Source organism: Microterricola gilva (genome assembly GCF_004217495.1).
GTDB lineage: Bacteria > Actinomycetota > Actinomycetes > Actinomycetales > Microbacteriaceae > Microterricola > Microterricola gilva.
This window is the reverse complement of sequence record NZ_SHLC01000001.1, coordinates 2,391,199-2,619,483: the sequence shown is the minus strand read 5'-3', so window position 1 is coordinate 2,619,483 and position 228,285 is coordinate 2,391,199. Positions and strand designations below refer to the sequence as shown.

Annotated in this window: 201 protein-coding genes, 2 tRNA genes, 3 rRNA genes, 1 pseudogene and 1 riboswitch (2 of these 208 cut by a window edge); of the genes and pseudogenes, 121 read left to right on the top strand and 86 right to left on the bottom strand. The window is 68.3% G+C overall.

Annotated elements, in window-relative coordinates; translation table 11 throughout:
• The 3 genes from EV379_RS12175 to EV379_RS12165 form a co-directional block, all read left to right on the top strand.
• Positions 1-937: the 3' portion of a hypothetical protein gene (locus EV379_RS12175; protein ID WP_130506367.1), read on the top strand. The gene continues 47 nt to the left of window position 1, outside the view; the window shows 937 of its 984 coding nt (coding positions 48-984); the start codon falls outside the window, past its left edge; the stop codon is at positions 935-937.
• A 255-nt stretch (positions 938-1,192) separates the two neighbouring features.
• Positions 1,193-1,432, top strand: coding sequence for a hypothetical protein (locus EV379_RS17420; protein ID WP_242616357.1), 240 nt, complete (start codon positions 1,193-1,195; stop codon positions 1,430-1,432).
• A gap of 56 nt (positions 1,433-1,488) precedes the next feature.
• A tRNA-Ala gene (locus EV379_RS12165) sits at positions 1,489-1,561 on the top strand.
• A gap of 64 nt (positions 1,562-1,625) precedes the next feature.
• Here EV379_RS12165 and EV379_RS12160 read toward each other — a convergent pair.
• Entirely contained in the window at positions 1,626-2,057 is a 432-nt protein-coding gene (locus EV379_RS12160) for a winged helix-turn-helix transcriptional regulator (protein ID WP_130506365.1), read from the bottom strand.
• Positions 2,058-2,186: 129 nt separating this feature from the next.
• Here EV379_RS12160 and EV379_RS12155 point away from each other — a divergent pair, with 129 nt between their 5' ends.
• Entirely contained in the window at positions 2,187-2,546 is a 360-nt protein-coding gene (locus EV379_RS12155; protein WP_130506364.1) for a DoxX family protein, read from the top strand.
• Here the strand turns inward: EV379_RS12155 and EV379_RS12150 are convergent.
• Positions 2,543-3,751: a sensor histidine kinase gene (locus tag EV379_RS12150; RefSeq protein WP_130506363.1), complete on the bottom strand. Its 1,209-nt coding sequence runs from the start codon at positions 3,749-3,751 to the stop codon at positions 2,543-2,545. The genes EV379_RS12155 and EV379_RS12150 overlap by 4 nt on opposite strands.
• The gene (locus EV379_RS12145; RefSeq protein WP_130507456.1) at positions 3,744-4,418 is read right to left on the bottom strand and encodes a response regulator transcription factor; all 675 of its coding nucleotides are present in this window, start codon (positions 4,416-4,418) and stop codon (positions 3,744-3,746) included. The genes EV379_RS12150 and EV379_RS12145 overlap by 8 nt, the downstream gene beginning before the upstream one ends.
• Before the next feature lie 168 nt (positions 4,419-4,586).
• Between EV379_RS12145 and EV379_RS12140 the strand changes: the two genes are divergently transcribed.
• The 4 genes from EV379_RS12140 to EV379_RS12125 are packed head-to-tail and all read left to right on the top strand — an operon-like array spanning position 4,587 to position 8,072.
• Positions 4,587-5,108 carry a hypothetical protein gene (locus EV379_RS12140; protein ID WP_130506362.1) on the top strand — a complete coding sequence of 174 codons (522 nt, stop codon included), beginning with the start codon at positions 4,587-4,589 and terminating at the stop codon, positions 5,106-5,108.
• Positions 5,105-6,199, top strand: coding sequence for a peptidoglycan-binding protein (locus EV379_RS12135; RefSeq protein ID WP_130506361.1), 1,095 nt, complete (start codon positions 5,105-5,107; stop codon positions 6,197-6,199). Before EV379_RS12140 ends, EV379_RS12135 begins: the two co-directional genes overlap by 4 nt.
• Positions 6,196-6,885, top strand: coding sequence for an ABC transporter ATP-binding protein (locus tag EV379_RS12130; RefSeq protein ID WP_130506360.1), 690 nt, complete (start codon positions 6,196-6,198; stop codon positions 6,883-6,885). Before EV379_RS12135 ends, EV379_RS12130 begins: the two co-directional genes overlap by 4 nt.
• On the top strand, positions 6,882-8,072 hold the full coding sequence (locus EV379_RS12125) for an ABC transporter permease (RefSeq protein WP_130506359.1): 1,191 nt from the start codon (positions 6,882-6,884) through the stop codon (positions 8,070-8,072). The genes EV379_RS12130 and EV379_RS12125 overlap by 4 nt, the downstream gene beginning before the upstream one ends.
• 27 nt (positions 8,073-8,099) lie before the next feature.
• Here the strand turns inward: EV379_RS12125 and EV379_RS12120 are convergent, their stop codons facing one another.
• The 3 genes from EV379_RS12120 to EV379_RS12110 all read right to left on the bottom strand — a co-directional run bounded on the left by EV379_RS12120 (position 8,100) and on the right by EV379_RS12110 (position 13,091).
• Complete coding sequence (locus EV379_RS12120; RefSeq protein ID WP_130506358.1) at positions 8,100-9,254, bottom strand: metallophosphoesterase family protein; 1,155 nt, start codon at positions 9,252-9,254, stop codon at positions 8,100-8,102.
• A 112-nt stretch (positions 9,255-9,366) separates the two neighbouring features.
• Complete coding sequence (locus EV379_RS12115; RefSeq protein ID WP_130506357.1) at positions 9,367-11,439, bottom strand: DUF5054 domain-containing protein; 2,073 nt, start codon at positions 11,437-11,439, stop codon at positions 9,367-9,369.
• Positions 11,436-13,091 carry a glycoside hydrolase family 13 protein gene (locus tag EV379_RS12110; protein ID WP_130506356.1) on the bottom strand — a complete coding sequence of 552 codons (1,656 nt, stop codon included), beginning with the start codon at positions 13,089-13,091 and terminating at the stop codon, positions 11,436-11,438. The genes EV379_RS12115 and EV379_RS12110 overlap by 4 nt, the downstream gene beginning before the upstream one ends.
• A 151-nt stretch (positions 13,092-13,242) precedes the next feature.
• Between EV379_RS12110 and EV379_RS12105 the strand changes: the two genes are divergently transcribed.
• The 4 genes from EV379_RS12105 to EV379_RS12090 all read left to right on the top strand — a co-directional run bounded on the left by EV379_RS12105 (position 13,243) and on the right by EV379_RS12090 (position 18,334).
• Complete coding sequence (locus EV379_RS12105; RefSeq protein ID WP_130506355.1) at positions 13,243-14,199, top strand: carbohydrate ABC transporter permease; 957 nt, start codon at positions 13,243-13,245, stop codon at positions 14,197-14,199.
• A complete protein-coding gene (locus EV379_RS12100; protein ID WP_130506354.1) occupies positions 14,196-15,143 on the top strand; it encodes a carbohydrate ABC transporter permease in 948 nt (315 codons plus the stop codon). The genes EV379_RS12105 and EV379_RS12100 overlap by 4 nt, the downstream gene beginning before the upstream one ends.
• A gap of 52 nt (positions 15,144-15,195) precedes the next feature.
• The gene (locus EV379_RS12095) at positions 15,196-16,503 is read left to right on the top strand and encodes an ABC transporter substrate-binding protein (RefSeq protein ID WP_130506353.1); all 1,308 of its coding nucleotides are present in this window, start codon (positions 15,196-15,198) and stop codon (positions 16,501-16,503) included.
• Between the two features lie 73 nt (positions 16,504-16,576).
• The gene (locus EV379_RS12090; RefSeq protein ID WP_130506352.1) at positions 16,577-18,334 is read left to right on the top strand and encodes a glycoside hydrolase family 35 protein; all 1,758 of its coding nucleotides are present in this window, start codon (positions 16,577-16,579) and stop codon (positions 18,332-18,334) included.
• A gap of 157 nt (positions 18,335-18,491) precedes the next feature.
• Here the strand turns inward: EV379_RS12090 and EV379_RS12085 are convergent, their stop codons facing one another.
• Positions 18,492-19,529: a LacI family DNA-binding transcriptional regulator gene (locus EV379_RS12085; protein ID WP_207226250.1), complete on the bottom strand. Its 1,038-nt coding sequence runs from the start codon at positions 19,527-19,529 to the stop codon at positions 18,492-18,494.
• A 199-nt stretch (positions 19,530-19,728) separates the two neighbouring features.
• Here EV379_RS12085 and EV379_RS12080 point away from each other — a divergent pair, with 199 nt between their 5' ends.
• The 4 genes from EV379_RS12080 (at position 19,729) to EV379_RS12070 (ending at position 25,331) form a co-directional block, all read left to right on the top strand.
• Positions 19,729-21,696 (top strand): ABC1 kinase family protein, encoded by a 1,968-nt coding sequence (locus EV379_RS12080; protein ID WP_207226249.1) that lies wholly within the window; start codon positions 19,729-19,731, stop codon positions 21,694-21,696.
• Positions 21,697-21,741: 45 nt separating this feature from the next.
• Positions 21,742-22,794, top strand: coding sequence for an L-glyceraldehyde 3-phosphate reductase (gene mgrA / locus EV379_RS12075; RefSeq protein WP_130506349.1), 1,053 nt, complete (start codon positions 21,742-21,744; stop codon positions 22,792-22,794).
• A 108-nt stretch (positions 22,795-22,902) separates the two neighbouring features.
• Positions 22,903-23,052, top strand: a complete 150-nt coding sequence (locus EV379_RS17245) for a hypothetical protein (protein WP_165397360.1) — start codon at positions 22,903-22,905, stop codon at positions 23,050-23,052.
• Complete coding sequence (locus tag EV379_RS12070) at positions 23,049-25,331, top strand: heavy metal translocating P-type ATPase (RefSeq protein WP_130506348.1); 2,283 nt, start codon at positions 23,049-23,051, stop codon at positions 25,329-25,331. The genes EV379_RS17245 and EV379_RS12070 overlap by 4 nt, the downstream gene beginning before the upstream one ends.
• 103 nt (positions 25,332-25,434) lie before the next feature.
• Here the strand turns inward: EV379_RS12070 and EV379_RS12065 are convergent, their stop codons facing one another.
• Positions 25,435-25,797, bottom strand: coding sequence for a hypothetical protein (locus EV379_RS12065; RefSeq protein ID WP_130506347.1), 363 nt, complete (start codon positions 25,795-25,797; stop codon positions 25,435-25,437).
• Positions 25,798-25,954: 157 nt separating this feature from the next.
• Between EV379_RS12065 and EV379_RS12060 the strand changes: the two genes are divergently transcribed.
• From EV379_RS12060 to EV379_RS12000, 13 genes are all read left to right on the top strand, one after another.
• Positions 25,955-26,440 carry a DoxX family protein gene (locus tag EV379_RS12060; protein WP_130506346.1) on the top strand — a complete coding sequence of 162 codons (486 nt, stop codon included), beginning with the start codon at positions 25,955-25,957 and terminating at the stop codon, positions 26,438-26,440.
• 9 nt (positions 26,441-26,449) lie between these two features.
• A complete protein-coding gene (locus EV379_RS12055; protein ID WP_130506345.1) occupies positions 26,450-26,752 on the top strand; it encodes a hypothetical protein in 303 nt (100 codons plus the stop codon).
• A gap of 63 nt (positions 26,753-26,815) precedes the next feature.
• Positions 26,816-27,688 carry a MurR/RpiR family transcriptional regulator gene (locus EV379_RS12050; RefSeq protein WP_130506344.1) on the top strand — a complete coding sequence of 291 codons (873 nt, stop codon included), beginning with the start codon at positions 26,816-26,818 and terminating at the stop codon, positions 27,686-27,688.
• Positions 27,689-27,905: 217 nt separating this feature from the next.
• On the top strand, positions 27,906-29,060 hold the full coding sequence (locus EV379_RS12045; RefSeq protein ID WP_130506343.1) for an ABC transporter ATP-binding protein: 1,155 nt from the start codon (positions 27,906-27,908) through the stop codon (positions 29,058-29,060).
• Positions 29,061-29,114: 54 nt separating this feature from the next.
• Positions 29,115-30,470, top strand: coding sequence for an extracellular solute-binding protein (locus EV379_RS12040; RefSeq protein ID WP_130506342.1), 1,356 nt, complete (start codon positions 29,115-29,117; stop codon positions 30,468-30,470).
• On the top strand, positions 30,467-31,300 hold the full coding sequence (locus tag EV379_RS12035) for a tyrosine-protein phosphatase (RefSeq protein WP_130506341.1): 834 nt from the start codon (positions 30,467-30,469) through the stop codon (positions 31,298-31,300). Before EV379_RS12040 ends, EV379_RS12035 begins: the two co-directional genes overlap by 4 nt.
• The gene (locus tag EV379_RS12030) at positions 31,297-32,199 is read left to right on the top strand and encodes a phosphodiesterase (protein ID WP_130506340.1); all 903 of its coding nucleotides are present in this window, start codon (positions 31,297-31,299) and stop codon (positions 32,197-32,199) included. The genes EV379_RS12035 and EV379_RS12030 overlap by 4 nt, the downstream gene beginning before the upstream one ends.
• A gap of 2 nt (positions 32,200-32,201) precedes the next feature.
• On the top strand, positions 32,202-33,146 hold the full coding sequence (locus EV379_RS12025; protein ID WP_130506339.1) for a carbohydrate ABC transporter permease: 945 nt from the start codon (positions 32,202-32,204) through the stop codon (positions 33,144-33,146).
• 9 nt (positions 33,147-33,155) lie between these two features.
• The gene (locus EV379_RS12020) at positions 33,156-34,082 is read left to right on the top strand and encodes a carbohydrate ABC transporter permease (RefSeq protein WP_130506338.1); all 927 of its coding nucleotides are present in this window, start codon (positions 33,156-33,158) and stop codon (positions 34,080-34,082) included.
• An 87-nt stretch (positions 34,083-34,169) separates the two neighbouring features.
• On the top strand, positions 34,170-34,610 hold the full coding sequence (locus EV379_RS12015) for a VOC family protein (protein WP_130506337.1): 441 nt from the start codon (positions 34,170-34,172) through the stop codon (positions 34,608-34,610).
• Between the two features lie 76 nt (positions 34,611-34,686).
• Complete coding sequence (locus tag EV379_RS12010; protein ID WP_130506336.1) at positions 34,687-35,355, top strand: histidine phosphatase family protein; 669 nt, start codon at positions 34,687-34,689, stop codon at positions 35,353-35,355.
• 40 nt (positions 35,356-35,395) lie between these two features.
• On the top strand, positions 35,396-35,773 hold the full coding sequence (locus tag EV379_RS12005) for a YchJ family protein (protein WP_130507455.1): 378 nt from the start codon (positions 35,396-35,398) through the stop codon (positions 35,771-35,773).
• Between the two features lie 118 nt (positions 35,774-35,891).
• A complete protein-coding gene (locus tag EV379_RS12000) occupies positions 35,892-36,692 on the top strand; it encodes a GTP pyrophosphokinase (RefSeq protein ID WP_130506335.1) in 801 nt (266 codons plus the stop codon).
• A 182-nt stretch (positions 36,693-36,874) separates the two neighbouring features.
• Here EV379_RS12000 and glsA read toward each other — a convergent pair whose 3' ends face one another.
• The 8 genes from glsA to EV379_RS11960 all read right to left on the bottom strand — a co-directional run bounded on the left by glsA (position 36,875) and on the right by EV379_RS11960 (position 45,130).
• The gene (gene glsA, locus EV379_RS11995) at positions 36,875-37,945 is read right to left on the bottom strand and encodes a glutaminase A (protein WP_242616356.1); all 1,071 of its coding nucleotides are present in this window, start codon (positions 37,943-37,945) and stop codon (positions 36,875-36,877) included.
• Positions 37,942-38,892 carry an alanyl-tRNA editing protein gene (locus EV379_RS11990; RefSeq protein WP_242616355.1) on the bottom strand — a complete coding sequence of 317 codons (951 nt, stop codon included), beginning with the start codon at positions 38,890-38,892 and terminating at the stop codon, positions 37,942-37,944. Before EV379_RS11990 ends, glsA begins: the two co-directional genes overlap by 4 nt.
• Positions 38,893-39,019: 127 nt before the next feature.
• A complete protein-coding gene (locus tag EV379_RS11985; protein WP_130506334.1) occupies positions 39,020-39,412 on the bottom strand; it encodes a VOC family protein in 393 nt (130 codons plus the stop codon).
• Between the two features lie 115 nt (positions 39,413-39,527).
• Positions 39,528-40,880, bottom strand: coding sequence for a threonine/serine exporter family protein (locus EV379_RS11980; protein WP_130506333.1), 1,353 nt, complete (start codon positions 40,878-40,880; stop codon positions 39,528-39,530).
• An 18-nt stretch (positions 40,881-40,898) separates the two neighbouring features.
• A complete protein-coding gene (locus EV379_RS11975; RefSeq protein ID WP_130506332.1) occupies positions 40,899-42,095 on the bottom strand; it encodes a cation:proton antiporter in 1,197 nt (398 codons plus the stop codon).
• Between the two features lie 9 nt (positions 42,096-42,104).
• Positions 42,105-42,599, bottom strand: coding sequence for a cation:proton antiporter regulatory subunit (locus EV379_RS11970; protein WP_130506331.1), 495 nt, complete (start codon positions 42,597-42,599; stop codon positions 42,105-42,107).
• Between the two features lie 333 nt (positions 42,600-42,932).
• The gene (locus EV379_RS11965; protein WP_242616354.1) at positions 42,933-44,132 is read right to left on the bottom strand and encodes an acyl-CoA dehydrogenase family protein; all 1,200 of its coding nucleotides are present in this window, start codon (positions 44,130-44,132) and stop codon (positions 42,933-42,935) included.
• A 47-nt stretch (positions 44,133-44,179) separates the two neighbouring features.
• Entirely contained in the window at positions 44,180-45,130 is a 951-nt protein-coding gene (locus EV379_RS11960; RefSeq protein WP_130506330.1) for a DUF4349 domain-containing protein, read from the bottom strand.
• Between the two features lie 136 nt (positions 45,131-45,266).
• Between EV379_RS11960 and EV379_RS11955 the strand changes: the two genes are divergently transcribed.
• On the top strand, positions 45,267-46,145 hold the full coding sequence (locus tag EV379_RS11955; RefSeq protein WP_130506329.1) for an alpha/beta fold hydrolase: 879 nt from the start codon (positions 45,267-45,269) through the stop codon (positions 46,143-46,145).
• A 9-nt stretch (positions 46,146-46,154) separates the two neighbouring features.
• Positions 46,155-47,147 (top strand): aldo/keto reductase, encoded by a 993-nt coding sequence (locus tag EV379_RS11950; RefSeq protein ID WP_130506328.1) that lies wholly within the window; start codon positions 46,155-46,157, stop codon positions 47,145-47,147.
• 163 nt (positions 47,148-47,310) lie between these two features.
• Here the strand turns inward: EV379_RS11950 and EV379_RS11945 are convergent, their stop codons facing one another.
• Together EV379_RS11945 and EV379_RS11940 are read right to left on the bottom strand one after the other, a co-directional pair.
• Positions 47,311-48,150, bottom strand: coding sequence for an aldo/keto reductase (locus tag EV379_RS11945; protein WP_130506327.1), 840 nt, complete (start codon positions 48,148-48,150; stop codon positions 47,311-47,313).
• 17 nt (positions 48,151-48,167) lie between these two features.
• A complete protein-coding gene (locus EV379_RS11940) occupies positions 48,168-49,664 on the bottom strand; it encodes an MFS transporter (RefSeq protein ID WP_242616353.1) in 1,497 nt (498 codons plus the stop codon).
• A 233-nt stretch (positions 49,665-49,897) separates the two neighbouring features.
• Between EV379_RS11940 and cofC the strand changes: the two genes are divergently transcribed.
• The 10 genes from cofC (at position 49,898) to EV379_RS11890 (ending at position 61,384) form a co-directional block, all read left to right on the top strand.
• On the top strand, positions 49,898-50,554 hold the full coding sequence (gene cofC, locus EV379_RS11935; RefSeq protein WP_130506325.1) for a 2-phospho-L-lactate guanylyltransferase: 657 nt from the start codon (positions 49,898-49,900) through the stop codon (positions 50,552-50,554).
• 338 nt (positions 50,555-50,892) lie between these two features.
• On the top strand, positions 50,893-52,527 hold the full coding sequence (locus EV379_RS11930) for a TIGR04028 family ABC transporter substrate-binding protein (RefSeq protein WP_130506324.1): 1,635 nt from the start codon (positions 50,893-50,895) through the stop codon (positions 52,525-52,527).
• 82 nt (positions 52,528-52,609) lie between these two features.
• Entirely contained in the window at positions 52,610-53,596 is a 987-nt protein-coding gene (locus EV379_RS11925) for an ABC transporter permease (RefSeq protein WP_130506323.1), read from the top strand.
• The gene (locus EV379_RS11920; RefSeq protein WP_130506322.1) at positions 53,593-54,609 is read left to right on the top strand and encodes an ABC transporter permease; all 1,017 of its coding nucleotides are present in this window, start codon (positions 53,593-53,595) and stop codon (positions 54,607-54,609) included. Before EV379_RS11925 ends, EV379_RS11920 begins: the two co-directional genes overlap by 4 nt.
• Positions 54,606-56,438, top strand: a complete 1,833-nt coding sequence (locus tag EV379_RS11915; protein WP_130506321.1) for a dipeptide ABC transporter ATP-binding protein — start codon at positions 54,606-54,608, stop codon at positions 56,436-56,438. Before EV379_RS11920 ends, EV379_RS11915 begins: the two co-directional genes overlap by 4 nt.
• The gene (locus EV379_RS11910; protein ID WP_130506320.1) at positions 56,435-57,622 is read left to right on the top strand and encodes an LLM class flavin-dependent oxidoreductase; all 1,188 of its coding nucleotides are present in this window, start codon (positions 56,435-56,437) and stop codon (positions 57,620-57,622) included. Before EV379_RS11915 ends, EV379_RS11910 begins: the two co-directional genes overlap by 4 nt.
• Positions 57,619-58,236: a CMD domain protein gene (locus EV379_RS11905; protein WP_130506319.1), complete on the top strand. Its 618-nt coding sequence runs from the start codon at positions 57,619-57,621 to the stop codon at positions 58,234-58,236. The genes EV379_RS11910 and EV379_RS11905 overlap by 4 nt, the downstream gene beginning before the upstream one ends.
• Complete coding sequence (locus tag EV379_RS11900; RefSeq protein WP_130506318.1) at positions 58,233-58,901, top strand: alkylhydroperoxidase domain protein; 669 nt, start codon at positions 58,233-58,235, stop codon at positions 58,899-58,901. Before EV379_RS11905 ends, EV379_RS11900 begins: the two co-directional genes overlap by 4 nt.
• Positions 58,902-59,143: 242 nt before the next feature.
• Positions 59,144-59,395, top strand: coding sequence for a hypothetical protein (locus tag EV379_RS11895; protein WP_130506317.1), 252 nt, complete (start codon positions 59,144-59,146; stop codon positions 59,393-59,395).
• Positions 59,396-59,566: 171 nt separating this feature from the next.
• A complete protein-coding gene (locus EV379_RS11890) occupies positions 59,567-61,384 on the top strand; it encodes a stealth family protein (RefSeq protein ID WP_130506316.1) in 1,818 nt (605 codons plus the stop codon).
• A gap of 15 nt (positions 61,385-61,399) precedes the next feature.
• On the opposite strand, the gene EV379_RS11885 is transcribed toward EV379_RS11890, so the two are convergent.
• Entirely contained in the window at positions 61,400-62,323 is a 924-nt protein-coding gene (locus EV379_RS11885; protein WP_278044033.1) for a phosphodiesterase, read from the bottom strand.
• Between the two features lie 234 nt (positions 62,324-62,557).
• On the opposite strand from EV379_RS11885, the gene EV379_RS11880 reads away from it, so the two are divergent.
• The 3 genes from EV379_RS11880 (at position 62,558) to EV379_RS11870 (ending at position 66,002) form a co-directional block, all read left to right on the top strand.
• Positions 62,558-62,914 (top strand): DUF488 domain-containing protein, encoded by a 357-nt coding sequence (locus tag EV379_RS11880; RefSeq protein WP_130506315.1) that lies wholly within the window; start codon positions 62,558-62,560, stop codon positions 62,912-62,914.
• 143 nt (positions 62,915-63,057) lie between these two features.
• A complete protein-coding gene (locus EV379_RS11875; protein ID WP_242616352.1) occupies positions 63,058-64,887 on the top strand; it encodes a DUF7059 domain-containing protein in 1,830 nt (609 codons plus the stop codon).
• Between the two features lie 179 nt (positions 64,888-65,066).
• Complete coding sequence (locus EV379_RS11870) at positions 65,067-66,002, top strand: J domain-containing protein (protein ID WP_130506314.1); 936 nt, start codon at positions 65,067-65,069, stop codon at positions 66,000-66,002.
• Between the two features lie 508 nt (positions 66,003-66,510).
• On the opposite strand, the gene EV379_RS11865 is transcribed toward EV379_RS11870, so the two are convergent.
• From EV379_RS11865 to EV379_RS17620, 3 genes and pseudogenes are all read right to left on the bottom strand, one after another.
• Positions 66,511-67,017 (bottom strand): LysM peptidoglycan-binding domain-containing protein, encoded by a 507-nt coding sequence (locus tag EV379_RS11865; protein ID WP_130506313.1) that lies wholly within the window; start codon positions 67,015-67,017, stop codon positions 66,511-66,513.
• Between the two features lie 54 nt (positions 67,018-67,071).
• The gene (locus EV379_RS11860; protein WP_242616351.1) at positions 67,072-67,707 is read right to left on the bottom strand and encodes a hypothetical protein; all 636 of its coding nucleotides are present in this window, start codon (positions 67,705-67,707) and stop codon (positions 67,072-67,074) included.
• Positions 67,708-67,746: 39 nt separating this feature from the next.
• Positions 67,747-67,884: pseudogene (locus EV379_RS17620) on the bottom strand (DUF2510 domain-containing protein); the annotation flags it as partial.
• Between the two features lie 202 nt (positions 67,885-68,086).
• Here EV379_RS17620 and EV379_RS11855 point away from each other — a divergent pair.
• The 9 genes from EV379_RS11855 (at position 68,087) to EV379_RS11815 (ending at position 77,901) form a co-directional block, all read left to right on the top strand.
• On the top strand, positions 68,087-68,476 hold the full coding sequence (locus tag EV379_RS11855) for a PPOX class F420-dependent oxidoreductase (protein ID WP_130506311.1): 390 nt from the start codon (positions 68,087-68,089) through the stop codon (positions 68,474-68,476).
• A gap of 128 nt (positions 68,477-68,604) precedes the next feature.
• On the top strand, positions 68,605-72,273 hold the full coding sequence (locus EV379_RS11850) for a TM0106 family RecB-like putative nuclease (protein WP_130506310.1): 3,669 nt from the start codon (positions 68,605-68,607) through the stop codon (positions 72,271-72,273).
• A gap of 7 nt (positions 72,274-72,280) precedes the next feature.
• Complete coding sequence (locus EV379_RS11845; protein WP_130506309.1) at positions 72,281-72,598, top strand: putative quinol monooxygenase; 318 nt, start codon at positions 72,281-72,283, stop codon at positions 72,596-72,598.
• Between the two features lie 88 nt (positions 72,599-72,686).
• Positions 72,687-73,388 carry a hypothetical protein gene (locus tag EV379_RS11840; protein WP_130506308.1) on the top strand — a complete coding sequence of 234 codons (702 nt, stop codon included), beginning with the start codon at positions 72,687-72,689 and terminating at the stop codon, positions 73,386-73,388.
• Between the two features lie 67 nt (positions 73,389-73,455).
• Positions 73,456-74,184 carry an endonuclease/exonuclease/phosphatase family protein gene (locus EV379_RS11835; protein WP_130506307.1) on the top strand — a complete coding sequence of 243 codons (729 nt, stop codon included), beginning with the start codon at positions 73,456-73,458 and terminating at the stop codon, positions 74,182-74,184.
• Between the two features lie 119 nt (positions 74,185-74,303).
• On the top strand, positions 74,304-75,167 hold the full coding sequence (locus EV379_RS11830) for an NAD-dependent epimerase/dehydratase family protein (RefSeq protein ID WP_130506306.1): 864 nt from the start codon (positions 74,304-74,306) through the stop codon (positions 75,165-75,167).
• Positions 75,168-75,455: 288 nt separating this feature from the next.
• Entirely contained in the window at positions 75,456-76,757 is a 1,302-nt protein-coding gene (locus EV379_RS11825; protein WP_242616350.1) for an aminotransferase class V-fold PLP-dependent enzyme, read from the top strand.
• Positions 76,754-77,203 carry a Fe-S cluster assembly sulfur transfer protein SufU gene (sufU, locus tag EV379_RS11820; RefSeq protein WP_130506304.1) on the top strand — a complete coding sequence of 150 codons (450 nt, stop codon included), beginning with the start codon at positions 76,754-76,756 and terminating at the stop codon, positions 77,201-77,203. Before EV379_RS11825 ends, sufU begins: the two co-directional genes overlap by 4 nt.
• A gap of 401 nt (positions 77,204-77,604) precedes the next feature.
• Complete coding sequence (locus EV379_RS11815; RefSeq protein WP_130506303.1) at positions 77,605-77,901, top strand: DUF1905 domain-containing protein; 297 nt, start codon at positions 77,605-77,607, stop codon at positions 77,899-77,901.
• Between the two features lie 22 nt (positions 77,902-77,923).
• On the opposite strand, the gene EV379_RS11810 is transcribed toward EV379_RS11815, so the two are convergent.
• Entirely contained in the window at positions 77,924-78,706 is a 783-nt protein-coding gene (locus EV379_RS11810) for an alpha/beta hydrolase (protein ID WP_242616349.1), read from the bottom strand.
• 179 nt (positions 78,707-78,885) lie between these two features.
• On the opposite strand from EV379_RS11810, the gene EV379_RS11805 reads away from it, so the two are divergent.
• From EV379_RS11805 to EV379_RS11795, 3 genes are all read left to right on the top strand, one after another.
• Positions 78,886-79,641 (top strand): SDR family NAD(P)-dependent oxidoreductase, encoded by a 756-nt coding sequence (locus EV379_RS11805; RefSeq protein ID WP_130506302.1) that lies wholly within the window; start codon positions 78,886-78,888, stop codon positions 79,639-79,641.
• A gap of 544 nt (positions 79,642-80,185) precedes the next feature.
• Positions 80,186-80,821, top strand: a complete 636-nt coding sequence (locus tag EV379_RS11800; protein WP_130506301.1) for a hypothetical protein — start codon at positions 80,186-80,188, stop codon at positions 80,819-80,821.
• Between the two features lie 346 nt (positions 80,822-81,167).
• Positions 81,168-81,980, top strand: a complete 813-nt coding sequence (locus tag EV379_RS11795; RefSeq protein WP_130506300.1) for an ATP-binding protein — start codon at positions 81,168-81,170, stop codon at positions 81,978-81,980.
• A gap of 270 nt (positions 81,981-82,250) precedes the next feature.
• Here the strand turns inward: EV379_RS11795 and EV379_RS11790 are convergent, their stop codons facing one another.
• Complete coding sequence (locus EV379_RS11790; RefSeq protein WP_207226248.1) at positions 82,251-83,063, bottom strand: HNH endonuclease family protein; 813 nt, start codon at positions 83,061-83,063, stop codon at positions 82,251-82,253.
• Between the two features lie 83 nt (positions 83,064-83,146).
• On the opposite strand from EV379_RS11790, the gene EV379_RS11785 reads away from it, so the two are divergent.
• Positions 83,147-83,887 carry a ribonuclease HepT family protein gene (locus EV379_RS11785; protein WP_130506299.1) on the top strand — a complete coding sequence of 247 codons (741 nt, stop codon included), beginning with the start codon at positions 83,147-83,149 and terminating at the stop codon, positions 83,885-83,887.
• A gap of 363 nt (positions 83,888-84,250) precedes the next feature.
• On the opposite strand, the gene EV379_RS11780 is transcribed toward EV379_RS11785, so the two are convergent.
• Positions 84,251-85,417 carry a nuclease-related domain-containing protein gene (locus EV379_RS11780; protein ID WP_242616348.1) on the bottom strand — a complete coding sequence of 389 codons (1,167 nt, stop codon included), beginning with the start codon at positions 85,415-85,417 and terminating at the stop codon, positions 84,251-84,253.
• Positions 85,418-85,785: 368 nt separating this feature from the next.
• Positions 85,786-86,487: a DUF1294 domain-containing protein gene (locus EV379_RS11775; RefSeq protein ID WP_130506297.1), complete on the bottom strand. Its 702-nt coding sequence runs from the start codon at positions 86,485-86,487 to the stop codon at positions 85,786-85,788.
• Between the two features lie 111 nt (positions 86,488-86,598).
• Here EV379_RS11775 and EV379_RS11770 point away from each other — a divergent pair, with 111 nt between their 5' ends.
• The 3 genes from EV379_RS11770 to EV379_RS11760 are packed head-to-tail and all read left to right on the top strand — an operon-like array spanning position 86,599 to position 92,730.
• Positions 86,599-88,197 (top strand): DUF3375 domain-containing protein, encoded by a 1,599-nt coding sequence (locus tag EV379_RS11770; RefSeq protein WP_130506296.1) that lies wholly within the window; start codon positions 86,599-86,601, stop codon positions 88,195-88,197.
• Positions 88,190-89,236, top strand: coding sequence for a DUF4194 domain-containing protein (locus EV379_RS11765; protein WP_165397359.1), 1,047 nt, complete (start codon positions 88,190-88,192; stop codon positions 89,234-89,236). Before EV379_RS11770 ends, EV379_RS11765 begins: the two co-directional genes overlap by 8 nt.
• Complete coding sequence (locus EV379_RS11760) at positions 89,233-92,730, top strand: ATP-binding protein (RefSeq protein ID WP_130506294.1); 3,498 nt, start codon at positions 89,233-89,235, stop codon at positions 92,728-92,730. Before EV379_RS11765 ends, EV379_RS11760 begins: the two co-directional genes overlap by 4 nt.
• Before the next feature lie 353 nt (positions 92,731-93,083).
• Here the strand turns inward: EV379_RS11760 and EV379_RS11755 are convergent, their stop codons facing one another.
• Both EV379_RS11755 and EV379_RS11750 read right to left on the bottom strand, forming a co-directional pair.
• Positions 93,084-93,971, bottom strand: coding sequence for a hypothetical protein (locus EV379_RS11755; protein ID WP_130506293.1), 888 nt, complete (start codon positions 93,969-93,971; stop codon positions 93,084-93,086).
• A gap of 138 nt (positions 93,972-94,109) precedes the next feature.
• The gene (locus EV379_RS11750; RefSeq protein ID WP_130506292.1) at positions 94,110-94,796 is read right to left on the bottom strand and encodes a helix-turn-helix transcriptional regulator; all 687 of its coding nucleotides are present in this window, start codon (positions 94,794-94,796) and stop codon (positions 94,110-94,112) included.
• 81 nt (positions 94,797-94,877) lie between these two features.
• On the opposite strand from EV379_RS11750, the gene EV379_RS11745 reads away from it, so the two are divergent.
• Positions 94,878-95,636: an alpha/beta fold hydrolase gene (locus EV379_RS11745; RefSeq protein WP_130506291.1), complete on the top strand. Its 759-nt coding sequence runs from the start codon at positions 94,878-94,880 to the stop codon at positions 95,634-95,636.
• A 17-nt stretch (positions 95,637-95,653) separates the two neighbouring features.
• Here the strand turns inward: EV379_RS11745 and EV379_RS11740 are convergent, their stop codons facing one another.
• Positions 95,654-96,016 carry a GNAT family N-acetyltransferase gene (locus EV379_RS11740; protein WP_130506290.1) on the bottom strand — a complete coding sequence of 121 codons (363 nt, stop codon included), beginning with the start codon at positions 96,014-96,016 and terminating at the stop codon, positions 95,654-95,656.
• Between the two features lie 95 nt (positions 96,017-96,111).
• On the opposite strand from EV379_RS11740, the gene EV379_RS11735 reads away from it, so the two are divergent.
• The 11 genes from EV379_RS11735 (at position 96,112) to EV379_RS11685 (ending at position 113,013) form a co-directional block, all read left to right on the top strand.
• Complete coding sequence (locus EV379_RS11735) at positions 96,112-96,903, top strand: DUF429 domain-containing protein (protein WP_242616347.1); 792 nt, start codon at positions 96,112-96,114, stop codon at positions 96,901-96,903.
• A 74-nt stretch (positions 96,904-96,977) separates the two neighbouring features.
• Complete coding sequence (locus EV379_RS11730; protein ID WP_130506289.1) at positions 96,978-97,679, top strand: hemerythrin domain-containing protein; 702 nt, start codon at positions 96,978-96,980, stop codon at positions 97,677-97,679.
• 88 nt (positions 97,680-97,767) lie between these two features.
• Entirely contained in the window at positions 97,768-98,586 is an 819-nt protein-coding gene (locus tag EV379_RS11725) for a nuclease-related domain-containing protein (RefSeq protein ID WP_130506288.1), read from the top strand.
• A 163-nt stretch (positions 98,587-98,749) separates the two neighbouring features.
• Positions 98,750-100,612 (top strand): GmrSD restriction endonuclease domain-containing protein, encoded by a 1,863-nt coding sequence (locus EV379_RS11720; RefSeq protein ID WP_130506287.1) that lies wholly within the window; start codon positions 98,750-98,752, stop codon positions 100,610-100,612.
• Positions 100,613-101,354: 742 nt separating this feature from the next.
• Positions 101,355-101,564, top strand: coding sequence for a hypothetical protein (locus EV379_RS11715; protein WP_130506286.1), 210 nt, complete (start codon positions 101,355-101,357; stop codon positions 101,562-101,564).
• 492 nt (positions 101,565-102,056) lie between these two features.
• Entirely contained in the window at positions 102,057-102,245 is a 189-nt protein-coding gene (locus EV379_RS11710) for a helix-turn-helix domain-containing protein (RefSeq protein WP_130506285.1), read from the top strand.
• Positions 102,246-102,248: 3 nt separating this feature from the next.
• The gene (locus tag EV379_RS11705) at positions 102,249-105,503 is read left to right on the top strand and encodes a helicase-related protein (protein ID WP_130506284.1); all 3,255 of its coding nucleotides are present in this window, start codon (positions 102,249-102,251) and stop codon (positions 105,501-105,503) included.
• Entirely contained in the window at positions 105,500-106,165 is a 666-nt protein-coding gene (locus EV379_RS11700) for a DUF4391 domain-containing protein (protein ID WP_130506283.1), read from the top strand. Before EV379_RS11705 ends, EV379_RS11700 begins: the two co-directional genes overlap by 4 nt.
• 17 nt (positions 106,166-106,182) lie before the next feature.
• Entirely contained in the window at positions 106,183-108,135 is a 1,953-nt protein-coding gene (locus EV379_RS11695; protein ID WP_130506282.1) for a site-specific DNA-methyltransferase, read from the top strand.
• Between the two features lie 11 nt (positions 108,136-108,146).
• Positions 108,147-109,796 carry an RNA-binding domain-containing protein gene (locus EV379_RS11690; protein WP_130506281.1) on the top strand — a complete coding sequence of 550 codons (1,650 nt, stop codon included), beginning with the start codon at positions 108,147-108,149 and terminating at the stop codon, positions 109,794-109,796.
• A gap of 145 nt (positions 109,797-109,941) precedes the next feature.
• Complete coding sequence (locus tag EV379_RS11685; protein WP_130506280.1) at positions 109,942-113,013, top strand: type III restriction-modification system endonuclease; 3,072 nt, start codon at positions 109,942-109,944, stop codon at positions 113,011-113,013.
• A 450-nt stretch (positions 113,014-113,463) separates the two neighbouring features.
• On the opposite strand, the gene EV379_RS11680 is transcribed toward EV379_RS11685, so the two are convergent.
• The 3 genes from EV379_RS11680 to EV379_RS11670 form a co-directional block, all read right to left on the bottom strand.
• Complete coding sequence (locus EV379_RS11680; RefSeq protein WP_130506279.1) at positions 113,464-113,817, bottom strand: DUF1294 domain-containing protein; 354 nt, start codon at positions 113,815-113,817, stop codon at positions 113,464-113,466.
• A gap of 39 nt (positions 113,818-113,856) precedes the next feature.
• Positions 113,857-117,018, bottom strand: a complete 3,162-nt coding sequence (locus tag EV379_RS11675) for a M14 family metallopeptidase (protein ID WP_130506278.1) — start codon at positions 117,016-117,018, stop codon at positions 113,857-113,859.
• Between the two features lie 156 nt (positions 117,019-117,174).
• Positions 117,175-118,056: a hypothetical protein gene (locus tag EV379_RS11670; RefSeq protein ID WP_130506277.1), complete on the bottom strand. Its 882-nt coding sequence runs from the start codon at positions 118,054-118,056 to the stop codon at positions 117,175-117,177.
• 167 nt (positions 118,057-118,223) lie between these two features.
• Between EV379_RS11670 and EV379_RS11665 the strand changes: the two genes are divergently transcribed.
• Both EV379_RS11665 and EV379_RS11660 read left to right on the top strand, forming a co-directional pair.
• Complete coding sequence (locus EV379_RS11665) at positions 118,224-118,817, top strand: dihydrofolate reductase family protein (protein WP_130506276.1); 594 nt, start codon at positions 118,224-118,226, stop codon at positions 118,815-118,817.
• A gap of 474 nt (positions 118,818-119,291) precedes the next feature.
• Positions 119,292-119,684, top strand: coding sequence for a DUF7715 family protein (locus EV379_RS11660; protein WP_130506275.1), 393 nt, complete (start codon positions 119,292-119,294; stop codon positions 119,682-119,684).
• Positions 119,685-119,815: 131 nt separating this feature from the next.
• Here the strand turns inward: EV379_RS11660 and EV379_RS11655 are convergent, their stop codons facing one another.
• From EV379_RS11655 to EV379_RS11630, 6 genes are all read right to left on the bottom strand, one after another.
• Entirely contained in the window at positions 119,816-120,859 is a 1,044-nt protein-coding gene (locus EV379_RS11655) for a bifunctional methionine sulfoxide reductase B/A protein (RefSeq protein WP_130506274.1), read from the bottom strand.
• Between the two features lie 203 nt (positions 120,860-121,062).
• Positions 121,063-121,518, bottom strand: coding sequence for a pyridoxamine 5'-phosphate oxidase family protein (locus EV379_RS11650; RefSeq protein WP_165397358.1), 456 nt, complete (start codon positions 121,516-121,518; stop codon positions 121,063-121,065).
• Between the two features lie 229 nt (positions 121,519-121,747).
• The gene (locus EV379_RS11645; protein WP_165397357.1) at positions 121,748-122,920 is read right to left on the bottom strand and encodes a MarP family serine protease; all 1,173 of its coding nucleotides are present in this window, start codon (positions 122,918-122,920) and stop codon (positions 121,748-121,750) included.
• A gap of 321 nt (positions 122,921-123,241) precedes the next feature.
• Positions 123,242-124,102 carry a 3-hydroxyacyl-CoA dehydrogenase gene (locus tag EV379_RS11640; RefSeq protein ID WP_130506271.1) on the bottom strand — a complete coding sequence of 287 codons (861 nt, stop codon included), beginning with the start codon at positions 124,100-124,102 and terminating at the stop codon, positions 123,242-123,244.
• Complete coding sequence (locus EV379_RS11635) at positions 124,095-124,844, bottom strand: TetR/AcrR family transcriptional regulator (RefSeq protein WP_130506270.1); 750 nt, start codon at positions 124,842-124,844, stop codon at positions 124,095-124,097. The genes EV379_RS11640 and EV379_RS11635 overlap by 8 nt, the downstream gene beginning before the upstream one ends.
• 155 nt (positions 124,845-124,999) lie before the next feature.
• Positions 125,000-126,490, bottom strand: a complete 1,491-nt coding sequence (locus EV379_RS11630) for a SulP family inorganic anion transporter (RefSeq protein WP_242616346.1) — start codon at positions 126,488-126,490, stop codon at positions 125,000-125,002.
• 172 nt (positions 126,491-126,662) lie between these two features.
• On the opposite strand from EV379_RS11630, the gene EV379_RS11625 reads away from it, so the two are divergent.
• Together EV379_RS11625 and EV379_RS11620 are read left to right on the top strand one after the other, a co-directional pair.
• Positions 126,663-127,082: a hypothetical protein gene (locus EV379_RS11625; protein ID WP_130506268.1), complete on the top strand. Its 420-nt coding sequence runs from the start codon at positions 126,663-126,665 to the stop codon at positions 127,080-127,082.
• 42 nt (positions 127,083-127,124) lie between these two features.
• Positions 127,125-127,628 carry a hypothetical protein gene (locus EV379_RS11620; protein WP_130506267.1) on the top strand — a complete coding sequence of 168 codons (504 nt, stop codon included), beginning with the start codon at positions 127,125-127,127 and terminating at the stop codon, positions 127,626-127,628.
• Between the two features lie 9 nt (positions 127,629-127,637).
• On the opposite strand, the gene EV379_RS11615 is transcribed toward EV379_RS11620, so the two are convergent.
• On the bottom strand, positions 127,638-128,036 hold the full coding sequence (locus tag EV379_RS11615; RefSeq protein ID WP_130506266.1) for a hypothetical protein: 399 nt from the start codon (positions 128,034-128,036) through the stop codon (positions 127,638-127,640).
• Positions 128,037-128,138: 102 nt separating this feature from the next.
• Between EV379_RS11615 and EV379_RS11610 the strand changes: the two genes are divergently transcribed.
• A complete protein-coding gene (locus tag EV379_RS11610) occupies positions 128,139-129,065 on the top strand; it encodes an LLM class F420-dependent oxidoreductase (RefSeq protein WP_130506265.1) in 927 nt (308 codons plus the stop codon).
• Positions 129,066-129,130: 65 nt separating this feature from the next.
• Here EV379_RS11610 and EV379_RS11605 read toward each other — a convergent pair whose 3' ends face one another.
• Positions 129,131-129,415 (bottom strand): GNAT family N-acetyltransferase, encoded by a 285-nt coding sequence (locus EV379_RS11605; RefSeq protein WP_130506264.1) that lies wholly within the window; start codon positions 129,413-129,415, stop codon positions 129,131-129,133.
• 201 nt (positions 129,416-129,616) lie between these two features.
• On the opposite strand from EV379_RS11605, the gene EV379_RS11600 reads away from it, so the two are divergent.
• The gene (locus EV379_RS11600) at positions 129,617-130,522 is read left to right on the top strand and encodes a DarT ssDNA thymidine ADP-ribosyltransferase family protein (RefSeq protein ID WP_165397356.1); all 906 of its coding nucleotides are present in this window, start codon (positions 129,617-129,619) and stop codon (positions 130,520-130,522) included.
• 242 nt (positions 130,523-130,764) lie between these two features.
• Here EV379_RS11600 and EV379_RS11595 read toward each other — a convergent pair whose 3' ends face one another.
• The 5 genes from EV379_RS11595 to EV379_RS11575 form a co-directional block, all read right to left on the bottom strand.
• The gene (locus EV379_RS11595) at positions 130,765-131,667 is read right to left on the bottom strand and encodes a fructose-bisphosphatase class II family protein (protein WP_165397355.1); all 903 of its coding nucleotides are present in this window, start codon (positions 131,665-131,667) and stop codon (positions 130,765-130,767) included.
• Between the two features lie 9 nt (positions 131,668-131,676).
• Complete coding sequence (locus EV379_RS11590) at positions 131,677-132,108, bottom strand: DUF1761 domain-containing protein (RefSeq protein ID WP_120255840.1); 432 nt, start codon at positions 132,106-132,108, stop codon at positions 131,677-131,679.
• 82 nt (positions 132,109-132,190) lie between these two features.
• Complete coding sequence (locus EV379_RS11585) at positions 132,191-133,798, bottom strand: APC family permease (protein WP_130506261.1); 1,608 nt, start codon at positions 133,796-133,798, stop codon at positions 132,191-132,193.
• Positions 133,799-133,940: 142 nt separating this feature from the next.
• Positions 133,941-137,825 (bottom strand): DEAD/DEAH box helicase, encoded by a 3,885-nt coding sequence (locus tag EV379_RS11580; RefSeq protein ID WP_242616345.1) that lies wholly within the window; start codon positions 137,823-137,825, stop codon positions 133,941-133,943.
• Between the two features lie 194 nt (positions 137,826-138,019).
• Positions 138,020-140,284 (bottom strand): S9 family peptidase, encoded by a 2,265-nt coding sequence (locus EV379_RS11575; RefSeq protein WP_130506260.1) that lies wholly within the window; start codon positions 140,282-140,284, stop codon positions 138,020-138,022.
• A 106-nt stretch (positions 140,285-140,390) separates the two neighbouring features.
• Between EV379_RS11575 and EV379_RS11570 the strand changes: the two genes are divergently transcribed.
• The 4 genes from EV379_RS11570 (at position 140,391) to EV379_RS11555 (ending at position 143,552) form a co-directional block, all read left to right on the top strand.
• Positions 140,391-140,927 carry a nucleoside deaminase gene (locus tag EV379_RS11570; RefSeq protein WP_130506259.1) on the top strand — a complete coding sequence of 179 codons (537 nt, stop codon included), beginning with the start codon at positions 140,391-140,393 and terminating at the stop codon, positions 140,925-140,927.
• Positions 140,928-141,109: 182 nt separating this feature from the next.
• Positions 141,110-142,486: a M18 family aminopeptidase gene (locus EV379_RS11565; RefSeq protein ID WP_130506258.1), complete on the top strand. Its 1,377-nt coding sequence runs from the start codon at positions 141,110-141,112 to the stop codon at positions 142,484-142,486.
• Between the two features lie 265 nt (positions 142,487-142,751).
• Entirely contained in the window at positions 142,752-143,117 is a 366-nt protein-coding gene (locus EV379_RS11560) for a hypothetical protein (protein ID WP_130506257.1), read from the top strand.
• Positions 143,118-143,327: 210 nt separating this feature from the next.
• Positions 143,328-143,552, top strand: a complete 225-nt coding sequence (locus EV379_RS11555; protein WP_130506256.1) for an antitermination protein NusB — start codon at positions 143,328-143,330, stop codon at positions 143,550-143,552.
• On the opposite strand, the gene EV379_RS11550 is transcribed toward EV379_RS11555, so the two are convergent.
• The gene (locus EV379_RS11550; protein ID WP_130506255.1) at positions 143,549-143,980 is read right to left on the bottom strand and encodes a four-helix bundle copper-binding protein; all 432 of its coding nucleotides are present in this window, start codon (positions 143,978-143,980) and stop codon (positions 143,549-143,551) included. The genes EV379_RS11555 and EV379_RS11550 overlap by 4 nt on opposite strands.
• Before the next feature lie 157 nt (positions 143,981-144,137).
• Between EV379_RS11550 and EV379_RS11545 the strand changes: the two genes are divergently transcribed.
• Entirely contained in the window at positions 144,138-145,058 is a 921-nt protein-coding gene (locus EV379_RS11545; protein ID WP_130506254.1) for an NAD(P)H-binding protein, read from the top strand.
• Positions 145,059-145,172: 114 nt separating this feature from the next.
• Here EV379_RS11545 and EV379_RS11540 read toward each other — a convergent pair whose 3' ends face one another.
• The 9 genes from EV379_RS11540 to EV379_RS11505 all read right to left on the bottom strand — a co-directional run bounded on the left by EV379_RS11540 (position 145,173) and on the right by EV379_RS11505 (position 151,372).
• Complete coding sequence (locus EV379_RS11540; RefSeq protein ID WP_130507446.1) at positions 145,173-147,425, bottom strand: RecQ family ATP-dependent DNA helicase; 2,253 nt, start codon at positions 147,423-147,425, stop codon at positions 145,173-145,175.
• Positions 147,426-147,496: 71 nt separating this feature from the next.
• Positions 147,497-147,799, bottom strand: coding sequence for an acylphosphatase (locus EV379_RS11535; protein WP_130506253.1), 303 nt, complete (start codon positions 147,797-147,799; stop codon positions 147,497-147,499).
• Positions 147,800-147,826: 27 nt separating this feature from the next.
• Positions 147,827-147,976, bottom strand: a complete 150-nt coding sequence (locus tag EV379_RS17240) for a hypothetical protein (protein ID WP_165397354.1) — start codon at positions 147,974-147,976, stop codon at positions 147,827-147,829.
• A gap of 97 nt (positions 147,977-148,073) precedes the next feature.
• The gene (locus tag EV379_RS11530; RefSeq protein ID WP_207226246.1) at positions 148,074-148,304 is read right to left on the bottom strand and encodes a hypothetical protein; all 231 of its coding nucleotides are present in this window, start codon (positions 148,302-148,304) and stop codon (positions 148,074-148,076) included.
• Positions 148,305-148,439: 135 nt separating this feature from the next.
• Positions 148,440-148,781 (bottom strand): DUF1801 domain-containing protein, encoded by a 342-nt coding sequence (locus EV379_RS11525; RefSeq protein WP_130506252.1) that lies wholly within the window; start codon positions 148,779-148,781, stop codon positions 148,440-148,442.
• Between the two features lie 197 nt (positions 148,782-148,978).
• Positions 148,979-149,551 (bottom strand): dihydrofolate reductase family protein, encoded by a 573-nt coding sequence (locus EV379_RS11520; RefSeq protein ID WP_130506251.1) that lies wholly within the window; start codon positions 149,549-149,551, stop codon positions 148,979-148,981.
• The gene (locus EV379_RS11515; protein ID WP_130506250.1) at positions 149,548-150,390 is read right to left on the bottom strand and encodes an alpha/beta fold hydrolase; all 843 of its coding nucleotides are present in this window, start codon (positions 150,388-150,390) and stop codon (positions 149,548-149,550) included. The genes EV379_RS11520 and EV379_RS11515 overlap by 4 nt, the downstream gene beginning before the upstream one ends.
• A gap of 32 nt (positions 150,391-150,422) precedes the next feature.
• Entirely contained in the window at positions 150,423-150,902 is a 480-nt protein-coding gene (locus EV379_RS11510; RefSeq protein WP_130506249.1) for an SRPBCC family protein, read from the bottom strand.
• On the bottom strand, positions 150,899-151,372 hold the full coding sequence (locus tag EV379_RS11505; RefSeq protein WP_341273536.1) for an ArsR/SmtB family transcription factor: 474 nt from the start codon (positions 151,370-151,372) through the stop codon (positions 150,899-150,901). Before EV379_RS11505 ends, EV379_RS11510 begins: the two co-directional genes overlap by 4 nt.
• A 169-nt stretch (positions 151,373-151,541) precedes the next feature.
• Between EV379_RS11505 and EV379_RS11500 the strand changes: the two genes are divergently transcribed.
• The 4 genes from EV379_RS11500 to EV379_RS11485 all read left to right on the top strand — a co-directional run bounded on the left by EV379_RS11500 (position 151,542) and on the right by EV379_RS11485 (position 155,769).
• Positions 151,542-152,045 (top strand): rhodanese-like domain-containing protein, encoded by a 504-nt coding sequence (locus EV379_RS11500; protein ID WP_130506248.1) that lies wholly within the window; start codon positions 151,542-151,544, stop codon positions 152,043-152,045.
• A gap of 160 nt (positions 152,046-152,205) precedes the next feature.
• Positions 152,206-153,471, top strand: coding sequence for a type III polyketide synthase (locus tag EV379_RS11495; protein WP_130506247.1), 1,266 nt, complete (start codon positions 152,206-152,208; stop codon positions 153,469-153,471).
• Positions 153,471-154,286: a methyltransferase domain-containing protein gene (locus EV379_RS11490; RefSeq protein ID WP_130506246.1), complete on the top strand. Its 816-nt coding sequence runs from the start codon at positions 153,471-153,473 to the stop codon at positions 154,284-154,286. The genes EV379_RS11495 and EV379_RS11490 overlap by 1 nt, the downstream gene beginning before the upstream one ends.
• A complete protein-coding gene (locus EV379_RS11485; RefSeq protein ID WP_207226245.1) occupies positions 154,279-155,769 on the top strand; it encodes an FAD-dependent oxidoreductase in 1,491 nt (496 codons plus the stop codon). Before EV379_RS11490 ends, EV379_RS11485 begins: the two co-directional genes overlap by 8 nt.
• 470 nt (positions 155,770-156,239) lie before the next feature.
• On the opposite strand, the gene EV379_RS11480 is transcribed toward EV379_RS11485, so the two are convergent.
• Together EV379_RS11480 and EV379_RS11475 are read right to left on the bottom strand one after the other, a co-directional pair.
• On the bottom strand, positions 156,240-157,211 hold the full coding sequence (locus EV379_RS11480; protein ID WP_130506245.1) for a sulfurtransferase: 972 nt from the start codon (positions 157,209-157,211) through the stop codon (positions 156,240-156,242).
• A gap of 196 nt (positions 157,212-157,407) precedes the next feature.
• Positions 157,408-158,868 (bottom strand): L-serine ammonia-lyase, encoded by a 1,461-nt coding sequence (locus tag EV379_RS11475; protein WP_130506244.1) that lies wholly within the window; start codon positions 158,866-158,868, stop codon positions 157,408-157,410.
• A gap of 104 nt (positions 158,869-158,972) precedes the next feature.
• Here EV379_RS11475 and EV379_RS11470 point away from each other — a divergent pair, with 104 nt between their 5' ends.
• Positions 158,973-160,025, top strand: coding sequence for a GNAT family N-acetyltransferase (locus EV379_RS11470; RefSeq protein ID WP_165397353.1), 1,053 nt, complete (start codon positions 158,973-158,975; stop codon positions 160,023-160,025).
• 33 nt (positions 160,026-160,058) lie between these two features.
• Here the strand turns inward: EV379_RS11470 and EV379_RS11465 are convergent, their stop codons facing one another.
• Positions 160,059-161,018: a helix-turn-helix transcriptional regulator gene (locus EV379_RS11465; RefSeq protein WP_130506242.1), complete on the bottom strand. Its 960-nt coding sequence runs from the start codon at positions 161,016-161,018 to the stop codon at positions 160,059-160,061.
• 150 nt (positions 161,019-161,168) lie between these two features.
• Between EV379_RS11465 and EV379_RS11460 the strand changes: the two genes are divergently transcribed.
• Both EV379_RS11460 and EV379_RS11455 read left to right on the top strand, forming a co-directional pair.
• The gene (locus tag EV379_RS11460) at positions 161,169-162,173 is read left to right on the top strand and encodes an ATP-binding cassette domain-containing protein (protein WP_130507442.1); all 1,005 of its coding nucleotides are present in this window, start codon (positions 161,169-161,171) and stop codon (positions 162,171-162,173) included.
• Entirely contained in the window at positions 162,170-163,018 is an 849-nt protein-coding gene (locus tag EV379_RS11455; protein ID WP_130506241.1) for an ABC transporter permease, read from the top strand. Before EV379_RS11460 ends, EV379_RS11455 begins: the two co-directional genes overlap by 4 nt.
• 93 nt (positions 163,019-163,111) lie before the next feature.
• On the opposite strand, the gene EV379_RS11450 is transcribed toward EV379_RS11455, so the two are convergent.
• The 3 genes from EV379_RS11450 to EV379_RS11440 all read right to left on the bottom strand — a co-directional run bounded on the left by EV379_RS11450 (position 163,112) and on the right by EV379_RS11440 (position 165,708).
• Positions 163,112-163,642 (bottom strand): CoA-binding protein, encoded by a 531-nt coding sequence (locus EV379_RS11450; RefSeq protein ID WP_423203264.1) that lies wholly within the window; start codon positions 163,640-163,642, stop codon positions 163,112-163,114.
• A 128-nt stretch (positions 163,643-163,770) separates the two neighbouring features.
• The gene (locus tag EV379_RS11445; protein ID WP_130506240.1) at positions 163,771-165,060 is read right to left on the bottom strand and encodes an O-acetylhomoserine aminocarboxypropyltransferase/cysteine synthase family protein; all 1,290 of its coding nucleotides are present in this window, start codon (positions 165,058-165,060) and stop codon (positions 163,771-163,773) included.
• 87 nt (positions 165,061-165,147) lie between these two features.
• Positions 165,148-165,708 (bottom strand): cysteine hydrolase family protein, encoded by a 561-nt coding sequence (locus EV379_RS11440; protein WP_130506239.1) that lies wholly within the window; start codon positions 165,706-165,708, stop codon positions 165,148-165,150.
• 64 nt (positions 165,709-165,772) lie between these two features.
• On the opposite strand from EV379_RS11440, the gene EV379_RS11435 reads away from it, so the two are divergent.
• Both EV379_RS11435 and EV379_RS11430 read left to right on the top strand, forming a co-directional pair.
• Complete coding sequence (locus tag EV379_RS11435) at positions 165,773-166,087, top strand: antibiotic biosynthesis monooxygenase family protein (protein WP_130506238.1); 315 nt, start codon at positions 165,773-165,775, stop codon at positions 166,085-166,087.
• Between the two features lie 72 nt (positions 166,088-166,159).
• A riboswitch (guanidine-III (ykkC-III) riboswitch) is annotated at positions 166,160-166,224 on the top strand.
• Between the two features lie 13 nt (positions 166,225-166,237).
• Positions 166,238-166,561: a DMT family transporter gene (locus EV379_RS11430; protein ID WP_130506237.1), complete on the top strand. Its 324-nt coding sequence runs from the start codon at positions 166,238-166,240 to the stop codon at positions 166,559-166,561.
• Positions 166,562-166,624: 63 nt separating this feature from the next.
• Here the strand turns inward: EV379_RS11430 and EV379_RS11425 are convergent, their stop codons facing one another.
• The 14 genes from EV379_RS11425 to EV379_RS11360 form a co-directional block, all read right to left on the bottom strand.
• On the bottom strand, positions 166,625-167,581 hold the full coding sequence (locus EV379_RS11425) for an NAD(P)/FAD-dependent oxidoreductase (RefSeq protein WP_130506236.1): 957 nt from the start codon (positions 167,579-167,581) through the stop codon (positions 166,625-166,627).
• Complete coding sequence (gene fdxA, locus EV379_RS11420) at positions 167,574-167,903, bottom strand: ferredoxin (RefSeq protein WP_130506235.1); 330 nt, start codon at positions 167,901-167,903, stop codon at positions 167,574-167,576. Before fdxA ends, EV379_RS11425 begins: the two co-directional genes overlap by 8 nt.
• A complete protein-coding gene (locus tag EV379_RS11415) occupies positions 167,903-169,300 on the bottom strand; it encodes an FAD-dependent oxidoreductase (RefSeq protein WP_130506234.1) in 1,398 nt (465 codons plus the stop codon). The genes fdxA and EV379_RS11415 overlap by 1 nt, the downstream gene beginning before the upstream one ends.
• 82 nt (positions 169,301-169,382) lie before the next feature.
• Positions 169,383-170,417: an ABC transporter permease gene (locus EV379_RS11410; RefSeq protein WP_130506233.1), complete on the bottom strand. Its 1,035-nt coding sequence runs from the start codon at positions 170,415-170,417 to the stop codon at positions 169,383-169,385.
• Positions 170,407-171,153 (bottom strand): ABC transporter ATP-binding protein, encoded by a 747-nt coding sequence (locus EV379_RS11405; RefSeq protein WP_130506232.1) that lies wholly within the window; start codon positions 171,151-171,153, stop codon positions 170,407-170,409. Before EV379_RS11405 ends, EV379_RS11410 begins: the two co-directional genes overlap by 11 nt.
• A gap of 3 nt (positions 171,154-171,156) precedes the next feature.
• Entirely contained in the window at positions 171,157-172,218 is a 1,062-nt protein-coding gene (locus EV379_RS11400) for an ABC transporter substrate-binding protein (protein ID WP_130506231.1), read from the bottom strand.
• Positions 172,215-173,555: a sulfate adenylyltransferase subunit 1 gene (locus tag EV379_RS11395; RefSeq protein WP_130506230.1), complete on the bottom strand. Its 1,341-nt coding sequence runs from the start codon at positions 173,553-173,555 to the stop codon at positions 172,215-172,217. Before EV379_RS11395 ends, EV379_RS11400 begins: the two co-directional genes overlap by 4 nt.
• The gene (cysD, locus tag EV379_RS11390) at positions 173,555-174,535 is read right to left on the bottom strand and encodes a sulfate adenylyltransferase subunit CysD (protein ID WP_130506229.1); all 981 of its coding nucleotides are present in this window, start codon (positions 174,533-174,535) and stop codon (positions 173,555-173,557) included. The genes EV379_RS11395 and cysD overlap by 1 nt, the downstream gene beginning before the upstream one ends.
• Complete coding sequence (locus tag EV379_RS11385) at positions 174,532-175,314, bottom strand: phosphoadenylyl-sulfate reductase (protein ID WP_130506228.1); 783 nt, start codon at positions 175,312-175,314, stop codon at positions 174,532-174,534. Before EV379_RS11385 ends, cysD begins: the two co-directional genes overlap by 4 nt.
• Positions 175,311-177,020, bottom strand: a complete 1,710-nt coding sequence (locus EV379_RS11380; RefSeq protein WP_278044032.1) for a nitrite/sulfite reductase — start codon at positions 177,018-177,020, stop codon at positions 175,311-175,313. The genes EV379_RS11385 and EV379_RS11380 overlap by 4 nt, the downstream gene beginning before the upstream one ends.
• Before the next feature lie 163 nt (positions 177,021-177,183).
• The gene (locus tag EV379_RS11375) at positions 177,184-177,891 is read right to left on the bottom strand and encodes a sirohydrochlorin chelatase (protein WP_130506226.1); all 708 of its coding nucleotides are present in this window, start codon (positions 177,889-177,891) and stop codon (positions 177,184-177,186) included.
• A 141-nt stretch (positions 177,892-178,032) separates the two neighbouring features.
• Entirely contained in the window at positions 178,033-179,049 is a 1,017-nt protein-coding gene (locus EV379_RS11370; protein ID WP_130506225.1) for a YeiH family protein, read from the bottom strand.
• A 120-nt stretch (positions 179,050-179,169) separates the two neighbouring features.
• Positions 179,170-180,315, bottom strand: coding sequence for a fatty acid desaturase family protein (locus EV379_RS11365; protein WP_130506224.1), 1,146 nt, complete (start codon positions 180,313-180,315; stop codon positions 179,170-179,172).
• Positions 180,316-180,541: 226 nt separating this feature from the next.
• Complete coding sequence (locus tag EV379_RS11360) at positions 180,542-182,299, bottom strand: dolichyl-phosphate-mannose--protein mannosyltransferase (RefSeq protein WP_130506223.1); 1,758 nt, start codon at positions 182,297-182,299, stop codon at positions 180,542-180,544.
• A 44-nt stretch (positions 182,300-182,343) separates the two neighbouring features.
• Here EV379_RS11360 and rsmI point away from each other — a divergent pair, with 44 nt between their 5' ends.
• The 11 genes from rsmI (at position 182,344) to EV379_RS11305 (ending at position 194,757) form a co-directional block, all read left to right on the top strand.
• Positions 182,344-183,225, top strand: coding sequence for a 16S rRNA (cytidine(1402)-2'-O)-methyltransferase (rsmI, locus tag EV379_RS11355; RefSeq protein WP_130506222.1), 882 nt, complete (start codon positions 182,344-182,346; stop codon positions 183,223-183,225).
• Between the two features lie 168 nt (positions 183,226-183,393).
• Positions 183,394-184,551 carry an NADP-dependent oxidoreductase gene (locus tag EV379_RS11350; RefSeq protein WP_242616344.1) on the top strand — a complete coding sequence of 386 codons (1,158 nt, stop codon included), beginning with the start codon at positions 183,394-183,396 and terminating at the stop codon, positions 184,549-184,551.
• Between the two features lie 108 nt (positions 184,552-184,659).
• On the top strand, positions 184,660-186,219 hold the full coding sequence (gene metG, locus EV379_RS11345; RefSeq protein WP_130506221.1) for a methionine--tRNA ligase: 1,560 nt from the start codon (positions 184,660-184,662) through the stop codon (positions 186,217-186,219).
• 74 nt (positions 186,220-186,293) lie between these two features.
• A complete protein-coding gene (locus tag EV379_RS11340; RefSeq protein ID WP_130506220.1) occupies positions 186,294-187,319 on the top strand; it encodes a TatD family hydrolase in 1,026 nt (341 codons plus the stop codon).
• Positions 187,316-188,245, top strand: coding sequence for a 16S rRNA (adenine(1518)-N(6)/adenine(1519)-N(6))-dimethyltransferase RsmA (gene rsmA, locus EV379_RS11335; RefSeq protein ID WP_130506219.1), 930 nt, complete (start codon positions 187,316-187,318; stop codon positions 188,243-188,245). Before EV379_RS11340 ends, rsmA begins: the two co-directional genes overlap by 4 nt.
• A 62-nt stretch (positions 188,246-188,307) precedes the next feature.
• Positions 188,308-188,868: a hypothetical protein gene (locus tag EV379_RS11330; protein ID WP_130506218.1), complete on the top strand. Its 561-nt coding sequence runs from the start codon at positions 188,308-188,310 to the stop codon at positions 188,866-188,868.
• A 9-nt stretch (positions 188,869-188,877) separates the two neighbouring features.
• Complete coding sequence (locus tag EV379_RS11325; RefSeq protein ID WP_130506217.1) at positions 188,878-189,813, top strand: 4-(cytidine 5'-diphospho)-2-C-methyl-D-erythritol kinase; 936 nt, start codon at positions 188,878-188,880, stop codon at positions 189,811-189,813.
• Positions 189,814-189,966: 153 nt separating this feature from the next.
• Positions 189,967-191,823, top strand: a complete 1,857-nt coding sequence (locus EV379_RS11320; protein WP_130506216.1) for an ABC-F family ATP-binding cassette domain-containing protein — start codon at positions 189,967-189,969, stop codon at positions 191,821-191,823.
• 200 nt (positions 191,824-192,023) lie between these two features.
• Positions 192,024-192,935, top strand: a complete 912-nt coding sequence (locus EV379_RS11315) for a MetQ/NlpA family ABC transporter substrate-binding protein (RefSeq protein WP_130506215.1) — start codon at positions 192,024-192,026, stop codon at positions 192,933-192,935.
• 137 nt (positions 192,936-193,072) lie between these two features.
• The gene (locus EV379_RS11310) at positions 193,073-194,098 is read left to right on the top strand and encodes a methionine ABC transporter ATP-binding protein (RefSeq protein ID WP_130506214.1); all 1,026 of its coding nucleotides are present in this window, start codon (positions 193,073-193,075) and stop codon (positions 194,096-194,098) included.
• Positions 194,098-194,757 (top strand): methionine ABC transporter permease, encoded by a 660-nt coding sequence (locus tag EV379_RS11305; RefSeq protein WP_055836529.1) that lies wholly within the window; start codon positions 194,098-194,100, stop codon positions 194,755-194,757. The genes EV379_RS11310 and EV379_RS11305 overlap by 1 nt, the downstream gene beginning before the upstream one ends.
• Positions 194,758-194,925: 168 nt before the next feature.
• Here EV379_RS11305 and EV379_RS11300 read toward each other — a convergent pair whose 3' ends face one another.
• Positions 194,926-195,417: a MarR family winged helix-turn-helix transcriptional regulator gene (locus EV379_RS11300; RefSeq protein WP_130506213.1), complete on the bottom strand. Its 492-nt coding sequence runs from the start codon at positions 195,415-195,417 to the stop codon at positions 194,926-194,928.
• 128 nt (positions 195,418-195,545) lie between these two features.
• On the opposite strand from EV379_RS11300, the gene EV379_RS11295 reads away from it, so the two are divergent.
• The 4 genes from EV379_RS11295 (at position 195,546) to EV379_RS11280 (ending at position 199,385) form a co-directional block, all read left to right on the top strand.
• A tRNA-Gln gene (locus EV379_RS11295) sits at positions 195,546-195,617 on the top strand.
• A 30-nt stretch (positions 195,618-195,647) separates the two neighbouring features.
• On the top strand, positions 195,648-197,072 hold the full coding sequence (gene glmU / locus EV379_RS11290; RefSeq protein WP_130506212.1) for a bifunctional UDP-N-acetylglucosamine diphosphorylase/glucosamine-1-phosphate N-acetyltransferase GlmU: 1,425 nt from the start codon (positions 195,648-195,650) through the stop codon (positions 197,070-197,072).
• Positions 197,073-197,152: 80 nt separating this feature from the next.
• The gene (locus EV379_RS11285; protein ID WP_130506211.1) at positions 197,153-198,130 is read left to right on the top strand and encodes a ribose-phosphate diphosphokinase; all 978 of its coding nucleotides are present in this window, start codon (positions 197,153-197,155) and stop codon (positions 198,128-198,130) included.
• A 961-nt stretch (positions 198,131-199,091) separates the two neighbouring features.
• Entirely contained in the window at positions 199,092-199,385 is a 294-nt protein-coding gene (locus EV379_RS11280; protein ID WP_130506210.1) for a MerR family transcriptional regulator, read from the top strand.
• A gap of 161 nt (positions 199,386-199,546) precedes the next feature.
• Here EV379_RS11280 and EV379_RS11275 read toward each other — a convergent pair whose 3' ends face one another.
• The 3 genes from EV379_RS11275 to EV379_RS11265 are packed head-to-tail and all read right to left on the bottom strand — an operon-like array spanning position 199,547 to position 200,743.
• Positions 199,547-199,906 (bottom strand): hypothetical protein, encoded by a 360-nt coding sequence (locus EV379_RS11275; RefSeq protein ID WP_130506209.1) that lies wholly within the window; start codon positions 199,904-199,906, stop codon positions 199,547-199,549.
• A gap of 48 nt (positions 199,907-199,954) precedes the next feature.
• Entirely contained in the window at positions 199,955-200,296 is a 342-nt protein-coding gene (locus tag EV379_RS11270; RefSeq protein ID WP_130506208.1) for a DUF202 domain-containing protein, read from the bottom strand.
• Positions 200,297-200,302: 6 nt separating this feature from the next.
• Entirely contained in the window at positions 200,303-200,743 is a 441-nt protein-coding gene (locus EV379_RS11265) for a YidH family protein (RefSeq protein ID WP_242616343.1), read from the bottom strand.
• Between the two features lie 26 nt (positions 200,744-200,769).
• Here EV379_RS11265 and EV379_RS11260 point away from each other — a divergent pair, with 26 nt between their 5' ends.
• Complete coding sequence (locus EV379_RS11260) at positions 200,770-202,071, top strand: APC family permease (RefSeq protein ID WP_242616342.1); 1,302 nt, start codon at positions 200,770-200,772, stop codon at positions 202,069-202,071.
• A gap of 76 nt (positions 202,072-202,147) precedes the next feature.
• Here EV379_RS11260 and gndA read toward each other — a convergent pair whose 3' ends face one another.
• Positions 202,148-203,596, bottom strand: a complete 1,449-nt coding sequence (gndA, locus tag EV379_RS11255; protein WP_130507437.1) for an NADP-dependent phosphogluconate dehydrogenase — start codon at positions 203,594-203,596, stop codon at positions 202,148-202,150.
• Positions 203,597-203,913: 317 nt separating this feature from the next.
• On the opposite strand from gndA, the gene EV379_RS11250 reads away from it, so the two are divergent.
• The 4 genes from EV379_RS11250 (at position 203,914) to EV379_RS11235 (ending at position 207,857) form a co-directional block, all read left to right on the top strand.
• Positions 203,914-204,465, top strand: a complete 552-nt coding sequence (locus tag EV379_RS11250) for a gluconokinase (protein WP_341273535.1) — start codon at positions 203,914-203,916, stop codon at positions 204,463-204,465.
• A gap of 115 nt (positions 204,466-204,580) precedes the next feature.
• Positions 204,581-205,984 (top strand): GntP family permease, encoded by a 1,404-nt coding sequence (locus tag EV379_RS11245; protein ID WP_130506207.1) that lies wholly within the window; start codon positions 204,581-204,583, stop codon positions 205,982-205,984.
• 27 nt (positions 205,985-206,011) lie between these two features.
• Entirely contained in the window at positions 206,012-206,785 is a 774-nt protein-coding gene (locus EV379_RS11240; RefSeq protein ID WP_130506206.1) for an SDR family oxidoreductase, read from the top strand.
• Between the two features lie 25 nt (positions 206,786-206,810).
• Positions 206,811-207,857, top strand: coding sequence for an L-idonate 5-dehydrogenase (locus tag EV379_RS11235; RefSeq protein ID WP_130506205.1), 1,047 nt, complete (start codon positions 206,811-206,813; stop codon positions 207,855-207,857).
• 235 nt (positions 207,858-208,092) lie between these two features.
• Here the strand turns inward: EV379_RS11235 and EV379_RS11230 are convergent, their stop codons facing one another.
• Positions 208,093-208,812 carry a FadR/GntR family transcriptional regulator gene (locus EV379_RS11230; RefSeq protein ID WP_130506204.1) on the bottom strand — a complete coding sequence of 240 codons (720 nt, stop codon included), beginning with the start codon at positions 208,810-208,812 and terminating at the stop codon, positions 208,093-208,095.
• Between the two features lie 105 nt (positions 208,813-208,917).
• Here EV379_RS11230 and EV379_RS11225 point away from each other — a divergent pair, with 105 nt between their 5' ends.
• The 3 genes from EV379_RS11225 (at position 208,918) to pth (ending at position 210,860) form a co-directional block, all read left to right on the top strand.
• On the top strand, positions 208,918-209,445 hold the full coding sequence (locus EV379_RS11225; RefSeq protein ID WP_130506203.1) for a hypothetical protein: 528 nt from the start codon (positions 208,918-208,920) through the stop codon (positions 209,443-209,445).
• Positions 209,446-209,631: 186 nt separating this feature from the next.
• Entirely contained in the window at positions 209,632-210,222 is a 591-nt protein-coding gene (locus tag EV379_RS11220; RefSeq protein WP_207226244.1) for a 50S ribosomal protein L25/general stress protein Ctc, read from the top strand.
• A 41-nt stretch (positions 210,223-210,263) separates the two neighbouring features.
• Positions 210,264-210,860, top strand: coding sequence for an aminoacyl-tRNA hydrolase (gene pth / locus EV379_RS11215; RefSeq protein ID WP_130506202.1), 597 nt, complete (start codon positions 210,264-210,266; stop codon positions 210,858-210,860).
• A gap of 43 nt (positions 210,861-210,903) precedes the next feature.
• Here pth and EV379_RS11210 read toward each other — a convergent pair whose 3' ends face one another.
• On the bottom strand, positions 210,904-211,485 hold the full coding sequence (locus tag EV379_RS11210) for a TetR/AcrR family transcriptional regulator (protein WP_165397352.1): 582 nt from the start codon (positions 211,483-211,485) through the stop codon (positions 210,904-210,906).
• Positions 211,486-211,654: 169 nt separating this feature from the next.
• Between EV379_RS11210 and EV379_RS11205 the strand changes: the two genes are divergently transcribed.
• The 5 genes from EV379_RS11205 (at position 211,655) to mfd (ending at position 224,159) form a co-directional block, all read left to right on the top strand.
• Positions 211,655-214,177: an MMPL family transporter gene (locus tag EV379_RS11205; RefSeq protein WP_130506200.1), complete on the top strand. Its 2,523-nt coding sequence runs from the start codon at positions 211,655-211,657 to the stop codon at positions 214,175-214,177.
• A 736-nt stretch (positions 214,178-214,913) separates the two neighbouring features.
• Positions 214,914-216,441 (top strand): 16S ribosomal RNA (locus EV379_RS11200).
• Positions 216,442-216,891: 450 nt separating this feature from the next.
• Positions 216,892-220,006, top strand: a 23S ribosomal RNA gene (locus tag EV379_RS11195).
• A 167-nt stretch (positions 220,007-220,173) separates the two neighbouring features.
• Positions 220,174-220,290, top strand: a 5S ribosomal RNA gene (gene rrf, locus EV379_RS11190).
• Together the 16S, 23S and 5S rRNA genes form the textbook arrangement of a ribosomal RNA operon.
• A 149-nt stretch (positions 220,291-220,439) precedes the next feature.
• A complete protein-coding gene (gene mfd / locus EV379_RS11185) occupies positions 220,440-224,159 on the top strand; it encodes a transcription-repair coupling factor (RefSeq protein ID WP_130506199.1) in 3,720 nt (1,239 codons plus the stop codon).
• 126 nt (positions 224,160-224,285) lie between these two features.
• Here mfd and EV379_RS11180 read toward each other — a convergent pair whose 3' ends face one another.
• Positions 224,286-224,603, bottom strand: a complete 318-nt coding sequence (locus tag EV379_RS11180) for a hypothetical protein (RefSeq protein ID WP_130506198.1) — start codon at positions 224,601-224,603, stop codon at positions 224,286-224,288.
• A 10-nt stretch (positions 224,604-224,613) separates the two neighbouring features.
• Positions 224,614-225,831 (bottom strand): Na+/H+ antiporter NhaA, encoded by a 1,218-nt coding sequence (locus EV379_RS11175; RefSeq protein WP_130506197.1) that lies wholly within the window; start codon positions 225,829-225,831, stop codon positions 224,614-224,616.
• 164 nt (positions 225,832-225,995) lie between these two features.
• Between EV379_RS11175 and EV379_RS11170 the strand changes: the two genes are divergently transcribed.
• Positions 225,996-226,652 carry a nucleoside triphosphate pyrophosphohydrolase gene (locus EV379_RS11170; protein ID WP_130506196.1) on the top strand — a complete coding sequence of 219 codons (657 nt, stop codon included), beginning with the start codon at positions 225,996-225,998 and terminating at the stop codon, positions 226,650-226,652.
• A gap of 36 nt (positions 226,653-226,688) precedes the next feature.
• Here EV379_RS11170 and EV379_RS11165 read toward each other — a convergent pair whose 3' ends face one another.
• On the bottom strand, positions 226,689-227,798 hold the full coding sequence (locus EV379_RS11165; protein WP_130506195.1) for an ABC transporter permease: 1,110 nt from the start codon (positions 227,796-227,798) through the stop codon (positions 226,689-226,691).
• Positions 227,795-228,285, bottom strand: the 3' portion of a protein-coding gene (locus EV379_RS11160) for an ABC transporter ATP-binding protein (protein WP_242616341.1). It continues 403 nt past the right edge of the window; 491 of the gene's 894 nt are visible here — the last part of the coding sequence; the start codon falls outside the window, past its right edge; its stop codon occupies positions 227,795-227,797. The genes EV379_RS11165 and EV379_RS11160 overlap by 4 nt, the downstream gene beginning before the upstream one ends.

Below are 228,285 nucleotides of genomic sequence, written 5' to 3'. Positions count from 1 at the left end.
CGTGCTCTGGCTTGCGTACCTGCTCCCGACCTGGCTGCACCGTCGACAGTACGTCACCAGCGAACGCAATGCGGTGCGGCTGCAGCAGACCCTCCGCGTGCTCGCCGAAACGGCCGAGGCTCCGCGCGAGATCGTCGTCGAGGCCACCGCCCGCGACGCCGTGGCCCAGTCCAAGGTGCTGCGCGAGCGCGAGAACGCCGCCCGTGAGCTGGTCAAGGCCGAGGCCGCGGCCGCAGCACAGACCCGTCGCGCCGAGGACGCGCTGCGCATCGAGAAGCTGCGAGCCGACGCCGCCCGCGCCGCCGCGAACCCCGTACTGATCGCCCGGGCGAAGCTCCGTTCGCTCCGCCGCGCACGCGCGGCCACCGCGCTCGTCCTGCTCGCTTCGCTTGTCGCCATTCTCGCCGGCGGCATCACGGCCGCCGTCTCCGGCTCGTTGGCGTTGCTGGCGATCGGTGCCGTCACCGGCGTCGCCGCGTTCGTGACGCTCGGCTCCCTGGCCAAGGCCGGCCGCAACGCGGCCAGGGTCGCACGCGCAGCCTCCGCCGCACCGGCAGCCCCCGCGCGGTTCACGCCGGTCGAGTTCGCGCCGCGCGCCACCGCTCCGCAGGGCTGGACACCGCGGCCCCTGCCGAAGCCCGCCTACCTCGAGCGCGGCTCCGTCGCGGCGGCGGCCAGGGCCTCCGTCGATGCGGCAGCCGAGCTGCGCCGCGTCGCGGCCCGCGCCGCCCTCCTCGAGCGTGCCGCAGCGCTCGATGCCGCCAGCGAGGCCGTTTCGCCCGCCGCGACAGTGACCCCGATCGCCCGCCCTGCCGCTCCTGCCGCGCCGAGCAAGTTCGCCAGCATGGGCGTGCTGAGCGATGCGGGCATGGCCGACACCGCGCCCGGAATGGGCGACCTCGACGCCGTTCTGCGCCGTCGTCGCGCCGCGGGCTGACGGCACTCATGAGCGGCACCCCCGAAGCGGGCGGTGACCCGGCATGCTGGTTGGCCGCCGTCTGCCCCGACTGCGGGCGCTACGTGGAGGATCGCCGTGCGCGGCTGTGTCCGCGATGCGGCGCCGAGCTGCCGCCGGCCGAGGACGGTAACGCTGCTCGCATGGCCCTCGCCAAGCGCGGGGTGCAGGCGTATGGTCAGAGCACAGCCGGATGCGGCAGCCTGCGGCATCCGGACCCCAACTGCGAGGTGAGCGATGAGCGAGAAGACCACATACACCGCCGTGCTGTTCGGGCCGGGCATGATCGGCCACGGCGACGAGATGCAGCTCGAATACGTCAACGGCGCCTACCAGCCGGAGATCGTCATCAGCTACGACGAGCCGGGCGGCACGATCACCCGCACGTGGCGTTTGGGGCACGAGACCGAGGAACCGGTGCCGTATCGATTCGTCAGCGAACAGGATGCAGGCGCGGAGGCGCACATCACGAATTGAGTTGCGTGTCGTGTGTCTTTCGAGGGTCGAGAGCGGTGCTATCGTAGAAACCGCACGGGCCCTTGGCGCAGTTGGTAGCGCGCCTCGTTCGCATCGAGGAGGTCAGGAGTTCGAATCTCCTAGGGTCCACGCACAAGGAAAGCCCCGGTCATCGACCGGGGCTTTTCTGCTTCCTGAGACGCCTTCGCCGCGTCTAGCCCTCCGGCCCGTCGAAGACGGATCGAGCGTCCAGGATCGCCCGGTGGTTGTCGGCCGCCCAGCCGACGAGGCTGAGCACCGGCTCGGAGAGTGAGCGGCCAAGCGGCGTGGCGGTGTATTCGACGCGAGGCGGGATCTCGGCAAAGCTCTGCCGTGACACCAAGCCGTCGCGCTCCAGGCTGCGGAGCGTCTGAGTGAGCATGCGGTGCGAGATGCCGTCGACGGCGCGCTGCAGCTCGGTGAAGCGGCGTGGCCCGTCGTGCAGCACGCCGATGACCAGGAGGCTCCACTTGTCGCCGACGCGGGAGAGCACCTCGCGGATCACGGCACTGGCTGGATTGTCCGTGCTGCACGTCGCGGCCCCGTCGGTATCGCCATGGGGGATCGCCCCGGAGTCGATCGTGCGTGCCTGGGCGGAGCTGTTCATGGTTTCCCCTTCCAATGCGCACCTCCAGGTGCGTGACGAACCGAGAAGTGCGGGTGGCCTCAGGGAATATGCTAACAGACCGTGCGTTACGCACTATCTGGAACTATTAGCCATTTCTTTGGAGAACTCATGATCATCGCCCTCTGGATCGTCACCGCCCTTCTCGCTGCACTCTTCGTCATGGCCGGGTCAATGAAGGCCGTCACCCCGTATGGCACCGTGCGCGAGAAGATGGCGTGGGTGGAGTCTGTGAACCCTCCGCAGCTGAAGACGATCGGCATCCTCGAGGTGCTCGGCGCGCTCGGTCTGGTGCTGCCCGCCGCGACGGGGATCGCCCCATGGCTCACGCCGATCGCCGCGTTCGGCCTGTTCGTGATGATGGTCGTCGCAGTTGCTCTGCACGTGCGCCGCAAGGAGTCCGCGACCCCGAGCATCGTGCTGGGTATCATCGCCCTCGTGGTCGGTATCGGTTGGCTGGTGTTCGCCTAGGACGATGTGGCCGCGGCCGCCGGGATCCGAACGATGGCGCGCAAGCCGCCGTCGGGGCGAGGCTCGAGCTCGAGCGTGCCACGGAAACGGTCGACGATTGCGGAGACGATCGAGAGCCCGAGGCCGTGACCGCGCGTCGATGATCCCGCCGTGCGGCCAGCGGCCCTGGCGAACGGCTCCGACAGCCCGGCGAGCATGCCCTCGTCGAGCACGACGCCGCTGTTGCTGATCTCGAACTCCGCCGCGCCGGCCGCGTCGGTGCCCGTCCGCACCGTGACGACACCGTCGTCGATATTGTGACGCACGGCGTTCTGCACGAGATTCGTCAGGAGCTGGCGCAACAGCACGGGTTCGACCTCGACGGTCGCCGCATCGAGCTGCGCCTCGACACGCACACCGTGCGCCACAGCCTCGGCACGGCAGGCACTGACGACCTCGGATGCCGCCGCGGCCAGATCGATCAGCTCCGGCCGCGCGGTGGACGACTGGATCTTGGCCAGGTCGAGCAGTGCCTCGACCGTCTCGATGCTCCGCTCGTTCATGATGCGCAGCCGGTCGAAGACGGCGCGCGCCTCCTCGTCGTGATCCTGAGCGATCGCGACATCCAGCATCGCCCGGCTCGTGGCCAGCGGCGTGCGCAGCTCGTGCGATGCGTTCAGCGCGAAGCGTTTGGATGCCGCGAAGGAGCGTTCGAGCTGGGCGAGCATCTCGTCGAAGTTCGTCGCCAGCTCCGAGATCTCATCGCGCGGCCCTGTGAGGTGGATCCGCTGCTGCAGGTCGCCGTTGGCCGCCTTGCGCGCCGCGCCGTTGATGTACTGCAGGGGGCGGAGCATCCGCCCAGCCACGGCCCACCCGACGGCGATGCCGGCGACAGCCAGCACGAGCAGCACGATCACCGAGACGCCAAGCAGCACGTTGAGCATCTGATCGGTCGAGTTGATGAGCAGTTCGGCCGGAACGGTGCTGGCGGCGGGAGATGAGCCTTCGCTCGGACTCGGCAGGGGAGACGGCGCGACGGGATCCAGCGTGGCGGCCGGCACCGAGGCGGCCGGCACGAGGTCGTACGTCGGCACGAAACGCATGAACGCGTAGATGATGCTGAGCAGCACAATGCCGGCGCCGGTGAGCAGCGCGGAGTAGGTGAGCGCCAGACGTGCCCGCACCGTCATCCGGTAGCGGTGGCCGCCAACGACGGGCTCAGTCATTGTCGGACTCCTCGGTGATGGCGTAGCCGACGCCCGCGACGGTGCTGATGATCGAGGGGTCACCGAGCTTGCGGCGGAGGTTGCTGATCGTGACCTTCACCGAGTTGGTGAAGGGGTTGGCGTTCTCGTCCCACGCCTTCTCCAGGATCGTCTCGGCGCTGACCACGCCACCCTGCGCCTGGAGCAGCAGCTCGAGCACGGCGAACTCCTTGCGGGCCAGCGTGACGAAGCGCCCGCCGACCGTGACCTCGCGCCGGAAGGGGTCGAGGCGGACGCCGCGACGCTCCAACACGGGCGGCAGCGAGGTGAAGCTGCGCCGGTTGAGCGCGCGCAGCCTGGCGATGAGCTCGGGAAACTCGAACGGCTTGCTCAGGTAGTCGTCGGCACCGAGCTCCAGGCCGCCCACCCGGTCGTCGAGCGAGCCGGCGGCCGTCAGCATCAGGATGGCCGGGCTCTCGGGGTCGGCCGCCAGCGTGCGGCAGACGTCATCGCCGTGGGTGCCGGGAATGTCGCGATCGAGCAGCACGACGTCGTAGTCGTTGATCGCGGCTGCTTCGAGCGCCGCGTCGCCGTCACCGACGATATCGGCCGCGATCGCGTCCATCGCCAACCGGGTGCGGATGGCATCGGCGAGGAACTCCTCGTCTTCTACGATCAGCACTCTCACGGTCATCTCCCTACTCGAGCGCGCCTGGCGGTCTGCTCCTCCTGAAGTCAAGCAGACGAGAGCTAACGAAAAGGTAAGCCGGGGCCTTTACCTCCTCGCAACCGCACGCCGGGTGGAATGACTTCGGCGCGGTCGGACGACCGCGTCGTACCGACGAAAGCGATGAACATGACCACCTCCTCTCCCGCCCGCCCCCGTCGCCGCACCGCGGTGGCCACCCTGGCCGCGGCCGCAGGCGCGGTCCTCCTGCTCGGCCTGACCGCCTGTGCGCCGGCTGCAGACAGCGGTGCCGAGCTGAAGACAGACGACTATGAGACGTCGGTCGTCGATTGGCGGCAGAAGTTCGATGACTGCATGCTGGATGCCGGCTTCGACCTGAACCAGGAGAACGCCGACGGCAGCCCCACAAACACGATTGACACCTCCCAGTTCGACATGGCCGAATTCGACAAGGCCTACGCCGCGTGCACCGAGAAGGTCGGCGAGCCCCCCGTCGACGAGAGCCTGCCCACCGAGGAGGAGCTCTTCGACTCCCAGCTGGCCTTCGCCACCTGCATGCGCGAGTTCGGCTACGACTACCCGGACCCCGTCAAGGGCAACGGCGGCATGACTCCGGCCCTCGGACCAGAGGTGAACCCGGACGACATCGACGCTTGCTCGGCGAAGGCCGAGCAGGCGGGCGCAGAATGACCGCGCCGAGCCTCGCCGCGCCCCGCCGCGCCCGACGTGGATGGCTGATCGTCGGCGCCGGCGTGGCTGTGCTCGCCGTCGTCGCGACAGTTGTCGTGCTGCTGCAGCCCCCGAGGGAGGCGGTGGCCGGGCCGAAGGCCGTGAACGTCGAGACGGCCGTGGTCACGCGCGGCGACCTGACGGAGGGCTTCCGTGCCCAGGGCACGCTGGCCTATGCGGCGCCGCGCGAGATCGGAACGGCGCTGCCCGGCGTCGTCACCGGATTCCCGGCATCCGGCAGCATCGTCGGAGCCGGCCAGGAACTGTTTCGCATCGATGACCAACCCGTCGTGCTCCTGCACGGCGATCTGCCCGCGTGGCGTGCGTTCTCGCTGGGGATGACGGACGGCGCCGATGTCCTGCAGCTGGAGCGCAACCTCGCAGCGCTTGGCTTCTTCGATCGGGAACCCGATGAGGAATTCGCGGGCAGCACCGAGCGGGCAGTGAAGAACTGGCAGGAATCGCTGGGTCTCGAGGAGACCGGGGCGATCGAGCTCGGCCGCGTCGTGTTCGCGCAGGGCGATGTGCGCATCCAGGCGCCGAAGGCGGCGATCGGCGATGCCGGCAGCGCGGCGGTCGTCTCGGTCACCGGCGCGAACAAGGAGGTGCTGGCGTTCGTCGACACCGCGCAGCAGGGGCTCGTGGCGGTTGGCACAAAGCTGACGGTCACGCTCCCGGGCGGGGTGCAGGCCGGTGGAACGGTCGTCTCCGTCGGCGCCCCCGTCGAGCGTGACGGCGGCAACGGCAAGACGATGAAGGTGCCAGTCACCGTCACTCTCGACGACGCCGCGGCCACCGCGAATCTTGACAACGTCTCGGTGACGATCTTCCTCACCCAGGTCAAGGCAAGCGACGTGCTCCTCGTTCCCGTTGTGGCGTTGCTGGCCCGGCCCGGTGGCGGGTTCGCCGTCGAGGTCGTGGCGGACGATTCGGCGAAGACGGGTGCACACTCGAGCATCGTCCCCGTCGAGCTCGGCGCTTTCGCCGACGGCTTCGTCGCCGTCACGGGCGGAAAGCTGGCCGAAGGCGACACGGTGGTGGTGGCGAAATGACACGCCCCATCGTTGAGCTGAACGGCGTCACCCGCTCCTACGGCTCGCCGCCCACCGTGGCCCTGAACGGAGTCGACCTGCGCATTGATGAGGGAGAGATGGTGGCGATCGTGGGGCCGAGCGGCTCCGGTAAGTCCACGATGCTCAACATCATCGGCTCCCTCGACCGCGCGAGTTCCGGTTCCGCGGCGATCGCCGGCCATGACATCGCCGGGCTCAGCGACGCGGCACTGTCCGCACTCCGTGCGCACACGATCGGCTTCGTCTTCCAGCAGTTCCACCTCGCGGACGGCGTGAGCGCGCTCGATAACGTCGCGACCGGCTTGCTGTACACGGGAACGCCGCCGAGGGAACGCCGCCGTCTGGCCGCCATCGCCCTGGAACGCGTCGGCCTCGGCGACCGTCTGCTGCACGACCCGCGTCAGCTCTCCGGCGGTGAGCGGCAGCGGGTCGCGATCGCCCGCGCCGTCGTTGGTGAACCGCGGCTGCTCCTCGCCGACGAGCCGACCGGAAGCCTCGACACCCGCTCCGGTGCGGGCGTGATGGAGATCCTGGGCGAGCTCAACCGCTCCGGCACCACCGTCGTCGTGATCACCCACGACCAATCCCTGGCCGAGCGGATGCCGCGCCGCGTGCGCATCCGCGACGGTGAGATCGTGGCCGACGAGCGCGGGGTCGCGGCATGAGTCTCAGCTCCCGCTCCCGTCTGCGGGCCGGCGATCTATTCGCACTCGGCTTCCACGGCCTGCGCGCCCGCCCGATGCGCGCCATCCTCTCGTCGCTCGGTATCGCAATCGGCATCGCCGCGATGATCTCCGTGATCGGCATCTCGACGTCCAGCCAGGCGCTGATCGCGGGCAAGCTCTCCGCGCTCGGCACGAACGTGCTCACGGTCACGGCCGGAACCGATCTGCTCGGCGAGGACGCGCCGCTGCCGGCCGGCTCCCTCGCCGCCATCCGGCGCATTGACGGCGTGCAGCATGTCGGCTCGACGGCAATGCTCAAGGACGTCACCGTGTTCCGCAATGCCGAGATCGAGAAGACCCGCACGGGCGGGTTGAGCGTCGTCGCCGCCGATCTGGGGCTGCTCGAGGCGTCAGGTGCCACGCTGCTGAGCGGAACCTGGTTGAACGAGGCGACGGCCCAGTTTCCCACCACTGTGCTCGGTCGCACGAGCGCCGAACGGCTCGGCATCCAGAAAGCGGGAGGTCAGGTCTGGCTGGGCGGGCAGGCGTTCACGGTCGTCGGGATCCTCGACTCCTCTCCGCTCGCGCCGGAACTGGACGCGATGGCGCTGATCGGCGAGCCGATCGCCACGACCCTCTTCGGCTACGCAGGCAGCCCGACCAGAATCTACGAGCGCTCCGATGAGGGCCGCGTCGCCGCCGTACGGAAGCTGCTGCCACCGACGATCAGCCCCGAGTCGCCGAGCGAGGTGACGGTGAGCCGGCCGTCAGACGTCCTCGCAGCGAAGAACACCGTCGACCAGGCCTTCACCGGGCTGCTCGTCGGCGTCGGGTCCATCGCGCTCCTCGTCGGCGGCATCGGGGTGGCCAACACCATGGTCATCTCGGTGCTTGAGCGGCGCCGCGAGATCGGCCTGCGCCGGTCCCTCGGCGCCACCCGCAGGCACATCCGGCTGCAGTTCCTGTTCGAGGCGATGCTGCTGGCGGCGTACGGCGGTCTCGCCGGAACCGCGCTCGGCTGGCTGATCACGGCGGTCACGGCCCGTTCCAACGGCTGGGTGCTCGCCATCCCGCCCGAGGTGCTCGTGGCGGGAGTGGCGGTGACCGTCGCCGTCGGGGCCGTGGCCGGCGTGCTTCCGGCGGTGCGGGCGGCCAAGACCTCGCCGACCGCTGCCCTCAGCAGCTAGTCCGAGCCGCTAGCTGAGCTGCTGGCCTCAGCGGGAGGTCAGCAGCTCGCGCGCAGTGGCGGCATCCGTGAGCGGATCCAGCCGCACCTCGTGCACGATCGCACCGTCGAGGGTGCGCATCGTGAACACGAGCTCCTTGGATGACGCGTTCGCATCGATCCACGTCGCGGCCTCCTCTGAGGCGGCATCGGTGTCCGGACCGCCGCCGATGAGCTGCCCGTAGGGGAATTCGGCCGTCGGCGGCAGCCACGCGGTGCCGTGGGTGTGCCCGGACACGACGATCTGGGCACCCCACGCGACGAGCGCGTCGTTCCACGCGTCGCGGCTCATCCGGCTGAACCAGTCGTAGCCGCCGTCGTCGTAGTCGACCTCAACCTCCTCGATCCAGCGCAGCGGAATGTGACAGAACACGACACGGTAGGGGGCGTCGCGGAACTCCGGCTGCGCGGTGACCTCGCGCAGCCACTCCGCCTGCTCGGCCCGCAGCGGTTCGAACGCCACGCGTCCCTCGAAGCTCGGGTGGGCGTCCGGCTTGTCCTCACCGGTGTGCAGCACCACGCAGGCGACCGGCCCGACGCGGAAGGCGGTGAACGGGCGACCCTCCGGCGAGGCGACGAAGTCCTCCAGCTGGTATGCCCAGGTGCCGCGCACATCGTGGTTGCCCACGACGATCGCCAGCGGGCGGTCGGCGCTCACATCGAGACCGGCCGGGCTGAGGATCGTGGTCGTGAACCACGCCGGGTCCTTCCAGTCGTTGCAGAGATCGCCGTTCCAGACGAGCACGTCCACCTCGGGGGTGACGGCATCCAGCGCGCGCAGGGTGTCGTCATTCTGGTGGGTGTCGTTCCACACGGCGATGTGGGCGGTGTCGGATGCCGGGGCGAGCGTGCGCACGGTCTTCCACGCGCTCTCGTGTCGCTCACGCGGGTCGAGCACCGACTCCGTCACGGCGCGGACACGGCGCGCGGTGCCGGCCGGCCACCCGGCCACGCGCACCCGGAGCACCCGGTCGTCCTGCGGAACCATGCCGAAGGAGTCGGACGTGACGACGCCGCGCTCGCCGTCTGGCGCCTCCCACTCGAGCCAGCCGCGGCTGAGGCGGCTCACCCCCCACACGATCTCGAAGCCGTCCTCGCGGGGCGCCATCACCACGGGAGGGCTCTCCACCAGTGCTGCGGTCATTGTCGTGTCCTCATTCCCTGCGGCCGTGCCAGCTGCTGTCGTCGTCGTCGTCATAGTGTGCCATCCGGTGCGGTGGAGACAGGCACGACGACCCGCTCGGTACGGAGCGGGCTCACGCGAGTTCCAGCTCGAAGCGGAAGCGCAGCGCGTCGTCGAGCCACATGGTGAAGTTCGTGCCCCAGATGTTGTTGTGCAGGTTGACGTGCATGCCGTCTTCCGGCTCGGCAACCCTGTTCTCGAAGCGGTACAGCGCCGGCTGCCCGACGGCGACGAGCGCGGCGTCGACCGGGCGGAGCGCGAAGGAACGCTCCCCGCTGCGGGAGACCTCCGCCACCGCGTGCAGGGTGCGGTTGCCGCCCCGCACGACGCGCTGCGGGTCGACCTGGCTGCCGAGCTTGCTCAGCCGCCAGTCGCCCGGCGCAGGCAGCGGGCGGAAGCCGAGCCAGCTCGCCTCCGGCAGCCGCGAGGCGTCCTTGCCGTCGAGGTCGAGGGTGATCTGGATGGCGCCGGCGGCGGGGAAGCGGTAGCTGAGGCGGATGTCGCGGGCGCCGCCCCAGGACTCGCTCGCCGCATCGGGCAGGGCGAGCCACAGCGTGAAGACGGTGTCTCCGCCATCCTCGACCCGCTCCGCCGACACGACGTGCGGCGTGAAGACGGTGGCAGGCAGGGTCTCGGCGATGGCGAGCCCCGGCTTCCGGAAGTCGGGGACGGCCCACATCGCGGTCTCGTCCAGGTCGCGGGAGTACTCCTGCATCCAGCGGGCCTCGTCGCGCTCGTCGAAGGTCTGGTAGCTGAAGGAGGCGAGTCGGTGCTCCGGCCCTGCCCACTCGATTCCGGCGGCATCGACGAGCGACACCACGGAGCCGTCATCGCCGAAACGGACGCGGTGCGCGCCGGCGCTGTGCTCGGCGCCCAGGTCGATGGCGACGGCCTCGGTGGGGGCCTCGTCGGCGCACGCCGGAGCGGTATCGGCGATCGCGGCCAGCGCCTCGGCCGCACGCTCGGGGGAGAGGAAGGAGAGCGCACGGTCGAGGTGGGCACGCTGCTCCGCCCAGGACCGTTCGAAGGCCGAGTAGCGCAGGCCCTGCGGGCTCGGGTGCTCGCTGTAGGCCCAGGCGTAGACGTCGAACTCCGACGGGTTGATCGCCGGATCGATGACGTCGGCTGCGCGCGCCCGCTGGAAGTCGGCCTTCTCGTAGTTCACGTAGTCGGGCAGGTAGGTCTTCAGATCCTGCCCCCAGGTGTGTTCAGGAACGAGCAGGAGCCCGTCGCTGAAGCCGTCACACTCGGCGGTTCCCGGAACAAGGGTGCCGTCGGCGAGCCAGGCGGTGCGCAGCCGCAGCAGGGCGCGCAGTCGCGCGGTCTGCACCGGGTCACTGGCGACGCCGTGGATCCAGCTGTCGCCGATCTCCTCATCCAGCACGGGCAGGCTGTCCTTGTCGGCGAGCACAGCCGCAGCGAAGTCGTCGAGCGTCGACGCCACGATGCGGGCATCCGGGTACGCCTCGGCGAGCTCGGCGAACAGTTCCTCGACCATGTCTGCGGTGGGCGGGCCGAAGTTGTCGCCGGTGTGCGCGAGGTGCATGGCGTCGCTGCCGCTGGGCGCGACGGCGGCACCGTGTGCGGTCGCACCGTAGCTCTGGGCGTAGTTCACGACGACCTCGCTGCCGTCAGGCGCACGCCAGACGAAGAACTCGGGCACCTCAGGAACCGCGGAGGATCCGTTGACGCCGAGGTGCAGGTATTCGATGCCGGCGCGATCGAGGAACGGGACGAGGCCGATCGTGTGGCCGGGGACGTCCGTCATCTTCGCGGCGATCGTGTGCCGCCCGAAGCGCTCATCGAGCCGGCGCCCGATCGAGATGCCGTGCTCGACGAGGCCGGCATCCATGAGCTCGGTGTGCGTTGACATCGGCAGCGCGTGCCACTGCACGTGCCCGGCCCGGATTGCGTTCTCCAGTGAGGCCCGCTCCTCGGCGCTCCCGAGGCGGAGCGCCTCGTGGATCAGCCACGAGCCGGTCGTCCAGCGGAAGCGGGCGGGGCCGCCGCGGCGTTCCAGCTCCTCGGCGAGTGCGATCGCCCGTGGCAGGTACTCGTGCACGTATCGGTCGGTGACGTTGGCCGCGGTGTCGGTGAAGCCGAGATCGAGGTGGGTCTTGAAGACGACGTGGAGGGTGGTGATCATGCGTGCATCCAAACTGCGGTGTCGGGGGCGAGGGTGTTGTCGTGGAGGGTGGAGCTGGCCAACAGCACGCTGCCGGCCGGGAGCAGGACGGGGTCCGTGCCCATGTTGATGTAGACGCGGGTGTCCCCATTCTGGAAGGCGAGCACCTCTGGCGGCAGTCCGGGGAGCCAGCTCAGCGTTCCGGAACCGAGCCCCTGTGCGCGGCGCAGCGCGATCGCCTGCCGGTAGAGGGTGAGCGTCGACCCCTGATCGCGGTTCTGCCGATCGCGTGCGAGGCGAGCCCAGATGGGCGGCTGCGGCAGCCAGGCGGCCGCGTTCGGGCCGAAGCCGTAGCCGGGGGCGTCCGCCTCCCAGGGAATGGGGACGCGGCATCCGTCGCGTCCATACTGTTCCCCACCCGTGCGGAAGAAGGTCGGATCCTGTCTGGCCGCATCGGGAAGCTCGGTCACCTCCGGCAGCCCGAGCTCCTCACCCTGATAGATGTATGCGGAACCGGGAAGCGCCAGCGTGAGGAGAGCCAGCGCCCGTGCGCGCGGAAGGCAGTCGTCATAGCGCGGCACCCCCGTCGAACTCGGCCCGATTCCGCCGGGCCGCTGCGGGCCGGTGAGTGAGAACTGGGTCGCCTGCCGGATCGAGTCGTGGTTGGAAGCAACCCAGCTCGCGGGTGCGCCGACCGAGGAGAACACCGCGATGGTGCTGTCGATGGCGTGCTGGAGCGTCGGTGCATCCCACTCGTTGAAGAGGTCGTTGAACGCCTGATGCAGCTCGTCCGGTCGTACCCAATCGGCCCTGCGATGGAGTGGTTTGACCCAGGCCTCAGCGACGAAAACGCGCTCGCCGGGGTACTCGTCGAGCAGCCGGCGCCAGTCACGGAAGATCTCGTGCACACCGGGCTGCCCCGTGTACGGCGCGTAGTCCTCCCCGACCAGGGGGTCGAAGTCTGGCAGGCCATCGGCCTTGGCCATGCTGCTGGCCACGTCAATGCGGAAGCCATCGACTCCGCGGTCGAGCCAGAAGCGGAGGATCCGACGGAACTCGGTGCGCACCTCCTCCTTCGTCCAGTCGAAGTCGGGCTGCGAGCTGTCGAAGAGGTGCAGGTACCACTGTCCGGGTCGGCCGTCGGGTTCGGTGAGTCGTGTCCAGGCCGGTCCGCCGAAGCACGACTGCCAGTTGTTCGGCGGCTCGTTGCCGTCGATCCCACGGCCTTCGCGGAAAATGTAGCGTGCGCGGGCAGCGCTTCCGGACGGGGCGGCCAGTGCCTCCCGGAACCAGGGGTGCTCGACGCTGGAGTGGTTGGGCACGATGTCGACGATGAGGCGCATGCCGCGAGCGTGAGCCGCCGCGAGCAGCTCATCGAAGTCGGCGATGGTGCCGAACAGCGGGTCGACGTCGCAGTAGTCAGCGACGTCATAGCCGCCATCCCGCTGCGGCGAGACATAGAAGGGGGAGAGCCAGAGCGCGTCGACGCCGAGTTCCTGGAGCGCGTCGAGACGAGCGGTGATGCCGGGCAGATCGCCGATGCCGTCGCCGTTCTGATCGGCGAATGAGCGCGGGTAGATCTGGTAGATGACGGCACTTCGCCACCACTCCTCACCCGGATTCTGTGCTCCCGCGCGGCCGTGGATGACCGCCGGCTCGGTGCTTGTGGACATCGTGACCCCTTCGTTACGTCGAGCTGCAGAATTTCTGTTTGCGCAAACATAATTCTGTCCTATACTTCGATGGGAACGCAAACATTCTGAAGAAGGAAACGTAGCGAATGACGAAGTTGTCGAACGCCAGAGGCGGAACGGGGGATCAGCGATGATCACCGATGTTCCGTCCTCGCGTGCAAACAAGCCGGTTACCGGCTCCACTGTTGCAATGCTGTCGGTCAAGGGCCGGACGCGTCGCAAGCTCAACTGGTCCGGCTGGTGGTTCGTCGGCCCGTTCATGCTGCTCTTCGCCGTGGTCTTCCTCGCGCCGCTGGTCTACGCAATCTACCTCAGCCTGTTCCGCGAGACGCTGGTCGGGGGCAACTCCTTCGTCGGCTTCGAGAACTACGCGAAGGCGATGGTCGACCCGAAGTTCTGGGACGCCATGCTCCGCGTCACGATCTTCCTGCTGGTGCAGGTGCCGATCATGCTCGGGCTCGCGCTGTTCGCGGCGCTCGCCCTCGACAGTGCCCGCCTGCGCTGGGTGCCGTTCTACCGGCTCTCGATCTTCCTGCCCTACGCGGTGCCCGGCGTCGTCGCCGTGATGATCTGGGGCTATATGTACGGCTCGCAATTCGGACTCGTCGCCGACATCAACCGCTTCTTCGGTGTCGATCTGCCATCGCCGCTCGCGGAGAACCTCATCATGGCGTCGATCGGCAACATCGTCACGTGGGAGTTCGTCGGCTACAACATGCTCATCTTCTTCTCCGCCCTCAAGGCCGTTCCCCAGGAACTGTACGAGGCCGCTGAGATCGACGGTGCCGGCGCGTTCCGCACGATCTTCTCGATCAAGCTGCCGTCGATCCGCGGCGCCATGATCATCGCGACGATCTTCTCCGTCATCGGCAGCTTCCAGCTATTCAACGAGCCGTCGATTCTGCAGACCATCGCACCGAACTCGATCACCTCGTACTTCACCCCGAACCTGTACGCGTTCAACCTGTCGTTCGCCGGCTCGCAGTTCAACTACGCCGCGGCGATCGCGATCGTCTCGGGAATCATCACCATGGTGGTCGCCTACCTCGTTCAGCTCGGCGGCGAAAAGAAGGAGGCGAAGGCATGAGCGCCATCGAACCGGCCGTCCGATCGGGCAATGCGCCGAGCAAGCTGGCCAGCGGACAGATTCAGGCGCGCCGTCGCCCCGCGAAGGCTCAGCCAACGCCGCGGCACAAGCGTGCGTCGATCACCCTCGGCATCCTCATGACCGCGATGATGCTCTACTGCCTCGTTCCGCTGTGGTGGCTCGTGGTGAACTCGACCAAGACGATGGACTCGCTCTACGACTCCTTCGCCTTCTGGTTCAGCGGGGAGTTCGCACTCTTCGACAACATCGTCGAGACCTTCACCTACGCGGACGGCATCTTCCTGCGCTGGCTCGGCAACACGGTGCTCTACGTGGTCGTCGGCGCCGGCGGTGCCACGCTGCTGGCGACGCTGGCAGGCTACGGGCTGGCGAAGTACAACTTCCCAGGGCGCAAGGCGGTGTTCGCCATCATCCTCGGAGCGTTGGCGATCCCCGGCTCGGTGCTCGCCGTGCCACAGTTCCTGCTCTTCAGCGGCCTCGGCCTCACGAACACGCCGTGGTCGGTGATCATCCCGTCGATGGTGAGCGCCTTCGGCCTCTACCTGGTCTGGGTCTACGCACAGGAGGCGATTCCCGATGAGCTGCTCGAGGCCGCCCGCCTCGACGGCGCAGGGGAGATCCGCATCTTCTTCGTCATCTCGCTGCGCCAGCTCGCGCCCGCGCTGATCACGGTGCTGATGTTCACGGTCGTTGCGACCTGGAACAACTACTTCCTGCCGCTGATCATGCTGAGCGACGAACGCTGGTACCCGCTCCCCGTCGGTCTCGCCCAGTGGGCGGCACAGGCGAGCGGCGTCGGCACCGACCCCATCCCGAACCTCGTCATCACGGGTTCGCTACTCACAGTCATTCCGATCTCGGCCGCTTTCCTCTACCTGCAGCGTTACTGGCAGTCGGGATTGACCGCCGGGAGCGTGAAGTAGGCCGGTTCGCCCGGCGACAAGACCCCAACAACACCAAGCGAAGGGAATCACAATGGAAACAACCACAACACGCCGGTGGGCGCGACTCGGTGCCGTCGTCGGCGCCGGTGCACTCCTCGTCGGCGCACTCTCCGGCTGCAGCGCTGCAGCCACGGGTGGGGACAAGCCCGTCACCGAGGACGTCACGCTCACGTGGTGGACCTGGAGCGACAGCACCCAGGTGCTCGCTGACGAGATCACGAAGGCCAACCCGAACATCACCTTCGACGTCGTCAAGCTGGAGAACCCGGACGCGGTCGTCACCAAGCTGCAGAACGCCGTCAAGGCGGGCAAGGGTGCCCCCGACCTCGTTCCCGTCGAGTACCAGACGCTGCCCCAGCTCACCCTGGGTGACGCGCTGGCCGACGTGAGCGAGTACGGCCTCGGCGACTACGAGGACGCCTTCACCGCGTCGACGTGGAACGCCGTGAACGTGCAGGGCAAGCTCGTCGCCCTGCCGATGGACTCCGGCCCCATGGTCATGATCTACAACAAGGACCTCTACGCCAACGCCGGCGTTGCCGAGGCTCCCAAGACCTGGGATCAGTTCGCCGACGCCAGCGCGAAGATCCACGCATTCGACCCGGAGGCCTACATCGCAAACAGCGGCGACGCGGGCTTCTTCACCAGCATGATCTGGGCCTCGGGCGGACAGCCGTTCCAGACCGAGGGCGAGAACGTCACGATCAACCTGCAGGATGAGGGCACGAAGAAGTTCGCCACCTACTGGGGCGACCGTCTGAACGCCGGCGAGCTCTCCGGCGTCCCGACCTGGTCGGACGAGTGGAGCAAGGCCCTGACGCAGGACAAGCTGGGCACCCTCCTGATGGGCTCCTGGATGATCAGCGGCATGAACGACTACGGCACCCTCGGCAAGTGGGCCGTTGCTCCGATCCCCTCGTGGGACGGCCAGCCGGCATCCGCCGAGAACGGTGGAAGCGCACTCGCTGTCACCGAGCAGAGCGAGAAGAAGGACGCCGCGGCGGCCGTGCTCAAGTACCTCGCCGAGGGCGAAGGCCGTGCACTGCTCAACGCCAACGGCTTCCCGTCGACGGTTGCCGACCTCACCGACCCCGAGTTCCTCGACCACCCGTTCGAGGCGTACGGTGGCCAGCCCGCCAACCAGATCGGCGCGGCATCGGCCGAGTCGGTTGTCGCCGGATGGCAGTACCTGCCCTACCAGGGCTACGCCAACAACGTCTTCACCGACTCGGTCGGCAAGGCACTCGGTTCCAACGGCGACCTGAACGAGGCTCTCGTCGAGTGGCAGGACACCCTGGTCACGTTCGGAAACGAGCAGGGCTTCAGCGTCAACAAGTAACAAACGCTCCCGACTGCGGGGTGTCTGCCGTGACGGCAGGCACCCCGCGGTCAGTAATACGACAGGACGGCGCATGCCCATCTTCTCCATCGGAGACACCGACTTCCTCCTCGACGGGGCGCCTCACCGCGTGCTCGCCGGTGCACTGCACTACTTCCGCGTGCACCCGGATCTCTGGGCGGACCGCATCCACAAGGCCCGTCTGATGGGCCTGAACACCATTGAGACCTATGTGCCGTGGAACGAGCACTCGCCCACCCGCGGCGAGTTCCGGGTGACGGCACAGCTCGACCTCGCCCGCTTCCTCGACCTCGTGCACGCAGAGGGCATGCACGCGATCGTTCGACCCGGCCCGTACATCTGTGCAGAGTGGCACGATGGGGGACTGCCTGGGTGGCTCGTCTCCGACGCGTCGATGACGATCCGTACGAACGACCCGGCCTATATGGGCGCCATCGCCGAGTACCTCGACGCGGTGTACGACATCGTTCGGCCCCGCCAGATTCAACACGGCGGTCCGGTGGTGCTCGTGCAGATCGAGAACGAGTACGGCGCATACGGCGCCGACAAGGACTACCTGCGCTCCCTCACGGCGCTCACCCGCGCACGCGGCATCGACGTTCCGCTCACCACGGTGGATCAGCCGGAAGACGCGATGCTTGAGAACGGCAGCCTGGACGAACTGCACCGCACCGGATCGTTCGGCTCGCGGGCATCCGAACGCCTGGCCACCCTCAGGCAGCACCAGAAGACCGGGCCGCTGATGTGCTCGGAATTCTGGTGCGGCTGGTTCGACAACTGGGGCGGCAAGCACCACACGACCTCGGCAGAGGACTCGGCCCGCGAACTCGACGCCCTGCTCGGCGCCGGCGCCTCGGTCAACGTCTACATGTTCCACGGCGGCACGAACTTCGGCTTCACCTCCGGCGCCGACGACAAGGGCACGTACCGACCGACGATCACCTCGTACGACTACGACGCGCCCCTGGCCGAGGACGGGACCCCGACCGAGAAGTACTGGCGCTTCCGCGAGGTCATCGCGAAGCACGCGAGCGTGCCCGACGAGCGACCGGCCGAGCGGGTGGACGCCCCCGCGTTCGACGTGCCGCTCGAACGGGCGGTGTCGCTCTGGCAGACTCCCGTGCTGCCCGGGGAGCACTTCGAGCACGTGCCGACGGCCGCGGAGCTCGGCGCTCCGCGCGGCTACTCCCACTACTCGCACCGCATCGAGGGCGGCGGCCTCCTCGTCTTCGGCGAGGTGCGCGACCGCGCCCAGGTGTTCCTCGACGGCGTCGCGCTCGGAACGGTGAGCCGGGACCTGCACGAGCGCATGCTCCCGCTGCCGGCCGACGCCTGGGGCGAACTCACGATCCTGGTCGAGCACATGGGCGGCGTGAACTACGGCAAGCGGCTCGGCGAGGCCAAGGGGCTCATCGGCCCGGTCACCCTCGACGGCGTTCCGTTGCAGGAGTGGAGCGCCGGCGCCGTCGCGCTCGATGAGCTCGACCCCATTCGCCGGGCACTGGATGCCGCGCCCCCCGTGGCCGACGGAACCGAGCTCTGCGGCCCCGTCTTCGCCGCCGGAAGCTTCGAGCTCGAGCGCGCAGCCGATCTGTTCCTCGACACGAGCGCCTGGGGCAAGGGCGTGGTGTGGGTGAACGGCTTCAACCTCGGTCGCTACTGGCGTCGCGGCCCGCAGCGCACACTGTTCGTGCCTGCGCCCGTTCTCCGCGCAGGACTCAACGAGCTCATCGTGTTCGAGACGTCGGGGGCGACCTCCGCGACGGCCAGCTTCGTGGCGCGACCGGAGCTCGGGTCGACCGAGGAGTAGCGGCACGCAGAACGAACGGGGGCGGCCAGGGCTGACAAGCTCTGGTCGCCTCTTTGTGTGGGTTCGGCGGGGCGACGGCGACGGGCCGCGAGCGCGTGGCTCGTGCCACGGTGCTGTGCCTGCTGTGCCTGCTGCGCCTGCTGTGCAGTGCCCGGGGCTACTGTTGGCGCGGGGCGGCGGTGCTGGCGCGCACCACGAGGCGAGTCGGGATGAGCAACTTCGTCGTCTCGGCGTCGCCATCGATCATGGAGACCAGCAGCGTTGTCGCGCTCCGACCCACCTCGTCGAAGTTCTGGTGCACGGTGGTGAGCGCCGGCCAGTACGCCGCGGCATCCTCGGCGTCATCGAAGCCGACAATGCTGATGTCGCCCGGCACCGACCAGCCGTGCTCGTGGAAGGCGTGCATCGCTCCGAGCGCCATCTGGTCGTTCGCCGCAAAGACGGCCGTCGGTGCAGTGGCGGACGCCACGAGCTCACGCCCGCGGGCCAGGCCGGAGGCCGCGCTCCAGTCGCCGATGATCGGAGGCAGCACAGGCAGCCCGGCCGCTTCCATCGTTGTGCGGTAGGTCTGGGCCCGACGTCGTGCCGAGAACGAGCTCTCCGGTCCGGAGAAGTGCACGATGTCGCGGTGTCCAAGAGCGATCAGGTGCTCGACGGCCAGTCGGGCGCCCTGCTCCTGATCGGTGTCGACGATGGTGTGCGGCTGCGTCGCGTCGGAGTCGACGATGACGAGCGGCAGGCCCGCGGTGAGCGTGAGCTCGTCCGGCGAGCCCACCTCCGCAGACATGATCAGGATGATGCCGTCGACGGCCTGCTCCTCGAGGCGGCCGAACGCGCCGGCGACATCGAGTTGGGTCGGGTCGGCGACGGGCAGCAGCGTCGTCGTGTAGCCGGCCTCTGAAGCGGCGACGGCGATGGCGTCAAGCGTGCGTTCGTTGCCGAGCGTCGTCAGGTTGAAGGTGACGACGCCGATGCTGCGGAAACGACCGGACTTCAGATTGCGAGCGGCGCTGTTCGGGCGATAGCCGAGGGCCTGCATCGAGGCGAGCACCCGGTCACGGGTGGCCGGCCGCACATTCGTCTGCGAGTTCGCGACGCGCGAGACCGTCTGCGCCGAGACGCCGGCGTGGATCGCGACGTCGTTGATCGACGCGCGTGCACGAGGGAGGGAGTGTGCATTCGGAGTCGAGTTCATGGTTGCGTAAACACTATCGGAGCCGGGTGCCGAAAGGAAGCCGTGCGTCACCGCGCGCCGTGCCCGCCGTCGAATGTTCCATGCCGCCATTCTCCGACAGTTGTCAATCAAAAGTTGGTATCGCCGCGCACCGAAGTCTGCTCTAATGCTTTGTCCCCTCGAGCGGTAGGCTTCGCGGGGCGGAATGAGGGAGGCCTGCATGGGCGCTGTGATCGGGAACATTGTTGTGATGAGCATCGTCACGGTGGTGTTCATGTTCGTCCTCTCGGCCTTCGCTCGGCGCATCCTGGGCGTGCGGATCGGTCTCGCCCGACTCCTGCTGGCCGGACTGGTCGGGCTGGGAGCCGAGCTCGGATTCGAGGCCCGCTTCGTCTGGGGCGTGCAGGAATACAGCCCGGCGCTGCTGCCGCTGCAGATCGGCATCGTGTTCTTCGCAGCGGTCGCCTTCCTCGTCATCGCAGAGCTGCTGGTGCCGACTGGCACCATTCCCCGACCCGATCGCTGGCTGCACGCCTTCAAGGCCTGGCGGTTGCGGACCCGCCGTTACAGCGATGTGTCCCGCATCGCGGTTCGGCATGGCCTCGTTCCGTTTCGGCTGAACACCGAACAGTCGAGCGTCGGCAGTGCCGAGCGCCGCAAACAGGCGCGGGCGCTCCGCGGGGCGCTCGAGGAGGCCGGCGGTGCCTTCGTCAAACTCGGACAGGTGCTGTCCACCCGCACCGACCTGCTCCCGGTCGAGTACCTCAGCGAACTGTCCATGCTGCAGCAGCGCGTGCCGGCGGCCGAGTGGGGCGAGGTGGCCGTGTTGCTGGAGGCCGAGCTGGGTGCTCCGGTCGAGACCGTGTTCGCCTCGTTCGACCAGACCCCGCTCGCCGCGGCATCCATCGGCCAGGTCCACCGGGCACGCCTGATCAGCGGCGAGGAGGTCGCGGTCAAGGTGCAGCGGCCTGGCATCATCCCGTCGGTTGAGCGCGACCTCGACATCACACTGCGGCTCGCCACGCAGCTGGAGCAGAGCACCCAGTGGGGGAGGGAACTCGGCGTGCGCGACCTCGCGGCCGGCTTCGCAGCGAGCCTGCGAGACGAGCTGAACTACCGCGTCGAGGCGGGCAACATGACCGCCATGGCCGTGACGCAGGCGGGGCATGCGGATGCCGCCCGCGTCGGCATCCCGGAACACTATGAGGAGTACTGCACCAGTCGTGTGCTGGTGATGGAACTCGTCGACGGCGATACCCTCAGCGATCAGCGCGCGCTGCGGGAGCACTCAGCGGAGGAGCGCCTCGAGCAAGCCCAACGGCTTCTGCGCTCGACCCTCGCCCAGATCATCGACGACGGCGTCTTCCACGCCGATCTGCACCCCGGCAACATCATCCTCCGTGCCGACGGTGAGCTCGTGCTGCTCGACTTCGGCTCGGTCGGACGGCTGGACTCCGAGCTCCGCGGGCAGATCGGCGATGTGCTGCTCGCCTTCTACCGGGGCGACGCCGGCGCGTTCACCGACGCGCTGCTCGCCTTCGTCGAGCTGCCGGACGACATCGACGAGATCGCTCTGCGCCGGCAGATCGGGGTCTTCGTCGCCACCAGGCTCGGCCCCGGCTCCTCGCTCGACGTCACCGTGTTCACCGAAATGGTGCGCATGCTGAGCGACAACCGCATCGCCGTCCCCTCCGAGCTGGCCCTGGCCTTCCGTGCCGTTGCGACCCTCGAGGGCACGCTGCGTGTGCTCAGCCCGGAGTTCGACATCCTCACCGAGGCAGGAGGATACGCGGCAGAGCGTGTTGCAGCCGGGCTCACCCCGAAGGCGATCTTCACCAGCATCAACGACGAGATCCTCTCGGTGCTGCCCATCGTGCGCCGGCTGCCTGCCCGCATCGACCGGCTGAGTGGAGCGCTGGCGGAGGGTCGACTCAGCGTGAACGTGCGGCTCCTCGCCGATCGGCGAGACCGTGCGCTGATCCGCGACCTCGTGAACCTCGTCGTGGTGACCGTGCTCGCGGCCGCATTCGGCATCATGGCGGCCATGCTGCTGATCAGCGATGCCGGCCCGCAGGTGACGGAGAGCCTCAGCCTGTTCCAGATCTTCGGCTACATGCTCGTGCTGCTCTCCGGTGTCCTCGCCCTGCGCGTGTTCTTCGACGTGTTCCGGGTGCGGGGGCGCGACTAGGACGCGGCCCGCCGTCGTCGGGGCCGCTCTCGGTAGCATGAACGCATGTCCCACCGCGCCGCCGACGACCGCTACGACCGCATGCTCTACCGCCGCACGGGGAGGTCGGGGCTGAAGCTGCCGGCTCTCTCGCTGGGGCTCTGGCAGAACTTCGGCGATGATCGGGCGCTCGATCAGCAGCGCGAGATCGTGCGCCGCGCCTTCGACCTCGGGATCACCCACTTCGATCTGGCGAACAACTACGGCCCGCCCTATGGGGCGGCCGAGCGCAATGTCGGGCGGGTGCTGGCGGAGGATCTCGCGCCATACCGCGACGAGATCGTCGTGTCGACGAAGGCGGGCTGGGACATGTGGCCGGGGCCGTACGGTGTCGGCGCCAGCCGGAAGCACCTGCTGGCGTCACTGGACCAGTCGCTGACGCGATTGGGGCTCGACAGCGTCGACATCTTCTACTCGCACCGCCCCGACCCCGGCACACCGCTCGATGAGACGGCGGCGGCCCTCGACCACGCCGTGCGCTCCGGGCGCACGCGATACATCGGGATCTCCTCCTACGACGCCGCCGCGAGTCGCGAGATGGCGGTGCTGCTGCGCGAGCTCGGCACCCCGCTCCTCATCCACCAGCCCTCCTACTCGATGCTCAACCGCTGGGTCGAGACCGATGGCCTGCTCGAGACCGCCGGCGAGGAGGGCTTCGGCGTGATCGGCTTCACGGCGCTCGCGCAGGGGCTGCTCACCGGCAAGTACCTCGGCGGCGTGCCAGACGGCTCCCGGGCGGCGACCGACGGCTCGCTGGGCGCCGACATGCTCTCCGCCGAGAATTTCGAACGGATCCGCGGTCTCGCCGCAATCGCCGCCGGGCGCGGCCAGAGCCTGGCCCAGCTCGCCCTCGCCTGGGCGCTCCGCGACGAGCGGGTCACGAGCCTCGTCATCGGCGCGAGCCGGGTGGAGCAGCTCGAGGAGAACGTGGCGGCGCTCGACCGGCTCGACTTCAGCGTGGAGGAACTCGCAGCGATCGACACCTTCGCGGGCGACGCGGGCGTCGACCTCTGGGCGGATGCGCGCCGTGGCGGCCCGCTTCCGACGCTGCACCCATGACGCGGATGCCGCCCGCTGGGCAAGGAATACCCAGAGGGGGTATGCTGTTGTGTGCAGGTGATGAATACCCCTAGGGGGTATCAAGGACCTGAGCACGAGGAGAACAGTATGAAAGCAGCACTCACACTCGGCCTGTACGGGTTGGGGCTCGTCGCGGTGTTCGGGCTGAGCTATGGCGTTGCCGGAGTGGTTGCGGAATCCTTCGCCCCGCCGGCATCCGTTCAGCACACCGAGACCCACGACGGGGCAGAGTCATGAGCGGAACCGAGCTGAGCAGCACGGAGCTCGCCGGCGCCGGGTTGGTCGACGCCAGGGACATTGAGCTCGAGATCGGCGGCATGACGTGCGCGTCGTGTGCCATGCGCATCGAGAAGAAGCTCAACAAGATCGACGGGGTCACGGCGAGCGTCAACTACGCGACCGAGAAGGCCCGGGTGAGCGCTCCAGCCGGCGTCGACGTCGCCGCCCTCATCGCCGAGGTCGAGAAGACCGGCTACACCGCCGCCGTTCCGGCGAAGAAGGCCGAGCCGGCGCGCGATGCCGTGGGCGAGGCGCCGGATGCCGAGCTCACCGGCCTCCGCCAGCGGCTCATCGGCAGCATCGTGCTCTCGGTTCCCGTCATCGCGATGGCGATGATCCCCGCCCTGCAATTCACGTACTGGCAGTGGGCATCGCTCGTGCTCGCGGCGCCCGTCGTCGTGTGGGCCGCCTGGCCGTTCCACAAGGCGGCGTGGACGAATCTGCGCCACGGTGCGGCGACCATGGACACCCTGGTCTCGGTCGGAACGCTGGCCGCCCTGCTCTGGTCGGTCTACGCGCTCTTCCTCGGCACAGCCGGAATGCCGGGCATGACCCATCCATTCGAGCTCACCGTCGCGCCGAGCGATGGCGCGGCGAACATCTACCTCGAGGTCGCCGCCGGCGTGACCATGTTCGTGCTTGCCGGCCGCTACTTCGAGAAGCGCTCCAAGCGTCAGGCCGGAGCCGCGATGCGCGCCCTGCTCGAGCTCGGTGCGAAGGAGGTCGCCGTGCTGCGCGGCGGCAGCGAGACGCTCATCTCGATCGATGACCTCGCCGTCGGCGACGAGTTCGTGGTGCGCCCAGGCGAGAAGATCGCCACCGACGGCGTCGTCGTCGACGGCACATCGGCCGTCGACGCCTCGATGCTCACCGGTGAGTCTGTGCCCGTCGAGGTCGCGGCAGGCGACGCGGTCGTCGGCGCCACCGTCAACGCCGGTGGACGCCTCATCGTGCGGGCAACCCGCATCGGAGCCGACACCCAGCTCGCCCAGATGGCCAAGCTCGTCGAAGACGCACAGTCGGGCAAGGCGGAGGTGCAACGGCTGGCCGACCGGGTCTCCGGCATCTTCGTGCCGATCGTGATCGCGATCGCCGTGGCGACGCTCGGCGCATGGCTCGGCGCCGGCTTCCCCGCCGCTGCCGCGTTCACCGCGGCGGTCGCCGTGCTCATCATCGCGTGCCCCTGCGCGCTCGGCCTGGCGACCCCGACGGCCCTGCTCGTCGGAACCGGTCGGGGCGCGCAGCTCGGCATCCTGATCAAGGGCCCGGAGGTTCTGGAGTCGACGAAGAAGGTCGACACGATCGTCCTCGACAAGACGGGGACGGTCACGACGGGCAAGATGACCCTGCTCGGTGTCACGGCCGCGGACGGCGTGGACGAGGACGAGCTGCTGCGCATCGCCGGCGCCATCGAAGACGCCTCGGAGCACCCGATCGCGCAGGCCATCGCGAAGGGGGCGACGGAGCGAGTCGGCGCGCTGCCGGCCGTCGAGAGCTTCGTGAACATCGAGGGCAAGGGCGTGCAGGGCATCGTCGACGGGCACCTCGTGCTCGTCGGCCGTGACTCGCTGCTCGACGAGTGGGCGATCGAGACTCCGCGTGAGCTCACCGCGGCCAAGGCCGAGGCCGAGAACGCCGGTCAGACCGCCGTGCTCGTAGCGTGGGATGGCCGGGCGCGCGGCGTGCTGGTGGTCGCGGATGCCGTCAAGGCGACGAGTGCGGAGGCGATCGCCCAGTTCGTCTCGCTCGGGCTCACGCCGATCCTGCTCACCGGCGACAACGAGACCGTCGCGCGTCGGGTGGCCGCCCAGGTCGGAATCGAGCGTGTCATCGCCGAGGTGTTGCCGCAGCAGAAGCTCGAGGTGATCGCCCAGCTGCAGGCGGAGGGCAGTGTCGTCGCCATGGTCGGCGACGGTGTGAACGACGCAGCCGCCCTCGCGCAGGCCGATCTCGGCCTCGCCATGGGTACAGGGACGGACGCCGCCATCGAGGCTGCGGATCTCACCCTGGTGCGCGGCGACCTCCGCAGCGCGGCCGATGCGATCCGGCTCTCCCGGCGCACCCTCGGCACGATCAAGGTGAACCTGTTCTGGGCCTTCGCCTACAACGTGGCCGCGATCCCGCTGGCCGCGCTCGGCCTGCTGAACCCGATGCTCGCCGGAGCCGCGATGGCGTTCTCGAGCGTGTTCGTCGTGAGCAACAGCCTGCGCCTGCGCGGATTCCGCTCACGGGCGTAAGAGGCCACCCGCCGAGTAGCCGGTCGACACCGCAGGACCACAGCCTCGCCGCCCCGTCTAGGGACCCGGCGCCGCTGTGGTCCTGCGTTTTTCGTCGTGCGGTCTACGGGCGTGCGTCGACGACGCCGATGAAGCGGCTGCCGACGCCGTAGACCTCGCTGCGGCTGAGGCCGGCGGCGGGCTCAGGCACCTCGTGCATGTCGTGGTCGTCGCAGCTCAGGTAGGTGAAATCCGGCCACCACTTCTTCGGCCGTGCCGGCTCGGTGAAGCCACAGACCACACATGTGAGCTGGACCCACACCGGCTTCTTGCCCGTGCGGTTGGCCCGCGACTGGGCGAGCCAGGCCGGCGGGTTCGCGTCGATCTCGGCGAGCTCCTCCTCGCTGATGCGGGAGGGGATGCCGTTGCGGGTTGCCATCTCGAATGGAATATCCAGACGGATGGCGGCGTCTCGTCTGCTGACCATGATGTCCAAGCGTAGGCGATCCGGCTGAGCACGGCGGCGACGAAAGCGCCATCGGCACCATCGATGGTGCGGAACGGAATACTGTGCCACGCTGCTCGGATGTCGTGTTCGCGCCCGTCATGATTCCGCCTACCGAGCGAAGGGTCCACCACCACCGATGAGTGCGTCTGATGAAACGACGAGGGGCTTCCTTGCCCGGCTGCTCGAGCCGAGGGAACGCACAACACTCGGGCGCACGATCGTGCGCGTCGCCCTCGGGGTGGCGCTCACCGTCGCCGGTGTCGGCCACCTGACCTTCGCTCGCGAGGAGTTTCAGGCGCAGGTGCCGCCGTGGCTGCCACTTGATCCCGATCTCGTTGTCGTGCTCTCCGGCATCGCCGAGATCACCCTCGGCGGCGCGCTTGTGTTGCTCGCCAAGCGGCGTGTGCCCGTTGGCTGGGCGGTCGCGCTCTTCTTCGTCGCGGTCTTCCCCGGCAATATCGGGCAGTGGCTGGACGCCCGCGACGGTTTCGGCCTGGACAGCGATGGTGCGCGCTTCGGGCGACTCTTCTTCCAGCCGTTGCTCGTCGCCGTGGCGCTCTGGTCCACCGCAGCGTGGCGGGACCGCCCACGCGCGACGGAGCCCGGCCGGCGAGCGGCCTAGGCTGGACGGATGCCTGCAGCCCCGACCCCGCGTCTCGAACTGACGCTGAAGAAGCCGTTGTTCAGCTGGCGGTCCAAACCGACGGTCGTCATCGCCGGCCGGGGTCAGCCGGCACAGTGGGGCGTCGGCACCTGGCAGCTTCCGGAGGCCGCAGAGCGGGTCGGCGCCTCCGGCGTCATCCGCGTCTTCATCTTCAACCGGATCTGGCGCTGGGGCACGGCCGTGTACGTCTTCGACGAGACCCCGCCGGCCGCGCTCGTCTACACGCCGCCACTGCTGCCGTTCCTGCCCGGTCGCCTTCGCACTCGCTGATTCTGGCAGGCCCGGCGCGCTCGCTTTGCCTGGGCGTAACCGCGGCATGGTAAACACGGCGGCATGACACATCTGACCGCCGATCCGCTGCCGGGCGATACCGTGGGCGTGATCCGCTCCCTGATCCCATCGCTGGTGCCGAGCGAACAGCGCGTGGCGCAGGCGTGCGCCGATGACGCGCCCGGCGTTGCAATGCTCTCGGTCGCAGATCTGGCTGCCCGCACCGACACGTCACCGGCGACGGTCATCCGGGCGTGCCAGAACCTCGGCTTTCGCGGTTTCCAACACCTGCGGCTGCTGCTGTTGCGTGATCTCGGAGCCGCTGAGAGCAGCAGGGACAGCGACGTCGACCGTGCAGCTGGGAGCCGCGGGAGAGTCCCGGCGCTCTTCGAATCCGCAGCACGCGATCTGAACAGTGCCCTTGGCGCTCTCGATTACGACGCGTTCGACGCCGCCGCCCGGGCGATCGCCGCGGCACGGCGCGTGCTCCTCGTCTCCAACGGCGGATCAGGGCCCAGCGCCCAGATGATGGCGCTGCGCCTGCTCACCGCCGGTCGTCCGGTCGAGGCGCCGCACGACTCGGTGACGCAACAACTCTCGGCCCGCACCCTCGGTTCCGGCGACGTCTGCATCGCAGTCAGCGACAGCGGCATGAACAGCGTGACGCTGCGTGCCGTCAAGGCTGCACGGGCATCGAGTGCCATCGTGGTCGGGGTTACGAGTTACTCCCGCTCGCCGCTCAGCCAGTTGGCCGACCATTCCCTTGTCGCTGGCGCGAGCTACCATTCCTGGGCTGACGGCGCCGTCAGCGGCAACATCATCCAGGTTCTACTCCTTGCCGCCCTGCAGGATGCCGTCGCATCCATCCTCGGCCACACCGCCGGTCCCTCCGGGCCGCTGCTCGACGAAGCGCTCGACATCATCGAGGGGGAGTAGCCCACACCCCGACGGCCCGACGACGTCGTGACAGCGTGCCTGACGTCGCCCTTCGGCGACCCCGGAATCGGCCGGTTCGACTGTTCCGATCCCGCAAACCTGTCGTTCACCTGACCGCTCCTTTCGATTCATCGGCACCGGCGAATCTCCAGTGGAACGGTATTTCCTCGCTCTCCCATCTGAGGAAGCGCCGTTCCCGGACACGAGGAGAAGAGCCATGGGAACCATCCAGATTGACAACCTCTCGCGAGAGTTTGCGAAGACGGCGGCGGTCGATTCCGTCACCCTCACCGTCGATGACGGTGACTTCCTCGTGCTGCTCGGCCCGAGCGGATGCGGCAAGACGACATTGCTGCGCATGATCGCCGGCCTGCTCGAGCCGACGAGCGGCCGCCTCCTTCTCGACGGGCGCGACATCACTGCCGAACCGTCGAAGAAGCGGGACCTGGCGATGGTCTTCCAGAGCTACGCGCTCTACCCCCACCTCAGCGTCGCGCGAAACCTGGGCTTTCCGCTGCGGGTCGCCGGCGTCGATAAAGCTGCCATCCGTGAGCGCGTCAGCGAGGTTGCCCGCATGCTCGAGATCGACCACCTCTTGCAGCGCAAGCCGAAGGAGCTCAGCGGCGGCCAACGCCAGCGCGTCGCGGTCGGTCGCGCCCTTGTGCGCAACCCCCGTGCCTTCCTGATGGACGAACCGCTCTCCAACCTGGATGCGAAGCTGCGTACGGCCACTCGTCACGAGCTGACCAGCCTGCACCGCCGGCTCGGCGCCACATTTGTCTACGTCACGCACGACCAGGTCGAGGCGATGACTATGGCTACGAAGATCGCCGTGCTCAACAAGGGTCGCCTCGAGCAGGTCGGCACCCCGGAAGAGGTCTACGATCGCCCGGCATCCGTGTTCGTGGCCGGGTTCCTCGGCAGCCCGGCCATGAATCTGCGAAATGTCGACGTGACCGCGACGTCCGGCATGGTGCGTCTCGGTGCCGTCGGCCTCGACGCCGTGCTCTGGGAGGGCGATGTCGCACCATTCGAAGCGGTCCTCGGCGTCAGACCGGAACACCTCACCCCGGTTGCGCCCGCCGCAGCGGTGACAGCGGCGACCGGGCTGACGATCACCGGCACCGTCGACATCATCGAGAACCTCGGCAGCGAGGAGATCGTCTACGTCCGCGTCGGCGAAGACCGCGTGGCCGCACGGGTTCCCCGTACCGGCGCCGTCGCCGCCGGCTCCGAGATCGTGCTCCGCGCCGCCGTCGAACACGTGCACCTCTTCGACGCCGTCACCGGTCGCCGCCTCGAGTGGCGCGCGGATGCCGCACCGGCGCAGGGCGGGACCGCGCTCCCCGCCGACGCCCTCGCCACCGTCTGACCCTCACCACCACACCACCCACCACATCACCTACACCCCAAGGAGTTCTCCACCATGCGTCTTCGCCGATCCCTGAGCGTCCTGGCCGTCCTGACGGCCGGAACTCTCGCATTCACCGGCTGCGCCTCCGCGGCCACAGACACCGCTGGCACGGCATCCGGCACCGTCCCCGAGCTGGCCGCCGACCAGAAGGTCAGCATCGTCTTCGAGACCTACAACCTGCTGCAGGCCGGCCCCTGGACCGACACCGTCAACAGCCTCGTTGCCGATTTCATGGCCGAGCACCCGAACATCACAGTCACCGCGCAGCCCACCCAGGGCGACAGCGGCAATACGGTCGGAAGCGTGCAGACCCAGATGCTGGCCGGGGCGGCACCGGATGTCGCTCAGATCACCTTCGACGCCCTCGACTTCACCGTCAACGAGCTCGGTGCCCAGCCCCTGGAGAAACTCGTCGGTTCGGAGGCCATCCAGGAGCACCTCGGCGGCGAGTACCCGTTCCACGAGCGCGCGGCCACCCTGGCCGACTGGGACGGCGTGACCTACGGCATGCCGTACGTCTTCTCCACCCCGGTGCTGTTCTACAACGCAACGGCGCTGGAGGCCGCGGGCGTCCCGGCCGATGTCGACCTGTCGACCTGGGATGCCGTCGCCGACGTCGCCCGCACCGTCACCGCGAAGACGGGCAAGCCCGCGTTGACCCTGTCGTGCGCGGTCAAGGGCGGCAACTGGTGCATGCAGGGCATCATCCGCTCGAACGACGGACGCGTGCTCAGCGAGGACCGCAGCACGATCGAGTTCGGCGAGGAGAACGCCGTCGGCGCCATCCAGGAGCTGCGCGAACTGTTCGACGAGGGGGTCCTCGCCAACCAGGACTCGCTGGCCCAGATGGAAGGCTTCGCCCGCGGCGACTCGGTGATGCAGCTGCAGACCTCCGCACTTCAGGGCATGTACATGGGCGCCGCGCAGGCGGGCGGCTGGGAACTGAAGAACACCGGCATGCCCGCATTCGGCGACCAGCCCGTCGTCCCGACGAACTCCGGCTCGGCCCTGTTCACCTTCAGCACCGACCCGGCGAAGCAGCGCGCATCCTGGGAGTTCATCAGCTTCATGACGAGCGCCCACGCCTACGAGACGATCACGAGCACCATCGGCTACCTGCCGCTGCGCAACACCATGACTGAGGGCGACGGGCCGCTCGCCGAGTGGGCCGCCGGCAACCCGCTGGTCGCTCCCAACCTCGCCCAGCTCGACAACCTCGAGCCGTGGGTGTCGTACCCGGGCAACAGCTATGTGCAGGTCGACGACATCCTGGCGACCGCAATCGAAGAGTCCGTCTTCTACGGCAAGGACCCGGCGAAGACTCTCGGCGCCGCGCAGGAGCGCGCCCAGGAGCTGATCAGCAAGTGAGCGCAGAACAGATGATCACGCCCGCGGCCGCAAACGGCCACTCCCCGATTCGCGTCCCCGGAACGTACAACCTGCGTGACGCCGGCGGCTACCCGGCCACCGACGGGCAGCTCCGCTGGGGCAAGCTCTTCCGGTCGGACGGCCTGCACAGGCTGACCGCTGAGGGCCAGGAGATGCTCCGCGACCTCCGGATCGGACTCGTCGTCGACCTCCGCGACACATCCGAACAGGGTCGCGATCCCAGTCGCCTTGACGGTGTCGGGGCCGAGGTGGTGAACGCGCCGATCTTCGAGGGCGCCGACCCCCAGACGATGGCCACGGCAGACGTCACCCTGGCCGGCATCTATGACTCCATCATCGACAGCTTCGGCGCCAACGTCGTTCGAGCGATCGAGCTGATCGCCCGCTCCGCCGACACGCCCGTCCTCGTGCACTGCACGGCGGGGAAGGACCGCACCGGCCTCGTCATCGCACTGGCCCAGCTCGCCGCCGGTGTCTCTCGCCGCGATGTCGTTGCCGACTATGCGGCGACGGAGGAGAACCTGCGCGGCGAATGGGTGGAGACCATTCGCGGCCAGATGCTGGCGCACGGTATCCCAGACAGCGCGGAGCTCAACACCATCATGAGCGCCAGCCCGCCCGAGCTGCTCGAAACGCTGCTCGACCGGATCGACAGGGAACACGGGTCCGCCGCGGAGTACCTGCTGGCCGAAGGGCTCAGCGCCGACGACCTGCAGGCGCTCCGCCTGACGCTCATCCGCGACACCACCACCGACATCTCTGCAACCGATAACTCTGCAACCGACACCTCTGAGGAGAACGCAGCATGAACGCATTTCAGGGCCAGTTTCCGGCCGCCGACCACTTCATCCTCCACCTGAGCGACACGCACTTCGTCGAGACCGGTGACCTGCTCCACGACAGCATCGACAGCGACGCCAACCTGGTGCAGCTGTTCGAGGGCTTCGCGAAGTCCGGCGCCCGACCGGAAGCCATCGTGTTCACGGGCGACCTCGCCGATGCCGGGCAGGCCAACGCATACGCCCGCCTCCGCGCCATCGTCGAGCCTGCGGCCGCGGCCCTCGGTGCCGAGGTGGTCTGGGTCATCGGCAACCACGACGAACGCGGCGCGTTCCGGGTGGGCCTGCTCGACGAACCGGCCGACACCGACCCGATCGACCGTGTCTTCGACATCAACGGCCTGCGGATCATCTCGCTTGACTCGACGGTTCCGGGGCAACACTACGGTGAGATCAGCGACGCTCAACTCGACTGGCTGCGCGACGTACTCGCCACTCCGGCTCCCGACGGGACGCTCATTGCGATGCACCACCCGCCCGTGCCGAGCCCGCTCGGGCTGCTCGCCCTCGTGGAGCTGCGTGACCAGCACCGTCTCGCCGAGGTGATCGAGGGCACGGATGTCCGCGGCATCCTCGGGGGGCACCTGCACTACTCGACGAACAGCACCTTCGCCGGCGTGCCGGTGTCCGTCGCTTCGGCCACCTGCTACACCCAGGACCTGCAGGTTGAGTACCCGGCGGCCCGCGGCCAGAACGGCGGACAGTCGTACAACCTCGTGCACGTGTACAGCGACCGCCTGCTGCACTCCGTGGTGCCGATCGGCTCGTTCCCCACGGTCTACGAGATGTCGGCGGAGATGCTGACCGCGTTCATGCAGATGAGCGCAGACGAACAGCTCGCCCTCGTCAACGCATCGACCGAGGCGTAGGCATGTTCGTTCCGTCCGTGGCGGGTGCGCCGGCTCCTGCCGACGCCACCCGCCCCGGGCGGCCGCGGCGTAAGCTGCGGCTCGCCCCGTATCTCTACCTGATTCCCGCCGTCATCCTGCTCGTCACCTGGACGTACAAGCCCCTGGTCGAGAGCTTCTGGCTGTCGTTCTTCGACTGGAACCTCATCCCGACCAGCCCGAAGAGCTTTGTCGGCACCGAGAACTACACGACGGTGCTCACCTTGCCGGAGCTGCACCAGGCGCTGCTCAACACGGGTGTCTACATTCTTGCGTTCCTCGTCTTCTCCCTCCTCCTCCCGGTCGCCATCGCGCTTCTCGCCCGCCGGGTGAAGGGCCGGGCGAAGACGGTCTATCAGGCCCTGATCTTCATTCCGTTCCTCCTCACCCCGGTCGCTACGAGCGCCATCTGGCGCTGGCTGTTCGCACCGGAAGGCGGCACCATCCCCACCATCGCTGCGACTTTCGGCTGGGACATGGGCAACGTCTTCCGCGACCCGGCACTGTCGATCTGGGCCGTGATCGTGATCGTCGGCTGGCAGATGCTCGGCTTCGGTGTGCTCGTCATCTCGGCAGGGCTCGCCGGCATCAACCCGGACTACTCGGCAGCCGCGGCCCTCGACGGTGCCAGCACTCGACAGATCACCTGGAAGATCATCGTCCCCCTGCTCTCGCCGAGCCTGGTCTTCATGGGGTTGATGACCGTTCTGCTCTCCGCCCAGTGGACGTACCCGATCATCGACATCGTCACGCAGGGCGGCCCGAGCGGGTCATCCACCAACATCTACTACCTGCTCTACCAGTTCGGCTTCCGCAACTTCGATGCCGGACTCGCAGCGGCGGCCGGCACGCTGTTCTTCGTCGGATTCGGGCTGATCGCCCTGATCTTCGTCGAGCTGACCGAGCGACTGAGCTTCCACGACAACTAGGCGGACCTCATGGCATTTGCAACGATCGACACCACTCTTCCCATTCAGCCAACCCGCGCCTCGGCTCCGACCGGCGGCGCGGCATCCGCTGCGACGCGCAGCAAGGCAAACGACGAACCCGTCGCGACGCGCTCGCTTCCGCGCCTGGTGGTCGGCCACGTGCTGCTCATCGTGCTCGCGCTGTTCAGCGTTTTCCCCGTGTACTGGATGTTCGCGACAGCCTTCCGCGCACCAGAGGATGCGCTCTCCCAAAACGTCATCCCCTGGCCGCTCAGCCTGGAGAATTTCAGCTACGTGGTCGACGCGATCCCGATCATGGGCATGCTCGCGAACACCTTCGGGATGGCGCTGGTGCTTGCGGTGGCCCAGCTGTTCGTCGCGTTGCTCGCCTCGTACGGATTCGCCATGTGGGACTTCCCGGGCAAGAAGGTGTTGTTCCTCGTGTTCGTCGGATCGTGGCTGGTGCCCTTCCAAGTCACCATGATCCCGAACTACGTGCTCGTCTCGCAGATGGGACTGCTCAACACGATCGCCGGCGTCGTGGTGCCGAACCTGTGCTCAGCCTTCGCCGTGATGCTCATGCGCCAGCACATGGAGTCCTTCCCGAGGGAACTGCTGGACGCGAGCCAGATGGATGGCCGGTCCAGCTGGGGTACGCTCTGGCTGGTCGTCGTTCCGAACCTGAAGCCGGCGCTCGCCGCACTCGGCATCATGCTGTTCATCTCCGCTTGGAACGAGTACCTCTGGCCGACCCTGATCCTGCAGAACTCGGACGCCCTGATCCAGGTGGGTATACGCAGCTTCCTCGGGACGGAGGGCAACAACTGGGGTGCGGTGATGGCGGCATCCGGCCTGGCCTGCCTGCCGATCTTCCTGATCTACATCTTCCTGCAGCGGTACGTCGTCGACGCCTTCGTGCGCTCCGGCCTCAAATAGTGGAATGTGCGCGCCGCGCGGGTCTGGCGTGCGGCGCGCAGCCCGACGATAATCGGGGTCGACAGCGTCAGAACAGAAAGGTCGATCATGTCAGTGATACTCAACCCTTACCTGAACTTCCGCGACACCGCGCGAGAGGCGATGGAGTTCTACAAGACCGTCTTCGGCGGCGAGCTCACGCTCAACACCTTCGGCGAGCTGATGGGCGGGGACCAAGCGGGCAGTGTGGATCCGGGCGACGTCGACAAGATCATGCACGGTCAGCTCGACGGCGACAACGGCGTCACTCTGATGGGCTCGGACGTTCCGAAGCACATGGACCCGGGCGGTGACATCGTCAACGCCACGTCGATCTCGCTGAGCGGCGACGACGATGCCGTGCTGCGCGGCTACTGGGAGAAGCTCAGCGATGGCGGAGAGGTACAGCAGCCGCTTGTCACCGCACCGTGGGGCGACAGCTTCGGCATGTGCGCCGACCGCTACGGCGTCAACTGGATGGTGAACATCTCGGGCTCTGGCCCCGCATAGATCACGATCACGGCGCACGTCGCGCGGGGCAGGCTGATGCGGCCCCGCGCTCAGCCGTGACGCGTAAAGTCGGAGCATGCGCCTCTTCCTCATCCGCCACGGTCAGACCCCATCCAACGTGATCGGCGCGTTGGACACCAGCGTGCCCGGCCCCGGACTCACCGCGCTCGGCCACGAGCAGGCCGCCGCGGTCGGTGAGCTGCTCGCGCGGGAACCGATCGGGGCGGTGTACGCCTCCAGCCAGCACCGTGCGCAGCAGACGGCTGCGCCGCTGGCCGGGCACCGCCAGCTCGACATCATCGTGCGGGACGGGCTCCGCGAGGTGGCAGCCGGCGAACTCGAGATGCTCACCGACTGGCCGTCGGTGCACGAGTACCTCGAGACCTGCATGGCCTGGGCGGCCGGCGACCTCGACCTGCGGATGCGCGGCGGCGAGAGCGGCCACGAGGCCTTCGGCCGTTTCGATGCGGTGATCGAGGAGATCGTCGGCGGCGGGCATGAGAGCGCCGCTCTGGTCAGTCACGGCGCGATGTTGCGCGCGTGGGCGGGCTACGCGGTGCGCAATCTCGACGTCGAGTTCGTCACGGCGCGCCCGCTCACCAACACGGGCGTCGTCGTCATCGACGGCGACGGCACGCACTGGCACGCCGAGTCCTGGCTCGGAGCGGCCGTGACGGTGGAACCGGATGAGGCTCGCTTCGACGGTGCAGCCGGCGAGCCGCTTGCCCCCGCGAGCCAGGGCTGAGCCGGTGCCAGAGCGCAAACCGACGCCAGAGCGCAGCCCGATGATCGACGACGGCGCCCGCTGCCCGTGCCTGAGCGGCGAGAGCTACGCGGACTGCTGCGGTCGGCTGCACCGTGGCGAGGCGGATGCCGCCACCGCCGAGCAGCTGATGCGCTCACGCTTCTCGGCCTTCGCGGTCGGCGACGTGCCCTATCTGCTGCGCAGCTGGCACAGTGGCACCCGGCCGGCCGAGCTCGAACTCGACGCAGGACTCCGCTGGTACCGGCTCGACATCGACGGCTCCAGCCGCGGCGGCATGCTGGATTCCGAGGGCACCGTCGAGTTCACGGCCTACTACCGGGACGAGGAGGGCCGGGGCTCGCAGCACGAGAACAGCCGCTTCGTGCGCGAGGACGGCCGCTGGGTGTACCTGGACTGAGCCGGCCGCGCGCTGCCGCCCTGCTCGATCGCGACGCGCACGGCATCCGTCGCCATATCACGCCGGTCGAAGCACACTCCAAGCAAGCCGCAAGCTGGCTCTGCCACGATGAAGCATCATGTCAGACCGTCCAGACGCGTTACAGCTGCCCCCCGATCTCGAAGAACTCTCCCGCATTCGGCACGAGTTCGAGGGCCTGATGCTGCGCTACAAGTTCGGCATCGACGAGATGATGACGAAGCTGAACATCCTCAAGGAAGAGTTCAGCTACCGCGACGACTACAGCCCGATCGAGCACGTCTCCTCGCGTCTGAAGAGCCCGGAGAGCATCCTCGCCAAGGCCGTGCGCAAGGGCCTGGAGCCGACCGTCGAGCAGATCGCTGAACACATCCACGATGTCGCGGGCATCCGGGTGACCTGCAGCTTCATCTCGGATGCGTACCGCATCTTCGACATGCTCACCACGCAGGCGGACGTGACCGTGCTGCGGGTGCGTGACTACATCGCCCAGCCGAAGAAGAACGGCTACCAGAGCCTGCACGTGCTCATCGAGGTGCCGGTGTTCCTCTCGCAGCAGGTGCACAGGGTCAAGGTCGAGGTGCAGATCCGCACCATCGCGATGGACTTCTGGGCGAGCCTCGAGCACAAGATCTACTACAAGTACGACGGGGACGTGCCGGACTCCCTGCTCGGCGAACTGCGCGATGCCGCCGCGACGGCGAGCCGGCTCGACGTGACGATGGAGCGGTTGCACGACGACGTCAAGGCGCTGGATGCCGGCACCGAGCGCTACATCGACCCGCTCGCCGTCGGCTCCCTCGAACTGCCGGACACCCTGCTGCGCACCTTCTGGCCGGCGGATGCCGCGCCTGTGCCAGCGCCGGACGAACTGCCGCGTCCGAACATCAGCGAGGCCTGAGCCCGGCTGGCCCGCACACCTGACGCGCCGCCCGTGCGTTGGCCGAGCATGCCGCTCGCGGCCGGGTGGTCCCGGTCAGGAACTCAGGCAGGGCGCCCAGTCCGTTGCGGAGATACCCGCGATGACGGGGCGCCGAGAATCGCGGCGCCCCGACTGCCTGAGTTGCTGACAGGCACCTCGGATCAGGGGGAGACCGGGGCGGCGGGAACCGGCGGGGCGGCGGGAACCGGCTGCGAGGCGAAGACGTTGAGGCCGAGCGTCGTGGAGAGGTAGGCCGTCGCGAGGGTTCCGCGCACGCTGTTGCCGGCGTCATCCAGTGGCGGGGAGAAGCTCGCGAGCCCGCCCTTGCCCGGAATCACCGTGATAATGCCGCCGCTGACCCCGCTCTTGGCCGGGAGACCCACCTCGTAGAGCCATTCGCCTGAGCGCTCGTAGAGGCCGGCCGTCGCGAGCACTGCGAGGGTGCGCTTGCAGGAGTCCTCGTCGATCACGCGCTCCTGCGTGATCGGGTTGACGCCGCCGTCGGCGAGCGTCGCGCTCATCACGGCGAGGTCCTCCGTGGTCACGAGCAGCGAGCACTGCCTGGTGTAGATGTCGGTCGCCTCGATCGGGTCGCTGTAGATGCGGCCGTAGCCCTCGAGCAACCGGGCGATGCCCTCGTTGCGGGCGTTGCTGTGCGACTCGGAGGCGTAGACCTCCTCGTCAACGGCGAGTTCGCGCCCGGCGAAGCGGGAGAGACCGGCGCGGACGAACTCCCATTTGGCCGCGGCATCCGCCCCGGGAACCAGGCTGGTCGTCGCGATGGCCCCGGCGTTGACCATCGGGTTCGCCGTGCGTCCCGGATTCAGCTCGACGGCGAGCACCGAGTCGAACGGCAGCCCGGAGTTGTTGACGCCGAGCAGTTCCCTGACCTTTTCGTGGCCGAGCTCGTTCGCCATTAGCGCGAACACGAACGGCTTCGAGATGCTCTGGATGGTGAAGGCGACGCCGGCGTCGCCGACCGAGTGCCGTGCCCCGTGCACGCCGACGATGCTGAGTCCGAACTGGGCGGGATCGGAGGAGGCGAGCGCGGGGATGTAGTCGGCGACGGCGCCGTCTTCGACCCCGGCGAAGCGGGCGTGCGCCTCGTCGAGCAGCCGGATGACGAGATCGGCCTCCGGGAGGGTGCCGGTCGAGATCCGCGGCGTCTGCGCGGCCGCCGCACTGAGCGCACCGGCAGCCTGGCCGAGCGGCGTCGTTGAGGTGGCCATCATGCACCCACCGTGGTGCGCATCGTCAGCACCGGCGTGCCATCGATGTCGGCGAGCTCAAGGGCGACCGTCACCGCGCCCAGCTCGGCGAGGGAGCGCGCGTGGGTTCCGCCGCAGGGGATCCGCACGGTGCCATCCGGCAGCTCGCACACCCAGTGGCGACGGTCGCTCAGCCGTGGGCCCTCCGCGTCGATGTGGATCCCGCCTGGCCCACCCGTCCACTCGGCGAGCGTCGCGTTGATCGCGGCGCCGATCTCCGGCAACGCGTCGGCCAGGCCCTCGGCGTCGAATCCCTTGCGGCGCAGCGACTTGTTCAGCCGATACGTGTCGACGGAGCCGAACTCGCCGATGCGCGAGCTCTCGATCGCGATGCCGTCGAAGTCGGGGCTGCCGAGGCCGTCCGCCCGCACCTCCTTGCTCCAGCGGCCGGCCACCGCGCGGTTCAGCGCGAGCGCGGCGAGGTGGCATCCGCTGTGCCCGAGCGAGAGGGCACGACGGTACTCGGCGTCGACGACGAGCTCGACGCGCTCACCCTCCGCGAGGCCGCTCACGTCCTCGACGATGTGGGCGACGACGAACGCCCAACCCGGCGTGCCAGGGCGCACGGGGATGTCGCCGCCGAGGAGCAGCAGCGTGCCGTCGGTGGCGGCCACAACGCAGTCGAGGACCGGCCGGGCCTGCGACGGGTCTGCGGATGCCGCCGGCTGCAGCACCGCGCGATCGGCACCCTGATCGGGCCAGGCCGCGTCCACGGGGTGGCAGCTCGTGGTGTCGAGCAGCACGGCCCAGCGCTGGCCGCCGTCGGCCGCGGGGGACAGCGCCTCACGGTGCAGCACGACACCGGTGTTGCCGGTGTCACCGCGGGGGTAGCTCACGATGGTGTCCGTGCCGCTCAGTTTGCCGGCGTCAATCGGATCGGTGTCGCTCGTGTCGGGCTGGGGAAGAGTCATGCATCCATTCTGTCGCCCGGCGAAGCGCCCGTACACGGTGGAACGAGAAAGCCGGGTGCGTTCCTTACCCGAAAAGGTGCACACCCGGCTCTGCAAGGGCGCGGCTGCACGCCGCGCCGCACCGCCGTCAATCCGGCTGAACAACCGCGAGGATGTTGCCTGACGGATCGGTGAACCAGGCGATGGCCGGGCCGCGCGGGTCGCGGGCGATTCCCCGGTCATCTTGCTCGAAGCCCTCGTAGCGGAGGGTGCTCACGCCCGCGGCGGCGAGCTCATCGACGGCCGTGTCGATGTCGGTGGCGACGAAGTTGAGGATCGTGAAGACGGCCGGCTCATGATCGGGCTTGCCGTAGACGAATACACTGCTCGGTGCCGTCTCGGCGTCGCCGGGCAGATCGAGGCGCAGCCCGCCCCGGTCATCCGCCACCGTCAGACCGAGTGTGTCGGAGTAGAACGTGCGAGCCTGCTCGACGTCGCGAACGGCGAAACCACTGAATGCCCCCACTGCATGCATACCCATGCGCACAGCAAAGCACCCCCGAACGGGGGCCGCAAGCGTTTGTCGGGCGATTCCCAGCGGGATCTCGGCCGGCACACGGCAACGCATCCGGCGTCGGCCCGTCGGGCCGGGCGCCTCAGAACTTGTCGGCGCGGGAACGGTTGAGCTTGACCGGCAGCGCCATGAGCGGGCCGACGAAGCGCCGTGGCAGCGCGCGCACCGGGCCCCACACGGCCTGCACGAGGTACTGCCCGAGGATGGCGCCGGCCGCCAGCGCCACGGCGACGGAGGCGGCGGCCAGCATCGACAACACGCCGTCCAGCGAACCCTCAGAGAGCTGCATCAGGCCGGTGAAGAGGATGAGCCCCGGCACGAGTGGCACGAGCCCGGAGACGACGATGACGAGCGGCGGCACCCGCACCAGCCGCGCCATGAGCGCGGCGAGGAGGCCGACGGCGAGGGCGGCGATGGCGGCGCCGAACACCGTGCCGATCATGGTGTCCAGTGCCAGCACGTAGACGAGTTCGGCGACGGCGCCGAGCACGCAGGCCGCCCACACGGCGCGCACGGGCAGCTGCACCGCGAGGGCGAAGCCGAGCACGATCAACACGGATGCCGCCAGCTGCACGGGCAGGTTGCCGAAGCCGGTCGCCGACGACGGGTTGATCTCGAGCATCAGCCCGAACCGGGCCACAAGCAGCGATGACGCCCCGACACCGGCGACCAGTCCGCCGGTGACGAACATCGCCTCGACGAAGCGGGCGGTCCCGGTGACGTAGAAGCCGGAGAGGGCGTCGTGCACCGCGCCGAAGGTGGTGACGCCGGCGAGCAGCATGATGATCGTCGCCACGACGATGAGAGTGGTGTTCGCCGTCGGGTCGATGGAGTGCACCGCGGCCGCGACGAGCGGGCCGACCGCGCCGCCGGCCAGCGTCTGAAAGAAGACGGGGACGCGACGGTTCGCGAGTGCGCTGGTCAGGTAGTCGATGAACATCGTCGCGAGCAGGGCCGCGACGGCCACGATCCAGTTGCCGCCGATCAGGAACGCGGCGCCGGCGCCGACGAGGCTCCAGCCGAAGCGCCGGAGCATCCGTGGGTAGAGCGCCGGGGCGCTGACGATGCGGGCGATCGCGCGCCTGGCCTCCGGGACCTCGAGGGGATTCTCGACCAACTCGGCGATGAGGTTCGACACGCGGGTCAGGGTGAAGTAGTCGAGGGTGCGGTAGCGCACGTTGCGGCTGCGGCTGATGGTCTCGTGCGTCGACGGGTTCTCGTGGCTGAGCTCGATCACGGAGTACGTCACGTCGGCGTCGACGTTGCGCACACCATAGGCACGCGTGATGGCCAGCACAGCCGAGACGACGTCCTCGGCGCCGGCGCCGTTGCTGAACATCACCTCGGCGAGCCGCATGGCGATGTCCAGGACGGAGCGCGTGTAATCGGCGGCCTCGGTGGAGGAGAGGCCGGCGGTTCCTATCGAAACGGACATGATCGCAGGGTAACCCGACTACGCTTCGCCGAGCGACCGCGGGGCGGCGGCGGCGCGGGCGCGTGTCGCGACCTTGAACCAGGTGGAGTCGGGAATGCGGGCCAGGAACGGGCCGACGATGACGGTGATGAGCACGTAGGCGGTGGCGAGCGGCGCCAGCTGGGGCTCGATTCCGGCGCTGACGGCGAGCCCGGCGATGACGATGGAGAACTCCCCGCGCGGGGTCAGCGCCAAGCCGGCACGCCAGCGCCCCGGCTCGGCGATGCCGGCGCGTTTGGCGGCGAGGTAGCCGGTGAGCACCTTTGTCGCCATGGTGACGACGGCCAGGATCAGGGCGGGCAGGATCACGGCAGGCAGCTTGGTGGCATCCGTGACGAGCCCGAAGAACACGAAGAACACGGCGGCGAAGAGGTCGCGGAGCGGCGTGAGCACCTGGCTGGCGTTGTGGGCGACCCTGCCGGAGAGGGCGATGCCGACGAGGAAGGCGCCGACGGCCGCCGAGACGTTGACCTGCGCCGAGAGACCGGCCACGAGCATGGTGAGGCCGAGCACACCGAGGAGCAGCGGCTCGGCGTGGTCCGGCGTGAAGATGCGGGAGACGACGTGGCCGTGCCTGAGCGCGACGAAGAGGATGACGGTGACCGCGGCGACCGCGATCGCCACGGTCACGGCGCCCTGCAGCAGGCTGACACCGATCACGAGCGCGGAGAGCACCGGCAGGTAGAAGGCCATCGCCAGGTCCTCGATCACGAGGATCGCGAGGATCACCGGCGTCTCGCGGTTGGCCAGGCGACCGAGGTCGCGCAGCACCTTGGCGATCACCCCGGAGGAGGAGACCCAGGTGATGCCGGCCAGCGCGACGGCGGCGGCCGGCCCCCAGCCCAGCAGCAGGGCGAAGATCGCCCCTGGCAGGGCGTTGAGGGCGGCGTCGAGCAGCCCGGCCATGCGGGAGTGTTTGAGGTTGGTGAAGAGCTCGGATGCCGTGTATTCCAGGCCGAGCAGCGCGAGCAGCAGGATCACGCCGATGTCGGCGCCGATCTTGAAGAACTCGGTGCTCGCCTCGAGGGCGAGCAGGCCGCCGTTGCCGAATGCGAGCCCGGCGATGAGATAGAGCGGGATCGGCGAGATGCCGATGCGCAGCGCGAGGCGCCCGAGCAGACTCATGCCGAGAAGGAGCGCGCCGACCTCAATCAGGATCAGCGTGTTCTCGTGCACGGCGCTGGCCTAGTCTGGGCCGTTGGCGATGAGGCGGCTGACCGCGTCGAGGCCCTGACGAGTGCCGACGGCGACGATCACGTCGCCTGGGCGAAGGATCTCGTCGGGTGTCGGGGAGGGGAGCACGACCTTGTCGCGCACGATGGCGACGATCGACACGCGCGTGCGGGTGCGGGTCTTCGTGTCACCGAGCGGGCGGTTGAGGTAGGGGGAGTCGATGGGCAGCTCGAGCTGTTCGGTGAACAGGCCGACCGCGGCGTCGCTCAGATTGGTGAGACGGCTGAGCATCACCGAGGTGCCGAGCACATCGGCCAGGGCGGCGGCCTCGTCGTCGGTCATCGGGATGCTGTCCCGGCAGGCATCCGGGTCCGCCACGTCGAAGAGCGCCAGATCGCGCTCGCCGTCGCGGTGCGAAACCACGCTGATGCGGCGACCGCTCTCGGTCACCAAATCGTGTCGGACGCCGATCCCCGGCAGCTCGACCTTCTCAATGCGTACACCCACTCGTTCAGTGTAGTTCTGCCGGCGGCCATGCGGCGCGAGGCAGACACACCGTTGGCTGAGCCTCCCCGTCGGTTGAGCCTCCCCGTCGGTTGAGCTTGTCGAAACCTGAAGGCTCCGTTGGTCGAGTAGGCCGTCTACAGCCGTATCGAGACCGAGGTCCGTGCGAACCCCGTCGGTTGAGCTTGTCGAAACCCCTGCGACGGATTTCGACAAGCTCAATCAACGGGAGTGGGCTCGCTCAACGGGAGTGGGCTCGCTCAACGGGAGTGGGCTAGCTGAACGGGAGTGATGGCCCAAACAACGGGAGTGTGTTCGCTCGCTGGGAGTGGGGGCTCAGCCGACGGGGTCGATCGGGCCGAGCCACGCGTTGGCGACCGTGCTGTGCGCCGACTCCGCGTCAGAGGGGTGGAAGATGCCGGCGAGCACATCGCGGTAGAGCCGGCCGAGCTCATTGCCGGCGAAGTAGCTGCCGCCGCCGGAGACGCGCAGCGCCTGGTCGACGACGTGCCTCGCCGTCTCGGTCGCCCGCACCTTGATGCCGACGAGCTTCGGGAACCACTGGGCGCCGTGGTCGGCCTGGGCGTCGACGTCGCCGGCGATCGCGTCGAGCTGGGGGTAGATCGCGTCCTGGGCGATGGCGGCATCCGCGATGCGCCAGCGGATGTCGGGATCCTGGGCGAGGCTGCGGCCGTCGTTCTTCATCGAGGTGCGCCGGTGCGCGGATTCGACGGCCAGCTCGAGCGCCCGCTTGCCGACGCCGGTGTACACGGCGGCGAGGAGGATCTCGAAGTTGGCGAAGATCGCGAAGATGAGCGGGTCGGCGTTTGGACCGGGATCGAGGCGGCGCACGACGCGGTCCGGGCGGGCCAGTGCGCCGTCGAGGAGCGTCGTCTGGCTCTGGCTGGCGCGCATGCCGAGCGTGTCCCAGTCGTCCTTGTTGCTGACGCCATCGCCGCGCTCGACGAAACCGTAGACGAGCTTCGGGCCGTCGGCCGACTCACTGTCGAGGCCCATGGTGCCGAGCCGGGTCCACGCGGGGGAGAGGCTCGTGAAGACCTTCGTGCCGCTGAAGCGGTAGCCGCCGTCCGGCTGCGGGACGGCCCGGCTGCGGGAGCCGAAGAGCATGAGGTCATTGCCGGCCTCGCTGATGCCGAAGCCGAACACCTCGCCTGCGCCGGCCTCGGCCAGGAGGAAGTCGAGGGAGTCGTCGCCGCGTTCGTGCAGCGCCTTCGCGACGCCCGTCCAGACCAGGTGCATGTTCACGGCGAGGGCCGTGGCCGGGGCCGCGGATCCCAGCCGGGTCTGCTCGCGGGCGACCTCGCGGAGGCTGAGCCCCAGGCCGCCGAAGCGCTCTGGAACGAGGGCGCGCAGGTAGCCGGCGGCCGTGAGCTCCTCGAAGTCCTCGCTGAAGAACTCGTTGCGTCTGTCGTAGCCGTCCGCCCGCGCGTGGATGCGCGCGAGGAGTTCCTCGCTCAGAACCGTGCGGGGTTCGGGGATTGTCCGGATGCCGTTCGCTGCTGCGTCTGAAGCCACGGACTCAGCCTAGGCCGGATGCCGTGGTCGCGGCATCCGTCCGGGCGCTACTGCTGGACGTCCTCGGTCTCGGCGGCGGCGGTGGGATCGGCCACGGGCCCCGCCAGCAGCGCCGCGTCGCGCTCCGCGGCACGGCGCCGGGAGGCTCGGCGTGCGGCGGCGACGACCGCGAGGACGACCGCGGCGATCACGGCGAGCAGCAGCAGCCAGGGCAGCAGCACACCGAGCACGACGATGAAGCCGCCGAGGAAGGCGAGCAGGCTGTTCCACCCGGCGAGCAGGCCGTCCCAGAAGTTGTCAGGGTCGCCCTGTGCGACGATCCCCTCCGACACGAAGTCGACGGAGATTGTGGAGTAGTCGATCTGGTCGTCGAGGTAGTCGCGCTGGGCGGTGAGCGAGTCCAGCTCGGCCTGTCTGCTCGAGAGGGCCGATTCGATCGCGATCAGATCGGCCGTGTTCGCCGCAGACGCCATGAGCACGAGGAGGCGGTCGACGGAGGTCTGCAGCGCGGCGATGCGCGCCTCGACGTCCTGCTTCTGCTGGGTCACATCGGAGGCGTTTAACGAGACGGTGTTGACGACGCCGAGGTGCTTGATCTTGTCGAGCACCGTGTCCAGCTGCTCGGCCGGAACCCGGATGACGAGGGTGGCATGAGCCGGTTGGGTCTCGGTGGCCGGCTGCTCGCTGCGGTTGTCGATGCGTCCGCCGGCCCCGGCGACGAGCTTGATCGCGTCATCCGCTGCACCGATCGGGTCTGTCGCCGTCAGCGAGACCGTGCCAGTGGTGATCACAGCACGATCGGTGACCGCGCCTGGCACGAAGCCGCCCGCGTCGACGGCGCCGTTCTGCACGGTTCCGTCCTGCATCGGCGCGATCTCGCCGACCGATCCATCGGAGATGGAGCCGCCGGAGTCCGATCCCGTCGTCATTCCCGAGGAGCAACCGGCGAGCAGCAGGGCCGCGAGAACGAGGGCCGGAACGGTGAATGCGCGCTTCATGGCACAACCCTACGTCAGCGTTTTCGCCCAAACTGGCGCGGATCTACCAGTCTGATCACGTTCGGATACCAGCTCGATCACGGCTTGGTCTCGACGCGATAACGGATCGGTCAGACGGGCCATCCATAATGGGGTCATGTCATGGACGTCGACGCTCGGTGAACGCCTGAAACGGCTGGTGCGCCCGCGCCCGCGGGTGCCCGTCCTGCATGTCGCCTCGGATGTCGGCAGCGGCCCGACCGTCGTGCTCGTGCACGGCATCGCCTCGTCATCCGTCACCTTCCACCACCTCGTGCCCCTGTTGGAGCAGCACTTCCGCTGCGTGTCCATCGACATCCTCGGATTCGGGCGATCGCCGGCACCGGAGACGGCCGAGTACACACTCGACGAGCACGTGGCTGCGCTGCACGCCACGATCAAGGCGAACCGCCTGCGCGGTCCGCTCATCATCGTCGGGCACTCGCTCGGCGCGCTGATCAGCGCCCGCTTCGCCGCGGAGCACCCGCAGCTGGTCGAGCACCTCGTGCTCGTCTCGCCACCGGTGTACCTCTCGCCGAGCAGCCTCGGCGACAAACGGGCGCGACTCGAGCACGACCTGTACCTGCGCGCATATGACTACCTGCGCACCAACAAGGAGTTCACGCTGGCGAACGCGCGCATCATCGCGCGCCTGCTGCCCATCAAGGGCGTGTTCGAGCTCGACGAGGTGCGCTGGACGCCGTTCGTGAAGTCGATGCAGAACTGCATCGAGAACCAGACGGTCATCTCAGACCTCACCAGGGTGAACGCGCCGATCGACGTCGTCTACGGCGCGCTGGACCAGTTCATCCCGCGCGGCGGCCTCGACATCGTCGCGAGAATGCGGGGCGTCACCATGCACAGGGTCGAGGTGAACGCGCACGTGATCCGGCGCCGGCTGGCGCGCGTCGTCGCCGAGGTGCTCGCGGCCGATGTGCCGGCGGTTGAGCTGGCGCTCGACGACGCCGTCCTCGATGCCCCGCCGCCGCCGCCCTAGGCTGGGGGCATGGAGCAACGAACGCTTGGCCGTACGGGCCGGACTGTGTCAGTGATCGGCCTCGGAACCTGGCAGTTGGGCGCCGACTGGGGAGACGTGAGCGTCGAGGACGCGACGGCGGTGCTCGCGGCATCCGTCGACGCCGGTGTCACCTTCTTCGACACGGCCGACGTCTACGGCGACGGCCGCAGCGAGAGCGTGATCGGTGCCTTCCTGCGGGAGCGGCCCGGCCACGACATCACGGTCGCCACGAAGATGGGCCGCAGGGCCGAGCAGCTGCGCGAGAACTACGTGCTCGCGAACTTCCGCGAGTGGACGGACCGCTCGCGTAAGAACCTCGGCGTCGACACCCTCGACCTGGTGCAGCTGCACTGCCCGCCGTCCGACGTCGTCACGAGCGACGAGGTCTACGACGCGCTCGACACCCTCGTCGCCGATGGCGTCATGGCGGCATACGGCCTGAGCGTGGAGACGAGCGAGCAGGCGCTCGCCGCCATCGCCCGCCCGCACGTCGCGACGATCCAGATCATCCTGAACGCCTTCCGGTTGAAGCCGCTCGACGCGGTGCTGGGGGCGGCGGCGGATGCCGGCGTCGGCATCATCGCCCGGGTGCCGCTCGCGTCCGGGCTGCTCAGCGGCAAGTACACGGCGGCGACACGGTTCGCGGCGGACGACCACCGCAGCTACAACCGCGACGGCAGCCACTTCGACGTCGGCGAGACGTTCTCCGGTGTGGACTGGGAGACGGGTCTGGCCGCCGCGGCCGAGTTCGCGGCGCTGGCCGAGACGGCCGCTCCCGGGGTTCCGGTGGCCGAGGTCGCGCTGGCCTGGGTCGCGCAGCAGCCGGGCGTCAGCAGTGTCATCCCGGGTGCGCGCTCGCCGCAGCAGGCCGTCGCCAACGCGGCAGCGGGCTCGCTGCCGCCCCTCGGCGATGAGTTCTTCTCCGGCGTGCGGGCGCTCTACGACGCACGGCTGCGCGCCGACATCCACCCCCGCTGGTGATCTCGGTTCCAGGCGCATCCTGTTCGTAACGCAGGCAGAACGCGCGAGTCGGTCCCGATACGAGCGATTCAGCCCCCGGTTCTGCAGGTCTGCCTGAGTTACGCGCGGCCTCTGACAGACAGGGCGCCGCAGCGGGAGACGGCGAGCCGGAGCGGGGGCCGGGCTAGTCGACGAGGTCGGGGTTGCTGCCTGAGCGCTCCGCGGCGTCGAGCCCGGCGATGACGGCGAGCTCGGCGGCATCCAGCTCGAAGTCGAACACGTCGGCGTTGGCGCGCAGTCGCTCGGCGCTCAGCGACTTCGGAATGACAACATTCCCGAGCTGCAGGTGCCAGCGGATCACCACCTGCGCCGCGCTCTTGCCGTGCCGCTCACCGATGGCGCCGAGCACGGGATCGCCGATGGCGCGGCCCCTGGCCAGCGGCGACCACGCCTCGGTCACGATGCCGAGCTCGGCGTGCAGGGCGCGCAGCTCGGCCTGTTGCAGCCACGGCTGCAGCTCGATCTGGTTGACGGCCGGCACGACGCCACTGTCGTCGATGATGCGCTCCAGGTGGGGCCGGTGGAAGTTGGAGACGCCGATCGACGTGGCCCGCCCCTCCTCGCGCAGCCGCACGAGGGCGCGCCAGGTCTCGACGTAGCGGTTCTGCGCCGGCACCGGCCAGTGGATCAGGTAGAGGTCGACCCGGTCGAGGCCGAGCGCGTCGAGACTCGCGTCGAAAGCCCGCAGCGTCTCATCGAAGCCGTGCTCCGTGTTCCACACCTTCGTGGTGACGAACAGCTCGGAGCGATCGAGCCCTGCCTGATCGCTCAGGGCCTCGCGGATGCCGCGGCCGACGCCCCGCTCGTTGCCGTACAGCGCCGCGGTGTCGATGTGCCGGTAGCCGGCGTCGAGCGCGCTGCCGATCACGGCGGGGGTGTCGGCATCCGGAATCTTGTAGGTTCCGACGCCGAGCACCGGAATGCGCGCGCCGTCGTTCAACTTGAGTGTCGTGCTCAGATCCATGCCATCAACTCTGCCAGCTACTCGGGCAGCGCGGCCGTCGCGTAGTGCGGCTGGCGGCGCGGGATGAAGAGCGTCAGCACGATGCCGATCAGGCCGGCTGCGGCCGAGATCGCGAAGCTCAACTGGAAGCCCTGCGTGCTCGGCGTGGTGAGGTCGCCGACGGTGACGAGGTTCGTGGCGAGCACGAGTCCGATCACGGCGCTCGCCGCGGTGGAGCCGAGGGTGCGCATGACGGAGTTGAGGCCGTTGGACGCGGCCGTCTCCGTGGCCGGAACGGCGCCCATGATGAGCGTCGGCATCGCCGCATAGGCGAAGCCGACACCGAACCCGATCGCCGTCGCCACCAGCACCGTGTGCCACACCTCGGTCATCAGCAGGATCGCGAGGCCGTAGCCGATGGCGATGATGGTGATGCCGAGCAGCAGGCTGATGCGCGCGCCGCGCGCGGCGGTCAGCCGGGCGGCGGTACCGGACATCGCCCACATGATCAGGCCGCTCGGCATCAGGCAGAGGCTGGCCACGAGCATGCTCTGGCCGATCCCGACCCCTGTGCCCGTCGGCGTCTCGAGCAGCATCGGCAGCGCGACGGCGCTGGAGAAGAAGGCGAAGCCGACCATTACAGAGGCGAGATTGGTCAGCAGCACGGTGCGCCGGGTGGCGACCCGGATGTCGATCAGCGGATGCGGCGTGCGCAGCTCGTAGAACATCCACAGGGCCAGCACCACGAGGCCGGCGGCGCCGAGCCCGAGTGTGAGCGGACTCGTCCAGCCCCACTCGTTGCCCTTGGTCACCGCCAACAGGATGCCGGAGAGCGCGATGGCCAGGCCGACCGCGCCTGGCAGGTCGAAGCGTCCGCCCGTGCGCAGCGTGCTGACCGGAACGAAGGTGTAGACCAGCACGAAGCCGATCGCGCCGAGGGCGCCGGAGACCCAGAACAGCATGTGCCAGTCGAGGTACTGCGAGATGAGGGCCGAGATCGGCAGGCCGACGGCGCCACCGATGCCGAGGGTGGCGCTGACCAGGGCGACCGCCTTGCCGAGCCGGTCGCGGTGCAGCACATCGCGCAGCACGCTGATGCCGAGCGGGATGACGCCGATGCCGGCGCCCTGCATTGCGCGGCCGATCACGAGCGGGATCAGCGTCGAGGCGAACGCGGCGATCACGGATCCGAGCACGAGGCTCGCCAGGAGCACCAGGATGATGCGGCGTTTGCCGTAGAGGTCGCCGAGGCTGCCGCCGATCGGGGTGAAGATCGCCGCGGAGAGGAGCGTCGCCGTCACGGCCCACATCGCGTCGGTGCTGGAGATCGGGCCGCCGGTGCCGCTCAGCAGGTGCGGCAGCTCTGGCAGCAGCGGCGTCATCAGCGTCATCATGAACGAGGCGACGAGCCCGGTGAAGGCGAGCGCGAAGACGATGGCCGAATCCGGCGTGCGCTTGCTCAGCTCGCGGCGCTCCGCCTCGCTCAGCCAGGGCGTGTCTGGGTCTCCTGGCGCCGCTGCAGCTGGCTCACCCACGTCTGGACGCTCGGCGTCACCGGGAGGAGCTGAGGAGGTGTCGCGTGACATGGAGCCCTTCGATGTGGCCCGCTGTCTGCGGTGCCCACGTGTGCAACGCTCACGGTGTGCCCGCGCATTCCCGGAGGAAGACGGATGCCGGGCCATGGCCCTTCGAGGCGGCGGAGCCGCTAGCGTTGAAGCAGAGGCTGTTGCGCAAGCTGCCGCAGCAGCCACAAGCATGAGGAGAGACGATGAGCGCACCGTCGTGGACGCTGATCGTCCCGGTGCGCCGTGCCGACACCGCGAAGAGCCGCCTCGCCGATGTCACGCCGGAGCTGGCACGGGCGATCGCCGTTGACACGATCGTCGCGGCCTCGCGCGCGCCTGGCGTCGCCGCGCTGCTCGTCGTCACCGACGACCCGGAGCTCGAGCAGGTGCTCGCGCCGCTCGTCGGCCAGGGCGACGCGGAGCTGCGCGTGCTGCAACAGGGCAGCGTCGAGGGGCTCAATCCATCGATTCGGCTCGGCATCCGCGCGGCTGAGGACGACGGCCGCGCGCTCGCCGTGGTGCTCGGCGACCTGCCGGCGCTGCGTCCGGCCGAGCTCGGCAGCGCGCTCACGGCGGCGAGCGCGTTCCCGCGTGCGGTGGTCGCCGACCATCTCGGCACTGGCACGACACTGCTCACCGCGCTCCCGAGCGCGATCGCGCACCTCGAACCGGCCTTCGGCGCCGACTCCTTCGCGCGGCACGTCCGTGCCGGTCACGCGGCGCTCGAGCTCGGCCCCGACTCGACCGTGCGCGCCGACGTCGACACCCGGGCAGACCTGGAGCGCGCAGAACGCCTCGGCCTCGGGCAACACACGAGCCGCGCCCTCGCCGCGCCGCCGCTCCCGTCGCACGCCGCCTGAGCGCGCCCTCCTTTCACGCCGGCTGAGCGCGCCCTCCTTTCACGCCGGCTGAGTGAGGAACGAGCGAAGCCCTGAGCGTGTGAGCGGATGCCGCCGCTGCGGCGTCCGCGGCTCCGAAACCGCCCAGCATCGCGCGCGGTTCCCGGGATCGCCCGGGGACCGGCTGCCGCCTTTCGCGCCGCTTCGCGGCGCGCGCGTACGCGCCAGCGGCCAACCGCGCAACCGAGTTACGGAGCGTGACGCGGTATAACGCGCTTCGACACATTCGATCGCCCTCAGCCGTGCGGAGTTGACACCATCAACTCACCCACCCGCACCCACAGCGAAAGGCACCACGGATGTCACGAACCACCCGAACGCTCGCCGCGGCAACAGCCGCGATCGCGACCGCAGCCCTGCTGGCCGCGTGCGCCACAACAGCGGCGCCGGAGGCAGGCGGCAGCGCCGACTCCGCAACGCCCGTTGCCGGCGGCACCCTCACCTACCTTGAGCACCAGGCCTTCACGAACCTTTACCCGCCGCAGGCCGGTTTCTACCCCAACGGCGGCGTCGTCAACAACATCGCGGCGCGCCTGACCTACCAGAACCCCGAGACGCTCGAGATCGAGCCGTGGATCGCCGACTCGTGGGAGGTGAACGCCGACGCCACCGAGTACACCTTCACCCTCCGTGACGGCGTGACCTTCTCCGACGGCACCCCCGTCGACGCCGCCGCCGTTGCGAAGAACTTCGACGTCTACGGCCTCGGCAACAAGGAACTCGCCCTCACCATCTCCGAGGCGATCAACAACTACGCCAGCAGCGAGGTCGTCGACGCGTCCACCGTGACCTTCCGCTTCTCCGCCCCGGCGCCCGGCTTCCTGCAGGCGACGTCGACGATCAACTCCGGCCTGCTCTCGCCGGCCACGCTCGACCTGCCGCTGGAGAAGTTCGGCGCCGGCAACGCGGCGGCGATCATCGGCGCAGGCCCGTTCGTGATCAGCGACGAGAAGCTCGGCACCGAGCTCACCTTCACAGCGCGTGATGACTACGACTGGGCGCCGCCGTCGCTCGAGCACCAGGGCCGGGCCTACCTCGACGACATCCACCTGATCGTCACGCCGGAGGACAGCGTGCGCATCGGATCGCTCACCTCCGGTCAGGCCGACTACATCCGCTACGTGCAGGCCTTCGACGAGGCAGCGGTCGAGTCCGCCGGCTTCGAGCTGTACGCGCCGCAGACCCGCGGCGTGAACAACTCGCTCAGCCTGCGCTTCACCAACCCGCTGCTCAGCGACATCAAGGTGCGTCAGGCCCTCGTCGCCGGTGTCAACGCCCAGGAGGTCGTCGACACGCTCTTCACCGCGAACTACCCGGTCGCCACCTCCTCGCTGAGCTCCACCGCGCTCGGCTACAAGGACGAGTCGGAGCACCTCGCGTACGACCCGAAGAAGTCGGCAAAGCTGCTCGACGAGGCCGGCTGGACCGAGGGTGCAGACGGCATCCGCGAGAAGGACGGCACGCGCCTCTCCCTCGACGTGTACGAGGCCAAGCCGCAGCCGCTCTCCAAGCAGACGCTCGAGCTGGTCAGCCAGCAGCTGAAGACGATCGGCGTCGAGCTCAACGTCAAGGCCGCCGACGCCGGCAGCTACGCCGAGGACATCAAGGATCCGCTGAAGACGCCGCTCTACCACTCGATGGTCGGCCGCGCCGATCTCGACGTGATCAAGAGCCAGTTCCACACCAAGAACCGCAATGTGCTGCTCTCCAACGACACCAAGCTCGATGCGCTGCTCGAGGCCGTCGCCAGCGAGCCGGACCCCGCCAAGCGCCTCGAGGCCGACGCGGCCGTGCAGGACTACCTGGCCGAGCAGGCCTACGTGATCCCGCTGTTCGAGGAGCCGCAGGTCTACGGCGCTGCCGACTACGTCGAGGGCGTCGAGTTCGAGTCCGTCGGGCGTCCGAGCTTCTACGACGTCTGGCTGAACAAGTAACACCGATCCACCCCCTGGTTCCGGATGCCGCGCGCTGCGGCATCCGGAACCACCCCAGCTCCCACCACCAGGAAGGCACCCCATGAAGCACGTGCTCGCCCGCATCGGCCAGGCCGCCGTGGTGCTGTTCGTGGCCTTCGCCGCCACCTTCGTGCTGCTGCAGGCCCTGCCAGGCGACGCCTTGATGATCAAGTTCGAGAACCCGGAGCTCGGGCTCTCGGCCGAGCAGATCGCCGCCCTGCGCGAGAGCTACGGCGTCGACGTCCCGCTGCCGCAACAGTTCTGGCACACGCTCAGCGGCTTCCTCGCCGGCGACTTCGGCTACTCGATCCAGAACGGCACACCCGTCACACAGATGCTGGCCGAGGCCGCGCCGCAGACGATCACGCTCGCCGTCACGGCGTTCCTGCTGGCGGTCATCATCGCCGTCAGCCTCGCCTTCCTCTCCTCGCTCACCCGCTTCGCCTGGCTGCGGGGTTTCCTCCGCGGCCTGCCAGGCGTGTTCGTCTCCGTTCCGGTGTTCTGGCTCGGCATCGTGCTGATCCAGGTGTTCTCCTTCCAGCTCAAGCTGGTGCCGGTGATCGGTGCCGACCCCGTGCAGGGGCTAATCCTGCCCGTGCTCACGCTCGCCGTGCCGATCAGCGCCCCGCTTGCCCAGATCCTCGTGCGCTCGATCGACGAAGTCGAGCTGGCCCCCTTCGTCAGCGTCGTGCGCGCCAAGGGCGCGAGCCGCCGCCGCGTGCTCTGGAGCAACGTCGCCAAAAACGCGATCCTGCCCACTGTGACGATCGCGGGCGTGCTGCTCGGCGAGCTCATCGGCGGCGCGGTCGTGACCGAGACGGTGTTCGGCCGCACCGGCATCGGGCGCCTCACCGAGCAGGCCGTCTCGGCGCAGGACACCCCCGTGCTGCAGGCGATCGTCGTGCTCTCGGCGCTGGCGTTCGTGCTCACCAACCTCGCCGTCGACCTGCTCTACCCCGTGCTCGACCCGCGGCTGCGCCGGCTCTCGCGGGGCAGCGCGGCCTCGGCCCCGGCATCCGCCCCCGTACTGGAAGGTGCAGCAGCATGAGCAAGCCCACCACCCCGTTGGTCGAGCCCACCCCTTCGTTGATTGAGCCTGTCGAAATCTCTGACGGGGTTTCGACAAGCTCAACCGGCGGGGATGCGACCGGACCCGAGAAACCCGCTGGTCGAGTAGCTCGACGCGAAGCGTCGAGAAAGCCGGCAGCCCCGAATCCGGAAGCTCCGACAACCGCGACCGATGCTGGCAGGCCGAGTCGCCTCCGCACCATCAGTCCCAGCCTCGTCGCGGCCTGGCTCGTGCTCGGCCTCGTGCTCGCCTGGGCGATCGTCCCCTGGCTGTTCACCGGCCACGACCCGCTCGTCGGTGTGCCGGCAGACAAGCTGCAGGCGCCGAGCCTCGCGCACCTCTTCGGTACAGACCAGCTCGGCCGCGACCTGCTGTCCCGCGTGATCTACGGCGCGATCCAGTCGCTCTCCGGCGCGCTCGTGGCCGTCGGCGTCGGGCTCGTGCTCGGCACGGCGATCGGCGTCATCGCCGGCTCCACCGGCGGGGTGCTCGACGCCATCCTGATGCGCATCGTCGACGTGCTGCTCTCGATCCCCGGTCTGCTGCTCGCGCTCAGCATCATCATCCTGCTCGGCTTCGGTACCATCAACGCCGCCATCGCCGTCGGAATCGGCAGCGTCGCGGCGTTCGCCAGGCTCTCCCGCAGCGAGGTCGTCCGGGTGCGGCGCAGCGACTACGTCGAGGCCGCGTTCGGCAGCGGCGGGCGCTACGTCGCCGTGCTCTGGCGGCACGTGCTGCCCAACTCGCTCGGCGCCGTCGTGTCGCTCGCCGCGCTGCAGTTCGGCGTCGCCATCCTCGCCATCTCGACGCTCGGCTTCCTCGGCTACGGCGCACCGCCGCCCACGCCGGAGTGGGGGCTGCTCGTCGCCGACGGCCGCAACTACATCGCGACCTCGTGGTGGCTCACGACCTTCCCCGGCCTCGTCGTCGTTGTCGTCGTGCTCGCCGCGAACCGCGTCAGCCACTCGCTCCGTGGGGAGAACAAGAAATGACCACGCAGGATGCCGCATCGCCCGTTTCGGGCGAGACGCTCGGGGCTTCGGTCGCTGGCGCTCCCTCAGCCGACGTGGAGAGCGGAGCCCTCGCGGAAACCCACGCTGGCTCGAGCGACCGGAGCGCGGCGGAGGCCGCGAAGCCAAGTGCCCCGCACAGCTCAGCCGACGCGGAGTTGCCCGTCCTCGCGGTCGAGGGGCTCAACGTCTCGTACCGCACCGCCGCCGGGCTCAGCCGGGTGGTGCACGATGTCAGCTTCACCGTGCGCCCAGGGGAGGTCGTCGCCCTCGTCGGCGAATCGGGATCAGGGAAGACGACGACGGCCCAGGCCGTCATCGGTCTCCTCGCCGAGAATGCGCACCGCGACAGCGGCAGCATCCTGCTGAACGGCGTCGACATCGCCGGCTGGAGCGACAAGCGCCTCGAGACGGTCCGCGGCGCCCGCATCGGCCTGATCCCGCAGGACCCGTCCAGCTCGCTCAACCCCGTTCGCACCATCGGTGCCCAGATCGCCGAGGTGCTCCAGATCCACAAGCGCGGCGACAAGGCGGCGCGGCAGGCCCGCGTCATCGAGCTGCTGACCCGCGTCGGCCTGCCCGACCCGGAGCGCCGGGCCAAGCAGTACCCGCACGAGCTCTCCGGCGGCATGCGGCAGCGCGTGCTCATCGCCATCGCCATTGCGCTGCGGCCCGAGCTCATCATCGCCGACGAGGCGACGAGCGCCCTCGACGTCACCGTACAGAAGACGATCCTCGACCTGCTCGACGAGCTCCGCGTCGAGTTCGGCACCGCGATCCTCTTCGTCACGCACGACCTCGGCGTGGCCGCCGAGCGCGCGGAGCGCATCGTCGTGCTGCAACACGGCCGCATCCAGGAGCAGGGGGAGACCCGCGCCGTCATCGCGAGCCCGGAGAGCGCCTACACGAAGCGGCTCTTCGCCGACGCCCCCTCCTTCCACGTGACACCGAGCCGGGCACTGCGTCAGCCGGTCGCGCCGTTGTTCCTCCGGGACGCCGCCGCGGCCGCCGCCGAGAACCCCTACGCCGTCGAGGTCGAGGACCTCGTGACCGAATTCGGGCGCGGCGCCAACGCGTTCCGCGCCGTCGACGGCGTCTCGTTCCAGCTGCGCCGCGGAACCACGCACGCGATCGTGGGGGAGTCCGGGTCGGGCAAGACCACGACCGCCCGCGCCGTCGTCGGGCTCGCCGAGCCGACATCCGGATGCATCATCATCGACGGCCAGCACGTCGCGAAGCTCCGCGGCGAGCAGCGCAGGCAGCTGCGCCGGCGCATCCAACTCGTCTACCAGAACCCCTTCGGTTCACTGGACCCGCGGCAGAGCATCGAGCAGATCGTCGCCGAACCGCTGCGCAACTTCGGCCTCGCCGACGGCGCGCCGGCCAACCGCCGCAGCCGCGGCATCCGTGCTGCCGAGCTGATCGACCTCGTCGCGTTGCCGCAGAACGTGCTCGGGCGGCGGGCCCGCGAGCTGAGCGGCGGCCAGCGGCAGCGGGTCGCGATCGCCAGGGCGCTCGCGGTCAACCCGGAGATCCTCGTGCTCGATGAGGCCGTCTCCGCCCTCGACGTCACCGTGCAGGCCCAGATTCTGCGCCTGCTCGAGAGCCTGCAGGACGAGCTCGGACTCAGCTACCTCTTCATCTCGCACGACCTCGCCGTGGTGCGACAGATCTCGGACACGGTCACGGTGATGAGCCGCGGCCGGGCCGTGGAGACCGGCAGCGCCACCCAGATCTTCGGCAACCCACAACACGAATACACGCAGCAGCTGCTCGCAGCGGTGCCATCAGTCAAGGAGTTCTCAGCATGAGCGAAACCGCCAACACACCGGCCCCGCGTGGCCTCGGATTCTTCACCCGCCTACTCGACGAGGCCGCTCCCGGTGAGCGGTTCCGGCTCGCCGCCGAGCAGATCCGCACCGCGGAGCGCTTCGGCTTCGACTCGGCGTGGGTCGCCCAACACCACTTCAGCGCCAGCGAGGGCGGGCTCCCCGCCCCGTTCGTGTTCCTCGCCCACGTGGCCGCGCAGACCTCGGCGATCCGCCTCGGCACCGGCATCGTGACGCTGCCATTGGAGGACCCGGTGCGGGTCGCCGAAGACGCATCCGTGCTCGACCTGCTCGCCGGTGGGCGGCTCGAACTCGGCGTCGGCTCCGGCGGAACCGCCTCCTCCTTCGCCGCCTTCGGCAAGCGCAGCGAGGACCGCGGCACGATCTTCGCCGACCACCTCGCCGTGCTGCGCGACGCCTTCGCCGGCCTGCCGCTCGGTGCCGGGCGGGCGTCGACCGTCGGCTCGTCGACGAACTCGGCGGATGCCGCTGCCCTCGCCTCCGCCTTCGCCGCCGCCCGCGAGAACCGGCTCTACCCGGCAGCGCCGCAGCTCGGCGGCAAGCTCTGGCAGGCGACATTCTCGGTGGCCGGCGGAAGCCGGGCCGCCGCGGCCGGAGACGGCCTGATGCTCTCCCGCACCCAGCCACGCCCGCCCGGATCGCCGCGCGCGAGCCTCGACGACATCCAGCGCCCCATCGTCGACGCCTACTACGAGGCGCTGCCGGCCGGGGCGACGCCGCGGATCATGGCCTCCCGCACGCTCTTCGTCGCCGACGACCGCGCGGAGGCGCTGCGCATCGCCGAGCCGAACCTGCGCCGGGCCGCCGCCGGTTTCCGCGCGGGTGGCCAGCACATCGAGGGAGACTCGCTCCAGGAGCTGATCGCCGGCCTCGACACGCACATCGGCACGGTCGATGACGTGATCGAGTCGCTCGCGGCCGACCGCAGCCTCGACCGAGTCAGCGACGTCGTCTTCCAGGTGCACTCCGTCGATCCGCCGCACGAGCTGGTGCTGCGCTCGATCGAGCTCATCGCCACGCAGGTCGCGCCAGCGCTCGGCATCGGTCGCGCCAACGCATCCCACTCGTCCGAACACGACTCGTCCGGACCCCACACCGACTCAGTCCGCACCGAATCCCTCGCCAGAACAGGAGCACACGCATGACCACCATCGCCCCGCCCGACGTGATCGATGAGCTGCTCGGGGTCACCCCGGGATCGGCCATCGACGAGCTGCGCGCCCGCCGCCCCGTCACCCGCGCCAACGCGCAGGCCAGCTACGACGCGCTGTTCACCCCGGAGCACCCCGGAACTGTGAGTGCCGTTGAGCGCTTCGCGGTCGCCGCCTTCGTCACCGGGCTGCACGCCTCCGCCGCCACACAGCAGTACTACGCGGAACAGCTGGCCAACGCGGCCACCGCCCCGGTCGCCGCGGAGTCGGCCCGCGCGCTGCCGCAGGCCGTCGCCGCCGAACTGGGCGCCGCCCGCACCAGCGGGCCGTACGGTGCCTACCCGGCCGGACCGCTCAGCGTCGAAGACCGCGACGGCCTCCGCTACCGCGTCGCCCCGGAACGCCGCGACGTGCTCGGCGCGCGCCTGGCCTCAGCCCTCGAACACGCGCACCTGCTCGTGTTCCGCCCGCGCGAGGCCAGCCCGGCCGCGCTGCAGGCGCTGCTCGACGCCGGGTGGAGCACGAGCGACATCGTCACCCTCTCGCAACTCGTCGCCTTCCTCACCTTTCAGATTCGCGTTGTAGCCGGATTGGAGCTCCTCTCATGACCACGCCAGCACAGCCGGCATCCTCGGCATCCGAGACCATCGTCGGCGACCCCACCGACACGGCCGAACACGTCATCGAACACCCGGAGCTCGACCGCCCCGTCGTCTTCACCCAGGCCGAACTCGGCTGGGTGCCGTGGCTCGAGCCGCTGCCGGAATCCGAGTTCGAGGAGCGGCACTGGGCGGGCCTCGTCGACGCCTCGCGCGCCAAGTCGCCCTACTTCGCGCTGCTGGCCCGCGACCCGGAGATCCTCGGCGCCCGCACCCGCACAGACAAGGACATCTTCTACAACGCCAAGGAGGGCCTGCCGCGGGCGGAACGCGAGCTCGCCGCCACCGCGACCAGCAGGCACAACGGCTGCATCTTCTGCGCCAGCGTGCACTCCCGCTTCGCGAGCCACCACTCCAAGCGCTCCGACGACGTGCAGCGCCTGCTCGACGAGGGCACGGATGCCGCCCTCGACCCGCGCTGGCGGGCCATCGTCGACGCCTCCGTCGCACTCGCGAGCACACCCGTCGCGCTGACCGCCGGTCACGTCGCCGAGTTGCGCGCGCAGGGCCTCGACGAGCTCGAGATCGCCGACGTCATCCACGGCGCCGCATTCTTCAGCTGGGCCAACCGCCTGATGCTGAGCCTCGGCGAGCCGGAGGCCCCACAGGGCTGATCTGCTCGTGTCGGCGACAGCGTCAGCGCCGGCGGAGGAAACACGCACGGGCGGAGGCCGGTTCTGGGGGAACCGGCCTCCGCCCGCGCCTCGTGCCTCCCGCTGCGGGGCCGGGCGCGCGAACGCACCGAGCCGCGGCTCAGTGTGCTCCCGCAGGGGGAGCGGGGTCGCGCCCCGATCCGGCGCGGCGACGAGACGAGGAGTGTGAGGGGTAGCCCATCTTCTACCCCTGGAGCACCCCCATGTACGACTTCATCGAGATGCTGTCCGATGCACTGCGCCAGCGCACCGAGCGCCTGGAACGTGGCGTCGCCCGCCGCCGCGCGAACAGCACTCACACCGGCATCCTGCGCTCGAACAGCGCGACCGACCCCGCATGGGGCACCACCGATGTCGGCCCGGCGACCGAACCGCTCACGGTGATCCCGCAGCCGGTGCCGGCCGGCAACCACATCGCCGCGCACCGCACCGGGCTGGGCCGACTCGCCTACTGACGCCGCCCGCCGGCCGATGGTTGCACCCTCGCGGCGTGCGCGCCGACGGCGCTCGTCGCGCTGCCCCGCGCGACCCGCACGGTAGTCTGAGGGCTAGCCACCGAGTGCCCCTCACGCGCCGCGTGCCAGGGTCGGACTCGCTCTGGCTGAGTGTCAAGAGGGGCCCTGTAGATGTCCGAAAGCCCGCGCGATCGAGAGCAACACCACCCGTTGGCCGACCCGGACAAGCCGGCCGCATTCACCCGCAGCGACGATCCGCGCGCACAGGCCCCCGAGCGCGAACGCCACGGCTTCCTGAGCGCGGAGCCCGAGCCGGTTCTCCGCCGTCAGACGGGTCAGACTGCGCCTCTAACACCGGGCGCAGCGCCCCGCTTCGCGCGCCACGACCTCGTGCTGCGCAAGGGCGAGTACACGCTCAGCTCCGGCCACTTCACCCCGCACGAGTCCATGGTCGACGACCTGCTCGCCGTGCGCGGAGCACTCATCGACGCCGGCATCGACTTCCTGCTCGTGCGCGGCGACAACGACCGCCCCGTCATCGCCGTCGACCGCCGCCAGCGCAAGGAACTCAGCCGCGCGCTCGCCGCGGCCTTCGCCGACGAACCGTTCTACTCGGCCACGATCGACCGGCCCGGCCAGCCCTCCGTGCTCCTCGCCGACGGCGCGCTCTCCGCGGCCCGCAAGGCCGCGGTGTTCCGCCTCTACCGGCCGCGGGTCGAGCCGATCGGCCGCCTCCGCTACGGTCCGGAGACCGCGTTCCAGCTCGAACTCTGGCGTTTCGGCGACGACGAGATCGTCGCCCCGCAGGAGAACGCCCTGATGCGGGCCCGGATGCCGAGGCACGAGGCCGTCGAAGACACCGTCGAGCTCTACGGCCGCCGCTGGCGCACCCTCGAGAACATGTTCGCCGAACTGGCCAGCGACGTGAGCTTCGACATCGACATGGTCTTCTCCTGGGTCGACGGCAGCGACGTCGCCTTCCAGAAGGCCCGCGCCGCCCGCATGGCCGGCTACGTCGTCGGGGCCGGCGACGACTCCGACGCCCGTTTCCGGCAGATCGACGAGCTCAAGTACGCGCTGCGCAGCGTCTACCTCTTCGCCCCGTGGGTGCGCCGCATCTTCATCGCCACCGACTCCCCGGTTCCGGCCTGGCTCGGCGAGCACCCGCGGGTCACCGTCGTGCGCAGCGAGGAGTTCTTCCAGAACCCGGACGCCCTGCCCACCCACAACTCGCACGCCGTCGAGTCCCAGCTGCACCACATCCCCGGCATCGCCAAGCACTTCCTCTACTCCAACGACGACATGTTCTTCGGCCGCCCGCTCAGCCCCGAGCTGTTCTTCTCGCCAGGCGGTGTGACGAAGTTCGTCGAGGCGGGAACACGCATCGGCCTCGGCGAGAGCAACCCGAGCCGCAGCGGCCACGACAACGCCGCCCGCGTGAACCGCCGGTTGCTCAAGCAGCGCTTCGGCAAGGTGACCACGCGCCACCTCGAACACTGTGCCGCGCCGCTCCGCCGAGACGTGCTCGACACCATGGAGCGGGAGTTCGCAGAGGACTTCGCCCGCACCGCGGCCAGCCAGTTCCGCTCGGCAACCGACATCTCGGTGACGAACTCCTTTTACCACTATTACGCGCTGATGGCCGGGCATGCCGTCATCCAGAACCAGGCCAGGGTCAAGTACATCGAGACGACGCTGCGCTCGGCGCTGCCGGCGATGGACCGGCTCGTCAAGCGCCGCGACCAGGACATGTTCTGCCTGAACGACGGCAGCAACCCCGAGATCTCCAACGAGACGCGCACGGCCGCGGTCACCGAGTTCCTGGAGAAGTACTTCCCATTCCCTGCACCGTGGGAGCGGGCGGAGGAGCCGGAGCCCGAGAGCACTGCACCGGCCGGCGGCGTCGACTCTCGCGGCATCGACGCGGAGGCCGCCGAGGCGATCAGCGACGCGGTGACGGCGGCCGCGGCATCCGCCCGCCAGCAGTAAGACGTGCCGGGCGCGTCAGGCCATGACGGGGATCGGTGTGGTCGGCGGCCCGTGCACGCTCGATGGCGCGATGCGGATGCCGTCGGCCGCCAGCCGGCGCGCGGTCTCGGCCGCGTCGATGTAGTCCAGCGGCGCGTAGCTGCCGAGCGGAACGACCGAGTGCAGCACCGTGTCGGGGTAGACGTGCACGAGGTTGAAGCCCTGGGCGCCGTCGCGGCCGCGGGTGCCGCCGACCGGCACGTTGAGGTCCTGGGTGTAGCAGGTGGCCGACGCCACGGACACGGGGATGCCGGCGAAGGTCGCGGTCGACGAGTAGTGCAGGTGCCCGGCGATGATGCTGCGCACATCGCTGCCCCGGAGCACAGCGGCCAGCGGACCCTGATCGCGCAGCTCGACGGCCACGGCGAGGTCGAGCACGCTCGGGATCGGCGGGTGGTGCATCGCCAGGATGGTGCCGTCCGGGGCCGGGGTGGCCAGCTCGCGGGTCAGCCAGTCCAGCTGCGCGGTCGTGACCGCCCCGAAGTGGTGGCCGGGCACGGTCGAATCGAGGGTGATCAGGCGGAGGCCGTTGAGGTCGTAGACGGCGTCGACCGGCATCGTCGACGGCTGCTCGCCGAGCAGCCCGCTGCGGAACGCGCCGCGATCGTCGTGGTTGCCCATCACCCAGATGACGCGCGCCCCGAGCCTGGCCGCGGCCGGCTCGACGATCTCGCGCAGCCGGCGGTAGGCATCCGGTTCGCCCTTGTCGGCCAGATCACCGGTGAAGACGATCGCCTCCGGGTGCCCGCCGGAGGCCTCGACCTCCTGGAACAGGCGTTGCAGCAGTGCTGTGCTGTCGACCCGGTCGTAGAGCTTGCCGTCGGCGGCGAGCAGGTGGGTGTCGCTCAGGTGGAGCAGGAAATGATGTGGCCGTGGGTACTCGGCCATGCGTGTGTTCACACGGATCCTCTGTTCATCAGGGCGTGCTCTGCGTTGCGCGCCCTCACGGTGCACACATTCCAGCAGACGAATCCGGATGTCGGCTGCGAACGGCCCGGCGCGCCGCAACTGTTCACGCCGGCGACGGCCGGCGTTCACCGGCGTCCGCGCACCTCGCGTTCGCGCCTCGCGTGATTCGCACCTTTTGTAATTCGCGCCTCTTGTAATTCGCGCAGAAGCTGCGACCATCAGTGCATGGCTGTTCTGATCAAACGCGCCTACGACGACGCGTCACCCGACGATGGGTACCGTGTGCTCGTCGATCGGCTCTGGCCACGCGGTGTGAGTCGGGAGCACGCCGACATCCACCTCTGGTTGAAGGCCGTCGCGCCGAGCCCGGAGCTCCGCACCTGGTGGAACCACGATCCGGCCAGGCTCGACCAGTTCGCCGCCCGCTACCGGGCCGAGCTCGAGACGGTCCCGGAGGCCTCCGACGGCGTCGCGCAGCTGCGCGCCATCGCGGCGGCGCACGACCCGCTGACGCTCGTCTACGGAGCCCGCGACCCCGAAGTGAATCACGCCGCGGTCCTTCGCGACTACCTCAACGGTTGAGTCGCCCGCCGGTTGAGCCTGTCGAAACCCCGTCGTCTGCTGATTTCGACAAGCTCAATCAACGGGACTCTTCGCCGGTTGAATCGCCCCCGTTGGTTGAGCCTGTCGAAACCGCGAGGCCGAGGATGCAGTTGAATTGACGTATGCCCGACGTGAAGCCCGTTGAACTGAATCCCGCCGCGATCGCCCTCCTGCGCGCCGACCTTGACGAGGCGCGCTTCTCCGAGGCGAGCCTCGACGGGCTCTGGGGTCCGGATGCCGCTGCCGCCCTCCGCCGCAACGAGCGTGTTCCTGCGCTCCGCGCCCTCGCCGCGCTGCGTGCCCGCCTCGGAGCCCCGACGGCCGTCGCCACCCTCGCCGAACTGTTCGTGCTGGGCATGCCCGTCGGCCGCACCGATCTGCAGGCGGCACTGCCGCGCCTCGGTGTCGACGGCGCGAGTGCGCTCGGGCTCGTCGGGCCCGCCGCCGCTTTCGCTCAGCATGCAGCGGGGGAGCAGCAGACATCCGAAACCCCGGGCGACGCAACAGGGAGCGACGCAGAGCACGGCGAGACGCTGCGGGCCCTGCTCGAGCTGCGCCCATACAGCTTCAACGACAGCCGCGGCGGCGGAGCGTGGTGGATCCTCTCCGACCTCGGCGAGCTCGCCCTCGGCGGACCGCTCGGCGAGAACCACGTGCTCGGCGTCGGCGGGGCGTCGCGCACGCTCTCCGGCCTCATGCTGCAGAACGAAGTCGACAGCGTGCTCGACCTCGGCACGGGCTGCGGCATCCAGGCGATGCACGCGGCCAGGCACGCGCGCCGCGTCGTCGCGACCGACATCTCGCGCCGCGCCCTGGAACTTGCCGCCTTCAACGCCGAACTCAATGAGATCGACGGGGTCGAGTTCCGCTTCGGCAGCCTGTTCGAACCCGTCGCGGGGGAGCGCTTCGACCACATCATCAGCAACCCGCCGTTCGTCATCACGCCGCGGGTCGAGGGCGTTCCCGCCTACGAATACCGCGACGGCGGCATGGTCGGCGATGCCCTCGTCGAGCAGGTGGTGCGGGATGCCGCGGCGCACCTGACCCCGGGCGGCGTGCTGCAGATGCTCGGCAACTGGGAGTACACCGAGTCCGTTCCGGACGCCTTCGACCGTCTGCGCTCGTGGCTGGAACCCGTCGGGGCCGGCTCGGCGCTCGACTACTGGATCGTCGAGCGGGAGGCGCAGTCGGCGACGCAGTATGCCGAGACGTGGATCCGCGATGGCGGCACGCGCCCGGGAACGCCGGACTTCGACCGGCTCTTCGGCGCCTGGCTCGACGACTTCGCCGAGCGCGGGGTGACGCAGATCGGCTTCGGCTACGTGCTGCTGCGCGCCCCGGCCTCGCTGGCGTCGACGGGTTCGCTGGTCGAGCCGCTCCCGGCGGTCGAGCCGCACTCGCTGGTCGAGCCGCATTCGCCGGTCGAGCCGCATTCGCTGGTTGAGCCTGTCGAAACCCTGTCGGCGGCTGATTTCGACAAGCTCAATCAACGGGAAGCCCCGCGCCTGGAGCGGCTCGAGCGCCTGCACGCTCCGCTCGGCGACAACGAGTGGGGTCTCGGCGTGCACCTCGGCAACTGCCTGGCCGCCCGCGACTGGCACGCGGAACAGTCCGACGCCGAACTCGCCGCGCAATGCCTCAGCGTGGCCGGCGACGTCACGGAGGAGCGCCACTACTGGCCGGGCCACGACGACCCGACCGAACTGCTGCTGCGCCAGGGTGGCGGCTTCGCCCGCACGATCTCCCCTGGAACGGCCCTCGCCGCACTGGTCGGTGCCTCCGACGGCGAGCTCAGCGTCGGCGCGATCGCCGCGGCACTGGCGCAACTGCTCGAGGTGGACGGGGCCGCCCTCGGTGCCGAACTGGTCGACGGCGCCCGCCGACTGCTCGAGGACGGCATCCTGCTGCCGCCCGACACCGGCTCCGACACCGGCCCCGACACCGGCGCCTGAGCCGCAGCGCCGCGCAGCCCGCGCGGTGGAAACCACACAACCGCTGCCAGCGGTTCGGCCGCGAACGCGTCTTTTCTGCCGCGGCGGCGAGCTGGCCGGCTCGGTCGCGGCACTGAGCGAATGCTCGGCCACGGCCACTAGTCTCAACTCAACGACATCTCACACCTCGAAAGCGACCCATGCACGACAGCCCCCTTTCCGCCTCCCCGTACGAGGTGTTGGGCGTCGCCGCCGGCGTCAGCGATGAGGAGCTGCGCAAGGCATACCGGCGGATGCTCCGCGTCACCCACCCCGATACCGGCGGTGACCCGGCGCGTTTCGACGCCGTGCAGCGCGCCTGGGTGCTCGTGGGCACGAGCACGGCTCGTGCGGCGTACGACCGCGGCGGGTCCGCGCGCAACGGCGCGGCATCCGCGAGCCATGTGTGGACGGCGCAGCCGAGCGCTCCCCGCCGTGACTCCCGTCCGACGGCCCGCTCGCACGGGCACCCCGGCGGTTGGAGCCGCGAACGCTACCTCGTGCTCATGCGCGAGTGGGTCGGCCGCGGCCGCACGCTGAGCGACCCCTACGACCCCGCGCTCGTGCGCTCGGCCCCGCGCGACATCCGGCACCTGCTCGCCAACGCCCTCGCCGAGGAGGCGACGGCGCGCCAGGTCGCGACGCTCGGCATCGGCTTCTCGGTGTGGCACGACGTCGCCACGACCGCGGCCGGGCCGGGGCTCCCTCCGAAGCTCGACCACATCGTGCTCGGGCCGACCGGCCTGTTCGCCCTGCAGAGCGAGGACTGGGGCGGCGAGGTGCGCATCAAGCGCGGCGATCTGATCGGTGAGGCACTCGCCGGGGAGCGCCCGATGAACGATCTCGCCGCGCGCGCCAAGTCGATCGCGCGGGCGGCGAAGGTGAAGTTCACCGGGCTCATGATCGTCGTTCCGGATGCCGCTGCCCCCAGTTCACTGGAGCTGCTCGGCAAGTCGCGCGGCGCCGTCACCGCGCTCGTCGGCCAGTCGCGGCTGCCCGGTGTGCTGCGCGACGGACTGCCGGGCGCCGCCCGCATCGGCGGCACGGAACTGTTCGAGGTGCGCACCCGGCTGCAGGCGGCCGTCAAGTTCCTCTAGCCTCGACGCCCGGGCCGCAGCGACCGAGAGCACGGGCGCCGGTTGCAAGGACACGGGTTGCACGGACGCCGATTGCAAGACGCCGATTGCAAGGACACCGGTTGTAAGGACACAGTGCGGTTGCAAGGACTCCGTGCGCCAACGCGTCCTTGCAATCTCGCTTTCTCCTTGCCGGCGCTCCTCGGTCTCGATGCGGCCGTGGCCGGCCTACGCGGCCAGCGGGATCCCGGTGAGGGCGACCCTGTGGGGGCACTACGGCGACGCCACGCGTCGGTAGTTCAGGCAGTTCACGCAGAGAGCCGCGCGCACGGGTGTGGTCGGCTCCGTGGCGAGCATCATGCCTGAACTACCAACCTCGACGCCGGGTGCACGGCGCGGTCCGGCGCCGGGCGCGGCTCTGGCAAGCGCGATCCACTCCGCTGGTCGAGGAGCGAGGACCGAGCGTATCGAGACCGAGACGACGCGACGCTGGCGCGAGGTGCGTCGCGACGCCGGCGCGCGACCGTACCTAGCGAGTGGTCGTCCAGTCGAGGTTGACGATCTGGCCGATGTAGATCTCGGTGCCGAGCGACGGGATCGACGGGTTCATCTTCAGCAGCTGTTGCTGTGGCAGATCGAAGCGCTGCGCGATGTCGAAGAAGGCGTCGCCGCTGACCACCGTGTACGTCAGCAGCGCGCCGTCGCCCGCGGTCGTGACCGGTCCCATTGCGCCGCTCACGAGGCCCAGGTCGTTGGCGGGGCCCGGCTCAACGGGCGCTGCCGGCGCGTTCGGTTCGATCTCCACGACGATGGGCGCCTCGGCAGCCGGCGGCTCGGCCGCAGGCGGCTCGGGCGTCGGGGTCGGGGTGGGCTCGGCGGTCGGCTCGACGGTGACGAACACGGTGGCGGGCGGGGCAGCCGGAGCGCCGCTGCATCCGGTGAAGGCCAGCGCGGACGCCAGTGCGACGCCCATTGCGACCGCGTGACGCGCGCCGAAACGGACGGCCGTCGTGCGGCTCAGTGCTGACTCGGTCACGCATTCCCCCTGCTCTGCCCGCCTTGCCCCGCGGGTACCGACCAGTGTCCGACGCTAGAGCATGCCGCCGAGCAGGTCAAGGTCCCGGATCGGGCCCGCGATGGTGACGGCGGCGTAGAGCAGCGCACCCGCGCAGAGCAGATTGATCACCCACATCCAGAGCGGCGCGGTGCCGACACCGGTCTCGCGCCGCACGTTCACGGTGCGCACGATCAGATAGGGCAGCGCGCCGAGCAGGGCCCAGGACGGCTGGGCGCGCCGGCGGTGACCGCGCCGGGCCAGCACGGTGTTGTCTCGCGTTGCGAGCACGAAGACCAGTGCGTACAGGGTCAGGGCGGCGAAGAGCCCGGCGGAGCTGCCGCCGTCGAGCGAGGTGCCGCGCACCAGGATGTCGGCGCCGGCAAGCAGCGGGAGCGAGAGGTACGGAGTGAACGCCAGCAGCCACACAGCCGTCGTCCCGGAGTGGCGGGGCACATCGCGCACGTCCCACTGCTCGACCCGCGGGGCCGCGCTGGGCATCGGCGCCAGGCGCTCCGTCTCGCGCTGCCAGTCGTAGCCGTCGGTGGTGCCGCTGCGTTCCGTCGCGGCCCCGCTCGTGCGCGGCGCCGTGGGGCCCGGCTCGGCCGAAGCGGGTGCCGTGACTCCTGTGACTCCTGTGACTCCTGTGGCTGTGGTGACTGCTGTGGTCACGGCGGTGGCTGCTGGCAGTGCGGGTACCGCCGATGCCGTGGGCCGCGGCGTGAGCTGCGCCGTCCATGCTGCGCCGTCCCACCAGCGAAGCTGATTGCTGCCTCGGGGGTCGGGGTACCACCCTCTCGGAGGCGTGGAGCGATGTGGCGCGACGGTCTGTACAGTGTGTGAGCTCATGGTGATTCCCTCGGGTGGGTCAAACCTACGAACGGACTAGGGATGGTTCGATTCAGCTACTGCGTGTTGACTGTCAGTGTGACGTGTTTGAGGGCCAGCGCGCCCACCCCAAGTCGGGGGCCACGCGGCGTGCGCTCCTGGGGCAGGAAACACGGTCGCCGGTCGCGGCACGATGAGGGCGGCATCCGTGGTTCACTGGCGTATGACCAAGATTCCCGCGCACCTCGAATACCTGCTCGACCAGCCGATCTTTGCCGCGCTCGGCACGATCCGCCCGGATGACACGGTGCAGGTGAACCCGATGTGGTTCGAGCGCATCGGCGATGAGATCCACTTCACGCACACGACGAAGCGCGGCAAGTTCCGCAACCTGCAGCACAACCCGTCGATGAGCCTCGCGATCATCGACCCGGCCGACCCGCTCGTCTACGTCGAGCTGCGCGGCACACTGCGCACCGTGATCGAGGACCCCACCGGCGCGTTCTACGTGCGGCTCGGCAAGCGCTACGGCAACGCGGAGCAGCAGGCGCCGGCCGACAGCGCCGACCGCGTCATCCTGGTGATGAGCATCGACAAGGCGCTCGGGCACTAGCGCGCGCACGCTCCGGGCCGGTGTCGGTGTCGGTGCCGGTGCTGGTTCCGGTGCCACGGTCGGGTGTCGGTGCCGGCGGGTAGCCTCGGAGAAGGCGGGGCCGAGCGGCGTCGCGAAGGAGGCTGCCGGTGTTTCTGCGTGACGACGTTGTGGTGACCAGCGCCTCCGATCTGAGCACCGCCTCGAAGTGCGAGTTCGCCTTCCTGCGCACCCTCGACGCGAAACTCGGGCGCATCGACGCCGTCGCCAGCTCCGCTGACGCGATGCTGGAGCGCGCCGGGCGGCTCGGCGACGCCCACGAGGCGGCCGTGCTCGAGCGCTACCGGCAGCAGTTCGCGGCCGACGGCCCGCTCGGCGTCGTCGAGATCGAGCGGCCGAGCCTCCGCGATGACGGCGCCCTGGATGCCGCGCTCGCCGCGACCAAGGACGCATTCGACGCCGGCGCAGCAGTCGTCTTCCAGGCCGCCTTCTTCGATGGCGCGTTCATCGGTTTCGCGGACTTCATCGTGCGCCAGAGCGACGGGCGTTACCTCGTGCAGGACACCAAGCTGGCCCGCTCGGCCAAGGTCACCGCGCTGCTGCAGCTCGCCGCCTACGTCGAACAGCTCGAGAACATCGGCGTGCCCGTGGCCGACACCGTGCAGCTGCTGCTCGGCGACGGCAGCGTCAGCGAGCACCGGGTGGCCGACATCCTGCCCGTGTACCGGCGGCGGCGGGCGCATCTGCTGCGGATCATCGCTGAACGCCTGAGCGACAGCGAGCCGGTGCGCTGGGGCGACCCGCGTTACACGCTCTGCGGGCACTGCGAGGCGTGCGAGACCGAGATCGCCGCGCACCGCGACGTGCTGCTTGTTGCCGGCATGCGGGTGCTGCAACGGCAGAAGCTGGCCGCGGCCGGCATCGACACGATCGATGAGCTGGCGGCATCCGATGGGCCGATCGACGGTATCGGGGATGCCGCGCTCGCCGGCATGCGCGCCCAGGCAGCCCTGCAGCTGCAGGCCATGGCGGATGCCGAGGCGGGCGTCGAACCCGACCCGCACCCGGTTCCGCCGTTCCGGGTCGTGAAGGCGGAGGCGCTCACGGCGCTGCCCGCGCCCGACGCCGGCGACATCTTCTTCGACTTCGAGGGCGACCCGCTGTACAGCGAGGCGGCTGGCGCCGGCGACGTGAACGGGGCGGACGCCCAGCGCTGGGGCCTCGACTACCTGTTCGGGCTGATCGAGCCCGACCGCACCTTCCGAGCTTTCTGGGCCCACGACCATGCCGAGGAGCGCGTGGCGCTGATCGACTTCCTCGCCTACGTCGCCGAGCGCCGGGCCGCGCACCCCGGCATGCACATCTACCACTACGCCGCCTACGAGCGCACCCACCTGCTCAGCCTCGCCGCCCGGCACGGCGTCGGCGAGGAGGCCGTCGACCAGCTGCTGCGCGACAACGTGCTCATCGACCTCTACCCGATCGTGCGCGGCGCACTCCGGGTCGGCAGCCGCAGCTACTCGATCAAGAAGCTCGAACCGCTCTACATGGGGGAGGAGCTGCGCGGCGGCGACGTCACGAACGCGGCCGACTCCATCACCGAGTACGCCGAGGCGCGCGCCCTGATCGAGAGCGGCCAGACGGATGCCGGCGAGCACAAGCTCGCCGAGATCGCCGACTACAACGAGTACGACTGCCGCTCGACGCTCGCCCTGCGCGACTGGCTGCTCGAGCGCGCACGCGAGGCCGGTATCGTGCCCGGCGCCCTGCACGGCGACCGCGACGCCGTGATCGAGATCGCGCCGTCTCCGCTGCGCGACGCCCTGCTGGCGCGCGCCGGCGACCCGCTGAACCCGCACCGCACGGCCGACCAGACCGCGGCGGCATTCGCCGCCGCGGCGCTCGACTACCACCAGCGCGAGCAGAAGAGCTTCTGGTGGGATCACTTCGCGCGCCTCACCGCGCCCATCGAGGAGTGGGCAGACACCCGCGACGTGATGGTCGTCGAGAGCGCTAGCGTCGAGCGTGACTGGCACCGTGAGGGCCGGCAGCGCGTCGACCGGCGTTGGATCCGACTGCACGGCATCATCGCGCCCGGCAGCTCGATCAAGCCGGGCGAGCAGGCCGGACCGTTCCTCGTGTACGACTTCCCCGGGCCGTGGCTCGACGCCAAGGCGGATGCCGGCGCGCGCTCCGCCCGTGCCGTGCAGGTGCTCGACGTCGACGACGATGGCGGCGTGCTCGTGCTCGAGACGCTCCCGAAGGACACCGAGCCGTACGACACGATCCCCGTCGCGCTGACGCCGAGCTCTCCGCCGCCGGCCGGGGCGCAGAAGCAGGCCATCGCCGACTGGGCGCAGGAGATCGCGGATGCCGGCGACAGCTGGCCGCGCGACCCGCTCGTCGACGTGCTCCGCCGCGTTCCTCCCATCGGCCTCGCCGACCGCGCTCCGTCGCCGGATGTCGATACGGCCGAAGGCGGTCCACTCGATCACCGGGCCGCCGCCACCCGCAGCAACCCCGAGCTCGCCGATGTCGTCGCCGCGGTGCTGGCGCTCGACCGTTCCGCCCTCGCCGTGCAGGGCCCGCCAGGCACGGGCAAGACCTACCTCGGCGCGCACCTCATCACCGAACTCGTGCAGAAGCACGGCTACAAGATCGGCGTCGTCGCGCAGTCCCATGCCGTCGTCGAGAACCTGCTCGGCGGCGTCGTCGCGGCCGGCCTCGACCCGAGCCTCGTCGGCAAGGTGCCGAAGACCGGGCCGGATGCGGCGCCGCCCGCGTACACCGCGTTGCTGAAGGACGGCCAGCTGTTGTTCGCGCTCGAGCATGCGGCATCCGGCTTCGTTGTCGGCGGAACCGCGTGGGACTTCGCGAATCCGGCCAGGGTTCCGCGGCGCTCGCTCGACCTGCTCGTCGTCGACGAGGCCGGCCAGTTCTCGCTGGCCTCGACGATCGCGGCGAGCGTCGCCGCCGACACCGTGCTGCTGCTCGGTGACCCGCAGCAGCTGCCGCAGGTGAGCCAGGGCACGCACCCGGAGCCGGTCGATCAGTCCGCGCTCGGCTGGGTGAGCGCCGGGCACGACGTGCTGCCGGCCGAGTTCGGTTTCTTCCTCGCCGAGAGCCGCCGCATGCACCCCGCCGTCACGGCACCCGTCTCCGCGCTCAGCTACGAGGGCGCGCTGCACGCGCACCCGGTCGCCGCCGAGCGGCGGCTCGCGGGGATCACCCCGGGCCTGCACGCGGTGGCGGTGGCGCACAGCGGCAACGCGACCGAGTCAGCGGAGGAGGCGGCGGCGGTCGTGGAGATCGTGCGCGGGGCCCTCGGCCGGGCCTGGAGCGAGGCGGCATCCGGTGGGCAGATGTCGCGCCCGCTCGAGCAGCGCGACGTGATCGTGGTCACGCCGTACAACGCGCAACTCGCGCTCGTGCACGAGGCGCTCCTCGCCGCCGGGCTCGGTGAGGTGCGCGTCGGCACGGTCGACAAGTTCCAGGGGCAGGAGGCGGCGATCGCGATCGTGAGCCTCGCGGCGTCGTCGGCGGCCGATGTGCCGCGCGGCATGGGCTTCCTGATCATGAAGAACCGTCTCAATGTCGCCATCTCTCGGGCGAAGTGGGCGGCGTATCTGCTCTACTCACCTGAGCTGATCGAGTACCTGCCGGTGACGCCGGCCGGGCTCGCCGAGCTCAGCGCCTTCATCGGGCTGGTGGATGCCGCAGTCGAAACAAGCACGGTCGAAACAGGCGCGGTCGAGACAAGCACGGTCGAAACAGCAGTGGTCGAAGCCGCCGCGTTCTCCGGCCCGCCGATAGGCTGAAGTGACTATGACTGAAGCCATCGTTGTGACCGCCGTGTTCACCCCTGCAGAGGGCCAGTTCGACGCCGTGTACGCTGCGCTGCTGCCCGCGATTGCCGCCTCCCACGAGGAGGACGGCTGCGAGATCTACGCGCTGCACAAGGCACCGGACGGCACACTCGTGATGATCGAGAAGTGGGAGTCGCTGGAACACCACCAGGCACACGACGAGGCGGCGGCCGTGGCCACGCTCATCCAGGCCCTCGATGGCTTGCTCGCCGTGCCCGTCGAGGTGACCCGGCTCGTCCCGCTGCCGGCTGGCAACGAAATCCAGGGATCCCTCTAGAGCTCCTCGGCGCCGGCATCCGCCCCGGCGCACCCACCCAGCCCCACCACCCCCGCTCAGCACACGATCCACCCGGGAAGGAGAGAGCATGCGATTCTGGCGCAAGCGCAGGAAGATGGCGAAGTTCGACCCGAGCGCGTTGCCGGCACCCAAGCGGATTTCGCTGGACCGGGCCGTCGACGAGGGGCTGCTCCTCGCCGAGTACGCCACGCGGATGGAGACCAAGAATCAGGTGATCATCGGCGCCCTGCGCGGTGATCGTGATTTCGACGTCGAGCGCTATGCCGACGTCGTGCGGACCAACCTCGCCCGGCTCGCCGACGAGGCGCAGGATCAGGCGCTGCGGATCAGCGGGGAACGTCGGCACGCGCGCGACACCCCCGGCCTCGCGAAGGGTCACCACGACTACCGGCGAAGTGACGTCAGTAATCTGCAGCTGCGCGAACAGAGCTACTCCGGGCTGGCCGCCAAGCTCCTCGAGCTGAGCGCCGACGACGAGTATGTGAACGGCATCGTCGAGGCGGCCAGGGTGGCAGCCTGGGAGGAAGTCGGCGACGTCGTGGTGTCGACCCTGGCCGAGCAGCAGGAGCCCGTTGACCTCGGCGACAACTATGCGGAGGAGCGCCTGATCCGCATGCAGCTGCTGCAGATGGAGGACCTCGAAGAGCTCGCAACGCAGCGCCGACACAGCGCTCCCAAAGCGAGCGCGGCGGCCGACGGTGCAGCAGGGAGTGCCGCAGGGAGCACGGCCGGGAGCGCCGCAGAAAGTTCCGCGCCGCGAGTTCCCTGAGTCCGCGCCTCGGACGCTGGGGCGAGGTTTAGGCTGGTGGGGTTCGGCGATCGGCGATGGGTGTGTTGTGAAGATCATCAGTTACAACCTGCGCAAGCACAGCGCCAGTGGTGAACTCGTTGCGCTGTGCGAGCGTTACGCGGTCGATGTGCTCTGTCTGCAGGAGCTCGACACGCAGGACATGCCGTCGGCGATCGGCGATCTGAAGCTCGCGGACTCCACCACGCGCAACCGGCTCGGGCTGGCCGTCTACTACCGGCATGACCGGTTCGAGGCGCTGGAGACCCGCACCTTCTCGCTGAAGAAGTCGCTGCACGACCGGCTGCTCACGCCCGCGCACGAGCGCCTCATCGGCACGCGGCTCTACGACCGCGAGGGGCAGCGCGAGCTCATCGTCGCGTCCTTCCACGCGGCGCCGCTCACCGCGCTCAACTCGCTGCGCCGGCATCAGATCCACTCCGCGCTCGGCGAGCTCTGGCAGCTCGGGCCGGGCCTGCCGACGATCATGGTCGGGGACTACAACTACCCCGTGTTCAAGGAGAACCTGAGCAACAAGGTGCGGGAGTCCGGCTACGACCTCACCCTGAGCGACAAGCGCACCTATACGCGCTACAAGTTCTTCCGCGGGCACTTCGACCTCGCGACATCCGTCGGTCTCGACATCGAGAGCGTCGAGACGCTGCCACGCGGCACGTCCGACCACATGCCGATCCTCGTGACGGCCGCCTATGGCCCGGATGCCGCGGCCCTCCGCGCGACGGCCAGCGGCGCGGTCACCCCCGACTTCATCATCTGAGCCGGGCCGCCCGCACCCCGCTGGTTGAGCCTGTCGAAACCCCGCTGGTTGAGCCTGTCGAAACCCCGCTGGTTGAGCCTGTCGAAACCCCGCGCAGCCTCCTGTGACAGGATCGACGCATGCGCATCGCCGTCACAGGAGGATCAGGCAAGCTCGGCCGCACGGTTGTGCGGGAGCTTGCGGCATCCGGTCACCACGTCATCAACCTCGACCAGCGCGGTGAGCGCGGGCCGGGCTTCGTGCAGGTCGACCTCACCGACTTCGGGCAGGTGATCGATGCGCTGAGCGGGGTGAACGACCGCCACAACGGCATCGACGCGCTCGTGCACCTGGCGGCGATCCCGGCACCGGGGATCGCGAGCGACGTCGCGACGTTCCACAACAACATGCTCGGCAGCTTCAACGTGTTCTGGGCGGCGCAGCGGCTCGGAATCACGCGGATCGTCTACGCCTCAAGCGAGACGGTGCTTGGTCTGCCGTTCGATGTGCCACCGCCCTACGTGCCGGTCGACGAGGACTACCCGGCCCGGCCGGAGAGCGTCTACTCGCTCGTCAAGCACCTTGAGGAGCAGCTGGCGATCGAGCTCGTGCGCTGGCATCCGGAGCTCTCGATCACGGCGCTGCGCTTCTCCAACGTCATGGACCCGGAGGACTACGCGGCCTTCGCCGCGTTCGACGCCGATGCCACGGCGCGCAAGTGGAACCTCTGGGGCTACATCGATGCCCGCGACGGGGCGCAGGCCGTGCAGCGGGCGCTGGATGTCGCGGCGCCCGGCTTCGACCGCTTCATCATCGCCGCAGCCGATACCGTGATGACCCGGCCGAACGCCGAGCTGCTCGCGGAGGTGTTCCCCGGTGTGCCGCACAAGCGCGAGGTCGGGCCGAACGAGACGCTGCTCTCGATCGACAAGGCGCGCAGGGTGCTCGGCTACGAGCCGCGACACAGCTGGCGCCACCTCGCGACCCCGATCTCCGTCGACTGAGCCGGCGCGCGTCGAAAACCGCGCCAGCATCGCAGTCAGTTCCTGAGATTGCATTGGAAGCGGCTGCCGCCTTTCGCGACGCTGCGCGTCGCGCTTGTCGAAATCAGGCCACCCGATCGACGCCTTCGAAGCCAGAGACCAGCTCCGTCGCCTAACGTTGTAGGTGGAACAATCCGGCGCGCGCCGCGGTTCCATCCGGTAGCGGTCCCATTGCGCCATCCGGCCCCGCCGCACTGAAAGGCAGTCGTGTCACCCCACGCTTCACCCGCAACACCCACCGAGACGTCCTTGGCGCTGAGCGAAGCCGAGGTGCTTGAGCTGCGCCGCGACTTCCCGGCACTCGCCGAGGAGGTGAACGGGCAGCCGCTCGCGTACCTGGATTCCGGGGCGACGGCGCAGCGGCCGGCATCCGTTCTCGATGCCGAACACGACTTCCTGATCCACAGCAACGCCGCCGTGCACCGCGGCGCGCACACCCTCGCCGGGCTCGCGACTGAGGCCTACGAAGACGCCCGCGCGACCGTCGCCGCCTTCATCGGTGCGCAGCCGGACGAGATCGTCTGGACAGCCAACGCCACCGACGCGCTCAACCTCGTCGCCTACGGCATCGGCAACGCATCCCGCGGTCGCGGGGGAGCAGCCGCCGGCCGCTTCGCGCTCGCGGCAGGCGACGAGATCGTCGTGACCGAGGCGGAGCACCACGCCAACCTCGTGCCCTGGCAGGAGCTCGCAGCCAGCACCGGCGCAACGCTGCGCTTCATCCCCGTCGACGACGACGGCATCTACACGCTGGCGGATGCCGCGGCCCTCCTCACCGAGCGCACCCGCATCGTCGCCATCGGCCACGTCTCCAACGTCACCGGATTCATCGCGCCCATCGCCGAGATCGCCGCCCTGGCCCACGAGCACGGCGCGCTCGTCGTGCTGGACGCCTGCCAGTCGGCCCCGCACCGCCGCCTCGACGTGGCCGAGCTCGGCGTCGACTTCCTCGCCTTCAGCGGCCACAAGATGCTCGGCCCGACCGGCATCGGCGTGCTCTGGGGCCGCGCCGAGCTGCTGAACGCGCTGCCGCCGTTCCGTACAGGCGGGTCGATGATCAGCACCGTCACGATGGAGTCGTCCACCTTCCTGCCCGCCCCGCAGCGGTTCGAGGCCGGCACACAGCCGGTGTCGCAGGCCGTCGCACTGGCCGAGGCCGTGCGTTACCTGGAGCGCGTCGGGCTCGAGCGCATCGATGCCCGCGAGGACGAACTCGCCCAGCGGATGCTGGCGGGGCTCGCCGAGATCGACGGCATCCGCATCGTCGGCCCCGCAGCGGGCGTCCCGCGCGCCGGGCTCGTGAGCTTCGACGTCGACGGGGTCCACGCCCACGATGTCGGTCAGTTCCTGGACGCGCAGGGCATCGCCGTGCGGGTCGGCCACCACTGCGCACAGCCGCTGCACCGCCGCCTCGGCCTGACCGCGACGACGCGCGCCAGCGCCTACCTGTACACGACCACCGAGGAGGTCGACCGTTTCCTCGCCGCCGTCGCCGGCGTGCGCGGCTACTTCGGTGTCACGGATTCTGTTGGCGCGGAGGCCGGCGCATGAGCAGCCTCGACGGGCTGTACCAGCAGCTGATTCTCGACCACTCCAAGAAGCGCGCGGGCGACGGGGTGCTCGACCACCACGATGCCGAGCACTTCGAGCGAAACCCCAGCTGCGGCGACGAGATCACCGTGCAGCTCGCCATGGAGCCGGGCACCGACCGGGTGGCGTCGTTCGGCTGGACGGGCAGCGGATGCAGCATCTCGATGGCTTCCGCCTCCGTGCTCTCCGAGCTGGCTCCCGGCATGAGTATCGACGAACTGCAGAAGCTGATCGAGGAGTTCCGCGAGATGCTGCGCTCGCGTGGCGCCGGTGAGCCGGACGACGAGGTGCTCGGCGATGCGGTCGCCTTCCACGGCGTCTCGAAGTTCGTGATGCGGATCAAGTGCGCGATGCTCGCGTGGGTCGCCGCCGAGGCCTGCCTGCTCGAGGTCCGCGCCGCCCACTGACCCGCGCCCAAACCCACGCTGGCTCGAGCGAGCGGCGGCGCGACGAAGGAGCAGCGACGCACGCGAAGCCGAGTGCCCCGCCGCACACGCTGTTCGGCCGTGTCGGGGCTTCGCTCGTTCCTCGCTCAGCCGGCGTGAGGGGTGGCTCGCCGCACGAACTCACGCTGGCTCGAGCGAGCGGCGCCGCGACGAAGGAGCAGCGCCGCACGCGAAGCCGAGTGCCCCGCCGCACACGCTGTTCGGCCGTGTCAGGGCCTCGCTCGTTCCTCGCTCAGCCGGCGTTGGGGGCTGCCGCTCACACTCACGCTGGCTCGAGCGAGCGGAGCCGCGACGAAGGAGCAGCGCCGCACGCGAAGCCGAGTGCCCCGCCGAACACATCCGCCCCGGGGTAGCATCCCCTCATGCGCTTCGACTTCACCTCCCCGCTCTGGAAGTGGGACTCGCAGGGCGCCTCCTGGTACTTCGTGACGCTGCCGGAGGAGGTCAGCGAGGACATCCGCGAGGTGCCCCGGATGCCGCGCGGCTTCGGCGCTATCAAGGTGCGCGTCACCGTCGGCGGCTCAACCTGGAGCACCTCGGTGTTCCCGGACTCCCGCACCGGTGGCCACTGGCTGCCGATCAAGAAGGCCGTGCGCGTCGCCGAAGGGCTCGAGGAGGACGCTCCGGTGTCGGTCTCCTTGGAGCTCGTCGAGTTCTGAGCGTGCGGCGCACGCCCGCCGGCTACAGCCCGAACGCCACCAGCGCCTCGGTGATCGCCGCCTGGATTTGCGGGCTGTCGATCGTGGCTGTGCCATCGCCCGGCTGCACGCCGTAGTCCCCGAAGCCGGCGTGGTTCGCGCCGTCGATCTGGACGAAGACCGCGTCCTCCGGCAGCAGGTGCGCGGCCCCGTCGATCTTCTCCGGCGTGCTCAGGCCGTCCTCGCTGCCGCTGATGCTGAGCACCTGCAGCCCGGAGTCGCTGATGTCGTTGGCGCAGTAGCTGCCGAACAGCACGAGACCCACCACGCCGTCGTCGGCGGCATCCGGCGCGTCGACCAGCTGGCAGGCGCGCACGCCGCCGAGGGAGTGCCCGCCGACGTACCACTCGTCCACGGCGGGTGCGTCGGCGGTGAAGGTGTCGAGCGGCCGGGTGTCGAAGAAGGCCAGGTTCAGCGTCGGCTTGGTGATGACGACCGTCGCGCCGGTCTCCTCGACGATGCCGGAGAGCTTGTACATGTACGCGTACGGGTCGACCTTGGCGCCCGGGATGAACACGAGGCCCGTGGCGGAGGCGTTCTCGGCCGGCGCGAGCACGACCGAGTGGTCGGTGGACGTCACGACGATGTCGGGGTTCTCCCACACCTCGAGCGCGGCCGGCCGCTCGCCCATCATCACCGAGTGCGCCCAGAACAGCACGCCGAGCACGAGCAGTGCCAGGATGCTGAGCACCCACAGGACGGCGGTGCGGACGCGGTGCCTGCCGCGCGGGCGGGTCGGGCGGGGCTTCTCGGTGTCGGTGCTCACATCGCCATTCTCTCAGCTCGTCTACCGCGGCATCCGGCACGCGCCGAGCCCGCGCACAACTGGCACTCAGGGGGCGCACAAACTGCGGGCATAGCGTCGAAGTGAGGCCGGAATCGAACGCGGCAACGCCTTCGCCCCGGTGCTCCGAACGCAACATTTGTTTTGAGATGGAGAGTGTGATGGCTGTTTACGACGTAGCTGGACGATCGGCGATCGTGACCGGAGCCGGCAGCGGCATCGGGCGCGCGGTGGCGATCGAGCTGGCGGCAAGTGGCGCAGCGGTGCTGGTCAACGACCTCAACGCGGATGCCGCCGCGGCCGTGGTCGAGGAGATCCGCGCGGCCGGCGGCACCGCAGAGGCGTCCGTCGGCGACGTGACCGACCAGGCCTGGAACGAGTCGTCGATCGCGGCGGCGAACGCCCTGGCCCCACTGCGCATCGCCGTGAACAACGCCGGCATCGGCGGGCCCGCCTCGTCGGTGGGGGAGTACCCGCTCGACGGCTGGTCGAAGGTCATCGAGGTGAACCTCAACTCGCTGTTCTACGGCATGCGCGCACAGCTGCCCGCGATCGCCGCGAACGGCGGCGGCGCGGTCGTCAACGTCGCCTCCATCCTCGGCAGCGTCGGTTTCGCCAACGCGCCGGCCTACGTCGCGGCCAAGCACGGCGTCGTCGGGCTGACAAAGACCGCCGCCATCGAGTACGCCTCACAGGGTGTGCGCGTGAACTCCGTCGGACCCGGCTTCATCAAGACGCCGCTCATCGACTCCACCATGGATGCCGACGCGCAGGCCTACCTCGAGAGCCTGCACCCGATCGGTCGCCTCGGCCAGCCTGAGGAGGTCGCGGCCCTCGTCGCGTTCCTCGCCAGCGATGCCGCCAGCTTCGTCACCGGCAGCTACCACCTCGTCGACGGCGGCTACACCGCCAAGTAGCGCTGTCGCCAGCAACGGCCGTCCACCTCGGTGGACGGCCGTTCTCGTTGCCGCGCTGATCTGACACATGTGGCCGCCCCACCTGTGGCGGATCGCACAGTCGTTTGCGAGTGCGAGTGCGAGTGCGAGTGCGAGTGCGTGCGAGACGTGCGTGTGAGACGTGAGGCACGTCATAACTTGTGTGGGATCCAGCCGAGCTTCACCGCTAGTGGTTCGATTCGGATGTTTCCTTGGCTAGGGGTATCTGGCCACGCCAGTTCGCGGTGGCGAGCTGGATCACGGCACAGCTCGCCTGATCACGGCTTCCCGGCCGTTTCCTGCGGGCGGGATGGCCGGCAATCGTTTCAGCGCAGCTGTAACGGCAGCGAATACGGGTCGGCGCGTTGGTGCGAGTCCTGAAAGTCGCATGGGGCTTGCGTGGGGCAACTCCCGGTCGGCATCCGCTCAGAATGGCTACGGCGTGGTAAGCGCTCAGCAGTCGATCCGGCAGGTGAAACGCGTCGAGGCTTGGTCTTTTGCGTCTGATGCCCCCTAGAGTGAGGGCATGTTCGGCACACCTAAGTCTGCAAGCCTTGATATTGAGACGGTCCGCAAGAATGCCCAGATCCTTGTGATCGACGACCAAGAATGGCCATATCAAGCTGCTCTAGCCTCGGAGGGCTACCACATTGAACGATGGCCGGACGTTCAGAGCCTTTCCCGTCTGACCGACGGGTACTACTCTCTGATCCTGTTGGACATCCATGGAGTAGGTCTAAAGGAGGACCCCAAGGGTCAGGGCATTGGAATTCTGGACTATATCAAGCGCACGAATCCATCGCAGCGAGTCATCGTCTATTCGGCAAAGCGACAGCTCATTTCTTCAACGCCGATTCTCACGAAGGCGGATGCGATTTTCGACAAGGGTGAGTCGTATGTTAACTTCCGCGTCGAGATCGATAAGTTTCTGGTGTCCGGCGCGACACCTGGGTATTTCATATCGACTATCAACCGTGAACTCGGCGGTGATGCCGCGTCAGTTCCGAGACTCATTCCAAAAGCCTTGAAGGCCTTGCGCACAGGAAATATCTCGCCGCTCGCGCGCTATCTGGAATCAACGCTCAATGATGAGCAGAAAGTGAAGATTATCGTGTCGATAGTCACTGCAGGGTTCAAGGTGCTGAGCGAATTTGCAAAGTGATTCGGGGCTCTGGAGCGTCTTCCCGTACCCCACGCTCCGACTCGGTGAAATTACCGCTGGATCGACTGTGCCAACGCACCCAGATTGTGAGAGATGTAGTTCTCGTGAGTGTGTCAAAGACGAGCAGACGGTCCCTGGCCAGTCCGCAGTTTGTCGCTACGGCCTGCTATACGCACCGATCGATGACACGAGGCGGGTCGTGGGGCTCGTCGGCGCAAATCTGCTTAATCCATCCCCCCGTGCGCGGCAGCGCTTTCAGAACGAGCGGGAGCGACATGTGCGCGTGGAGGCAGTCCACCGCGCTGTAGAGGCAGTCCGCAAGGCAGCCCCGGGTCTCGTAGACGACATGCACGTGCAGCGAGAACTTGTACTTGAGAGCTTGAAGACGGACCCAGCACTATTGGCTGCCGTCGGCAACGTGCTCCGCAAAGACCTTGAAGACAATCTCAGTCAGAGCCACGACTTCCTTCAGCTTGTGAAAGTCATACGCGGCCACGCGGAGGTGCTTCTGCTCCAGAAGCATCCGAATCTTCCGCCAGAGGAAGCGGCAGAGCAGGAGCCCACCGAGGGCGCGATCTTCTTCGCAACCACGTTGATGGCGTCTAAGGTTGACTCGCTAGCATTCTTGAACGAAGTGAACCGCGCCTTTGGTGATCTGCGTCGTTTCGAAATCCATCCACTCCTGTTGAAGTACGTTCGAATTTACGCCTGGCAGGCCAAGCAGAAGAACCTCAAGCTCAACTTGAACGGCCGCTGCTTCGCCGTCTGTTACTACAATCCCGATGCGATCATCGCGATCGTCCAGGGTTTCTTGGACAACATGGTGAAGTACGCACCTGCCAGTTCTAGCGGGACGATCAGTATTGACGAGGGAGAGGATGAGGTGCGCATTGCTTTCAATTCTTTGGGTCCTCGGATTAGCGCGGATGAGACGGGCAGGATCTTTCTCCCGCGCATTCGCGGGGTTGCCGCACGCGAACTTGAACCAACCGGTCAAGGCGTTGGCTTGGGGGTGGTAAAGGAGCTGTCTGATGCCCTGGACCTTGACGCACGCGTGTCTCAGCGGAGCACGGCCGCTTCGGGGTTCCCCGGCTACTTCGAGACAACCTTTAGCTTTCGGGTGAGGAAGACCGGCACGTCGCATTCTCGCGATCGCTAGTGCTGCAACTTGCACGTACCGAAGGAACCTGATCGCGGCATGAATTGCCCTGTGCCGGTGCGATGCGACAGTCGCCATGAAGTTGGTTCGCGGAGCGGCGAGCTCATCGTGCGACCTTGTCGGTTAGGTATCGCTCCAAGACGCGAGATCCGACGCCGATGCGTGATCGTGCCGCGAAATGACCGGTTCGCACTCAGCTGATCAGGGATGATCCTTGCATCTTGATACTTGACCGAAGCGGTGCCCACCGCAAGTTTCGAGTAAGTGCCGTCATCGTGCGGATGCGGAGGGGGCGAGCTGCCCAGGGCAGCCGTCGAGCACGCGCGCGATCGCGTCGCGCTCCGGCGCCGTCACCCAGAGCCCGTACTCCGACTTCACCGCGACCTGGCGAGCGACGTACTCGCAGCGGAAGCCCTTCGCCGGCGGCAGCCAGGTGGCGGCGTCGCTCGCGCCCTTGCGGGAGTTGCTCGGCCCGTCGACGGCGAGCAGATTGAGCGGGTCGTTGGCGAAGGCCAGTCGCTGCTCGGCCGTGAGCTGCTGCGCCCCGGTCTCCCACGCGTTCATGAGGGCGACGACGTGGTCGATCTGCACGGCCTGCGACGTGCCCTGGCCGCGCACGAAGTCGATGCTCGTGCCCGTGTACGGGTCGGCGAGCAGGCCGCTGAACACGCGGCATCCGCTCGGCCGATCGATGCTCGTGAGGTCGCGGGCGAGGATGTCGTTGCGGGTGTCACAACCGTTCTGGTCGACGTCGCGCCAGGCGCTGCCGAAGCTCTCGGTGCGGTCGTAGCCGGTCTTCGGCGCGCGGCCCTTCACCGGAAGAGTGGCGAGCAGCTCAGCGGCGGTGGTGCCCGTGCCCTCGGATGCCGGCGGCTCCAGCGTAGGCATCGGCACCGGCACTGCTGTGCTCGGCACCTCTACTTCGGCGCTGCCGGCCTCGACGCCCGGTGCCACGTTCGCCGGGCCCGTGAGGGCGGTCATCGCCGTGTAGGCCAGCACCGCGAGGAGCGGAACGAGGAGCCACGCCGTGCGGGTCAGTCGTGTTCGTGCCCGCGCGCGGCCGGCTCGTGTGTTGTTGCCCATGAATCCCTTGTGTTTGGCGCCGGCCTTCAAAACTAGTACATAAATATGTACATATTTTCGACGATGGCTCTATTCTGGAAGGCATGAACGCCCGCCCCCTCACCGTGACGACGGTGGCCGATGCGCGCGCGGGGCTCTCCGGAGTGCTGCGCAGCTTCCGGGCGGACCCGGCGGGAGCGCCGCCAGTCGTGCTCGGATCGCACCGTAAGGCGGAGGCCGTGATCATGCCGTACGCGCGCTTCGAGCAGATTCTGCTCGCCGCCGCCGGTGTCACCGACGAGCGCGTGGCCGAGCGGGACCAGGACACGCGCCCGGAACTCGGCAGCGACGGCCCTGGCGCGGGCCACACGTCGCAGCTTGACGCCGACGCCGATTCAGCTCGCCCGGCGGACTCGGTGCCGCCGACCGACCAGGTCCCTCCGGTCGATCCGGTCGAGCACAGCGAGCAGATCGAGCGCTGGCTTCGAGGGCTCGACGTCACCCTCGCCACCGCGTCCGAGATCGTCGATCGCGGCCGGGACGCCTTCCGCGAGGATGCCGCACTGCCGCTGGCCTGCGAGGCGCTCACCACCCGAGTGGGCGAGCTGGCCCGGCTGCTCGTCGCGGCCGACCCCGAGCGCTTCGACGATCCGATGTGGTCACTGGTCGCCCGCAGCCAGGAGATCGTCGTTCAGCACTACAGTCGCGTCGACGAGCAAATGATGTGGGTCACTGTCGCCGAGGGCTTCCCCGAGATCGAGGACCTGGTGTTGGGAGCCCGGGAGGGTGTGGACGGCGCGGATGCCGGCGCGCACATCGATCCGGGGCCGTTGCCGCTGTCCTGACGTCCGATCCTGAGCCTGCTCCGCGAGGGCGCGCAGTCACGCCCCCACGGATCGGACCAGGCTAGCGTTCGTCAGTGTCGTGCCGGCGCCAGCGCCGTTTCGCGCCGATCTGCCGGTTCACTGCGAAGGGCGCCCGCCGCGCGGGCCCCTGGCCGCGCCACTGGTGCGGCTTGCACAGCGCGCAGCCGCGGTGACGACGATGGGGTGAATGTGCCATCGAATTTCTCCGTTCCCGTTCACTCCCCGCCCGGGTGGGCAGGGTAGGGGAGGAGGATTCGAGGTCATGCCGTCATCCTGCCAGCACGCACGGACATTCGATCTGAGATCGCGTCGAGTCGATCGTGGCGGACGCCTGGTTGCCGGCTATGAGGCGGTCGCCGGTGCCGGCACGACCCCGGCCTCCGGAGTCACTGTCACCGCGCTGCCGTGCTGCGGTCCAGTGAGTGTGAGGGTGTAGGAAAGACCATCGGCGCTTGGTGCATAATCGGCTGTGGTGCCAACCGGCAACGCCACGACCACGGACCCATCCGGCGTCTTGAGAGTTGAGTCCTCACCAATCACGAGTGACGCAGGCCGGACGCCCGACGGGCTCAACTGGTCGAGTGCGAACGCCGCCGTCCCTGCGGCCTGAGAGAGTGCGGATTGCTCCAGCTCGGCCGACGCAAATGAAGCGGGGGCCGGTGCGGAAGGCGCTCCGAGACTGCCCAGGTAGTTGACGGCAATGATGAGGGCGACTGCGAACACCGCAAGCTTCATGAGCCCAGGGAGGATTGAGCGGCGCTTCTTTGACGGTCGACGCGACGGCGGACGGCTCGGAGCGGTGCGCTGCGGTCGCGCGGTGGCAGCCCCCTTCGATGCGACTTGGCTGAGCCTTCTTGCGTCGGCTGCGAGCTCAGGCTCTAGCGCCTCGAAGTGGCTCTGGAGGTCCCGCGGATCCACGGTCGACACCGGTAGCAAGCTCCAGGTGCGAGGTCGCACCGCGGCATCCACAATGCGTTGCACCTGCTCGTCACTGTAGATGCGGCGCGACTGTAGTGCACCAAGCAGTTCCGAATCGCGCTCGACACCGACCGTTACATCGTCGCCGTCCGGTGCGGCTTTGATCACAAGCTTGCGGGCGCCGACCACGACAACGACGCCTGCGGTCTCGACCGTGAGCCCGCTGGCCTGCGTGAGCAGTTTCGCGGCACGCCGCGCTTCGAAAGCAGCGTTCGAGATGTGATGCTGCGGATGGTTGCTCACTCGCAATGCGCGACCGGCGACCCAGACATCCTTGTTGGCGTGATGCTTGGTGTTGATCGTGTAGACACCGGCGGGCCCGATCAGCACATGGTCGATGTCGCTGCCCTCGCTGCCGACAGGCACCGAGTGCAATACCGTCCACTCATCGCCAAGGCGGCTCAGGATGTCGGCAACGCGGCGTTCACCCACGGCGCCGGCGTACCACGAGTGAATCTCGTCCGGCAGCTTTCGGCGACCGTTGTGCGCATCGGTGGTTGCCTCTGCGCTGAGACGAAGGACTTGTTCCATGAGCGATTGGGCCGGGATTCGGCCGCGGAGATCGCGGGGATCGAAGACGGTCGGCGCTGTCTCCGGCTCCGGTAGAGACGCCAGAGGCTGCACTGTGCTCTGTGCGGCTTTGACTGTGCCGGGCTGTGCGTATTCGTTGGCCAAGAGTGGGTCGCGTGGATGCCGATGCTCCTCCCACGCCTCGCCCGACCACCAACGCCACTGGGCGTCATCCACCGGGTCGGCGTACCAGCCCGAGGGCGGTTGTGGCGGTGCAGGCTGGAGCCCCTCGTCGTCGACGGCAAGAGCGTGGCGACCGGGCATCCGTCACGGTATCGCGCCGTTCGTTGGAGGCGCTGGCCCCAATGGCGGGGTGAAGCGCGGGCGGCCTAGCCGGACAGTGCGGCGAGCAGCAGCCTTGCGATCGGCGTCGTCAGCACCGCGAACACGAGCACGTTCACCGCGACGGTGACCCAGAACACCGCGCGGAAGCTTCGTTTCTGCGTCTTGTGCCGGAGCATCTGCTGGGCGCAGATCGCACCGGGCCAGCCGCCGATCACCGCGAGCAGGTGCAGGGTGTTCTCCGGGACGCGCCAGCTGCCCTTCCTGGCCGCCGATTTGTCGGAGGCATAGACCGCGAAGCAGATGACGCTCGCGAGCACGTACAGGCCCACGACCCAAAGCGGAATCGGCCAGTTCGCATTCACCACGAGCGCGAATGCGATGAATGCGAGGATCACCAGACAGTTGCCGGCCCCGGCAGCACGTCGTCTGCGGGCACCACCCGAGGCGTGGTCGCGCTGCGGCAGCGGGCTCCGCGGCCTCTGCGAGCCGCGCTGCTGGGGAGACCTCTGCCGGCTCTCAGCGCCTGGACCGGTGTAGCGGATGTCGCGGGCCCGGCTCTTGCCGTCGGCACCGCGCTCGACCAGATAGCTGATGCTCTCGCCGTGCTGCGGTCGTTCGGCCCGGGCGGGGAAGGCCGAGATGTGCGCGAACACCTTCGCGCCCGCGAGGGACTCGACGAAGCCGAAGCCGCGCTCATCGTTCCAGCTGGTCAGTGTTCCCCAGCTGCGCTCAGCCCCAGTCCCCATCCGTCGATCGTAGCGGCGGCGGCCTCGGCGGCACGCCGCAGCACCCCTCCGTTTTCGGCCTACTCGGGCGGGCGACTACGGTTATTGAGGTCAGAAAAGGGGGCACAGCCGATGAGCGACATCGCGGGCGAATTGGCGCGGGTTCGCGAGGCGTTCGACAAGCCGACGCTGCGCCTGCTCGATCGCAAGTGGGCGCCCTTCGTGCTGGCCGTCTTCAAGTGCTCCTTCAGCCGCGATCGGCGCAGCATCCAGGCCGAGCGGCTGCACGCTCAGGTCGACGCCTACCTCGCCGATCTCCGCACGATCGGCGCCGACACCCCTACAGGCAACGGCCGTTCCCTCTGCGTGCAGTGGATGAACGACCAGTGGCTCTACCGCGACACCGGCGACAGCGACGACGGCGCCGAGGAGAACGGTGCGGCCCGCGAAGACTCGGCAACCACCGAAGAGTTCTACTCGCTCACCTCGCACGCGCTCGAGGCACTCTCACTCGTCGAGAGCCTCGCCCGCGACCGCGCCCTGATCAGCGAGTCCCGGCTCACGATGATCGTGGATGCCGTGCGCCACCGTGCCACGCAGGCCAACCCCGACCGCGACGAACGCGTGCGACGCCTCGACCAGCAGATCGCCGAGCTGCAGAGCGAGCGCGACCGGGTGGCTGGCGGAGGAGAGATCGCCGCGGCATCCGTCGAGGACATGCGCGAGGGCTACGCCAACCTCATCGACCTGATCGGCCAGCTGCCCGGCGACTTCAAGCGGGTGGAAGAGTCCGTGGCGACGATGCACCGGCAGATCGTCAACGACTTCCGGGCCGAGGACCGCCCGGTCGGCGAGGTGCTCGACGAGTATCTCGCCAAGACCGACGCGCTCATGTCGCTGACGGCCGAGGGCCGCGCGTTCGAGGGCGCCTTCGAGCTGCTCCGCGATGACGCGCTCCTGCTCGACCTCAAGGGCGACCTCGAGACGATCCTCTCGCACCCCTTCGCCGCGCAGCTGAAGCCGATCGAACGGCGCAGCTTCGGCGCGACCGTCACCCTGATCCGCCGCGGCATCGACGACGTGCTGACGCAGCGCAACGGCCTCACGACGACGTTGCGCGAGCACATCGTCAACCACGACATCGTCAAGGACCGCGAGCTCGAGGGTCTGCTGCGCGACATCAACAAGGAACTCGTCACGTGGATGCAGACGGCCGGCCCGCAGTCGCGGGTGCGCGCAGAGATCATGCCGGGCAACCTCGACGCCCCGCACCTGCGTGAGCGCTTCTACGACCCCGAATCCCACGTTCCGCCGGCCGCGCTGGCCGACGTCTCGCAGCACGCCCCCGAGGTGCTGAGCCTGGGCGAGATGCGCAAGCAGGGCGGCCCGCAGCTGTCGGAGATGCGCGATGCGCTCGTCGACGCCCTCGGCGCGAGTGGATCGTCCGGAAGCGACACCTCGATCGGCGACGTGTTCAACGCGCTCGCGCCCGAGCTCCGCCGCCCGGTCGAGATCCTCGGGCTCATGCAGCTGGCGACGCAGATCGACGCCGTCTCGCACACCGGCGCGGATGAGGGCAGCGGCAGCGGCACCCACAAGTTGAGCACCGAGGAGTACGTGACGGTGCGCCCCGACGGCACGATGCGCACCTTCGCGGTACCGCGCATCACCCTTAGCGATGACGAAACGGCGGCCCTCGCGGCCTTGAACTCTGGAGCGAACAGTGACTGACGACCGACGCGACGAACCATCCGCGGGCGGCGAGCTCGGCACCAAACCGTTCGGGCACAAGTCCGTCATCGAGCACGCCGGCAATGCAGACAGTGCGGGCGGTGCGAGCAGCGCTGCTGACAGCGCCGCGTTCACCGACGGCGACGCCTTCGTCGGCGCCGACGACAGTGCGGACGCCGACGGTGAAAGCCTGTCGCTGTTCGAGGGTGACGAGGGCGGGCTCTCCGCCGCCCAGCGCCGCACCCTCGTGCTGCTGCTCAAGCACCGCTACATCTCGGCATCCGACCACCCTGCCGCCTGGCGGACGCTCGTCGCCTCGACCGGCCTGATCAAGTCGCGCCTCAACGACCTGTTCCTCGACCTGCACGTCGACCGACACTACGAGGTGGCGTTCAAGCGGCAGGCGCAGAGTGAGGGCGGCGCCGCCTTCCCGACCGTGCTGCACGACACCTCCTACAACCGCGAGGAGACGATCCTGCTCGTCGTGCTGCGCCAGCGCTTCCGCAGCGAACGCGCCAACGGCCACGACTTCGTCATCGTCGACCGCGACAATCTGCTCGAGAAGGTCGCGCACTTCCGGCCGGCGCACGCCACCAACCGCTCCGGCGACGCGAAGCGGGCATCCGCGGCGATCGAGACCCTCGCCAAGGCGCAGGTGCTGCTGCGCACGAGCGACCCCGACCGTTTCCGCATCGCACCCGTGATCGAGGTGCTGCTGCCCGTGCAGCGCCTCGCCGAGCTGCTCGACTGGCTGCGCGCCGAGAATGGAAGCGAGAGCGTCGAGATCGCGGATGCCACCGAGCCGCTGGTCGAGGTCGCGAATGCCGCGGACACCGATGGTCGAGAAGCGAGCGACGAGCGTCTCGAGACCGGGGCACCGGGTGTCGATACGGCCGCGGGTGGCCCACTCGACCAGCAGGAAGAACCCGACCCTGATGCGGACACTGATCCCGATGGTCGAGTAGCGAGGAACGAGCGTATCGAGACCTCCGACGCCGAAACTCCCGCCGCCGAGCCCGAACTGGAGCCAGCAGTATGAGCGATTCCCCGCTGTTCTACATCGACGGCGCCACCGAGGGCACAACGCAGTGGCGGGCCGAGACGTTTCAGATGGTCAACTGGGGCGGCTTCCACGGCCACCACTCGGTCGCGCTCGCGTCGACCGCGACCCTGGTGTCCGGGGCATCCGGAACCGGCAAGAGCACCCTGCTCGACGCTTACCTCGCGCTCATGATGCCCTCGGACACCCCGTTCAACGGCGCTTCCAACGACGCTGGATCCGGCCGGGCCCGCAGCGCGGAGCAGCGCAACGTGCTCACCTACCTGCGCGGCAAGACCGACGACAACCGCGAAGCCGAGACTGGCGCGCTGCACGACCAGGTGCTGCGCGGTGCGGGTGAGCCCACCTGGGGCGCCATCGCGATGACGTTCATCGACGACAACCAGCGCCGCTTCACCGTGCTGCGCACGTATTACGTGCCGCGTTCGACGCACAGCTACTCCGATCTGTCGATGAAGATGGCCACCTACGACGGCGCGCTGAACCTCGCCGAGCTTCAGGATGTCGTCGCCGCCCGGTTCGAGAAGCGGGCTCTCAAGGCGCGCTTCGCCGGCATCGAGGTCTTCGACACCTACGCCGCCTTCGCGCAGACCCTCTACACGCGGCTCGGCATCGGGGCCAACGGGGAGGGCGGCAAGGCGCTGCGCCTGCTCGCCCGCATCCAGGCCGGCCAGCAGGTCAAGACCGTCGACGGCCTCTACAAGTCGATGGTGCTCGAGCGCCCGGCTACCTACGCCGCCGCCGACAAGGCCGTCAACCACTTCGAAGACCTCGAACGCTCCTACGGCGCGATGGTCACCGAGGCGCAGAAGGCGCAGGTGCTGGAGCGTCTGCCCGAGCTGCAGAAGCAGTTCATCGAGGCCAACGACCGCGCCGACCTCGTCGACACCTTCGGCGTCACCCGCAGCGGCGACACCCCGCTGCGCCTCTGGGAGCTCGCGACCGAGCAGCGCCTGCTCGACGCCGCCGATGACGTGAACCGGGCCGAGCGGAAGCGCGCCCAGGCCGAACTCGGCGCCGCCACCGCAGCCGAGAAGGACCTCAAGGAACGCCTCGCCGAGAGCCAGCGTCGCCAGCGCGCCAACGGCGGCGATGTGCTCGACGAGCTGAAGACCGAGGTCGCCCGGCTCACCGAGACCCGCGACGACCGCCTCGCCTCCCGCGCCCGCTTCGACGAGCGCGTCTCCGTGCTCGCCCAGCCGATGGGCACGCTCGACGAGTTCACCGCGGCGCAGGCCGTGGCCGCCGAGACCCTCGCCGCCTTCGCCGACGCCCAGACGCAGGCCGAGGCGCACCGGGAGACGCTCCGCCGGGAGCAGTACCCGCTCGAGGAGCAGATCCGCGTCCTCAAGAAGGAGCGCGACTTCCTCGACGGTCGACACAGCCTCGTTCCCCAGCACCTGCACGCCGCACGCCTCGCCATCGCTGAGGCGGCTGGCATGGCATCCGATGAACTGCCCTTCCTCGCCGAGCTCATCGACATCGCGCCCGGCGAGGAGCGCTGGCGCCAGGCCGCCGAGGTCACGCTCGGTTCGGTCGCGCGCATTCTGCTCGTCGACGAGACCAAGCTCGCCGCGCTCGGCCGGGCGATCGACCCGCTCCGGCTGCCGGTGCGCATCCACTTCGAGGGCGTGCCGCTCGGCGCGGTGACGGATGCCGCGGGCGAGAGCGCCGACCCGGGCCTCGTCTCGGGCAAGCTCGTGCACAAGGCGTCGCCGTTCACCACGTGGGTGCACCAGCGGGTGCGGCAGGCCTCGCTCGACGCCCGCTGCGTCGAGACGCCGGCCGAGTTCGGCGACGACGGCCCCTACGTGGCGCTCAGCGGGCAGACTCGCAACGGCAGCCGCGGCGCACACGGCATGAACCGCGACCAGAAGCCGATCATCGGTTTCTCGAGCCAGGCCAGGCAGGACGAGATCGAGCAGGAGCTCGCGCAGCTCACCGTCTCGGTCGAGCAGCTGGGATCCCAGGCGCACACCCTCGCGGCCGAGCTGGCCGCGCTGCGGGCTCGCCGCGACGCCAGCCAGTCGGTGGCGGATGCCGTCTGGGCCCTCCTCGACGTCGACACCGCCGAGACCGCGCTCGCCGGCAAGAACGCCGAGCTGGAGCGGGTGCTGGCCAACAGCGACGTGCTCCGCGCGCTGCAGGAGGAGGAGCAGCGGCTCGAGGCCGAGCTCGAGGCGGCGCAGACGCAGCGTTTCGAGGCCGAGCGCGCCGCCCGCGTGCTGGCGTCGGCGCAGTCGGAGCTCGTCGACCGCGAGGATGCCGTCAACGCCCAGCTGGAGCGCATCGCCGACGAGGAGTCGGTGACGCTCTCCGAGGAGCAGACGGCGCATCTCGACGCCGAGTTCGAGGCCGTCGGCGATCCAGACGACCTCGAGAGCTTCGCCGCCGGCCTCAAGCGCCTCCGCGAACGCCTGACCGAGCAGTCCGCCAGCGAACGCGAGCGGGCCGTGCAGGCCGCGGGCGCGATGCGGAGCATCTTCGAGTCCTACCAGCGCGCCTGGCCGGACCCGACGATCGGCACCGGCCTCGACTCGTACCAGAGCTACCGCGACATCCTCGATTCCGTGCTCACCCTCGGCCTGCACGAGCGCCGCCAGGAGTGGAAGCGCCGCCTCGCCGCGTGGAGCGGCCAGGATCTGGTGCCGCTCGCTGGTGCCTTCGACTCCGCGATCTCGCAGATCGAGGACCGCCTGCACCCGATCAACGAGATCCTCGCGACGCTGCCGTTCGGAGCGGGCCGCGACCGCCTCACGATCACGCTGCGCCGCCTGCACCGCGACGACGCCACGGCGTTCCGCAAGGAGCTCAAGCAGCTCTCCTCCGGTGCGACCGAGCAGTTCACCGACGAGCAGACCGAGGAACGCTTCCTGCGGCTGCAGGCGTTCATGGCCGGCATCCGCAAGCCGGAGGACGAGTCGAAGCCGTCGCCGACGCGTGACCTGCTGCTCGACGTGCGCCGGCACGTGGAGGTCACCGCCTCACGCCTGAACGCCGACGGGGAGGAACTCAGCACCTACTCCTCGCTCGGCGGCAAGAGCGGTGGCGAATCACAAGAACTGGTCGCGTTCGTCGTCGGCGCCGCGCTGCGCTTCCAGCTCGGTGACGAGAGCCGCACCCGGCCGCGCTTCGCGCCCGTGTTCCTCGACGAGGGCTTCGTGAAGTCCGACGCCGAGTTCGCCGGCCGTGCCGTCGCCGCGTGGAAGGGCCTCGGCTTCCAGCTCATCGTCGGCGCCCCGCTCGACAAGGTCACCGCCCTCGAGCCGTACATGGACCTGGTGCTCTCGATCACGAAGAACCACGCCGCCGGTTACTCCTACATCAACCCGATCGCCGACGCCGCGGCGCCCGCGGTCGCGCCTTCTCCGGTTGAGCCCACCCCGTTGGTTGAGCCTGTCGAAACCCCATTGGCTTCGCCCGCCTCGCTGGTTGAGCCTGTCGAAACCCCGGAGCTGCTCCCCGCCGACTAGCCGACCCGCACACTCCACGCTGGCTCGAGGGAGCAGCCGAGGAACGAGGCCGCCCCCAAAGCCAAGTGTCCGCCGTGATCGAGTTGCCGCGGATGCCGGGGCATCGGTGTCCGCGGATCCGCTCGGGGCTTCGCGAGCGAGCCTCCTTCGTCAGCTCGTTCGCTCGAGCCGGCGTGGCGGAGACTCGCTCGCGAAACTCACGCTGGCGCTCCCTCAGCCGGCGTGCGGGAGGCAGTGGGGGCGCGAGGATCGCGCACACTCCACGCTGGCTCGAGGGAGCAGCCGAGGAACGAGGCCGCCCCCGAAGCCAAGTGTCGGCCGTGATCGAGTCGCCCCGGGCGGCGAGGCCACCATCAGTGCGACGCGATGAACGTGACCGCCCCGATGAACCCGGGCAGCGCGATCAGCGTCAGCACCGCCAGCACAACCAACCCGGCCCAGCGCACGGTGCGCGAGACCCACCACCGTCCGATGCTCGGCACCACCAGTGCACCGAGCGCGGTCACACCGGCGCCGATGAGCAGCACGACGCCGATCGGCACGTAGACCACGGTCGCGAGCAGCGGGGACGCGGCCAGCCACGGGCGCCTCGGCCGCAGTGGCAACCGCCTGCTGTACCAGCCGAACACCGCGGCGAGCAGCATCCCCTGCCCGATGAGGAGGATCGAGAACAGCACGACCGCGAGCCAGCCGGGCTCGATGAAGCCGAAGTCGGGGTTATCGGGGCGCAGTGGATCCTCGTTGGGGGCGCCGATCACCAGCAACAGCAGCCCGTAGATGAGGCCGCCCAGCCATCCGCGGGGCAGCCAGCGGTAGATGAACGCGAACACGACCGCGCTGAGGAAGGCGCCGGGCAGCGCGCCGAAGAGGAACAGGCTGAGCGTGCCCTCGAACGAGATCGTGCCGACAAAGGCCTGTGCCTCGGTGAAGAAGTCGGTCGCATCGGGCGACGTAAGCGCAAGGGCGCGCATGATCAGCCGGGAGGCGGGCAGCGTCCAGAGCAGCGCCGTGCCGAAACTCGCGACCGTGACCACCGTCGCCCACCAGAGGTAGCGGCGGAGCGCGAGCCTAACGCGACGCGCGCGCGGGGCGGATGCCGGCGCGGCCGCGGTGTCCGTGGAATCCGTGTCGGCGGCACCCGTGTCGGCGGCATCCGGTGGGCTCAGGCTCAGCCGGCCCCAGAGCACCATCAGCACCAGACCACACAGCGCCAGTGCGCTGCACACGATCACAATCAGCATGGGCCGACCCCTTTCCGCCGCAATTCTGGCGGATCAGTCGGTCGCCAAGCTACAGGGAGTTCCCGGATGTGCCGCCTCGGCCGCGGCGAGCGTGCCGTCGCTGAAGGAGCACCCGCCCGGTGCCCGCCCTCGCCGCGATCAACCGACCGGTCGCGCCGACACCGGCGGCTCGCCGATCTCGTCGATTGAGTGCCCGGCGCAGGGGCTCCGGGTGGCCGTCGCCCGTTGGACGCGGTGCAGGGCGAACCAGCGCACGTCGTCGCGCAGGCGACACCACGCCACGAGCAGCCATCGCCCGCCGGTGAACGCGAAGATCATCGGTTCCACCTCACGCCGCGTGGCCTGCCCGCGGGCGTCGACGTAGTCGATGTTCACGGTGACCTGTTCGACGAGGGCCTTCTCGAGCACGGTCATCACGCGGCGCGGGGCGCTCGGCCCGACGTCGACCCAGACCCGTCGGGAGAGATCCGCGGCTTGCCGCCGGGTGCCCGGGTCGAGCACGTCGCGAATCTTGTTGGCTGCTGCACGCGCAGAATCCGAGTACGGTGCCTGCGTCGCGACCGCGACCGCCGTGTTGATCGCCAGCGCCTGCGCGGCGGTCAGGTTCACCGGCGGCAGACTCGTGATCTCGGCCAGGCCGTAGCCGCCGCCGGGGCCCGTGCGGCCCCAGACCGGCAGGCCGCCGGCCTCCAACGCGGCGAGGTCGCGTTTGATCGTGCGGGTGGTTACCTCGAACTCGTCGGCGAGTTGCTGGGCCGTGCGCCCGCGAGCCGGGGCGCGGCGCAGCGACTCGGTGAGGGCATGCAGGCGCTCGGTACGGTTCACCCGTCCATGATCGCAGAATGGCAAAGAAAGTGACAGGAATAGTGACATACTGCTGTCCGGTGGCTGCCGGACGATGGATACATGGACCACACCACGAATACTCTGCCCACAAGTTCTCTGCCCACAAACACTCTGCCCTCGCTCATTCTCGTTCCCGGCCACTGGCTCGGCGCCTGGGCGTGGGACGGCGTCGCGTCCGAGCTCCGCGCCCGGGGCCACGCCGTCACCGCGGTCACGCTGCCCGGCCTTGACCCCGACGACCCGGATCGTGCGACGCGGACACTGGACGACCAGGCCGAGGCACTGCGGCAGGCCGTGGCCGCGGCATCCGCCGACGGCAGCGCCGTCGTGCTCGTCGCACACAGCGGGGCGGGCGTTCCCGTTTCGCTGCTCCTCGACCAGGACCCCACCGCGGTCAGCCGCGTCGTCTACGTCGACAGTGGCCCGTCGGGTGACGGCTCAGTGTTCGACGCCGACTTCCCGGCGGAGCAGGCAGACTCGGAGCTCCCGCCGTTCGACCAGCTCCAGGCGAGCCCGGACGGGGTGAGCGAGCAGGACCTTCGCGTGTTCCGCGAGCGGGCGGTGCCGCAGCCCGGCCCCGTCATGCGACAGGTGGTGCATCTCACGAACGATGCTCGGCGGGACGTGCCGTCCACGATCATCGCCTGCTCGTTCCCCTCGGAGGTGCTGATGCAGATGGCCCGGGCGGGCAACGAGATGATGGCCGAGGTGGCCTCGCTCCGCGACCTTGAACTGGTCGACCTGCCGACCGGGCACTGGCCGATGTGGAGCCGGCCGGTAGAGCTCGCCGCCACGATCTCGACCGCAGCCGAACGCTGAGCCCGAGCGGCGCTCCCTCAGCTCGCGGGGGAGCGCCCCTCCAGCGCGTCGTCGAACTGGTAGTGCGTCTCCAAGTAACTGGCGATGAACGGGCAGCGCGGCACGATCCGCAGCTGGCGGTCGCGGGCATCGCTGAGCGCCCACTCGACGAGCCGTGTCGCGATGCCGTGGCCGGTGAAGGCGGGCTCGGTCACCGTGTGGGTGAACACGATCCGCGCCGGCGGCCGGAGCACGAACTCCGCGTACCCCGCGATCTCCGAGCCGAGCACGGCCTCGTAGCGGTGAGCCTCGTCGTTTCGCCGGAACTGCAGTGCGGCGGCATCCACGGTCTCATCCGCGACCCCATCCTCGGACGCGTTGCTCAGTCGATCGTCTCCCATGTCTGCCTCTCCTTTGCTCCTCACCCTACGCGCGGCGCGGTGCCCGCGCTCGATACCCTCGGAGTCATGCGTCAACGAGTGCGGGAGTGGTGACCATGGAGAACGCGATCGCACCGGATGTCGCGCCACGCAGCGTGCTGACGGCCGGCGTCGACCTCGCTGCCGAGCCGAAGAAGACGGCGTTGGCGATCGTCGACTGGTCCGCGCGCGGCGCCCGGCTGGTGTCCCTCGCCGTCGGCGTGGACGACGCTGCGATCGTCGACGCGGCGGAGCAGGTCGACTCGATGGGCATCGACTGCGCCTTCGGCTGGCCCGACGACTTCGTCGCTTTCGTCTCGGGGCACGCCCAGAGCAACCGAGTCGATCTCTCGAACGACGAGGGGATGGCGTGGCGTCGGCGACTGGCCTACCGCGAGACCGACCGCGAGGTGCACCGCCGCATGGGGCGCTGGCCACTCAGCGTCGCGACCGATCGGCTCGGGCTCACCGCGATGCACTGCGCGGCGCTCCTGGACGCGATCGGCGACCGCATCGGCTCAGTCGATCGATCCGGCGCCGGCAAGGTCGCGGAGGTGTACCCCGGGGCCTCGCTCCGCATCTGGGGCCTCCTCGTTCCGAAGTACCGGGTCGACCGTGACGCCCGCGAACGCCTGCTCCAGGGCCTGACGGCCGAGGCCCCATGGCTCGACCTCGGCCCGCACATCGACGAACTGCTGCGCACGGATGACGCCCTCGACGCCCTGCTCGCCGCCCTCACTACCCGCGCCCACCTGGTCGGCCAGACCTTCCCCGTGCCCGAGGAGCACCGCGCCCAAGCGGCCCGCGAGGGCTGGATCGCGCTACCGTCCGGGCCGCTCTCCGCGTTGCTCGACGGCTTGGCCCCATAGGGGCGCCACCGCTTGCCGTGCCAGCGGCCGAGGCGTATCGTGCCTGCGCAGAGTCACGGACGATCGGAGACGCCATGCCCGCCACCGCACTGCCCTCCAGCGGAGACCAGCCCAACGACAACCAGGCCAGCGGATTGAAGACCTGCGACGCCAGCGGTATGGCTGAGATCCACCGGTTCTTCCGGGCCGGATTCGGCGAAGGCCCCGCGCTCATCGCCGGTGTCACCGAGGGGGATGCCGCACACGCTGACCGTGTCGGCGACCACCTGACGATGCTCTCGATCGGGCTGCACGCCCACCACGAGGGCGAGGACACGATGCTCTGGGATCGTCTCGAAACCAGAGCTCCCGCCTGCGCGGCGCACGTCGCGCGGATGAAGGAGCAGCACGCCGTCATGCTGACCCACCTGCAGGCCCTCGACGCGGGCCTGCCCGTGTGGCGGGCCAGCGGGCGCGCTCAGGACGCGGCATCCGTCACGCAAGCGCTCGCCGGAATCAACACTGCCCTCGCCGTGCACCTGCCAGACGAGGAGACCAACATCGTCCCGGTGATGGAGACGACGCTGACGCAGAAGGAGGTCGAGTGGTTCGCCGAGCACGGCCGCAACGCCACGCCGAAGGGCAAGACCATGATCCAGCTCGGCGCGATTCTCGCCGCGCAGCCGGACGGCGGCACCGAGTGGCAGCACAAGCACTTGCCGGGGCCGGTGCGTCTGATCTGGCGCACGGTCGGCGCGCGCAAGTACGCGCGCTACCGTGCTGCCCTGGTGAACTAGGCGCGAACATCGGCCGAACTCCCCGTTCGGGGGGTGCCACCGCGGGCGCGCGCGGGCTACGGTGACTGAGAAACTCTCAGGGGAGCCGATGGCGACTACCGCAACGATGCGCGATCGCTTCGCGGGACAGCTCGTCATCGACGAGACGCTGCGAAGGCAGCTCGACGTGCCGCCCCGCACCACCGTTCAGCGCTTCTTCGGGAGCTGCCCGCTGTCGGATGACGCGCGCCCTTGGTACCTCGGCGCGGTCGGTGAGATCGCTGTCGGCGACATCCTCGAACGCCTACCAGACGGCTGGTCCGCCCGCCACGCGCTGCCCATCGGAACCAAGGAAACCGACATCGACCACCTGGTCATCGGGCCCGGCGGCGTCTTCACCATCAATACGAAGCACCACGCTGGCCAGAACATTTGGGTCGCCGGGCGTACCGTGCTGGTCGATGGGCAACGAGAGCAGCACATCCCCAAGGCCGAGGGGGAGGCCGGCAAGGTCGCTCGGCTCTTGGGCGAGCGGATGCCGCATCCGGTGCCCGTGCACCCGCTGATCGTGTTCGTCGATCCCAAGCGCATCATGGTGAAGGCGCAGCCGGAGCGCGTGCGCGTGCTGAACTCACACGAGGTGCGCCGCTGGCTGAAGCAGCAGCCGGACGCACTCAACCCCGCTGCGGTCAGCGACCTGCTGGCCATCATCGACGACCCCGCGCTCTGGCGGGCGACGGATGCCGGCGACCCCGCCGAGGCCCGGCGCCAGTTCGCGGAGCTACACGATGAGGTGCGCTCGGCCCGGGGTCGGCGCCGTCTCTGGGCGCTGGCGGGGATGGCCGGTCTGCTCGTGCTCGCCGTCGGCGCGTTGGCGCTGCTGCCGACGCTCGTCCCGCTCGTGATGGGCCCGCTCTTCGGCCAGTGACATTCGTGGACCGCGGCGTGTGCATGTCTGCATGCAAAGGAAACATGCGGCCCCACTTGTCCAATGGTGGGGCGGCAGCCGTCGCGGTGTCGACCGCGCTTCTCGGCTTGGTTTGGCTGAGGGTGGCGCAGGATTCTGACGCGGCGACCGATAAGCTCCCGGCATGAGCACATCGACGCGCGCACAGGACCGAACGCTCAAGGACTGGTTTAGTCAGATTGAGGGCGGCCGAATTGTGCTGCCCAGTTTTCAGCGCGCTGAGGCCTGGGACCGTGGTCGAGTGATGAGCATGCTCGACACCGTCATCCGCGACTTGCCGCTGGGGGTCGCGCTCGTGCTTGAAGTGGGCGACGAAGAGCGTTTTGTTTCGCGGCCGTTGGTCACGGCGCCGAACCTCGACGTGAAGCCGAACGAGCATTTGCTTGATGGGCAGCAGAGGTTAACCGCTCTTTGGCGAGCGTTCAACAACAACTACGAGGATGTGACGTTCTTCGTACACGTGCCCCAGCTTGACGCGGATCCCAGTAACGATGACGAGGAACTTGGAGTGCGTCTTGTCACGCGGTGGACCAAGAACGGGCGCCGCATGCCTCTTTGGGTGGATGACCCCCGCCAGTGCCTCGAACGCGGACTGATCCCGGTCCAATTGCTCCGACCTGACGCGTCCGGTGAGTCGATCGCGTGGGCTGAAGCCGCTACCGCGCACCTCGCCCCAGGCGATGACGTGACGGAGCTTTCCGAGTTTCGACAGCTCCAAGGCGAGCATGTGGCGCGCAGAGATGAACTGAAGGATGTCTATCTCCAACCGCTCCGCGGGATCGTGAGCAACTACAACATCCCCTATCTCCTGCTCAAAGCCGCAACGCCGAAGCACGTCGCCCTTGACGTCTTCATCAAAATGAACACCAATAGCAAGCCGCTAAGTACTTACGACGTGATCGTTGCCGAAGTGGAGAACGCGACGGGCGAGCTGCTTCACGACAAGCTGGTCGACCTGGGCAGGCGCGTCGACGGCATCTCGCGGTACGGCAACGTTGGCGATCTCGTTTTGCAAGCTAGTGCGCTATTGCAGGGAAAGGTTCCCAATGCGCGCGGCGAGCTAGACATGGACATGGCTGAAATGATCACCAACTGGGACAAGCTGGAGCGAGGGCTGCGCCGGACCGTCTCGTTGCTGGAGGACGCGCACATCTACGATGCGAAGCGACTTCCGACCGCAGCCCCGCTGCCAGTAATCGCAGCTCTCTACGTGCTCATTCCGGACTACGGAGATGAGGTGGCCAACGCGGAGAAAGTACTCAGATCCTACTTATGGTCCTCATTCTTCACCTCCCGCTATGAGAATTCCGTTGCCAGCCGGGCATACAGTGACTTCAAAGCGCTAGCCGAAGCGCTGGAAGCATCAGCGGGCGGCCGAAGCACGTTCGATGGTTCTGGAGTTGCAGTCCTTGATCGAACGCTCTTTCCTTTGCCTACCGCGGAACAACTGAGGTCAGCTGGCTGGCCCGCAAGCAAACGTGTGCTAGCGCGAGCAATTCTCGCGGCATCCCTCAAGTTTGGGGCCGAGGACTTTGCCGATTCCCGAACCATCACGGCGGAGACGGTTCTCCACCGTGAGTACCATCACCTCTTCCCTGACAAGCTGCTTGAGGATGCGGGAATTGATTCTGATCTCGCCCTGAATTGCGCGCTAATCACCTGGCGTACAAACCGCACGATCGGGCGGCTGGACCCGGTCCGTTACCTCGAGGCGAGGGCTGATGGCGCCATAGGGAATGCCTCCGAGATTTCGCGTCGGCTTGCAACGCACATGGTCCCGTACGCCGAACTTGCGGCAGCAGGCCCATACGGCCACCTCGAAGGCGAAGCCCTCCGCGAGGCGGTTGGATCCGATTTGAACGTGTTCCTCGATGAGCGGGTAAAGCTGGTGGGGGGAGCAATGTTGCTTCTGTGCGCCGGCGACAGGCCGAGCCTCGATCAGGTCCGTGAACCCGCGATTGCTGGAAATCAGCTCTTTGCGCAATGAGAGCACACCCGATCGGCGCCCGGCACTCTCCAGCCTTTTGGGCTGCCCCCCCCGTTCCGCACGGAGCAACGGCAGAACCAACGAGGGCGCTCCCCGCTGTCGAGTCCGGCTTCTACGCAGCCACCTGCGTCGCATGATCGCTTCCGATAGGTTCTAGCCACGCGCGAAGAACTCACTCTCTCGGACTTGCAGATCTACGGCGCTGAGGACGCCAACGAATTGGGTGCAATCCATGATGCGCTTGACCAAGCCAATGGTGAGACCGGCGAGCCTCTCGATGACCGAGGTGCGGATTGGGCGCGTGTGCGGAGCGAGATGCTCTGCGCAGCTGACGCGGTGGAACTATCCGACGTCCCTTCTGCGCCGGGCGTCTATGTATGGTTTCGCGACGACGAGCCAATCTACGTGGGCGAGGCGCGGGGCAAGAAAGGATTGCGTGGCCGGCTCCAGGCACATCTTGCGATCGGTCACGATTTGAGTCGGACCACGTTTCGAGCAAGCGTCGCCGTTCGGCTGCTCGGAGTCGATCGAGCTACGGCTAGATCGCGACCGTCAGTGCTATCACCGGCGCAGGTCGCAATCGTCAACCAGTGGATCGCGGAGTGCGACCTCGCGTGGGTAGAGTGCGCAAGCCCGGAAGAAGCACACGATCACGGGAGGTCCGCGGCGAGCGCAGTGAAGGGCAATCAAGTCGATAGGGCCGCTGCGCGGGGAGCATGCTCGTGGAACACCGAGTGCGACCGTGTCGGACTCATTCTTTGAATGCTGGTGCCACTCGGAGCGCGGAAGCGCGACGGCGGCTCGCGTCGGCGAACAGGGCGAGGTGCTCAGCTCCTACTCCTCGCTCGGCGGCAAGAGTGACGGCGAATCACAAGAGTTGGTGGCGTTCGTCGTCGATGCCGCGCTGCGGTTCCAGTTGGGTGGACTGCTGCAGCTTCGGTTGACTCCCTGACCTGCGGTGACCGGTCACCGCTGCCAGTATTTCCTGCAGGGTAAGCAGATCCTCGACAAATGTGGAGGAAAAGGGCGCTCGATGTGAAGGAAAACGCGTTGGGTGGTGGCTTGTGATTCGCGCCCTGACGCGTTTCGCGAACAGCCCAACTGAGGGGCTGTTCGCGAAACTCGTCGCAGAACGGCCCGCAAACGGGATCGCCCTCAAGGAAGTTCGGGGACGAGTCTGCGTTTCCGTTGCGTTTTCGTCGTTGCTGAAGGCGCTCGCCAGAGTGCCATGCCGCCGGGCGCTGAATCTGCGCGCCCGTTAACGGCTTTCGGGCTCGCCGAAGAGTTCAGTGAGCCGGGGGTGTTGCCTCTGGGGTGGTGTCGGGTGCCACACCGCGCTCGGCGGTCACCCACCCGTCAGCCGAATGCAACCAAGGTCATGGCCGGGTGCAGCTAGGATCGGGCATACCCGGAAGAATCCGGTTCGATCCGCATGGGGGCCTGTATGTCTGAGCCGTGGCTGTCCGCCGACGACATCGCCGAGCATCTGGGCGTCACGAAGGACTCGATTTATGCCTGGATTGCTGAAAAGGGGATGCCGGCGCACAAGGTCGGGCGCCTGTGGAAGTTCCAGGCGAGTGAGGTGGACGCGTGGGTGCGTAGTGGTGGCAGCAGCGCCGGGGGTGCTGCGTAGAAAATGCGGATCATCGACAACGTCTCCGATCTTCTCGGCGACGACCTCAAGTCCGAGTTCGGCCGCGGCTCGAAGGTGCGCATCGCCGCATCGACCTTCTCAATCTTCGCATTCGAGGCGTTGCGCAAAGAGCTTGAGCATGTCGAGGAACTGGAATTCATCTTCACATCGCCGTCGTTCAGCAACGGCCAGGTGACAGACAAGCTCCGCAAGGACCGCCGAGAGTTCTTCATCCCACACGCCGAGTCATCCCTCTACGGGTCAGAGTTCGAGGTTCGCCTCCGCAACAAGCTGACGCAGCGCGCGATCGCTCGAGAGTGCGCGGCGTGGGTGCGTGAGAAGGTCACGTTCCGAACCAATGCCAGCGGTCACCAGATGCAGCAGTTCGCCGTGGTCGATGACCGCGCCGCGTACATGCCGCTTCAGGGCTTCACGACGGCCGATCTCGGCTACGAGCGTGGCAACGCCGTGTCCAACATGGTCACGAAGTTCGAGAGCGCCCCCGAGACGAGCAGCTTCCTCAATCTGTTCGATCAGATCTGGGCAAGCCCCGGTCAACTCAACGACGTGACACAGGCCGTGCACGACCACATCGCGAGCGTGTACGCCGAGAATTCGCCGGCCCGCATCTACTTCCTCATCCTCTACAACCTCTTCGCCGAGTTCCTCGACGAAATCAGCGAAGATGTGCTCCCGAACGACCGCACCGGCTATCAGGAAACTAAGGTCTGGCAGAGCCTGTACAACTTCCAGCGGGATGCCGCGACCGGCATCATCAACAAGCTCGAGACGTACAACGGCTGCATCCTTGCCGACAGCGTCGGGCTCGGAAAAACATTCACCGCGCTGGCGGTCATCAAGTACTACGAGCTGCGCAATAAGTCCGTCCTGGTTCTGGCTCCGAAAAAGCTGGCCGAGAACTGGACGAATTACAACGCCAACCTCACGACGAACATCTTCTCGAGCGACCGATTCAATTACGACGTCCTTGCGCACACCGATCTCTCCCGCACACGCGGTGAATCACTTGGCCTCCGCTTGGACCGCATCAACTGGGGCAACTACGACCTCGTCGTGATCGACGAGTCACACAACTTCCGCAACGCCGACTACGCCGAAGAGAAGGAATCGCGTTATCAGCGCCTCATGCGGCAGGTCATCCGCGAAGGCGTGAAGACCAAGGTGCTGATGCTGTCGGCGACGCCGGTGAACAACCGATTCAACGATCTCAAGAACCAGCTGCAGCTGGCGTACGAGGGTGAAAGCGACACACTCGCCGCGAAGCTCACGCTGTCGACATCGGTCGAGCGGGTGTTCCGCGATGCCCAGACGGTGTTCAACGAGTGGTCGAAGCTGCCCACTGAGGAGCGCACCGCCGATCGCATCTTGCAGATGCTCGACTTCGACTTCTTCGAACTGCTCGACGCGGTCACCATCGCGCGGTCCCGAAAGCACATCCAGGCGTTCTACGACACGAGTGAGATCGGCGCCTTCCCGAAGCGCCTGCCACCGGCGTCCATCCACGAACCACTCACCGACCTTGCCGACGTTCCCTCGTTCAACGAGATCTTCGAGCAGCTGCAAGCCCTCGAGCTCGCGGTCTACACCCCGCTCCGATACGTCTTCCCAAGCCGCATCAGCAAGTACGAGGACCTCTACAACGTCACGACCGGCAACGCCCGCTCGAACCTCGGCCAGAAGGGTCGCGAAGAGGGCCTGAAGAAGCTCATGACAGTGAACCTGCTGAAGAGGCTCGAGAGTTCAGTTGAGGCCTTCCGACTCACGCTTGCGAAGATCGAGGATGCCACAGGCAGCACTCTCACGCGACTGAGCAACCATGCGGGGGCTATTCCCGAGATCCGAGACCTGGACGATCTCGACTTCGACCTCGACGATGAGGACGACGCCAATGTCGAGGCGCTGTCGTTCGGCGAGAAGATCAGGATCGACATCGATGACATCGATGTCGCCTCCTGGCAGCGAGACCTGTGGAACGACCGCGAGACTCTGCGCGAGCTGATCGACGAGATGCGGAAGGTCGCGCCGGCGCATGACCTCAAGCTCCGTAAACTTCATCAGCTGGTCCAGCAGAAGGCGGAGCATCCGCTTAACACCGACAACCGCAAGGTGCTGATCTTCTCCGCCTTCGCCGACACCGCGAACTACCTCTACCGCGAGCTCGCGCCGGCGCTCCAGCAGGCGGGGCTGGAGAGCGCCGTCATCACGGGCGGCAGCCACGGTGCGAAGTCGACGCTCGGTACGGGCTTCGACTTCCAACAGATCATGTCGATGTTCTCGCCCCGGTCCAAGCAGCGTCACCTCACGATGCCCAACGAGACGCGAGACGTCGACGTGCTGATCGGCACGGATGTGATCAGCGAAGGTCAGAACCTTCAGGACTGCGACTACCTCATCAACTACGACATCCACTGGAACCCGGTGAGGATAATCCAGAGGTTCGGTCGAATCGACCGCATCGGATCGACGAACGAAGTCATTCAGCTCGTCAACTTCTGGCCCGATATCTCCCTCGATGAGTACATCAACCTCAAGGAGCGCGTCGAGAACCGGATGGTGATTGCTGATCTCGCCGGCTCTGCCGATGACAACGTGCTAAACCCCGAGGACTCGGATGCTGCGTTCCGCAAGGAGCAGCTTCGCAAGCTGCAGGGCGAGAACATCGAGCTCGAAGACGTACGCGCGGGTGTCTCGATCACCGATCTCGGCCTCAACGACTTCCGGATGGACCTGCTCGCCTACATGAACGAGTACGGCGACATCGTAACAGCACCGCGGGGTTTGCACGCCGTCATCCCCGCAGACCTCTCCATCGGTCTCCTCCCTGGCGTGATCTTCGCGCTGAAGAACGTCAACGCCGATCCTGCGGTGAACCGCGGCAACCGCCTGCACCCGCACTACCTCGTCTACGTCGACGACAACGGCGACGTCATCGCCGACCACACCGAGGCGAAGCGGCTGCTCGACCTCGTCCGTGCCGGGTCTCGCCCGCATGATGAGCCCGTGGCCGAGGTCACACGCGTCTTCAACGACGCCACCCGCGAGGGCGCAGACATGGGCAAGTACTCGGCGCTGCTGACGGATGCCATTCACTCGATGATCGACATCACCGAGCAACGCGACATCGACAGTCTGTTCCGCGGTGGGCACACGACCGCGCTCACACAGCAGATCGCGGGGCTCGATGACTTCGAGTTGATCGCGTTCATCGCGGTCGTCGATCCAACGGATGCCTGGTGAGTGACATCCTGTATAAGTGGCCGACCGGTGCGCGCTTCGGCGCACGCGTGCCGAAGGAGAAGTTCTACGAGTATGGTTGGGTCAGCTCGGCAGTGCGCGAGAAGTTCGTCTCGGACGTGCAGCGGATCACGTGGACCCACAAGCTCGCCGAAGAGACGATCAACCTCACGGGCACGACGGCGGTGCCCGAGATCGAGATATTTGAGATCGACAGCAAGGCCGACGATGTCGCCGACGCCGTGCTGACCGCCATCGACAAGGCGGTGCCCAATCCGATCATCTTCGAGATCTCCCGAGAGAGAACCGGGCGCCGTGAAGTCCGCATGGTCGCAGCCCACAAAACGCGCGGCGCCCGAACGCCAATGGTGAACGGCTATTACTCCACGCGATGGATGCCCGCAGATGCCGAGCGCTCGGCGTTGCCGACGGCGATCTCCTTGCCTGCTCTCTACGCGGAGCTCCTCGCCCCACTTACTCCCATCGACGTGCGACCGGGTGAGGAAGTGTCTGATGTTGCCGAGAGACTGGAAGTGGTGCGACGGCTCCAGCGAGAAGTCGCTGGACTCGAACGCAAGATCCGCTCAGAGCCGCAGCTCAATCGAAAGATGGAGCTGCGACGAATGCTGAAGATGAAGCAAGCAGAACTGGAAGAGCAGAAGTGACCATGGAGAAGCTCCGGATGACATCCCCCGACCTCACCCAAGTGAACATCGACAAGCTCGCCGAACTCTTCCCGACCGTAGTTACCGAGTCCGTGGATGAGAGTGGTGCACCGCGCCGCGCCATCAACTTCGATCTGCTCCGCCAGGAACTGGCCGACCACATCGTCGAGGGGCCGCAGGAGCGCTACCAGCTCGACTGGCCCGGGAAGCGTGCCGCCGCGTTCGCGGCGAACGCCCCTATCGCGAAGACACTGCGCCCGGTGCGCGAGGAGTCCGTCGACTTCGACACCACGAAGAACCTCTTCATCGAGGGAGACAACCTCGACGCGCTGAAACTGCTTCAGGAGTCCTACCTCGGCAAGGTCAAGCTGATCTACATCGACCCGCCCTACAACACGGGCAACGACTTCGTCTACGAAGACGACTTCGCCGAGTCGAGCGCCGAGTACCTCGCCCGGTCGGGCCAGAAGTCGGAGACCGGTGACCGCCTCGTCGCGAACCCTGAGTCGAATGGCCGGTTCCACTCCGACTGGCTGAGTATGATGTATCCGCGGCTCAAGCTTGCGCGGAGTCTGCTGAAGGACGACGGCGTCATCATTGCGGCAATCGACGATAATGAGCACGGCGACCTTCGCATGCTCATGGATCTCGTCTTCGGGGCCGACAACTTCATTGCTGATGTTGTGTGGCAAGGCGGACGCAAAAATGACGCGCAGTTTTTGTCTCCATCGACCGACTACATGCTTATCTATGCACGTGACATGGCCGCCCTTCACAATGTTCGATGGCGCGAACCTAAACCCGGTGTTGACGCGATCCTGGAGGCCGGGCGCCGGGCATGGGAAGAGTCGAACCACAACGCGGATGAGGCGACCCGACGCCTGAAGCAGTGGTGGGCAAGACTCGCTCCCGACGATGAAAAACGGGGTTCCGAGCACTACAACCAGGTGGATGGCGACGACGGTCGGCCAGGCGTCGTGTTCTTCGGGGGTGACATGCGCAAACCTGCGCCAACGTCGACCTCGCGGTACGACATCATCCATCCCGTAACTGGCAAACCGGTCAACATGCACCCCAACGGGTGGGCGTACGCGCCAGAAAACATGAAGCGATTGCTGTCGGAAGGTCGCGTGAAGTTTGGGCTAGACGAGACAACGCGCCCAACGATGAAGCGCTACCTCGATGAGACGAGTACTCAAACAGTCATGCCAACGTTCTACGCCGATCGTCGAGCCGCATCCAACAGGCTCCGGGCGCTGCTTGGAGAGGGGATCTTCGACTTCCCCAAGGATGAGCGTGTACTCGCCCGCTGGATCAACCTGGTCACCCAGTCGGAGCCCGATGCCCTGATCCTGGACTTCTTTGGTGGCTCGGGCTCCACATCCCATGCTGTGATGGACCTAAACGCGGCTGATGGAGGACGTCGGCGCTACATCCTCGTGCAACTAGACGAGGAAATTCAGCACCATTCGTACGAATCAATCGCAGAGGTTGCTCGCGAGCGGATAAGACGGGCGGGCCTGCAGATTCACGAGCAGGCAGGACGCGACTGGCCGGCCCTGGATCTCGGTTTCCGCGCGCTGAGGGTTGACACGACCAACATGGCCGACACGCTCTCGACAGCAGACGACCTGGTACAAATCGCGCTCACCGAGTCTGTCGGCAGCGTGAAGCCCGACCGCACTGATGAAGATCTGTTGTTCCAGGTACTCCTCGACTGGGGACTCGACCTCGCTGCCCCGATCGCTGCCGAGGAGGCCGGATCCAGTCGCTTGCTGTCTGTTGACGACGACGCCCTGATCGCGTGCTTCTCCAACGAGATCACCGACGACATCGTGAAGACAATCGCAGCGCGGCATCCACTCCGGGCGGTGTTCCTGGACGCGGGCTTCGCCACCGACTCTGCACGGATCAACGCCGAGCAGATTTTCCGTGAGGTGTCGCCCGAGACTGAATTGCGAACGATCTGAGGCCCGCATCTATGACCCCCGCCGAAATGACTGCACTCCTCGACCGACTTCTCGCCGGTTGGGAGAACGAAGTTGTCGAGTTCAAGGAAGCCGGCGACGGCTACTCGACCGACAAGATCGGCGAGTACTTCTCGGCGCTGTCGAACGAAGCCAATCTGCGGGGCGCGGACTCAGGCTGGTTGGTGTTCGGTGTCAAGAACAGCACTCGAAAGGTCGTCGGCACTGCCTACCGCCCAGAGCCGGAACGGCTGCAGGGTCTGAAGATGCAAATCGCTGAGAATGCCGATCCCAGCGCAACCTTCAGCGAGATCCTCGAGCTCGCGCATCCCGACGGCCGGGTCCTGCTTCTGAAGGTCCCACCGGCACCTCGTGGCATCCCCATCGCATGGAAGGGGCACTACTACGCACGCAGCGGCGAGAGCCTGGACTCGCTGCATCTGTCCAAGCTCGACGAGATCCGCGCCCAGACGCTTGCCACGGACTGGACCGCAGCTGTTGTCCCATCCGCAACGATCGAGCACCTCGATCCGACGGCGATCGCCCGTGCTCGCTTGGGGTTCACTGAGCGGAACCCACGCCTGGCGGAGGAAATCCAAACGTGGAACGACGCCGTCTTTTTGGAGAAGGCGCGCTTGACCGTCGATGGCGGCATCACGAGGGCCGCGCTGATTTTGCTTGGCGACCGCACCTCGGAGCATCTCCTCAGCCCTCATCCCCTCGAGCTCACCTGGAAGCTCGTCGGGCAGGAGTCAGCCTATGAACACTTCCACCTGCCGTTCCTGCTGACCGCCACGTCGCTCAAGAACCGAATCCGGAACGTTCAGATCCGCCTGCTGCCCCCGAACGAGCTGATCTACCGCGAGATCAGCAAGTATGACGAACGTAGCCTCCTCGAAGCCATCTACAACTGCATCGCTCACCAGGACTATCGACGCAACTCCCGCGTGATCGTTGTCGAGCACGTCGATCGTGTCGAGTTCATCAGTGTCGGCGAGTTCTTTGACCGCACGCCCGAGGAGTACATGCTCAGTGATCAGGTTCCTCGCCGATACCGCAACCCGTTCCTGGTCGCTGCGATGACCGAGCTCAACCTCATCGACCATATGGGCAACGGCATCCACCGGATGGTGCAAGACCAGGTTCGAAGGTTCCTGCCTCTGCCCGACTACGACCTCTCGGACCCCGGCGAAGTCACGCTGACTATCTCCGGCGCGGTCATCGACGAGGCATATTCACGACTGCTCATGGTTCGTACCGATTTGCCGCTGGACGACGTGCTCGCACTTGACCGCGTGCAGAAGCGACTGCCGATCACCGATGAGGCGGTCTCACGGCTACGCAAAGCCAAGCTCATCGAGGGGAGACGCCCCCATCTACACGTGAGTGCAACCGTTGCTGCCATGACGGAGCGGAAGGCCGACTACATCCGCACGCGCGCACAAGACGACGCACACTTCGCCCAGCTCATCATCGACTACCTCAACCAGTACGGTGGAGCGTCCCGGAAGGAAATCGATGCGCTTCTGGGCAAGTATCTACCCGACGTACTGGACGCGACTCAGCAACGATCCAAAGTGACGAATCTGCTCAGCAAGATGCGGCGGGACGGAAGGATCCACAACGTCGGCACCCAGCAGAATCCCCGTTGGGAGCTTGTTTAAACATGTGTGTGGGAATGGCGAGCTACACAAACGATATACATCGCATGCCGTGGAGAACCCCGGAAACACGGGGAACTTCTTGTATAGGGCGGCGCCGAAAGCTAATCAATATCCAAGCCATCTATCCAAGCGAAGCAGGGCATCGGTGAAACTCCAGTTCAAGGTCCAGCAGTACCAGACCGAGGCCGTTGACGCCGTCGTGGACGTCTTCGCGGGCCAGCCGTTCGCCGACGGAGTCAAGTTCCGCATCGACCCGGGCAAGGCCAGTGCGCCGACGCTTCTCGAGGATGCGGGCCTGCGCAACTCCGCGATCAGCGTGTCGGCGCCGCAGCTCTTGGAGAACCTCCACGTAGTCCAGAAGCCTCGCGGACTGCCGCTGTCGAAGAGCCTCGTGACGTCACCGGCCGCACCGATCAATCTCGACATCGAGATGGAGACCGGAACTGGCAAGACGTACGTCTACATCAAGACGATCATGGAGCTGTACAAGCGCTACGGATGGTCGAAGTACATCGTGGTCGTTCCGAGCATCGCGATCCGCGAAGGTGTGAAGAAGTCGTTCGACATCACCGCCGACCACTTCCAACAGCTCTACGGCACGAAGCCCCGCACATTCGTCTACAACTCATCGCGGCTTCACGAGCTCGAGCGATTCTCCTCTGACGCCGGCGTGCAGGTGATGATCATCAACACGCAGGCCTTCAACGCGACCGGCAAAGACGCCCGTCGCATCTACGAGGTGCTCGACGACTTCCAGTCGCGCAAGCCGATCGATGTGATCGCCGCGAACCGGCCGATCCTCATCATCGACGAACCCCAGAAGATCGAGGGCGACGCCAAGAAGGCATCTAAATCGCTGACGGCCTTGGGGCTGTTCAACGCCCTGTTCGCGCTGAGGTACTCGGCGACGCACAAAATCGAACGCACGAAGGTGCACCGCCTCGATGCGTTGGATGCCTATAACAAGAAGCTCGTGAAGAAGATCGCAGTTCGCGGCATCACGGTGAAGGGCCTGCCTGGAAGCACCGCGTACCTTTACGTCGACGGGCTCGAGGTCGGCAAGGGCGCTGACTTCCCGAAGGCACGCGTCGAGCTCTATGTACAACCGGCCGGAAGTGCGAGTCCCAAGCCGAAGTCTGTGCGCCTCTCGAAAGGGTCCAGGCTTCACGACATCTCGAACGGCATCGAGGCCTACAAGGATCTCGTCGTCGTCGACGTCGACGCGAACCAGGACTTCATCGAACTGTCGAACGGCGAACGCATCTTTGCCGGGGAGGTCACCAACGATCTCACCGACGACGCGAAGCGCCGCATCCAGATCCGTGAGGTCATCCGCGCGCACCTCGACAAGGAGCGGGAGCTGTACGCGCAGGGAATCAAAGCGCTTTCACTGTTCTTCATCGATGAGGTCGCCAAGTATCGCGACTACACCCGGGAGGACACCCTCGGCGATTACGCGCGTGTCTTCGAAGAGGAATACGAGGCGATCGTCGCCGACTACCTCGGCCAGATGGATCTCGATGAGGCATCGGAGCGGTATCGCGCCCACTTGACGTCGATCCCGGTCGGCAAGACCCACCAGGGCTACTTCTCGATCGACAAGAAATCCGGGCGCCAAGTCGACGGGTCGGTGAAGAAGACGGGTGAAACCGCCGGCCAGTCCGATGACGTGGCAGCTTACGACCTGATCCTGAAGAACAAAGAGCGACTCCTGTCGTTCGAGGAGCCGGTACGGTTCATCTGGTCGCACTCTGCGCTACGGGAGGGCTGGGACAACCCGAACGTCTTCGTCATGGGCATGCTCAAGAAGAGCGACAACACCACGACGCGGCGTCAGGAGATCGGCCGTGGTTTGCGGCTCTCGGTCGACCAGCACGGTGAGCGAATGGACAACCCTGTCACTGTGCACGACATCAACGAACTGACGGTCGTGACCGACGAGTCGTACACGGAATTCGTGACCTCACTGCAGAAGGAGATCCTCGAGTCGCTCAGCGCCAGGCCCCGCAAGGCCAGCCCCGACTTCTTCGCGGGCAAGATCGTCGAGAACCCCACGACCGGCGAGAAGGTCGCGATCACAGACGACCAAGCCAAACAGCTGCAGTTCTGGCTCACGACGAACGGCTTCATCGACTACGAGCAGCACCTCACCGACAAGTGGATCAGCCGTGGCGACATCGACATGCCGCCGATGCCCGCCGGCCTCGACCAGTACCACTATCAGATCGCCGAGCTGATCGACTCTCTGCACCTGGACATTCCCGCACCGACCGACGGGCGCAAGCCGAAGAAGGTTCCCCTCAACGAGGTGAACTTCCACAAGCGCGAGTTCCAGGAACTCTGGGGCCGCATCAACCACAAGGCCGTCTACCAGGTGGAGTTCGACTCGGCCGAGTTGATCGAGAATTGCATTCAAGCCCTCGACAAGTCGCTGAAGGTGACCGTCATGCAGTACGTCGTGCAGAAGGGCGTCCAACTCGCCTCCCTCGAGGCCGAACAGCTCGAGACGGGCGAGGGCTTCAAGGTCACGACCACCAAGGTTGAAGAGTCGGCGCTGTCGGCCGGTTCGACGGTCAAGTACGACCTTCTCGGCGAAATCGCGGAGAAGACCCAGCTCACCCGCCGCACATGCGCCGCAATCCTCACCGGTATCAACCCCGCGACGTTCGCGAAGTTCAAGCAGAACGCCGAGCAGTTCATCACCGAGACCGCGCGGCTCATCAACGAGCAGAAGGCGACAGTCATCGTCGAGCACCTCACGTACGACGCGCTCAATGACCGCTACGACTCGTCGATCTTCACCGAGAACCAGACTGCTCAGGACCTGTCGAAAGCCGGCGACAAGCTCAGCAAGAGCGTCTACGAGTACGTCGTCACTGACTCCAAGGTCGAGCGCTCATTCGTCACCGAACTCGACACTAGCGACGAGGTCGTCGTGTTCTCGAAGCTGCCCCGAGGGTTTTTCATCCCGACACCTGTCGGCGACTACAACCCCGACTGGGCGATCGCGTTCCGCGAAGGCAGCGTCAAGCACGTGTACTTCGTCGCCGAGACCAAGGGCTCGATGTCCACCCTCCAGCTCAAAGGCATCGAGGACGCCAAGATAGAGTGCGCCCGCAAGTTCTTCGCGTCGCTGAACGACAGCGCAGACGTCTCCGGCGTGCAGTACGACGTCGTTGACAGCTACGACTCGCTCCTCCAACTTGTAGGGGCGTAATAGTCACTGACATCAGCAATGCCGCCGACGCCGCCACCGCAGCCCGATGGCGACCGGCTCGCACGCCTCAAGATCGACAAGTTTCGGGCGATCGGCTCCGCGGATTTGGAGCTGGGTGACGCCGCTGCGCCAGCCGGTCAGAGTGGATCGGGGAAGTCGTCCATCCTTCGGTCGCTCAACGCGTACTTCAGTTTCAACGATGAGAAGGCTAGCTTCCAGAACGGTAATCGTGCATACGGGACGAACCGGGGCGGCTGATCCCGCACCCAATCGCAGCGGACGCATACTGCGTCACGGGGGATACGCCCTCGCGCGGCAACAGCGAAGTAGTCGGCACGAGCGCGACCCCGCCGTGCATCCGAACCCAAACGGAGCAGGTTCGAGCCGCAGCTCGTGGAGCGCTTTCGGTCTCCACAGCAGCAGTGCAACCGACAGCTGCGTTCGGCTCGTTCAGCGCAAGTCCGATGCCTCTTGAAGCCGCGCGAGCACGGGCGTCGAGACCACCACGAACACCAACACGGTGGCCCAGACGGTGGCCCAGAATGCAACCCGGAAGCTGTGCTTCTGCCTCTTTTGGTGGAGCAGCTGCTGGGTGATGAGAGAGCCGGGCCAGCCGCCCAGGAGACCAAGTAGGAGAACAGTGTTCTCGGAGGTGCGCCAACGCCCCGCTTTCGCCGCTGATTTGTCGATGGCATATGCGATGTAAGTCACCATGCTCGCCACGCCGTAGACGCCCAGGAACCAGAGAGGGAGCGGCCAGTAGAAATTCACCGCCAGGCACAGCGCGGTGAAGAGGGCGAGCATCGCAACGGTCGCAACGAGAGAGCGTCAGCGGGGTTCGGGCTACCCGAGCAGGTGACTGAGCAGGCGGCCGGCGACGGCGGCGCGGTCCGCGTCGGTCGCGAGCTGTTCGAGGCCGAAGCCGAGCATCACCGTGTCGGGGGTGGTGACCGCCGAGACGATGCCGCCGAGGCCGTTCGTGCGCACGAAGTCCGAGGCGTTGCCGGGGCTCGTCTCCGGTGCTCCGGGAACGGTCCAGGCGCCGAGGCCTGTCTCGAAGCCTTCGGCCTCCGACTCGCCCGCAGCGGTCACGAGCTTGGTGTCGTCGACGATCAGCCCGGTGCCGCCCGTTGACGGGTCGGTGACATAGCTGACCGAGAGCTCCACCTGCTGGCCGGCGAAGGCGCTGAGGTCGTAGGAGACCGGCACCCAGCCGCCGGAGCTGGCGGTGAACGAGTTCCAGTCGCCGCTGCTGCCGCTCGGCAGGCACGGGTTGGCGAGCGTGAGGTAGTTCGCGAGCTGCGGGTGTTCCTCCATGAAGAAGCCCGCCTCACATTCGAACGGGACGTCGCTGGTCGTGGCGATGTCGCCGGGGGTGCCGTTGTCGGCATCCGCGAGCGTCGTCCAGTTGTCACCGCCCACGGTGCGAGCCTCGACGATCACGTGGTCGTAGCCCTCCTCGGTGTCGAAGGAAAACTGCGCCTCGAACGCCGGGGTGTCCGCCGCGGTCAGCGCGCTGAGGTCGTAGCTGCGCGTGAGGCGCTGGTAGCCGTCATCGATGTGCGACGCGGCCATGGCCCACGAACCCTCGATCGCGATGAACGGTCCCTGCGGGTCGGCGTAGTCGGCGACCGCCGCGCTCTCGAATTGCGGGAACTCCTCGACCGGCAGCGTCGCGCTGGTGGGTGAGAGGGCGCCAGCCTCGTCGACGGGGTTGTCGACCGTGGCCGGGCCGCCGAAGAGGGCCGAGATGCCGTCCAGCGGGGGAGCGGTTCCGATGACGCCACTCGCCGCGAGCGGGGTGCGACCGTACTCGCCCAACCAGTACTGGGTGAAGTCGTCGGCGTAGAGGAGGCAGTCGGCGAAGGCGTCCTGCGTGACGGCGCAGGGCTGGTCGGGGTGGCCGTCGAGGCCGTAGTAGATGCCGCCGAGTGTGCCGGCGAGGATGCCGAAGTAGCCCGTCGTCTCACCGGCGTAGGCGAGCTTGCCGCCCTCGTTGAGGTAGTCGCGCAGTGCGATCGTCAGGTACTGCGTGCGCTCGGCCACGGAGAGGTCGGGCAGCGCCTGGCTGCCGAACTCGGTGAGTTCGTCCTCTGGATCCTGAGTGAGGCGGTTGTCGCCGAGGTACCAGAGCGCCGCGTCGTAGTGGCTGAGCACGGCGAGCGGATGCGGCACACCCTGCGCGTCGACATCCCAGACGTCCGGGGTCACGCCGTTGGCCTCGAGCGCCGCGACGTGCTCGTCGAGGTACTTCGGGGCGGTCGTGCCGGCCGGGTAGGTCGGGTTCACGCCGGTGTAGTCCTCGTTGGCGATGACCAGCGCCGGGTTGCCGGTGTCCTGGGCGAGCGTGTACGTGAAGTGCTCGCTCTCGACGGTGCGGGCGGCGGCGCTGCCCTTCGTGTCCTTGGGGTGCGCGCGGCCGGTGAACCACACCTCGACGCTGTCGCCGGGCTTCGCACCCGTCACGGTGCCGCGGTACTCGGCGTAGTAGTCGGTGTTCTCGGAGCCGTAGCGCTCACCGCCCATCCACTCCTCCACGGCGCCGCGCTTGGCGGGCCCGCCGTTGATGGAGTAGTTCAGCTGCTTCTTCTGCAGGGCGCGCTTGGCGACGACGGCCACCGGCTGCGGGTCGCCGTAGGAGACGGTGAAGCTGTCGACCTGGAAGTCGGCGGCGTCACGGTTGACGACCGAGACGGGGTCGTCGGGGTCGAGCGCCGATTCGGCGACGGCCAGAGCGAACGGCACGTTCTTCTCGAACTCGGCCTGGATGAGGCCCTCGTCGTCCGGGAAGTTGAAGCCGCTCAGGCAGTCGCCGGACTCCCAGGCGTCATCCGGAATCGAGTCGGACACCGTCTCACACGTCGTCATCTCGGGGGTGAAGCCGAGCGTGCCGTAGGCCTCCTGCATGTGCGAGTCGGTGTCGCCGTTGGTCGTGTACAGCTCGGCCGAGATGTCGGGGTCGTAGCCGGGCACGGCCGGGTTCTCGTCGTCGCCGACCATCGCCTCGTAGATCACGTCATCCGGCGACGGGGTGGCCACCTGCCAGCCGATGCCGTGCAGCAGCAGCTCCGAGGCGGAGTGGTAGTTGATGAAGAACTCGGGGGTGAGGCGCTTGAACAGGGAATCGAGCGCCTGCGTCTCCGGCTCGGATGCCGGCGCGGTGCCGCGGTACGTCTCGCTGGCCGGGTTCGGCGACGAACCCTCGTTGTCGTAGCCCCAGCGGGTCGGGTAGTTGCGGTTGAGGTCGACGCCGTCACCCGTGCCGATCACGCCGTCGCCGTTGTTGTCGTGCAGGTTCTTCCGCCACAGCCGCTGGCCGTCCTGGAAGGTGAAGTCGTAGCCGTCGGGATTGGCGACGGGGATGAACCACATCTCGGTGGTGTTCACGAGATTCGTGATGCGCGGGTCGCTGCCGTAGCCGGTCAGCACCTCGTTGAGCAGGCGCCGCACCATCTCGGGCGTGATCCACTCGCGGGCGTGTTGAGCGCCGATGAAGACAGTCGTCGGCTTCGCGCCTTGCTTGCCCGATTTGGGGTTCTTCGTCACGCGCACCGCCGTGATGTCCTGCCCGTTGACGGTCTTGCCGATCTGCTGCAGCTGCGCGATCTTCGGGAAGGCGGCCGCCTGGGCGACGAGCTCCTCCTGCAGGCCGCCTGCGCCGCTGTACATGCGATAGACGCCCTCGGCCTGGAGCATGCGGCGGCCGGCATCCGGTGTCGCCTTCAGCTCCAGCTCGGTGCCCGCCTCGGCGAGCTCGCTCGCCTGCTCGCCGCTCAGGATCACCTGCACGTCGAAACCGCCGCCCTCCGTCGGGGCGGCCGCGACGTCGTGGCGGTCGACACCGAGGTCGACGAGTGCCGCGAGACCTGCAGCATCCACGCTGCCCGTGTAGACGGAGAGGTGATCGGATGCCTCAGGCGGCGGTGCGCTCGCCATGCTCGGTGCTGCGCTGACGCCGGTGATGACGAGCGCGGCGACGGTGGCGATGGCGAGTTGACGGAACATGAGCACTCCCTTGTGCTAGCCGAACGGTACCCATCCTTGACCCCCCGTTCAGGTGGCGTCAAGGGGGAATTTGGCGAGCCCGTCGATCGTGCGGCTGGGCGGATGCCGGCGCGCAGCGCAGCGGCATCCGCCCAGGGGTCGCACGCAAAGGTGCGGCTACGCCCACTCTTCAAACACGATCAGTGGCACCCGCACTCGCCAGGTCTGCCGTGCTTTGCTGGAGCCGAAGGTGGTCTTGGTGGCGAAGTCGATGCCGCCGTTGCACCAGATCCACACCAGGTACCACTCGTTGCTGGAGGCCCAGAAGTAGTCCTGGTTCGACCAGTAGCCGTTCTGGCTGTCGGAGTGGTCTTCGTACCAGCCCGTTCCGTCGTTCCAGAGCTGATCGCGGCGGTCGAGCACGGTCTCCAGCTGGCCCGGTCCGACCCAGCGCAGCACGAGCTTGCAGATCTGCGCGCGGTTGTGGGCCACCTGCAGGCTGGAGCTGTCGGCCCAGTCGTAGTCGTAGGAGGTGAGCGCCGACACCCGCACATAGGTGCTCGGCGACTTCGGCTTGAACCAGACGCCGATGCCCGCACCCGCATACATCCAGCCGTCCTCGGCCACTGGCCGATCCACGTACGTCTCGATCAGGTCGATCGACATGGAACCGCGCGTCTTGTCGGCGCTGGGGCCGCGCGCCTGGGTGCCGGCTGCGCCCGGGGGTTGAAACGTCGTCCACGCGGTGTCGTACGGCGGCACAGCGATGAACAGTCGGTCGCTGCTGCCCTGTGTGTTCAGGCTGAGCGTGTGCATCATGCCTTGATCGCTCGCCAGGTGGTGCGCGGCGAAGGCCGGAGCCTCGATCGTGCTCAGGCTGTCGGCCAGGGTGATGAAGCGCTCATCGAGCTGGGACACGGTCTGCGCCACGAGTTCCGCCCGCTCCCACGAGTGCCGGAAGGAGATGCGCGCCCTTTTCGACGCATCCGCGAAGATCTCCTCCAGCGGACGCCCCGGGTCTTTCTCCTCGGGCTTCTCGTAGCTGCTGTCGATCGACATGGGAACCTCCTGCACGGCGCGCGGTGGCGCATTGGCGCGGTTTCATGAATAATGCTCAGATGCTACGCGCCGCCCGGTGCAGCGGCAATCGAATCGTGGGAGCTCGTGCGAGCTCGGCGCGAGGGGCGCGATCTCGGGCGGGCCGAGCGGCTGCTGAGGAGGGCATCGTGGCCTACGTCACCTGTGACATCGGAATCTCGGTTGACGGCTACAGCGCCGGACCGAACCAGAGCCAGACCGAGCCGCTCGGCGAGGGTGGCGAGCAGCTGCACCGCTGGATGTTCGAGGAGCCGGAGCTGCACACCGCCGAGCGCGATGCGATCGTCGATGCCGGCGCGTTCATCATGGGGCGGAACATGTTCGGGCCCATTCGCGGCGAGTGGTCGGGGGACTGGCGCGGCTGGTGGGGCGAGGAGCCGCCGTACCACGGACCCGTCTTCGTGCTCACGCATCACGAGCGTGCGCCGCTCGAGATGGAGGGCGGTACAACCTTCCACTTCGTGACGAAGGGCGTGGCGGCGGCGTTCGAGCTGGCGAAGGAATCCGCCGGCGGCCGCAACATCTCGATCGCCGGGGGAGCCGACACGGTGCGGCAATTCCTGAACTTCGGGCTGATCGACGAGCTGCGGCTGCACATCGCACCCGTGGTACTCGGGACGGGCGAGCGGGTGTTCGAGGGCGTGCACGATCTGCGGTTGGAGCAGCTCGGGGTGACGAGCTCGACGCTCGTGACGCACGTGAGGTACCGCGTGCTGCGCTGAGGCACGCTGCGGATGCCGGGGCGGGGGTGTTCACGGATCCGCTCAGGGCTTCGCGGGCGGGCCTCCTCGTTCCTCGTCGACCCGCTCGCTCAAGCCAGCGTGGGGATTGCCGCTCGCTCGAGCCAGCGTACGAATTGTCGCCGCCTAAGCCGGCGGGCATTTTCACGATGGCTTGAGGGAGCAGCCGAGGAACGAGGCCGCACCCGAAGCCCTGACACACGCGGACACAACCGTCATCGAGCCGAGTGAGCCGCGGCACAAGCTGCGGCGTTCCCGGACTCCGCGCGCAAGAGCGCCACCTCCCGCGCCATGACGCAGTCGTTTCCGGCGCAAGCACGGCAACCGGCGCGGTTGGCCAGTGGCAGGCGTGCGGATGCCGAGGGGCCGACTGCGCACGAGGCCTGTCGGTGGCCCGGCGTAGCCTCTGGGCAATCAATCGAAGACGCTCGTGCCGGGCTGGAGAGAATGATGAAAGTGCTGGTTGCTAGTGAGCTGGGCCAGGGCACCCGGCCGAGCGATGTGATGGACGCCATCGAGGGTGAACTCGTCTACATGGTCGATGTCTGCCCGGACAGCAGGCGGTTTCCCTACAGCGCATGGTGCGACTGCGGGATCACCTTCTGCGGCATCGTCAGCGGCGCGGTGACCTCGACGGCGCTGGTGCGTGACCTCGAGGGGCTCACATATGAGGGCTACGTCGCCTGCCTCGAGACAACGCACGAGGACGCGGTCCGCGGTGGATGCAGCTGCGGGTTCGATGCCGATGGCATCGCGAGCGCGCTCTGCGCGATTGCCGCACCGCTCCGCGACGGAACCGTCGTGGAGCGGTGCGTCGACCGAGTACGGGTGCGGCTGCGCGCCGTCTAGGTGGTCACGAGAACAGGCAGATTCGCCCGACCGTGCGCGAGAACAGGCTCTTCCGGCGCGCAGCCGTTGCTGCCGCCTGTTTTCGCGACGGGCGCGCCCTCCACGGTCCGGTCGAGGGCGCGGTGCGCGCCCTAGACCGCGGCGGCGTCGCGCTTCGGCAGCACCCAGCCGGGGCGCACGAAGTGGCAGGTGTAGCCGTTCGGGTACTTCTCGAGGTAGTCCTGGTGCTCCTCCTCGGCCTCCCAAAACGGGCCGGCCTGCGACACGGTGGTGACGACCTTGCCGGGCCAGAGGCCGGAGGCGTCGACATCGGCGATGGTGTCGCGCGCGATCGCGTCCTGCTCGGGGCTCAGCGTGAAGATGGCCGAGCGGTAGCTGGTTCCGCGGTCGTTGCCCTGGCGGTTCGGCGTGGTCGGGTCGTGCACCTGGAAGAAGAACTCGAGCTGCTCGCGGTAGCTCGTCACGCTCGGGTCGAAGACGATCTCGATCGCCTCGGCGTGCGTGCCGTGGTTGCGGTAGGTCGCGTTCGGCACGTCGCCGCCGCTGTAACCGACCCGGGTCGAGATGACGCCGGGGCGCTTGCGGATCAGGTCCTGCATGCCCCAGAAACATCCGCCGGCGAGGATGGCGGTTTCGGTTGCGGTGCTCATGCTGCGTTCTCCTAGATTGGGTTCGGTGGTGGCGTCTGCCTGAGATTCTGCGGGCGGTGAATCGGATGCCGGGGCGCCCGCCGCGGGGAACAACGACCGGTATCGACCGTACCCCTCCGCCTCGAGCTGTGCGAGCGGAACGAAACGCAGCGACGCGGAGTTCATGCAGTAGCGGAGGCCGCCGGCATCCGCTGGCCCGTCGGTGAAGACGTGCCCGAGGTGGCTGCCCGCCCCGCTCGAGAGCACCTCGACGCGCTTCATGAAGAGGGCGCGGTCGACCTTCTCGGTGACGGCGTCCGGCTCGATCGGCTTGGTGAAGCTCGGCCAGCCGGTGCGGCTGTCGTACTTGTCCGTCGAGGCGAACAGGGGCTGGCCCGAGACGACGTCGACGTAGATGCCGTCCTCGTGGTTGTTCCAGTACTCGTTGCGAAAGGCGGGCTCCGTGCCCGCCTCCTGCGTGACCCGGTACTGCGCGGGCGTGAGGCGGGCGAGCGCCTCGGGAGTCTTGCTGTAATCGTGTGACACGTCATTCCTCCTGGTGTTGCGGACACCGACTATTCGGAGTCACTGAGGAGAACGGATGGCGTGGCCGGAGTGTTCCGCCGAAGCTGCGCGCCGGCTGTGAGTTGTGTCGGCTTCATCGCCGGGCGCTGTAGAAACTGCGCAATCGCGCCAGAAGCGTGTACCGCGCAAGTGCGGTTTCTGCCGCGTGAAGGCTGCGCGCCGGGCTACCAGGCGATGAGCTTCGTCGGCGTGATGCGGATGACGGCGCTGTACTGCGCGGCCATGCTCCGCATCGTCATGTTGAGGTCGGCGAGGCCCGTCGTGTACTTCGCGCCATACGCCGCTCCGATGCGATCGACCCAGGCTGCCGTCGGGTCCGGTGAGATCTCGGCGATGCCCTGCAGCACGGTGAGCTCGTCGCCGTTGGCGCCGGCCTCGAGGTGCAGGAGCACCTTCGGGTTGCCCCGGATGTTGCGCACCTTCACAGCCCCCGGCTCGCTCAGCACGATCAGCTCGTCGTCGTGCCAGAGGAACCAGATCGGCACTGCGTGCGGGAAACCGTTGGCGCGCATGCTCGTGAGCCACCCGATCCGTTCGCGCTCGAGGCGGGCGATCGCGCGGCCCTGCACCTCGTCGGCGGGGTCGAGGCGGATGGCGGCTGGCTCGCTGCTCGCGGTCATGGACGGTCCTTTCGTGCTGGCAAACGGGTTGCGCCAGCCTAGCGGGGCTGCCTGCCCGCTCGTCCAGCTGTTTGAGCGGCCCGTCCGCGGCATCCATTCGCCAAAGAATGCGCCAAAACCCGAGTTTTGGAACCATCTTTGGCGAGTGGATGACGGCCGCGGCCGTCGCTGCGAGGCGGCGGCGCTCATGACCCGCGTCGAGCTGCTGGCGGTGACCGGCGTTGGTGCCTCAGCCCGCGCAGGCGCCCGTGGACACCGAGTCGCCGAGGCCGGGTGCGGCGGCGGCCACCGGCGCGAGCTCGGCGAGCGTGAGCGCGTAGCCGATGTCGTCGACGACGGCGGACTTGGCGAACACGACGCCGACGACGGAGCCGTCCGGGCTGAGCAGCGGCCCACCCGAGTTGCCCTGGTTTATGTCGGCGGAGAGCGCGTAGACCTCGCGGCTGAAGCTGCCGTCGGCGCGGGGGATCGCCGTCACCTCGGCCACGGTGGCCGGCAGCGAGACAAAGGGTCCGCCGAAGGGGTAGCCCTGCACGGCCGCGCCGGCGCCACGGGCGAGCTGGCTGCCGAGGGGAAGGGCTGCGGCATCCAGATCGCCGACGGCGAGCACGGCCAGGTCGGTCGCCGCGTCGAAGTAGACCACGCGGGCCGCTCGCGGCGGCTCGCCCGGCGCCTCGACCACGGCCTCGTCGACGCCGGCCACGACGTGCGCGTTGGTGACGACGCGGTCGTCCGAGACGACGAAGCCGCTGCCGACCAGGCTGACGCCGCACTGGTGCGCGGTGCCCGTGATGCGCACCACGGATGCCGCGGCCGCCGTCAGCGCCGGCGAACCCGCGTCGACGTCGGCGACCGGCGGGATGCTCTCCGGCGGCGCGATCGTGTCGATGACCCACGGCAGAGCGTCGTTGACGGCGGAGGCGCGCACACCGGCGAGGAACGACTTGACCGGGTCGGGGGTGAGCCGGTCAATCGTGCCGAGGGTGGCGCTGCCCGCGATCGTCTGCGTGACCGGCGGAACGCCCATGCTGCTCACGCCGCCGGCGACGGTCGCGAGCACGAGCGCGGTGACGACGGTGCTCACCGCGATGCCGGCGAGGCGGTCGAGCACACTGAGCTTGATCACCCGCATGCCGCGGCTGAGGAGCCCGCCGATGAGCGAGCCGAGCGCGTTGCCGAGGATCAGCAGCAGCACACCGCAGCCGATCACGATCGCCGCGCGCCACTCGGGGGCGGGCGCCCACGCCGAGATCTGCGGCAGCAGCAGGTAGGCGGCGACGCCGCCGGCAATGAGTCCGAGCGCGCCGAAGGCACTCCGGAACAGCCCGGTGCGCCAGCCGGAGACGGCGGCGGAGAGCAGGATCAGCCCCACGACGATGTCGAGGATGAGTGAGCTCGTCACGCGGACTCCTGGTCTGAACGGGGCTGAAACGGGCGGATGCCGCAGGCTCTACTCTGCGGCATCCGGCCATGTCTCAGCTGGGAGAGTGCCGGGCGCGGGCCCCGGCCGCGGCCGTCTGCGGTCGTCCGCCGAGCCAGCTGTGTGGGTGGTTGGACCGCACGGGAGGAGAAAAGCAGAACGGGAGGAGGAATCTCGCGATTCCGTCCTCCCGACCCGCTTATCTCCTCCGCAGCAGATGCCGCAGCGAATGTCGGATGCCGCGCCGGGTACCGGCATCCGGGCGCGACCTCGGCAGCCAGTCGCCCAGCCGCCCGCCGGCGGCTACTTCGCGGGGTAGCTGTAGAAGCCCTCGCCGGTGGCGACGCCGAGCTTGCCCTTGTCGATGTAGTTCTCCTTGATCAGCTGCGCGAAGGCCTGCTGCTTCGGGCCGCCGTTGACGCTGACGTTGTAGGCGGTGGTGAGGCCGACGATGTCGTAGATCTGGAACGGGCCCATGGGCGAGCCGGTTCCGATGCGCCAGGTCTTGTCGATCGCGTCGGGCTCGGCGATGCCGTCGACGAGCAGCTCGCCGGCCGCGCTGAGGAACGGCACGAGGAGCGAGTTCAGCAGGTAGCCGGCCTTCTCCTTCTTGATCTCGATCGGAACCATGCCGATCTCGCCGGCGAACGTCGAGACCGCGGCGAACACGGCCGGGTCGGTCTCCGGCGTGCCCATGACCTCGGCAGTGTTGTGCGCCCAGACGCGGTTGGCGAAGTGCAGGGCCAGGAACTTCTCCGGGCGCCCGGTGAAGCCGACCATATCGCTCGGCAGCAGGGTGGAGGAATTGGTGGCGAAGATCGTCTTGGCCGGGGCGAGCTCGGCGAGCTTCGCGTAGGTGTCGCGCTTGATCTCGAGGTTCTCGGGGATCGCCTCGATCACGAGGTCGGCGTCGGCGACGGCCGCGGCCAGGTCGCTGCTCAGCGTGAGGCGCTCGAGCGCGGCATCCGCTGCGCCGTCTGCGGCTCCGGTCACCTCGGCCTTGTACGTCTCGGCGAGACCGGCGAAACGCTTCGCGGCGCCCTCGAGTACCTCGTCGTTGATGTCGTATGCCGTCACGGCGAAACCGCTGAAGGCGGTCTGGTAGGCGATCTGGGAGCCGAGCACGCCGGTTCCGAGCACGGTGACGGTGCGAATGTCAGTCATTTCCTTGTTCCTTACTCGATGTGAGTCGGCTGGGGTCAGTCGGCTCCGGTGCGCCGATGGCGTTGTGCGCCGGCGCGGTGTGGAGGTAGCCGCGGGTGATCACGTCTACCTGGTTCAGGATGTCGTCGAGCTGCTGCTCGAGCGGCACGGCGGTGAGGGTGGCGTGCGCCGTCTCGAGCTGCAGCACGGCGAAGATCGCGCGGGCCGCCGCCGCGGCATCCGGTGCCGCGAGTTGCTCGCCGGCGGTCGATCCGAGCGGATGCCGGCCGGCCCACGCCTCGGCGAGCGTGGCAGCCAGGCGCTCCTGCAGCCGGGCGATGAGCTCAAGCGCCTCGCCGCGGTAGCGGTCGCTTGGACCGCCGAACATCACGGCCTGCTGGTAGGCGGCGGTGTTCTCGTCGCTCTGCCGCCCGGATTCCACGATCGGCGTGAGCAGCGCGGCCGTGCAGTCGGCGACGTCGGCGCTGCGGGGGAGCGCCCGCTCGGCCGTCGCCAGGGCCCGCCGGTAGTACTCGTTGTGCACCATGAGCAGCAGCTCGGCCTTGCTCGCCGCGTAGCGGAACAGGGTGCCGGCGGCGACGTCCGCCCGCTCGGCGATCTGCTGCGTGGTGACGGCCGCGTAGCCGTGCGCGGCGAAGAGCTCGGCGGCGGCGTCGAAGATGCGCTGCTGCTTCTCCTGCTTGTTCCGCTCGCGGCGGCCGGGTGCGGCCGGGGTGGGCTCCTGCCCGATTGTCTCCGACATCTCTGCACCACCTCGCTCGACGGGCTCACGGCCCGATCAGCTCAATAACTGAGTTGACTCATTTATGAGTGTACTCCTTTTTTCGGGAGTGGGGGCGTTGGCCTGGGCATGTGGGAGCGTGGGGTGCTGCGCGGGTGCTGCGCGGGTGCAGCCGCCTAGAGGTGGCCGCTGAGTCTGCCGTGCAGCGCCGTGCTGCGCTCGTCGAGCCCGGTGAACGTGACGGATGCCGCGTGCTCGGTGTACTTCTGCTGCACCGAGTCGAGCACGGCCACCGTCGAGGCGTCCCAGATCTGCGCGTCGCTGAAGTCCACGTTCACCTCGGCGGGGTCCTGCCCGTAGGAGAACTGTTCGACCAGGTCATTGGAGCTGCCGAAGAACAGCGGTCCCGCGACGGCATAGTGGGCGCGGCATCCGTCCTCGGAGAGGGTGCGCGTCACGGTGACGACGTGCGCGACACGGCGGGCGAAGAGCACCATCGCCAGCACCGCCCCGGCCGCGACACCGACGGCGAGGTTCTGGGTGAGGACGACGATCGCCACGGTGCTGAGCATGACGACGGTCTCGGAGAGCGGCATCCGGCGCAGGGTGGCTGGCGCGAGGCTGTGCCAGTTGACGGTCTTGATCGCGACGATCATCATCACGGCGGCGAGGGCCACCATGGGGATCTGCTCCATCACGTCGCTGAGGGCGGTGACGAGCAGCAGCAGGACGACGCCGGCGACGAAGGTGGAGATGCGGGTGCGGGCGCGGCCGAGCTTCACGTTCACGACGGTCTGGCCGATCATCGCGCAGCCGGCGATGCCGCCGTAGAAGCCGGCGAGGATGTTGGAGACGCCGAGCGCCCACGACTCGCGGCCCTTGTTCGAGCGGCTGTCCGTCATGTCGTCGACGAGTTTGGCAGTGAGCAGCGTCTCCATCAGGCCGACGAAGGCCACGCTGAGCGCCGTCGGCCAGATGAGCGCGAGCGTGTCGAGGTTCAGCGGCACGAGCAGCTCGGTGAATCCGGGCAGCCCGCCGCCGATCGCGCCCTCGTCGCCGACGGTGGGGACGCTGAGGTGCGCGACGATCGTGATCACCGTCGCGACGACGATCGCCACGAGCGGGGCGGGCACGGCGGTGGTCAGGCGCGGCAGGCCGAGCACGATCAGCACGGTGAGCGCGAACAGCGGGTAGACGAGCCACGGCACGCCGAGCAGGTGCGGCACCTGGGCGACGAAAATGAGGATGCCGAGGGCGTTGACGAAGCCGAGCATCACCGAACGCGGGATGAAGCGCATGAGGCGGGCGAGCCCGGTCACCCCGAACAGGATCTGCACCAGGCCGGCCAGGATGACGGTCGGCAACAGGTATTCGACGCCGTGTTCCTTGACCAACGGGCCGACCACGAGGGCCACGGCGCCGGCTGCGGCCGTGATCATGGCCGGGCGGCCGCCGAGGAACGACATCGACACGGCAAGCACCACGGATGCCACCAGGCTCACGCGCGGGTCGACGCCGGCGATCACCGAGAAGGAGATGACCTCGGGGATGAGCGCGAGGGTGGTGACGATGCCGGCGAGCACCTCCACGCTGAGCGCGCGCGGGTTGCGGAGCACGGCGAGCACGGTGGTCGGGGCAGCGGGTGTGGGGGAGGAGTTGCGTGGCACGGCTTCAACAGTAGGGTGCCTGCTGGGCGCCGCCGTGCCGCACAGACTCCGCTCCAGCCTTGCCCTCGTTCCCGCCCCCTTTCTGCCCCGCACAGGCGGCTTCTGGTCGATGGTTCTCCACAGTCTGAGAGCTTCCTCGTATGAGGCGACGGCCGGCGCGCAGCATGGGGGAATGACATCACTCGAAGCCGACGAACTCCGACAGATTCCGCTCGACAGCGACGCCGCCGTGCAGGCGCGCGTCGAACACCTCATCGGTGCCGCCTGTCGGCGCCAGTGGTGGATGCTGCTCCTGGACGAGGCGGGGCGGCAGATCCCGCTCATCATCCCCATGGCCGACTATCCGAAGACCCCGAATGGCGGCGCCGCCGGCCTGCTTGCGGCCCGCGTCGCCGAGACCGTGTACGAGACGGGGGCGGCGCAGGCGATCTTCGTCTGGGAACGCCCGGGCGGCCACCGGGTCAGCCATCTGGACCGTAGCTGGGCGCGCGCGCTCGCGGCGGCCTGCGCTGATGCCGGCGTCTCGGTGCGCGCCCAGCTGATCAGTCACGACGACGGTGTGCGATGGGTGGCACCCGATGACCTGCTCTGAGCGTGGCGGTGGGCGGCCGACGCCAAGGGCGGGAGCGGCGCCATGACGGTGCGCGAGAACGAGCAGCGCTCGGCCGCGGCGCTCAGCTCCCTGATCGCCACGTTGCAGGCGCACCCGGCCACCGCGGTCGATGTGAGCGAGCACTACAGCTACCGGGTCGTGTGGTCGCCAGACGAGCAGGCCTTCAAAGGAACCGTCGACGAGATGCCGACGCTCTGCTGGCTGGCCGGAGAGCACACCGCGGCGCTCGCCGGCATCCGCAATCGTGCGCGCGAGGCCGTGGCCGAAGCGGTGGACGGCGGCCGGCCGCCGCCGGAGGCCTTCTGCTCACTCGGCGCGAGCCGGGATCCGGCCAGCGTGGAACGGCCCGGCCTGGCCGAGGTGGTGCCGGTGTTGGTGCCGGTCGAGCTGTACGCGCGCCTCGCCGCATCGGCGCGGGAGCAGCAGGTGGAGCCGCACCTTCTGGCGATCTCGCGGCTGGCGGGCAGTCGCGAGGTCGCCCTGACCGAGCTCAGCGAACGGGCCGCGGGGAGGAAACGACGGTGAGGGCGACGCTCAGCTGCTCGGGCTTGGCTCAGTGCCCTCGATGCGCGCGAGGTCCGTCAGATCGAACGCCGCCTTCGCCGAATGGATGGCGGACAACAGCGTGGGGATTCCGTGGACGATGAACGACCAGTCGCCGGCCTCGTGGCGCACCCGGATCGTGCGGAGCACGCCACGCGAGGTGTCAGTGACCTCAAGCACTCGGGGCAGCGAGAAGCCGAATTCGCCGATGGTGCTGACCAGCGGTGACGCGGAGAACGCGAGGCGGTAGTTGGTGAGCATCAATGTGCCGCCGATGGCGATACGGCCGCCGAGGAGCGCGTCCCGCAATGCCGGCTTGCGCCCGTAATCGATCGGATTTACCAGGAAACTCGCATTCCTTGAAAGCAGTGGCGTCTCGCCGGGAACCATAACGCGAGGTCGACGAGTCATCGTGCCAGTGTAGGCGACGCGCCCCGAGCGTCTGGGGCTGCAATGGCGCTGTCGTGGCCGAATCGCTGCCAGAGTGAGGCCATGAAGTTCCGCATCTTCACCGAACCCCAGCAGGGCGCCAGCTACGACGATCAGCTCGCGATCGCCCAGGCCACCGAGCGCCTCGGCTTCGACGCCTTCTTCCGCAGCGACCACTTCCTGGCGATGGGCGGAGTGAGCGGGATGCCCGGCCCGACGGATGCCTGGTTGACACTGGCCGCGCTGGCCCGCGAGACCAGCGGCATCCGCCTCGGCACACTCGTCAGTTCGGCGACCTTCCGACACCCGGCGCTGCTGGCCGTGCAGGTGGCCCAGGTCGACCAGATGTCGGGCGGCCGGGTCGAGTTCGCCCTCGGAACCGGCTGGTTCCAGGCCGAGCACGACGCCTTCGGCATCCCGTTCCCCGCCAAGCGCTTCGGGATGCTGGAGGAGCAACTCGAGGTGATCACCGGTCTCTGGGGCACCCCGCTCGGCGAACGCTTCAACTACAGCGGTGAGCACTACACGCTGCTCGACTCGCCGGCGCTGCCGAAGCCGACGCAGCAGCACATCCCCGTCATCGTCGGCGGCACGGGGGCCGCGCGCACACCGCGCCTGGCCGCCCGCTTCGCCGACGAGTACAACGTGCCGTTCGTGCCGCTCGCCGACACGGATGCCGCCTTCGGCCGTGTGCGCGCCGCCTGCGAGCAGGCCGGCCGCGCCGCCGATTCGTTGATCTACTCGACGGCAATCACGACCGCGATCGGCTCGACGGAGGCCGAGTACCGCCGCCGCGCCGTGGCGATCGGCGAGGATCCGGGGGAGTTCCGCGTGGACTCGCTTGGAGGCACGGTGCAGCGGGCCGTCGACAAGCTCGGCGCGCTCGCCGACATCGGCGTAGAGACGGTGTATCTGCAGATCCTGGACCTCAGCGATCTGGACCACCTGGAACTGATCGCCGCAGAGGTCGCGCCGGTATTCGCCTCCTGAGCGAGCGCTGGCCCGGCGGGCTGGAGCTCAGCCGGCGCGGAAACGCTCAGTGATGCGGCGCGGCGTCAGCGGCTGAGCAGTCCGGCGCGCTCGGGGTTGCGATCGAACCACTGTGCCGCGTACCAGCAGCTCGGCACGATCCGAAGGGTGCTCGTCGACTCGATGTCGTTGACCGCGAACTCCATCAGCTCGGCCGCGTAGCCCTTGCCGCGGAACGGCGGCTGAGTGAATGCGCGGGTCAGGGCGATTGTCGAGGCGTTGACCGCGTAGTCGAGCACACCGACGAGCGTGTTGCCGTCGCGCATGCTGTAGCGGCGGGCATCCGGTTCATTGGCAAAGGTGAGAGCCATGCCTCCAGCGTAGTTCGCCTGGCGGGCCCGAGACTCGCCGGTGGCGCATGCACAGCGGGCGGATAGTCTCAAGTGGTAACGGGCACGCCCGCTTCCGGCGTACCCTAGAGGGTTGGCACTTTGCGTTTTCCGCGGAATCCGCACCAGTGCCCGTAGAACGACTCGGGGGCTGGCGAGTGCAACACAGACGGAAGGTTGGCCTTGAGCGACGAATGTATCCACGGTTTTGATGACGGACTGTGCGCGCAGTGCTTCCCGCCGCCCGTCACGGAGCCCCTGACGCCGCCGGTCAAGCGTGTCGCCCGTGTCAAGCCCGCGTCGCTGCGCGAGGCCCCGGTCGTCAAGTCGACGACCCGCGGTGCCGCACCGGTCACCCTCAAAGTGGAGGCCGCGCCGACCAAGGTCGCCGAGCTGCGCATCTACCACGTCACCCATGTCGACAACCTCGCCGGCATCCTCGCGGCCGGTCAGCTCTTCGCCGACTTCGCCAAGCCGCCGGTGAACATCTCCTCCGCCGGTGTGCGTGAGGCCCGCCGCGCCAAGACCGTCGACGAGCGCGTCCTCAGCGAAGACATCGGGCCCCGCGTCGTCGCCGACTACGTGCCGTTCTACCTCTCGCCGAACGCGCACGTCTGGAACAGCATCCGCGCCGGCCACGACGACCCGCGCCTCACCCTCGAGGCGCTCGGCTACGCGGCATCCGAATTCGTGCTGCTGGTCAGCACCGTCAAGCACGCCTTCGAGGCCGCCACCGCCCAGGCCGCTGCCGCCACCGACTCCGACGCAGCGGATGCCGCAGACGGCTCCCTCGGCGGATTCGCCGTCGCCGACGGTGACGCCGTCGGCCTGCTCACGAACTTCGCCACGAGCCGTGCCGACGCGGAGCGCATGCTCAAGCGTCTGCGCGCCGACGACGAGTCCGAGAGCATCCTCGGCGCCGAGGTGCTGGTCGCCGACACCTTCCCGTTCGAGCAGATCTCGCTGATCGGCGTCGCCAACGACAAGGTGCGCGCCACAGTGCGCGGCATCCTCGCGGATGCCGGCCAGAAGACCAAGGTCGCCGTGTACCCGCCGTGGTTCCAAGCCACAGAGGACATCGCGGAGTAGTCGCTTCGCACACGACGACCGGGGGCACGCGCCCCCGGTCGTTTGCGTATGTGCCGCGCGAAAGCTCCGGCCCGTGAGGTTTCGATACGCTCGTTCCTCGCTACTCAACCAGCAAGACTGCGGCGAGTACCCGCTGGTTGAGCCTGTCGAAACCGCGCGTCAGAGTCCACTTGGCTTCGCGGCCTCCGCTGCGCTCCGGTCGCTCGAGCCAGCGTGGGTGATGGCGAGTGACAGTGTCCGCGCTACGTGACGGGCGCGGAGGCGAAGAGCACGTGCTCGCTCGCCACCAGCTCGTCGAGACCGAGCACGCGCTCCAATGAGTGTCCGGCCGCGAGCACCGCTGCCCGCTCCGCGTCGCCCTGCGGGGCGAGCCTGCCCTGCATGAAACCACCGAGCGCGCGCACCGCGCAGGCCGCGATCACGCCCTCCGGCGTCCCGCCGATGCCCATCGCCACGTCGATGCCGGAGCCGGGCGTCGCAGCGGCGATCGCCGTGCCGATGTCGCCCTCGCCGACCACGTGCAGACGCGCCCCGGCGGTGCGCAACTCGGCGATCAGCGCCGCGTGCCGCGGCTTGTCGAGCACGGCGACGGTCAGATCCGCGACGCGGCGCCCGCCGGCATCCGCGAGCCGGCGCAGGTTCTCGCTTGCGGAGAGGCGGAGGTCGAGCACGCCGACCCCGGCGGGGCCGGCGATGAGCTTGTGCATGTAGAAGGCGTCGCGCGGGTCGAACAGGGTGCCGCGCGGCGCGAGCGCGATCACGCAGACCGCGCCGGGCAGCGCCTCGGCGGCCAGGCGGGTGCCGTCGAGCGGGTCGACGGCGATGTCGCAGGCGGGGTAGCTAGCGCGTTCCTCGGGGCTGAGGCTCCGGTCGAAGCCGAGCCCGAGCTGCTCCCCGTTGGCAAGCATTGGGGCGTCGTCCTTCTCGCCCTCGCCGATCACGACCGTCCCGGCGAACGGTGCGCGCAGCAGCACGGCGCGCATGGCCGCGACCGCCGCCTCATCGATGGCGTTCTTGTCGCCCGAGCCGACCATCGCCGCGGATGCCGCCGCTGCGGCATCCGCCGACCGCACGATCGCGGCGACGAGTTCTGGCGCGAAGTTCTCGCCCCCGATCACCGTCGCGGGCGGGGGAGTTGCGGCCAACGCCACCGGCTAGACGGACCCGGCCGGAGGCCAGACGCCGATGATGAGCGACATGATCACGATCGTGACGAGCTCGTGGGCGATGTTGAGGATGGTGAGCCCGGTCGGGCGGCCGTCGAAGGCGTCGTGCGTGATGAAGCGGGCTGCGGTGAAGCCTGCCCAGAGGATGATGCCGGTGAAGATCGTGTTGAGCAGGAAGCTGCCGCCGTAGAAGTCCCAGGCGATGAAGGCGGCGCCCGAGAGCACCCACGCCGTCACGAAGCTGACGATCACGGTGACGATGATCGGCCAGATCGCGTCCTTGCTGTTGCCGGACGGCGTGACCTTCGCGGCCTTCATCCAGTAGTTGCCGAACACCTTCGGGGTGTACCAGATCGAGCCGACGACCATGCTCGACAGCGTCGCGAGGAGAACCGCCCAGTAGTTGATTTCCGGAACCATGAGAGCCTCCATGTGTCGAGCCTGAGTGCGTGCTGTGAGTCTACTCCGCCGGGGCTGAATCGCGCGGGATTCAGCGGGTGGCTCAGCCAGACACCTCGCGCTCCGCCACCCGGCGCGGCAGCGTCTTGCCGCGGAAGAAGTCGGGCTTCCGTGCCCACCAGATCGCGATCAGCACGAAGCCGATGAGGAGTCCGCCGATGCCGACGACGGCCTCCGCACCGATGCCGAAGATCGTGACGTTGTTGCCGTCGGCATCCGTCAACCAATCGGGGGCCGCGAATTGCACGGTTCCGTAGATGAAGACGGCGAACAGGATGAGCGCGCCGAGCATGGGGAAGATGCCCCGCATGATGAAGTTCCGCGCGGACACGGTGAGGGTGTGCCGGTAGAACCAGACGCAGGCGAGACCGGTGAGCCCGTAGTAGAAGGCGATCATGAGCCCGATGGAGCCGATCAGGGCGTTGAGGAGATTCGGGCTGATCAGCGTGAAGACGAGGTAGAACGCGCACGAGGCGATTCCCATGCCGATCGTCGCCCATGTGGGGGTGAGAAAGCGCGGGTGGATGCGGGCGAAGCGCTCCGGGATAGCCTTGAACGCGGCCATCGACAGGGCCGTGCGCGCCGTCGGCAGAATCGTCGTCTGGGTGGACGCCGACGCCGAGGTGAGAATGGATGCCGCGAGCAGCAGCATGCAGAACTGGCCGATCGGGCTGTCGCCGAAGAGCGCCGGGCCGATCGCTGTGAACACGTCGTCGGCGTTGGCGTCGTTGCCGAGCCCGATACCCGTCGTGCCGACCCCGGCGAAGGCGACGGCCGCGGTCGTGACCAGCGCGTAGGTGACGAGCAGTAGCAGGGTGCTGATCACGGCCGCGCGGCCGGGGGTCTTGGACGGTTCAGAGGTCTCCTCGTTCACCGACACGGCGGTGTCCCAGCCCCAGTAGATGAAGATCGCGGTGAGCATGGCTGGAGCGATGACGCTGCCGAAGTCTAGTGTGAATGGATTGAACCAGTCGAGGCTCGGCACGATCGAATACGACTCGGCGGTACCCGTGTAGACCCGCACCAGTGCGAACGCCGCGAAGAGGATCAGCACGACCACCTCGATGCTGAGCAGCACGAACTGGATGCGGGCCGACAGCTCGATGCCGCGGTAGCAGATCCAGGTCATCACGATGATCCACACCAGACCGGCGGCGGTGGACCACACGACGTTGTCGGCGAGTTCGGCGACGCCGGGCACGCCGAGTTCGCCGAGGAAGATGAAGGAGTAGGAGCCGGCGATGGCCGCCAGATTGGCCATCACGATGATGTCGGCGACGATGATGCCCCACCCGCCCATCCAGCCGGTGACGGAACCGAACGCCCGCGTCGCCCAGGTGAACGTCGTGCCGCAGTCCGGCTCCGCCTTGTTCAGCTCCGCGTATGCGACGGCGATCATGTACATCGGCACGAAGGCGAGCAGCACGATTCCGGGTGCCTTCGTTCCGGCCAGCAGCGATCCGCCACTGGCGACGATGAAGCCGACGCTGGCGGCCAAGCTGTAGGCCGGGGCGGTGGACGAGACGCCGATCACCACACTGGAGATCAGGCCGAGCGCCCCGCCCTTGAGGCCTTTGCTGTCGACGGTGATCGATGAGGGGTCCGGGGCGGATGCCGCGGCATCCGATGACGGCGGAACAATCGATGACATCAGGATCTCCCTACACGGCGGCCGTCGCGAGAGGCGGCAGAGCGGGGTCAGTGCGGTCGTTCGGCGATGAGCGATCTGATCGGGGATATCGTACGTCCGATTTGGCGAGAACGGGCCGAATCAGCCTGAGAGTTCAATCAGCCTAGGAGAGCAGGCCCCGGATGTCGTCGGCCGTGAGTGCGGCGCTGAAGGCGGCGTCATCGTCGAGCACGGCGCTGAACACACGCGCCTTCGCCTCTTTGAGTGCCATCACCTTCTCCTCGATCGTGCCGGTGGCGACCATGCGGTAGACCATCACGTTCTTCGTCTGACCGATCCGGTGCGCGCGGTCGACGGCCTGCGCCTCGCTGGCCGGGTTCCACCACGGGTCGAGCAGGAAGACGTAGTCGGCCTCGGTGAGGTTGAGGCCGAAACCGCCGGCCTTCAGGCTCACCAGGAACACCAGCGCATCGCCCGTCTTGAAGCTGTCGATCACCTCGGAGCGCTTGCCGGTCGAGCCGTCGAGGTAGGCGTAGGCGATGCCGCGTTCCTCCAGCCGCGCCGCCGCCTTCTGCAGGAAGCTCGTGAACTGGCTGAACACGAGCGCGCGGTGCCCCTCGGCGACGACGTCGTCGAGCTGTTCGAGCAGGGCGTCGAGTTTGCTCGACGGGATGTGTGCGTACTTCGCGTCGACGAGGGAGGCGTCGAGGCTGAGCATGCGCAGCAGGGTGAGCGAGCGGAAGACGATGAAGCGGTTCTTGTTCATGTCGTCGATCAGCCCGAAGAGTTTCGCGCGTTCCCGCTGCAGCATCGTCTCGTAGAGCTTCGCGTGCCGCGGCTCGAGGTCGATCGCGAGGGTCTGCTCGTGCTTGGCCGGGAGCTCCGGGGCGACGAGCTCCTTGGTGCGGCGCATCATCAGCGGGCGGATGCGCCGGCGAAGAGTGGCCAGCAGCTCGCGGTTCTCCTGCTTGTCGACCCCCTTCTCCAGCCGACGCACGTAGTTCTCGGTGAACTTCCGCGCGCTGGGGAACAGCCCGGGCGCCGTGATCGAGAACATCGACCACAGTTCGAGCAGATTGTTCTCCATCGGTGTGCCCGTGATGGCGAGCTTGAAGGGCACGGCGAGGTCCTTGGCCACCTGGTGTGCGCGCGCCTTGTGGTTCTTGACGAACTGCGCCTCGTCGAGGATGAGCCCCGCCCAGCCGAGCGCGCCGTAGGCGGCCTCGTCGAGGCGGAACAACGCGTAGGAGGTGACGACGATGTCGGCCCCGGATGCCAGATCCGCCAGCGTCTGCTTGCCGCGCCGCTTGGCTTCCGTCGTCTTTACGGTGTGCACGGTGAGGCCGGGCGTGAAGCGGGCCGCCTCTGCCGCCCAGTTGGAGACGACGGAGGTGGGGGCGACAACGAGGAAGGGCCGGCGCTCGGCCGGCGCCGTGTTCTCGACCGCGTGGGCGATGAGCGCGAGCGTCTGCAGCGTCTTGCCGAGTCCCATGTCGTCGGCGAGCACACCGCCGAGTCCGTGCCGCCAGAGGAAGGTGAGCCAGTTGTAGCCGTCGTGCTGGTAGGGCCGCAGGGTGGCGGCGACGGCATCCGGAACCGGGGTCGGCTCAAGGGCATCGCGGTTGTCGAGGATGCCGTTGAGCCCAGACACGGCGGCGCGCCAGGATTGCGCCTGCTCGGTGTAGTCGGCGAGGTCTTCGAAGTCGGCCCAGAGGCTGGTCTGGTAGCGGCTGATGCGCAGCCCCGTCTCCCACTCGGAGAGCGCCTTGGCCTCGGAGATGAGCACCCGCAGCCGGTCGAGGGCCGGGTGTTCGAGCGAGAGGTAGCTGTTGTCGACGAGGAGCAGCTTCTTCCTGTCCTTGGCCATCGCCTTGAACAGCGGGCCGAACGGCACCTTCCGTCCGCCGACCGTCACGACCACGCCGAGGTCGAACCAGTCGGTCTGATCGGTCTCGACGGTGCTGATGGTGAGCTCCGGAGCCTCGGTGAGCTCGCGGTAGTCGGGACGGGTGCCCTGCACGTCGACGCGCACGCCGTCGATGCGTTCGATGCGCGGCAGCACGGTCGCACAGAACTCGGCCGCGTCGATGCCCTCGAGCAGCCGGGCCTGCGTCTCCGGCTCGACGTGGGCCTCGTCGTAGAGGCGTTCGGCGATCTCGGCCTCCGCCTCCTCATCGTCACCGGGCTCGCGGCCGTCCAGGTACTCCCACGCCCACTGCAGCATGAGCACGTGCTTGGGGCGGAACGTGGCGGTGAGCACGAGCGTCGGGCGCTGCAGGGCCGGCAGCTCGATCGATTCGTCGCTGCTCGTGACCTCGATGCGGCGGCGCAGCTGCGGGTAGTAGCCCTCGAGGAACTCGCTGACCTCCTCAGCCGGAACCTCGAGCGGCTTCGCCTGGCCGAGGAGCGCGCGCAGCTCGGGGGAGAGCGGGGCGTCGAGCGGGGCGAGGGTGATGCTCGTGTGCTCGGCCGGCTTCGCCTTCGCATTCGTATTCTCGGCGGCGGTGGCCGTCCCCGCGTTTGCGGCCAGCGCATCGGCCACCTTCTGGGCGCTGGTGCGGCGGCCGTAACGCACCGGTTCGACGATCTCGGTGACCTCACGCAGGTACACGCCGTGCTCGCCGATCGCGGCCGCGAGGGCCGTCGAGTGGGTGGCGCCGTCGACGGTGAGCACGGGGGTCAGCAGCAGGCCGGCCGCGGATGCCGCGGCACCCGTGCGCGCGGATTCGGTGCCGACAACGTCGGCGTCGGCAGCGGCCTCGGTCGCGTCGAGGCTCAGCACCGCGTGGCCGGCGAGGCGCACCGACACGGTCTTGGTGGCGCCGAGGAGCGGGATCTTGAGCGCCTCCGCCCGTTCGAACAGCTGCCAGAGCAGCGGGCTCGCGAACTCGTCGAGCACGATCCAATCGGCGTCCTCGCCGGTGTAGGTGAAACGGGCGGCGCGGTAGAGCGCCCCGAATTCGCAGAACCAGCGGTGCTGCGCCGGCTCGAGGTTGAGCCGGTTCGACTGGTAACTGAGCGTGCCCCAGCTGATGCCGCTGCGCACCCAGCTGCCGCGCTCATTGCGCATCACCGGGCGGACGGCGAGCTGCAGCGGTGCGGCGCCGGATGCCGTCCGGCGACCGGTTCCCGCCCCGAAGCTCGGGCGAGGCGGCCGGTTGCTCGAGCCGCCCCACTGTTGCGTGCTCCAGCGGCTGGCCGGGCGCCGATTGGCCTCCCGGAGCTCGAACTGCAGACCCATCGCTGTCGGCCCGGCGGCGACCCGGGCCGTCCCGGTGCGGGAGCCGGTCGGGGCGCCCTCGTCGTCGCTGCGGAGGCGGGCGTCGCCTGGCGGCTGCGCGATCGGGCCGAGCGCGCGCTTCCACGCGGGGGCTGGCGGCTGGCGGGTGGGCGCGGTGGAGTGTGAGCCGGAGTCCGAGCCGGCAGCGCGCGAACCGCGGGGGCCGGAGCCGGCGTCGGCGAACTCGTCGGCTAGCTCGTCCGGAGTCTCGTCGGGCGCCCACTGCGGGGCCTCGTCGTCGCCGTCGGACGGCCACCACGTGCGCTGGGCGGCGCCGCGCTGCAGGCCGTCGGACGCGCGGCCGTACGCGCCGCCGGACCTGTGGCCGGAGCTCGCGCCGTCCGCATCCCGGTCTCGATACGCTCGTTCCTCGTTACTCGACCAGCGGGTGTCTCCTTCGTCGCTGCTCGACCAGCGGGTGTCGGCGTCGGGGTCGGCGAGTTCCTCCGTCTTGCGGCGGGCGGCGGCGGCGTTCGCGTTCAGGATCACGGCCGCGACGTGGGCGCAGTCCCCGCCGAGCGGGCAACCGCAGCCGCTCGCAAACGGGGTGCCGAAACCGCGGGTGGTCGGCTCGATCCGCACCGAGACCGCGAGCGGGTCGGAGCCGGCATCCGTCACAACACCGGTGAGGGTCTCGGAGGACTCATGCCAGACGACGGCGCTGACCGAGCCGTCGCGGGCACGGCCGCGGCCGCGCTCGTAGATCCCGCGCCCGACGAGGCGGATGATGTCGCCCACGTCCACGAGCGGGTACGTGGGAGCGATCATGCTCCCAGTGTGTCACGGCCGGCCGACAGCTCCTCCGCGATGCGCTCAGGGCATCAGTCGCTGGCGCTCCCTCAGCCGGCGTGGCTTGGTGGCCGTCGGTAACTCAGGCAACGTCGTCGCCAGAGCGCCGAATCTGCCTGTTTTCGCTACCGCAGCGCGAGAACTGCCTGAGTTACGAACCGGGTGCGGGGGAGCTACTCGCCGGAGGGGTGCGCGTTCACGGCATCGATCACCCAGGCGTAGTTGAACGCCCGCTCGCGCCAGGCGCTGTAGCGTCCGGAGACGCCGCCGTGCCCGGCCGCCATCTCGGTCTTCAGCAGGGCGTCAGCGCCGACCTCGCGCAGCTTCGCCACCCACTTGGCCGGCTCGACGTAGAGCACCCGGGTGTCGTTGATGCTCGTGACGGCGAGGATGCGCGGGTAGTGGGTGTCGTGCACGTTCTCCAGCGGCGAGTAGCCCTTCATGTACTGGTAGACCTCCTCGTCGTGCAGCGGGTCGCCCCACTCGTCCCACTCGATCACCGTCAGCGGCAGCGAGGGGTCGAGGATCGACGTCAGCGGGTCGACGAATGGCACCTCGGCGAGGATGCCGGAGAACAACTGCGGCGCGAGGTTCGCGACAGCGCCCATGAGCAGGCCGCCGGCGCTGCCGCCCTCGGCGACGAGCCGGTCGCTGGCCGTGATGTCGCGGTCGATCAGGTGCTTCGCGCAGGCGACGAAGTCGGTGAAACTGTTGCGCTTGTGCAGCTTCTTGCCGTTCTCGTACCAGAGCCGGCCCAGCTCGCCGCCGCCGCGCACGTGCGCGATGGCGAAGATGATGCCACGGTCGAGCAGGCTGAGCCTGGCGATGCCGAAACCCGGGTCCATGCTGGCCTCGTAGGAGCCGTAACCGTAGAGCAGCGTCGGCGCCGGCTCGCCCGCCGTGACGAGATCGCTGCGGTACACGAGCGAGATCGGCACACGGGTGCCGTCGGGGGCGATGGCCCAGTCGCGGCGCTGGGTGTAGCGCGCCGGATCGAAGTGGCCGAGCACGGGCTGCTGCTTCAGCATCCGCAGTTCATTGCTCTCGACCACGTAGTCGTAGACCGTCGACGGGGTGACGAAGCTCGTGTAGCCGAGGCGGATCGTCGGCTGCGCCCACTCGGGATTGCCGGCGAGCCCGACGGCGAACAGCTCCTCGCCGAAGCTGAGCTCGTGCGGGGTGTCCTCGTAGCGCCCGCCGTTCTTCGGCACCATGGCGATGGCCAGACGGGTCAGGCCCTCTCGGCGGTACTCGATCGCGACGAAATCCTGGAACGCCTCGACGCCCTCGAGGCGCACATCGGGGTTGTGCGGCAGGATCACGCGGCGCTCGCCGCGGGGGTCGGATGCCGCGACGCTCACCAACTCGAAGTTGATCGCGTCGTGGTTGTGCACGATCAGCAGGCGGTCCTGCGTGCCGACGACCACGTGCTCGACGTCGTACTCGACCCCCTCGACGCGCGGCCAGACGAGCTCGAACTCGCCGGTCGGGTCGTTCGCGTCGAGCAGCCGGGTCTCGCTGGTGATGTTCGAGCCGAGCTCGATCACGAGGTACTTGCGGCTGCGTGTCTCGCCGACGCCCACCCAGTAGCGCTCGTCCGGTTCGTGGAAGACCTGCACCGCCGTCGCAGGGTCGGTGCCCAGCTGGTGCCGCCAGACCGTGTCCGGCCGCCACGCCTCGTCGACGGTCGTGTAGAAGACGTAGCGCCCGCTCGGGTCGAAGAGTGCGCCGGCGGAGGTGTCGGCGATGGTGTCGTCGAGGTCGTCGTCGGCGCTGAAACGCTGCACACCCGCTGCGGCCTCGTCCATCGTGGCGTCACGGCCGAGGTAGCGCACGTGCAGGGTGTAGCGTTCGTCGCCCTCGAGGTCGACGCCGTAGAGGAGCATGCTGCCGTCGGCGCTGATCGCGAAGGTGCCGAGCTCGTAGAAGTCGTGGCCGTCGGCCTCGACGTTGTCGTCGAGGAGGATCTGCTCGCCAGGCAGCGACGATTCGCCCGGCCGGGTGTTCGCGGCGTCGGCGGCGAGCCGGAACGGGGAGGCCGTGGCATCCGGAACCGTGCGCGCATCGACGGGCGCGGCGTCCGCCTCGGGTGGGGCGATGGTCGGCGGGGTCCAGTCGTCTGGCCCGGCGATCGGGGCGCGGCAGTGCACGCCGTATTGCTGGCCCTCGATCGTGCGAGTGAAGTACCACCAGTGCCCGCGCCGCACGGGAACGCTGAGGTCGGTCTCCTTGGTGCGGCCCTTGATCTCCTCGAAGATCTGCTCCTGCAAGATCGCGAGGTGGCCGGTGCGGGCCTTCGTGTACGCGTTCTCGGCGTGCAGGTGCGCCTGCACGGCCGGGCTGTCTTTGTCGCGCATCCACTCGTAGTTGTCGACGTAGACGTCTCCGTGGTGAACGCGTTCCGTCGGGATCTGTGCGGCAAGCGGTGGCGTGAGCATGACTTCAGGGTAGGCCGAATGTGTTGCTCATGGGAGTTTCGGATTCGGAAGCGCGATGCGCGATGCGTAGCATCGCGAAAGGCGGCAGCCTAAGATCAGGAAAACCATGGAACCGCAACCGATCTCAAACGAGAGCCCCTCGCCGAGCCCCACGGGCTCCGCACTGAGCACCGACGATCTCGAGCGTCTCCGCGTCGCGATCTTGGTTGCGTCATCGTCTCGGGCCAACGGGAATCATCCGTTCGGCTCCGTGTTGACGGATGCCGCAGGCACCGTGGTGCTCGAAGCCGAGAACACGGTCGTGACCGCCCGCGACGCGACGGGGCACGCGGAGACGAACCTCGTCCGGCTCGCCTCGCACCGTTACTCGCCTGCCGAGCTGGCCGACTTCACGCTGTACACGAGCACCGAGCCGTGCGCGATGTGCAGCGGTGCCATCTACTGGGCCGGAATCGGGCGGGTCGTGTTCGCGCTCGCCGAGTCGGATCTCTACGCCATCACCGGTGAGAACGCGGAGAACCCGACGATGCGCCTGCCCTGCCGCGAGGTGTTCGCCGCCGGGCAGCGGGAGACCGCCGTCGCCGGGCCTGCGCCGGAACTCCGCGCAGAGGCGACCGCGGTGCACCACGACTTCTGGGGGTAGCGCTCGTCCGGGCCGCGACAGCGCCCACCGCGGCGCGCCCTCGCGAAACGCAGGAGCAGGGCCGCGCGAGGCTCCATATCGGCCTCGCGACCCTCTGCTCCTGCGCTTTCCAGCTGACCCGCGGGCGGTGAGCGGTGGTCGGTGTCGAATCCGTGGTGTCGCACTAGTGCTTGGATGGACTCATGAGTCTTGAAGTGAGTGCCGAGGTCTACACAACCGCCTACATCGAGGATTTCGCCCGCTTCATTCAGGCGTCGCCGTCTTCGTACCACGCGGCCGCCGAGCTCGCGCGGCGCCTCGAGGAGGCCGGGTTCACCGGCCTCGATGAGGGCGCGGACTGGTCGGAGATCGGGGCGGCAGACGGCGCTGAGGCGCTCGGCCGTTACTTCGTCGTGCGCGACGGCGCTGTCATCGCGTGGGTGCAGCCGGCGGCATCCGGCCCGACCACCCCGTTCCGCATTCTCGGTGCGCACACCGATTCGCCCGGATTCAAGCTCAAGCCGAAGCCGACGACCGGCGCGCACGGCTGGCTGCAGGCCGGCGTCGAGGTGTACGGCGGGCCGCTGCTCAACTCGTGGCTCGACCGTGAGCTCGAGCTCGCCGGCCGTCTCGTCACCCGCGACGGCCGGGAGCACCTCGTGCGCACCGGGCCGTTCCTGCGCATCCCGCAGCTGGCTATCCACCTCGACCGCGGCGTCAACGACGGGCTCGCGCTCGACAAGCAGCGCCACACGCAGCCCGTCTGGGGCGTCGGCGACGCGAGCCAGGCCGACCTGCTCGAGCACCTCGCCGGGATCGCCGGGGTGAAGGCCGCCGACGTTGCCGGATACGACATCCTCACCGCCGATACCGCCGCTCCCGCCCGCTTCGGTCTGGACGGCGCGCTCTTCGCCTCCGGACGCATGGACAACCTCAGCTCCGTCTACGCCGCGCTCGTCGCACTCATCGACGTGGCATCGCGCGGGGCCGTGCCGGAGAGCGAAGGCAGCGCACCCACCGGCGGCCGTGGCCGGGGCGCCGCAGCATCGCACATCAGTGTGCTCGCCGCCTTCGACCACGAGGAGCTCGGCTCCGAGACACGATCCGGAGCCTGCGGCCCCTTCCTCGCGGACGTGCTCGCGCGCATCGGCGAGGGGCTCGGCGCGAGCCAGGGCCAGCAGCTGCAGGCCTTCGCCGGATCGTGGTGCGTCTCGGCCGATGCCGGCCACGCCGTGCACCCTAACTACCCGGAGCGACACGACCCGGTGGTGCGCCCGCTGGCCGGCGCCGGTCCGCTGCTGAAGATCAACGCCAACCAGCGCTACGCGACGGATGCCGCAGGCGCCGCCCTCTGGGTGCGGGCCTGCGCGGCGGCCGAGGTGCCGTTCCAGGAGTTCGTCTCGAACAACACGGTGCCGTGCGGATCGACGATCGGGCCGCTCACGGCGACGCGCCTCGGCATCCGCACGGTCGACGTCGGGGTGCCGCTGCTGTCGATGCACTCGGCGCGCGAGCTCGTGCACGTGGACGACGCCATCGCACTGAGCCGCGCGATCACCGCCTTCCTCCACGGCGCGTAGTTGAAAAGGATCCGGTGGATCCTTTTCAACTACGCGAAAGGCGGCAGCCCCAAAGCAGCGCGCACCTACTCGCGCCGATCTCCCACGCCAGGTGGGCTGGCGAGGCGAGCGTACGGGCGATCGGGCGGATGCGTGCGCCCCGCGCGTGTTGCGGCGTGTGACACGCCCGTGTGACATCGGCGAGCAGCCGACCTACTCTTCTTGACATCGAACGCTGAGTGCGCGGCATCCGCCGGCCCGGCCGAATGTCGTGAAGGAGGTCAGGATGTCCAATCTCAAGCCACAGGTGCTGCACAGCATGCAGTGCACCGAGGGGGAGTCCTGCACCCGTCGCGCACCCGGCCACGGCATCTCGCCCATGCAGCTGCTCGCGAGCGGCGCGACGCCGAGCAAGTGGCGCGACGCCTTCGTCGCCCAGGTCGACGCCGACGGTTGGATCGCGATCGAACTCTTCGACGTGAGCGATGTCAGCCCGGCGGATGCCGCGGCGCCGGAGTCCGGCACGGTCTGGCTGTGGAGCCACACCGCGCCCGCGCTGGAACTCGGTACCCCGGTGGCCCTGCACGCGCTCTACAACGCGCTCGCGGTCGGCTCCGAACGCATCAGCGTCGTGGTGGCCGGCGCACTGTAGGCCCGCCGCGGCAGCAGTCGGTCCGCGCGCTGCACTGCACGCACTGTGCGGTTGCGCCGCTTTCCGCGCTGAGCGCCACTTCACGTGGCGCGGACCGCAGAAACTGGCGCAGAGCGGCTCGCGTCGGACCGAAGCATCCGCCCACCGGCGGTGCCGGAGTCCGCTGCGCGCCGACATCCGCTCGCTCGGAGTTCACGCCAGAATGGGCGCATGGATCTCAGCATTGACGGCATCGGTGGCGGCGGCGTGTGGTTCACGCTGTCGCTCATCAACGCGGGCCTGGCCGAATCGAAGGGCAGGGGCCGCCTGAACTGGTGGCTGCTCTCGCTGCTGCTCGGCCCGATCGCGACGCTTCTCATCGTGGTGATGGGGCGCGGCCCGATCGTGGAGCCGCTGCCCGCGGCGGCGCAGGCCAGCGGGCAGCAGGCGGGCTAGCTCATCGGCATCATCGACCGCATGGCGTCCATGACCTTCTGGCAGGCCACGGCGCACTGACGGCAGACCTCCGCGCACATCTTGCAGTCCTCGTGCATGTCGGCGTGCTTCATGCACTCCTCCGCGCAGGCATTGGTCTGCATGATCGTGGCCGAGAGCATCGCCATCATGCTCTCCACGTGCATGCCGGCCGGCCGCATCATCATCCGCATCATCGTGTTGCACGCGTCGGCCGTGTTCATGCACATCTCCATGTGCATCGCGCCGCCGGCCTCGTCGCCCATCATGCACGATGCGCACATCGTGCACGCCTGCTCACAGGCGGAGCAGGCCTCGATACAGTCCTGCAGCATCGCCATGTCGACGTCCTGCATCGCCATGTCCTTCGCGTGCATCTGCATCATCTGCATTGTGCTGTTCATCATCATGCGCGTGCTCCCGACCGAGGCGCCGTGCACGCGAGAACACGGTGCTGAAACGGCAACCCTCTCTGCCCGAAATGCTACGCGCGCAGCGGGCAAAAGTCAGGGGATCGCGCAGGAATTCATGGGTTGTTCTGTCATGCTTCGCGACTAGAGTGCAGCCATGACGCGCATCGGAGTCACCGGATCAACCGGACACATCGGCGGACTCGTCGCCAGGGCCCTCGTGGCCTCGCCGACGCCAGATCAGACGCTGCGGCTGATCGTGCGCGACCCGTTGCGGGTGCCGGCGTTGCGCGTGCCGGGGCCGGTGGCGGATGCCGCCGAGGCCACGTCCGATGCCGCTTTCGACGCCGCCTCGGGCGGCGACTCGCTCGATGCCGTGGATGCCGCGCACCAGGCGATCGAGGTCGTTCAGGCGAGCTATGACTCCGTGACCGCCGTCGACCTCGGCGAGCTCGACGTCGTGTTCATGGTGTCAGCGGCCGAGTCGGCAACGCGACGCGAGCAGCACCACCGTTTCGTGCGGGCGGCCATGAATGGCGGGGTTCCGCACATCGTGTACACCTCCTTCGCCGGAGCCGACCCTGGCGCCACCTTCACCCTCGCCCAGGATCACGCCTACACGGAGGAGCTGATCCGTGAGAGCGGCATGAACTACACGTTCCTGCGCGACAACCTCTACCTCGACGTGCTTCCGCACTTCGCCGACGAGCAGGGTGTCATCCGTGGCCCGGCCGGGGAGGGGCGGGTGGCCGCCGTGGCCCGTGCGGACGTTGCGGACGCGGCCGTCGCCGTCATCCGCGATCTGGCCGCGCACGTGAACGCGACGTACACGCTGACCGGGCCCGCTGCGCTCACGCTGGCCGAGATCGCGGCGGCGACCGGGCTGCGCTTCGAGAACGAGACGCTCGAGGAGGCGTACGCCTCCCGCGCGCGCTACGGCGCCGAGCCCTGGCAGGTGGACGCGTGGGTGAGCACGTACACCGCGATCGCCGACGGTTCGCTGGCCGCAGTGAGCCCCGATGTGCAGCGTCTCACCGGGCACCCGGCCCGCGGGCTCGCCGAGCTCTTCGGCGCTTAGCGGGCGGCGCGGCGCGATCGGCTCGGGCTCCGCCTGCTCAGACTCAGCCTGCCCAGACTCGGCCTGCCCAGACTCGGCCCACTCAGACTCCGGTTCGCTCAGCCCTCGGTTCGCTCAGCCCTGCAGGGCGAGGGTGAACGGCAGCACTGCCCCTGCGCCGTGCTGGCGCAGCAGCCGCCCGGCGATCGTGAGGCTCCAGCGGCTGTCGGCGATGTCATCGACGAGCAGCACCGGCCGGCCGGCGTATTCCTGGAGCGCTGCGGCGAGCTCGGGGCCGACGGCGAAGCGTTCCCAGACGCCGGCGAGCCGGTAGGCGCTGTTTCCGCCCGGCCCGCCGCTCGGGCCGCCGTTCGCCCAGTCGAGCGTGCCGAGCAGCGGCAGTCGGCCGCGTTCGGCGATCGCCTGTGCGACCGAGCCGACGAGCTGCGGATGCCGCCGCGACGGCATCTCGACGACCGCGGCCGGGCGCTCCTCCCAGTTCCATTCGGCGAGCACCCGGACGCAGGCCGCCAGCATGGCCGGGCTCGCCGGGGCGTCACCCCCACGCGGGGAGGCAGGCTCAACCGACGAGGCGTCCCCGGCCAGCGGGGAGGGCGCCGCGAAGATCTCCCGCAGCGGACCGCCCCAGCCGAGGTCGCTCAGCCGAGCCAGCGCACGGCCGGGGGCGAGGCGCTCGGCGGGCGGGATGTTGCCCTTCACCGGCACGCCCAGCGAGGCGACACCGGTTGGCCACTGGGCGCGCGGCTCGATGAGCACGCCGACCCGGTCGAGCGATGCGCTGGCGCTGGCTGCGGCATCCGCAGCGACATCGACGGGGTACCAGGCGCCCGCGCAGTTGTCGCAGCGCCCGCACGGCACGGCGGTGTCGTCGTCGAGCGCGCGCTGCAGGAACGCCATGCGGCACTCACTCGTGCGCTCGTACTCGACCATGGAGCGCTGCTCGGCGAGGCGCTCGGCCGCGATGCGCTCGTAGCGCTCGCGGTCGTAGAACCAGGGCTGGCCGGTCGAGGCCCAGCCACCCTGCACCCGCCGCACGGCGCCGTCGACGTCGAGCACCTTGAGCAGCAGCTCCAGCCGGGAGCGCCGGAGGTCGACGATCGCCTCGAGCGCGGGCGTGGAGAGCGGCCGGTCGCTGCCGGCCAGGGCGGCGATCACGGCCTGCGCCTTCTCCTCGTTGGGCATCGAGGAGGTGGCGAAGTAGGTCCAGATCGCCTCGTCTTCGACCCCGGGAAGCAGCAGGACGTCGGCATTCTCCGTGGCACGGCCGGCACGTCCGACCTGCTGGTAGTAGGCGACGGGAGAGGAGGGCGCGCCGAGGTGCAGCACGTAGCCGAGGTCGGGCTTGTCGAAGCCCATGCCGAGCGCGCTCGTCGCGACGAGCGCCTTGATCTCGTTGCGCTTGAGCTGGCCTTCGAGTTGCTCCCGCTCGTCGGTGTCGGTCTGGCCGGTGTACGCGTGCACGGCGTGACCGGCCTCGCGCAGCAGCCTGGCCGTGTCCTCGGCCGCCGCGACGGTGAGAGTGTAGATGATGCCGCTTCCCGGCAGCTCGGCGAGGTGGCTGAGCAGCCAGGCGAGCCTGGCCTTGGCGTCGGGCAGGCGCAGCACGCCGAGCCGCAGCGAGGTGCGGGCGAGCGGGCCGCGGATGGTGAGGACGGGCTCGGTGTCGCCGTGCTGCGCGGCGGCGGCCGCGAGTTGCTCGGCGACATCCGTCACCACCCGACTGTTGGCCGTCGCCGTGGTGGCGAGCACCGGGACCCCGCTCGGCATCTCGGCGATCAGCTCGCGCAGGCGCCGGTAGTCGGGGCGGAAGTCATGCCCCCAGTCGCTGATGCAGTGCGCCTCATCGACGACGAGGAGCCCGACCCGGTTGATGAGGGCCGGCAGCTGCTCGTCGCGGAAGCGCGGGTTGTTGAGGCGCTCGGGGGAGACGAGCAGCACGTCGACCTCATCGGCGCGCAGCTGCTCGAGCACGCTGCCCCACTCGTGGGCGTTGGCGGAGTTGATCGAGACGGCGCGCACACCGGCACGGGCGGCCGCGGCCACCTGGTCGCGCATCAGCGCCAGCAGGGGCGAGACGAGAATCGTGGGCCCCGCGCCGGCATCGCGCAACAGCTTGGTGGCGACGAAGTACACGGCCGACTTGCCCCACCCGGTGCGCTGCACCACGAGGGCGCGGCGACGCTGGGCGACGAGCGCCTCGATCGCCTCGAACTGCCCGTCGTGGAAGTCGGCGTCCTGCCGCCCGACGAGCGCACGCAGGGCCGCGAGCGCAGCGGGGCGGATGCCGTCGCCGCCGGCCCCGGCGGGAGGCGTGTCGACATGCCCGCTCGTCGATTCGCGTGCGGTGTCCAGATCGGCGTTCTGCATGTCATTCACGACACCAGCCTGACAGACACCGCCGACATTGTGGGCGCGAGGGTTGCACGATGCATCCGGAGCTAGGGAACGATGCGGAATTCGCCGCCCTCGCCACCCGCGTCATCTCCGCCAGGCAGCTCGCCGAGCTCGATCGGGTCGCTCACATCCAGAGACGCGACCGCCGCGCCGCGCGGTCCGCGGCCCAGCCAGTCGAGCATGCGCTGCACGTCTTCGGCGTCGCCGCCGATCTCGGCCTCGACGGCACCGTCTGACCGGTTGCGTATCCAGCCCGTGATTCCGAGGCGCTCGGCCTCAGCGCGTGCGGAGTACCGGAATCCGACGCCCTGCACGATTCCGTGCACCACGACTCGAACGGAGCTCATGCGTCGACCAGCGTGCGCCGGATTCGGCTATCGGCGGCGCTGGGCCGGGCCGGTGCTGTCGGTGCCGCGGGAGGCGCGGACCGGAACGGGGCGCCGCCCAGCGCGGAGAAGCCCGAGCAGCATGGGCATGAACAGGCCAGCGCCTGCGACTACGAGCCACAACAGTTCTTGCGTCATGGCGGCAGCGTAGGAGGGATGGCTGGGGAAACGCTTGGCGGTAGCAGTCAACGCGGTGTGCGTCTGGCGCGTGTGTGGGTCTAGTGCGTATGTGGGTCTAGTGCGTGTCGGGCGACGGTGTCGGCGTCACGCGTTCGTCCTGTGCCTGCATCTCGAGGAAGGTCTCGTAGGCGGTCACGTGCATCGCCTGGTCGTAGGCGGCCATGGCGGCGCCGATCGCGGGCCCGGCCGTGCCGCGGCGCCGGATGCGCTGGGCGAGGAGGGCCAGACCGAGCAGCACCACGACGGTGCCGCCGACCACGAGGAGGCCGATCCACATCTCACTCATGCCAGCACTCTACGCCGCTCGCGGAGGCGCGGTCCGTTCCGCACACGGCCGCGAGATGGCGCAATCGGCCCCTTGGAAGCAGGCGAAGGGGCCATCTGTGACATCTCGCGGCCACGACCTGCGGATACCGCGGAGCTAGGCGGCGGGCGCAGTCGCCTGCTTCAGCCAGTCGGCGAAGAGGGCGGCGTCGATGTCGTCGGTGCCCGACAGCTTCACCGTTGACATGCGGGCTCCGGATTCGAGCCGGCCGCTGGCATCCGTGACGGGGGAGCCGTTCCAGATCATGAAGGTGGTCCAGCGAGGGAACGGCTTGAAACCGGCGACCGGGTTCTTGCCGTCCAGCCACACCGGGTGTCCATGCCAGAGCTGGCCAGTGGCGCCAGGGACGGCGTCGCCGATGATCACGCGCAGCGACTCGGCGATCTCACGGGCGGGGGCGTCGAGTTCGGCGATGAACTCATCGAGGGTTGCGGGCATCATGGGTCCTTTCGGTGGGTGGGGATTTCGACAGGCTCAATCAACGGTTACTGGAGAACGGGGCAGGGGATTTCGACAAGCTCAATCAACGGGCGTGACGCGAAGCGTCACGAAAGGCGGCAGCCAAGTCCAAGGGAACCTCGGGGACCGCCACCGCTGCAGTGAGGGTGATGGCCGGCTCCAGTGGTAGTACGCGCTCACTCGCTGCGGGCGGCATCCGCGAAGCCGGCCGAGAGCGGGTCGCGGTAGCTGTTGAGCAGCGTGCCGTTGCCGAAGCGCCGCGACGAGGTGAGCTCGAGCCGGAGCGGTTCGGCAAAGAGCGGGATGCCGCTGCCGAGCGCGATCGGGTGCACGTACAGTCGCACCTCGTCGATCAGGTGCTCGCGGAACAGCGACTGGGCGAACCGCGAACCGCCGGCCACACTGATCACGGAACCCGGCTGCTCCCGCAGCGCGGCGATCTCCTCGGCCGGGCTGCCGGTCGCGAGCCGGGAGTTCTGCCAGTCCACCTGCGTGAGCGTCGTGGAGAACACGATCTTCTGCTGCGCGTTCAGGAGCTTCGCGAGCGGTTCCTCCGCGGTCGGCCAGTACGCGGCCTGATCGAGGTAGTTCACCCGCCCGAGGAGCATCGTGTCCGAGCCGCTCTGCAGCACCTCCTGGTGGGCGAAGAGCTCGTCGTCGAGCCGTTCCATCGCCCAATCCAGCTCGCCGTTCGGGCCGGCGACGAAGCCGTCCAGGGTCACCTGCATGCCGAGGCTGACGATTCTCATCGGAACATCTCCTTCAGGGCCGCCGCCACGACCGGCGGTTTGAATGTGTGGTTCTGGTCCGGCATCCAGCGCAGGGTGGCACCGGGAACGGCGGATGCCGCCCACTCGGCCGCCGTGCGGAGCGGCTCCGGGCTCTTCGTGCCGGCCATCACCGTGACCGGGCAGCCGATCGCGGCCCAACGCGAGCCGTCGAGCTCGGGTCCGGCGCTTCCGATGCCCGGCTTCATGGCCGCGCTCGTCACGGCCAGGTCGTAGGGAATCGTGTTCGCGAGGGCGGTGAGGCGCTTCCACATCGGGGACAGCTTCATTCCGAGGGCGATGACGCCCGGCATCCCCATGCCCTTGGTCATGAACAGCGACACGGCCTTGCTCTTCTCGCCGGCGGCCAGCAGGGCGGCGATCGGCGCGCGGAGCCCGATCGCGGTGCGCAGCGGGTCCGGGTTGACGACATAGGGCGGCTCGTAACACGCGAGGCTGCTGATGTGGGAACCGCGGGCCGCCGCCTCGATCCCGAGCGCGGCACCGGAGGAGAGACCCCAGACGAACGCGGAACCGCCGGCGGCGGCGATGACCGCGTCGAGGTCCTCGACCTCGCGCTCGATCGCGTACGGCGAGGTGTCCCCGCTGTCGCCGCGGCCGCGCCGGTCGTAGTTGTAGACCGTGAAGCTGTCGGCGAGCTGCTCGACGAGTTCGAGTGTGAGCGGGAAGCGGCGCTCGCTGAATGCGCCGCCGACGAGCACGAGCGCCGGGCCGGTGCCGGTCGCGTCGTAGGCGATGACCGTGCCATCGGCCGAGGTGACGGTGTGTGGTGGTGCGATGGTGGGGGAGGCGTGGCTCATGGTGCTGTCCTTTCGCGTTGCTGACTGAGAGTTCAGGGGCGGATGCCGGCGATGGCGGCATCCAGCTTGTCGAACGACATGCTCCAACCGATGTTGTTGCCGCGCTCCATCTCCGTGGCCGCGAACGGACCCTGGTGGAGCGTGATGCGGGTGCGCTCGCCGTGATCGTGGAACTGCACGCGGAGCTGCATGGTGATCGGCTCCTCGTCGACGGGACGCTTGACGCTGAGCTGGAACGCGATGAGCTCGGGTTCGACGAATTCGAGCACCTCGCCGTACGTCCAGATCTCGACGCCGGTGGCTTCCTCGATCATGCAGACCTGGAAGCGCCCGCCGACGGCGCCCTCCATGACGATGTGCTCGGCCGGCGCCGAATAGCCGACCGGGCCCCACCACTCGGCGAGCCTGGCCGGCTGCAGCCAGAAGTCGAAGACCACGGCGCGCGGGGCCGCGAACATGCGCGTGATGTAGGTGTCGGTGTCGGCGATGCCGCTCGGGCGGGTCTCGGTCATGACGCTGTGTCCCCCTCGGTTGATGTGTCGGTGTTGAGTGTGTCGGTGCTGCGTGTGTCGGCCTGTGTGGCCATGTGCGCCGCGAGTGCGACGTCGAGTTTGTCGAAGCTCTCGCCCCAGAATCGCCGGTAGTTCTCCACCCACACGCTGGCCTCCTCGAGTGGCGCGGCCTCGAGGTGGCTGAGCCGCGCGGTCGCCGCCCGGCTGCGGGAGATCAGCCCTGCGGTCTCGAGCACCTTGAGGTGCTTGGAGATCGCCGGCTGGCTCATCGCGAACGGGGATGTCAGTTCGGAGACCGAGGCGTCGCCCTCGGCCAGCCTGGCCAGGATCGCCCGGCGGGTCGGGTCGGCCAGAGCCATGAAGACGCGGTTCAGGCGTTCCTCCTCGGCGGGCGAGGTGGGACCAGCAGCGGTGGCGTCGGGTGCGTCGCGCACGTTGCCCGCTGTGGCGTTCATCAGGGTGGTCGTCACCGGAGGCACCTCAATCCATAACTAATTGGTTATGAAGATAGGCCGCGGATGCCGCGCTGTCAAGGCCTTTGGCGCACAAACTCGGATCCCGGTGCGCCGTGGCGGGATCTCGGTGAAGACCGGCAGGAACTCCGGGTCGGCCGACTGCGGCATCCGGAATGCTGGACGCATGACACTCAGCCCCGCACCGACCCCGCCCGCCACGATCTTCGGTGCCGAGCGCGCCGCGACGCCGGAGGCGGCCGCCCTGCACTTCCGGGCGAAGCTGGCGTTCGAGACCGACGCCTCCGATGTCGCCGCCGAGCAGCGTGCGGGAACGCCGGGCTTCGTGCTCGTCGACACCCGCAGCGATGCCGCCTGGGCACAGGGCCGCGCCGCCGGAGCCGTGCACCTGCCCACCGCGCGCATCGCCGCGGAGGCTGCAACGCTGTTCGCGCCGGATGCGAAGCTTGTCGTCTACTGCTGGAGCCCCGGCTGCAACGGCGGGACGAAGGCGGCCCTGGCGCTGAGCCTGCTCGGCTACGAGGTGCGCGAGATGATCGGCGGCTTCGAGTACTGGGCGCGCGAGGGTTACCCGGTGCAGACGGATGACGGCGTGCGGGCGCGCCTCGTCGACCCGCTCGTCGGGCCGGCATCCGCACCCGCCGCCGCTGGCATCGGCTGCGCCTGCTGAACGTCGCCAGCTGAACGCCGCATGCTGGACGCAGCCAGCTGGACGCCGCCAGCCGAGCGGCGCCAGCTGAATCCGCGCTGGATGTGCGCTGGCACCGAACTGGCTGAGAACTGTGTCGTGGCTCTATCCCACAAGGCCCCGCGGATGCCTAGACTGAACCATGGTTGTGACGCTCCGCGCACTGCAGACCGCTGTTCCCCCCACCGTGCTGGTGCAGGAGGCGGTGAGAGACGTCTTTGCCAGCCAGCCCGATCTCAGTCGATTGGGTCAGCGCCTCGTCACCACCGCGTTCAATGCCTCGGGCATCGAGACCCGCTACTCGGTAATCGAGGAGCTCTCGCTGCACCAACCCCCGGGCGAGCACGACTTCTTCGACAGCGCGACCGGGCTGCTCCGCCGGCCTGGCACGAAGCTCCGCAATGAGCTCTACATCCAGCAGGCGACGCCGCTCTTCGTCGAGGCCGCCCGCCGCGCGCTCGCGGCCTGCCCCGGCATCGAGGCCGCCGATGTGACGCACGTCGTCACCGTCTCGTGCACGGGCTTCTACCAGCCGGGGCCCGACTACATGCTGGTGCGGGAGCTGGGTCTGGCGGCATCCGTGCAGCGCTACCACCTGGGCTTCATGGGCTGCTACGCCGCGATGCCGGCGCTGCGCACGGCCAGACAGTTCGTCGAGGCCGACCCGGAAGCCGTGGTGCTCGTGGTCAGCGCCGAGCTGTGCACGCTGCACCTGCGCAGCTCGAATGATCCGGACGAGATCGTGGCGTCGTCGCTCTTCGCCGACGGCGCGGCCGCCGGGATCGTGAGTGCCAGGCCGCCGGCCGAGGGCGAGATGGCGTTCACGCTCGACCGTTCGGAGACCGTGCTGACGCCGGTCGGCGAGGCCGACATGGCCTGGAAGATCGGCGACAACGGCTTCGAGATGGTGCTCTCCAGCTATGTGCCGCACATCATCGACGAGCACATCGGCAGCGCGCTCGTGCCGCTGTTCGCACCGGAACCCGTCCTCGCCACGGCGCTCGCCGCTGGTGCGGCCGGGGAGGCGGTGCAGCACTGGGCGATCCACCCGGGCGGGCGCAGCATCCTCGACAAGGTCGAGCAGAAGCTCGGGCTCAGCGAGGCGCAACTCGTGCCGGCCCGCGACACGCTGCGCGACTACGGGAACATGTCGAGCGCGACGGTGCTCTTCGTGCTGAAACACATCCTCGACGCGCCGGACACGAGCGCGGGCGAACGCGTGCTGGCGATGGCATTCGGGCCGGGGCTCACCGTCGAGACCGGGCTGCTGAGCGTGGTCGGGGAGCGTGTGGCCGCGGAGCAGGCCGCGGTTGCTCTGGGCGGGGCGAGTGTCGGCGAGGCGGATGCCGCGGCATCCGCGCCAGAGTCCGGCAGCGCGCCCGCGGAGGCCCCGGCGCTGGTGCCCTGATGGCGTCGGCGCCAGAGACGGCCCGGCGACCGGGTCGTTTCCTGCACGCGCGCGCCACCGACACTGCCGAGCTGATGGACGGCCCCGGCGCCGATCCGGCGACACTGCAGCGCACCTACGAACAGTTCGGCCTCGTGAACAGCGCCGTCTCCGGCTGGCGCGCGAACTACCGCAGGTACATCCGGCCACAGCTCTCCACGACGCGGTCGACGACGCTGCTCGACATCGGCTCCGGCGGCGGCGATCTGCCGCTCGCACTGGCGGCATGGGCGGCATCCGATGGGCTGCGCCTGCAGATCACGGCGATCGACCCGGATGCCAGGGCCCACGACTTCGCGAGCGCGCGGCGGCCGGTGCGCGGTGTCACCTTCCGGCGCGCCTTCAGCGCCGAGCTCGTCGGCGAGGGGGCCAGCTTCGACATCGTGATGTCGAACCACATGCTGCACCACCTCAGCGCCGCCGAGCTGGGCGGGCTGCTCTGGGACAGCGAACGGCTGGTGCGCGGGCCGGGCCCCGACGAGGCGGACGAGGCGCGGGGCTGGTCACGGGGCGGCTCTCGGCCGAAGATCCCGCGCGTGCTGCACGGCGATATCACCCGCGGGCGGCTCGCCTATGCCGGATTCGCGCTCGGCACGCTGCCGTTCGCCCGCTCGCTGCTCAAGGGTTCCTACATTCGCAAGGACGGCCTGACGTCGATCCGCCGGAGCTTCCGGCCCGTGGAGCTGGAGGGCGCCCTGCCGGCGGGCTGGGCGGTGTGGCCGCAGAGCGCGTTCCGCTATCTGCTCGTGTACCCGGGCGGAGCGATCGATGGCTGAGCCGGGAGAGCGGCGCACGGAAACGGGTGCCGCGGCTGACACGTTCACCGAGGCGGCCGCGGAGGCCGTGGTCGCGACCGCTGATGAGACCGCTGCAGCCGAGGACGACACTGAAGGCACGGCTGGCGCCGCTGCGTCCGGACCCGCTGATAGCGCCGCGGCCACTGACGCGGCAGCCGAGCCCGACGCAGCGATAGACGACGCGGCCGAAGCCGACATCGCGGACGTGGCCGTCGTCGGCGCCGGCCCCGTCGGGCTGCTGTTGGCGTGCCTGCTCGTGCAGCGCGGGCTGAGCGTCACCGTGCTGGAGGCGCGCGGGCAGAGTTCGGAGCACTCGCGTGCCATCGGCATCCACCCGCCTGGCATCGCCGTGCTGGCCCAGCTCGGGATCGCCGAGGCGGCGATCGCGGCCGGGACGCCGATCTTCCGCGGGGAGGCGTGGTGCGACGGCGAGATGCTCGGCGCGCTCGAGATCAGTGAGGCCGGCGGGCGTTACCCCTTTGTGCTCGCGCTGCCCCAGCGCGACACGGAGCGGCTGCTGCGCGATCGCCTGACCGAGCTGAACGGCGGCGTCAATCCGGTGCGGCGGGGCATCCGCGTCACCGCTGTGTCGCAGCGTTCCGAGAACGTCGAGCTCACGACCAAGTCAGCACACATCAGCGTCGGTGCCGGCTCGGGCGCGGATGCCGCATCACCCCGGCGCGTGCTGGCGCGCTATGTGGTCGGCGCCGATGGGGCGCGCAGCCGGGTGCGGGAGCTCGCCGGCATCCGTTGGGTCGCGGTCGGGCAGGCGCAGCCCTACCTGATGGCGGACTTCCGCAGCGGTCGGCCGCCGCGGTTCGGTGGTGGTGACGGAGGCGGGAGCAGAAGGGAGGGCGGCAGGCTCGCCGCGACGACGGCGCTGCTCGCCTTCGAGCGTGGGGGAGTCGTCGAGTCCTTCCCCCTCCCCGACGGGTGGCGGCGCTGGGTCGTGCTCACCGACCGGCTGTGGCACGAGGCGGTCGCGGCCGATCTGGCCGGAATCGTGCGGGACCGCACCGGGATCGAGCTGACCACGGCATCCGCGACCGCACAGGAACGCGCGCGCACCGACGAATCGCTCAGCGCCTTCGCGGTGCGCCAGCACCGTGCTTCACGCATGGCCGCCGACCGTGTCGCGCTGCTCGGCGACGCCGCCCACGAGGTGAGCCCGATCGGCGGGCAGGGCATGAACCTCGGCTGGCTGGATGCCGCTGCCCTCGCCCCGGCTCTCGAACTCGCCGTGCGCGGCGGCCACGAGCTCGGCGCCCGTGCGCTGCGCGAGTACGACCTCCGTCGCCGGCTCGCCGCCCGCCGCGCGGTGGCGCAGGCGGCGTTCAACATGCAGATCGGGCGCGAGGCCAGGGGCGCGCGCCTCGGTGTGCGGAACGCGCTCGTGCGCGCGCTCGGGCGCCCGCCGTTCCGGGCGCTGCTGGCCCGGGCGTTCACGATGCGCGGCCTCTGAGCCGCCCGCCGACTGCGCCGCGCTCGTTCGCGCCCGACGCCCGCCCGCAGCTTCGGCGTGGCCGGGCCGCCGACGCGATGCGCGCCACCAAACCGCGTTTCGCGGTAGGAACTCCTGGCGCGAAACGCGGGTTTCTACCGCGCAGCGTCAGGGAGGCGCCGCCTGGTCGCGCCGCGCGGCCTCGGAACCGCTCTCTCGCCGCACCCTACTCGCCGTTGCGCGCCACTCACCGCGGTGTGCGCCGCAAACTACAGCGTCATAGCGCGGTAGGCGGCGCATCTGGCCGGGATGACGGGGCGACCCTGCAGCCGTGCGCCACTAACCGCGCTTCGCGGTAGAAACAACTGCCGCGAAACGCGGTTTCTACCGCGCGGCGCCTGGGACGCGCCGTCTGGCGGCCGTCCAACCGATCTGCGGCTAGACCAGTGAGACGAGCGGCGCGTGGCCAGACCGGCCAGGCCGGTCCGCGGCTAGACCAGCGAGACGAGCGGGGCGTTCTCGTCGGCGGTCCACTCGTTGAGGGAGCCGTCGTAGATCGCGATGTTGCCAGTGCCTGCCGCCGTCAGCGCGAGCGCGGCAGCGGCCGCGGCGATGCCGCCGCCGCAGTACGTGATGATGCGGGGCGCGAGCTCGCGGCCGGCGAGTGCCGACGAGGTGTTCTCCGATTCGGCCGGCGCCTCGGCATCCGTCGCCTGGCCAAGTACGGGCGCGAGCTTTTCGCTCAGCGCCGCACCCTGCAGCAGCGCGTTGTCCGCGCGGTCGACGAGGCGGCCGGCCGGCAGGCTGAGGCTTCCCGGGATGTGACCGGCCCGGCTGCGCGAGCTCGTCTCTCCGCTGAACTCGGTGGGAGGCAGCGCGCACACCAGCGTCGCCTCGGCCTCGCCGGCGACGACGGCTGCGACGTCGTCCTTGTCCGCCCAGAACTCGGGGCGTTCGACGGCCGTGAAGCCGGCGGCGACGGCTGGTTCGACGTGGCCGCGCTCCAGCTGGCGCTCCTCTGCGCGCCACTTCGTCAGACCGCCGTCGAGCACGGAGACGTTCTCGAAGCCGAAGGAGCGCAACAGCCACCACACGCGGGCCGCCCACTGCCCGACCGAGTCGTCGTAGAGCACGACCGCGCTGTCGCTGTCGATGCCGACGGATGCCGCGGCGGCGACGATCTGCTCGGCGTCTGGCCGTGCGAAACCGAATGGCTTGGCCGGGTCGGAGAAGACCTCGAGCACGTCGGCGAAGACCGCGCCGGGGATGTGGCCGTCGACCAGGTACTGGTCGAGCCCGCTGAGCCAGCGGTAGCCGCCGCCAGGCGCCTTCACGTGCAACACGGTCGCGTCGAGCACGACGAGGCCGTCGCGTCCGAGGTGATCCGCCAGCCACTGCGTCGAGACGAGCGGGGTCGACAGCAACGGTGCGGGCAGGGCGGTGGTGGCATCCGGTGAGCTCATGTGCTCACGCTAATTCGCCGCCGCGGCGGGGGCGAGGGCGCGCGTAAGAGGAGGTAATGCACCGACGCGCCGGCTCGCACAAAAGCGCAGGAGGAGAGCGCCGCCGAGCCGCCAGAGCGCCCGGCGAGGCTGTGGTCCTGCGTTTTCGCGGCGCTCAGCTCGCGGCGCTCAGTGCCTAGCGCTCAGTGCCTAGCGCTCAGCACTCGATGACGTTGACGGCGAGCCCGCCCTCGCTGGTCTCCTTGTACTTCGTCATCATGTCGAGGCCGGTCTGGCGCATGGTCTCGATCACGGTGTCGAGCGAGACGAGGTGTGTTCCGTCGCCGTGCAGCGCGAGCCTCGCCGCCGACACGGCCGTCGACGCCGCGATCGCGTTGCGCTCGATGCACGGCACCTGCACGAGCCCGCCCACCGGGTCGCAGGTGAGGCCGAGGTGGTGCTCCATGGCGATCTCCGCCGCGTTCTCGACCTGCCGCGGGGTGCCGCCGAGCACGGCGCAGAGCGCGCCGGCGGCCATGGCGCACGCGGAACCGACCTCCGCCTGACAGCCGCCCTCCGCCCCCGAGATCGAGGCGTTGGCCTTGACGAGCGAGCCGATCGCGGCCGCCGTCAGCAGGAATGTGCGGATGCCGGCATCCGAGGCACCAGGAACGAAACGCATGTAGTAGTGCCCGACGGCCGGGATGATGCCAGCTGCGCCGTTGGTCGGAGCCGTCACGACGCGGCCGCCGCTGGCGTTCTCCTCGTTCACGGCGAGGGCGAAGGCGTGCAGCCACTCGGTTGAGGTGTCGCGCTCGCGCACCGGCTGGCCGTCGTAGGCCTCGAGCCGTTCGCGCACCTCGGGCGCGCGGCGCTTGACGCCGAGGCCGCCCGGCAGCACGCCGGGCGTGGCCAGGCCGTGTTCAACACAGCTGTGCATGGCGGCCCAGATCGCGTCGAGGCCGGCGTCGAGCGCCTCGCGGCCGTGCACGGCCTCCTCGTTGGCGCGGGCGATGTCGGCGAGGCTGATGCCCTGCGCTTCGCAGAGCGCGAGCAGTTCCTCCGAGCTGGAGTACGGCAGCGGATGCCGCGGCGTCGCCGCCTCGGTCACGCGCACACGCTTCACGGCATCGGCGGACGCACCGCCGCCCGGGTGTGCGGCGGCCGCGTGCGCGGCGTCCTCGCTGGCCCGGCGGATGAAGCCGCCGCCGACCGAGTAATAGGTCTCCTGGTACAGCTCGTGCTCCGTGCCGCTCTCGTCGCGGCCCCACGCGTGCAGCGTCATCGCGTTCGGGTGCCCGGGCAGGCGGGTGAAGGGGGCGAAGCTGATGTCGTCCCTGGCGATGTCGACGGGGTGGATGCCGGCAAGCAGCACGCTGCCGTGACCGACGGCCGACTTCGGCAGCGTGCTCCAGGCGCCGCGCACGGCGGCGGGGTCGCAGTCCTCGGGGCGGAGCCCGCTGAGGCCGGCGACGATGGCATCCGGTGTGCCGTGGCCGATGCCGGTGGCACCGAGCGAGCCGAAGAGCATGCAGCTCAGCCGGGTGACCTGCGAGAGCATCGCGGGCTCCAGACGGTCGGCAAAGTCGCGGGCGGCCCGCATGGGGCCCACCGTATGGGAGCTGGAAGGGCCGATTCCGATCGAAAAGAGATCGAGGGCTGAGACGAACGCTGTCACCCCTCCATCGTAGGGAACAGAGCGTGCAGAAATGCCGCATTACGTCGCAGAATCGTGCGCAGCTCCGCGCGTCCTCGCAGCTTCGCCGCGTAAACTTGATCTCCGTGATTCAGCCCGAGCCCCGCCAACTGCCCCGACCTGCCTTCGTCATCCGCGAAGCAACACCCGAGGAGTTCGCAACCGTCGGCGATGTGACCGTCGCCGCCTTCGCATCCGGGCCGTACGGGCACCTGCCGACCTCGGCCGAACGCGCCCGCCTCCTGCGCGACGCGGAGGGCCGGGCGGCATCCGGAACCCTGCTCGTGGCCGTCGCGACCGGAACGGGCAGCCACGCGGAGGGCACCGTGATCGGCACCGCCAGCCTGCTGCGCGCGGAGACCGAGCACTCGCGTCTCGCCACGGGCGAGGAATTCGAGCTGCGCCTGCTCGGCGTGCTGCCGGAGGCGAGGGGGCTTGGCCTCGGCGAGGAGCTCACCCGGGTCGCGCTCGAGTGTGCCGTCGAGCAGGGCGCGAGTGCCCTCGTGCTCGACACCGGCGAGCTGAACCTGCCGGCCCAGCGCCTCTACGAACGTCTCGGATTCGAACGGATCGTGGATGCCGCACAGACGGCCGATGTGCCGCTCGTGGCCTACCGCTACCCCCTGCAGCGCCCGGATGGCGAGGTGCGCGTGAGGTTGATGCGCGACGAGGAGATGGACGCCGTCGCGGAGCTCTCCGAGCGCGCGTACGCCCACGACTACAGCCTCAGCGACTCCTACCGCGCCTCCATCGTCGACGTCGCCGGCCGTGCGGGCGAGCACCAGGTCTGGGTCGCCAGCGACACGGAGACCGGCGCGCTCCTCGGCACCGTCTCGACGCCGCGGGCCGGCGCCGTGATGACCGAGCTTCCGCAGGTCGGCGAGATGGACTTCCGACTGCTCGCCGTGCACCCGGACGCCCGCCGCCGCGGCATCGGCGAACTGCTCAGCCGCCACGTGCTGCTGCTCGGCCGACTCCGCGGCGTTCCCCGCGTCGTCATGAACTCGGGCCCGGAGATGACGGGCGCGCACAAGCTCTATGAACGGCTCGGATTCGAGCGTCTGCTCGACCGGGAGCCGCTGCTGACCATGCCGGACGGCCGCGAGCTCAAGCTGCTCAGCTTCGGCTACTCCATCTAGTCGCCCAGCAGTCGGCCGCGGAGATGCGCGGGGCTACCCGCTGATGGACGTGAAGCGGTCCGCGAAGGCGGTGAGCTCGCGCAGCAGCTCCGGCCGGCCGTGCACGGTGAAGGCGAACTCCGCCGGGATCCAGAGCAGCGCGGTGGCGATGTGCGCGGCGGAGTCGCCGGTGAGCGTCCACACGGTGGTATCGGCATCCAGCGCCACCGTGTCGCGCGCCCACCAGCCCAGCTTCTCCTGAACCGCCCCGAGCGGGGCCGCGATGTGCACCTCGGCGCTCAGCGGGTTCTCCCGCCAGGAGACGGCGGCGGCCACGAGCTCGGCGGCGGCCGCCGCGCTCAGATCGCGAGCCGTGAAGAGCACCCGGGTCTGCTGCAGCGCGGAGATGCGATCTAGCCGGAAGGTGCGCCAGGCGGCGCGGTCGCGGTCCCACGCGACGAGGTACCAGCGGCGCCCGCGCGGCACCAGCATGTGCGGTTCCGCGCTGCGGGTGGAGTCGGCGCCGCGCGCGTCGGTGTAGCTGAAGCGGATCCGTTCGCTGTCCCGACAGCTGAGCGCGAGGAGGCCGAGCAGCTCGGGGTCGACGGCCGGCCCCTGCCCGGGCGCGACCGACATGTGCGACTGCAGTGCGTCGATCCGCCTGCGGAGCGCCGGAGGCAGAACCTGCTCGATCTTCGCGAGTGCGCTGAGCGTCGTGTGCTCCGAATCGCGCAGGGCGGATGTCGTCTGCGAGCGCAGACCGATGGCGATCGCGACACCCTCATCGTCGGTGAGGAGCAGGGGAGGCAGGCCTGTTCCGGCCGTCAGGCGGTAGCCGCCGATCGCGCCGCGGCTGGCGTCGATCTCGTAGCCGAGCTCCCGCAAGCGGTCGATGTCGCGGCGCAGCGTGCGCTCGCTGACGGCGAGACGGTCCGCGAGTTCCCGGCACGACCAGTGCCGGTGGCTCTGCAGCAGGGAGAGGAGCTCCAACGTTCTGCTCGTGGTGTCTGACATGTTTTCAGTATCTCTTTTATTAGGACAGAAAGTGTCCTATTTGCTTTCTACCGTGGAGGTATGACAACACAGATCGCGACACCAGAGAAGATGCCGGAGCAGAGAATGCCAGATCAGAAGATGCCAGGGCAGACAATGTCAGAGCAGAAGATGATCGTGGCCAGGGGGCTCGGCAAGACGTTCCCGGGCACGGGCAAATCCGGCGGCCAGGTTGAGGCGGTCTCCGATCTCAACCTCGACGTCGCGGCGGGGGAGCTCGTCGCGTTCCTCGGGCCGAACGGCGCGGGCAAGTCGACGACGCTGCGCCTGCTCACCACCCTGCTGCCGGCCAGCTCCGGCGAGGCGAGCGTCGTCGGCTGCGACATCCGTCGCGACCCGGCCGGCGTGCGTCGCCGCATCGGCTACATCGGGCAGGGTTCATCGGCCGGCTACACGCAGCGCGTGCGCGATGAGCTGCACAGCCAGGGCGCGTTCTACGGGATCGGCCGGCGCGAGACCCGCCTCAGGGCCGACGAGTTGATCGAGTCCCTCGACCTCGGCGCCATCGCCGGCCGTCAGGTGCAGACACTCTCGGGCGGGCAGCGCCGCCGCGTCGACATCGCGCTCGGGCTGATCCACCGGCCGGAGCTGCTCTTCCTCGACGAGCCGTCCACCGGCCTCGACCCGCAGAGCCGCGCCAACCTCTGGCAGCACATCGTCGAGCTGCGCCGCCGCTACGGCACAACGATCTTCCTGACGACCCACTACCTCGACGAGGCCGATCAGCTGGCCGAGCGGGTGATGGTGATGGATCACGGGCGGCTGATCGCCGACGACACCGCATCGGCGCTGAAGCGCGACCTCGCCGGCGACCGGGTCGAGTTGGGCTTCGACTCGGCGGCGGATGCCGCGGCGGCGGCCGCCCACACCAGCGGAACGGCATCCGGAACCGCCGTCGTGGTGCCGGCACTCGCCGCCGACGAGGCGTTGCCGGCCATCCTGCGCTCGCTCGACGCGGCAGGGCTGCCGCCGAGGGCGGCGTCGATCCACCAGCCGACGCTCGACGACGTGTTCCTCGCGCTCACCGGGCGGAGTCTGCGCGAGGAGGGGCAGGCGCCCGCCACAGCAGAGCACACCACATCCGTTGCACACGAGTCCGAGGAGGACGCAGCATGAACACCATCGACACCCTCAACACCCACACCGCCGACACGGGCTCGGCTCAGCAGGGCGGGGCCGCGACGTCGTCGCGGGGCAACGTCCCCGGCCGCACCCGCATCCTCGCCGACATCTGGAATGTGTTCGTGCGGGAGCTGCGGCCCGTCATGCGCGACCCGTTCAGCGCACTGTTCAGCCTCGTGCAGCCGCTCGTGTTCCTCGGGCTGTTCGGGCCGCTGCTCGTCGCGTCATCCGGTCTGCCCGCCGCGGAGACGCTGCAGTGGTTCGTGCCGGGAATCCTCGTGATGGTGGCGCTGTTCGGCACGGCCAGCACCGGGGCGAACCTGCTCGGCGAGATGCAGTCGGGCTCGCACGAGCGCACGCTCGTCGCGCCGCTGGCCCGCAGCGCGCTGCTGATCGGCCGCTCGCTCAAGGAGATCGTGCCGTTGGCGATGCAGGGCCTGATCGTCTGCCTCGTCGCCGTGCCGTTCGGCTTCCAGATCAACGTGGCCGGGCTGGTGATCGGCTTCGTGCTGCTGGCGATCTTCGGCATCGGCTTCGGCGCGCTGAGCTACTCGGTGGCCCTGGCCTGCCGGGAGCGGGACTGGATGTTCTGGGTGATCCACCAGACCCTCATCTTCCCGCTCATGATCCTCTCCGGCATGCTGCTGCCGATCGAGAACGGGCCGGACTGGATGAAGGCGGCGGCGGCGGTCAACCCGCTGAGTTACGTCGTCGCAGCGGAGCGCGCCCTGTTTGCCGGGGATCTCGGCTCCATCGCGGTGCTCGGCGGCTTCGTTGCGGCGATCGTGACGGCCGTGATCGGACTCGTCGTCGGCGTCCGCAGCATCCGCAAGGCCTGATCAAGCGCGCAAACGCAGACTGCAGCGTCGGTCGATGACTCGTGTCATCGACCGACGCTGCAGTCGTGGCGAAGGAGCGCGCGCGGGCGCGGCTCAGCGAATCGTCTTGCGGGCGGTGATCTGGCCGGTGTCGAAGCCGAGCAGGTGCAGGCCGCCGTTGAAGCGGGCGTGCTCGATCTTGATGCACCGGTCCATGACGACGGTCAGCCCCTTCGACTCGCCGTACTCCGCGGCATCCTGGTTCCAGATGCCGAGCTGCACCCAGATGGTCGGAGCGCCGACGGCGACGACCTCGTCGATGACGCTCGGGATGTCGCTGCCACGGCGGAACACGTCGACGATGTCGGGCACTTCCGGCAGGCTCGCCAGATCCGGGTAGGCCTTCTGGCCGAGGATCGTGTCGGCGTTCGGGTTCACGAAGTACACGCGGTAGTCGCTGGACTGCTGCAGGTAGGTGCCCACGAAGTAGCTCGAGCGGGCCGGGTTCGGCGATGCGCCGACGATCGCGATCGACTTCGCCTCGCGCAGGATGCGCAGGCGCGCCTTCGCGTCCGGGCCGACCCAGGTGCGCTGCGAGCGCAGCAGCTTGGCGAGGGGGGAGTCCGCGGGCAGGTCACAGCTCAGCCCGTTCGCGAGCTGCGTGGTGACGACGGCGTCTGCGGGGGTTTCGACAGGCTCAACCCGCGAGGTCGGCTCAACCCGCGGCGCCTGCTCAACCGGCACGGTGGTTGCGGCATCCGTTGTGCTCATGGTCATGCTCCCGTCGCGGCCGCGAGGGCCTGGTCGAGGTCGTAGATGATGTCATCGACATCTTCGATGCCGACGCTGATGCGCACAACACCCGGCAGCACACCGGCGTCGATGAGCTGCTGTTCGGTGAGCTGGGCGTGGGTCGTCGACGCGGGGTGGATGACGAGGGTCTTCGCGTCGCCGATGTTGGCGAGGTGGCTGGCCAGGTTCAGCGATTCGATGAACGTCTGGCCGGCGGCGCGGCCGCCCTTCACGACGAAGCTGAACACGGAACCCGGCCCCTTCGGCAGGTACTTCTGCGCGCGCTCGTGGTGCGGGTGGTTCGGAAGCCCGGCCCAGAAGACGCTCTCGATGCGGTCGTCGGCCTCGAGCCACTCGGCCACGGCGCGGGCATTGTCGACGTGTGCCTGGATGCGGTACGGCAGTGTCTCGACGCCTTGCGCGAGCAGGAAGGCACTGTGCGGGGCGAGGCTCGGACCGATGTCGCGCAGCTGCTCGGCGCGCAGGCGGGTGAGGAAGGCGTACTCGCCGAAGTTGCCAGACCACTGCAGCCCGCCGTAGCTCGGAACCGGCTCGCCGAAGAGCGGGAACTTGTCGCTGTGCCAGTGGAAGCGGCCGCTCTCCACGACGACGCCGCCGAGGGTCGTGCCGTGGCCGCCGAGGAACTTCGTCGCCGAGTGGATGGCGATGTCGGCGCCCCACTCGAATGGGCGGTTGAGGTAGGGGGTGGCGATCGTCGAGTCGATGATCAGCGGGATGCCGTGCGCGCGCGCGACATCCGAGAGGCCCTCGATGTCGGCGATCTCGCCGGAGGGGTTCGCGATCGTCTCGGCGAAGATCAGCTTTGTCTTGTCGGTGATGGCCGCGGCGTAGTCGGCGGGGTCGGAGCTGCGGACGAAGGTCGTCTCGACGCCGAAACGTCGCAGGGTCACGTCGAGCTGCGTGATCGAGCCGCCGTAGAGGTTCGCACTGGCCACGATGTGGTCGCCGGATCCGGCGAGGCTGGCGAAGGTGATGTACTGCGCGCTGAGGCCGCTGGCCGTCGCGACGGCGCCGAGGCCGCCCTCGAGGCTGGCGACGCGCTCCTCGAAGCTGGCGACCGTCGGGTTCGCCAGTCGGGAGTAGATGTTGCCGTATTTCTGCAGCGCGAAGCGGGCCGCGGCATCCGCGGTGTCGTCGAAGACGAATGCGCTCGTCTGGTAGATCGGAAGCGCACGCGCCCCCGTCACCGGGTCAGGGATGTTGCCCGCGTGAATGGCGCGGGTCTTGAAGCCGTACTCACGATCTGCCATGCCCACACGCTAGCCCGTGCACCCGGGCCGGTGGCGCGTGCCCGTAACGCGGCGCAACAGCGCCGCGGAGGCCGACGAAGGCAGGGATCAGACGCGCTCGAGCAGCTCGGCCGTGCTCAGCACGGTGGCGAACTCGCCGCCGTGCAGGTTGACCGCCGTTGCACGGGAGAGCTCGTCGGCGCTCATACGCACACCGTTCGGCCCCTCGAGGTCGAAGGTGTGCGTCGCATCGATCGGCACAAACACCTCGAAGCCGAGATTGCCGCCCATGCGCGCCGTCGTCTCAACACACATGTTCGTCTGGATGCCGCAGACAACGATCTGCTCGATCTCGAGTGCGCTCAACCACTCGGCGAGGTCCGGCTCGCCGAAGAACGCCGAGTTGACCTGCTTGGTCACGAACAGTTGGTGCGGAGCGGCAGCGACGAAGTCGAGCAGCGCGTTGCCCGGCTCGCTCGGGTTCAGTGGGGATTCCTCGTCGGAGTCGTGGCGCACCAACACGACGGGACGGGCGGACGCGGCCCAGCCGTCGAGGAGCGCGGCGACGTTGGCCTCGCAGTCCGGGTTGTTCCGTGCACCCCAGCCGGGGTGGGCGAAGCCCTGTTGCATGTCAACAACGATGAGGGCGGCGTTGGCGTCGAGAGTCATGCACCCATGATGGCGTGTGCGGGCGGCATCCGGAAGACGACAGTCGAAAGGTACGCTGAGAATCATGATTCTGGAACACGCGCTCCTGCCCGTCACCCCAGGGCGTGAGGCGGAGTTCGAGCGGGCGTTCGCCGAGGCGCGCACGCTGATCGCGGCGATGCCCGGCTTCCGCGGGTTGCGCCTGTCACGCTCGATCGAGACACCCAACGAGTATCTGCTGCTGGTGGAGTGGACCAGCGTCGAGGCGCACGACCCCGGGTTCCGCGGCTCGCCGGAGTATCGGCGTTGGCGGGAATTGCTGCACCACTTCTACGAGCCGTTCCCCGTCGTCGAACACTTCGCGCAGGTCTGCGTCGTGGCCGACCCGCTCCCCAACTAGCCCACGAAAGCTTTGGCGGTCGCTGCCCGGCGCGCTGCACCGGAGCTGCACAGAGGACTCCGCTAGGCTGAAGTCAGCTTCCGAGATGGAGGCCCGGACGAGGGATCAGTACCCGGAATGCGACAAGACTGGCCACGGGAGTGAACAGTCATGGCATGGATCATCCTCATTGCGTCCGGCGTGCTCGAAGCCGTCTGGGCGACAGCACTCGGTAAGTCGGAGGGCTTCACGAAGCTCTGGCCGTCGGTCATCTTCGGCGTCGCCCTCGTCGTCAGCATGGGCGGACTGGCGTACGCCATGCGCGACATCTCCGTCGGCACCGCCTACGCGGTCTGGGTCGGAATCGGCGCATCGCTCACCGTGCTCTACGCCATGATCTTCGGCGGCGAGCCGGCGTCGCTGATCAAGATCCTGCTCATCCTCGGACTCGTCGGCTGTGTCGTCGGGCTCAAGCTCGTCGACGGCAGCCACTAGCCCAGCGCACAGCAACAGAGCGCACAGCAACCCAAGCGCACAGCAACCCAGAGCGCGGCGCGCTCAGTGCGCGGTCGTCACCCCGAGCAGATCGTGGGTGATGACCGCCGCGACGCGCGCGCCGGCGCCGGCGGCAACGATGAGTTGTTGCGGCCCAGGCGCGGCGACGTCGCCTGCCGCGTAGATGCCCGGCGCGGAGGTGCGGCCGTCGCGGTCGGTTGTCAGGTGTCCGCGCTCGTCGGTGGCGAGAGCGAAGCCGTCGAGGAAATCGACGACCGGATGCCACAGCGGGCGCACGAAGCCTCCCGTCACCGGCACCCGCTCGCCGTCGGCCATGCGCACGGCGGAGATGGCGCCGCGTTCACCCTCGAGATCGTCGATCGCCCGCCGATCCAGGCGGATGCCGTGTGCGGCCAGCACCGCCTCGTCGGCGACGCTCAGCGGCGCAACGCCGTTCGTGAACACCGTCAGCGCGTTCGTCCACTGCGCCACCAGCAGTGCCCGCTCGAGCAGGTCGTCGGTCTCGCCGATGAGCGCGAGCGGCTGGTCGCGCTGTTCGTACCCGTCGCAGGCGACGCAGCTGAACAGGCTCATGCCGTAGTACGCGCGAATCGACGGGAGAGCGGGCAACGTCTCACGCAGGCCGGTGGCGACCACGATCGACCGGCTCTGCACCACCCGCGCGGCCGATGGCGTCGCCCCCGAGATCTCGATGACGAAGCGCTCGGCGGATGCGTCCGAGTCTGCGGAGTCCAGCGGCGACACCGTCAGGACCGCGGCGCGCTGCAGCACCTCGACGCTCGGGTAGAGCGCGAGCTCCTCCCTGGCGATGCGGCGCAGCTCGTGCGGCGGCACCCCGTCGCGCGTGATGAAGCCGTGCGAGATCATCGTCGCCGCGTTCCGCGGCCGGTTGCTGTCGACGACGAGCACGCGCTTGCGCGCGCGCGCGAGGTTGAGCGCGGCGGAGAGGCCGGCCGGCCCCGCACCGATGATCACACAGTCGTAGTGCCCGCTAGCCATGGGCCGCACCCTGTGCTGGAAGGGCCGCGATGAGTGGGTGGTCGACGCTGTACGGCCCCACCTTCGCGGCGCCGCCCGGCGAGCCGATCTCGTCGAAGAATGCCACGTTGGCGGTGTAGTACTCGCCCCACTGCTCGGGCAGGTCGTCCTCGTAGTACACGGCCTCAACCGGGCAGACCGGTTCGCAGGCGCCGCAGTCCACGCACTCGTCCGGGTGGATGTAGAGCGAACGGGCACCCTCGTAGATGCAGTCGACCGGGCACTCGTCGATGCAGGCCCTGTCCTTGACGTCGACACAGGGCAACGCGATGACGTACGTCATCAGGCGACGAAGATCTCGGCGCGCGCGATGTCGACCTGCTCGTCGCGAGCGACGACCTTCACACGCTCGCGAGCGACGGGCGACTCATCGACCTCGCCGAGCATCCGCTCGTGTGCGTCGAGGGCGAGCCAGCCCGGCCAGCTCGTGAAGCGGATGCCGCGGCCGGCGAGCACCTCGAGGATCGCCTCGGTGTCTGGCTCGGCAGGCTCGACGAGCAGGTCGAGGTCGGCGATGACGGTGCCGACGGTTTCGAGCGCGTCGCCCTTGGTGTGGCCGATCAAGCCAACCGGACCGCGCTTGATCCAGCCCGTCGTGTAGAGCCCGGGCAGCGGCGTCCCCGAGGCGTCCAGCACCCGCCCGCCGTCGTTCGGCACGACCCCGCGCTCGTCGTCGAACGGCAGTCCAGGCAGCGCACTGCCGCGGTAGCCAACCGCGCGGTAGACCGCCTGGAGCGGGAAGTCGCGGATCTCGCCCGTGCCACGCACACCGCCGTCACCGGTCGGTTCCGTGCGTTCGAAGCGCATTCCCTCGACCCGGCCATCGCCGTAGAGCTCGGCGGGGGCGTGCCAGAAGTGCAGGTGCAACCGCCGCGAGGCGCCCGTCTGCTCCCTCGTGAGCCAGCCCCGCAACGTGCGCGTCATGACCTTGAGCTGGTTGTTCGTGGCGACACTCGCCTCGCCGTGTTCGTCGGGTTGGAAGTCCTCCTCGTAGACGATCACGTCCACGTCGGGAACCTCGGCGAGTTCGCGCAGCTCGATCGGCGTGAACTTCACCTGGGAGGGGCCGCGGCGGCCGAAGACGTGCACATCGGTGACGGGCGAACCGGCGAGCCCCGCGTACACGGTGCCCGGGATGTCGGTCGGCAGCAGATCGTCTGCATGCTTGGCGAGCATCCGCGCCACGTCGAGGGCGACGTTCCCGTTGCCGATCACGGCGATGTCTGTCGCGTCGAGTGGCCAGTCGCGTGGGGCATCCGGGTGCCCATCGAACCAGGAGACGAAGTCGGCCGCGCCGAAGGACCCGGGCAACTCGGTGCCGGGGATGTTGAGTTCGGCATCGCGGATGGCCCCGGTGGCGAAGATGACCGCGTGGTAGTGGGCGCGCAGATCGGCCAGGTCGAGGTCGACGCCATAGTTCACATTGCCGATGAAACGGATGACGCCGGAGTCGAGCATCTCGTGCAGCGAGTTCACGATGCCCTTGATGCGCGGGTGATCGGGGGCGACGCCGTAGCGGATCAGCCCGTACGGGGCCGGCAGCGAATCGAACAGGTCGATGCTCGGCTCGCCTCCGGCGTCACGCACGGCCGCGGCCAGGATGTTGCCGGCGTAGATGCCGGCGGGGCCGGCGCCGATGATCGCGACGCGGAGGGGGGACGCGGGGAGCGACCGGGTCATGAGTGGGCCTTTCGGGGTGTGCTGGATGCAAGTGGGGTGGTCTGGTGCAGGGCGTGGTGGTTCGACGCCGTGTGAGCGGTGCTCATCGGATGCCGCCGGGGCGGAGGCCCCTGCGGCGGAGGAGGCGTCGTTCGATCGGGGCGAAGAAGACGAGTTCGACCAGGACGCCGATCGCGAGGATCACCAGGATCGTGGCGAGCACGCCAGAGAGATCGGCCAGCTCGCGGCTCTGCTGCAGCATGGAGCCGAGTCCGAAGCCGATGGTGCCGCCCATGGTGATGATCTCGGCGGCCATCAGCGAACGCCAGGAGAACGCCCAGCCTTGCTTGAGGCCGGCGAAGTAGCCGGGCATGGCGGCCGGGAGCACGATCAGCGTGGCGAGCTGGCCGCGGTTGGCCCCCAGCACCGTTCCGACGCGACGCAGCTGCGGCGGAACCTGGTCGACTCCGGCGACCAGTCCGTTCGCGATCGACGGGATCGCCCCCATCAGAATCACAAAATAGACGGTGGCGTCGCTGAGCCCGAACCACAGGATCGCGGCCGGTACCCAGGCAACGGATGGCAGCACCTGCAGGCCGGAGAGCAGCGGGCCCATGGCGCGTCGCAGCAGCCGCCACTCCGCGAGCAGCAGACCGAGCGGGGTGCCGATGGCGACCGCGATCAGGAAGCCGATGCCGCCGCGTTCGAGGCTGGTGAGCACGGCGAGCTGCAGCCGGCCATCCGACCAGAGTGCGGCCATCGACGCGGCGACGTCGAGCGGTCCAGGAACGAGGTCGGGGCGCGGCCGGGCGATGACGACGTAGAACTGCCAGGCGGCGATGAGCGCGACGAGCAGCAGCACCGGCGGCACCACGCCGTCGAGGAACCGTCGCCACGGGCTCTTCTCGGTGACTGCGACGCTCTGCAGGGCGTCGAGCCCGGATTCGAGCGTGCGCAGTTCCGCGGTTCGATCGTCGGTTGGGGCGCCCACAGCGGTGCGAGCGTTCGGCGTCTGCGCCGTGATGGTTTCAGCGGGCTGCGCCGTGTCGGCGCGCGCCTCGTCAGCACGGGCCTCCGCTGGCAGTGCCGACGGTGTCAGGGTCTCCGCTTCGCGCGTGGCGGTGGTGTCAGGCAGCATTGCGGCGGATCTCCTGTCTGAGCTGGTCCGTGATCTCGGCGGAGAGCGCCGAGACCTCCGCGGAGTCGATGCGCCGGTGTGCGTGGCCGGACACCCGCCACTCATTCGCGATCCGGCCGGGCCGAGACGACATGAGCAGCACACGCTGGCCGAGTCTGACCGCTTCGCGCACGTTGTGCGTGACGAAGACGATCGTCCGGCCGGTTTCCCGCCACACCCGATCGAGCTCGTCGTGCAGCAGGTCGCGCGTGATGGCGTCGAGGGCGGCGAACGGTTCGTCCATCAGCAGCACCTGGCGGTCCTGGGCGAGCGAACGTGCGAGAGCGACCCGTTGGCGCATGCCACCGGAGAGCTCGTGCGGGCGCTTCTCGGCGGCATCCGCGAGGTTGACGACGTCCAGCAGTTCACGCGCCTCGCTGCGACGCCTGGCCCGTGGCACACCGCGCAGCCTGAGCGCGAGCTCGACGTTGCGGCCCGCCGTCAACCAGGGGAGGAGCGCCGAGTCCTGGAACATCACCGCGGCGTTGCCGCTGGCGACGGTGAGGGTGCCGGAGCTCGGCCGTTCCAGGCCGGCGATGATGTTGAGCAGGGTGGACTTGCCGCAGCCGGATGCGCCGAGGAGGCAGACGAATTCGCCCGGCTCGATCGTGAGGCTCACGGTGTCGAGCACGAGTGGGCCCGTCGGCGTGAACCGCTTGCTGACCGCGTCGATCTGGATTGCGCTCTGGCCGGGCATGGGCTACTCGGTCCCCAGTTCGCCGGCCGAGACCGGTGCGGCGCCTGCCGCGGAGCGCACGGCGTTCAGGGTCGTGAGGTCGAAGAGTCCGTTGATGTCGCCTGCCTTGGCGGTGCCGGCGTCGACTCCGGCGTTCAGGAGCACGGGGAAGGTTGCCGCGAGCGGGTCCGTCGTGAATGCGACGTGCTCGAGCGCGCGCGCGATCACGGGATCCGGCAGGGACTTTCCGGTGTCGGCGGCAAGCTTGGCGTTGATCACCGCTCCGGCCTCGCTCGGATGCTCGTTCAACCAGGCGACGGATGCCGCGTGCCCGGCCAGGAGGGCCTTCACCGCATCGGGGTGCTCGGCCAGGAACTCGGCGCGGACAGCGAGAACCGTGGTCGGGAACGCGCCGTCCTCCCAGAGGGACGCCTCGTCGACGAGCACGTGCGCGTCGGCCTCGAGCACGAGGCGTGACACCCACGGTTCCGGAAGCCAGGCGCCGTCGATCTGACCGCTCTGGAAGAGCGTGAGCGTCTGGGCGTTCTCGGTCGGCGTGATGGCCACGTCACCGCCGCCGGTCGTGCTGGTCTCATAGCCCTCTGCCGACAGCCAGGTGCGCAGCGCGACGTCCTGGGTGTTGCCGAGCTGCGGGGTGGCCAGCGTGGTGCCCGCGAGGTCTGCGGCGCTGTCGATCCCCGGCCGCACGACGAGGGCCGCACCCCCGCTCGCAGCTCCGGCCACGATGCGCAGCGACTGGCCGCCGCTCGCGACGAAACTGTTCACCGCCGGGTTGGGGCCGATGTATGCGGCGTCGATCGCGCCCGCACTCAGGGCTTCGATCGTCGCGGGCCCCGCGTTGAAGATCTGGGGCGTCAGCGTGGTGTCCCCGAGTTCCTTCTCGAAGAACCCCTTCTCCAGCCCGACGAGTGCCGGGGCGTGGGTGACATTGTCGAAGTAGCCGAGCCGGAGCTCAGCCGCGGGGCCGGTCGCCGGCACATCGCCCGCTGGCGCGGCGCATCCACCCAGCATCGTCGCAAGGAGTCCGATCGACGCGATGGTTGCGCTGAGTTTTCCGCGGTTCATGCTGCACTCTCCGTGTTGTCGGCGATGACGATTCCGGCGGCGAGCGTTGCGCCGTCCTGGGGGTGGATCACGAGGAAGGCTCCCGCCCGACGATTCTCCGCATACTCCTCGACCGGCAGGGCCGATGCGAGGCGGATGCCAGCGTGACCGATGTCGTTGATGTCGAGGCCGTCTGCGGCCTCGATCGCGAGGGTGTCGAGGTTCCGGCGTCCCGTGACCGTCGTGAGGATGGCCTGCACCGTCGAGGTCCCGAACTTGACGAGCACCCGTGCGCCAGGGCGCAACTGGCGCGGGTCGAGCCAGAACAGCGCGACGGAGAGATCCTTCCTCAGCTCCGGCACACGGTCGGCGGCCGTGATGACCGCGCCGCGTGCGACGTCGAGGTCGTCGCGCAGGCGCAGGGCGACCGACTGCGGGGCAACGGCCGTCTCCAGCGCGACGCCCGCGAAGTCGATGCCCGTGACGACGGTCGTTCCGCCGCCGGGAACGACGGTGACGGGATCGCCGACGCTCACGGACCCGGAGGAGACCTGCCCGGCGTAGCCCCGGTAGTCACGGTAGGAGTCGACGTCTTCCGGGGCGACGGCGACGGCGCCCTGTGGGCGGATGACCAGCTGCACCGGCAGCCGGAACGCCTCGATGGCGCTCTCCGCCTCGTCGATGAGCGGCAGATTCTCGAGTAGTTCGAGCAGGCTGGGGCCGTCGTACCACGGGGTGTTGCTCGAGCGGTCGACGACGTTGTCTCCGGCGAGGGCCGAGACCGGGATGACGTGCACCCCGTCGATCCCGAGTTCGCCGGTGACGGCGCGCACACCGGCCGCGACCCGGTCGAAGGCCGCCTCGTCGTAGCCGAGCAGGTCGATCTTGTTCACGGCCACGATGATGTGCGGCACCCGCAGCAACTGCACGACCGAGAGGTGCCGCCGGGTCTGCTCCAGCACACCGTTGCGGGCGTCGATGAGCACGACGACGGCGTCGGCCGTTGTCGCCCCGGTCACCATGTTGCGCGTGTACTGCACGTGGCCGGGGCAGTCGGCGAGGATGAACGAGCGGTTCCCGGTGGCGAAGTAGCGGTAGGCCACGTCGATCGTGATGCCCTGCTCGCGCTCGGCCCGAAGTCCGTCGGTGAGCAGCGCGAAGTCGATGCCGCCGCCCGTGCCGCCGAAGCCACGTTCCGCCGACGTGCGGGTGACGGCGTCGAGCTGGTCGGCGAGGATCGCCTTGGAATCGTGCAGCAGGCGTCCGACGAGGGTCGACTTGCCGTCGTCGACGGAGCCGGCCGTGGCGAAGCGGAACAGGGTGCCATCGAGGGGGCGTGTCAGCAGTGCGTCGGTCATTAGAAGTACCCGTCCTTTTTGCGATCTTCCATCGCGGCTTCTGAGATGCGGTCGTCGGCCCGGGTCGCGCCGCGTTCGGTGATCGTCGACTGGGCGACCTCGTGGACGACGGCGTGAACGGTGGCGGCGTCGGATTCGACGGCGCCGGTGCAGCTCATGTCGCCGACCGTGCGGTAGCGCACCGTTCGGAGCTCGACCGTCTCGTCTGGGCCCGGCGCGCTCACCGGTCCGATTGCCCGCCACATCCCGTCACGCCGATACACCTCGCGCTCGTGCGCGTAATACAGCGGGGGGAGTTCGATGCCTTCGCGTTCGATGTAGCGCCAGATGTCCAGTTCGGTCCAGTTGCTGATGGGGAATGCGCGCACGTGCTGGCCGACCGTGTGCCGTCCGTTGTACAGATTCCAGAGTTCCGGCCGCTGGTTGCGGGGGTCCCACTGACCGAATTCGTCACGCAGCGACAGGATGCGTTCCTTGGCCCTGGCCTTGTCCTCGTCGCGACGTGCGCCGCCGAAGACGGCGTCGTGCCTGCCTGCCGCGATCGCATCGAGCAACGGCTGGGTCTGCAGCGGATTGCGGGTTCCGTCCGCGCGCTCCTGGAGGCGCCCGTCGTCGATGTAGTCCTGCACGCTCGCGACCGCGAGCCGGATGCCCAGACGTTCGACCGTGGCGTCACGGAAGGCGATGACCTCCGGGAAATTGTGGCCGGTGTCGACGTGCAGCACCGGGAACGGCACCTTGCCCGGCCAGAAGGCCTTGGACGCGAGGTGCAGCACGACGACGGAGTCCTTGCCGCCGGAGAAGAGCAGCACCGGTCGTTCGAACTCGGCGACGACCTCCCTGATGATGTGGATCGCCTCGCTTTCGAGCAGGTCGAGCTGGTCGAGCCGTGGCCGTGCGTTCGACGCGGCTCGCGCCGCGGGATGGGACGCTGCCGTTGGGACGGTCGGCGCCGTCGAGAGCGCTGGTGTCGATGTCATAGGTGAAGTCCGCATTCTGTCTTCTCGAGTCCGGCCCAGCGGCCGGAGCGGGGGTCGTCTCCTGCGCTGACGGGCTTCGTGCACGGTGCGCAGCCGATGGAGGGGTAGCCCTGAGCGAGGAGGGGGTTCAGCACCACGGAATGCGCGGTGGCGTAGTCCTGCAGTTCGTCGAAGCTCCACGCGGCCAGGGGGTTCACCTTGACCAGCCCGTTGCGTTCATCCCATTCGATGAGAGGGGTGTTGATGCGAGTGGGCGCCTCGTCGCGGCGCACTCCGGTGAACCAGAGCTCGTAGCCGCGCAGAGCGCGATTCAGTGGGGCGACCTTGCGCGCGGCACAGCAGGCGCCGGGGTCACGGGCGAACAGATCCCTGCCGAGGGCGGAATCCTGCTCGGCGACGGTGCGCTCTGGCAGCACGTCGACGACCGTCACGTCGATGGCGCTGGCCACCGCGTTGCGCGTCGCGTAGGTCTCGGCGAAATGGTAGCCCGTGTCGAGGAAGAGCACGTCGACGCCGGGCAGCTGATCCGCGACAAGCGTCGGCAGCACGGCATCCGCCATCGAGCAGGCGACCGCGACGGCGGCGGTGTCGAAGTTCTTGGCGACCCAGGCGATCAGCTGCTCGGCCGACGCATCGGCGAGCTCGGCGGCTCCCCGTTCTGCGAGGAGGCGCAGCTCGTCCGCCGTGCGGAGCGTGGGGTTTCGAACGACAGCGGTGTTCACAACGGTGTTCACAGCATCGGTGTTCACAGCATCGGTGTTCACTGCATCGGTGCTCATTGGAGTGCCTCCTCGTCTGCGCGGTGTGCCCAGTGTGCGAATGTCTCGGTGTCGCCGCGCTCGGCGAGGAATCGCCTGACGAGACGCTCGACGTAGTCGGCGAGGTCGTCGGCGGTGACCTTGAGACCCCTGACGGTCCGGCCGAGGCCGGCTTCGTCACGGCCGACCGAGGCGAGTCCGCCACCGAGGTGCACCTGGAACCCGGGCACCTGACCGCCCGCGCCGTCGGGGAGAAGCTGGCCCTTCAGGCCGATGTCGGCGGTCTGGATCCGGGCGCAGGAGTTCGGGCATCCGTTCACGTGCAGGCTGATCGGGTGGGGAACCTCGATCCCGGCGAGGCGCTTCTCGAGCTCGAGCACGGCATCGGTGGCGGTCTGCTTGGTCTCGACGATGGCGAGTTTGCAGAACTCGATGCCGGTGCAGGCGATGGTTGAGCGACGGAACAGGCTCGGCCTGGCTTCCAGTCCCAGCGCGTCGAGCGCCGTGATCAGCGGTTCGACGTTCTCCTCGCTGATGTCGAGCAGCACGATCTTCTGGTGCGGCGTCGTGCGCAGCCGGGTCGAGCCGTGCTTCTCGAGGAGGTCGGCGAGCGCGGTGAGTACGGTCCCTGAAACGCGCCCGACGAAGGGGGTCACGCCGATGTAGAAGCGTCCGTCCTTCTGCTTGTGCACCCCCACGTGATCACCCTGGCGGGTCGGTGTGGGAGCGGGCGGCCCGTCGGGCAGCGCCTCGTGCAGGTACTCGTCCTCGAGGACCTGTCGGAACTTTTCCGGCCCCCAGTCGGCGAGCAGGAACTTGAGCCTGGCCTTGTTGCGGAGTCTGCGATAGCCATAGTCGCGGAAGATCGAGACGACACCGAGCCACACGTCTGCGACCTTGTCTGGGCGCACGAAGACGCCGAGTCGTTCGCCGAGGCGAGGGCTGACCGAGAGGCCGCCACCGACCCAGAGGTCGTAGCCGATGCCGAGCTCTGGATGATCGACGGCGACGAAGCCGACGTCGTTGATCTCGTGCACGACGTCCTGGCTCGGGTGCCCGGTCAGGGCGGTCTTGAACTTGCGGGGCAGGTTGGCCAGCTCGGGCACGCCGATGTACTTCGCCGTGATCTCAGCGATCGTCTCGGTGGGGTCGATGAGCTCATCGAGGGCGATGCCGGCGACGGGGGAGCCGAGCACGACGCGCGGCACGTCGCCGCAGGCCTCAGTGGTGCCGAGGCCGACGGCCTCGAGGCGGCGCCAGATCTCGGGCACGTCCTCGACCCGCACCCAGTGCAGCTGGATGTTCTGCCGATCGGTGAGGTCGGCGGTGTCCCGGCCGAACTCCTGGGAGATCTCGCCGATGACGCGCAGCTGGCCGGTGGTCAGCTGGCCGCCGTCGATGCGCACCCGGAGCATGAAGTACTCGTCCTCGAGCTCGTGCGGCTCGAGTGTTGCGGTCTTGCCGCCGTCGATTCCCGGCTTGCGCTGCGTGTACAGGCCCCACCACCGGAATCGGCCGTGCAGATCGGTGCCATCGATGGAGGCGAAACCGTTCTTGGAGTAGACCTGCTCGATCCGCTCCCGCACGTTCAGGCCGTTGTCCTGCTGCTTCCACTCCTCGTTGCCGTTGAGCGGAGCGGTGCCGTCGATCTTCCACTGTCCGTTGGGGCGCGACGCAGGGCGAGCGGGCCGGGCCGCCTCCGCGGTTTCAGCCAGATTCAACGACACGATGCTCTCCTCCTCGATCGACGCGGCGCGGGCGGGGTGCGAATGCGCCGCTGCGATTGAGCAAGGCTCACTGACGCGCGTACTGCGCGCGAGGGGGCGCGGTCACGACCTGTCACGGAGTGCAGCGGGGCGTAACAGTGCTGCGTCGGGGTGAGCCGTGCGCCTACACTGCTTCGCGATATCGGCTGGCAACGACCTCGACGAGGAGCTCCGGAGCCGGCTCAGCGGCGGTCAGCAGCGGCGCGGTCACGACATCCGCGCCCGCCTGTTCTGCGAGCGAGTGGAAGTAGCCCGGTGCCAGCAGATAACTGCTCACGACGATGCGCCGACCCGGCTCGGCGGCACGAGCGGCGCCGACGGCATCCGCGAGCCTCGGCTCGACGGCGGAGAGGAATCCGATGATGACCTCCCGGCCTGATGCCGCGGCGAGGCGTTCGGCGATGACCCGGCAGTCGGCGACGGCACGGTGATCGCTGGACCCGGCCGCGGCGAGGATGAGCACGTCGTCGTCCAGGAGGCCGGCCTGATCCAGGCGGTGTCGCAGTAGCGCCACGAGCCGGTCGTCGGGGCCGAGAGCCGCGGCGAGCGTCACCGGCCGCTCGGTTTCCGCCGCAACCGCCCGGCTGAGGTCGACATGCACGTGGTAGCCGGCCGAGAGCAGAAGCGGCACAACGACGGCCCGGCGCCGATCGGGCAGCGCCGCCAACGTCTCGCGGGGATTCGGGCGCTCCACGTCGACGAAGCCACGGGCGACGGTCAGCTCGGGGTGTGCGGCGGCCACCCTGTGCATCAGGGCGGCGACAGCGGCACGGCCGTCCGGGGACGACGTGCCGTGCGAGATGCCGACGAGGGCGGGGCGAGAGCTGGCCATGTGACCCATCGTCGGCCCAGGGAGTCGCGCGGCAGAACCCTGTTACCCAGAATGACGGCACTCCGAATGACGGCACTCCGAACGGCACCGCCGAGTGAGTGCCGTCGCAGGCCGCGGTCGGGGATGCTCCCCGACCGGTGGTCAGGGCAGTTGCACCGCGCCGTAGGCGAGGGAGGCGATCAGTGTCCAGCTGAGCAGACCGACGAGGAGGGCACGCCAGCCGGTGCGCACGAGTTCGCCGAGGCGCACCGCGGAGCCGAGCCCGAACAGCGCCATCGCGAGCAGCGCCGTCTGCAGCCAGTCGGCGACCTCGAGCACGCTCTCCGGCACGGGGAACAGGGTGCGCACGAGCACGGCGGCGAGGAACCCGGCCACGAACAGCGGCACGATCGGCGGGCGGGCGGCGGCGTCCGGTGCTGCCGCGCCGGTGCGGGTGGCGAGCTCCACGGCCGCGCCGTGTCTGCGGCGTTCGACGCCGGCGGCGACGGCGACAACCGGTGCCAGCATGAGCACACGGGTGAGCTTGACGACGATCGCGACGGCGAGGGCGGCCGGCCCAGCGATCTGCGCTGTCGCGACGACCTGACCGACATCGTGCACGCTCGCTCCGACCCACTGGCCGAACTGCTCGTTGCTGAGGCCGAGCGGATGCCAGAGCAGCGGCAGCACGGCGATGGCGAGCGTTCCGCACAACGTGACGAGGGCGATGGGCGTCGCCGTCTCCTCGTCCTTGGCCTTGACGACACCGCTCATCGCGCCGATCGCCGAGGCGCCGCAGATCGAGAACCCGGTCGCGATGAGCAGTGGCTGGTGACCGGGCAGGCCGAACGCGCGGCCGAGGCCGATCGTGCCGACGAAGGTGAGCAGCACGATCGCGACGATCATGACGATCGACAGCCAGCCGAGGCCGAGGATGTCGACCAGGCTGAGTTTCAGCCCGAGGAGCACGATGCCGAGGCGCATGAACTGCTTGGAGGCAACGGAGAGCCCCGGCGCGAGGATCCCGTTCAGCGCGCCGCGGGCGGCGGGGATCTGCCCGACGATGATGCCGATCGCCACGGCGGCCGTGAGCAGCGGTATCGCCGGAATGAGCGCGTGGATCGCCCACGCCACGAGGGCCGCGGCACCCGCGAGAGCAACGCCGGGCAACCACTTCACCTATCGAGCCTAACGGGCCGTCGCTGCCGCCCCGGCATCCGCGGCGCGAAACAAGGATCTCGGCAGCAAAAAAGGACGGGATCGAGGATCCCGTCCTTTCTCGCTCGCTATGTCCTTGCGTTAGTGCGTGCGGAACCGCTGCGTCATCGGGCAGTCGAAGGGATCGCGGGCCGACAGCCCCACCCGGTTCAGGTAGTCCACGACGATGCCGTAGCTCTGGAACAGCCCGGTCTCGGTGTAGGCGATCGAGTGGTTCTGGCAGTACTCCTTGACGAGCTCCTGGGCCTTGCGCAGGTGCGGGCGCGGCATGTTCGGGAACAGGTGGTGCTCGATCTGGTAGTTGAGGCCGCCCATGAAGGTGAGCATGCCCCAGCCGCCGCGGATGTTGCGGCTCGTGAGCACCTGGCGGCGCAGGAAGTCGACCTTGGAGTCGTGGGGGAGGATCGGCATGCCCTTGTGGTTCGGGGCGAAGGATGCGCCCATGTAGACGCCGAAGACGGCCAGCTGCACACCGAGGAAGGCGAAGGCCATTCCGACGGGCAGGAAGATGAAGAGCACCGCAAGGTAGGCGGCGAGGCGGGTGACGATCATGCTGATCTCGAGGCCGCGCTTGTCGACCTTGCCCTTGCCCATGACCGTGCGCAGGCCGTGCATGTGCAGGTTCAGGCCCTCGAGGGTGAGCATCGGGAAGAACAGCCAGCCCTGCTTGCGGGTGACGACGGCGTGCAGTCGGTTGACCTTGGCGGCCTCGTCCGGCTGGAACACGATGAAGTCGTTGTCGATGTCGGGGTCCTTGCCCACGACGTTCGGGTTGGAGTGGTGCCTGGAGTGCTTCGTCATCCACCACGAGTAGCTGATGCCGACGAAAGCGTTGGCAAGGATCCGGCCCGCGCGGTCGTTGGCCTTGCCGGACTCGAACACCGTGCGGTGCGACGCCTCGTGCGCCAGGAAGGCGAACTGGGTCAGCACGATGCCGAGCGCGCCGGCCATGAGCAGCTGGAACCAGCTGTCGCCGAGCAGCACGAAGCCGGTGACGATGCCGCCGAGCGCGGCGAGCAGGATTCCGAACACCATCCAGTAGAACCAGGTGGTCCGGCGCAGCAGCCCGAGGTTGCGCACGGTGTGCAGCAGCGCAGAGTACTCGGTCGTGGGGTTCTTGCGGTCACCGCCCGGCTTCGTGCGAACGATGCGCACGGAGGGCTTCGTGATCGTCACGGATGCCGTGGCTCCAGCAGAGGTGTCGGGTGCAGCGGTTGTTTCGCTCATCGTCAGCCTTCGTGTGAGTGACTTCCCAGTCTGAGGTGGGCGGTTGCCCGGAGCTCACGGTGTCGAAGAGAATGCGGCGACATTGCGATCAGATAGCTGAAGCCTACGGCCAACTGGCTGAGAAATGCCCTCGATTACGCGCCTCTTCCATGCCGTGGCGGGAATATAAGGGGTGTATGTTCCGAGCCGGCAATGAGACCGGTTCTGGCCCGGAAACACGCGGGGATCAGATCCAGCCGGGCAACCACATGTGCAGGTTCCAGAACCAGAACGGCACCTGCTTCCCCGTCCAGATCGGGTAGAAGAAGGCGCTGACCAGCACAACGAATACAAGGAAGATGGCGACCAGGCTCACGCCGCGTTGTCTGCGCCACCAAACGTCGTCGCGTTTGCCGAGCACGAGGGAGATCACGACGCCGAGCGCGAGCAGCATGTACGGCTCGAACGCGATTGTGTAGAACTGGTAGACCGTGCGGTCCAGGTACATGAGCCAGGGCAGGTAACCGGCGACCATCCCCATCAGGATCAGGCCGATCTGCCACTCGCGGTAGCGTGCGAGCCGGTAGACGAGATAGAACACCGCGGCCGTCGCTGACCACCAGATCAGGGGGTTGGCCACGGAGAGGATGGCCGAGCTGCACGCGTCGAACTGGCATCCGTTCTCGCCGAACGTCGAGCCGACGTAGTACATGCTCGTCGGCCGGGTCATGAACAGCCAGGTCAATGGGTTCGCCTGGTACGGGTGGGGTGTGCTGAGGCCGACGTGATAGTTGTACGCGGCGAGCTGGTAGTGCCAGAAGCTCTGCAGGCTCTCGGGGACCCAGGCCATCGCGCCCGTCCACGCGTTGCCCGCCTCCGACGCCCAGTTACGGTAGAAGCCGCCGGCGGTGACGAACCAGCCCGTCCAGCTGGCGAGGAAGGTTCCCAGTGCGATCGGCACGAGCAGGAGGAACGAGACGGGCCCCTGCTTCAGCACGGCGGCACTGGCCCAGAACGGTACGCCGGCGCGGCGGCGGGCGAGTGCGTCGACGAGGACGACGTACAGGCCGAACGCGGCCAGGAAGTACAGCCCCGACCACTTGACGCTCGCCGCAAGGCCGAAGGCAAGCCCGGCGGCCAGCAGCCACGGGCGCCACCACAGCGCGGGGCCCCAGCTCGGTTCCGCGAGCTGGCCGGATGCCGCGCGCTGCCTGCGATCGGCCAACCACGCGTTGAGCCGCTTCTCATGCCAGCTGCGGTCGAGCAGGATCGCACCGAATCCGAGCAGGGCGAAGAACATCAGGATGCCGTCGAGCAGAGCGACCCTCGACATCACGATCGCGTGCCCGTCGACCGCGAAGAGGAAACCGACGATGACGGCGACGATCGTCGAGGAGAACAGCCGGCGGGCGATGATGGTGAGCAGGAAGACGGCGAGGATGCCGACCACGACGGTGCCGATGCGCCAGCCGAAGGAGTTGTCGGCGCCGAACGCCGCCAGCCCGAGCGAGATGATCCACTTGCCGAGCGGCGGGTGCACCACGAACGAGCCCTCGCGGGTGAAGACGTCGGTGTCGCCGGAGTTGAAGCTCTCGTCTGCTCCCTCCGGCCACGTTGACTCGTAGCCGTTGTTCAGCAGCGTGTACGCGTCTTTGACGTAGAACGTCTCGTCGAAGACGAGGGAGTGCGGGTGTGCGAGGTCCCAGAGCCGCAGCACCGCGGCCAGCACGGTGACGGCGATCGGCCCGCCCCAGTACCAGAGACGTTGCCGCCTGCGGGTGCGCAGGACGTGCGCCCACCATGTGTCGAGCCGACTGCCGCGCGGCTCGTCGACGGCGCTGTCCGCGCTCTGTTCGGTGTCGGCATCCGTGCTCGGCGAGTCCTGGGCGGCCTCCCCGGTCAGCACAGACGGGCTCGTCGCCGAGTCATCGCCCGGCTCCGGCGCCGCAGGCACCTCGCCGGGTACATCGTCGCCGCCAGCGTGCCGCAGCCCTCCGATGCCCATTCGCCCATGCTAGGCCAGAGAGGAGAGTAGGTCAGACTGGAGGCATGATCATTCTTGCGGCGACTCCCATCGGCAACCTCAAGGACGCCTCGGTGCGTCTGGTCGAGGCGCTCAGCACCGCCACGGTGATCGCCGCGGAGGACACCCGTGTCACCCAACGCCTCCTCGCCGCGCTGGGCATCGAGAACCGGCCCCGCCTGATCGCACTGCACGACCACAACGAGCGGGAGAAGTCCATCGAGCTGGTCGAGCTGGCCCGCGAGACGGATGTGCTCGTGCTGAGCGACGCCGGAATGCCCACCGTCTCCGACCCCGGATTCCACCTCGTCGACACCGCCGCCGCCGCCGGCGTGACCGTGACCGCGCTGCCTGGCCCGAGCGCGGTGCTCACGGCGCTGGCCGTGTCCGGGCTGCCGACCGACCGTTTCACCTTCGAGGGATTCCTCCCGCGCAAGTCCGGCGAACGGGTGAGCACTTTCACGGAGCTCCGCGACGAACGCCGCACCATGGTGTTCTTCGAATCCCCGAACCGTCTGGCCGCATCGCTCGGCGACATGGCGACCGTGTTCGGTGCTGAACGCCGCATTGTGGTCTGCCGGGAGCTGACGAAGTTCTACGAGGAGGTCAAGCGCGGTACCGCGGCCGAACTCGCCGAGTGGGCGGCATCCGGCGTCAAGGGCGAGATCTGCATCGTCGTGGCCGGTGCAGAGAAGCGGGTCAGTGATCTGCCGAGCGGCGTCGCCGAGGTGCTCGCGCTCGTCGCGGCCGGTGAGCGGTTGAAGGATGCCGCGGCCGTGGTGTCTGAGGGCACCGGACTCGGCAAGCGCGAGTTGTACCAGGCCGCCCTCGACGCCAAGCCGGCCAGGGCCGGCGCTTCCGAGCGCGGGGGCCGGGGCGCGGGCCCGGTGACCGGCCAGGGCGCGTAACGCGAGAACGGGCCGTCGACGCCCTGACTGGCTGCTCGCGCCTGTTTCGGCACGGCCGAACCGTTCTGCCTGTTGTGGCGACCGCCCGAAGAGAGTTCGATGTCGGGTAGGGAACAACGCCAACTCCGTCGGCGTTAAGAGTGTTGAAGCCAGTGGTGGAGGTGCACCGTGCCGAAGGCAATTACATACTCGCGCTATGGCGGCCCCGAGGTTCTCGAGATCGTCGACATCCCGATGCCGGAGCCCGCAGACGGCGAGGTTCTCATCGAGGTGATCGCCGCCGGGCTCAATCCGGCGGATTCCCGCCTCCGCGAGGGACTGCTCGCCGAACGGATGCCGGCGCACTTCCCCCAAGGCCAAGGCTCAGACTTTGCCGGGTTCGTTCGTGCAACGGGTCGCGGCGTCACACAGTGCGAGGTCAACGATGCCGTGATCGGGCACGCATCGCGAGCCTCGCACGCCACCCACCTGACCGTGCCCGCCACGAACCTCACCCCCAAACCGCCGCACCTCCCCTGGGAGGTGGCCGGCGGCCTGTTCGTGACGGGCACCACGGCGTGGGCGGCGGTGAACGAGCTCGGCATCTCCGCCGGTGACACCGTCGTCATCTCCGCGGCGGCTGGCGGAGTCGGCTGCATCGCCGCGCAGTTGGCCGCCCTGCGCGGGGCGACCGTCATCGGCACGGCCAGCGAGCGGAACATCGACTTCCTCCGCCAGATCGGCGTGATCCCCGTCGTTCACGACGGCGACATCGTCACGAGCATCAGGGAGGCGGCGCCGAACGGCGTCGACGCCTACCTGGATGCCTTCGGAGGCGACAACCTCGAGACGGCGCGCGCGCTCCGGGTTCCGCCCGGGCGGGTCCGCAGCGTTGTCGACTGGGACGGCGTGCTCGACTACGGCTCGGACGAGTACGGGTCAAGCGAGCACGGGGTGACCGAGCCGGCGGCCGAGAGCGAGCTCCGCGCGGATGCCAGGGGAGTGGCCATCGTCGCCAAGCTCGCCCGGCTGGCCGAGCAGCACCGCCTACTCGTGCCCGTCTCCGACATCTTCCCGCTCGAGCAGGTGCGGGAGGCGTTCGAGGAACTCGACCGCGGGCACACCCGCGGCAAGATCGTGCTCGGCATGCACCCGGTCGGCTACGCCCACCAGCACATCCATGAGGCGATCTGGCACGGCGTTCCGCTCAAGGAGGCCGCGGCGACCGTCGACGTTCCGACGGAACACGCGCCGATGCGGGTACGGGAGAACCTGCCACCCGTGCTCGGGCACCTGCCGGGGCAGCGGCATCCGCACCCGTCGGACGAGCTGGCGGAGGAGCACTGAGCGATGGACGTGTCGTCGGCATCGGCGCCGGGCGTCGGTGGCGGCCCGGGTGACGCCTCGGCGTAACGGGGGATCGGCGGCATCCGGCGCCCGAATAGAATGGAGTCCATGTCCGATGGCTCCTCTTTCTTTGTCACCACGCCGATCTTCTACGTCAATGACGTACCGCACATCGGACACGCCTACACGGAGGTGGCCGCCGACGTGCTCGCGCGCTGGCACCGTCAGCGCGGTGACGACACCTGGTTCCTGACGGGAACCGACGAGCACGGCCAGAAGATCCTGCGCACCGCGACCGCCAACGGCGTCACGCCGCAGCAGTGGGCGGACAAGCTGGTCGAGGAGGCGTGGAAGCCGCTGCTGGAGACGATCGACCTCTCCAACGACGACTTCATCCGTACAACGGAGCCCCGCCACGAGGAGAACGTTCAGAAGTTCCTGCAGCACCTCTACGACACCGGGTTCATCTACACCGGCGAATACGAGGGCTACTACTGCGTCGGTTGCGAGGAGTACAAGCAGCCGAGCGACCTCGTCGACGGCACAGGCGAGTACGAGGGTCAGAAGGTCTGCGCCATCCACTCCAAGCCGGTCGAGCTGCTGCACGAGAAGAACTACTTCTTCAAGATGAGCGCATTCGCCGAGCAGCTGCTCGCCCTCTATGAGGAGCGGCCCGACTTCGTGCAGCCGGAGAGCGCCCGCAACGAGGTCATGTCCTTCGTGCGCTCCGGCCTCGACGACCTCTCGATCTCACGCTCCAGCTTCGACTGGGGCGTCAAGGTGCCGTGGGACGAGTCGCATGTCGTCTACGTCTGGTTCGACGCGCTGCTGAACTACGTGACCGCCGTCGGCTACGGCCAGGACGAGGCCGAGTTCGAGCGCCGCTGGCCGGCCACCCACCTCGTGGGCAAGGACATCCTCCGCTTCCACGCCGTCATCTGGCCGGCGATGCTGATGGCCGCTGGCCTGCCGGTGCCGCACCGCGTCTTCGGACACGGCTGGCTGCTCGTCGGCGGCGAGAAGATGTCCAAGTCGAAGCTGACCGGCATCGCGCCGACGCAGATCACCGACACCTTCGGCTCCGACGCGTTCCGCTACTACTTCCTGCGCGCGATCCACTTCGGCCAGGACGGCTCCTTCTCCTGGGAGGATCTGCACGCCCGCTACACGGCCGAGCTGGCCAATGGCTTCGGCAACCTTGCCTCGCGCGTGATCGCCATGGTCAACCGATACTGCGACGGCGTCATCCCCGCGCCCGGTGCCTTCACCGATGCGGATGCCGCCATCCAGGCGATCGAGCGCACGGCGACCGCGACGGCATCCATCGCCATCGACCGCCTCGCCATCCACGAGGCGATCGCCGAGGTGTGGACGCTCGTCGACGGCCTGAACGGCTACATCACCGAGCAGGAGCCGTGGGCCCTGGCCAAGAAGCCCGAGGAGCGCGAGCGCCTGGAGACGGTGCTCTACACGGCCGTCCGCGGCCTCGGCACGCTGGCCGTGCTGCTCTCCCCGGTGCTGCCGAAGGCGACCGCGAAGTTGTGGACCGCGCTCGGCGGCGACGGCGTCGTGCAGGATCAGCGCATCGACCGCGCCTGGGAGTGGAGCGGTGCGGCATCCGTCGCCCCGCTCGAGGCGCTGTTCCCGCGCATCGAGACCACCGAGTAACATCGCAAATCACCCGCTGGTCGAGTGGGCCGCCGGCTGGGCCGCTCCGAGACCAAGGCAACAAGGAACTGACGATGAGCGACGCGAACATGGACACCTCGGCGCACGTGCGCAAGCGTGAACAGACCGAGGGGCGCGAGCTGAGCTACCCGCCGCTGCCTGAGGCGCTCACCGTTGGCGTCTACGACAACCACACGCACCTCGAGATCGCCGACGGCGAGCACCCGATCGACTACCGCGAGCAGCTCGACCGGGCCTCGGCCGTCGGCGTCCGCGGCGTGATCCAGGTGGGCGGCGACGTGCCGACCTCGCAGTGGTCGGCTGCGACCGCCGCGGTCGAACCGCGCATGCTGGCCGCCGTGGCGATCCACCCGAACGAGGCGCCGCTCTACGACACCGCCGGTGGTCCCGACGGCAGCTGGGAGGGCGGGCTCGACGCCGCCATCGCCGAGATCGACCGGCTGGCCGCGCTACCGCGCGTCGTCGCCGTCGGCGAGACCGGGCTCGACTACTTCCGCACCGGCGAGGACGGCCGTGCCGCCCAGCACCGCTCCTTCGAGGCGCACATCGACATCGCCAAGCGCCACGGGCTGGCCATGCAGATCCACGACCGCGATGCGCACGCGGCCGTCATCGAGACACTCCTGCGCGTCGGAGCGCCGGAGCGCACGGTGTTCCACTGCTTCTCCGGTGACGCCGAGATGGCGCAACTCTGCGCCGACAACGGCTGGTATCTCTCCTTCGCGGGAACGGTCACCTTCAAGAACGCGCAGAACCTGCGCGACGCACTCCAGGTGATTCCCCGCTCTCAGATCCTGATCGAGACGGATGCCCCCTTCCTCACGCCGACCCCGTTCCGGGGCCGTCCGAACGCACCGTACCTGCTGCCACTGACGCTGCGCGCGATCGCCGCAGAGCTCGGCACGGATGCGACGGTGCTCGCCGCGCAGATCAACTCGAACACCGAACTCGTCTACGGCCGCTGGGACGCAGAGCCCGTGGCATCCGCCGGCCACTCGGCCACCAGCAACCCGGCCGGCGCCCTGTCTGCCAAGACCGCCTTTCCCGCCAGCACCGAGGCCATCGGAGGCATCGCATGACCGCACACCGTCACGAAGAAGAGATCCCGGAGACCGTGCCGGGGCACGGCCGCCTGCTCGGTCCCGCCGAGATCCGCGACCTCGCCGAGTTGCTCGACGTCACCCCGACGAAGAAGCTCGGACAGAACTTCGTCATCGATGCCAACACCGTGCGCCGCATCGTCAAGACCGCAGGCGTGAAGCCGGGCGAGCACGTCGTCGAGATCGGCCCAGGTCTCGGCTCGCTCACCCTCGGCCTGCTCGAGGTCGGGGCATCCGTCACCGCCGTCGAGATCGACAAGCGCCTCGCCGAGCAGCTGCCGAAGACCGTCGAGCTCATGCAGCCCGGCGTGCCGCTGACCGTGATCACGCAGGACGCCATGCGCGTCACCGAGCTGCCAGGGCAGCCAGCCCGGCTCGTCGCCAACCTGCCGTACAACATCTCGGTGCCCGTACTGCTGCACTTCCTCGAGCACTTCCCGTCGATCCGCTCTGGCATCGTCATGGTGCAGGCCGAGGTCGGCCAGCGCCTCGCGGCGACGCCCGGCTCCAAGGTCTACGGCAGCCCGAGCGTGAAGGCCGAGTGGTACGGCTCCTGGCGCACAGCTGGGCACGTCTCCCGGCAGGTGTTCTGGCCGGTGCCGAACGTCGACTCGATCCTCGTCGGATTCGACCGACGGGATGCCGCGAGCTCCGGTGACGCCGCCATCGACGAAACCGGTGCCATCGGCACCGAGGAGGAGCGCGTCGCAACCTTTGCGCTCGTGGACGCCGCTTTCCAGCAGCGTCGCAAGATGCTGCGACAGTCGCTGGCCCCCGTGCTCGGCGACACGGCAACGGCCAGCGCCGTGCTGGAGGCGGCCGGGGTCAGCCCGACCGAGCGCGGCGAGCAGCTCACCGTGCACGACTTCCTGCGCATCGCTCGCGCGCAATCCGCTCAGGGATAGCCGGCGCGCAGTCGGACTGCCGCACTGGCGTGTCCGCACGCACAGCCACTAGCGTGACGGACATGGCTGAAGACATCGTCACCGGGCGCCAGGACGGCGTGAGCGACGACGCGCTCGTCGCCGCGACGGGCAAGAGCTGGGCCGAGTGGTTCGCGATCCTCGATGCCGAGGGCGCGCAGGACTGGAAGCACTCCGTCACCGCCCGCTGGCTCGACGCCAACTTCCCGATCGGCGGCTGGTGGGCGCAGGGCGTCACCGTCGGCTACGAGCAGGCTCGCGGCATCCGCAACCCGGGACAGCGCCAAGACGGCAGCTACGAGGTGAGCGCATCCAAGACCCTGCCACTGGAGCAGCAGGAGACGCTGGACGCCGTGATCGCCGCCGTCGCGGCAGAGCTCGGCGCGCCGGCATCCGAAAGTCGAGCGGTACGGCACATCACCGCGCGCTGGCCGCTGTCCGGCCTCGAGGGGCAGGTCGGGTCGATCCTGGCGACGGCCGCTCCATCGAAGGCGGGGAAGACCTCGGTATCGCTCACCTGGAGCAAGCTCGAGAAGCCGGAGGATGTCGCACCGGCGAAGCTTCGCCTACAGGGCTGGCTGCAGGCCGCCGCCGAGGTGGGATAGCGTGAGGATATGACTCTCGCTGCTGCCTCCCCGGTCGTGCATGCGAGAGCGCCGGGCAAGATCAACGTCTTCCTGGCGGTCGGTGCACTGCAGGACGACGGTTACCACGACCTCGCGACGGCCTATCAGGCGGTCTCACTCTACGAAGACGTGCGGGCCTACCCTGCCGATGACTTCTCGGTGAGCTTCAGCGGCAGCGTCGACACCTCCGGCCTCGAGGTCGACGGCAGCAACCTCGCCATCCGGGCCGCCAAGCTGCTCGCACGCAAGACGGGATTCCGCGGCGGAGTGCGCCTCGAGATCGAGAAGAACGTGCCGATCGCCGGCGGCATGGGCGGTGGCTCCGCGGATGCCGCGGCCAGCCTGATCGCCTGCGATGCGCTCTGGAGCACCGAGCTCGGCAAAGATGACATGCACGCGCTGGCGGCCAAACTCGGCGCAGACGTGCCGTTCGCCCTCGCCGGCGGCACCGCCATCGGAACGGGCCGCGGCGACCAGCTGAGCCCGGCGCTGGCCCAGGGCAACTTCCACTGGGTGCTCGCCATCGCCGAGTTCGGCATGTCGACCCCGGCCGTCTACTCCGAGCTGGATCGCCACCGCGCGCGCCACCTCTCCGACATCGCTCCGGCCCCGGCATCCCCGCAGGTCGACGCCCGCGTGCTGCACGCGCTCCGCGCCGGCGACTCGGCGCTGCTCGCCGAGGCGCTGCACAACGACCTGCAGGCTGCGGCCCTGCAGCTGGCGCCCGGCCTCGGCCAGATCCTCGAGCTCGGCGAGGCGAACGGCGCACTCGCCGGCATCGTCTCCGGGTCCGGCCCGACGCTGGCGTTCCTCGCGCCGGACGCCGACACGGCCCTCGAACTCCAGGTCGCGCTGTCGGCCTCGCGCCTGACCGCCGTCCGCGCCCACGGCCCGGTCCACGGCGCCCGCGTCCTCCACTCCTAGCCGCCCGCCGAGCCGCGCAGCGCTTCGAGAGTGCAGTTGTCGGGCACGCCATCGCGCGTGCTGCCCCACAACTGCACTCTCGGCGGCCGGAGCGGCCGCCGGAGTGGATGCCGGGGCGGGCGCACAGGCGGGGCCGATAGAGTTGGGGGCGATATGGCACACATGCTTGGCGCCGAAAGGCTGCACCTCGAATTCCCCACCCGCGTAATCTTCGACGAAGTGACGGTGGGGCTCAATGAGGGCGACCGCGTCGGCATCGTCGGCCGCAACGGCGACGGCAAGTCCACGCTGCTCAGCCTGCTGGCCGGGCGCATGGAGCCGGACGGCGGCCGCGTCACGCGTCGCCGCGATGTGCGCCTCGCCATGCTCGACCAGGCGGACACCGTCGATTCCAGCCTGACCGTGGCACAGGCCGTCGTCGGCGGCATCGACGAGCACGTCTGGGCCGGCGACCCCGTCGTGCGCGACGTCATCGGTGGACTCCTCAGCGACATCCCCTGGGACGGTGTCGTCGGCTCCCTCTCGGGTGGCCAGCGCCGCCGCGTCGCCCTCGCCGCGCTGCTCGTCGGCGACCACGACGTCATCTTCCTCGATGAGCCGACCAACCACCTCGACGTCGAGGGCATCGCCTGGCTCGCCGGTCACCTCAAGAAGCGCTGGCCGCGGGACTCCGGCGGACTCATCGTCGTGACCCACGACCGGTGGTTCCTCGACGAGGTCTGCAACGCCACCTGGGAGGTGCACGACCGCATCATCGAACCCTTCGAGGGTGGTTACGCCGCGTACATCTTGCAGCGCGTCGAGCGCGACCGCTCGGCCGCCGTCTCCGAGGCCAAGCGCCAGAACCTCATGAAGAAGGAGCTGGCCTGGCTCCGCCGCGGCGCCCCGGCCCGCACCGCGAAGCCGAAGTTCCGCATCGACGCCGCAAACGAGCTGATCGCCAACGAGCCGCCGCCCCGCGACACCGTCTCGATGCAGTCGATGGCCATGCAGCGCCTCGGCAAGGACGTCGTCGACCTGATCGACGTCACGGTCAAGTTCCCCGCCACCGAGCACACCCCGGCCAAGACCGTGCTGAACGACGTGACCTGGCGCATCGCGCCGGGGGAGCGCACCGGCATCCTCGGCGTCAACGGCGCGGGCAAGAGCACCCTGCTGAACCTCGTCGCCGGCACCCTGCAGCCCACCAGCGGCACCGTCAAGCGCGGCAAGACCATCAAGGTCGCCGTGCTCACCCAGCAGCTCAACGAGCTGAAGGCGATCCAGAACGACCGCGTCAGCGAGGTCATCGGCCGTCAGCGCTCGAGCTACGTCGCCGGCGGCAAGGAGATGACGCCAGGCCAGCTGCTCGAGCGCATGGGCTTCATGAGCTCGCAGCTCTCCACCCCGGTCAAGGACCTCTCCGGTGGTCAGAAGCGCCGGCTGCAGCTGCTGCTCATCGTGCTCGACGAGCCGAACGTGCTGATCCTCGATGAGCCGACCAACGACCTCGACACCGACATGCTCGCCGCGATGGAAGACCTGCTCGACTCCTTCCCCGGCACCCTGCTCGTCGTCAGCCACGACCGCTACCTGATCGAGCGTGTCACCGACCAGCAGTACGCCGTCACCGAGGGGCACTTCCGCCACCTCCCCGGCGGCGTCGAGCAGTACATCGAGATGCGCAACAAGCAGATCGCCGCGGATGCCGACAACGTCGGTTTCGCGAGCGTCGTCGGCGCGGGCGAGGTGTCGACCGGCTCAACCGGGGGAGGAACCAGCGCCGCACCGAAGAAGCCGGCCATCGGCGGAGCCGAGCTGCGCAACGCGCAGAAGGAGCTGGCATCCATCGACCGCAAGCTCGCCAAGTGGCAGCAGCAGATCGTCGAGCTGCACGAGAAGCTGGCCGTGCACGACCAGAGCGACTACGACGGTTTGGCCGCGCTCACGACGCAGCTGCAGAAGCTGGAGCGTGACGTGGTGGAGCACGAAACCCGCTGGGTCGAAGTATCTGAGCTGATCGAGGGATAGCACCGCAGGAACTGTGACGAATTGAGGCGCAGTGGTTCTGCGGTCGCAGTTTTGCCGCGTACCGTTGTAATCACCCCGCGCAGCAGCGGCACACAATCCCCCCGAACACCACCGGGGCGAAGCTGTGCCCAGACGTGATCAGACTCCGTGATCGACAACGTGACGACCGGCCGCTCGGGTACCCACAGCGAAAGGTAGTTATGTCCATCTCGAAGAAGTCCGCCAAGGTCCTCGCCGCCCTCACCGCCCTGCCCCTGCTCGCCGCCCTGGCCGGGTGCGCCACCACGAGCGACACCGCCGGCTCCGGCAGCAGCGACGCCAACGAGACCGTCAAGGTCGGCGTTGTCGGCAAGAGCGACCCGCAGTGGCCGGCGTTCGTTGATGCGGCAGCAGCCGAGGGCATCACCGTCGAGATCGTCGACTTCGGCGACTACGCTCAGCCGAACCCCGCGCTCAGCGCCGGCGACCTCGACCTGAACCAGTTCCAGCACATCGTCTACCTCGCCGACTACAACGTCTCCTCCGGCGAAGACCTCGCGGTCATCGGTTCGACGGCGATCTACCCGCTCGGCCTCTACTCCACGAAGTACGACAGCGTCGCCGACATCCCGGCAGGCGAGACCGTCGCGGTTCCGGATGACGCGAGCAACCTGGCCCGCGCCCTGCTCGTGCTGCAGTCCGCCAAGCTCATCGAGCTGAAGGACGGCGGCAGCATCTTCTCCGGCCTGAACGACGTCGACGAGGCGAAGTCCAAGGTCAAGGTCACCGCGCTCGAGGCTGCTCTCACCGCCACCTCGCTGCCCGATGTGGCCGCCGCGGTCATCAACAACGACTTCGTGCAGGATGCCGGCCTGACCTTCGCCGACGCGATCGCCCAGGACGACCCGAGCGACGCCAACGCGCTGCCGTACGTCAACATCTTCGCCGCCCGCGCCGAGGACAAGGACAACGCCACCTACAAGAAGCTCGTCGAGATCTTCCAGACCGACAAGGCCGTTCAGGCCGGTCTGCTCGAGGCTTCTGGCGACACCGCCGTTGCGCTGCAGACCCCGGTCGCCGACCTGGAGAAGTCGCTCGCCAAGGTCGAGGCAGACACCAAGGCCCAGAAGTAGTCCGAGCCACCGCATCACCGCGGCCCGGCGGGGACACCTGCGCCACACAATGGCGCCAGGTTCCCCGCCCGGCCGCATCACCCGTTAACAAGTCAGCGGCCGGCAACCACCCCGCGCCCCGCCGCTAAGGAGTATCCATGGCTCTTGTCAGCCTGCAGCACGTCACGAAGGCGTACCCGAACCCGGACGGCGGAGACGCCGTCGTCGCCATTGACGACGTGAGTCTCGACATCGAGGCCGGTGACGTCTACGGCATCATCGGCTACTCCGGTGCAGGCAAGAGCACCCTCGTGCGACTCATCAACGCCCTCGAGCCGGTCACGAGCGGCAGCGTCGTCGTCGACGGCCAGGAGCTCGCAGGGCTGCCGGAGAAGCAGCTCCGCCCCGTGCGCCTCGGCATCGGCATGATCTTCCAGCAGTTCAACCTGTTCAGCGCCAAGACGGTGTGGAACAACGTGGCATACCCGCTCCGCGTCGCAGGCGCGTCGAAGGAGAAGATCCAGGCCCGCGTCGACGAGCTGCTCGAGTTCGTCGGACTGAGCGAGAAGGCCAAGAACTACCCGGAGCAGCTCTCTGGCGGCCAGAAGCAGCGCGTCGGCATCGCCCGCGCCCTCGCCACCGAGCCGCGCATCCTGCTCTGCGACGAGGCGACAAGCGCGCTCGACCCGGAGACGACGCAGGAGGTGCTCGCCCTGCTCAAGCGCGTCAATCAGGAGTTCGGCGTGACGATGGTGGTGATCACCCACGAGATGGAGGTGATTCAGAGCCTCGCCACCAAGGTCGCCGTGATGGACAAGGGCCACATCATCGAGAGCGGCGAGGTCTTCGACGTCTTCTCCAGCCCCCAGAACGCGTCCAGCCAGAAGTTCGTCGGCACCGTGGTCAAGGGTGTTCCGTCGCCGGCCGAGATCGCCGCGCTGCGCGAGCGCCACCTCGGGCGCATCGTCACGCTCTCGTTCCGTGACGGCGACGCCAGCCAGTCATCCGTGTTCCTCCGACTCGCCCAGGCCGGGATCGAGTTCGAGCTCGTCTACGGCGGCATCAACGACATCCAGGGCAAGGCCTTCGGGCACCTCACGCTGGCGCTGCGGGGTGAGGATGCCGTCATCGACGGTGTGCTCGCCGACATTGCCGCCACGACCGAAGTGACGGAGGCGCGCTGATGGACAAGCTGCTCGAACTCCAGCCCGAATTCTGGGAAGCCGCATTCGAGACCCTCTACATGGTCTCGGCGACGCTGCTCTTCGGTGGTCTCGGCGGACTGCTCCTCGGCCTCGGCCTCTACTCGACCAGGGCTGGGAGCCTGCTGCCCAACAAGACGATCTTCACGATTCTGAACGTCGTGATCAACTTCTTCCGGCCGATCCCGTTCATCATCTTCATCGCCGCACTGCAGCCGCTGACCCGCGCCGTCATCGGAACGGGTATCGGCAACAACGCGGCGATCTTCGCGCTCTCGCTCGCGGCCTCCTTCGCGATCGGCCGCATCGTCGAACAGAACCTCATCACGGTGTCGCCAGGCGTCATAGAGGCCGGTCGCGCGATGGGCGCAGGACCGGTGCGGATTCTGCGCACGATCGTGATCCCCGAGGCGCTCGGGCCGCTGATCCTCGGCTACACCTTCATCGTCGTCGCCATCATCGACATGACGGCCATGGCCGGCTTCATCGGTGGCGGAGGGCTCGGCTACTTCGCTCAGCTCTATGGCTACCGGCAGTTCGAACCCGTCGTCACCTGGGCCGCCGTCTTCCTGATCGTGATCTTCGTGCAGCTCGTGCAGTTCCTCGGCAACAAGCTGGCGCGGAAGGCGCTCCGCCGCTAGCTCCGCCGCGGTCGGAGCGACGTGCTTCGCGTGTGTCAGGGCTTCGGGGCGGCCTCGTTCCTCGGCTGCTCCCTCGAGCCAGCATGCTGAACGATGGCTCGAGCAAGCGGCGCAGCGACGAAGGAGCAGCGACGCCTGCGAAGCCCTGAGCGCGTGCGCGGTGAGGGCTCAGTCGAAGTCGAGGCTGAGCTTGCGCAGCAGTCCGGCGAGGCGCTCCTGTTCCTGCGCGCTGAGGGCGCCGAGCAGCTCGGCCTCCGCATCGACGAGGCGGGTGATCGCGGCATCCACCCGGCTGAGGCCCGCCGGCGTCATCATGACCAGGATGCCGCGGCCGTCGTTCGGGTCGGTGCGGCGTTGCACGAGCTCCCGGGTGACGAGGCGGTCGATGCGATTCGTCATGGTGCCGCTGGAGACCAGGGTCTGCTGCAGCAGCTGCTTGGGGGAGAGCTGGAACGGGCTGCCGGCACGGCGGAGCGCCGAGAGCACATCGAACTCGGAGGACTCGAGCTCGGAGAGGGCGAAGGCGGTGCGCCGCGCACGGTCGAGGTGCTTCGCCAGGCGGCCGACGCGGGAGAGGACCTGCAGCGGCGCGAAATTCAGATCGGGGCGCTCGCGCAGCCACGCATCGACGATGCGGTCGACTTCATCACTCGTGGGCATTCTCCTATTATCGGGGGCGGATGCCGGGCGCCGGACGCATATGGACGTGAAACGGCTGCGCTGCGACGTCAAAAAGCGAAGGCTCGATCTGGCAGACTGGAGGGCGCGCGGAATCCGATTCCGCGCAATCCGCCGTGGTGTAATGGCAGCACGACAGCCTTTGGAGCTGTTAGGTCTAGGTTCGAGTCCTGGCGGCGGAGCACTCACGTTTGAGAGAGAGGGTCGTCTTCATGACCGATCAGAAGCTGGCCATCGTCGTTCTCGCGGCGGGGCAGGGCACCCGCATGAAGTCGTCGCTCCCGAAGCTGCTGCACCCCATCGCCGGCCTGCCGCTGGTCAGCCACGTGCTCGCCACCGCCGCAGCGCTCGATGCGCAGAGCGTCGTGACCGTCGTGCGCTACGAGCGTGAGCGGGTCGTCGAGGTCGTGTCCGCGCAGCTTCCCGAGAGCATCATCGTCGACCAGGACGAGATCCCCGGAACCGGTCGTGCCGTCGAGCAGGCCGTCGACGCCCTGCCGGCCGACTTCGACGGCGACGTGCTCGTCGTCAACGGCGACGTGCCGCTGCTCGACGCGGAGACGCTCGCACAGTTCGTCGCCGCGCACCGCGAGAGCGCGGCATCCGCCACCGTGATGTCGGCCGTCTATGACGACGCGACCGGCTATGGCCGCATCGTGCGCGGCGATTCCGGCGCATTCGACGCCATCGTCGAGCAGAAGGATGCGACGCCGGAGCAGCTCGCCATCGGCGAGGGCAACGCCGGCATCTACGTGTTCTCGGCCGCCGCGCTGCGCGAGCAGCTCGGCAAGCTGACCACGGACAACGCCCAGGGCGAGAAGTACCTGACCGACGTCATCGGTCTGCTGCGTGCAGCAGGCTCCGACGTCAGCGCGGTTCCGGTCGCGGAGGCCTGGCTCGTCGCCGGCGTGAACGACCGCGCCCAGCTCGCCGAGGCCGGACTGCGGCTGAACGCCCTCATCGTGCGCGGCTGGCAGCTGGCCGGCGTCACCATCCAGGACCCGGCGAGCACGTGGATCGACCTCAAGGCGAAGCTCGCCCCCGACGTCACCGTGCTGCCAGGCACCCAGATCCTCGGCTCGACCGTCGTCGAGACCGGCGCGATCATCGGCCCGGACACGACGCTGCGCGACTGCGAGATCGGCGAGGGCGCAGAGGTGCGCCGCAGTGACGCCACCCTCGCGGTCGTCGGCGCCGCGGCGACCGTCGGGCCGTTCGCCTTCCTGCGCCCCGGAACGATCCTCGGCACCGACGGCAAGATCGGCGCCTTCGTCGAGACGAAGAACGCGAAGATCGGCACGGGCAGCAAGGTTCCGCACCTGAGCTACGTGGGCGACGCCACGATCGGCGAGCAGTCCAACATCGGCGCCGGCTCGATCTTTGCCAATTACGACGGCGTCAACAAGCACTCCTCGCAGATCGGTTCGCACGTGCGCACCGGGTCGCACGGGGTGTTCGTCGCGCCGATTACAATTGGTGACGGAGCGTATACGGGTGCCGGAACGGTCGTTCGCAAGAACGTGCCAGCCGGTGCCCTGGCCATCAACGTCGCCCCGCAGCGCAACATGGACGGCTGGGTTCACGCCAACCGGGCCGGAAGCGCTGCAGATGACGCGGCGCAGGCCGCTTCGGCCTAGCGCCACACGCACCTCAGCATCACAGCAGCACCCAATACAACACATTCGACGGCCAGTCGTCGGGGAGAGCGAGACCACACGTGTCCGGAATCAAGTCCAGCGGAGAAAAGCGCCTCGTTCTCGTGTCGGGGCGGGCGCACCCGCAGCTTGCACTCGACATCGCGGCCGAGCTCGGTTCCGAGCTGGTGCCGACGGATGCCAGGACCTTCGCCAACGGTGAGCTGTACACACGATTCGACGAGAGCGTTCGCGGATGCGACGCCTTCGTGATCCAGTCGCACACCGCTCCCATCAACGAGTGGATCATGGAGCAGCTGATCATGGTGGACGCGCTCAAGCGTGCGTCGGCCAAGCGCATCACCGTCGTCGCCCCGTTCTATCCCTACGCCCGCCAGGACAAGAAAGGCCGTGGCCGCGAGCCGATCTCCGCCCGTCTCATCGCCGATCTGTTCAAGGCGGCCGGTGCCGACCGCATCATGAGCGTCGACCTGCACGCCGCACAGATCCAGGGCTTCTTCGACGGCCCCGTCGACCACCTCTTCGCCATGCCGGTGCTGCTCAAGCACTTCCAGCAGAAGCTGGACCCCGCGACCCTCACCGTCGTCTCGCCGGACATGGGCCGCGTGCGCGTCGCCGACATCTGGAGCGACAAGCTCGGCGCCCCGCTGGCCATCATCCACAAGCGTCGCGACCCGCTGGTGCCGAACCAGGTCTCGGTGCACGAGATCATCGGCCCGGTCGAGGGTCGTGTCTGCCTGCTCGTCGATGACCTCATCGACACCGGCCGCACCATCGTCAAGGCCGCTGAGGCGCTCAAGGCCGCCGGCGCCATCGGCGTCGTCGTTGCCGCGACGCACGCCGTCTTCAGCGACCCGGCCACCGAGCTGCTGCAGAGCGACTTCATCGACGAGGTCGTCGTCACCGACACCCTGCCGTTGCCTGCCGAGAAGCAATGGGACCGCCTCACGGTGCTGCCCATCGCCCCGATGCTGGCCCGCGCCATCCACGAGGTCTTCGAGGACGGCTCCGTCACGAGCATGTTCGACGGCGCCGCCTGACAAAAGGCGCTGCGCGCCTTTTTGTCACGCGGCGAAAGGCTTGCCGCGCCAGCGGCAAGCAAGGCGGCAGCCCCAACTCTGGCACCCGCAGGAACCGCCACCGATGCTGGTGCGCCTCCGCTCGAACGCACACCTCTGAGTAGAGTCTGACCCGCTCCGCCCGCTCAACCGCGGCACCGAGTCCGTCGAACGTGTCAGGGCTTCAGTCGCTGGCGCTCCTTCAGCCGCCGTGGTGTGAGCGTCCCGCTCCTGCTTCTGCCGCCGTGGGGTCCGCCAGTCTGACGCGCCCGCAGCCCTCTGCACGCTGGCTCGAGCGAACGGCGCAGCGAGGAACGAGCAGCGCCGCTCGCGAAGCCCCGAGCGCATCTGCGCTGAGGGCCGCCCCGGCATCCGTGCCACGGTCGCCTGTCGAGGCGTGCCGCGGTCGGCTGTACGCCGCTCTGCACGCTGGCTCGAAGCCCCGAGCGCGTCTCCGCTGACGGCCGCCCCGGCATCCGTGCCACCGTCGCCTGTCGAGGCGTGCCGCGGTCGGCTGTACGCCCCTCTGCACGCTGGCTCGAGCGAACGGCGCCGCGAGGAACGAGCAGCGCCGCTCGCGAAGCCCTGAGCGCGTCTGCGCTGACGGCCGCCCCGGCATCCGCACCCCGCCGAGAGTGCAGTTTTCGCGCACGTCGCGGCTGAAACGGCGCAATTCCTGCACTCTCGACCGGGTGTCGGCGTCTCCCGCGCGACTAAACTCGGCGCAGAGTCGTTCGCCCTGCAACCTCCGGAGCCCGCCATCGCCTTCCTCGCCCCCGACACCCGTTCGGCACTCGAACTGCTGCTCTCACTCGACACGGCAGCGGACGCGTCACCGGATGCCGCCGCCCTCGGTCGCCTCGCCGCCATCCGCGGCCTGCTTGCCGCGCTCGAGGCGGAGCCAGCCACGCTTGCCGCCGTCCGCGCGGCCGTCGCGGCCGGCGTGAGCTGGGACCGACTGGGCGAGGCCGCCGGACTCAGCCCCGCCGCCGCGAAGGCGCGGTGGCAGGGCAGCGACGAGGAGATCGCCGCCAGGCACGAGGCGGGTCGCAAGCGCTCGGCCCGCCCGAGCGCCAAGCCCACCGATCTGCCCGGCCTCTCTGTGGCCGAGGCGGCTGAGAAGCTCGGCGTCTCCGTGCAGGCGATCTACCTGCGGGTGTCCCGCGGCCAGCTCGAAGCGCAGACCGTCGAACTGCCGGACGGGCGCCGCTACAAGCGGGTGTTCCCGAGCGACTGAGCGGCAGGCCTGAACAGTTCAGAAACGCAGAACAGTTCAGAACCGCAGAACAGTTCAGAACCGCAGAACAGTTCAGAAACGCAGGAGGAGAGACTCGCCGCGCGCTCCACGGAAGCGCCGAAGCTCTGCTCCTGCGTTTCTTGACAGCGGGTGGCCGCGCGCTAGCTCTGCTGGCCGCGCACGATGCCGGATGGGACTCCTGGCATCAGTCCGAGCGGCGCCAGGTGGCGCTCCGCCCCGCTCTGGTTGAGCGAGTAGCACTGCCAGCCTGGGCCGCCTTCGCCGAACAGCTCGAATCCGGCGCGGGAGCCGCCGGCATCCGGCACGTAGGCCGCGACGGTCACCTGGCAGGCCCTGTCCGCCGTTGCCGCCGACACGCTGACGGTCGTGAGGATCGTCGGCAGAACCAGCCCGAGCACGCAGAGCAGCACGACGATCTGGGTCAGGCGCCTGCGCCGATTGCCGTGCAGGGGACGGGAATCGTCGTCGTCGTGAATGGCGAGTTCTGGGTAGTTGCTCATCGCTTCCATCATCTCAGTTCGCGGGCACAGCTCGGCCCGCGCGGCTGATCAGCGGATGGTCAGAATCGAGGCGATGCCTGCCCCGCTGGCCAGCAGGGTCACGAGCGCGGCCAGGGCCAGCGCGGTCGGGCTGCTCGTCGGGGGAGCGCCGACCGCGCGCAGCAGCTGACGCTTGCGCACGGAGGAGTAGGCGGTCGCACCCGCGGCGGCGAGCAGCAGCACGGCGCCGACACCGAGGAACAGCGGAGCGCTGCCAACCAGGCCGGCGCGCAACACGAGCACGCCGTTCACCGCAACGGCCAGCGCCGTGCGGTTCCACGCCAGGGCAGTGCGCTCCGGTTGCAGACCCGGGTCGCGCGGCGGGCGACCAGCCGGATTCGCGCTCGTCATCGTTGGTTACCCGAACACCATGAGCACGGCGATGACGGCGGCGGTGACCAGCGAGAAGCCGGCCAGCAGCGGCAGCAGCAGCGTGAACGGCAGCGGCTCACCTGTGCGCATCGCGATCTCGTTCGCGCGCCAGCGGGTGTAGGCGATCACGCTCAGCACGGCGCCGATCACGGCGAGCAGCACGGCGAGTGCGACCACGACCCAGCGTGGGCCGAGGGAGTGCGAGAACTGGTGCAGCAGCACGCCACCGGCCAGCAGGGCCAACGCGGTGCGGATCCAGGCGAGGAAGGTGCGCTCGTTCGCGAGCGTGAAGCGGTAGTCGGGCTCCTCGCCCTGCTGTCGCCACCGGGGGTTCTGCATCTGGTGCTCCTCGTCGCTTGCCGGCTTCCAGTATTGCGGATGCCGGCCGGCGCCAGCGTTCGCCAGCGGCCATTCGTCACTTGCCATTCACCCCGCTTCGCTACGATCAGCGGGTGAACACGCTGCAACGGCACCTCGGTATTCCGGGAGCGATGGCCATCGGCCTCGCCTCGATGGTCGGGGCCGGCGTCTTCTTCGTCTGGGCGCCCGCCGCCGCCGTCGCCGGATCCGGGCTGCTGATCGGGCTGCTGATCGCCGCCGTCGTGGCCACCCTGAACGCGCTGAGCTCGGCCCAGCTCGCCATGGCGCATCCGGTCTCCGGCGGGGCATACGCATACGGTCGCGCCCTGCTCGGACCCTGGTGGGGCTTCTCGGCCGGCTGGCTCTTCCTCGCGGGCAAGACCGCATCGGCGGGGGCGATCGCCCTGATCGCCGGCGGATACCTGTGGCCGGGAAACGAGCGCCTCGTCGCCGTCGCCGTGATCCTCGTGCTCGGCACCGTCAACGCCCTCGGGGTGCGCAGCACGGCCAGGGTCAGCGGCGCTGTCGTCGCGGTCGTGCTCGCCGGGCTCTGCGCGCTGCTCGTGCTCGTGGCGCTCTGGCTCGCGGCCGGGGGCCAGATCGCCGGCGGCACGCCGGCCGGCGCGCCCCTCGGCGACCCGGATGCCGGCTGGCTCGGCATCCTGCAATCGGCCGGCCTGTTGTTCTTCTGCTTCGCCGGCTACGCCCGCATGGCGACGCTCGGCGAGGAGGCCAGGAACCCTCGGCACACCCTGCCGCGCGCGATCCTGGCGGCGCTCGGTGTCGCGCTCGTGCTCTACGCGGCCGTCGGAACCGCCTGCGTTCTCGTGCTCGGACCGGACAGGCTCGCACGATCCACCTCTCCGCTGGCCGAGCTCGCCGCGGTCGTCACGGGGGCCAATGGTGCATGGGGCACAACCGCCGCAGCCGGCGGCTGGGTACTCGTCGTCAGCCTCGTCGCCGCGCTGGCCTGCCTCGGCTCGCTGCTCGGCATCCTGGCCGGTCTCAGCCGCACGGGCCTCGCCATGGCACGGGACAGCGAGCTGCCCGGGGCCCTCAGCCGCGTCTCGGCGCGGACGAGTTCACCCGTGGTCGCCGAGGCGAGCGTCGCCGTGCTCGCCATCGCGGCCGTGTTGCTGCTCGACTCGGCCTGGCTCGTCGGCTTCTCCGCAACCTGCGTGCTCGTCTACTACGCCATCGCGCACCTGGCCGCGCTGCGGCAGCCGCGCGCCGAGCGCTGGCTGAACCGGGCCGTGCCGATCGTCGGCGTGATCGGCTGCACGGTGTTGGCCTTCACACTGCCATGGCAGGGCGTGCTGATCGCGGCGCTCGTGTTGGGCATCGGGGTCGCCGCTCGCGGCATCCGGCTGGCCCGGCTTCGCACCGCCGCCTGAGACGCGGAACGCGCCGCTTCACCGGGTGAGACGGCGCGTTCTGCGCTGGTGACAGGCCCGATCGGCGGGCGTCGCGCTAGTGAGCGTCGACCGCCTGGATCTCGCTGCGGTCGCCGGACCACAGCGTGTGGAACGTGCCGTCCTGGTCGACGCGCTTGTAGGTGTGCGCACCGAAGAAGTCGCGCTGACCCTGCACGAGTGCGGCGGGCAGGCGCTCCGCGCGCAGGCCGTCGTAGTACGCGAGCGAGGAGGAGAAGGCGGGCGAGGGGATGCCGGCCTCAGCGGCGGCCACGACGACGCGGCGCCAGGCCGCCTGGGTGCTGGCCATCACGTCGACGAAGAACGGCGCGGTGACCAGGGCCACGAGTGCCGGATCCTCGGCGTAGGCCTCGGTGATGCGGTTGAGGAAGCGAGCGCGGATGATGCAACCGCCGCGCCAGATCTTCGCGATCTCGCCCTTCTTGATGTCCCAGCCGTACTGCTCGGCGCCGGCGACGATGGCGTCGAAGCCCTGCGAGTAGGCGATGACCTTCGATGCGTAGAGGGCCAGACGCACGTCTTCGACGAAGGCGTCGGCGTCGGCGACGACGAAGTCGCCGTCCGGGCCGGGCAACGCGGATGACGCGGCGCGCTGGGCCGGCTTCGACGACAGCGAGCGGGCGAACACGGCCTCGGCGATGCCGGAGACGGGGATGCCGAGGTCGAGGGCCGTCTGCACGGTCCACACGCCGGTGCCCTTGGAACCGGCCTGGTCGAGGATGACGTCCACGAGCGGGGCGCCGGTCTGCGGGTCGACCTGCTTGAGCACCTCTGCAGTGATCTCGATCAGGTAGCTCTCGAGCTCGCCCGTGTTCCACTCGGCGAAGATGTCGGCGATCTCGGCCGGGGTCTTGCCCGTTCCGCGACGGATCAGGTCGTAGGCCTCGGCGATGAGCTGCATGTCGGCGTACTCGATGCCGTTGTGGATCATCTTGACGAAGTGACCTGCACCGTCGGTGCCGACGTGCGTGACGCAGGGCTCACCGTCGACGACGGCGGCGATGGACTTGAGGATCGGACCGAGGGTCTCCCAGGCCTCGGCGGATCCACCCGGCATGATCGAAGGCCCGAGGAGCGCGCCCTCCTCGCCGCCGGAGATGCCGGCGCCGACGAAGTTGATGCCCGTTGCGCGCACGGCGGCCTCACGGCGGATGGTGTCGGTGAAGAGTGCGTTGCCGCCGTCGACGATGATGTCGCCCGGCTCGAAGACCTCGGTCAGCTGGGTGATCACGGCGTCGGTGGCGCGGCCGGCCTGGACCATGATGATCGCGGTGCGCGGCTTCTGCAGCGACGCGGCGAACTCCTCGATGGTCTCGGATGCGACGAAGCCGGCATCCGGGAACTCGGCGGTGACGGCGCGTGTCTTCTCGGCGGAGCGGTTGAAGATGGCGACCGTGTTGCCGTCGCGGCTGGCGAGGTTGCGGGCGAGGTTCGAGCCCATCACCGCCATTCCGATCACGCCAATGTTGGCCTGGGCTTCGGACATGGCCGGTGATTCTGACATGGAAATCTCCTAATGCGCAGTGGGGAGGTGGCGTGCAGAATGATGCACCCGCGATACACGCTAGCAAAACTGCGCGGCGTCGGTTTCAACTGCCCGTTGTGTGACGGCGCACCCGCCCGACGGCGCGCAGAAAGAGAGGTTCTGGGAGCTCTCTGGGCGCCGGATGAGCTCCGGATGGGCGCGAATTGTGGGGGAGCTGGGCGAGAAACTGCGTGATACGGTTGTCGTAATAAATCTGATTTATGGATCCTGTATCGATGAAGAATCAGATGTAATGAAGCGTCTGAGGAGTGAATACCGTGCCTGACAGCAACGTGACCGCGAGCGAATCGTCGGGCGTTCCGCCGCTCATCGTCATGGGCGTCTCCGGATCCGGCAAATCGACGATCGGCACCGCCCTGGCCGCGGCGCTCGGCATCGAGTTCATCGACGGCGACGATCTGCACCCCAGCGCGAACAAGGCCAAGATGGCCGCGGGCAATCCGTTGAATGACGAGGACCGTGCCCCCTGGCTCGAGATCATCGCCGAACGCATCGGCTCCGAACTCGCCGACGGTCGGCCGATCGTCGTCGCGTGCTCCGCGCTCAAGCGCAAGTATCGCGAGCAGCTCATTGCGTACGCTCCCAGCACCGTCTTCGTACACTTGAACGGGGCGCGTTCCGTGATCTCCGAGCGCCAGAGCCACCGCGTGCACGAGTACATGCCGAACACCTTGCTCGACTCGCAGTTCACCACCTTGGAACCGTTGCAGAGCGACGAACGTGCCCTGATCGTTGACCTCACGAAGAGCCCAGACGAGATCGTCGCCTCCGTCAGCGCAGAGCTTCGCGCTCTCGCGACCGGCGTCTGATCGCCGAGCACCGCTGCCCCACCACTTCACGGCCGTGCGCAACCCCGCGCGCACGCCCGAGCCGGCGCATTGCCCCCGATGCGCACCATGAATCACACAAAAGGAATAGACAACGATGACTGACCTCGAGCTCAACTGGACGCTCAATACACCCGGGCTCCTGCTCGTTGCGGTGGGCGCGATCGCCCTGCTGCTCGTATTGATCATGAAACTCCGCATTCACGCCTTCGTGGCCCTGATCGTGGTCAGCGTCGTGACCGCGATCGCCACCGGCATCCCGGCCGTCGGCCTCGTGCCGACCCTGATGAGCGGCTTCAGCTCGACACTCGGCAGCGTGGCGCTCCTCGTCGGTCTTGGTGCCATGCTCGGCCGCATGCTCGAGGTCAGCGGCGGGGCAGAGGTGCTCACGAACGCCCTGATCAAGACCTTCGGCGAGAAGCGTGCCCCGCTCGCCCTGTCGGTCGCCTCGCTGATGTTCGGCTTCCCGATCTTCTTCGACGCCGGCCTCGTCGTGATGCTGCCGATCATCTTCACGGTCGCCCGCCGTCTCGGCGGCTCGCTGCTGACCTACGCGTTCCCCGCAGCAGCGGCATTCTCCGTCATGCACATCTTCGTGCCGCCGCACCCCGGCCCCGTCGCCGCGACCGGCCTGCTCGGCGCCGATGTTGGACTCGTCATGGTGTTCGGTCTGCTCGTCGCGATCCCCACCTGGTACCTCACCGGTTACCTCTTCGGTCACTTCCTCGGCCGCCGCTTCAACATTCCCGTTCCCACGATCCTCGACGCTCCTGCCGACTCGATCGAGAACAAGTTCCGCTCCGCGCCGAAGCTCGGCACGATCGTCTTCCTCCTGCTGCTGCCGCTCGGCCTCATCTTCCTCAACACCGGCCTGAACATGCTCGGCACCGCCGGCATCGTCTCGCTCGAGGACGGCTGGGTCCAGGCGCTCCGCGCGCTCGGTGAGACCCCGATCGCCCTGCTCATCACCGTGCTCCTGGCCATGTGGTTGCTCGGATGGCGCCAGCAGAAGGAGCGCTCGCTCGTCGAGACCGTCGTCGACAGCGCACTCGGCCCGATCTGTTCCATCATCCTCATCACCGGCGCCGGCGGCATGTTCGGTGGCGTCCTCCGCGCCAGCGGCATCGGCAACGCGATCGCAGAGTCGCTCGATGCCATCGGCCTGCCCGTGATCGTCGCCGGATTCGTGATCGCCGCCGTCGTGCGCCTCGCGCAGGGTTCGGCCACCGTCGCGCTCACCACTGCGGCCGCGCTGATCCAGCCCGTCGTGCTCGGGAACCCCGACTTCAACGCCGTGCAGACCGTCGCGATCGTGCTCAGCCTCGCCGCCGGTTCCGTGTTCGCCGGTCACGTGAACGACTCCGGCTTCTGGCTCGTCAGCAAGTTCTTCGGCATGGACACCAAGACGACGCTCAAGACGTGGACGGTCGGCCAGGCCCTCATCGGTGTCTGTGGCTTCGTCTTCTCGCTCGCGATCTACCTCGTCGCGAGCACCTTCTAACGCCAGCGGACTGAAACGGAGAGAGCAATGACAGCGAACATGTTCGATCTCACGGGCAAGGTCGCCCTCGTCACGGGGTCCAGCCGTGGCATCGGCTCCGCCATTGCCCGCGGCCTCGCCGCCGCGGGTGCCACGGTCGTCCTCAACGGACTCGACGAACAACGACTCGAGGGCGCCCGCGTGGCACTCGCGGCCGAGTTCGGCGAGGAGCGCGTGCGCGCGATCACCTTCGACGTGACGGATGCCGCAGCCGCGGCAGCCGGAATCAGCTGGGTCGAGGCCGAGGTCGGGCCGCTCGACATCCTCGTCAACAACGCCGGCGTGCAGCACCGCGTTCCCATGCTCGACCTCGATGTCGACGACTGGGAGCGGGTGCTCCGCACCAACCTCACCAGCGCGTTCCTCGTCGGACGCGAGGCCGCGCGCCACATGATCCCGCGCGGTGCGGGCAAGATCATCAACGTCGCCTCGGTGCAGACCGATCTCGCCCGCCCAACCATCGCGCCGTACACGGCGTCGAAGGGCGGCATCCGCAATCTCACGCGCGCCATGACGGCCGAATGGGCGGAGCACGGCCTGCAGATCAACGCGATCGCGCCCGGCTACATCCACACCGAGATGACCCAGAAGCTCGTCGACGACACCGTCTTCAACGAGTGGATCCTCGGCCGCACACCCGCGCACCGCTGGGGCACCGTCGATGACCTCGTCGGTCCGGCGGTCTGGCTGGCCTCGGCCGGCTCGAACTTCGTCAACGGTCAGGTCGTCTTCATCGACGGCGGCATGACCGTCGTCGTCTAGCAGCACCGACACACGGGAGACACACATGAGCACCATCCCCACCGAGACCCTCGGCGTCGTCGCGCACAGCGCGGGCGACATGCGCATCGAATCCGTTCCGGTTCCGACTCCGGCAGCCAACGAGGTCGTCGTCGAGATCGCCTACGGCGGCATCTGCGGCTCCGATCTGCACTACTGGCAGCACGGCGCCGCGGGGGAGTCTGTGCTCAAGGCGCCGATGCTGCTCGGCCACGAGGTCGTCGGGCGCGTGCTCGTCGCGGCCGCCGACGGCAGCGGGCCGGCTGCCGGGACCGAGGTCGCCGTGCACCCCGCGACGCCGGGCCCCGGTGACGGATCGCCCTTCCCGGCCGACCGGCCGAACCTCTCGCCAGGCTGCACCTACCTCGGCAGCGCCGCGCGCTTCCCGCACACCGAGGGCGCGTTCGCGCGCTACGCGGTGCTGCCGGCGCGAATGCTGCGTGCACTGCCAGCCGGCCTCTCGCTGCGCGACGCGGCTCTCGTTGAGCCGGCCGCCGTGGCCTGGCACGCGGTCGCCCGGGCGGGCGACGTCGCGGGCAAGCGTGTGCTCGTCGTCGGCAGCGGACCGATCGGCGCGCTCGTCGTCGCCGTGCTCAAGCGCGCCGGCGCGGCCGAGATCGTGGCCGTCGACATGTTCGAGAAGCCGCTCGAGATCGCAACGGCCCTCGGCGCGACCAGCACGATCGTGGCCACGGATGCCGATGCGATCGCCGCCGTGCGGGCCGACATCGCCTTCGAGACCTCCGGCAACTACCGCGGACTGGCCTCGGCCGTGCGCGGCACGACCCGCGGCGGACGCGTCGTCATGGTTGGACTGCTGCCGTCCGGCGAGCAGCCGGCGCTCATCTCGCTCGCCATCACGCGCGAGCTCGAGCTCGTCGGATCCTTCCGCTTCAACGACGAGATCGACGAGGTGGTCGCGGCACTGGCCGACGGATCGCTGCAGGTGGGGCCGGTCGTCACGCACGAGTACGACGCGGCGGATGCGCTCGAAGCGTTCGAGGTCGCCCGGGATTCGGCGGCCAGCGGCAAGGTGCTGCTGCGCTTCTCCTGAGTCTCCAGTGGGCTGCGCGGCGGGTGCTCGCCGGGTTAGCCCCTGGTGGGCTTCGCGATGGCGGGGTGCCCGCTCCTCAGCTCAAACAATGACAACCTCGGACGGGCCCAGTTCTCAAGATTGGGTCGCGGAGACTTCAGGTGGGCCCATCCGAGGCCGTCATAACTCGACACCCCGCGGCCACCCCGCCACCGCTCCGCGGTCCTCCGTTGGTTGAGCTTGTCGAAACCCGGGGTCAGTCGCTGAGGAACTGGCGGGGCTGATCCTGCCAGACCTGCTCCACCTCGTCGATGGTGCGACGCATGATCTTGTCCATGGCGGCGCGCGCGGCATCCGGCCTGCGGCCCTGGATCGCGTCGGCGACGTCGACGTGCCACTGCAGCGCCTCCTCGTGCGGATGCCGTGGCATCAGCCCGTAGTCGGTGCGTCCACGCAGGACCGCGCCGATGACACCGCGGAGCTCGGTGAACATCTCGTTGCCCGATGCACAGAGCACCAGGCTGTGGAAGTGGATGTCGAGTTCGAGGAACTTCTGCAGATCGCCTGACCGGCCGACCGCGCGCATCTTCGCGGCGACGGCCATGAGCTCGGCGGCCGCGTCATCCGGTGCATGCTCGGCGGCGAGCTCTGCCGCGGCCGGCTCGACCGCGGAACGCAGCTCGGTGAGTGAGCGGAGCTGTGCACCCTTGCCCTCGGACGCGATGCGCCAGCGGATGACGGAGGGATCGAAGAGTGACCATGAGCTCATCGGCAGCACACGGATGCCGATGCGCTTGACCGATTCGACCAGACCCAGCGACGCCAGCACGCGCACGGCCTCGCGCACGACGGAGCGCGACACACCGAGTTCATTCTCGAGGTGCTCGGCGTGCATGGTGTCTCCTGCGGCCAACTCTCCGCTCACAACTCGTTGACCGAGATTCTCGATCACGAGTTGGTGCAGACGGGAGCTCATGTCATGAGGATATCGGGCCGGAGCGTGTAGCTTGATGGCACGCGACGGGGCGGGGCGCGCGTGGGACAGGATCCTCCGTCGAGTTTGACGTGGGGGAGACACGACATGAAGCCTTGGCTGAATCCGAAACGGGCGCTGTGGCTGGGAATCGTCCTGACTCTCGTCGGATTTGCCTCGCGATGGCTCCCAGTACTGCTCGCCCCGACACAGCTGCGATCTGACACGGACGCCATCACGATCGCGGTTGCGCTGGGCTACGGTGTCGCCACACAGTTGGGAATCGCCTTTGTCGCGTTCTCGCTACTCGGCCACGTGCTTGTCGGAACGGTGGGACGAGCGACCGCCGAAGACGGAGAGGGCGTGCATCTCCGCCGGACGTTCACTCCTCGGCGCGTCCTCGTGCTCGGCTGCGCACTGGCAGTGGTTGGATTCCTCCTCGAAGTGTTCCTCGTCAACTGGACTCAGGCCGTGTCGGGGCAGGGCGGCCTCGTGCGGGATTTCGTCTTCTACCTCGTGCCGCTTCTCAGAACCGTGTTGCTGCCGCTGGGCGTCCTGCTGATTCCCGGGGCGTGGCTCCTGCAACTGCTCGGAAGCGGCAGCGTCAGCAAACTCGCAAACTCCCGGGTAGACTAGGCCACTGAACTTCGGCGAGGGATGCCCCTCGAATCGCCCGCATGGGTGAATCTGGCATCCGTTATCGACGCGGTGGGAGGGGCTTCACGGCTTGTCCTCACGCTGACATGCGTTCGAGTTGACAATCCAGGCTCCCGGTCTGGACAGACATCGATCTGGGCCCAGCGCCCAACAAGGAGAATCATCATGAGCGACGTAGACAAGGTTGTAACCGAGGTCCGCGAGTCCTTCGGCAAGGGCGCTGCCCGCAAGATCCGCGCCGTCGGCAAGATCCCCGCCGTCATCTACGGTCACGGCACCGAGCCGCAGCACGTCACCCTTCCGGCACACCAGATGGGCCTGATCCTGCGCAAGTCCAACGCGCTGCTCGACCTGGACATCGACGGCAAGAGCCAACTCGTCCTCGTCAAGGATGTCCAGAAGGACCCGGTCCGCCAGATCATCGAGCACATCGACCTCATCGTCGTCCGCAAGGGCGAGAAGGTTCAGGTTGAGGTTGCCGTGCACGTCGAGGGTGAAGCCTTCAGCGGCACCCTGGTCGACCAGGACCTCCACACCCTCCTGCTCGAGGCCGAGGCGACGCACATCCCGACGCACGTCGTCGTGAACGTCGAGGGCCTGCAGGATGGCGCCCAGATCCTCGCCAAGGAGATCGAGCTGCCCAAGGGTTCCTCGCTGCTCACCGACGCTGACGCCCTCGTCATCGCCGTGCACGCTCTGGCCGCGGCCAAGAGCGACGAGACCGCAGAAGCTGCAGCCGAAGCGGCAGCCGAGTAATCATTTTCACCCTGTTTCGCCGGGCGCAGAAGGAGCACCACGTGAACTCTGCGCCCGGCAACACATGGTTGGTAGTCGGGCTCGGTAACCCCGGGCCCGGCTACGCCAGCCACCGTCACAACGTCGGCCAGATGGTCGTGGATGAGCTTGCCTCCCGCATCGGTGCGACGTTCAAGAAACACAAGACTCCCGCTCAGGTGGCCGAGGGCTTTCTGCGCCCTGGCGGCCCGAAGCTCGTGCTCGCGAAGTCGAACAGCTACATGAACACCTCGGGCGGCCCGGTCGCCGCGCTGCTCAAGTTCTATTCGCTGCCGCTGGAGCGCCTCATCGTCGTGCACGACGAACTCGACATCCCCTTTGACACCGTCAAGCTCAAATCCGGCGGCGGTCACGGCGGGCACAACGGCCTGCGCGACATCGCCAAGGCCGCCAATTCTCCGGAGTACACCCGGGTGCGCGTCGGCGTCGGCCGCCCGCCCGGACGTCAGGACCCCGCCGACTTCGTGCTGCAGAGCTTCTCCTCGACCGAGCGCGCCGTTCTGCCGAATCTGCTCTCCGATGCGGCGGATGCCGTCGAGCTCGTCATCACCGACGGACTCCTCGCCGCGCAGCAGAAGGTTCACGCTCCCTCCGCCTGAGCCCGTCGGCTCCGTCGCCGGGTGATCCCGCGACGCCGCAGCCTCACCGCCGCGGCTGAGCCACCAGCTCCACCAGGTCGTCGACGCGCACGCTCTGATCGGCCGCGGTCGCCAGCAGGCGATAGAGCACGGCGCCGACGAGTGATTCCGCGAGCACCCGCGGGCTCGCGGAGCCCCGAAGCTGACCGCTCGTCCGCGCCTCCTCGAGCCGCTCGACGAGGAGCGGCTCGCTCGGCAGGGCGAGGTTCTCGTACAGCGCGGAGCGCAGTGCGTCGTCCTCGACGGCCGCGACAACCATGCCGCGCATCAGCGAGCGGAATCCGGGCTCGTCCAGCGCCGTCTGCAGCACGGCCAGCCATTCCGTGAGGTCGGCCTCGAGGTCGCCGCTGTTGGCGACGACCGGTGAGAATCCCGGTGTGAGGCCCTCGAGTACGCACTCGGCGAGGATGGCGCTCTTCGACGGCCACCAGCGGTAGATCGTCTGTTTGCCGACGCCCGCCTCCGAGGCGATCCGCTCAATCGTGAGCCCCGAAAAACCCAGTTCGGGCAATAGTCGGACCGCCGCGTGCATGATCGCCAGCCGCGCGCTCTCGCTGCGCGCTCGTCCCGGTCGTGTGCTCCTCATGCACACCACCATATTCCGGTGCGGGCGGCAGCGGCCTCCCGGTAGGGGCGGTGATCGAGCGGCGGCACCGCCGCGGGCCTGAGCGTGGGCTGAGAACTCGACAGCCGATTTTGCAACGAGACACACCGTTCCGTAACGTGACAATCCGGACTTGACCTGAAGGAACGACGTGGCTGAACTGCTCTACCGGCTTGGAAAATTCTCTGCGCGTCGCGCCTGGTTGGTGATCATCTCCTGGCTGGCCGTGCTGGCCGTCGCCGCCGGTGCATTTCTCATCGGATTCAGCTCGCTCGCCTCGAACTTCGACATCCCCGGAACGGCGTCGGGGGAGGTCACCGACGCACTGGCAGAGGAGCTGCCCGATTTCGCGGGGGCATCGGGGACGATCATCTTCTCCACCTCCGACGGCTCGGAGCTGACTGCCGAGCAGCAGGCCGAGATTTCCGCACTCGTCGACGGCGCGGAGTCGCTGCCCGACGTCGCCACCGTGATTGACCCCTTCGCAACAGAGGAGCAGCGAGCCGAGCAGGCACGACAGCTGGCGGATGCCGAGCAGCAGCTCGCCGACGGCCAGGCCCAGCTCGATGCGGGCCGTGACCAGCTGAACGCCGGTCAGACACAGCTCGACGCCGGCCAAGCGCAGCTCGACGCAGCACAACAGCAGCTCGACGGTGCCCGCGCCCAACTCGAAGCCGCCGGCATGCCGACAGATCAGCTCGATGCTCAGCAGGCCGAGCTGGACGCGCAGCAGGCCCAGCTTGCTGCGCAGGCAGAACAGATCACGGCCGGTCTCGCCGAGCTGGACGCCAAACAGGCCGAACTCGACGAGGGCGCCAAGACCGCGGAAATGGGGTCCGAGCTCCTGTCCATGGCTGAGAGCATCCGCATGGTCTCGAAGGATGGCTCCACCGCGGTCGTGAACGTGTCGTTCAGCGTGCCGATGCTCGAACTCGACGAGGCGTCGAAAGCCGCAGCGATCGACTACTTCACCGGCACGCCGATCGACGGTGTCGACGTCTCGTACTCGACCACGATCGGCCAGAGCGTGCCCAGCATCTTCGGCGTCGGGGAGGCCGTCGGCCTGGTGATGGCCGCCATCGTCCTCATCGTGATGCTCGGTTCGCTCCTGGCCGCATCGTTCCCGCTGATCACCGCCCTCGTCGGCGTCGGCATCGGCGTGCTCAGCTCGCTCTCCTTCTCCGGTCTCGTGTCGATGACCTCGGTCACGCCCGTGCTCGGTGTCATGCTCGGACTCGCGGTCGGAATCGACTACTCGCTGTTCATCATCAACAGACACCGCAAACAGTTGCTTGCCGGCGCGGAGGTACGCGAGTCGATCGGCCTGGCCAACGGCACGGCGGGCAACGCGGTCGTGTTCGCCGGTGCCACCGTGATTGTGGCGCTGCTGGCTCTCAACATCACCGGAGTACCGTTCCTCGGCCTCATGGGCACGGTCGGCGCCGTCTGCGTTGCCATCGCCGTGCTTCTCGCGGTCACCATGACGCCCGCGCTGCTCGGACTCGCCGGCGAACGGCTGATCGGTCGCCGCGCCCGTGCGCGCATGACGGACAGCCCGAAGCCGGTAAAGGCCGTGAAGCCCATGGCGACGTGGCGCGCGGTCGTCACCGCGATCGTGAGCGTCGCCCTGCTCCTGGTCATCGCCCTCCCGGCGCTCTCGATGCGAGTCGGTCTGCCCGACGGCAGCTCCGAACCAGAGGGCTCGCCCACGTACAACGGCTACACGATCAGTGCTGAACAGTTCGGGGCCGGTTCGAACGCGACCCTGTTGGTGACCGCCGAACTCACCGAGGGTGTGAGCGGGGAGACCGAGGTGCTCGAGGCACAGCTCGCGGTTGCCAGGGAGCTTTACGCCCTCGACAACGTGACGGCGGTCGCTCCGATCGCGGTCTCCGACGACAACAGCCTCGCCGCCTTCCAGGTGATTCCGGCGGAGGGGCCGAACGCGGAATCGACCGATGCGCTGGTGCGGGAGATGCGCGCTCTGCCTCCGGTGAACGGTGACATCACGCTGGGCGTCGCAGGGCAGGCGGCGATCAACATCGACATCTCCGAGAGCCTGCTCGACGTGCTGCCGACGTATCTGTTGCTCGTAGTCGGGTTGTCGCTGCTCATCATGATCCTGGTCTTCCGCTCACTGCTGGTGCCGATCATCGCAACGGGTGGCTTCGTGCTCTCGCTCTTGGCCACCTATGGCGCCACCGTCGCCGTGTTCCAGTGGGGCTGGTTCGCCGACGTCATCGGTCTGCACGCCACCGGCCCGATCCTCAGCTTCCTGCCCGTCATCCTCATCGGAATCCTGTTCGGCCTCGCCATGGACTACCAGTTGTTCCTGGCCTCCGGCATGCGGGAGGCCTATGTGCATGGCGCGAGTGCGCGGGATGCCGTCGCCCAGGGCTTCCGCGCCGGTCGCTCGGTCGTGACGGCCGCCGCCCTCATCATGGTGTCGGTGTTCGGCGGGTTCATCTTCTCGGAGTCGACCATGATCCGCTCCATCGGATTCGGCCTTGCCTTCGGTGTACTCATCGATGCCTTCCTCGTGCGCATGCTGCTGATGCCGGCCCTGATGCACCTGCTCGGCACGAGCGCGTGGTGGATCCCACGGTGGCTCGACCGCATCATGCCGAACGTCGACGTCGAGGGAGCAGCGCTGGAGCGCCGCCACCACAACTGAGCGCCGCAGACGCTGCAGCTTGGCCGCCGGCCCGCCGTGCACGCGGGCCTGCGGGGGAGCGGTCCGTTGGGGCAGCCCCCTCCCGTTGGTTGAGCTTGTCGAAACCCCCGTACTGAAGGCCCCGGTCTGAGCGTTCGCTCGGCCGGGGCCTTGTGCTTTCCCCCGGGTATTCGCGACACGCCCGGTGCTGCTGCTCGTTTTGCGCAGGTGCCCGGATGCCGCGTAATGTCTTCCTTGTTGCCCCACAGGTTTGGAAGCGGAAAACGCAGGCCGGCCTCAAGCGGGAACACAGATCTTAGCCATAAATCCTTTGTTTGCCGTATTTGCGGTGGCCGGGTTTCACGCCTAAGATTGACACTTGCCTCTTCTTCTTCTCGCCTTCGGGTTTGAGTCGGTTTCTGGTGCTTTCGGGCCTGGAGTGTCTGATTCGCTCGGTTTTGCGGGGAGGGGATGATCTGGTAAGTTAGAGAAGTTGCCTCGGAGCGGCAGCCGCGAGTAAAGCGGCAAGAATCCGGGTGCATCCGATCCTTGAGAACTCAACAGCGTGCACAATGTCAAATGCCAAAAACCTCGTACCTCTTTGTGAGGTAGGAGATTCCTTTGGAAAACATTTAAACAACAAAGCAAGTCAGTAATGATTTGTTCTGTCAGTTTCAAACTTGCTGAGGTATCCGCCTATTCCGGTGGTGCCGACGCGCAAAATGTGTCAGTTGCTTCGGTGGCTGGCTATTAAACATTTACGGAGAGTTTGATCCTGGCTCAGGACGAACGCTGGCGGCGTGCTTAACACATGCAAGTCGAACGATGAAGCTGGGTGCTTGCACCTGGTGGATTAGTGGCGAACGGGTGAGTAACACGTGAGCAATCTGCCCTTGACTCTGGGATAAGCGTTGGAAACGACGTCTAATACCGGATACGACCCTCGGAGGCATCTCCTGGGGGTGGAAAGAATTTTGGTCAAGGATGAGCTCGCGGCCTATCAGCTTGTTGGTGAGGTAATGGCTCACCAAGGCGACGACGGGTAGCCGGCCTGAGAGGGTGACCGGCCACACTGGGACTGAGACACGGCCCAGACTCCTACGGGAGGCAGCAGTGGGGAATATTGCACAATGGGCGAAAGCCTGATGCAGCAACGCCGCGTGAGGGATGACGGCCTTCGGGTTGTAAACCTCTTTTAGTAGGGAAGAAGCGAAAGTGACGGTACCTGCAGAAAAAGCACCGGCTAACTACGTGCCAGCAGCCGCGGTAATACGTAGGGTGCAAGCGTTGTCCGGAATTATTGGGCGTAAAGAGCTCGTAGGCGGTTTGTCGCGTCTGCTGTGAAATCTGGGGGCTCAACCCCCAGCCTGCAGTGGGTACGGGCAGACTAGAGTGCGGTAGGGGAGATTGGAATTCCTGGTGTAGCGGTGGAATGCGCAGATATCAGGAGGAACACCGATGGCGAAGGCAGATCTCTGGGCCGTAACTGACGCTGAGGAGCGAAAGCATGGGGAGCGAACAGGATTAGATACCCTGGTAGTCCATGCCGTAAACGTTGGGAACTAGATGTGGGGACCATTCCACGGTCTCCGTGTCGCAGCTAACGCATTAAGTTCCCCGCCTGGGGAGTACGGCCGCAAGGCTAAAACTCAAAGGAATTGACGGGGGCCCGCACAAGCGGCGGAGCATGCGGATTAATTCGATGCAACGCGAAGAACCTTACCAAGACTTGACATATACGAGAACGGGCCAGAAATGGTCAACTCTTTGGACACTCGTAAACAGGTGGTGCATGGTTGTCGTCAGCTCGTGTCGTGAGATGTTGGGTTAAGTCCCGCAACGAGCGCAACCCTCGTCCTATGTTGCCAGCACGTAATGGTGGGAACTCATGGGATACTGCCGGGGTCAACTCGGAGGAAGGTGGGGATGACGTCAAATCATCATGCCCCTTATGTCTTGGGCTTCACGCATGCTACAATGGCCGGTACAAAGGGCTGCGATACCGTAAGGTGGAGCGAATCCCAAAAAGCCGGTCTCAGTTCGGATTGAGGTCTGCAACTCGACCTCATGAAGTCGGAGTCGCTAGTAATCGCAGATCAGCAACGCTGCGGTGAATACGTTCCCGGGCCTTGTACACACCGCCCGTCAAGTCATGAAAGTCGGTAACACCCGAAGCCGGTGGCCTAACCCCTTGTGGGAAGGAGCTGTCGAAGGTGGGATCGGTGATTAGGACTAAGTCGTAACAAGGTAGCCGTACCGGAAGGTGCGGCTGGATCACCTCCTTTCTAAGGAGCACGTGCACCTCTCCTCTGTATACAGGGAGATCACATAGGTGCCAGCCATATCCGAGGCGAATGTTCTCGGGTGGCGCTCATGGGTGGAACATTGACATTGCCGCAACACGAATCAGATTTCGGTTAGTACGCCTCACTTGTGGGGAAGGAACGCTGGGGCCTGGGGAGGGTTGCGGATGCACGCTGTTGGGTCCTGAAGGACCGGGTCACGTTTTGACGTGGACGACCTTCTGGACTTCGGTCAACATCCGCACAGGCGTAAGCCGGCTGGTGTTGGGGGAGTACCGCCCGTACTTTGAGAACTACACAGTGGACGCGAGCATCTTAGATTGATGTCTTCGGATGTCAATCACAAAGATTTTTAGGACATCAACTTCGGTTGGTGTTCGACTAATCATTGGTCAATTTTTCTGAACGAAAGATCGATTCAAACTCATGTGATTTCAAGATTCTAAGAGCAAACGGTGAATGCCTTGGCATGTAGAGCCGAAGAAGGACGTAGTAATCTGCGATAAGCCTCGGGGAGTTGATAAACGAACTGTGATCCGAGGATGTCCGAATGGGGAAACCCCGCTGGGTGCTTTCGGGCAACCTAGTGACTCCCGCCTGAATATATAGGGCGGGTAGAGGGAACGTGGGGAAGTGAAACATCTCAGTACCCACAGGAAGAGAAAACAATAGTGATTCCGTTAGTAGTGGCGAGCGAACCCGGAAGAGGCTAAACCGATCATGTGTGATAGCCGGCAGGCGTTGCATGGTCGGGGTTGCGGGACTTTTCTGCTGCTTCTGCCGAACAGTGAGCGTTACAGAGGAATATAGACGAACAGGTTTGAAAGCCTGGCCATAGACGGTGCCAGCCCGGTAGTCGAAATGTTCCAATGGCGCGAAGAGTATCCCAAGTAGCACGGGGCCCGAGAAATCCCGTGTGAATCTGTCAGGACCACCTGATAAGCCTAAATACTCCTACATGACCGATAGTGAACAAGTACCGTGAGGGAAAGGTGAAAAGTACCCCGGGAGGGGAGTGAAATAGTACCTGAAACCGTTTGCTTACAAACCGTTGGAGCCAGTCTGATTCTGGTGACAGCGTGCCTTTTGAAGAATGAGCCTGCGAGTTAGTGATCAGTGGCGAGCTTAACCCGTGAGGGGAATGCGTAGCGAAAGCGAGTCTTAATAGGGCGATTGAGTCGCTGGTCCTAGACCCGAAGCGAAGTGATCTATCCATGGCCAGGTTGAAGCGACGGTAAGACGTCGTGGAGGACCGAACCCACTTAGGTTGAAAACTGAGGGGATGAGCTGTGGATAGGGGTGAAAGGCCAATCAAACTTCGTGATAGCTGGTTCTCTCCGAAATGCATTTAGGTGCAGCGTTGCGTGTTTCTTGCCGGAGGTAGAGCTACTGGATAGCCGATGGGCCCTACAAGGTTACTGACGTTAGCCAAACTCCGAATGCCGGTAAGTGAGAGCGCAGCAGTGAGACAGTGGGGGATAAGCTTCATTGTCGAGAGGGAAACAACCCAGACCACCAACTAAGGTCCCAAAGCGCGTGCTAAGTGGGAAAGGATGTGGAGTTGCACAGACAACCAGGAGGTTGGCTTAGAAGCAGCCACCCTTGAAAGAGTGCGTAATAGCTCACTGGTCAAGTGATTCCGCGCCGACAATGTAACGGGGCTCAAGCACGCCACCGAAGTTGTGGCATTGATATTTTAGGTAGGCCTTCGTGGTCCAGCCGTATTGATGGGTAGGAGAGCGTCGTGTGGCCAGTGAAGCGGCGGTGTAAACCAGCCGTGGAGGCCACACGAGTGAGAATGCAGGCATGAGTAGCGAAAGACGGGTGAGAAACCCGTCCTCCGGAAGACCAAGGTTTCCAGGGTCAAGCTAATCTTCCCTGGGTAAGTCGGGACCTAAGGCGAGGCCGACAGGCGTAGTCGATGGACAACGGGTAGATATTCCCGTACCGCAGAAGAACCGCCCAAGCTAATCCAGTAATGCTAAGTGTCTGAATCCCCGTGACGGATCCCTTCGGGGTGATGCGTGTGGGCCTAGCACACGACCCTATGCTGGTGCGGTTAGCGTATTAACAGGTGTGACGCAGGAAGGTAGCCGAGCCGGGCGATGGTTGTCCCGGTCTAAGGGTGTAGGCCGAGAGATAGGCAAATCCGTCTCTCATATAAGGCTGAGACCCGATGGGTAGACGTTAGTCGAAATCGGTGATCCTATGCTGCCAAGAAAAGCATCGACGCGAGGTTCAATGTGCCCGTACCCCAAACCGACTCAGGTGGTCAGGTAGAGAATACTAAGGAGATCGAGAGAATCGTGGTTAAGGAACTCGGCAAAATGCCCCCGTAACTTCGGGAGAAGGGGGGCCTGAGGCGTGAAGGGATTTACTCCTGGAGCGTTTGACGGCCGCAGAGACCAGTGGGAAGCGACTGTTTACTAAAAACACAGGTCCGTGCTAAGTCGCAAGACGATGTATACGGACTGACGCCTGCCCGGTGCTGGAAGGTTAAGAGGAACGGTTAGCGTAAGCGAAGCTGAGAATTTAAGCCCCAGTAAACGGCGGTGGTAACTATAACCATCCTAAGGTAGCGAAATTCCTTGTCGGGTAAGTTCCGACCTGCACGAATGGCGTAACGACTTCCCAGCTGTCTCAACCGCGAACTCGGCGAAATTGCACTACGAGTAAAGATGCTCGTTACGCGCAGCAGGACGGAAAGACCCCGTGACCTTTACTACAGCTTGGTATTGGTGTTCGGTGTGACTTGTGTAGGATAGGTGGGAGACTTTGAAGCTTGGACGCTAGTTCAGGTGGAGTCATTGTTGAAATACCACTCTGGTCACTCTGGACATCTAACTTCGAACCGTGATCCGGTTCAGGGACAGTGCCTGGTGGGTAGTTTAACTGGGGCGGTTGCCTCCCAAAAAGTAACGGAGGCGCCCAAAGGTTCCCTCAACCTGGTTGGCAATCAGGTGTCGAGTGTAAGTGCACAAGGGAGCTTGACTGTGAGACTGACAAGTCGAGCAGGGACGAAAGTCGGGACTAGTGATCCGGCAGTGGCTTGTGGAAGCGCTGTCGCTCAACGGATAAAAGGTACCTCGGGGATAACAGGCTGATCTTGCCCAAGAGTCCATATCGACGGCATGGTTTGGCACCTCGATGTCGGCTCGTCGCATCCTGGGGCTGGAGTAGGTCCCAAGGGTTGGGCTGTTCGCCCATTAAAGCGGTACGCGAGCTGGGTTTAGAACGTCGTGAGACAGTTCGGTCCCTATCCGCTGCGCGCGCAGGAAATTTGAAAGGATCTGACCCTAGTACGAGAGGACCGGGTTGGACGAACCTCTGGTGTGTCAGTTGTTCCGCCAGGAGCACCGCTGATTAGCTACGTTCGGAATGGATAACCGCTGAAAGCATCTAAGCGGGAAGCCGGCCTTGAGATGAGATTTCCATACCTTCGGGTGAGAGGCTCCCAGTAGACGACTGGGTTGATAGGCTGGATGTGGAAGCGAGGACTAAAGACTCGTGGAGCTGACCAGTACTAATAAGCCGATATCTTGAAAATCATTACACACACATCGTTGTAAGGCTGGTGTGTGTGGCACGGTGAGAGTCCGTGAGAATGCTTGCGTCCACTATGTGGTTCTCGATGTACGGTCGAGAACCAAACAAACAACCTCCATTCGTGGAGACGTTGTGTTTGTTTGATTCACTTTGATACATCAATAGTGTTTCGGCGGCCATAGCGAGAGGGAAACGCCCGGTTACATTCCGAACCCGGAAGCTAAGACTCTCTGCGCCGATGGTACTGCAGGGGGGACCCTGTGGGAGAGTAGGACACCGCCGGACTTACTTTGGAAGAAAGCCACCCCTTCGGGGGTGGCTTTCTTTCGTTAACACCCCACCCGCCGGCCGTGTTGTGCGCCCGATCACCAGCCACCCTCCCGGGTGGCTTCTCTCGTTAACTCGCCCTCGCCGGCGGTGCGTAGACTCTCAGAGTGATACTTCAGGGCTTGTCTCGTGCGCTTTCGCGCGCCTCCACATTCGAAGCGGCCCTGGGGGAGTACGCTCGCGACGCCGATTTCTCGCTCGCAGAGGGCCTCAACCCGCCCCTGCTGGCCGCCCTGCTCGAGCGCAGGCGGGAGGCGGGGAAGCCGCCGGTGCTGTTCATCGTCACGGCGACGGGGCGCGAGTCTGAGACGCTCCGCAGCAACCTCGCCGCCTACCTCCCCGATGCCGAGATCATCGAGTTTCCGGCGTGGGAGACGCTCCCACACGAGCGGTTGAGCCCGAGCGCCGAGATCGTCGGCCGCCGCCTGTTCGCCCTGCGCCGGATGCGCAACTGGCAGCAGGAGTGGCAGGCGGCCGCCGGGGGCGAGACCGCGCCGCACCCGCTCGTGATCCTGGCCTCGGTGCGCGCCGCACTGCAGCCCGTCGCCGACAACCTCACGGACTTCGAGCCGATCGAGCTCGTCGCAGGCGGGCGCGGATATCGCCTGGACAAGCTCGCGGCACAGCTCGTCGATCTGGCGTACACCCGGGTCGACATGGTCACCCGTCGTGGCGAGTTCGCCGTGCGAGGCGGCATCCTCGATGTCTTCCCCGCCGTGGCAGAGCATCCTGTGCGTGTGGACTTCTTCGGCGACGAGATCGAGCAGATCCGCGCGTTCTCCGTCGCCGATCAGCGCTCGCTGCCCGACCCCGTCACGCAGGTGCTGTTGCCGCCGAGCCGGGAACTCCTGCTGAGCGAACCGGTGCGCCAGCGCGCCAGGGAGATGTTGCACGAGTTCCCGAGCCTCTCCCAGATGCTCGCCAAGATCGCCGAGGGCATCCCGGTCGAGGGCATGGAGAGCCTGGCACCAGCACTCGTGGACAAGCTCGTGCCCATGACGAACTACCTGCCGGACGGCGCGGCGGTCGCGGTGCTCTCGCCGGAGCGGGTCGCCAGCCGTGCGGTGAGCCTGGCCGAGACGAACCGTGAGTTCCTCTCTGCCGCGTGGAGCGCCGCGACGTTCGGCGCCGAGGCGCCGATCGACCTGGCATCCGGCGACTTCCTCACCCTGAACGCGGTGCGTGACGCCGTGCGGCTGGGTGCGCCCGGCCGCAAGACGCCCGACCACCCGTGGTGGACGTTGTCGGTGTTCAACGCCGGCGATGCGCTGGCGGCGATCGCGGAGGCCGAGGGCACCAGCATCGCCGAGCTCGTCGCCGACCTCGAGGTCGGCAGCGCCGTGCGGGTGCAGAGCCAGATCGTTCCGAGCTTCCAGGGCAATGTCAGTGGCGCCATCGACCACGTGGCCGCGCGCCTGCGCGAGGGGTGGAGCGTTGCCATCGTGGCCGGCGGACACGGCCTCGTCGAACGCGCCAACGACGTGCTCGCCGAGCGTGGCCTTGCCGCGCGGATCGTCGACACCTTCCCCGATGAGCCAGCAGCCGGGCTCGCCTACATCCTCCAGGCCGAGGCCGCCCACGGTTTCGAGATCGAGGAGGCAAAGCTCGCCCTCATCAGCGAGAGCGAGTTCTACGGGCGCGCGGTCGGCTACGACTCCCGACAGGTCAAGAAGCTCGCCAGCCGGCGCAAGAACGTCGTCGACCCGCTGCAGCTGGAGGCAGGCGACTTCGTCGTGCACCAGACCCACGGCATCGGCAAGTTCATCGAGATGACGCAGCGCACCGTCGCAGCCGGCAGCAGGCCGAAGGGGCCATCGCGCACCGCCGGGATCGCCGCGGCACCGACGATCGTCCGCGAGTACCTGGTGCTGGAGTTTGCGTCATCCAAGCGTGGCCAGCCGGGGGACCGGCTCTACGTTCCGACCGACCAGCTGGACCTGCTCTCGCGCTATGTCGGCGGCGAGGCGCCGGCGCTCAGCAAGATGGGCGGCAGCGACTGGAGCAACGCCAAGTCGAAGGCGCGCAAGGCCGTGCGCGACATCGCGGTGGAGCTGGTCAAGCTCTACTCCGCGCGGATGGCGGCCAAGGGCCACGCCTTCGGTCCTGACACCCCGTGGCAGCGCGAGCTCGAAGAGGCCTTCCCCTACGCCGAGACGCCAGACCAGCTGCAGACCATCGACGAGGTGAAGGCCGACATGGAGCGGCCCATCCCGATGGACAGGCTGCTCTCCGGCGATGTCGGATTCGGCAAGACCGAGGTCGCCGTGCGTGCAGCGTTCAAGGCGGTGCAGGACGGCAAGCAGGTCGCGATGCTCGTGCCGACCACCCTGCTCGTCAAGCAGCACTTCGAGACCTTCCAGGAACGCTTCGCCGGTTTCCCCGTCCACCTGCGGGCGCTCAGCCGTTTCCAGACCGACAAGGAGGCGACCGAGACGATCGCGGGGCTGCTCGATGGGACCGTGGATGTCGTCATCGGCACGCACCGGCTGTTCTCGTCCTCGATCATCTTCAAGGACCTCGGGCTCGTCATCATCGATGAGGAGCAGCGCTTTGGCGTCGAGCACAAGGACTCACTCAAGAAGATGAAGACCAACGTCGACATCCTCGCGATGAGCGCGACGCCGATCCCGCGCACGCTGGAGATGGCGGTGACGGGCATTCGCGAGATGTCGACCCTGGCGACGCCGCCGGAGGACCGGCATCCGATTCTCACCTTCGTGGGGCCATACTCCGACAAGCAGGTGAGCGCCGCGATCCGCCGTGAGCTGCTGCGCGAGGGCCAGGTGTTCTTCGTGCACAATCGGGTGTCGAGCATCAACAAGGTCGCCGCGCAACTGGCCGAGCTCGTTCCGGAGGCGCGGATCGCCGTCGCACACGGCAAACTCTCCGAGGCCGTGCTCGAGCAGGTCGTCGCCGACTTCTGGGAGCGCAAGTTCGACGTTCTCGTGTCGACCACGATCATCGAGACGGGCCTCGACATCGCCAACGCCAACACGATCATCATCGACAGGGCCGACAAGTACGGCCTGAGCCAGCTGCACCAGCTGCGCGGTCGTGTCGGCCGCGGCCGTGAGCGCGCGTACGCCTACTTCCTCTACGACGAGAACGCCCCGCTCAGCGAGACCGCCCACGACCGGCTGGCGACGATCGCCGCGAACAACGAGCTCGGCAGCGGCATGCAGGTGGCGCTGAAGGACCTCGAGATCCGCGGTGCGGGCAACCTGCTCGGCGGCGAACAGGCCGGCCACATCGCCGGCGTCGGCTTCGACCTCTACCTGCGCATGATCGGCGAGGCCGTCTCGACCTTCCGCGGTGATGTCGCGGAGGGGCAGACAGAACTGCGCCTCGAGCTGCCCGTCGACGCCCACATCCCGGAGGATTACGTCGACAGCGAGCGTCTGCGCCTCGAGGCCTACCAGAAGCTCTCCACGGCGAGCTCGCTCGCGGCCAAGGACGAGAACATCGCCCACGTGCTCGAGGAGCTCACCGACCGCTACGGCGAGCCGCCGGCCGCCGTGCAGACGCTGATCGCCGTGTCGACGCTGCGCCGGCAGGCTCAGCGTGCCGGCCTCGGCGAGGTCGTCGCGATGGGCGACAAGCTGCGCGTCGCGCAGGCCACGCTGCCCGACTCGATCCAGGTGCGCCTGCAGCGCATGTACCCGGGGTCGCGCTACTTCGCGCAGCAGGGCGTGCTCTCCGTGCCGCTGCCTGATGTGAGTGACGACGCGAATCCGGATGCCGCGCTCATCGCATGGGTCAGCCAGCTGCTCACCGCGATCTTCCCGCCGCCCGTCGTCGTGCAGGAGAAGGCGGCCGAGGCGGGCTGAGCCGCATCCGTTGGTTGAGCTTGTCGAAACCCTGATTTCAACAAGCTCAATCAGCGGGAGGTGCGCTCAGCCTGCGGGAGGTGCGCTCAGCCTGCGGGAGGTGCGCTCAACCGGCGGGGGAGCCGCTCAGCTGATGTGGCCCCACTCGGCGAGGAATTCGCTCACGGTCATGGTCTCGAGGTCGAGCTGGATCTGCTGCAGCAGATTGTCGGCCTCGATGAGGTCGCCGGCGCTGCTGCGCAGCACCTCGTTGCCCGTCGCCGTCCGGACCACGATGATGTCGGCCACCGAGGGGCTACCGAGGCTGAGGCTCGTTCCGACGAGGTAGGCCACGGTGTGAACGACGCCGCGGATGCCGCTCGGCGTCTCCCGGGCGCGCAGTTCTGCCGTCAGATGAAGGGACGCGGGCTCCGTCGAGTCGGAGTCGTGGTCATGGGAGTCCATGCCCATCAGCCTAGAACAGCGGGGCTGTCGCCGGATCTGGCTCGTCCGCAGCGGAGACCGACAGCTTGCCTGACCGGTACTGCGCCGCACGCCAACTCACGAAGGCCGCCGAGCACACCATGGCGATGCCGGAGCCGAGGAGCACGGCGATCGTTCCCTCGTCGACGACGTCATGATCGCTGGCGAAGGCGAGTTCGTTCATCAGCAGCGAGACCGTGAACCCGACCCCGCCGAGCGAGGCGACGACGAGCAGATCGCCGATCCGGAGCCCGACACCGGAGCGCTTGCCCGCGACGAGCCCGCCGAGCCAGCCCGCCAGCGTGATGCCGAGGAGCTTGCCGAGCGGCAGCGCCACCAGAATGCCCCAGAAGGCCGGACTCAGCTCGCTCAGGCTCACCGCTGGGATCGCGACGAGGGCGGCGGAGAATGCGAACAGCGGAAGGATGATGCCGTTGGAGTACGGCTCGAGGCTGTGCACCGCTCGGCCGCCTGGACGCCGTGCCATCACGAGGCCGAGCAGCACGCCCGCGATCGTGGCGTGCACGCCGGACTGGAACACGAAGTACCACGTGAGCACGGCGAGCACCCACATCGCGATGACGAGGGGCCACTGCGGCTTGCGCGTGAGGATGTAGCCGGAGCGCGGGCGGAGCAGCCGGCTCACGCCGGAGAAGAGCAGGAGCGTCACGGCCGCAAAGCCCAGGTAGCTCAGCTCGACGCTGCTCGTGAAGAAGAACGCGATGATGAGGATGGCGACCAGGTCATCGAGCACGGCCAGCGCCATCAGGAACACGCGTACCCGCGTTGGAATGCCCTTGCCGAAGATCGCGAGCAGGCCGAGAGCGAAGGCGATGTCGGTCGCGGTCGGCACTGGCCAGCCGTTCTCCCAACCGGAGCCCGCGGTGATGAGCAGGTAGATTCCGGCCGGGACGGCGACCCCGCCGAGTGCGGCGACGGCGGGCAGCGCCGCCTTGCTCAGGCTGTTGAGCTCACCGATCGCGAGTTCGCGCTTGAGCTCGACGGCCACGATGAAGAAGAAGATCGCGAGCAGGCCGTCGCTGACGAAGTGCCCCGTCGAGATGTCGAGACCGAGCAACGGCAGCTCGACATGCTCGCCCTTGAAGGCGAGCAGAGCGGGGCCGACGGCACTGTTGGCGAGCACGAGGCCGAGCACGGCTGCCGCCAGCAGCAGCATGGCTGCGTAGCGTTCGGAACGGAAAATAGCCACGGAGGGCCCTCCTGATTGGGTTCGGTCGACGTCGTAGAGCATTGCTGCCCGCCGACCAGACTTCCCGGCTCACCACTGACGAGTTTAGCGGGCCGGCCGGCGGATACCGGCGCTGACGTGCCGGCCGCGCGCCGCGGCGAACGCCCGCAGCCTAGGCTGGACGCATGACTGAGACGATCGCCGCCACCCCTCTGGACGAGTTGATTGCCACCGTGGCGAAGCTGCGCGGACCGGGCGGGTGCCCCTGGGACGCCGAGCAGACGCACGCCTCGCTCGTGCAGTACCTCGTCGAGGAGACACACGAGCTCGTCGACGCCATCGAGGCAGGCAGCCGCGAGGAGCTGATCGAGGAACTCGGCGACGTCCTGTACCAGGTGATCCTGCACAGCGACATCGCCGCCGCCACCGACGGGGAGGACTTCACGGTTCAGGATGTCGCCGCCGCCCTCAACGCGAAGCTGATCGGACGGCATCCGCACGTCTTCGGCGACCGGGTGGCCGAGACCTCCGCCGACGTTGTGGCGTTCTGGGACGACCTCAAGGCCGCGGAGAAGCCGGAGCGCTCGAGCGTGCTGGACGGGATCCCGCAGGGCATGCCGTCGCTGGCCCTGGCCGACAAGCTGCTCGGCCGAGCACAGAAGATCGGACTGATCGAGGACGCCGACGGCGGGATCCCGTTCTCCAGCGAGGACGAGCTCGGCCCGATGCTGCTCGCCATCGTCGCCGGCGCGAAGGCGCGGGGGCTCGACGCCGAGCGCGCGCTGCGCAGCACGCTGCGGGCGTTCCAGGACGAGATCCGCGAGGCCGAGACCACGCTGTAGTCGTCGGCGATCGGCCGTCGGCGTTCTACGCGAGTGTCAGGCCACGCGGCTTCCCGTGGGCAGGCGCCTCGCCGGGGTATTCGTGCGGGTGTACGCCCAGAACAGCGCGCCGGCGCCGAGCAACAGGTGGATCGTCAGACCGACGAACCACGACGGGACGGCGTCGTTGTACATCTCCTCGGCCGTCTGGAAGTCGCCGGTGCTGCCGCCGTCGAAGCCCTGGGGTGAGCCGCCGTCAGCGCAGGCGTCGTAGACGGTGTGGAGCTCAGGGGCGTTCTGTGCCGAGCGCACGCCGGTGGCGATCCAGCCGAAGAGGTCGGTGGGATAGCCGGATTCGTCGAAACTGCCCGGCGCGGCATCCGCCACGACGACATAGGGGTTCGCGGCCAGCACGCCCCAGTAGTAGTCGAAGCGCGGCACCGTCGACTCGTAGACGACGGGATCGGTGCAGGTCCAGCGCCCGTTCGCCTCGTCAGCCGGTGGGTTGTCCCAGTCGAAGTCGCTCGAGGTCCTTGTCGTCGGCGACTGCGTCGCGAGGCCGGCCAGGCCGAAGACGATGAGCGTGCCGACGCTGAGCGCAGCGATCACCAGGTACGTCGTCACGATGGAGAACAGCGGTCGGGTCTGGATGCCGCTGAGCCCGACACCGATCGCTGCGATCACGCCGAGTTCCAGCCCGAGCACGAGCGTCGAGACAGCGACCGTCGCAAAGGAGACCTCGCCGAGCACCACCGCGAAGAGCAGGAACGGCAGCGCGGCCACGAGGAACGCGAGCGCCGTCAGCCAGGCGGCCACGAACTTGCCGAGCACGAGCTGCCAGGTGGTGATCAGCGTCACCTGGGTCGTGGCGAGCACGCCGGAGTCGCGGTCGCCGTTGATGGCGTTGCCACTGAGTGCGGGCGAGACGAGACTGCCGAGCAGCAGCACGAAGAAGATGATCGTGGAAAACATGCCGCCGCCGCCGGACTCCAGGGCGTTCGTGGCGAACCAGAGCAACACCGTGACGAGTCCGACGATCACGAAGAAGACGCCGAGCAGCACGTACCAGGCCACGCCGCGCACGCGCTGACGCAGCTCGAGGGTGACGATCAGCCAGAGGCCACCCCAGAACGGCTGGCGGGCGGATGTCGCAACCGTGGCGCTCATGCCCGGCCCTCCTGTCCGCTCGTGCCCGCCCTGTTCAGGTCGAGGAAGGTGTGCTCCATCTCGCCGACGGCCGGGCCGAAGTCACTGATCATCGCGCCTGCGGCGACCAGACGCCCGAGCACCTCGGCCGCTTCCGCCTCATCGGCGAAGGCGATCAGTGTGCCGACGTTGTCGACCGAGACGCGCTCGGCGCCGAGTCCGACCCTGGCGATGGCGTCGGCGAGCCGCGTCTGGTCGAGCGCACGCACCCGCCACTGCCGCAGGCTGTTCTGTGCCCGCGCGATCTGTTCGGCGCTCGCCGTGACCCCCGCGGCCAGGTAGACAGCTGAGTCCGCCATCTCGTCGAGCTCGGAGAGCACATGGCTCGACACGAGAATCGCCTTGCCCTCTCCGGCGAGTCGGCGCACGAGAACCCGGAGATCGGCCCGCGCCGCCGGATCCAGCCCGGATGCCGGCTCGTCCAGCAACAGCACATGGGGGTCGTGTA

What these genes read in the sequence shown, in the direction of transcription:
- EV379_RS11980 (WP_130506333.1), bottom strand. Translation starts at nt 40,880, where the DNA reads ATGTCCGTTTCGATAGGAACCGCCGGCCTCTCCTCCACCGAGGCCGCC.
- EV379_RS11690 (WP_130506281.1), top strand. Translation starts at nt 108,147, where the DNA reads ATGACCCCCGCCGAAATGACTGCACTCCTCGACCGACTTCTCGCCGGT.
- EV379_RS11500 (WP_130506248.1), top strand. Translation starts at nt 151,542, where the DNA reads ATGACACTCAGCCCCGCACCGACCCCGCCCGCCACGATCTTCGGTGCC.
- EV379_RS11955 (WP_130506329.1), top strand. Translation starts at nt 45,267, where the DNA reads ATGTCATGGACGTCGACGCTCGGTGAACGCCTGAAACGGCTGGTGCGC.
- EV379_RS11650 (WP_165397358.1), bottom strand. Translation starts at nt 121,518, where the DNA reads ATGACCGCGAGCAGCGAGCCAGCCGCCATCCGCCTCGACCCCGCCGAC.
- EV379_RS12000 (WP_130506335.1), top strand. Translation starts at nt 35,892, where the DNA reads ATGTCAGACCGTCCAGACGCGTTACAGCTGCCCCCCGATCTCGAAGAA.
- EV379_RS11495 (WP_130506247.1), top strand. Translation starts at nt 152,206, where the DNA reads ATGGTTGTGACGCTCCGCGCACTGCAGACCGCTGTTCCCCCCACCGTG.
- EV379_RS11910 (WP_130506320.1), top strand. Translation starts at nt 56,435, where the DNA reads ATGAGCGAAACCGCCAACACACCGGCCCCGCGTGGCCTCGGATTCTTC.
- EV379_RS11425 (WP_130506236.1), bottom strand. Translation starts at nt 167,581, where the DNA reads ATGGCTAGCGGGCACTACGACTGTGTGATCATCGGTGCGGGGCCGGCC.
- EV379_RS11265 (WP_242616343.1), bottom strand. Translation starts at nt 200,743, where the DNA reads ATGGCAAGTGACGAATGGCCGCTGGCGAACGCTGGCGCCGGCCGGCAT.
- EV379_RS11760 (WP_130506294.1), top strand. Translation starts at nt 89,233, where the DNA reads ATGAGCGATTCCCCGCTGTTCTACATCGACGGCGCCACCGAGGGCACA.
- gndA (WP_130507437.1), bottom strand. Translation starts at nt 203,596, where the DNA reads ATGTCCGAAGCCCAGGCCAACATTGGCGTGATCGGAATGGCGGTGATG.
- EV379_RS11880 (WP_130506315.1), top strand. Translation starts at nt 62,558, where the DNA reads ATGGCTGTTCTGATCAAACGCGCCTACGACGACGCGTCACCCGACGAT.
- EV379_RS11755 (WP_130506293.1), bottom strand. Translation starts at nt 93,971, where the DNA reads ATGCTGATTGTGATCGTGTGCAGCGCACTGGCGCTGTGTGGTCTGGTG.
- EV379_RS11745 (WP_130506291.1), top strand. Translation starts at nt 94,878, where the DNA reads ATGGACCACACCACGAATACTCTGCCCACAAGTTCTCTGCCCACAAAC.
- EV379_RS11535 (WP_130506253.1), bottom strand. Translation starts at nt 147,799, where the DNA reads ATGAGCTCCGTTCGAGTCGTGGTGCACGGAATCGTGCAGGGCGTCGGA.
- EV379_RS11375 (WP_130506226.1), bottom strand. Translation starts at nt 177,891, where the DNA reads ATGGCCAGCTCTCGCCCCGCCCTCGTCGGCATCTCGCACGGCACGTCG.
- EV379_RS11410 (WP_130506233.1), bottom strand. Translation starts at nt 170,417, where the DNA reads ATGCTGCCTGACACCACCGCCACGCGCGAAGCGGAGACCCTGACACCG.
- fdxA (WP_130506235.1), bottom strand. Translation starts at nt 167,903, where the DNA reads ATGACGTACGTCATCGCGTTGCCCTGTGTCGACGTCAAGGACAGGGCC.
- EV379_RS12130 (WP_130506360.1), top strand. Translation starts at nt 6,196, where the DNA reads ATGACACGCCCCATCGTTGAGCTGAACGGCGTCACCCGCTCCTACGGC.
- EV379_RS12065 (WP_130506347.1), bottom strand. Translation starts at nt 25,797, where the DNA reads ATGGTCAGCAGACGAGACGCCGCCATCCGTCTGGATATTCCATTCGAG.
- EV379_RS11915 (WP_130506321.1), top strand. Translation starts at nt 54,606, where the DNA reads ATGACCACGCAGGATGCCGCATCGCCCGTTTCGGGCGAGACGCTCGGG.
- EV379_RS11510 (WP_130506249.1), bottom strand. Translation starts at nt 150,902, where the DNA reads ATGACCGAGACCCGCCCGAGCGGCATCGCCGACACCGACACCTACATC.
- EV379_RS11485 (WP_207226245.1), top strand. Translation starts at nt 154,279, where the DNA reads ATGGCTGAGCCGGGAGAGCGGCGCACGGAAACGGGTGCCGCGGCTGAC.
- EV379_RS12025 (WP_130506339.1), top strand. Translation starts at nt 32,202, where the DNA reads ATGTTCGTTCCGTCCGTGGCGGGTGCGCCGGCTCCTGCCGACGCCACC.
- EV379_RS11890 (WP_130506316.1), top strand. Translation starts at nt 59,567, where the DNA reads ATGTCCGAAAGCCCGCGCGATCGAGAGCAACACCACCCGTTGGCCGAC.
- EV379_RS11795 (WP_130506300.1), top strand. Translation starts at nt 81,168, where the DNA reads ATGCACGTGCAGCGAGAACTTGTACTTGAGAGCTTGAAGACGGACCCA.
- EV379_RS11340 (WP_130506220.1), top strand. Translation starts at nt 186,294, where the DNA reads ATGAGCGACGCGAACATGGACACCTCGGCGCACGTGCGCAAGCGTGAA.
- EV379_RS11730 (WP_130506289.1), top strand. Translation starts at nt 96,978, where the DNA reads ATGCCCGCCACCGCACTGCCCTCCAGCGGAGACCAGCCCAACGACAAC.
- EV379_RS11895 (WP_130506317.1), top strand. Translation starts at nt 59,144, where the DNA reads ATGTACGACTTCATCGAGATGCTGTCCGATGCACTGCGCCAGCGCACC.
- EV379_RS12080 (WP_207226249.1), top strand. Translation starts at nt 19,729, where the DNA reads ATGGGCGCTGTGATCGGGAACATTGTTGTGATGAGCATCGTCACGGTG.
- EV379_RS11225 (WP_130506203.1), top strand. Translation starts at nt 208,918, where the DNA reads ATGAAGCCTTGGCTGAATCCGAAACGGGCGCTGTGGCTGGGAATCGTC.
- EV379_RS11875 (WP_242616352.1), top strand. Translation starts at nt 63,058, where the DNA reads ATGCCCGACGTGAAGCCCGTTGAACTGAATCCCGCCGCGATCGCCCTC.
- cysD (WP_130506229.1), bottom strand. Translation starts at nt 174,535, where the DNA reads ATGACATCGACACCAGCGCTCTCGACGGCGCCGACCGTCCCAACGGCA.
- EV379_RS12160 (WP_130506365.1), bottom strand. Translation starts at nt 2,057, where the DNA reads ATGAACAGCTCCGCCCAGGCACGCACGATCGACTCCGGGGCGATCCCC.
- EV379_RS12100 (WP_130506354.1), top strand. Translation starts at nt 14,196, where the DNA reads ATGAGCGCCATCGAACCGGCCGTCCGATCGGGCAATGCGCCGAGCAAG.
- EV379_RS11925 (WP_130506323.1), top strand. Translation starts at nt 52,610, where the DNA reads ATGAAGCACGTGCTCGCCCGCATCGGCCAGGCCGCCGTGGTGCTGTTC.
- EV379_RS12020 (WP_130506338.1), top strand. Translation starts at nt 33,156, where the DNA reads ATGGCATTTGCAACGATCGACACCACTCTTCCCATTCAGCCAACCCGC.
- EV379_RS11530 (WP_207226246.1), bottom strand. Translation starts at nt 148,304, where the DNA reads ATGAGTGAGATGTGGATCGGCCTCCTCGTGGTCGGCGGCACCGTCGTG.
- EV379_RS11180 (WP_130506198.1), bottom strand. Translation starts at nt 224,603, where the DNA reads ATGGACTCCCATGACCACGACTCCGACTCGACGGAGCCCGCGTCCCTT.
- EV379_RS11900 (WP_130506318.1), top strand. Translation starts at nt 58,233, where the DNA reads ATGACCACGCCAGCACAGCCGGCATCCTCGGCATCCGAGACCATCGTC.
- EV379_RS11235 (WP_130506205.1), top strand. Translation starts at nt 206,811, where the DNA reads ATGAGCACCATCCCCACCGAGACCCTCGGCGTCGTCGCGCACAGCGCG.
- rsmI (WP_130506222.1), top strand. Translation starts at nt 182,344, where the DNA reads ATGATCATTCTTGCGGCGACTCCCATCGGCAACCTCAAGGACGCCTCG.
- EV379_RS11330 (WP_130506218.1), top strand. Translation starts at nt 188,308, where the DNA reads ATGGCTGAAGACATCGTCACCGGGCGCCAGGACGGCGTGAGCGACGAC.
- EV379_RS11480 (WP_130506245.1), bottom strand. Translation starts at nt 157,211, where the DNA reads ATGAGCTCACCGGATGCCACCACCGCCCTGCCCGCACCGTTGCTGTCG.
- EV379_RS12090 (WP_130506352.1), top strand. Translation starts at nt 16,577, where the DNA reads ATGCCCATCTTCTCCATCGGAGACACCGACTTCCTCCTCGACGGGGCG.
- EV379_RS11580 (WP_242616345.1), bottom strand. Translation starts at nt 137,825, where the DNA reads ATGATCGCTCCCACGTACCCGCTCGTGGACGTGGGCGACATCATCCGC.
- EV379_RS12140 (WP_130506362.1), top strand. Translation starts at nt 4,587, where the DNA reads ATGACCACCTCCTCTCCCGCCCGCCCCCGTCGCCGCACCGCGGTGGCC.
- EV379_RS12095 (WP_130506353.1), top strand. Translation starts at nt 15,196, where the DNA reads ATGGAAACAACCACAACACGCCGGTGGGCGCGACTCGGTGCCGTCGTC.
- EV379_RS11240 (WP_130506206.1), top strand. Translation starts at nt 206,012, where the DNA reads ATGACAGCGAACATGTTCGATCTCACGGGCAAGGTCGCCCTCGTCACG.
- sufU (WP_130506304.1), top strand. Translation starts at nt 76,754, where the DNA reads ATGAGCAGCCTCGACGGGCTGTACCAGCAGCTGATTCTCGACCACTCC.
- EV379_RS11305 (WP_055836529.1), top strand. Translation starts at nt 194,098, where the DNA reads ATGGACAAGCTGCTCGAACTCCAGCCCGAATTCTGGGAAGCCGCATTC.
- EV379_RS11780 (WP_242616348.1), bottom strand. Translation starts at nt 85,417, where the DNA reads ATGGAACAAGTCCTTCGTCTCAGCGCAGAGGCAACCACCGATGCGCAC.
- EV379_RS11770 (WP_130506296.1), top strand. Translation starts at nt 86,599, where the DNA reads ATGAGCGACATCGCGGGCGAATTGGCGCGGGTTCGCGAGGCGTTCGAC.
- EV379_RS11365 (WP_130506224.1), bottom strand. Translation starts at nt 180,315, where the DNA reads ATGAGCGAAACAACCGCTGCACCCGACACCTCTGCTGGAGCCACGGCA.
- EV379_RS11905 (WP_130506319.1), top strand. Translation starts at nt 57,619, where the DNA reads ATGACCACCATCGCCCCGCCCGACGTGATCGATGAGCTGCTCGGGGTC.
- mgrA (WP_130506349.1), top strand. Translation starts at nt 21,742, where the DNA reads ATGTCCCACCGCGCCGCCGACGACCGCTACGACCGCATGCTCTACCGC.
- EV379_RS11360 (WP_130506223.1), bottom strand. Translation starts at nt 182,299, where the DNA reads ATGGGCATCGGAGGGCTGCGGCACGCTGGCGGCGACGATGTACCCGGC.
- glmU (WP_130506212.1), top strand. Translation starts at nt 195,648, where the DNA reads ATGACCGATCAGAAGCTGGCCATCGTCGTTCTCGCGGCGGGGCAGGGC.
- EV379_RS17420 (WP_242616357.1), top strand. Translation starts at nt 1,193, where the DNA reads ATGAGCGAGAAGACCACATACACCGCCGTGCTGTTCGGGCCGGGCATG.
- EV379_RS11855 (WP_130506311.1), top strand. Translation starts at nt 68,087, where the DNA reads ATGACCAAGATTCCCGCGCACCTCGAATACCTGCTCGACCAGCCGATC.
- EV379_RS11870 (WP_130506314.1), top strand. Translation starts at nt 65,067, where the DNA reads ATGCACGACAGCCCCCTTTCCGCCTCCCCGTACGAGGTGTTGGGCGTC.
- EV379_RS11275 (WP_130506209.1), bottom strand. Translation starts at nt 199,906, where the DNA reads ATGAGCAACTACCCAGAACTCGCCATTCACGACGACGACGATTCCCGT.
- EV379_RS11415 (WP_130506234.1), bottom strand. Translation starts at nt 169,300, where the DNA reads ATGACCCGGTCGCTCCCCGCGTCCCCCCTCCGCGTCGCGATCATCGGC.
- EV379_RS12060 (WP_130506346.1), top strand. Translation starts at nt 25,955, where the DNA reads ATGAGTGCGTCTGATGAAACGACGAGGGGCTTCCTTGCCCGGCTGCTC.
- EV379_RS12030 (WP_130506340.1), top strand. Translation starts at nt 31,297, where the DNA reads ATGAACGCATTTCAGGGCCAGTTTCCGGCCGCCGACCACTTCATCCTC.
- EV379_RS11960 (WP_130506330.1), bottom strand. Translation starts at nt 45,130, where the DNA reads ATGAAGCGCGCATTCACCGTTCCGGCCCTCGTTCTCGCGGCCCTGCTG.
- cofC (WP_130506325.1), top strand. Translation starts at nt 49,898, where the DNA reads ATGAGCGCACCGTCGTGGACGCTGATCGTCCCGGTGCGCCGTGCCGAC.
- EV379_RS11725 (WP_130506288.1), top strand. Translation starts at nt 97,768, where the DNA reads ATGGCGACTACCGCAACGATGCGCGATCGCTTCGCGGGACAGCTCGTC.
- EV379_RS12055 (WP_130506345.1), top strand. Translation starts at nt 26,450, where the DNA reads ATGCCTGCAGCCCCGACCCCGCGTCTCGAACTGACGCTGAAGAAGCCG.
- EV379_RS12105 (WP_130506355.1), top strand. Translation starts at nt 13,243, where the DNA reads ATGATCACCGATGTTCCGTCCTCGCGTGCAAACAAGCCGGTTACCGGC.
- EV379_RS11435 (WP_130506238.1), top strand. Translation starts at nt 165,773, where the DNA reads ATGATTCTGGAACACGCGCTCCTGCCCGTCACCCCAGGGCGTGAGGCG.
- EV379_RS11615 (WP_130506266.1), bottom strand. Translation starts at nt 128,036, where the DNA reads ATGGTTCCCGGCGAGACGCCACTGCTTTCAAGGAATGCGAGTTTCCTG.
- EV379_RS17240 (WP_165397354.1), bottom strand. Translation starts at nt 147,976, where the DNA reads ATGACGCAAGAACTGTTGTGGCTCGTAGTCGCAGGCGCTGGCCTGTTC.
- EV379_RS11210 (WP_165397352.1), bottom strand. Translation starts at nt 211,485, where the DNA reads ATGAGGAGCACACGACCGGGACGAGCGCGCAGCGAGAGCGCGCGGCTG.
- EV379_RS11830 (WP_130506306.1), top strand. Translation starts at nt 74,304, where the DNA reads ATGCGCATCGCCGTCACAGGAGGATCAGGCAAGCTCGGCCGCACGGTT.
- EV379_RS11680 (WP_130506279.1), bottom strand. Translation starts at nt 113,817, where the DNA reads ATGCTCGCCCTCTTCACCGCGCTGTGCCTGGCGGTGAATTTCTACTGG.
- EV379_RS12115 (WP_130506357.1), bottom strand. Translation starts at nt 11,439, where the DNA reads ATGATCACCACCCTCCACGTCGTCTTCAAGACCCACCTCGATCTCGGC.
- EV379_RS12010 (WP_130506336.1), top strand. Translation starts at nt 34,687, where the DNA reads ATGCGCCTCTTCCTCATCCGCCACGGTCAGACCCCATCCAACGTGATC.
- EV379_RS11300 (WP_130506213.1), bottom strand. Translation starts at nt 195,417, where the DNA reads ATGCCCACGAGTGATGAAGTCGACCGCATCGTCGATGCGTGGCTGCGC.
- EV379_RS12045 (WP_130506343.1), top strand. Translation starts at nt 27,906, where the DNA reads ATGGGAACCATCCAGATTGACAACCTCTCGCGAGAGTTTGCGAAGACG.
- EV379_RS11165 (WP_130506195.1), bottom strand. Translation starts at nt 227,798, where the DNA reads ATGAGCGCCACGGTTGCGACATCCGCCCGCCAGCCGTTCTGGGGTGGC.
- EV379_RS11705 (WP_130506284.1), top strand. Translation starts at nt 102,249, where the DNA reads ATGCGGATCATCGACAACGTCTCCGATCTTCTCGGCGACGACCTCAAG.
- EV379_RS11310 (WP_130506214.1), top strand. Translation starts at nt 193,073, where the DNA reads ATGGCTCTTGTCAGCCTGCAGCACGTCACGAAGGCGTACCCGAACCCG.
- EV379_RS11525 (WP_130506252.1), bottom strand. Translation starts at nt 148,781, where the DNA reads ATGCCCGCAACCCTCGATGAGTTCATCGCCGAACTCGACGCCCCCGCC.
- rsmA (WP_130506219.1), top strand. Translation starts at nt 187,316, where the DNA reads ATGACCGCACACCGTCACGAAGAAGAGATCCCGGAGACCGTGCCGGGG.
- EV379_RS11575 (WP_130506260.1), bottom strand. Translation starts at nt 140,284, where the DNA reads ATGCTCACGCCACCGCTTGCCGCACAGATCCCGACGGAACGCGTTCAC.
- EV379_RS17245 (WP_165397360.1), top strand. Translation starts at nt 22,903, where the DNA reads ATGAAAGCAGCACTCACACTCGGCCTGTACGGGTTGGGGCTCGTCGCG.
- EV379_RS12110 (WP_130506356.1), bottom strand. Translation starts at nt 13,091, where the DNA reads ATGTCCACAAGCACCGAGCCGGCGGTCATCCACGGCCGCGCGGGAGCA.
- EV379_RS11515 (WP_130506250.1), bottom strand. Translation starts at nt 150,390, where the DNA reads ATGAGCCACGCCTCCCCCACCATCGCACCACCACACACCGTCACCTCG.
- EV379_RS11635 (WP_130506270.1), bottom strand. Translation starts at nt 124,844, where the DNA reads ATGTCGGAGACAATCGGGCAGGAGCCCACCCCGGCCGCACCCGGCCGC.
- EV379_RS11400 (WP_130506231.1), bottom strand. Translation starts at nt 172,218, where the DNA reads ATGAACCGCGGAAAACTCAGCGCAACCATCGCGTCGATCGGACTCCTT.
- metG (WP_130506221.1), top strand. Translation starts at nt 184,660, where the DNA reads ATGTCCGATGGCTCCTCTTTCTTTGTCACCACGCCGATCTTCTACGTC.
- EV379_RS11720 (WP_130506287.1), top strand. Translation starts at nt 98,750, where the DNA reads ATGAGCACATCGACGCGCGCACAGGACCGAACGCTCAAGGACTGGTTT.
- EV379_RS11805 (WP_130506302.1), top strand. Translation starts at nt 78,886, where the DNA reads ATGGCTGTTTACGACGTAGCTGGACGATCGGCGATCGTGACCGGAGCC.
- EV379_RS11460 (WP_130507442.1), top strand. Translation starts at nt 161,169, where the DNA reads ATGATCGTGGCCAGGGGGCTCGGCAAGACGTTCCCGGGCACGGGCAAA.
- EV379_RS11270 (WP_130506208.1), bottom strand. Translation starts at nt 200,296, where the DNA reads ATGACGAGCGCGAATCCGGCTGGTCGCCCGCCGCGCGACCCGGGTCTG.
- EV379_RS11465 (WP_130506242.1), bottom strand. Translation starts at nt 161,018, where the DNA reads ATGTCAGACACCACGAGCAGAACGTTGGAGCTCCTCTCCCTGCTGCAG.
- EV379_RS11775 (WP_130506297.1), bottom strand. Translation starts at nt 86,487, where the DNA reads ATGGGGACTGGGGCTGAGCGCAGCTGGGGAACACTGACCAGCTGGAAC.
- EV379_RS11545 (WP_130506254.1), top strand. Translation starts at nt 144,138, where the DNA reads ATGACGCGCATCGGAGTCACCGGATCAACCGGACACATCGGCGGACTC.
- EV379_RS11230 (WP_130506204.1), bottom strand. Translation starts at nt 208,812, where the DNA reads ATGAGCTCCCGTCTGCACCAACTCGTGATCGAGAATCTCGGTCAACGA.
- EV379_RS12155 (WP_130506364.1), top strand. Translation starts at nt 2,187, where the DNA reads ATGATCATCGCCCTCTGGATCGTCACCGCCCTTCTCGCTGCACTCTTC.
- EV379_RS11565 (WP_130506258.1), top strand. Translation starts at nt 141,110, where the DNA reads ATGAGTCTTGAAGTGAGTGCCGAGGTCTACACAACCGCCTACATCGAG.
- EV379_RS11325 (WP_130506217.1), top strand. Translation starts at nt 188,878, where the DNA reads ATGACTCTCGCTGCTGCCTCCCCGGTCGTGCATGCGAGAGCGCCGGGC.
- EV379_RS12150 (WP_130506363.1), bottom strand. Translation starts at nt 3,751, where the DNA reads ATGACTGAGCCCGTCGTTGGCGGCCACCGCTACCGGATGACGGTGCGG.
- EV379_RS11220 (WP_207226244.1), top strand. Translation starts at nt 209,632, where the DNA reads ATGAGCGACGTAGACAAGGTTGTAACCGAGGTCCGCGAGTCCTTCGGC.
- glsA (WP_242616356.1), bottom strand. Translation starts at nt 37,945, where the DNA reads ATGATGGCCACCTCAACGACGCCGCTCGGCCAGGCTGCCGGTGCGCTC.
- EV379_RS12135 (WP_130506361.1), top strand. Translation starts at nt 5,105, where the DNA reads ATGACCGCGCCGAGCCTCGCCGCGCCCCGCCGCGCCCGACGTGGATGG.
- EV379_RS12070 (WP_130506348.1), top strand. Translation starts at nt 23,049, where the DNA reads ATGAGCGGAACCGAGCTGAGCAGCACGGAGCTCGCCGGCGCCGGGTTG.
- EV379_RS12015 (WP_130506337.1), top strand. Translation starts at nt 34,170, where the DNA reads ATGTCAGTGATACTCAACCCTTACCTGAACTTCCGCGACACCGCGCGA.
- EV379_RS11740 (WP_130506290.1), bottom strand. Translation starts at nt 96,016, where the DNA reads ATGGGAGACGATCGACTGAGCAACGCGTCCGAGGATGGGGTCGCGGAT.
- EV379_RS11455 (WP_130506241.1), top strand. Translation starts at nt 162,170, where the DNA reads ATGAACACCATCGACACCCTCAACACCCACACCGCCGACACGGGCTCG.
- EV379_RS11395 (WP_130506230.1), bottom strand. Translation starts at nt 173,555, where the DNA reads ATGACCGACGCACTGCTGACACGCCCCCTCGATGGCACCCTGTTCCGC.
- EV379_RS11550 (WP_130506255.1), bottom strand. Translation starts at nt 143,980, where the DNA reads ATGATGATGAACAGCACAATGCAGATGATGCAGATGCACGCGAAGGAC.
- EV379_RS11440 (WP_130506239.1), bottom strand. Translation starts at nt 165,708, where the DNA reads ATGACTCTCGACGCCAACGCCGCCCTCATCGTTGTTGACATGCAACAG.
- EV379_RS11170 (WP_130506196.1), top strand. Translation starts at nt 225,996, where the DNA reads ATGACTGAGACGATCGCCGCCACCCCTCTGGACGAGTTGATTGCCACC.
- EV379_RS12085 (WP_207226250.1), bottom strand. Translation starts at nt 19,529, where the DNA reads ATGAACTCGACTCCGAATGCACACTCCCTCCCTCGTGCACGCGCGTCG.
- EV379_RS12050 (WP_130506344.1), top strand. Translation starts at nt 26,816, where the DNA reads ATGACACATCTGACCGCCGATCCGCTGCCGGGCGATACCGTGGGCGTG.
- EV379_RS12040 (WP_130506342.1), top strand. Translation starts at nt 29,115, where the DNA reads ATGCGTCTTCGCCGATCCCTGAGCGTCCTGGCCGTCCTGACGGCCGGA.
- EV379_RS11445 (WP_130506240.1), bottom strand. Translation starts at nt 165,060, where the DNA reads ATGGCAGATCGTGAGTACGGCTTCAAGACCCGCGCCATTCACGCGGGC.
- EV379_RS11405 (WP_130506232.1), bottom strand. Translation starts at nt 171,153, where the DNA reads ATGCCCGGCCAGAGCGCAATCCAGATCGACGCGGTCAGCAAGCGGTTC.
- EV379_RS11920 (WP_130506322.1), top strand. Translation starts at nt 53,593, where the DNA reads ATGAGCAAGCCCACCACCCCGTTGGTCGAGCCCACCCCTTCGTTGATT.
- EV379_RS11840 (WP_130506308.1), top strand. Translation starts at nt 72,687, where the DNA reads ATGCGATTCTGGCGCAAGCGCAGGAAGATGGCGAAGTTCGACCCGAGC.
- EV379_RS11695 (WP_130506282.1), top strand. Translation starts at nt 106,183, where the DNA reads ATGACATCCCCCGACCTCACCCAAGTGAACATCGACAAGCTCGCCGAA.
- EV379_RS11560 (WP_130506257.1), top strand. Translation starts at nt 142,752, where the DNA reads ATGTCCAATCTCAAGCCACAGGTGCTGCACAGCATGCAGTGCACCGAG.
- EV379_RS11610 (WP_130506265.1), top strand. Translation starts at nt 128,139, where the DNA reads ATGAAGTTCCGCATCTTCACCGAACCCCAGCAGGGCGCCAGCTACGAC.
- EV379_RS11625 (WP_130506268.1), top strand. Translation starts at nt 126,663, where the DNA reads ATGACATCACTCGAAGCCGACGAACTCCGACAGATTCCGCTCGACAGC.
- EV379_RS11800 (WP_130506301.1), top strand. Translation starts at nt 80,186, where the DNA reads ATGTTCGGCACACCTAAGTCTGCAAGCCTTGATATTGAGACGGTCCGC.
- EV379_RS11245 (WP_130506207.1), top strand. Translation starts at nt 204,581, where the DNA reads ATGACTGACCTCGAGCTCAACTGGACGCTCAATACACCCGGGCTCCTG.
- EV379_RS11985 (WP_130506334.1), bottom strand. Translation starts at nt 39,412, where the DNA reads ATGGGTATGCATGCAGTGGGGGCATTCAGTGGTTTCGCCGTTCGCGAC.
- EV379_RS11520 (WP_130506251.1), bottom strand. Translation starts at nt 149,551, where the DNA reads ATGAGAATCGTCAGCCTCGGCATGCAGGTGACCCTGGACGGCTTCGTC.
- EV379_RS11385 (WP_130506228.1), bottom strand. Translation starts at nt 175,314, where the DNA reads ATGAGCACCGATGCAGTGAACACCGATGCTGTGAACACCGATGCTGTG.
- EV379_RS11315 (WP_130506215.1), top strand. Translation starts at nt 192,024, where the DNA reads ATGTCCATCTCGAAGAAGTCCGCCAAGGTCCTCGCCGCCCTCACCGCC.
- EV379_RS11540 (WP_130507446.1), bottom strand. Translation starts at nt 147,425, where the DNA reads ATGCAGAACGCCGATCTGGACACCGCACGCGAATCGACGAGCGGGCAT.
- EV379_RS11790 (WP_207226248.1), bottom strand. Translation starts at nt 83,063, where the DNA reads ATGGGCAACAACACACGAGCCGGCCGCGCGCGGGCACGAACACGACTG.
- EV379_RS11930 (WP_130506324.1), top strand. Translation starts at nt 50,893, where the DNA reads ATGTCACGAACCACCCGAACGCTCGCCGCGGCAACAGCCGCGATCGCG.
- EV379_RS11640 (WP_130506271.1), bottom strand. Translation starts at nt 124,102, where the DNA reads ATGACTGACATTCGCACCGTCACCGTGCTCGGAACCGGCGTGCTCGGC.
- EV379_RS11490 (WP_130506246.1), top strand. Translation starts at nt 153,471, where the DNA reads ATGGCGTCGGCGCCAGAGACGGCCCGGCGACCGGGTCGTTTCCTGCAC.
- EV379_RS11555 (WP_130506256.1), top strand. Translation starts at nt 143,328, where the DNA reads ATGGATCTCAGCATTGACGGCATCGGTGGCGGCGGCGTGTGGTTCACG.
- EV379_RS12005 (WP_130507455.1), top strand. Translation starts at nt 35,396, where the DNA reads ATGATCGACGACGGCGCCCGCTGCCCGTGCCTGAGCGGCGAGAGCTAC.
- EV379_RS11590 (WP_120255840.1), bottom strand. Translation starts at nt 132,108, where the DNA reads ATGGTTCCGGAAATCAACTACTGGGCGGTTCTCCTCGCGACGCTGTCG.
- EV379_RS11430 (WP_130506237.1), top strand. Translation starts at nt 166,238, where the DNA reads ATGGCATGGATCATCCTCATTGCGTCCGGCGTGCTCGAAGCCGTCTGG.
- EV379_RS11585 (WP_130506261.1), bottom strand. Translation starts at nt 133,798, where the DNA reads ATGTCATCGATTGTTCCGCCGTCATCGGATGCCGCGGCATCCGCCCCG.
- EV379_RS11675 (WP_130506278.1), bottom strand. Translation starts at nt 117,018, where the DNA reads ATGTTCCGTCAACTCGCCATCGCCACCGTCGCCGCGCTCGTCATCACC.
- EV379_RS11950 (WP_130506328.1), top strand. Translation starts at nt 46,155, where the DNA reads ATGGAGCAACGAACGCTTGGCCGTACGGGCCGGACTGTGTCAGTGATC.
- EV379_RS11785 (WP_130506299.1), top strand. Translation starts at nt 83,147, where the DNA reads ATGAACGCCCGCCCCCTCACCGTGACGACGGTGGCCGATGCGCGCGCG.
- EV379_RS12125 (WP_130506359.1), top strand. Translation starts at nt 6,882, where the DNA reads ATGAGTCTCAGCTCCCGCTCCCGTCTGCGGGCCGGCGATCTATTCGCA.
- EV379_RS11570 (WP_130506259.1), top strand. Translation starts at nt 140,391, where the DNA reads ATGGAACCGCAACCGATCTCAAACGAGAGCCCCTCGCCGAGCCCCACG.
- EV379_RS11320 (WP_130506216.1), top strand. Translation starts at nt 189,967, where the DNA reads ATGGCACACATGCTTGGCGCCGAAAGGCTGCACCTCGAATTCCCCACC.
- EV379_RS11670 (WP_130506277.1), bottom strand. Translation starts at nt 118,056, where the DNA reads ATGTCGATCGACAGCAGCTACGAGAAGCCCGAGGAGAAAGACCCGGGG.
- EV379_RS11815 (WP_130506303.1), top strand. Translation starts at nt 77,605, where the DNA reads ATGCGCTTCGACTTCACCTCCCCGCTCTGGAAGTGGGACTCGCAGGGC.
- EV379_RS12120 (WP_130506358.1), bottom strand. Translation starts at nt 9,254, where the DNA reads ATGACCGCAGCACTGGTGGAGAGCCCTCCCGTGGTGATGGCGCCCCGC.
- EV379_RS11845 (WP_130506309.1), top strand. Translation starts at nt 72,281, where the DNA reads ATGACTGAAGCCATCGTTGTGACCGCCGTGTTCACCCCTGCAGAGGGC.
- EV379_RS11620 (WP_130506267.1), top strand. Translation starts at nt 127,125, where the DNA reads ATGACGGTGCGCGAGAACGAGCAGCGCTCGGCCGCGGCGCTCAGCTCC.
- EV379_RS11735 (WP_242616347.1), top strand. Translation starts at nt 96,112, where the DNA reads ATGGAGAACGCGATCGCACCGGATGTCGCGCCACGCAGCGTGCTGACG.
- EV379_RS11990 (WP_242616355.1), bottom strand. Translation starts at nt 38,892, where the DNA reads ATGACTCTTCCCCAGCCCGACACGAGCGACACCGATCCGATTGACGCC.
- EV379_RS11605 (WP_130506264.1), bottom strand. Translation starts at nt 129,415, where the DNA reads ATGGCTCTCACCTTTGCCAATGAACCGGATGCCCGCCGCTACAGCATG.
- EV379_RS11945 (WP_130506327.1), bottom strand. Translation starts at nt 48,150, where the DNA reads ATGGATCTGAGCACGACACTCAAGTTGAACGACGGCGCGCGCATTCCG.
- EV379_RS11710 (WP_130506285.1), top strand. Translation starts at nt 102,057, where the DNA reads ATGTCTGAGCCGTGGCTGTCCGCCGACGACATCGCCGAGCATCTGGGC.